The sequence below is a fragment of the Streptomyces sp. NPDC001822 genome (genome assembly GCF_042892135.1).
Classification (GTDB): Bacteria; Actinomycetota; Actinomycetes; order Streptomycetales; family Streptomycetaceae; genus Streptomyces.
On the sequence record NZ_JBIATW010000005.1, the window covers coordinates 57,672 to 288,357 of the forward strand.

The following is a 230,686-nucleotide window of genomic DNA, read 5'->3' on the forward strand; positions in this document are numbered from 1 at the left end:
CGCGAGGTGCCGTCGGGAAGCGCGTCCACGAGGTCGATCAGCTCGGCGGCGTCCTGGCCGAGGTCGGTGTCGAGGAGCTTCATGAGCCGCGTGAAGAGGCCGACCTGCCGTCGCATACCGGGCAGGCGCAGTGCCGAGAGCAACAGGTCGGCCCCGGGAAGCGACACGGCCCTCAGGGCCGGGTTCACCTCGCGCCCCACTCCGCCCGCGCTCACCAGGATCAGGCGGTCGGTCCGCTCGGGGTACTGGTAGGCGAACTGCATCGCCACACCGCCGCCCAGCGAATGGCCGACGAGGGTCGCGCGCTCGACGCCGAGGACGCCCAGCAGGTCTCTGATGCCGTTGGCGTAGGCGGCCACCGAGTAGTCCGCGCGGGGCTTGTCGGAGGCTCCGTGACCGAGGAGGTCCGGGGCGATCACGGTGTGCCGCCGGGCCAGCTCGGGGATCACCTCCGCCCACGTCGCGGAGGAGTCGCCGATGCCGTGGATGAGCAGGATGACGGGGCCCTCCCCCGCGATCCGGTACGCACGGCGGTAGCCGTGGATGACCCGGTGGGACAGCCCCACGCTGTGATCGGCCTGTCGTCCGCGCGCTGGTGCGCCGGCCACGGCACCGCCTCCGTCCGCTGTTCCGACGATTCCCGAGCGAGGGTAGGAAGCTCCCGCGCCGGGCGGATTACGGGGACGTTTCAGGCGGCACCCGGACGGGGCCCGGGGTGGCCATCCACCGTCCGGGCATTCGTAACACGCGCGCGGCGGTCACAGCCGCCGACGCGCCCTATGACCACCGCGGCACACCCGACACGTGCAACTTCCCTTCACCGGGCGCGCTTTCGCCGCTCAACCCTCCCCGCCCGGGCGTGGCCCGCACACGGCCTGCCGTGCCTTCACGCCGGCCGTCCCGTCCGGACGGCCCGGCCGGCGGGCTCGGTCACCTGCTCCGGTCCGCCGCCTCCGGTGCGACCACGGGCAGCACGTACCCCCGGTAGGCCGCTCCGCCGCTGCCGCGTGGCAGGGGAACGCCCCGCCGGCCGGCCGCCCACGGCGGCGGGGCCTCGCCGGGAGCCACGAGGACCGCCGTCGGTACGTGCCGCGCGGTCCTCCGGAGCGCGGCCGGGGTCGTGCTCGCGTCGTGGCCCGCCGTCTGCCGGGACGCGCACCCCGCGTAATAGGCGATCGGCACCGCGTCGGCCCCGCTGACCACGCACGGCGGCTTCACACCCGAGCGGTTCAGCGCTCCGGCCATCGCGGTGAACCGCGCGGTCGTGGCGTGGCTGACGCGGACCACGTGGCTCACGACGAGGATCTGCGCGGTGAGGTGGGCCGCCAGGACCAGTGTCAGGAGGGCGAGACCGGCCGGCCGGCGGGCGTGCCAGGCGCGCGCGAAGAGGTGGACCAGGCACTCGGCCAGCGGCACGGACAGCAGCGCGTAGGCGGGGAGGAGGAAGCGGGGAGCGGCGTATCCGACGAGGAAGAGGTAGGGGACCGCCACGGACAGTCCTGTCACCGCCGCGAGGAGCGCCACGGTGCCACGACCGGACCGCCGGGCCGCCACGACACCGCCGACGACGAGCACGGGAAGGACCGTCAGCCACAGTGCCGTGCCCGGGCTGTCCCATCCGATGTCGCACGGGCGGCACAGTGTGCGTCCGGCCAGTGCCCGCAGATGGTCGTCCACGGCCATGTTCCAGCCGAGGCCGCCCTGGATCTCACCGGCCCGGTGGAGCCGCGCACCGAGACCCCCGTACCGCGCGTACGCCTCGGCTGTCCACGGGGCGCACCCGGCGACCAGCCCGGCCACGAGCGCGGCGCACATGCCGGGACGGCGCCTCCCGGGGACCACGACGACGGCGAGGACCAGCGGCAGCGCCAGCCAGAAGCCGTCCGCGGGCCGCATGAGGGCGACGAGTGCCACCGCGGCTCCCGCGCCCACCGCCTCCCTGCGGCCCGTACCGTCGCGCGCCGGCCTGGCGGCCCAGCCGGCCGCTGCCAGGGCCCCGAGGGCACACCAGGGGTTGGGCATGGCCGCCGAGCCGTAGAACAGGGTCGGCCACAGCCCGGCGAAGAACGCCCCCGCACAGACGAGGACCGGCGTGGGCAGCACCTTGCGCCAGACGTACAGGGCACCGACCAGCGCACCCGCGGACAGCAGGGCGAGATAGATGCGCAGCACGGCGGTGGACGAGGTCAGTGCGGCGACCGGAGCGACGAGGTAGGAGATCCCCCGGGCGCGGGGTGCGCTGAAGAACGCGGGTGGAGCGTTGCCCCCGGCCTGGCTCACATAGACGGTCTCGTCCCAGCCGAGACCCGAACCCGGCACGACGACGGCGAGTTGCAGGACGAGGAAGGCCAGTCCCAGGGCCGTGAGCCAGGGCAGCGGACCGCCGGGCCGGTCGCGCGCCGCGGTGACGGCCGGCTCCGGTGCCGCCGCTCGCACCCGGGTCTCATGCATGGCTCTCCTCGCCGGGCCGAAGATCCGCGGAGGTGACGGTCGGTCAGCCGTCCGTCCGCGCGGGGCCGGGCTCGATCGCACCCGCCGTGTCCCGTCCCGGGACCGCCCGCCACTGGTCAACGAGGGGAACCGCGGCGGGACACGGACGGACGACCGTACGCCGCGGGCGCACCGGATCTCCTTCCGGAGCGAGCGGAGGGGCTGACGGAAAAGGCATCAGCGGCTGCGAACACCGCCACCAGGCGTTCGGCCCCCCTGCCGCGAGACCGTGCAGGTGGACCGCCCGGCGCAGGCACCGAGGGAGCCGGTGTGCAGGACGGCGCGCACCGTGTTCCACCGGACCCCTCGGCCGGGCCGCTCGATGCGGGGCCATCGGCACGTGAACCAACCGTGAACAGAGACATCACACTTATGCCATACGATGCGCACACCTGTTCACATCCCTTCCGTTTGAGGATGCCCCAGCCATGCTTTTCGGTGTCACGTCCCGCTCCGTACGCGGTATATCGACCGTTGTCGCCCTTCTCGCGGTGGGAGCGGTGGGCTGCTCCGACGCCATCGACAGCGCGAAGGCCGGCGCCAAGACCGCACTGCGGCAGCGTTCCGTCTTCTCCCTCACTCAGGGCGACTGTTACAACCCCAACAGCGAGGCAACGGGGAGCGAGGAGTTCGCCGTCGAGATCGTCCCGTGCAAGGAGCCGCACAAGGGGCAGGTCGTGGGCGAGTTCTCGATCGACGGCATCACGGAGTACCCGGGTGAGGAGGGTGCGTCGAAGATCGCCGACGAGCGCTGCCCGGTGGAGTCCCGGAAGTTCGTCTCCGACACCTGGGCGGTTCCGGCCGGCGTCGACCTCTTCTACTACTACCCGACGCCCCAGAGCTGGCGGACCGGCGACCGCGCGGTGAGCTGCGCCTACACCAAGGAGTTGGGCGACTTCACCGGCTCGCTGGAGAGCAAGTCCCTGGCCGCCGACCAGCTCGCCTACCTCAACGGCTCGAACGCGGTCTACGAGGCCCTGTGGGCGAACCAGCCCGAGGCCAAGATGATCGAGGACGACCTGGCCGCCTACAAGAAGCAGGCCAAGGCCGTCGCCACCGCGCTCGACGGCCATCTCAGGACGATGAAGGACATCCAGCAGCCGGAGACCGTCAAGCTCCGCACGAAGCTGGAGGAGACGGCCGACGCCTGGCACGACGCCGCCGAGGCCAAGGACACGGACGCCTTCTACATCGCGTACGACGTCGCCTTCACCGGCATCGACCCGGGCAAGACGGTCGGCGCCCGCAAGGAACTGAAGCTGGCCACCACGGTGCCGGCCGACGACGCGGACGTCTGGGCCGACTGAGGCCGGGTCGCACAGGGGCCGCGGACGGACGGGGGCGGGTGGTGCGTGCGCCCGGTCCGCCCGGCCCGGCGGGCACACGCACCGCCCGTTCCCCGGGCGGCCCCGCCCGTCAGGCCCGACCGGGCTTCCGCGCGAAGAACGTGGCATGGGACCTCGTGGCCCCCTCGGCGGGTTCCTCCACCAGCCGGGCGGTGACGACGAGCCCGGCTCCCCGCAGAAGCTCGGCGATGCGATCGGGCGATGACAGGTAGGACTCGTAGGACACCGGGTGACCGCCGTACGCCTGCGTCGGGCGCAGGTGTTCTCCCGCCCCCACGTGACCGGCCAGCATCAGGTGCCCGCCGGGGGCGAGCGTGCGGTGGAACTCACCGAAGACCGTCGGCAGTTGGTCCGGCGGTGTGTGGTGGGTGGAGTAGAAGGCGAGGATGCCGCCGAGCACCTCGCCGTCGATCGCCAGCGCGGTCATGGAACCGACGGCGAAATCGAGGTCCGGGTGAGTGCGCCGGGCCAGTCCGACCATCTCCGGGGAGAGATCGACACCGAAGGCGGGCACCCCGCGCCCGGCCAGGTAGGCCGTCACCCTGCCCGGTCCGCATCCCAGGTCGGCCACGGCCCCGAGACCGGTGGACAGTACCGTCTCGGCGAAGGCGTTCAGCATCCCGCGCGACAGGGGATCCAGTTCCTCCGGGGGCTTGACCTTGAGGAAGTAGTCGGCGGCGACGGTGTCGTAGGACTTCCGGACCGCGTCGAGGTAAGAGAGTTCGGGCACACGACGACTGTAGGGGGACCACCGCGACACCACCGCACGGGTGAGCGAATCCGGGACCGCACGGCCGCAGTCCGCGCGGTCCCAGGCCGACCCGCGTAGCCTTTCCCCTCCCGTCGCCACCCACCGCACACCGGAGGACCGGTCCTTGAGCCCAGAGCCGCAGCCGTACCGACTGACAGCCGGTGCCGCCGAGTCGCCGGTGCTGCTGCACGTCCCGCACTCCTCCCGGGCCGTCCCGGCGGACGTACGCGAGGGCATCTCGCTCGACGACCGGGCGCTGGAGGCGGAGCTCGACCACATCACGGACTCCCACACCGCCGAACTGACGGAACTGGCCTCCCGTGCCTGCGCGGTGGCCCCCTGGACCTTCGCGAACGGCCTGTCACGGCTCGTCGTCGACCCCGAGCGCTTCCCGGACGATCGGGAGGAGATGCTGGCCGTCGGCATGGGCGCGGTCTACACGCACACCACTCACCGCGAGCGCCTGCGTCCTCCGGAACACCGTCCGCAGCCGCTGCTGGACCGCTTCTTCCACCCGTATGCGGAGGCGATGACCGCAGCGGTGGACGCTCGGCTGGCCGCCACGGGCCGTGCGGTCGTCATCGACGTCCATTCGTATCCGACCGCCGCGCTCCCCTACGAGCTCCACGGCGGCGGGCCGCGCCCACCGGTCTGTCTGGGCACCGACGGCTTCCACACCCCGCCCGGGCTCCTGGCCCGGGCGGAAGCGGCGTTCGCCGGATTCGGCGGTACGTGCCTCAACAGCCCCTTCCCCGGTACGTACGTCCCGCTGAAGCACTACGGGACGGACCACCGGGTCGGCGCACTGATGATCGAGATCCGCCGCGACCTGTACATGTCCGAGCCCGGCGGACCCGCGGGCCCCGGTCTCGGCGCGCTGGCCGCGGCACTGGCGGAACTGGTGGACTCGCTGACTGTGCGGGGCGAGGTCAGCGGGGCCGGGCGTAGGGCCTGGTCATGATCTCCATGTTGTGGCCGTCCGGGTCCTCGAAGTAGGCCCCTCGGCCGCCGAAGAGGCGATTGATCCGCCCGGGTTCGGTGTGCCCCGGATCGGCGTAGTGGGTGACTCCGAGCGCGTGCAGGCGCGCGATCATTCCGTCGAACTCCGCGTCGGGCACGAGGAACGCGTAGTGCTGCGGCTGCACCGGTGCGTCCCGCAGCTCGTAGTAGTCGAGGGTCACGCCGTTTCCGAGGTCGACGGGCAGGAAGGGCCCGAACGGCGCGCCGACCTCCAGGCCCAGCACGGCGGCGATGAACTCGGCCGACAGGCTGCGGTTTCCGGCGTACACCGCCGTGTGGTTCAACTGGACGACCGTGGTGCCCTGATCGGTGGCGGGCGGGGTGTGGTGCTGTGCGGGGGTCATGTCGGATACGTCTCCGTGTCGTGGATTCCGCTGGGACGGGGGCGCCCCGCAGGGCGCTCCGGAATGCACGACAGGCCGGCGGGGCACGGGCCCGCCACGCGCTCACGCAGGGGCCGGGCGCTTCTCTCGTACGTGGCCCATGGCCGACCCGGCAGTCACGGACGTGATCCTAGCGTGTGCCGCTCCGCCCGCGCCCGCTCTCCGCGGTGCCCGCGGGGCGCGCGAGGGGCGCACTGGAGGCTCACCAGGGGCGCCTGCGGCGAGATCCCCTCCGGCGGGATCATCTGTGAATACCCTTGTGGGGCAGGTGAGTTACGGCGTTCCGACGGAGCGCCGTCCGGTCGGCGGGGGGAGCTGGATGGCCGACGGCAGAGCCGGCAGATCAGAGCGTGACGTCGCGGTGCGCAGACGCGTGGCCGAGACCCTGAGCAGGCAGCAGGGGCCACTGCGTCCGATACCCGCCCTGATGCTGCTGGGCACGCGCGGGAGCGGGAAGACCGCGCTCACCGGTCATCTGCGCGAGTGGGCGCGGCGTGTACCGCTGGCGAGCATCGATCTGGAACCCGTCGGCGAGCGCGGTGGCACACCCATCGACGTGCTGATCGAGATGGCGTTCCAGCTCAGTGCCCGCCACGACGGCATCCCCCGGCTGGGTTTCCCTGCGCTGGGGGCACTCCTCGCCGCCGTGGGCACGGCGGTCGACGCGGGCAGCCGGGAGCGGGCGGTCCGCGACATGGCCGAGGCGCTGAGGGCGGGACGGGCGCGGGAGCACTCGTACCAGGAACTGCAGGGGATCGTCGACGGTGTCGCCCAGCTCGCCGGGTTCGGGCTGCCCGGCTGGAGTTCCGTCGTCATGCCCCTCGTCCAGGGCGGGATGCGCATGCGGCTGGGCCTGCGGCTGCGCAGGAGGTTCGCCGAGACGTCCGCCGCGGGGCCGGGGCGGGGCGGGACGGCCGACTTCCTCGTCGGTGTGAACCGGCTGTACCACGGCTATCCCGCCCAGCGCGCGGAGGCCGAACGCGTGCTGCTGGACTCCTTCCTGGCCGACCTGCGCGGCGCGTACGCCTCCGGCCGGGCGGACCGGCTGCGGACCACGCACTGCCTCGCGCTGCTGGACAACGCGGACTCCCCGGTCGGCGAGGCGTTCCTGACGCTCCTGCTGGAGTCGCGCGAGCGCTCGGGCCGCCCCGACCCCCTCCTCGTCGTGACGACCGCGCGCCGGCGTCCCGAGACGCTGGTCCGCGCGGAGACCGGCAGCGGCCACCGCCCCGACTACCGCGAGAGCTGGCCGCGGCAGTCCCATTTCCGCCCGCTGTCGGCGGGACCGCTCGTGGTGGCCGGTCAGCTGCGCGACCTGAGCCGGCGCGAGGTGGAGGCGCATGCCGCCGCCACCCTGGACGGGCTGCCCGCGGGTTCGGTGCTGCCGCGGACGGACAACGCCGTGCAGTGGCTGGGATGGATCGTGTACGAGGTCACCCGGGGGCACCCCGCGGGGACGGCCGAGGTGCTCGACGGTCTGCGCCGCATGCCGGCCGACATGCCGTGGGACGCGCGCATGCACCAGTGCCTGGCCCCTCTCGACGGCAGTGTCGAGCCGGTGCCCGCGGTGTCCGCGGGCCCGCGGCTGCTCGAACTCCTCCTGCGCGACTGCTCGGCGCAGCTGGCCCGGCTGATGCCGCGGGCGGCCGCGGGGGTCACCCTCGGCAGGGCGGAGACCTGCGAGTCCCTGTGGGAGGGACAGGAGCCGGTGCTCCGGGAGTTCGTCGGCTACTGCGCGGACGACCTGCGCACCGTGCCCGAGCCCGACGACGGGCTCCCCGCCCTGCACCGGCTCACCCGCTTCCTGCTGCTGCGCCGCCTCGACGGCGCTCCGGAGACCGGCGGGCCCGGCTCGTGGACGGGCGCGCACCGGGCCCTGCGTGCGGCGGCGGTCACGCGGGGGGACCTGCGCGCCGTCGCGTATCACGACCTGGCGCTGGACGACCTGGGCTCGGCCGTGGGCTATCTGCGGGACCGCTTCGACGAGGTGGGCGCCGACGCGTGGTGCGCCGATCTGGCCTGGCTGCAGCGTGCCCCGTGCCGCTGGGACGGCGCCCTGCCGGAGCCGGCCCGCGACCGGTACGAGCGGCTGGTCGGCGTCGCCGGGGGCGATGCCCCCCGGCGCGCCATCACCCGGCTGCTGGCGGCCGGCTGGATCACCCCGCATCCACGGCCGGAGGGGGCCGCGCAGCCGTACGGCGATCCGCTCGGCGATCCGTACGCGGAGCTGTATCCGGACATCGTCGAGGAGTTCCTGACGCTCCGCCGGCCGATAGGCGACGAGCACGACCGCCATGTGCTGCTGCGCATGGCGCAACGCTACGAAAGGAAGCCGTGGTGGTGAGCTCCGACGACGGCACGTTCGTCCCCCCGCGTCCGCCCCGGCGCAAGGCACCGTGGATCGTCGCGGGTGCGGTGGTCCTCACGGCGGCGGTGTGGGGCGGTGCGGAGGCCTACCGGGCCTGGCAGCACGAGAAGGCGGAATGCGCTCCGGGCATCCTCAGGAAGGGGGACCGGGAGGAGTGCATCGGCGTGAGCGACGGCTCCTTCGCCTTCGACCCCTCGCTGAAGGAGGTCATGGGCAGGATCGAGGCGGAGAACGAGCGTGTCGGGAAGTCCGGCAAGCAGTTCGTCTCCGTGGCGTACATCGAGCCGCTGACGACGGTGAAGGGCGAGGAGGAGGCGAAGTACGGGCTGCGGGGGGAGCTGATGGGCGCCTATCTCGCCCAGCGCGAGCTGAACGACCCGGACCTCGGTGCGGGACGGGGTGACCTCCCGCAGGTGCGCCTGCTCGTCGGCAACCTGGGCCTGCGTTCGGAGCAGTGGCGGACCCTCACCGCCGATCTCGTGGCGATGTCGAAGGACGACAACCACCTCGTCGCCGTCGCGGGCTTCGGCCAGAGCCGGGGCGGCACCAAGAACGCCGTCGACGCACTGCGCGAGGCGGGCATCCCCATGATGGGTGCGACGGTCACCGCCGACAGCCTGTCGGACGCGGCCCGCCCGGGGTTCTTCCGGACCTCCGCACCCAACCGTGACCAGGCGGCCGCAGCGGTCAACTACCTGAGGGCGCGGCAGAAGAAGGATCCCGGATTCGAGGTCGCCGTCATACGGGACCGCAACGAGGACGACATCTACAACACGTCGATGGCCACCGCCTTCGCGACGGCGGCGGCCGAGCGGGGCCTGGAGACCGAGGGGACCCCGCTGGAGTTCCTGTCAGGGGTGGACGGCGTCTCCAACGCCTTCTCCTCCGTCGCGGACAAGGTGTGCGACCTCCGTCCCGACGCGGTGTTCTTCGCCGGCCGGGGCGTCAACATCCGTAACTTCATCTACTCCATGTCCGCCCCCGACCGCCGGTGTCCGGTCACGCTGATCACGGGTGACGACGCGGTCGGCGCCTACTACGGCTCGCTGGAGAGCGAGGCGCGGCGGGAGAAGTTCCGCACGGAGTGGACCGACAGCAGAGTGACCGTCCTCTACTCCTCGCTCGCCCACCCGGCCCTCGCGGGCCGCCTCTACGCCGGGGCGAACAACCCGCTGCCGGACTTCCTGGGGCTGTACAGGACGGAGTTCGGCGGAGCGCCCGACGAGACGATGCAGGTGCTCCAGGACGGCCAGGTGATCATGGGGCACGACGCGGTATGGACCCTGGGCGTCGCGATCCGGAACGCCGCGGGACCGGACGGCGGGGGTCAGGTCAACACGGGTGCGACGCTGCAGATGCTGCTCCAGCTCAGCGGGCGCGCCTCGGTGTCCGGACTCAGCGGCCCGATCTCCTTCGCCCCGGACGGAAATCCCGACGGCAAACCGATGGCGCTGGTGCGCATGGAGCCGTCGGGCGTGTACACGTTCCGCGAGGTGCTGAGGCCGTAGGGCCGGGTCGACCGCGCGCGGTCGGGCTACGACGCGCGCGAGCCCGCGCACACCCGTCGCGGGTGAGCGCGGGCTCGCCCCGCGGCAGGTGGTGCGGTCAGGCGGTCAGAAGAACACGCCGCAGCGCAGCAGCACGTTGGCGTACGGCCGCGCCTCGCCCGTGCGTACCACCAGGCGGGCGGAGGCGCTGAGTTCCTTCAGGCGCTCGTGGGAGACGTGGGTGAGCCCGGGGAGCCGGGCGGCCAGCAGGCCGGCCGCCTCCGGGTTCGCCGCGGCCGTCTCCTCGGCCGCGACGGCCCCCTCCACCACCAGTTCCGCCAGCAGTCCGTCCAGGACCTCGGCGAAGGCCGGGACGCCCGCCCGGAAGGCGAGGTCGACGACCCGGGGACCGTCCGGGATGGGCATGCCCACGTCGCATATCAGGACGCCGTCGCCGTGGCCGAGTTCGGCCAGGGCTCCCGCGAGGTGGCGGTTGAGGATGCCTGTCTTCTTCACAGTGCCGCGACTTCTTCCGAGGTGGGGAAGGACGCCTGTGCGCCCTCCCTGGTGACAGCCGCGGCGCCCACCCGTACGGCGAACCCTGCGGCCCTGGTGAGTTCCTCGCCCAGGCCCAGGCGCCAGGCCAGGGCCGCGGTGAAGGCGTCGCCCGCGCCGGTGGTGTCCACCGCGTGGACCTTGGGGCTCGGGACGCGTACCGCCTCACCGGTGCGGGTGTCGGAGACCAGGGCGCCTCCCGCGCCCAGGGTGATGACGACGGAGCGCGGGCCGAGGGCGGTCAGCCCCCGTGCCCAGGACTCCGGGGTGTCGCCGGCGCCCTCCCCGAGGATGAACCGTGCCTCGTGCTCGTTGACCACCAGCGGGTCGCAGGCGGCCAGCACCTCGTCGGGCAGCGGCGCGGGCGGGGACGGGTTGAGGACCAGGCGCGTGTCCGGGCCCAGTGCCCGCGCCGTCTCGGCGACGGTGTCCAGCGGGATCTCCAGTTGTACGGAGACGACGCGGGCCGCCGCGAACAGCGGGCCCGACGCCCTGATGTCCTCGGGGGTCAGCCGGGCGTTGGCGCCCGGGGAGACGACGATGCTGTTGTCGCCCGAGGGGTCGACGGTGATCAGGGCGACCCCGGTGGCCGCCCCGCCGACGAGGACCCCGCCCGTGTCGACGCCCGCCTCCTGCTGCGACGCGCGCAGCAGCCGTCCGTGGGCGTCGTCGCCGACCCGGGCCAGGAGCGCCGTGCGGGCTCCCAGTCGGGCGGCGGCGACGGCCTGGTTGGCACCCTTGCCGCCGGGGTGGACGACGAGGTCGGAGCCGAGCACCGTCTCCCCGGGGCCGGGCCGGCGGTCGACGCCGACGACGAGGTCGGCGTTGGCCGAGCCGACGACCAGGAGGTCGTACCGGGAGGGTGCGGGGTCCTCGTTGACGTACATCTGGTTCGTGCCTTCCTTGATCAGGAGAAGTCGGCGACGTTCTGCCGGGTGACGACCTTGACCGGAACCATCACCGTGCCGGCGACCTTCTTGCCGTCGGCAGCGCGGACGGCGTTCTGCACGGCGATCTTGCCCAGTTCCTTGGGCTGCTGGGCGACGGACGCGTACAGCGTGCCCGTGCTCACCGCCTTGAGGCCGTCCGGCGTCCCGTCGAAGCCGATGACCGCGACGGACTTCCCGGCCTTGCTGCCGAGTGCCTTGGCCGCACCGAGCGCCATCTCGTCGTTCTCGGCGAAGACACCGGTGATCCCGGGGTGGGCCTGGAGCACGTTGGTCATGACGTCCAGACCCTTGGTCCGGTCGAAGTCGGCCGGCTGCTTGGCCACGATCTTGATGCCGGGGTAGGCCTTGATGCCTTCGGCGAAGCCCGCGCCGCGCTCACGGCTGGCGGAGGTGCCGGCCGTGCCCTGCAGGACGGCGATGCTCCCCTTGCCGCCGAGCTTCTCGGCGAGCGTCTTCGCAGCGAGCTTGCCGCCCGCCACGTTGTCGGACGCGACGAGGGTCGCGGTCTTGGCCTTGTTGACGCCGCGGTCGGCGGCGACCACCGGAATGCCGTCCTTGTTGGCGCTGCGGACGCTGGGGCCCACCGCGTCGGAGTCCACCGGGTTGACGATGATGGAGTCCAGGCCGGAGCTGGTGAAGTTCTCCAGCTGGTTGGCCTGCTGCGAGGCGTCGTTCTGGGCGTCGGTGACGGTCAGGTCGACGCCGGCCTTCTTGGCCTCCTGCTGGGCGCCCTGCTTCATCTGGACGAAGAAGGGGTTGTTCAGGGTGGAGAGCGAGACGCCGATCTTCTTGGTGCTTCCGGAGGAACCGGAGTGGAAGAACGACACCGCCGCGACGACGGCGGCCACGACGACCACCGCGATGCCGAGCTCCATCGTCTTCTTGCGTTTCGACCCCGGTGATCCGGCCGCGGCGGACGAGCCGCCGGCGGACGGAGCGCCCGAGCCGGCCTTGCGGCGCAGGGTGTCCAGCAGCACCGCGAGGGCGATGACGACACCGATGACGACCTGCTGCCAGAAGGCGGACACGGAGAGCAGGTTGAGGCCGTTGCGCAGGACGGCGAGGATCAGCGCACCGATCAGGGTGCCGGACGCCTTGCCGACGCCGCCCGCGAGGCTGGCGCCGCCGATGACGACCGCGGCGATCGCGTCGAGTTCGTAACCCTGCGCCGCCTGGGGCTGCGCGGAGGTCAGGCGGGAGGCGAGGACGATGCCCGCCACGGCGGCGAAGAGGCCGGCCAGGGCGTAGATCGCCAGCTTCTGCTTCTTGACGCGCAGTCCGGAGAGGCGTGCGGCCTCCTCGTTGCCGCCGATGGCGTACATGGAGCGGCCGATGTAGGTGCGGCCCAGGATGAGCGCCGTGACCAGGCCGGCCGCGATCATCACGAGGACCGGGACGGGCAGCCACCCGCCGAGGGTGTCGCCCAGGTGCGAGATGGAGCTGGGGAAGGCGATGGGGCTGCCCTGGGAGATGACCAGGGACAGACCGCGGGCGACCGAGAGCATGGCCAGCGTCGCGATGAACGACGGCAGTTTGCCGTAGGCGACGAGGGCGCCGCTGATGAGCCCGCAGACCAGACCGGTCGCGATGGCGAATATGACCGCGAGCCAGACGGGGACGCCTGCCGATGTGGCCGACCAGGCGAGCACGGTCGCGGACAGTGCGGCGACCGATCCGACGGAGAGGTCGATGCCGGCGGAGACGATGACGAAGGTGACACCGAACGCGAGGATCGCGGTCACGGCGGCCTGCACACCGACGTTCAGCAGGTTCTGGGTGGTAAGGAAGTCGCCCGACAGCAGCGACAGCGCCACCACGAGGACGATCAGGGCGCTGAGGGCGCCGTTCTCGAGCAGGAGGCGGCGGAGGGTGTTCCCGGCGCCGCCGGCGCCCTTGGTGCTCGGATGCGTGTCAGTGGCCACGGGGGCTCTCCTCTGCCTTCTCGGTGGGTGCGGTTGTGGGTGCGGCGCTGACGGCGAGTGCCATCACGGCGTCCTGGGTGGCTTCTTGTGCGGGGAGCTCCCCGGCGATGCGGCCCTGGGCCATGACGATGACCCGGTCGCTCATGCCGAGGACCTCGGGGAGGTCGCTGGAGATCATCAGGACGGCGTGTCCCGAGGCCGTGAGCTCGTTGACGAGCTGGTAGATCTCGACCTTGGCCCCGACGTCGATGCCCCGGGTGGGCTCGTCGAGGATCAGGACCCGGGTGTCGGCGAGGAGCCACTTCCCGATGACGACCTTCTGCTGGTTGCCTCCGGAGAGGGTCCGGACGTGCTGGCCGAGGCCGGCCATCCGTACCCCGAGCTGCTCGGCGATGCGGGCGGCGGCGGCGCGCTGCCCCTTGACGTCGACGATTCCGGAACGGGTCGCCGAGCGCAGGGTGACCAGGCCGAGGTTCTCCTGTACGGAGGCGTCGAGCACGAGCCCCTGGCCCTTGCGGTCCTCGGGGACGAGCCCTATGCCGGCTCCCATGGCCGCGGTCACGTCGTGCTTGCCGAGCCGCTGCCCGGCGACGTCGACCGTGCCGGAGTCGTAGGTGTCGGCGCCGAACACGGCGCGGGCGACCTCGGTGCGGCCCGCTCCGACCAGTCCGGCGAGGCCGACAACCTCACCGGCCCGGACGTCGAAGGTGATGTCGTGGAACACGCCGTCGCGGGTGAGCCCCCGGACGGAGAGCAGGGCCTCGCCCGTCTCGGGCCGCTCGCGCGGGTACTGCTGGTCGATGCTGCGGCCGACCATCAGCTGGACGAGTTCCTCCTCGGGTGTGGAAGCGGGCACCTGGTCGACGCTGCGGCCGTCGCGGAGGACGGTGACGCGGTCGCCGAGGGCGGCGATCTCTTCCAGGTGGTGGGTGATGAAGACGATCCCGACACCGTCCGTACGCAGTTGCCGCACGATCGCGAACAGCTTGTCGACCTCCTCGGAGGTCAGCACGGCCGTCGGCTCGTCCATGATCAGGACGCGGGCGTCCAGGCTGAGCGCCTTGGCGATCTCGACCATCTGCAGCCGGGCGATGCCCAGTTCGCGGACCTTGACCCGCGGGGAGACGTGCAGGCCCACGCGGCGCAGGAGCACCTCCGCGTCGGCCTCCATGCGCGCGCGGTCGATCATGCCGAGGCGGCGCGGCTGGCGGCCCAGGAAGATGTTCTCGGCGACCGTGAGATCGGGGACCAGGTTGAACTCCTGGTAGATCGTCGCGATGCCGAGCTTCTCGGCGTCCTGTGCGCCGTGGATGCGAACTTCCTGGCCACCGGCGAAGATCCGGCCGCTGTCCGGGCGGTAGGCGCCGGAGAGCATCTTGATGAGGGTGCTCTTGCCGGCACCGTTCTCACCGAGAAGGACGTGCACTTCGCCGCTGCGGAGGTCGAAATCGACACGGTCCAGGGCGACTACACCGGGGAAGGTCTTGCGTACGCCTTCGATGCGCAGCAACTCGACCGATTCACTCACTCGTTGCTCCCGGGACTCGGGGTGCGCTCGCCGCAGGAGCTGCGTACGACGAGGCGGGCGGGCAGGGTGACGGACTGCGGGGGGCGGCCCTCGACGATGTCGACGAGCGCGCGGACGGCGGCGCGGCCGAGGTCGCCCGTGGGCTGGGCGATCGCGGTGATCGGCGGACCGGTGTGGACGAACCACGGGATGTCGTCGAACGCCGCGATCCCGATGTCCTCCGGGACGCGCAGACCGCGGGCGCGGATGGCGTCCAGGGCGCCGAGCGCCATCAGGTTGTCGGCGGCGAAGACGATCTCGGGCGGTTCGGGGAGGGACAGGAAGTGCTCGGTGACGCGCCGGCCGCTGTCGGCCTGGAAGTCGCCCTGCCCGATGTAGGCGTCGGGCAGCGCGAGTCCGTGGGCCCGCATGGCCTCCCCGAAGGCCTCGACACGTTCGTTGCCCGTGGTGGTGGCCGCCGGGCCGGCGATGATGGCGAGCCTGCGGTGGCCGAGCGCGTGCAGGTGCGCCACCAGGTCCTGGATGGCGAGGTGCCCGTCGGCGCGGACGACCGGCACGTCGACCCCCGGCATCCAGCGGTCCACGAAGACCATCGGGGTACCGGTGCGTGCGACGTCCAGCAGCAGGGGGGACTCGCCGTCCGCCGGCGAGACCAGGAGTCCGTCGATCCTGCGGTCCAGGAGCGTGCGGACGTGGTGGTCCTGCTGGGCGGGCCGCTCGTCGGCGTTGCCGATGATGACGCTGTACCCGAGCGCGCGGGCCTCCTCCTCCACGGAGCGGGCCAGGGCGGTGAAGTACGGGTTCAGTACGTCACTGATGACGAGGCCGAGGGTGCGCGTCTGGTCGGTGCGCAGCGATCGGGCCACGGCGTTGGGCCGGTAGCCGAGCGCGTCGACGGCGGCGAGGACGCGTCTGCGTGCGTCCGGGCTGACGGAAGGATGGCTGTTGAGGACGCGGGAGACCGTGGCGACAGACACTCCCGCCTGGGCCGCGACATCCTTGATGCTCGCCATTTCCGGACCACCTCCTTGTGGTTTCCGAGAGCATCGAGACCAACGGAACCAGCCGTGGAATCGATTACAAAGTTGATTGGAATCGATTACATGGCTGAAAACAAGTACCTGGAGGTCGAATGTGACCCAAACAACACCCGGCGGGAGGGGCGCTCCACCCCGCGGCCGCCCCCGCTCGCGGGGGAACGCGAAAGGACCCCAGATCAACTGGGGTCCTCACTGGTGTCCGAGGGGGGACTTGAACCCCCACGCCCGATAAAGGGCACTAGCACCTCAAGCTAGCGCGTCTGCCATTCCGCCACCCGGACAAGGTGTCTGCCGCTCCGGGGTTTCCCCCCGGCGACAAGGAAAACAATACCAGGGGTTCGGGGTGCCTCTCACCTGCGTTTTAGGTGGTCAGTGCGGTGACGGCGCACCCGCACGCACACGACGCCACCCCGCGCACTCTCCGTGGCGTGCCACGCGCTCACCGTCACCCCGGGCTACCTTCGCGGGCATGAACGGCAAGAGCAGCCCGAGGGGCGAGAGCGGCCGGGGCAAGCACGTCCACCGTCCGCCGCGCGCGCTGACCTCGCTGCGCGAGCGACTGCGCGACAGCTTCTGGTTCGCGCCCGCGGCAGGACTCGTGGTGGCCTTCTGCCTGTGGTGGGGCCTGGCCGAGCTGGACAACGCGATCGTCGCGCACCTGAAGAAGGAACGGGCCTACGAGGAGCTCGGGGACCTCCTCTCCTTCGCCCTGGACGCGCGGACCGTCGTCACCACCGTCAGCGCGGCGATGATGACCTTCATCGGCGTGGTCTTCAGCATCTCGCTGGTGGCCGTGCAGATGGCGAGCGGGCAGATGACCCCCCGCCTGGTGCGGATCTTCGTGCGGAGCAGGATCAGCAAGCTCACGCTGACGGTGTTCCTGGCCACCTTCGCGTTCTCGCTGCTCGTCCTGACCTCGTACGAGGGCGGGACCGACCCCGACCCCCGGCGCGTGACGTCGGTGCCCCTCCTCCAGAGCCTGCTGACCCTGGGTCTGGTGGGCCTGAGCCTGCTGCTGTTCGTGGCCTACGTCTCCGCGACCCTGCGGCTGATGCAGGTCGGACCGGTCCTCGACCACATCGCACGCGAGTCCCTCCACGCGCTGGCGCGGCATTCCGGCGGGCCCGGGACCCCGCTTTCACTGGGGCCGGCCACCGGGCACGTGACGCACCGCGGCCGGGCCGGCGTGCTGCGCGAGGTGCACGTCGCACGGCTCGTGCGGACCGCGGAGCGCCATGAGACCGTGCTGCGGCTCCTGCCGCGCACCGGGGACTTCGTGGTGCCCGGGACGCCGGTCCTGTCCGTGCACGGCGGGTCCGCTCCGGCGTCGCGGGCTTTCGGGCGCTGCCTGTTCGTCGGCGTCGACCGGGCCCTGTACCAGGACCCGGCCTTCGGCCTCCGGCAGTTGTCCGACATCGCACTGCGTGCGCTGTCGCCGGCGGTCAACGATCCGACGACCGCCGTGCAGTGCGTGGACCGGATCGTGCAGTTCCTCTCGGCGGCCGTGGACCTGCCCCTGGGCCCGCTGCTCCACCGGGACCGGCGGGGCGCGGTGCGGCTGGTCCAGGACGTACCCGGGTGGACCGATCTCGTGGATCTGGCGTTCGAGGAGATCCGCTGGTGCGCCGTCGGGAGTCCGCAGGTCACACGGCGGCTGCTGGCTGCCTTCGACGATCTGCTGCTGCTGGCGCCGGAGGGGCGGCGGACAGCGCTTCTCAGGCACCGTGCGCTCCTGGTGCAGGCCGTGGAGCGCACGGTGCCCGAGGCCGCCGACCGGGCGTTCGCGCTGAGCCCGGACCGGCAGGGCATCCGCTGAGACGGCCGGTCTACGGCATGAGGTGGTAGTCGGGGAAGTTGCCCGGCAGCCGCTCGTCCCCCGGGCCGTCGGTCACGGCGCGCACGAGGAGTTCACCGCCGACGAAGGCGCCTCGCCAGGAGGCGCCGAAGCCGCCGAAGAGCTCCTCCCGGTCCCCGCGTGAACGGGGCGTGCCGTGGCCGGTCTTGAACGCCCGGATCTGCGGAGCCAGCCGCTCGTACGTCGCCGGGTCGTCGGTGGACAGCGTGGCGACCAGAGCCCCGTTCGACGCGTTCATCGCCGCCAGGAGTTCGGCCTCCGTGTCGACCAGAACGATGGTGTCGACCGGCCCGAAGGGCTCGGCGTGGTGGAGCGGGGAGGAGCGCGGGGGGTTGAGCAGGGTGACCGGGTGGAGGTAGGCGCTGGTGTCCTGGCCCGGGAGGAAGAGGGCGTCGGCGGACGATCCCTGATGCAGGGGCACGGCACCCCGGTCGATCGCCTCGGTCACCTGGTCATGGAGTTCCTTGGCCTTGGTCGCGTTGATCAGGGGGCCGAAGTCCAGGCTGGGGAGCGGGTCGGAGGGGTGCCGCACCGCGAGCGGATGTCCGGTGCGCAGGGACCGTACGGCGGGCAGGTAGGCGGCCAGGAACTCGGCGAAGCGGTTCCGCTGGACGACGAACCTCGGGTAGGCGGTGCAGCGCTGCTTGCCGTAGTCGAAGAGCTTCGGGATGACGGCGGTCAGGGCGGCCCAGTCGGTGAAGTTCCAGATGCCCCAGGTGTTGAGGCCCTCCTGTTCGAGGATGTGGCGCTTGCCGAGGTCCGTGACGGCGGTGGCGATGCGGGCACCGGTGTCCCGGCCGCCGACGAAGGAGACGCAGCCGATCTCGGGCGACCGGACCAGCGGCTCGGAGAGTTCGCTGCCGCTTCCGCTGAGGAGGGTGAGCGGGACCCCTTCACGCGCGGCGAGGGCGCAGGCCAGCGTCAGGCACGCGACACCGCCGTCCGTGGGGGTCTTGGCGATCACCGCGTTTCCTGCGAGCGCCTGCACGAGCATGGCGTGGACCAGCACGGACATGGGGTAGTTCCAGCTGGCGATGTTGGAGACGGGGCCGGCGAGCGGCGTCCGGCCGGCCAGCAGACGGTCGCTGTGGTCCACGTACCAGCGGACGCCGTCGATGGCACGGTCCACGTCGGCCTGCGCGAGACGCCAGGGTTTGCCGATCTCCCAGACCAGGAGCAGGGCGAGGAGTTCGCGGTGTTCGGTCAGGGCGTCGAGCGTGGCCGAGACGCGGGCGCGCCGTTCGGCGAGGGGGATGTGGCGCCAGGCGCGGTGGGAGTCGAGCGCCGCGCGCACCGCCTGCCGGGCGGCCGGGGCGTCGAGTCGGGGCGGTCCGGCGATCGGGGTGCCGTCGACGGGGCTGGTCGCGGGGAGGGTGCGCCCGTCCACGTGCCAGGCGGCGCCCCAGAGATTGCTGACGCGGTCGTCCTGGAAGGCTTCGGGTGCCGTGGCCAGGCAGCGGCGCCATGCGTCCTGCCATGCCGTTCCGGGCTTGAGGGTGAGGGGTGCGGTGGTCGATGAGGGTGTCATGGGTCTCCGCTCTGGAATGCGGGGGCGGGAGGCGCGGGGGCGGGTGCCGGGGGCGGGAGGCCCGGGGCTCAGCCGCCCGGACGGAGGGTGGCGCGCAGGCGGTCCTCCGCCAGCCGGGCCGTTTCCGTGGGGGTGGCTCCCACCGCGACGCCCACGGCCTCCAGCGCCTTCTTCTTGGCCGCCGCCGTGCCCGACGAGCCCGAGACGATCGCTCCCGCGTGCCCCATCGTCTTGCCTTCCGGGGCCGTGAAGCCCGCGATGTAGCCGACCACCGGTTTGGTGACGTGCTCGGCGATGTACGCCGCCGCCCGTTCCTCCGCGTCGCCGCCGATCTCGCCGATGAGGACGATCAGTTCCGTGTCGGGGTCCTGTTCGAAGGCCGCCAGGCAGTCGATGTGCGTCGTGCCGATCACCGGGTCCCCGCCGATCCCCACCGCCGTGGAGAACCCGGTGTCGCGGAGTTCGTGCATCAACTGGTAGGTGAGCGTGCCGGACTTGGAAACGAGTCCGATGCGGCCGGGCTTCGTCGCGATGTCGGCCGGGATGATGCCCGCGTTGGACTGTCCCGGGCTGATCACCCCGGGACAGTTGGGGCCCAGGATGCGGGTGCCGCGCTCCTTGGCGTAGGCGTGGAAGGCCACTGCGTCGTGGACGGGGATGCCCTCGGTGATGACGACGGCCAGGCCGATGCCCGCGTCGGCCGCCTCGACGACGGCGGCCCTGGCGAAGGGCGGGGGGACGAAGACGACGGTGACGTCGGCGCCGGTGGCCTCCATGCCGTCGCGCACGGAGCCGAAGACCGGGACCGTACGGTCGTCGAGGTCCACGGTCCGGCCCGCCTTGCGCGGGTTGACCCCGCCGACGATCTGCGTGCCCGCGGCGAGCATCCGGCGGGTGTGCTTCATGCCCTCGGCGCCCGTCATGCCCTGGACGAGGACCTTGCTCTCCTTGCTGAGGAAGATAGCCATGATCAGTGCCCTCCCAGGGCCAGTCGGGCCGCCCGGTCCGCGGCGCCGTCCATGGTGGTGACCTGCTGGACCATCGGGTGCGCGCGTTCGTCGAGGATCGCGCGGCCCCGCGCGGCGCTGTTGCCGTCGAGCCGGACCACCAGGGGTTTGGTGAGGTGCACGGAGTCCAGCGCCTGGACGATGCCGTCGGCGACGGCGTCGCAGGCGGTGATGCCGCCGAAGACGTTGACGAAGACGGACTTCACGGACGGGTCGGAGAGGATGACCGTGAGCCCGTCGGCCATGACGCGGGCAGAGGCGCCGCCCCCGATGTCGAGGAAGTTGGCCGGGCGGGCACCGCAGCCGGCGACGACGTCGAGGGTGGACATGACGAGCCCCGCGCCGTTGCCGATGATGCCGACCTCGCCGTCGAGCTTCACGTAGTTGAGACCCTTGGCTGCGGCCGCCGCCTCCAGCGGGTCGCCGTGCGGGTCCGTCGGGTCGTCGCCCCAACGGGACTGCCGGAAGGCCGCGTTGTCGTCGAGCGTGACCTTGCCGTCGAGGGCGAGTATCCGGCCGTCCGTCGTGCGCACCAGCGGGTTGACCTCGACGAGCAGGGCGTCCTCCTGGGTGAGGACCTGCCACAGCGCCTGGATCACGGGGGCGGTCTCCGGCGGCAGTGCGGCCGCCTCGGCGATGCGCGCGGCCTCTGCCTCCGTGACGCCCTTTGCCGGGTCGACGTGGATGCGGGCCACGGCCTCGGGGCGGGTGGCGGCGACCTCCTCGATGTCCATGCCGCCCTCCGCGGAGGCGATGGCGAGGAAGGTCCCGGCGGCCCGGTCGAGGACGAAGCTCACGTAGAACTCCGCCTCGATGTCGACGGGCTGGGCGAGCATCACCTTCCGGACGAGGTGGCCCTTGATGTCCATGCCGAGTATCTGCCGGGCGGTGACGACGGCGGCCCCCGGGTCCGCCGCGACCTTCACCCCGCCGGCCTTGCCGCGGCCACCGGTCTTCACCTGCGCCTTGACGACGACGCGGCCCCCGAGCCGTTCGGCCGCGCCGTGGGCCTCGGACGCCTGGTCCACGACCTCGGCCTCCGGCACGGCGATGCCGTGGTCCGCGAAGAGTTGCCTTGCCTGGTGCTCGTACAGATCCATAGCCACTCCCGATCGTGCCGATTGTGAAAGTGCCGCACGCCCCCTGGACACCACCCACCGGATGCGGGATAACAATCTTCATACAGTATTCGTCGACTGTATGCAATGTACCGCGAGAGCGGCGGAGCGGCTCCCGCACTCCCCTACGAAGGGACAGGACAACGCCATGCCCGAGGACAGCCAGGACAGCCAGAACCTCATCTCCGGTGGGCACTTGGTCGCCAAGGCACTCAAGGCGGAGGGGGTGGAGCGCATCTACACCCTCTGCGGCGGCCACATCATCGACATCTACGACGGCTGCGTCGACGAGGGCATCGAGGTCGTCGACGTACGCCACGAGCAGGTCGCCGCCCACGCCGCCGACGGCTACGCCCGCATCACCGGCAAGCCGGGCTGTGCCGTGGTCACCGCGGGCCCCGGAACCACCGACGCCGTCACCGGCGTGGCCAACGCGTACCGCGCCGAGTCACCCATGCTCCTGATCGGTGGTCAGGGAGCGCACACACAGCACAAGATGGGCTCGCTGCAGGACCTCCCGCACGTCGACATGATGACGCCCATCACGAAGTTCGCGGCCACCGTGCCGGACACCGCGCGCGCGGCGGACATGGTCTCGATGGCCTTCCGTGAGTGCTACCACGGCGCTCCGGGACCGTCGTTCCTGGAGATCCCGCGCGATGTGCTGGACGCGAAGGTACCGGTGAGCAAGGCGCGCGTCCCCGAGGAGGGCCGCTACCGCGCCTCCACCAGGGCGGCGGGCGACCCCGCCGACGTCGAGAAGCTCGCCGATCTGCTCGTCCACGCCGAGAAGCCGGCGATCCTGCTCGGCAGCCAGGTCTGGACGACGCGGGCGACGGACTCGGCCACCGAGCTCGTGCGCACCCTGAACATCCCCGCGTACATGAACGGCGCCGGCCGCGGCACCCTCCCGCCGGGCGACCCGCACCACTTCCAGCTCTCGCGGCGCTACGCGTTCTCCAACGCCGACCTCATCGTGATCGTGGGGACGCCCTTCGACTTCCGGATGGGCTACGGCAAGCGGCTCTCGCCCTCCGCCACGGTCGTCCAGATCGACCTGGACTACCGCACCGTGGGCAAGAACCGTGACATCGACCTCGGCATCGTCGGTGACGCCTCGCTGGTGCTGAAAGCGGTCACGGAGGCCGCGAGCGGCCGGCTCAACGGCGGGTCGGCCTCGCGCAAGGCATGGCTGGACGAGCTGCGGGCCGCCGAGCAGACCGCGATCGAGAAGCGGCTGCCGCAGCTTAAGTCGGACGCCTCGCCCATCCACCCGTACCGGCTGGTGAGCGAGATCAACGACTTCCTCACCGAGGACTCCATCTACATCGGGGACGGCGGCGACATCGTCACCTTCTCCGGCCAGGTCGTCCAGCCCCGTACCCCCGGCCACTGGATGGACCCGGGTCCGCTCGGCACGCTCGGCGTCGGCGTGCCGTTCGTGCTGGCCGCCAAGCAGGCCAGGCCGGACAAGGAGGTCGTGGCCCTCTTCGGTGACGGCGCGTTCTCCCTGACCGGCTGGGACTTCGAGACGCTGGTCCGCTACAACCTCCCCTTCGTCGGCATCGTCGGCAACAACTCCTCGATGAACCAGATCCGTTACGGCCAGAAGGCCAAGTACGGAGACGAGCGCGAGCGGATCGGCAACACCCTCGGCGACGTCCATTACGACAAATTCGCCCAGATGCTCGGCGGTTACGGCGAAGAGGTCCGCGACCCGGCGGACATCGCCCCCGCCCTCCAGCGGGCCCGCGAGTCGGGGCTGCCCTCGCTGATCAACGTCTGGGTCGACCCGGACGCGTACGCCCCCGGAACGATGAACCAGACCATGTACAAGTAGAGGAGCCGTCGGCATGACCAAAGCCCTTGAGGGCGTACGCGTCCTCGACATGACCCACGTACAGTCCGGGCCCTCGGCGACCCAGTTGCTCGGCTGGCTCGGTGCGGACGTCGTCAAGCTGGAGGCGCCGAGCGGGGACATCACCCGCAAGCAGTTGCGCGACCTGCCCGACGTCGACTCCCTCTACTTCACGATGCTCAACTGCAACAAGCGGAGCATCACCCTGAACACCAAGAGCGAGCGCGGCAAGGAGATCCTGACGGAGCTGATCCGCCGCAGCGACGTCATGGTCGAGAACTTCGGACCGGGCGCCGTGGACCGCATGGGGTTCACCTGGGAACGCATCCAGGAGATCAACCCCCGGATCGTCTACGCCTCCATCAAGGGCTTCGGCGAAGGCCCGTACACCAACTTCAAGGCGTACGAGGTCGTCGCGCAGGCCATGGGCGGATCGATGTCCACCACCGGCTTCGAGGACGGCCCGCCGCTCGCGACCGGCGCGCAGATCGGCGACTCGGGCACCGGTATCCACGCGGTGGCCGGCATCCTCGCGGCGCTGTTCCAGCGCGAGAGCACGGGGCGCGGACAGCGGGTGAACGTGGCGATGCAGCACGCGGTGCTCAACCTCTGCCGGGTCAAGCTGCGCGACCAGCAGCGCCTGGCGCACGGGCCGCTCGCCGAGTACCCGAACGCCCAGGACACGGCGGAGGCCGACGAGGTGCCGCGCAGCGGCAACGCCAGCGGCGGCGGCCAGCCGGGCTGGGCGGTGAAGTGCGCGCCGGGCGGCCCGAACGACTACGTGTACGTCATCGTCCAGCCCGTCGGCTGGAAGCCCCTGTCCGCTCTGATCGGACGCCCGGAGCTCGCGGAGGACCCCGAGTGGGCGACGCCGGAGTCACGGCTGCCGAAGCTCGGCAAGATGTTCCAGCTCATCGAGGAGTGGTCGGCCGGCCTGCCCAAGTGGGAGGTCCTGGAGCAGCTGAACGCGCACAACATCCCCTGCGGTCCGATCCTCTCGACGAAGGAGATCGTCGAGGACGAGTCCCTCGCCGCCAACGAGATGGTCGTCCAGGTCGAACACCCCGAGCGCGGGACCTTCACCACCGTCGGCAGCCCGCTGAAGCTGTCCGACTCCCCCGTCGACATCGTGACCTCCCCGCTCCTGGGCGAGCACAACGCGGAGGTGTACGTCGGTGAACTCGGCCTGGGCGACGAGGAACTGCGGCTGCTGAAGACGAACGGAGTCATCTGAGCATGGCCGGAACAGTCGAGACACAGGAGCAGGAACGCGTCAGGGCGCTGCTCGACCGCGTCCGGAGCGAGGGGCGCGGCGCGCTCACCGCCCCGGAGGGGAAGATCGTCGCCGACGCGTACGGGATCACGGTGCCGGGCGAGGGCCTGGCCACGGACGTCGACGAGGCGGTGGCCCTGGCCGACCGGCTCGGCGGCCCCGTCGTCCTCAAGATCGTCTCCCCCGACATCCTGCACAAGACGGATGCGGGCGGCGTCGTGGTGGGGGTGTCGGGCGCGCAGGAGGTGCGCGAGGCCTTCTGCCGGATCGTGAAGAACGCGCGGGCCTACTCGGCCGACGCCCGGATCGACGGCGTGCAGGTGCAGCAGCTGGTGCCGCCCGGCCAGGAGGTCATCGTCGGGGCGGTCACCGATCCGACGTTCGGCAAGGTGGTGGCGTTCGGACTCGGCGGGGTCCTGGTGGAGGTGCTGAAGGACATCACCTTCCGGCTGGCACCGGTGACGGCGGACGAGGCGCAGTCGATGCTCGACTCGATCGGTGCCGCGGAGATCCTGAAGGGGGTGCGCGGGGCGCCGGCCGTGGACCGGTGGGCGCTGGCCGAGCAGATCCGGCGGGTGTCCCAGCTGGTCACGGACTTCCCCGAGATCGCCGAGGTCGACCTCAACCCGGTCATCGCCTCGCCGGACGGTGCGGTCGCCGCCGACATCCGGATCCTGCTGACGACGAAGGAGGTGAAACCGCGCCGGCGCTACAGCCGGGAGGAGATCCTCGTCTCGATGCGCAAGCTGATGCAGCCGCGTTCCGTCGCGGTCATCGGCGCCTCGAACGAGCAGGGCAAGATAGGCAATTCGGTGATGCGGAACCTCATCGACGGGGGTTTCGCGGGCGAGATCCATCCGGTGAACCCCAAGGCCGATGACATTCTGGGCCGCAAGGCGTACAAGAGTGTCACCGACGTTCCCGGTGAGGTGGATGTGGCGGTCTTCGCGATCCCCGCCAAGTTCGTTGCATCGGCGCTCAAGGAGGTGGGCCGCAAGGGGATCCCCAACGCCGTGCTGATTCCGTCCGGCTTCGCCGAGACGGGCGAACAGGCGCTGCAGGACGAGATCGTGGCGGTCGGTGAGCAGTACGGCGTGCGGCTGCTCGGGCCGAACATCTACGGCTACTACTCGACCTGGCAGGACCTCTGCGCCACCTTCTGCACCCCGTACGACGTCAAGGGGTCGGTGGCACTGACCTCGCAGTCCGGTGGCATCGGCATGGCCATCCTGGGCTTCGCGCGGTCGACGAAGACGGGGGTGTCCGCGATCGTCGGGCTCGGCAACAAGTCGGACATCGACGAGGACGACCTGCTGACCTGGTTCGGCGAGGACCCCAACACCGAGTGCATCGCGATGCACCTGGAGGACCTCAAGGACGGCCGTGCCTTCGTGGAGGCGGCCCGGGCGACCGTGCCGAAGAAGCCCGTCGTGGTCCTCAAGGCGGGGCGTACGAGCGCGGGTGCCAAGGCGGCGGGGTCCCACACCGGGGCGCTGGCCGGGGACGACGCCGTGTACGACGACATCCTGCGGCAGGCGGGGGTGATCCGGGCGCCGGGCCTGAACGACATGCTGGAGTACGCGCGGGCGCTGCCCGTGCTGCCGGCGCCCAAGGGCGACAACGTCGTGATCATCACGGGGGCGGGCGGGTCGGGGGTGCTCCTCTCGGACGCGATCGTCGACAACGGGCTCTCGCTGATGGAGATCCCGCCGGACCTCGACACGGCGTTCAAGGCGTTCATCCCGCCGTTCGGCGCGGCCGGCAATCCGATCGACATCACGGGCGGTGAGCCGCCGTCGACGTACGAGGCGACGATCCGGCTGGGGATGGAGGATCCGCGGATCCACGCGCTGGTCCTCGGCTACTGGCACACGATCGTCACTCCGCCGATGGTCTTCGCCGAGCTGACGGCCCGGGTGGTGGAGGAGTTCCGGGCGCGTGGGATCGAGAAGCCCGTGGTCGCGTCGCTGGCGGGTGACACCGAGGTGGAGGACGCCTGCGCGTACCTCTTCGAGCGGGGTGTCGTCGCCTATCCGTACACCACGGAGCGGCCCGTCGCCGTGCTCGGCGCGAAGTACAGGTGGGCCAGGGCCGCCGGTCTGCTGGGCGGTGGCCGATGACCTGATGACGACGGCTCGAACCACGGGGTCCGCGGCGAACCGCGCGGCTGCGGACCCCGGCGCGAAGTGAGAACGGGCAGGGGGCGCTGGCCAGACTTCTTCCACGCAAGGGGTTCGATCGACATGACGACTGCAAACCTCTCCACACCCGTCCCCTTCAGGGAGGTGACGGACGCCAACGGCCGGACGTACCGGCTCGGCGAGAGCGACATCGACATCCTGGGCCGCAAGCGCAAGTGGATGGTCATCCTGCCGTGGGTCGGCATGATGGGCATCAGCTCGGCCGAGTACGCCTTCGCGTCGGCGGAGGACACACTGCACCACGCGCACAACTGGAACAGCGGTCACATCTACTGGATGATGACGGTCTGGGTGTTCTTCCAGGCTGCGGTGGCGATGCCCGCGGGCAGACTGCGGGAGACCGGCAGGCTGCCGGCCCGCTGGGCGATGATGCTCGGTGCGGGAGGCACCCTCCTCGGATACCTCTCCCTGGCGTACGCGCCGCACGTGATCTTCGCGTACATCGGCTTCAGCGTCTTCTCCGGTATGGGCGCCGGCATGGTGTACGCCACCTGCGTGAACATGGTCGGCAAGTGGTACCCGGAGCGCAGGGGCGGCAAGACGGGCTTCGTCAACGGCGGTTTCGCCTACGGCTCGGTGCCGTTCGTCTTCATCTTCACCGGGTTCATGGACATCACCAACTTCCGCTGGGTCCTGGTGTCGGTCGGCGTCTTCCTCGCGGTGATGGTGGCGTGCGCCGGCTTCTTCTTCCGGGACCCGCCGAAGAACTGGTGGCCCGCCGAGATCGACCCGCTGAACCCGCCCGAGGACCCGCGGGCGCGCCGTTCGCTGGAGAAGAACCCGCCGGCCATCAAGCAGTACTCCCCCGGCGAGGCGTGGAAGACCGGCCGGGTGGCACTGATGTGGGTCTGCCTCGCCTGTACCTCCGGGGTGAACATCTTCGGAATCGCCTTCCAGGTCGACATCGGCCAGGACGCGGGCTTCGCGGCCGGGATCGTGGCCACCGCCATGTCGCTCAAGGCGATCGTCAACGGCACCGGGCGCGGCGTCATCGGCTGGCTCTCCGACCTCTACGGCCGCAAGAAGTGCCTGCTCTACGTCTGCGTCATCCTGGGGCTCGCCCAGTTCGGCATCATCTGGTCGGCGGACATGCAGAGCCTTCCGCTGTTCCTGCTCTTCTCCGCGATCTCCGGGTTCGGCGGCGGCGCCATCTTCCCGATGTTCGCAGCGATGACGGCGGACTACTTCGGTGAGAACAACAACGCCACGAACTACGGCATGGTCTACAGCTCCAAGCTCGTCTCCGGACTCGGGGCGGGGATGGGCTTCATGGTCGTCGACGCCTGGGGGCTCAACGGCGCCTTCATCCTGGCGGGCAGCATCTCGTTCTTCGCGGGGTTCCTCGCCCTGTTCCTCGCGGCACCCGGCCGCGACCGCAAGGGCAACCTCCTCAAGGCCCCGGCTCCGGCCCCGGTGAGCCGGGAGACGGACTGATCGCCACGGCGACGGCACATACGTGTGGGGCCCGGTTCCTGGAACCGGGCCCCACACGTGTGTGCTGTCGGGTGTCAGTCGCCGCAGCGGCTCTCGCGCAGCGAGTGCAGGTGCTCGCTGGACTTGCGGGCGAAGGCGAAGGACTCGACCGGGTTGTCGTGCTCGGTCTGCCAGTGGTGGTAGGTGCGGCCCCGGTGCGTCCGCGCGGTGACCCGGCTCAGGAAGTTCTTGTAGTCGATGTCGCCGTCGCCGACGTCGGTCATGTCGTATCCGTCGCGGGCGGCGTCGTTGCGGGTGCCGTCCTTGACGTGGAAGAGCGGGTAGCGGTCGGGCTGCTTGAGCACGTAGTCGATGGGGTTGAAGGGCGCCGGTGTGCCGTCCGCCCGCTTGCCGAAGCGGAACTGGGCGCAGAAGGCCCAGTAGATGTCCATCTCCAGGTAGACGAGGTCGGGGTCGGTCTCGGCGAGCAGCACGTCGTAGAGCCGTACGTTCGGCTTGTCGGTGGCGAAGGAGAACTCCTCCGCGTGGTTGTGCTGGTAGAACTTCATGCCTCGCTTGCGGGCGGCGGCACCGTAGGTGTTGAAGTCCTCGGCGGCGCGCTTCCAGCCGTCGACGGTGGAGCCGTAGCGGAAGGGCCCGGAGGCGGTGCCGATGTGCTTCAGGCCGAGGGCCTCGGCGTCGTCGAGGACCTTGGTGAGGTTCTGGGCGAAGGTGTAGGCGCCGGGGTTGTTGTCGTCGGAGTAGCCGACGTGGCTCCCGATGGGGTTCAGCCCGTGGTCCTTGGCCAGCTTCTTGAGCTGGGCGAGGGTGATGGCCCCCGCCGAGCCCTGGGTGTACCCGGCGAACTCGATCTCGTCGTAACCGTACTTCTCGAGTTCGGCGAAGACCGGCGCGAAGCCGAGAGTGGAGACCTTGTCCCGCAGGCTGTACAGCTGGATGCCGAGGCGGCCGGGGGGCAGGACGGGGCGGCCCTTGCCGTGCCCGTGTCCGTGGCCGTGGCCCTTGCCCTGCGCGCTCTGCGGGGTCGCCGCCTGCGCGGCGCCGCCGATGAGTGTGGCGGCGGCGGTCCCTGCGGCGACGCCCAGGATGTTGCGGCGGCTGAGTCTGCTCGCGAGTTCCGGGTCCTTCGGGGTGCGGCTCATGATCACGTATCTCCCTGTGGATGTGCGGGCGGGCGGATGGTCAGTGCAGTCCGGCGAGCTGGAGGAGCAGGGACTTCACTTCGGTGGCCTGGACTCGGCCGGTGAACGCGTGGGGGGCGGAGCAGAGGATGAGCGGACCTTCGTCGTCGCTCGTGGGGAGGCGGCCGTGGCTGCCGCGGATGGGTGAGGGGTCGAGCGGGACGACCGCCATGCGGTAGCGCATGCCGAGCTTCTTGCGCGCCACCGCCGAGACCGCCTTGACCCGGACGTAGGGGTCCTGGGGGTCCATGAAGAGCTCCACGGGGTCGTAGCCCGGTTTGCGGTGGATCTCGACGAGCTGCGCGAAGTCGGGAGCGCGGGCGTCGTCGAGCCAGTAGTAGTACGTGAACCAGGCGTCCTTCTCCGCGACGGCGACCAGCTCACCGGAGCGTGGGTGGTCGAGGTGGTTGGCCTTCTTTCCCTCGTCGTCCAGGAGTTCGGCGATCCCGGGCAGGTCCGCGAGCGCCTCCCTCGTGGCGTCGAGGTCCTCCGGCCTGCGCACGTAGACGTGGGCGAGCTGGTGGTCGGCGACGGCGAAGGCGCGTGACGTCATCGGGTCGAGGTACTCCATGCCGTCCTGGGTGTGCACCTCCAGCAGGCCGGCCCGGCGCAGGGCGCGGTTGATGTCCACGGGGCGGTCGACCCGGGTGATGCCGTACTCGGAGAGCGCGACGACGGTGCGGCCCTGGGCCCTCGCGTCGTCGAGCAGGGGCGCCACGGCACGGTCGAGGTCGGCCGCCGCACGGTGGGAGCGCGGGTCGTCGGGGCCGAAGCGCTGGAGGTCGTAGTCGAGGTGTGGGAGGTAGCAGAGCGCCAGGTCGGGCTTGCGGGTGGCGAGGATGTGCCGGGTGGCGTCGATGATCCACTGCGAGGACACGAGGTCCGCACCGGGACCCCAGAAGTGGAAGAGGGGGAAGGTGCCGAGCTTCTCGGTCAGTTCGTCGTGCAGCGCCGGGGGCCTGGTGTAGCAGTCGGGTTCCTTGCGGCCGTCGGCGTAGTAGACGGGCCGGGGGGTGACGGTCCAGTCGGTGTCGGCGCCCATTGCGTACCACCAGCAGATGTTGGCGACGGTGTACCCGGGGTACGCGCGCCGGGCGGCGTCCCAGAGCTTGTCGCCCTCGACGAGCCCGTTGTGCTGCCGCCACAGGAGGACGTCGCCGAGCTCCCGGAAGTACCAGCCGTTGGCCACGATGCCGTGCTCGGAGGGCATCGTGCCGGTGAGGAAGGTGGACTGGGCGGCGCAGGTGACGGCCGGCAGCACGGTGGACAGCGGCGCCTTCGACCCGGCCATGGCCCGCAGGTTCGGCATGTGCGCGAGCAGTTGGGGGGTGAGTCCGACGACGTCGAGGACGAGCAGCGGAGTGGGGCGGGTATCCGGCGCGGTCATGGGAGCTCCTTCAGCCCGAGGTCGACGAGGAGGTCGCGGGCGAGGGTCAGTTCGGCGGCGATGCCGTCGGCCAGCTGGGTGCGGGTGCGCGGCCGCTGTTCGGCGGGGAGCGCCTGCCAGGTGTACGTCTCGACTTCGAGGTGCCTGGTGAGGGGCACCGCGCCGCCGACGAGCCGGGTCAGCACGGACTGGAGCACGGGCAGGGTGGAGGTGAGCGGAGGCGCGGGCGGTGCGTGCAGGGGTACGTGGAAGTGCGAGCGCCAGGGCGTGCTGTCGGGGAGCGCCCCGCCGGAGACCGCCTCCTCCAGATCGTCGGTGCCCCGGAGCCCGGCGGCGGTCGATGCGCGGGTCTGGTGCAGGAAGCGGGGTTCCGCGAACGCGCCCAGAGCGGCTCGGACCTCGGGCAGGTGCGGGTGCTCCGCGTGCAGCGCGGCGGAGAGCTGCGCCTTGACCACGCGGATGCCGGCCGCCCCGAGGGCGTCGAGCGCGGTGTCCGGGTCCTCGAAGGAGGTCGCGAGGTGACAGGTGTCGACGCAGATGCCGATGCGTTCGTGCCGGACGGCCGTCAGGGGCGCGATGGCGTCGGCGGTGGTCTCGACCGTGCAGCCGGGTTCGGGTTCGAGGCCGATCCCGATGGACTTGCCGGTCAGCTCGGCGAGCGCGTCGAGCCGCTGCGCGAGCACCGTGAGCGCCTTCCGCGCGGTGCCCGCGGCCGTCGGGTCGTCGTCGAAGGGGGTGCGCCACGCGATCGGGAGGGTCGAGATGGTGCCGTCGGTGACGTCGTCGGGGAGCAGGGCGGCAAGCAGCCGCGCCAGGTCCGTGGTGTGGGCGAGGCGCTCGGGGTCGGTCCAGTCCGGGCTGTAGACCCGGTACTTGACCTCCTGGGCGCCGAAGCCCTCGTAGGGGAAGCCGTTGAGGGTGACCACTTCCAGGCCGCGCCGGTCGAGCTCTCCGCGCAGCGAGCGGAGTGCCGCGGGGTCGTTGATCAGGGCGCGCGCGGCGTCCCGGGCGAGCCAGAGGCCGATGCCGAGCCGGTCGCGCCCGAGCCGTCTGCGTACGGGTTCGCAGTGGTCGCGCAGCTGGGCGCGCACCCCTTCGAGGGTTTCGGCCGGATGCACGTTCGTGCAGTAGGAGAGGTGGACGACGGAGCCGTCCGGGTGGCGGAAGCGCATGGCTCACTCCCCGCCGCGGAGGATGGAGTTTCCCTCGTGGAGCTGTCCCGGAGCCGTGGTGTCGAGCTGGAGCCGGCCGCTCTGGCCGTAGAAGGCGACGGGATTGCGCCAGAGCACCTTGTCGACCTCGTCCTCGTCGAAGCCGGCCTTCAGCATGGCGTCGGCGACCTTGCGTGTCTTCAGCGGGTCGCTCTTCCCCCAGTCCGCCGCCGAGTTGACGAGGATCCTGTCGCTGCCGTGGTTGCGCAGGACCGAGACCATCCGGTCCTCGTCCATCTTGGTGTCGGGATAGATGGAGAACCCGGCCCAGCAGCCGCTGTCCAGGGCGTCCTCGACCGTCGTCTCGTTGAGGTGGTCGAGCAGGACGAACTCGGGGGCGAGGTCGGACTCCCGGACGACGTCGATGGTCCGGTGCAGCCCGGCGAGCTTGTCGCGGTGCGGGGTGTGGACGAGCGCGGGCAGACCGTGCTCGGAGGCGAGCTGGAGCTGCGTGGCGAGGGCGGTGTCCTCGGCGGGCGTCATCGAGTCGTAGCCGATCTCCCCGACCGCGACGACGGAGTCCTTGACGAGATACCGGGGCAGCGCGTCCAGGACGGGGGTGCAGCGCGGGTCGTTCGCCTCCTTGGGGTTCAGGGCGAGCGTGCAGTGGTGGGCGATGCCGTACTGCGAGGCGCGGAACGGTTCCCAGCCCAGGAGGGCGTCGAAGTAGTCGAAGAAGCTGGCGGGCGAGGTGCGGGGCTGGCCGAGCCAGAAGGAGGGCTCCACCAGGGCCCGCACCCCGGCGTCGTACATCGCCTGGTAGTCGTCCGTGGTGCGGGAGGTCATGTGGATGTGGGGGTCGAAGATGCGCATCAGGACTCCTCCGTGGGGGCGGGGCCGGGGGCCGTGAGTTCGAGGACGGTCAGCAGGCCGGGGGGTACGGCGCGTCCCGCTGCGATGCGCTCGGCGGCGAAGTCGCCGAGCATCCTGGCGAGTTCGGCGTCGCCCCGGGCGCGGGCGGCGAGCCGGTCGACGGCCTCGACGGGGACCTCGGTGAACAGGCACTTGAGTACGGCGTGCCGCCAGCCGTGGGCGTCGAGGTGGGCCGCGCCGTAGGGGCCCACCGCCGCGGCGACCAGCCGGGTGTCGTTGGTGCGCAGCGCGTCCTCGACGAGCGGCAGTGCCCGGGCCCCGAGATCGAGCCGGTGCAGGGTGAGCAGGACGGCCCGCCGCTCGGCCGCGGTGCCCTGTTCGTAGAGCCGGGTGACCGCGGCCAGCCCGGCCCGCGCCTCGACGAGGAGCAGCGCGCGCACGGAGTCGGCGTGTTCCGCTCCGCAGTGCCGGCCCGCGGAGGCGAACCGCAGTTCCCAGGGCGGTGTGCCGCTGTCGGCGCCGGGGTGGGCGGCCGCGTGCGCCGCCTCGTCGAGCGCCTCGTCGAGCCAGGCCCTCGCCGCACCCGGGAGCAGACCGTCGAGTTCCTTGTGGCCGATCAGCACGGTGCGCCTCCGTTCGTCGTCCCGGCGGTCCCGGCAGCCGCGCGGAGGAAGTCGATGGACTGGCGGGCGAGTTCGGGCCCGGCGTGGGAGTGCCGGGGCAGTTCGACGACGGTGAGGCCGCTGTAACCGGTGGCGGCCAGGGCTTCGAGCACCGGCGGGAAGTCGATCTCGCCCTCGCCGAAGGGCAGGTGTTCGTGCGTCCCGCGCCGCATGTCCTCGATCTGTACGTGGCACAGCCAGGGGGCGGCCTCCTTCACGCACTCGACGGGCGGTGCGGGTTCCAGGCACTGGCAGTGGCCGATGTCGAGGGTGAGCCCGAGCGGCCCGGGGTCTCCGAGGAGGGTGCGCAGCCGGTGGAAGTCCTGGAGCGTGGCGAGGAGGTGGCCGGGTTCCGGCTCGATGGCGACGGGGACGCCCGCGGCCCCGGCGGCGTCCAGCACGGGGGTCAGGGCCTCCGTGAGCCGTTCCCAGGCGGTGTCGGTGCCGGTGTCCGGCGGGGTGATGCCGCTGAAGCAGTGCACGGCGTGCGCGCCCAGCTCGGCGGCCACGTCGACGGCGCGGACCAGCAGCGCCGTCCGCGCGGCACGCGCCTCGGGGTCCGGGTCGAGGAGGGAGGGGCCGTGTTTGCGCCGGGGGTCCAGGACGTACCGTGCCCCGGTCTCGATGGTCACGCCCAGGCCCAGGTCCGCGAGCCTGCCGGCCACCCGGCGGGTCCTGGCGGCGAGGTCCGGGGCCATCGGGTCGAGGTGCATGTGGTCGAGGGTCAGTCCGACGCCGTCGTAGCCGAGGTCGGCGAGGAGACCGAGGGCGTCGTCGAGCCGGAGGTCGGTCAGTCCGTTGGTGCCGTAGCCGAAGCGGAGCGTCATGTGGGGCTCACCTTCCGGGCGAGCGCGCGGGCCAGGGGGACGAGTCCCATGGCCGCCAGCCCGTTGACGGGTGCCCCCGCCCTGACGGCCAGTGCGGCCTGCAACGGGATCATCGCCCGGATGCCGCCGCCGACGGCGCGCTGGGTGAGGGGCGGGGAGGGATTCAGTGCCGCGTGGAGGAGCGGGATCGCGGAGGTACGCAGGTAGGCGCTGGTGAAGGCGGGGAGCAGGAGCCGTTCGGCACTGCCCGTCTTCACGGGGCTTCCCGGTACGTCGCCGCCTCCGCCCCGTGCCGGGCGGCCGCGCAGGACGGCCGCTCCGAGCGCGGCCACCCCGGCGAGCGCGGCCGACGGCGCGGCGGAGGATCCGCCCTGGGCCTCGTGGCGGGAGACCGCGGTGACGGCGTAGGTGTGTGCGCCGAGCACGAGCGCGGAGGGGAACGCGGAGCGCAGAGCGCGCGCGGGGCCGGTGCTCCCTGTGCCCGGGCGGGGGTGCGCGGCGGCCGGGCTGCCGCCGGAGCCGGCCGCGTGCGAAGCCGCTCCCCCGTGTCCCGGTGCCGTGGGGGCGGCGGGAGGCGTCCCCTGCGGGGTCGCGGGCCCCGCCGTCGCCGTGGCGCCGAGCAGCAGGTCCAGGGCGCGGGCCGAGGCCATCGCCGCCGGGCCCAGCCTCGTGTGCTTCAGGTGCAGGTCGTAGGCCCAGACCGTGGCGGCCAGGCCCGAGGCCACCGCGAGGGCCGGGCGGCCGGCACGGGACGCCAGGGCCAGGCCCGCGGCGGTGAGGGCGCCGGCCGCCGCCAGGGCCGCGCCCGGGGCGACTCGGCCCGAGGGGATCGGGCGGTGCGGGCGGTCCAGGGCGTCCTCCTCGCGGTCCGCCCAGTCGTTGAGGGCCATGCCCGCCTCGTACAGGCACAGCGAGGCGCCGACGGCGAGCGCCGTGCCGCGTCCGGGGCGGCGGCCGGTGGCGGCGGCCCCGGCGAGGGCGTCGCCGGGCACGCTGAACAGCGCGGACACGCGCAGCAGTTCCGCCCAGGCGCGCAGCCGCCCGCCGGTCCGGGGCCTGTCCGGTGCGGGCGCAGTCCCGCCCGTACCGGACAGGCCGTCCGAGGGCCGCGGCGCCGGGACCGCGGCCAGGGGCCGGGCTCCGGGCACCCGGGGTGTCCCGGCCGTCTCGGCGGCCGGCCGGAGCGGCCTCACCGGCCGGCCCGCAGACGGCCCGCGAAGGCCAGCAGAGTGGCGTACTGCTCGGACAGCGCGGCCGGTCCGCCGTCGGGGTCCTTGAAGTAGAAGCCCAGTTCGGGGAGCGGGCCGGTCAGGCCGGCCTCGTGGGAGCGGGCGAGCAGCCGGGCCAGGTCCAGGATCAGGGGCGCGGCGAGCGCCGAGTCGCAGCCCTGCCAGATCGTCTGCAGGATCATCCGCGAGCCGAGGAAGCCGTCGAAGGCGATGTGGTCCCACGCGGTCTTCCAGTCGCCCATCGCCGGGACGTCGTCGATGTGGACCTCGCCCTCGGGGGCGGCTCCGAGCGTGTCGGCCAGCACCCGCTCCTTGCCCGCGTTCTTGGCGGCCGCCGCGGCGGGGTCGGCCAGCGCGGCTCCGTCGCCGCCGCCCAGCAGGTTCGTGCCCGACCAGGCCCGCACCGGCAGCGCGCGCTGGACGAACATCGGGGCGAGTACGGAGCGGAGCAGGGTCTGTCCCGTCTTGCCGTCGCGTCCGGCGTGGGGAAGCCGGGCGGCTTCGACGGCGTCCCGGAGGAGGGGGCTGCGCAGTCCCGTGGAGGGGGTGAAGTTGGCGTACGCGCAGCCTGCGCGGAGCGCGGCGGCAGCGTAGAGGGAGCTGGCCGGGAGCCGGTCGTCGTCCTCGGCGGGTGCGGGCTCCGTCGACGCGACGTTGACGACGACGGTGCGGGCCAGCTCGTGGCGGCGTGCGAAGTCCTCGATGTCCGCGGCGAAGGCGCTGACGAGCTCCTCGTCGGTCCGCGCGTCACCGGCGAGCGGCCCGCCGGGGCGTATCTCCGCGTCGGCGCGGGCGAGTTCGGCCCCGACCGCCGAGGGGAGCCCGTGCGGGAGCACCCCGCCGGCCGCGAGGGCCTCGGCGCGCTTGGGCAGCGGGCAGTCGAGGGTGTCGTGGCCGCCGAAGACGAGTGAGTTCAGGGGTGGCAGCCCGATGTCCGCGAAGGGGGGTGTCTCGGTGACCATGCCGGTCGGCGGGTGGAGACCGGCCGCGATGGCCGCGCATCCGGCGGTCGCGGTGGTGGCGACCGATCCACGGGCTCCGATGAACCAGACTCCGGTACGGACGGCATGTGCGGTCACGGGCTGCCTCCCTTGGGGGATGTAGAGGGGTGGTGGACGGTGGGCGGGGAGGAAGTGGACTTCCCCGCCCACCGTCGGTGCAGGAGGTGGCCGCCCTACGTCGAGGGCAGTTCCTTCAGCTGGATGTCGCGGAAGGACACCTGGTCGTCGGCCCCGTGGTTCTGGAGTCCGATGAAGCCGTCCTTCAGACTGCGGGCGGGCACGGTGTTGGTGAAGTCGTTGATCTTCACACCGTTGAGGAACACCTGGAGGCGCTCGCCCTGGACCTTGATCTCGTAGCTGTTCCACTGGCCGGGCGGCCGCAGGACGCGGTCACGGGCCTTGAGGTCGGCGGACTTGAAGGTGTAGACGGCCCCGGTCGTGCGGTCCGCCGCGTCCGTGGCGTCGATCTGGACCTCGTAGCCGTTGTTCACCGCGGACCACGGGTCGTCCGACTCGGGGAAGCCGACGAACACACCGGAGTTGTCGTCGCCCGCCATCTTCCAGTCGAGCTTCAGCGAGTAGGACTTCAGCTCCTTGGCCTGGTAGGTCAGCAGGCCCATGCCGCCCTCGGAGCGCAGCTCGCCGTCGGCGACGGTGAACTTGCCGGGACCGGCCTGCTTCCAGCCGTCGAGCGTCTTGCCGTTGAAGATCGACCGGTAGCCGGTGTCCGGCTTGCAGTTGGCCTTGACCTGCCCCGAGGCGTAGCGCAGGCCGCCCAGCAGGTGCTGGCGGAAGGCCGGCTCGGCGTAGGACTCCTTGGTGTGACCGAGCCCGGTGTAGAAGGAGCGGCCGCCCTCGTAGGCCTGGCACCAGGCGATCGGGTGGTCGCCCTTCATGGTGCCGCCGGTGTAGCTGGTCTCGTCCAGCGTGGCGAGGACCTGGGCCTTGTCCCGGGGGTTCGTGCGGTAGTTGTACCACTCGTCGGTGCGGTCCCAGGCCTCGTCCAGGTGCGCGGTCGCCGGGTGGTCGTGGTTCTCCACCCGCACGGTCGCCGGCTGGATCTGCGGGTGCGAGGAGAAGTACGCCCCGACCAGCCCGCCGTAGAACTTCCAGTCGTACTCGGTGTCGGCGGCCGCGTGGACCCCCATGTACCCGCCGCCGGTGGCCACGAAGTTCTCGAACGCCTTCTGCTGGTCGGCGTTGAGGACGTCACCGGTCGTCGACAGGAAGACGACGGCGTCGTAACGCGCCAGGTTGCTGGTGGTGAACTGGCCGGCCTCCTCGGTGGAGTCGACCGTGATGTTGGTGTCCTTGCCGAGCTCCTTGAGCGCGGCGACGCCGGCGGGGATCGAGTCGTGGCGGAAGCCGCCGGTCTTGGAGAAGACGAGGACGCGCTTGGCGGTCTTGTCCACGGGGCTGTTCGACAGTTCGAAGTCGTCCACGTCGTAGAGCGCCCCGCTCCCGCCCTTGAAGACGAGGAAGAGTTCCGTGGCCTTCTTCGGTGCGCCGCGCAGTGGCACGTCGATGTCCTGGAACGAGTCCCAGCTGCCCGTCACCGGGACCGGCGCGGAGCCGAGGATCTTGCCCGTGGGTGATCCGGCCCGCACCTCGAGGAAGCCTCCGGCACCCGCCGAGGACGTACGGGCGGTGAGCTTGGTCGAGCCGTCGAGGATGTACGGGGTGAAGGAGATCCAGTCGTCGTTGTGGATGTCGCCGACGGTCCGCCCGCCGTGGGCGCTGGTCTTGCTGGGCGTGGTGATGCCGGAGGAGCGGTCGAAGTGCTCGGCCTGGCGGTGGCGGGGCTGGAGCTTCGCCTGATCGCGGCCGGTCAGTGCGGCCTGGCCGCCGCCCCCGCCGTCCGTGTAGGACGCGGAGATGCCGCCGTAGATGTTGGCGTTGGGGTCGTGGCCGCCCTCCATGGCCGTCGTGATGGTGCCTTCGCAGCCGTGCTCGGTGGTGATGTCGTGGCCGTGGCTGTCGTGTCCGAGGGTGAACTTGACCTCGACCTTGTCGCAGTCGACCGTCCCGTCCTCCGGGTCGGTGACGGTCACCTTGAAGGGCACATCGTCGCCGAAGGTGAACGGCCGGCCGTCGAGCGGGGTGTCCAGCACGACGGTGGGCGCGGTGTTGCCGACGGTCACGTGGACACTCGCCGAACCGGTGCGGCCCGTCGGGTCCTTGGCCGTGACGGTGGCGGTGTAGGTGCCGTTCTTCTTGTACGTGTAGGCGGGGTTGGCCGCGGTGGACTTCCCGCCGTCGCCGAAGTCCCACGCGTAGGTGAGTGCGTCGCCGTCACCGTCGGTCGTGCCCGCGGACGAGAACTTCACCTTGAGCGGCGCGACACCGGACGTCTTGTCCGAGCTCGCCTCCGCGATTGGTGAGCGGCCCCCGGTGGCGTTCTCGATGCGGTAGAGCGCCGAGTGCTCGTCGCCACCGAACCAGGAGAGACCGTAGTCCAGGACGTACAGGGCCCCGTCGGGGCCGAAGGCCATGTCCATCACCTGCGTACCGGTCCACGGGACGTCGTTGATGGACGTCACGGCTCCGTCGCCGTCCTGCTCGATGCGCTTGATCCACTGCCGGCCGAACTCGCCGGCGAAGAAGTCGCCGTCGTACTCCTCGGGGAACTTAACCGGCGAGTCGAGGCCGGCGTCGTAGCGGTAGACGGGACCGCCCATCGGGGACTCGGAGCCGGTGCCGAACTCGGGGACGGACGCGCCGTCGTACGGGATCCAGGCGGCCTGGGCCGGCGGGAGGTCCACGAGGCCGGTGTTGTGGCGCGAGTCGTTCTTCGGGGCGGCGCAGTCGAAGCGCGCGCCGGAGGTTCCGGTGGCGAAGTCGTAGTCGTTGAAGGCCTGGTTGTCACCGGTGCAGAAGGGCCAGCCGAAGTTGCCGGGCTTCGTCACTCGGGCGAACTCGACCTGGCCCGCGGGGCCGCGGTTCGGGTCGGCCGCGCCGGCGTCGGGGCCGTAGTCGCCGACGTAGAGGATGCCGGTCGCCTTGTCGACACTGAAGCGGAAGGGGTTGCGGAAGCCCATCGCGTAGATCTCGGGGCGCGTCCTGTCCGTACCCGGGGCGAAGAGGTTGCCGTCCGGCACGGTGTACGAGCCGTCGCCGGCCACCTTGATACGGAGGATCTTGCCGCGGAGGTCGTTGGTGTTGCCCGCGGTGCGGCGCGCGTCGAACGCCGGGTTGCGGTCCGCCCGGTCGTCCAGCGGCGAGAAGCCGTCGGAGGCGAAGGGGTTGGAGTCATCGCCCGTCGAGAGGTAGAGGTTGCCCTGCGCGTCGAAGTCGATGTCCCCGCCGACGTGGCAGCAGATGCCACGGGTGGCCGGGATGTCGAGGACCTTCTTCTCGCTGGCGTTGTCGAGGGTCCCGTCCTCCTTGAGGACGAAGCGGGAGAGGCGGTTCACCCCGTCGAACTTCGCGAAGTCCGCGGCGGTGCCGTTCTCCGGGGCGTCGCCGGCGGGGGTGTCCAGCGGCGGCGCGTAGTAGAGGTAGATCGCCCGGTTCTCCGCGAAGTCGGGGTCGATCCCGACGCCCTGGAGGCCTTCCTCGTCGTGCGAGTACACGGGGAGCGTGCCGGAGATGCGCGTGTTGCCCGCGCTGTCGGTAATCCGCAGCTCGCCGTTGCGCGAGGTGTGCAGCACGCTGCGGTCGGGGAGGACCGCCAGCGAGATGGGTTCGCCCGTCTCGGCCGCCCCCTTGGCGAGGGTGACCTGCTGGAAGTCCTCGGCGGCGTCCTGCGCGGCTGAGGCACTGGGGGCGTCGGCGGTGGCGGGCGAGGAGCCCAGGCTGAGCGTGGCGGCGGCGAGCAGGCCGCCGGTGAGGAGTGCGAGTGTTTTTCGGGCGCGGAGCCTTCTGCTGCTTCTGTGCACGTGCGTCCTCCGGAGTGTGCCGGTTGTTCGGGCGGGTGCGTTTCTGCCGTTCCGCGCGGGGACTGCCGCGCTCGTCATCGGAGCCGTGCGGCTCCGGTGACGCGAGTCATGTGGTGTACACGCATGGGACCGTAGCCGCGTTCGTCCCGCACGGAAAGCCCTTGCGCAGCTACTGCGTTGAACTTTTTCCCACGGAAGGACAAAGGTGCGTCCGGGCATGCCGAACCGCCCCCCGGCCTCCTGCTGCGGCCGCCGGGAGGGGCTGCTCCTCCGGGGACCTGTCCGGCCGGAGGGGACGGACGCGGTGGCCCGGACGGTGCGGACGCGCACGGCCCCCGAGGGTGTCCGGAGGTACGGGCACGGCGGGCGGGGCCCTCCCCGAGCGCTGGGGGAGGGCCCCGCCCCGGGTCAGTCGCCCCCGCCGAACGCGGCGTCGAAGGACGCGCTGGGCGGGTCGAAGTCGAAGCGCTTCAGCGACGCCAGCGCCTCCGGCGCACCGGTCAGCCGGTCCATGCCGGCGTCCTCCCACTCAACGGAGACCGGGCCCTCGTAGCCGATGGACCGCAGCATCCGGAAGACGTCCTCCCAGGGCACGTCACCGTGTCCGGCGGAGACGAAGTCCCAGCCGCGCCGCGGGTCGCCCCAGGGCAGGTGCGAGCCGAGGCGCCCGTTGCGGCCGTCGAGCCGCTTGCGCGCCTCCTTGCAGTCCACGTGGTAGATCCGGTCCCGGAAGTCGTAGAGGAAGCCGACGGGGTCGAGGTCCTGCCAGACGAAGTGGCTCGGGTCGAAGTTCAGCCCGAACGCCGGCCGGTGGCCCACCGCCTCCAGGGCCCGGTGGGTGGTCCAGTAGTCGTAGGCGATCTCGCTGGGGTGCACCTCGTGGGCGAAGCGCACCCCCTCGGCGTCGAAGACGTCCAGGATCGGGTTCCAGCGCTCCGCGAAGTCCTCGTAACCCCGCTCGATCATGTGCGGGGGTACCGGCGGGAACATCGCGACCAGGTGCCAGATGGAGGAGCCCGTGAAGCCGATGACGGTGTCCACGCCGAACGCGGCGGCCGCCCTGGCGGTGTCCGCGATCTCCTTCGCGGCCCGGCGTCGTACGCCTTCGGGCTCCCCGTCCCCCCAGATGCGGGCGGGCAGGATGCCCTGGTGGCGTTCGTCGATCGGGTTGTCGCAGACGGCCTGGCCGACCAGGTGGTTCGAGATCGCCCAGCACTTGAGGCCGTACTTGTCGAGCAGCTGCCGCCGCCCGTCGAGGTAGCCGGGGTCCGCGAGGGCCTTGTCGACCTCGAAGTGGTCGCCCCAGCAGGCGAGTTCGAGGCCGTCGTAGCCGAAGTCACGGGCGTGCCGGCAGACCTCCTCCAGGGGCAGGTCGGCCCACTGGCCGGTGAAGAGTGTGAAGGGACGGGGCATGCGCGCGACCTCCTAGAAGGGCACAGGGGTGTATACGGAGTTCTTGGCGGCGCTCTCCTCGACCGCGGCGAGCACCCGTTGCACCTGGAGTCCGTCGGCGAACGACGGCACGGGCGGACGTCCTTCGGCGATGGTGCACACCACGTCCCTGGCCTGGTGGACGAAGGTGTGCTCGTAGCCGAGGCCGTGGCCCGGCGGCCACCACGCCTCCAGGTAGGGGTGCTGCGGCTCCGTGACGAGGATCCGCCGGAAGCCCGCCGTGGTGGCCGGCTCGGTGTGGTCGTGGAAGGAGAGCTCGTTGAGGCGTTCCAGGTCGAAGGCGATCGACCCCAGCTCGCCGTTGATCTCCAGGCGGAGGGCGTTCTTGCGCCCGGCCGCCATCCTGGTCGCCTCGAAGGAGGCCAGGGCACCGGACGCGAGGCGACCGGTGAACAGGGCCGCGTCGTCGACGGTGACCGTCCCCCGCACCGCGCTGTCCGCGGAGCCCGAGAGCCCCGTGCCCGGACCGGCGAGCACAGGCCTCTCCCGGACGAAGGTCTCGCTCATCGCCGACACCCCGACCAGCGGCTCACCGGCCAGGTACTGGGCGAGGTCGACGATGTGCGCCCCGAGGTCGCCCAGCGCGCCGGACCCGGCGTGCTCGCGCTTGAGGCGCCAGGTCAGCGGCGACTCGGGGTCGACGAGCCAGTCCTGGAGATAGGTGGCCCGCACGTGCCGCAGGGTGCCCAGCCTTCCCTCCTCGATCAGCCTGCGGGCGTAGGTGAGGGCGGGCACCTTGCGGTAGTTGAAGCCCACGATCGCCACCTGGCCGCGAGCGGCGGCACGCTCGGCGGCCTCCACCATGGCCTCCGCCTCGGCGACCGTGTTGGCGAGCGGCTTCTCGCACAGCACGTGCTTGCCTGCCTCCAGTGCGGCGATGGCGATCTCCGCATGGCTGTCGCCGGGCGTGCAGATGTCGACCAGCTGCACGTCGTCCCGGGCGATGAGCGCACGCCAGTCGGTCTCCGCCGCCGCCCAGCCGTGCCGGGCGGCGGCGGCCTCGACGGCCGTACGGTCGCGTCCGCAGATCGCGGCGAGAGCCGGTCTCACCGGCAGGTCGAAGACGTGCCCCGCGGTGCGCCACCCCTGTGAGTGGGCGGCCCCCATGAACGCGTATCCGACCATGCCGACCCCGAGCGTCGCCGTCGGTGGCGGTGCTCCGGTCTCCTGCTCCGTCTCTTCCCTACGGGCCATGCGGACTTCCTCCTCGTCGGTGGTTCGGTGGCGGCGGTGGTGCGGGATCAGCTGAAGCCCGTCGGCAGGTACTGGTCGATGTTCTCCTTGGTGACCACGGCGGAGTAGAGGGTGAGCGAGGTCGGGATCTCCATCTCGGAGAGGCCCGCGACACCCTTGTTCTGGCCGAGTGCCCGGGCCAGGTCGATCGCGGAGGCGGCCATGGTCGGCGGGTAGAGCACGGTCGCCTTCAGGACGCTGTTGTCGGCCTTGATGGCGTCCATCGCGGACTTCGCGCCGGCTCCGCCGACCATGATGAACTCGTCGCGGCCGGCCTGCTGGATGGCCCGCAGCGCGCCCACGCCCTGGTCGTCGTCGTGGTTCCAGAGGGCGTCGAACTGCTTCTGCGCCTGCAGCAGCTGCGCCATCTTCGCCTGGCCCGACTCCACGGTGAAGTCGGCCGCCTGACGGGCCACCAGCTTCACGTTGGGGTAGTTCTTGAGGGCGTCGGCGAAGCCCTGGCTGCGCTGCTTGGTGAGCTCCAGGGCGTCGATGCCGGCGAGCTCGACGACCTTGGCGCCCTGCTTGTCCTTGAGCTGTTCGCCGATGTAGTGGCCGGCGTTGAGGCCCATGCCGTAGTTGTCTCCGCCGACCCAGCAGCGGTAGGCCTGCGGCGAGGCGAAGATGCGGTCGAGGTTGACGACGGGGATGCCCGCCTTCATGGCCTCCAGGCCGACCTGGGTGAGGGCCTTGCCGTCGGCGGGGAGGACGACGAGGACGTCGACCTTCTTGTTGATGAGGGTCTTGACCTGGCCGATCTGGGTGGCCGTGTCGTTGGAGCCCTCGGTGATCTCCAGGGTCACCTCGGAGTACTTCTCGGCCCGCGACTTGGCGTTGACGTTGATGGCGTTGAGCCACCCGTGGTCGGCCTGAGGGCCGGCGAAGCCGATGGTGACGGGTGTCCCCGGCTTGTCGTCGGCGGCGGGCTGGTTGCTCTGGGCGACCGCCTTCTCCTTGGGCTCGTTGCTGGTGCAGGCGGTGAGGAAGGCTCCCGCGGAGACGGCCGCGGTGCCGAAGAGCAGTCCTCTGCGGCTGGTTTCTGGCATGGCTGTCGAACCCTTCATCCGGTGCGGTGTGTACGGAACAGCGGGGTGTGCGGAACAGCGGGGTGTGCGGAACAGCGGGGTGTGCGGAACAGCGGTGGGTCATCAGTGCTGCGTCACGGCCGGGACGCTCAGGTCTCGCCGCCGCGCAGGGTGCGGCTCTGGACGAGGACGGCGGCGACGATGATGGCGCCCTTGGCGATCTGCTGGACGTCGCTCTGCAGGTTGTTGAGCGCGAAGATGTTGGTGATCGTGGTGAACACCAGGACTCCGAGCACCGATCCGACGATGGTGCCCCGGCCGCCGCTCAGGAGGGTGCCGCCGATGATCGCGGCGGCGATGGCGTCGAGCTCGTAGAGGTTGCCGTTGGTGTTCTGGCCCGATCCGGACAGGATCACCAGCATGAAGGCGGCGATGCCGCAGCACAGGCCGGACATCAGGTAGAGGTAGAGGCGCTGGCGGCGCACGTCGATGCCGGCGAGCCGTGCCGCTTCCGCGTTGCCGCCGACGGCGACCGTGCGGCGTCCGAACGTCGTCCGGTTCAGGATCAGCCAGCCCGCCACGATCACCGCGGCGAAGATGAGGACCAGGGGCGGGATACCCAGGACGTAGGTTTTGGGAAGCCCCAGGTCCAGCACCGACTGGACGGTGACGATCTGCGTCTTGCCATCGGTGAGCAGCAGGGCCAGGCCGCGCGCCGAGGCGAGCATGGCGAGCGTCGCGATGAACGGGACCAGGCGACCGTAGGCGATCAGCACTCCGTTGACCAGGCCGGCCCCGAGTCCGACGACCACGGCCGTGAACAGGATGCCCACGAAGCCGTACTCCTGGGTGGCGAGTGTCGTCGCCCAGACGGAGGCGAGGGCGACCATCGCACCGACGGACAGGTCGATGCCCCCACTGATGATCACGAAGGTGACGCCGACGGTCACGACCCCGATGACGGAGGACTGCGTCAGGATCAGCTGGAGGTTCCCGGAGTCCAGGAACGCGTCCGGTTCGGTGAAACCGCCGACGGCTATCAGTACGGCGAGGACGCCGAGCAGCGACAGGTTCCGTACATCGGCGCGCAGGCCGAGTGCGCGCAGGCCGCCGCTCTGCTTCGAGGGCGGCGCGGCCGCGGGGCCGGCGACGGCTCCCTTGTCCGGCCCGTGGTGCTGCGCCGACGGTGCGGGCTGTGTCATGACGTCGGGCTCCCTTCCATGACGAGGTCGAGTACACGGTGCTCGTCGAGCTCCCTGGCATCGGCCGTGTGCACGACACGACCCTCCCGGAGCACCAGCACCCGGTCGGCGAGGCCCAGCACTTCGGGCACTTCGCTGGAGACGAGCAGAACGGCGAGGCCTTCGTCGGCCAGCCGGCGGATCACGGCGTAGAGCTCGGCGCGGGCACCGACGTCGACGCCGCGGGTGGGTTCGTCGAGCAGCAGGACCTTGCATCCCCGGAGCAGCCAGCGGGCGAGTACCGCCTTCTGCTGGTTGCCGCCCGACAGGGTGCGCACCGCGGCGTCCGGGTTGTCCGGCCGCAGGGAGAGCTCCCGGGTCGCCGCCCTGGCGGCCTTGCGTTCCGCGCCCCGGTCGATCCAGCCGGCGCGGGCGAAGCGGGAGAGCGAGGAGACGGAGACGTTGCGGGTGACCGATTCGGTCAGCAGCAGGGCCTGGGCCTTGCGTTCCTCGGGTGCCAGGCCGATTCCCGCCGCCACCGCGGCCCGTACGCTGCCGGACCGCAACGGCGTACCGGCGACCAGGACGCGTCCCGAGGTCGGCTTGCGGGCGCCGTAGACGGTCTCCAGGATCTCGGAGCGCCCGGAGCCCACGAGCCCGGCCAGGCCGACGATCTCGCCGGGCCTCAGTTCCAGGTCCACCGGTTCGAACTCGCCCTCGCGGCTGAGGCCTTCGACCCTCAGGACGGGTTCGTCGGAGGTGTGCGCGGTGCCGGGCGCGGGCCGCTCGGGGAAGACGTACTCGATATTGCGGCCGGTCATCATGGCGACGATGTCGCGCGTGGGGGTGGACTTGGCGGGGAGACCGACGGCGACGGCTCTGCCGTCCTTGAGCACGGTCACGCGGTCGCCGATGCGGCGGATCTCCTCCAGCCGGTGGGAGATGTAGACGACGGCCACGCCTTGGGCGGTGAGGCTGTCAACGATGCGGAAGAGGTTGTTGACCTCGTCAGGGTCGAGCGCCGCGGAGGGCTCGTCCATCACGATGAGGCGTACGTCGTGGGAGAGGGCCCGGGCCATGGAGACGATCTGCTGGTGCGCCGCCGAGAGATCCCCGACAGCGCGGGCCGGGTCGATCTCCGGGTGCCCGAGCCGCTTCAGGAGCGCGGCCGCCATGGTGCGGCCCTCACGGGTGCGGACGACGAAGCCGGCGCTGGTGGGCTCGTGGCCGAGGAAGACGTTCTCGGCGACCGACAGCCCCTCGACCAGGTCGAGTTCCTGGTAGATGGTGGCGATGCCCAGGCGCATCGCGGTGATCGGCGAGGAGAGCTGGACCGGTTCACCGCTCCAGGTGATGGCGCCGTCGTCGGGCTGGTGGGCCCCGGCCAGCACCTTGATCAGGGTGGACTTTCCGGCACCGTTCTGGCCGAGGAGGCAGTGGACTTCGCCGGCCTGGACCTCGAGGTCGACGCCGTCGAGGGCGCGGACTCCGGGGAACGACTTGGTGATGCCGGACATGGTGAGCAGGGGTGGTTCTGGTGCCATGACGATTCCCCTCGGCGAATGGGGTCTCCCCTGCTCGGACGAGCCGAGCGCCCGGGGAGGGCCGGTGAGCGGGCAGGGGCGCAGTGCCGGCGGTGCCGTACTGCTGACGGGAGTAGCTGTGTGGTGCGTGCCGTGCTGCCGTGCGAGGTGCGGGTGGTGCTTGCCGCGCGTGGTGCGGACGGTGCGGGTGATACCGGTCGTGCTTGCCGTGCGTGGTGCGGACGGTGCGGGTGATACCAGTCGTGCTTGCCGTGCGTGGTACTGCGTGCCGGGCGGCCGGGTCGTACGGACGGTCGGGGCCGCTCACCGCGGTGGATGCCGGTCGACTGCCGTCCGGCGCACCGGTTCCGGCATCAGGCCGGTGAGAACAGGTGGTCGCTGATGAGCCTGGCCGCGCCGGTCACCCCGGCGACGGGCCCCAGTTCACCGAGGACGATGGGGAGGTTGCCGGTGGCCAGCGGCAGGGACTGCCGGTAGACCTGGGTGCGGACGCTGGCCAGGAGGTTGTGGCCGAGGCCGGTCACCCCGCCGCCGATCACGACGAGGCCCGGGTTGAAGAAGCTGACGAGTCCCGCGATGACCTGGCCGACCCGGTTGCCGCCCTCGCGGATCAGGTCGAGGGCGGTGGGGTCACCCGCCGCCGCGGCGGCCGCCACGTCGACGGCCGTGAGCCTGCCGGCCGAGTCCAGTCGGGCCGCCAGTTCGGCGGACAGACCGGCTCGGGCGGCGTCCTCGGCGTCGCGGGCCAGGGCCGCGCCGCTGAAGTGGGCTTCCAGACAGCCGCGGTTGCCGCAGGCGCAGGCGCGCCCGTCGGGTTCCACCTGGATGTGCCCGATGTCCCCGGCACTGCCCGTCGTACCGCGGTAGACCTCGCCGCCCACGACGATGCCGCAGCCGATACCCGTGCCGATCTTGATGCACAGGAAGTCGCCGACGGAGCGGGCCACGCCCGCGTGCTGCTCGCCCATCGCCATCAGGTTCACATCGTTGTCGACCATGACGGGGCAGCCGAGCTCCTGACTGAGCGCCTCGCGGACCGGGAAACCGTCCCAGCCCGGCATGATCGGGGGTGCGACCGGCACACCCTCGGGGAAGCGGACCGGTCCCGGTACTCCGATGCCCGCGCCGTCGAACCCTTCGGCGAGCCCGGAGGCCCGCAGCTTGGCCGCCATGGACAGCACCTGCTCGAAGATGGCGACGGGTCCCTCGCGTACGTCCATCGGGTGGTTGAGGTGTCCGAGGACCTCCAGCTCAGCGTTGGTGACGGCGACGTCCACGGACGTCGCGCCGATGTCGACCCCGAGGAAGCGCAGTTCGGGGGCGAGCCTGATGTTGTGGGAACGGCGTCCGCCGCGCGAGGCGGCGAGTCCGTCGGCGACGACGAGCCCGGTCTCCAGGAGCCGGTCCACCTCGACGGCGAGCTTGGACCGCGAGAGGTCGACCTGGTCACCCAGCTGTGCGCGGGAGTTGGGCCCCCCGTCCCGCAACAGCCGGAGCAGCCGTGCCTGGTGCGTGTTCGCGGGTCGTGCCGTCATACGTCTCACGCGTCCCTCCCCGCCACATCGGCCAGTCCGTCGGGCTTTCGAGGGGAACGTAGCAGCGGTTTACCCGAGTGGGAAGAAGTTGCGCACGAATCCGCTCCAACTTTCTCCACACTCAGGACAAAGATGCGGCCGAGAAGGGGCGGCGCACGTGAACGGGCCTTTCGGCGGCCCGGGACGCGGGCGGCCGGAAACGCGACGAAGGCCGGGGCTCCGGCCCCGGCCTTCGTCGATGTGAGGTACCCCTGGCGGTCAGGCCTGCTCGCGGCGGTGGTAGGTCTGACGGGTGTGTTCGGTGTGGGCCCGCATGACCTCGGTGGCCCGCTGTTCGTCCCGGTCGGCGATCGCGGCGATGAGAGCGCGGTGCTCGATCCAGGACTGGGTACCACGCTGGCGGGCCACCGGCGTGTAGTACCAGCGGACCCGCCGGTCCACCTGCGCCGCGAGTTCGGACAGGACGACGTTGCCCGCCAGTTCCATGACCTTCGCGTGGAACGCGGCGTTCGTGGCGACGGCGAGGTCCACGTCGTCGGCGGCGACGGCGCGCTCACCCTGGGAGCAGAGCTCCTCCAGGGCCTCGATGCCGGGCCGGCCGGAGTGGGCGGCGGCGAGCCTGGCGGCCTCGGCCTCCAGCAGCGTGCGCACCGAGAGGAGCTGGTCGGCCTCCTCCTCGGTGGGCTCGTGGACGAACGCCCCCTGCGCGGGGCGCAGATCGACCCAGCCCTCGGTGTTGAGCCGCTGCAGCGCCTCGCGCACGGGCTGCCGCGATACGCCCAGGTGCCCGGCCAGTTCACTCTCCACGAGGTGCTGGCCGGGCCTGAGGGCCCGCGTGGTGATCAGCTCGAGGAGCGCCTCGTAGACGCGCTCGCGCAGTGGTCCGGGCCGTTCCAGCCTCGGCACCGTTCCTTGCGGCAGTCCTGCGGACAACATCGCGGTCCCCCTCCGGGCGCCCGGGCAGCCATTGCTTATCGTCTACAGTCTACCGAGCACAATGCCTCCGTGGGGTGATCACGGGCAGCGGATCGCCCGCGGGGGGATCACGGGCAGCGGATCACCCGCGGGGGGATCACGGGCAGCGGATCACCTGACCCGCGTACGAGAGGTTGCCGCCGAACCCGAACAGCAGGACCGGCGCCCCGCTCTCCACCTCTCCCCGCTCCACCAGCTTGGACAGCGCCATCGGGATCGAGGCCGCGGAGGTGTTGCCCGAATCCACGACGTCCTTGGCGATCACGGCGTTGACGGCGCCGATCTTCCTGGCGACGGGTTCGATGATCCTCAGGTTCGCCTGGTGCAGCACCACGGCGGCGAGTTCCTCGGGAGTGACACCGGCGCGCTCGCAGACCTTGCGGGCGATCGGGGGCAGTTGCGTGGTCGCCCACCGGTAGACGGACTGGCCTTCCTGGGCGAACCGCGGGGGCGTGCCCTCGATCCGCACGGCGTTGCCCATACCGGGCACCGAACCCCACAGGACGGGCCCGATTCCGGGCCGGTCGCCGGCGCCCGGGTCCGCGGTCACGACGGCGGCACCCGCGCCGTCGCCCATCAGCACGCAGGTGGAGCGGTCGGTCCAGTCGACGATGTCACCCATCTTGTCCGCGCCGATGACGAGCACGCGTTCGGCGGCACCGGCCCGGATCGCGTGGTCGGCGGTGGCGAGCGCGTGGGTGAAACCGGAGCAGACCACGTTGATGTCCATCACCGCGGGCGATCCCAGGCCCAGCCGCGCCGCGACCCGGGCGGACATGCTCGGCGAGCGGTCGATCGCGGTGGAGGTGGCGACGAGGACCATGTCGATGTCCGCCGGCTGCAGTCCCGCGGCCGCCAGCGCCTTGGCGGCCGCGTGTGCGGCCAGCTCGTCCACGGGTTCGTCCGGGCCGCCCACGTGACGGGTCCTGATGCCGACACGGCTGGTGATCCACTCGTCGCTGGTGTCGACCATCGCCGCGAGGTCCTGGTTGGTGAGGACCTTGGCGGGCTGGTAGTGGCCGAGCGCCAAGACACGTGAGCCGGTCATGTACGGGTTCCCCTCGCTACGTCTGGCAGGAACTGTCCAGTCTTGGTTGCTACCGATCGGTACAGGGGCACGTGATCCCACAGGATTAAGGGCCCGGGGTTGGAGCGTCTCGAACAGCCCACCGGGAACCCGCGCCGACACACCGTCGGCATGCCGGAAACGCGGACGGAGAAGGCACTCGCTGTCACGAGTATTGACCGCCTCCGACGGCATACTGTAGACAATATTCTGTCGACTTGACACCCTCGCTCGGTCCTCTCACCGAACGGAGAGCCCCGTGAAAGTCGCAGTTGTCGGTGCCGGAGCCATCGGTGCCTATGTCGGGGCCGCGCTCCACCGCGCAGGCGCCGAGGTCCACCTCATCGCCCGGGGCCCGCACCTGGCGGCGATGCGCCGCGACGGCGTGCGCGTGCTCAGCCCCCGCGGTGACTTCACCGCACGTCCCGCCGCGACCGACGACCCGACGGACGTCGGTCCGGTCGACTACGTGTTCCTGGGCCTGAAGGCCAACTCGTACGCCGCGTCGGGCCCCCTGGTCCACCCGCTGATGCACGAGAACACAGCGGTGATCGCCGCTCAGAACGGCATCCCCTGGTGGTACTTCCACGGCCTGACGGGCCCTTACACCGGGCGCCGGCTCGACAGCGTCGACCCGGCCGGCTCGGTCAGTGCCACCCTCCCGCCCGAACGCGCCATCGGATGCGTGGTCTACGCCGCCACCGAGATCGAGGCACCCGGCGTCGTGCGCCACCTCGAAGGCACCCGGTTCTCCATCGGCGAGCCGGACCTGACGGTGTCGAGCCGCTGTCTGGACTTCAGCGAGGCCATGGTCGCGGGCGGGCTGAAGTGCCCCGTGGAGTCCGATCTGCGCAAGGACATCTGGATCAAACTGCTCGGCAACATCTCCTTCAACCCCATCAGCGCGCTGGCCCGCGCCACCATGGGCCAGATCTGCCGCCATCCGGACACCCGCGCTCTCGTGGAGTCGATGATGCGCGAGACCCTCGACGTCGCCGCGGCCGTCGGCTGCCGGCCCGAGATCTCCGTGGAGCGGCGCATCGCGGGTGCCGAGCGCGTCGGCGACCACAAGACCTCCACCCTCCAGGACCTGGAGAAGGGCAAACCCCTCGAACTCGACGTGCTGCTCGCGGCCGTCGTCGAGCTGGCCGATCTGGCCGGCACGCCCGTACCGACGCTGCGCGCCGTGCACGCGCTCGCGGATCTCCTCGCCACCACCTCCTCGGCCCCAGCAGGGAGCGCACCATGACCAGCGAACGCACAGGCGGCAGGAAACCCGGCGGGAAGCGCGCGGGCCGGCAGCCGAAGACGTACGAACGCCTCACCCACCCCCTCGTCCGCTCCGACGACGGGGTGCTGCGCCGCGCGAGCTGGGACGAGGCTCTGACCAGGGCGGCCGAGGGCTTCCGGCGCACCCGGGAGGGTCACGGGCCCGACGCCTTCGCGATGCTGTCCTGCGCGCGCGCCACCAACGAGATGAACTACGTGGCGCAGAAGTTCACCCGGGTCGTGATGGGCACGAACAACGTGGACTCGTGCAACCGGACGTGTCACGCGCCGAGCGTCGCCGGTCTCTCCGCCGCCTTCGGATCCGGCGGCGGCACCTCGTCCTACGAGGAGGTGGAGCACACCGACCTGATCGTGATGTGGGGCTCCAACGCCCGCTTCGCACACCCGATCTTCTTCCAGCACGTGCTCAAGGGCATCCGCAACGGCGCCCGGATGCACGCCGTCGACCCGCGCCGCACCTCGACCGCCGAATGGGCGGAGAGCTGGCTCGGACTCGACGTCGGCACCGACATACCGCTCGCGCACGCAATCGGCCGCGAGATCATCCACGCCGGGCTGGTGAACCGTGCCTTCGTGGACCGCGCGACGAGCGGATTCGAGGAGTACGCGGCCCTCGTCGAGCCCTGGACCCTGAGCGCCGCCGAGAAGGTCACCGGGGTCCCGGCCGAGGCGATCCGGGACCTGGCCCACGCCTACGCCACCGCCGAACGCGCCCAGCTCTGCTGGACCCTGGGCATCACGGAGCACCACAACGGCACCGACAACGTCCGCGCGCTGATCAATCTCAGCCTGCTCACCGGGCACGTCGGACGCTACGGCTCCGGGGTCCAGCCCCTGCGCGGACAGAACAACGTGCAGGGCGGCGGCGACATGGGGGCCATCCCCAACCGGCTGCCCGGCTTCCAGGACATCCTCGACCCACCCGTACGGCGGAAGTTCGAGCTGTCCTGGGACACCGTCATCCAGCCCAGGTACGGCAAGACGCTGACCGAGATGTTCGAGGCGATGGAGACCGGCGAGCTGCGGGCGGTGTACTGCATCGGGGAGAACCCCGCCCAGTCGGAGGCCGACAGCGACCAGGCGGTGCGCCGGCTGCGGGCTCTGGACCACCTGGTGGTGCAGGACATCTTCCTGACGAAGACCGCCGAACTGGCCGACGTCGTCCTGCCGGCCACGGCCGCCTGGGCCGAGACCGACGGGACCACCACGAACAGCGAGCGCCGGGTGCAGCGGGTCCGCGCCGCGCTCACCCCGCCGGGCGAGGCCCGCGAGGACATCGACATCATCTGCGCGATGGCCGGACGCCTGGGCCACGACTGGAAGTTCGAGGACGCCGAGACCGTCTGGAACGAGCTGCGCTCCCTGTCCCCCGACCACTTCGGGATGACGTACGAGCGGCTGGCCGAGCACCAGGGACTCCAGTGGCCCTGCCCGGACACGGAGAAGCTGCCCTCGGGCTTCCTGCACGCGAGGCTCTGGGAGACCGATCCGGAGCGGCGCGGCCCGGCCGCCCCGTTCGGCCTGGTGCAGCACGACCCGCCGGTCGACCTCACCGACGAGGCCTACCCGCTGCGGCTGACCACGGGACGGCGCCTCGACTCGTACAACACGGGTGTGCAGAGCGGGAGTTATGCCTCTCCGCTGCGCCGTGGCGAGTACATCGAGCTCTGCCCGGAGGACGCGGAGACCTACGGCGTCGAGCGTGGCGAGGAGGTACGGGTCTCGTCCCGGCGGGGCAGCGTCACCGCCCCCGTCTGGATCGACCCCGCGCTGCGCCCCGGCCTGGCGTTCATGACGATGCACTTCCCCGACGAGGTGGACACGAACCAGCTGACCATCGAGGCGAACTGCCCGATCGCGGGCACCGCCGAGTTCAAGGCCTCCGCAGTCCGGATAGAGAAGCTGGTGCCCGCATGGACCTGAGGTACACCGACGCCGCCCCCTCCGATGCCGAACGCGAGGCGGTGGACGCCCTGTTGGGGGCGCCGCCGTCCGGCTGGGAGGGCGGCGCCGAGCGCACGGACGAGGACCTGCGCTGGGCCAGGGGCGGCGCCTGGGCGGCCAAGGACCGCCGCGACCAGCTGCTCCCCGCGCTGCACACGGTGAACGACCGGGTGGGCTGGATCAGCGAGGGCGCGCTGAACTACATCTGCCGGCGGCTGACCGTCCCGCCGGCCGAGGCGTACGGCGTGGCGACGTTCTACGCCATGTTCTCCGTACGCCCCCGCCCGGCGAAGGTGCTCCACGTCTGCACGGACCTGGCCTGCGCGGCCCGCGGTTCGGCGGCCGTGTGCGCGGACCTCACCGACCGGCTGGGCCCGCCGGGCACCCCGGCCGAGGGTGCGGTCTGGCAGGAGAGCCCCTGTCTGGGGCTGTGCGAACGGGCGCCGGCGGCGCTGCTGCTCCAGGCCGGCGCCGAGCCGTCCGGCGCGGGAGCCGACGGCACGGAAGGCCCGGCCTCCGGTGAGACCCTTCGCCACAGCGCCGTCGTCGCCCCCGCCACCGCGCCCGCCCTGGCCGCCGCGGCACGCTCCCCCCGGGAGGCACCCGCGGAGCCGGCCGCCGCGGCGGCGGTTCCGCAGGCCGGGGATCCCGCCCTCGTCCTCCTGCGGCGTATCGGCACCGTGGACCCCGAGTCCCTGGACGACTACCGCGCCACCGGGGGCTACTCCGCCCTGCGCCGTGCCTTCGCGCTCGGTCCCGCCGGAGTGATCCGAGAGGTCCTCGACGCCGGGCTCGTCGGCCGGGGCGGCGCCGCGTTCCCGACCGGACGCAAGTGGCAGGCCACCGCCCAGCAGGCGGACGGCCCGCACTACCTGGTCTGCAACGCGGACGAGAGCGAGCCCGGCACCTTCAAGGACCGGGTGCTGATGGAGGGCGACCCGTTCGCCCTGATCGAGGCCATGACGATCGCCGGATACGCCATCGGCGCCCAGCGGGGCTTCGTGTATCTGCGCGGCGAGTACCCCCGCGCGCACGAGCGGCTCGACAACGCGATCACCCGGGCGCGCGCCAGGGGGCTGCTCGGCCCCGACGTCCTCGGGCAGGGCTACGCATTCGACATCGAGATCAGGCGGGGCGCGGGGGCCTACATCTGCGGCGAGGAGACCGCGATCTTCAACTCGATCGAGGGGCAGCGCGGTGAGCCGCGCTCCAAACCGCCCTTCCCCGTGGAGAAGGGGCTCTTCGGCAAACCGACCGCGGTCAACAACGTCGAGACGCTCGTGAACGTGCTGCCGATCCTGGAGCACGGGGCCGCCGCCTACGCGGCGACGGGGACGGAGACGTCCACCGGCACCAAGCTGTTCTGCGTCTCGGGCCAGGTGGCCCGTCCCGGCGTCTACGAGCTGCCCTTCGGCGCGGACCTCAAGGACCTGCTCGACCTCGCGGGGCCGCCCGAGCGCCTGCGGGCCGTGCTGCTCGGCGGCGCGGCGGGCGGCTTCGTACGCCCCGACGAACTGGACGTCCCGCTCACCTTCGAGGGGACGCGCGCCGCGGGGACGACCCTCGGCTCGGGTGTCGTCCTGGTCCTGGACGACACGGTGGAACTCCCCCGCGTGCTCCTGCGCATCGCGGAGTTCTTCCGCGACGAGTCGTGCGGCCAGTGCGTGCCCTGCCGGGTGGGCACGGTGCGGCAGGAGGAGGCCCTGCACCGGATCGTCGACCGGACGGGCGCGGCCGCCGCCGAGGACATCGCGCTCATGCGGGAGGTGGGGCAGGCCATGCGGGACGCCTCGATCTGCGGTCTGGGCCAGACCGCGTGGAACGCCGTGGAATCCGCCATCGACCGTCTGGGGGTCTACAAGTGACCGCTGTCCCGCTCCAGCCGCCGCGCCGGCTCGTCTCGTTCACGCTGGACGGCGAGGAGACCAGGGTCCCGGAGGGCTCGACGATCCTGGACGCCTGCCGGTCGGCCGGCACCGACGTCCCGACCCTGTGCCAGGGGGACACGCTCACGCCGAAGAACGCGTGCCGGGTGTGCGTGGTCGAGGTGGAGGGTGCCCGCACGCTCGCCCCCGCCTGCTCCCGGCGGGCCGAGCCGGGCATGACGGTCCGCACGGACACCGAGCGGGCGAAGCACAGCCGCAAGGTGGTCCTGGAGCTGCTGGCCTCCTCGACAGACCTCTCGACGACCCCTCGGGCCGCCGAGTGGATCAAGGAGTACGAGGCGAAGCCCGACCGTTTCGGCGAGGACGCCGCACGGGTGGACGAGCAGCCGAAGATCGACAACGATCTGTACGTCCGCGACTACGACAAGTGCATCCTCTGCTACAAGTGCGTCGACGCCTGTGGTGAGCAGTGGCAGAACACCTTCGCCATCGCCGTCTCCGGCCGTGGTTTCGACGCCCGCATCTCCACCGAGCACGACGCCGCGCTCCCCGACTCCGCCTGCGTCTTCTGCGGGAACTGCATCGAGGTGTGCCCCACGGGCGCTCTCTCCTTCAGCACGGAGTTCGGCATGCGGGCGGCGGGAACGTGGGACGAGCCCGCGCAGACACAGACCACGACGGTCTGCGCGTACTGCGGTGTGGGCTGCAACGTGACCCTTCATGTGCAGGACAACGAGATCGTCAAGGTCACCTCGCCGCACGACAACCCGGTGACGCATGGCAACCTCTGTATCAAGGGCCGGTTCGGCTTCCAACACGTACAGAATCGGGATTGACGGCTATGGGACGGGTCACCGAGCGGCGCCGCATCATCCGCATCCGGGACGGGGCGGTCACGACCCGTCCCGACACCCTCGTCGCCGAGGAGCCCCTGGAGATCCGGCTGAACGGCAAGCCTCTCGCCATCACGATGCGCACCCCGGGCGACGACTTCGCCCTCGCGGCGGGCTTCCTGGTGAGCGAGGGCGTGATCGGTGAGGGCTCCGAGGTGCAGTCGATCGTGTACTGCGCCGGGGCGACGGCCGACGGTGTGAACACGTACAACGTGGTGGACGTGAAGCTCGCTCCGGGCGTCGCGGTCCCCGACATCACGCTGGAGCGCAACGTGTACACCACGTCGTCCTGCGGCCTGTGCGGCAAGGCCAGCCTCGACGCGGTCCGCACCACGACCCGCCATCCCGTCTCCGACACTCCCCCGGTCCGGGTGACACCCGAACTGCTCTCCGCTCTCCCCGACCGGCTGCGCGAGGCGCAGCGGGTGTTCGACCGGACCGGGGGCCTGCACGCGGCGGCGCTGTTCTCGACGGAGGGCGAACTGCTGGACATCCGCGAGGACGTCGGCCGGCACAACGCGGTCGACAAGCTGGTGGGGCGCGCCCTCACGGACGACCGGCTGCCGCTCTCGCAGGCGATCCTGCTGGTGTCGGGGCGCGCCTCCTTCGAACTGGCGCAGAAGGCGGTGATGGCCGGGATCCCGATGCTCGTGGCGGTCTCGGCGCCGTCGTCGCTGGCCGTGGATCTCGCGGCCGAGAGCGGACTGACCCTGGTCGGTTTCCTGCGGGGCCGGTCCATGAACGTGTACGCGGGGGACCATCGCATCGCCCTCGAGGCGTCGGTGGCCCAGGGCTGACGACCCGCCCGCCTCACGGGGCAGGGGTCCGGCCGGCGGGGAGCGCCCCCTGCGCCGGCCGGTCCCTCTCCTGCCGGCCTCAGCCCACCGGGACGGGTTGCCGCGCCACCGTGTCGTCACCCGGGAGCGGATCGCGTGAGCGGCGCTTCGCGATGACCGCGCAGACCATGAGCTGCATCTGGTGGAAGAGCATCAGCGGCAGCACGGCGAGGCTCGCGTGCGCGCCGAACAGGACGCTGGCCATCGGCAGGCCCGCGGCGAGGCTCTTCTTCGATCCGGCGAACTGGATGGCGATGGCGTCCTCGCGCCCGAAGCCGAGCCGTTTCGCCCCCCGCCCGCTGATCGTGAGCATCAGGGCCAGCAGGACGGCCTCCGCCGCGAGGAGCCCGCCGAGCCGCAGCGGGGTGACCTGGTGCCAGATTCCGGCGACCATGCCCTCGCTGAACGCGGTGTAGACGACGAGCAGGATCGAGCCGCGGTCGACGAGGCCGAGGACCTTGCGGTGCCGGGCGAGGAAGCCCCCGATCCAGCGGCGCAGCACCTGCCCGGCGACGAAGGGCACCAGGAGCTGGAGGACGATCTTCACCAGCGCGTCCAGGGAGAAACCTCCCCCGCCGCCGCTGAGCAGCGCCGCTGCCAGCAATGGCGTCAGCACGATCCCGGCCAGGCTGGAGAACGAGCCCGCGCAGATGGCGGCCGGCACGTTGCCGCGGGCCATCGAGGTGAAGGCGATCGACGACTGGATGGTCGAGGGCACCAGGCACAGGAAGAGGAAGCCGTCCTGGAGCTGCGGGGTCAGGACGTACGGCACGAGACCCTCGCCGGCGAGCCCGAGCAGCGGGAACACCACGAAGGTGCAGGCCAGGACGGTGAGGTGGAGCCGCCAGTGCTTCAGCCCGTCGAGCGCCTCCGCGGTCGAGAGGCGTGCCCCGTAGAGGAAGAAGAGCAGGGCGACCGCCCCGGTCGACGCCCCGCCCGCCACGTCCGCACCCGTCCCCGAGGCGGGCAGCAGGGCCGCGAGAGCCACCGTGCCGATCAGCGCCAGTATGTACGGGTCGACCGGCAGCCAGCTCGGCGGCGAGGGGATGCGGCGGCTGGTGCGGCGGCTCATGTGCTCCGTGCTCTCTCGGTGGAATCGTGGCCTCCCCATCCTGCTCCTCATCCGGGAAATCGGGAATCCGGCATACCGAACTGACTGTCATCACGGATCGCGATAGCCTCGCCACCATGTACGACCCCGTCCAGCTCCGCACGTTCCTCGCCGTCGCGCAGACCCTGAGCTTCACCCGGGCGGCCCGCAGACTCGGCGTGCGGCAGTCCACGGTGAGCCAGCACGTGCGCCGTCTGGAGTCGGAGACCGGGCGCCGGCTCTTCGACCGGGACACGCACCGCGTCGATCTGACGGAGGACGGCGAGGCCATGCTGGGTTTCGCGCGGACGATCCTGCAGGCCAACGAGCGGGCGGCGGCGTTCTTCACCGGGACCCGGCTGCGCGGGCGGCTGCGCTTCGGCGCGTCCGAGGACTTCGTGCTCACGCGGCTGCCGGAGATCCTGGAGTCCTTCCGCCGGGAGCACCCCGACGTGGAGCTGGAACTGACGGTGGAGCTGTCCGGGACGCTGCACCGGCAGCTCGCGGCGGGCCGGCTCGACCTGGTCCTCGCCAAGCGCCGCGCCGGCGACACGCACGGCGAGCTCGTCTGGCACGACACCCTCGCCTGGATCGGCGCCCCGCACCTGCGCGTCGACCCCGACCGCCCGGTGCCGCTGATCGCCTTCCCGCCGCCGGGCATCACCCGGGCCCGCGCCCTCGAAGTGCTGGAGGAGCACGGCAGGTCCTGGCGGTTCGCGTGCACGAGTGCGAGTCTGAGCGCGCTCGTCGCGGCCGCGCGCGCGGGCCTGGGGGTCATGGCGCACACCCGGGGGCTCATTCCCCCCGGGCTCGTGCCCGTGCCCGCGAGGGCGGGGCTGCCGGAGCTCGGAGATGTGGATTTCGTGCTGCTGCACGGGCGGCGCGGCGGCGCCGCGCAGGGAGCGGCCGACGCCCTCGCGGCCGCGATCCTGGCCAGTGGCGACCGGCTGCACCGGGGTCCGGACCTCCCCCGGCACTCCGGACCGGCGTAAGTGCCGCGTACGGATTCGGTGGAGATTCCCGCCCGAGTCACTTACCGCTCGCGCGGATGTCCGCCCGAGCCCGGCCCATCTGGCCCGATTTACGCGGTCGGTCTGGCCGGATGCCACGATTTCAGGGGACTTCGGACCCTCCCGTGGTCCCGCTCCGTGAGGTAGCGTCGCGGCGCCGTGCGGAGCGCCACAAGGAGCAGGTCATTGCGCGAGTTCACCGTCCCCCCCATGGCCGCCGCCCCTCTAGTCGGCGGTCTTGCCGATACCGTCTTCGACTTCGCGGAGGAGGCCCCCCAGCGGACGGCCCTCGGCCGCAAGGACGCGGAGGGGCACTGGCACGACGTGTCCGCCGCCGCGTTCCGCGACGAGGTGCTCGCCCTCGCGAAGGGGCTGATCGCCCAGGGCATCCGGTTCGGAGACCGGGTCGCGATCATGTCGCGTACGCGCTACGAGTGGACCCTGTTCGACTTCGCGATCTGGACCGTGGGTGCCCAGTCGGTGCCGGTCTACCCGACGTCGTCGGCCGAGCAGGTGCTCTGGATGCTCCACGACGCGGAGGTCGTGGCCATCATGGTCGAACACGAGGACCACGCCATGACCATCGGCTCGGTCATCGACCGGCTGCCGAACCTCCTGCGGCTCTGGCAGCTGGACGCCGACGCGGTGACGGAGCTCCGCGAGGCCGGGACCCTGGTGGACGACGAGGTGGTGCACCGGCACCGCCGTGCGGTGACCCCCGAGTCGGTGGCCACCGTGATCTACACCTCGGGCACGACGGGACGCCCCAAGGGCTGCGTGATCACCCACGCCAACTTCATGTTCGAGGCCGACACCATGGTCTCGCGCTGGCACCCGGTGTTCCTCTCGAAGCCCGGGGAGGAGGCGGCCACGCTGCTCTTCCTGCCGCTGGCCCACGTCTTCGGCCGCATGGTGGAGATCGCCGCGCTGCGGGGGCGGGTGAAGCTGGGACACCAGCCGGAGCTGTCGGCGAAGGCGCTCATGCCGGACCTGGTGACCTTCCGGCCCACCTTCATCCTCGCCGTGCCGTACATCTTCGAGAAGGTCTTCAACGGTGCCCGGCGCAAGGCGGAGTCCGAGGGCCGGGCCGGCGCCTTCGACAAGGCCGTGGACATCGCGGTGAAGTACGCGGAGACGCTGGAGGAGCGCGCCTTCGGGACCGGCCCCGGGCCGTCCGCGGGACTCCGGATGCAGCACCAGTTCTTCGACAAGGTCGTCTACCGCAAGGTCCGCGAGGCGATGGGCGGCCGGGTGCGGCACGCGATGTCCGGCGGATCCGGGATGGACAGACGGCTCGGGCTGTTCTTCGCGGGAGCGGGCGTGAGCGTCTTCGAGGGCTACGGACTCACCGAGACGACCGCCGCGGCCACCGCCAATCCCCCCGAACGCACCCGCTACGGCACCGTGGGCCAGCCGATCCCCGGTTCCACCGTGCACATCGCCCGGGACGGCGAGGTGTGGGTGCACGGGGCGAACGTGTTCTCCGGTTACCTCGGCGACCCCAAGTCCACCGACGCGGTGCTGAACGACGGCTGGCTGGCCACCGGCGACCTGGGGTCGCTCGACGAGGACGGCTATCTGACCATCACCGGGCGCAAGAAGGAGATCCTCGTGACCTCCGGTGGCAAGAGCGTCGCCCCGGCCGGCCTGGAGGAGCGGGTCCGCGCCCACCCGCTGGTCGCCCAGTGCATCGTCGTCGGGAACGACCGGCCCTACATCGCGGCTCTGGTGACCGTGGACACGGAGGCTGTGGAGCACTGGCTCGCCATGCAGGGCCGTACGCCGATGCGAGCGGCCGAACTGGTGCGTGACCCCGATCTGGAGATGGAGGTGCGCCGGGCGGTGGTCGCCGCGAACACCGCCGTGTCCCAGGCCGAGTCGATCCGCACGTTCCGCATACTGGCGCACCAGTTCACCGAGGAGCACGGGCTGCTGACACCGTCGCTGAAGCTGAAGCGGAAGGCCATCGAGACGGCGTACTCGGCGGAGGTCGACGCCCTGTACCGCTGAGTCCCGCGGCCCCGGGGGCTGACGTCATGTCAGGTCCGGCCGGCCGGTTTCAGCCGACTTGCGCGGACGGGAATGCACGGGGCTCCCCGATCGTTGTCCCGGGGAGTACCAACCCCACAACGTTAGGATCGACTGCTCGTGAGCCAGGTCCCCACCATCACCCTCAACAACGGCCTCGAGATGCCGCAGCTCGGCTTCGGTGTCTGGCAGGTGCCGGACGACGAGGCCACGGCGGCCGTGACCACGGCCCTGGAGGCCGGGTACCGGAGCATCGACACCGCCGCGATCTACGGGAACGAGACGGGCACCGGAAAGGCCCTCGCCGGCGCCGGAGTGCCCCGCGAGGAGCTCTTCGTCACCACGAAGCTGTGGAACAGCGAGCAGGGTCACGACTCGACCCTGCGCGCGTTCGACGCGTCGCTGGACAAGCTCGGTCTGGACTACGTCGACCTCTACCTCATCCACTGGCCCCTGCCGGCCAAGGACGCCTACGTCGACACGTACAAGGCCTTCGAGCGGATCCTCGCCGACGGCCGCGCGAAGTCCATCGGGGTGTCGAACTTCCACCCGGAGCACCTGGAGCGTCTGATGGGAGAGACGTCCGTCGTCCCCGCGCTCAACCAGATCGAGCTGCACCCGCAGCTCCAGCAGGCCGATGTGCGCGCCTTCCACGCCCGGCACGGCATCGTCACCGAGGCCTGGTCACCGCTGGGCTCGGGCAGGGGCCTCCTGGAGGTCCCGACGGTGGCCGCCGTCGCGCACAAGCACGGCAGGACCCCCGCCCAGGCAGTGCTCCGCTGGCACCTGCAGACCGGCCACGTGGTGATCCCGAAGTCCGTGACGCCGTCGCGGATCGCGGAGAACATCGACGTCTTCGACTTCGAGCTGGACGCCGACGACCTCGCCGCCTTCGCCGCTCTCGACGAGGGCAAGCGCCTCGGCCCCGACCCGGCCGACTTCAGCGCCGGCGCCTGATCCGCGCCTGTCCCGTCCGACGGCGCCCCCACCTCCGTACGCGCGGTGGGGGCGCCGTCGCGTTCCCGCGGTCCTATTCCGCACCGTGCGCGGGGGCGGCGGCCTCGATCCGGGCGGCGAGTCCGAGGTCCTTCTTCGTCACGGCACCACCCGCGTCGTGCGTGTGCACGGAGAGGGCCACGGTGTCGTAGCCCAGCGTCAGGTCCGCGTGGTGATTGAGCTCGTCCTGGATCCGGGCGATGTGGACGGTCAGCGCGGCGGCGGCGAAGTGGGAGGGCAGCCGGTAGGTACGGGTGATCCGGTCACCCTCCAGCCGCCAGCCGGGCAGTTCGCCCAGTCCGGCCTCGACGTCGCGCGCGGACAGCGGTTCGGTGGGCACAGGGGGCTCCTCGGGGTGCGGCACGGACGGCGGTGCCCGTGACGTTACGGTCCCGGACGTCCGCTGTCGCGCCCGACACGGACGGCGCCCCCGCCCGGTGGCCGACGGGCACGGTGGAGCGGCCCGCGGAGGGGGCCGTCAGGTGGTGGCGTCCGGCCGCGTCCACGGAGCGTCGCCGCGGCCGAGCAGCACCGTGACGGCGACGACCCCCAGCAGGATCAGCACGGCGGCCAGCAGGGGCAGTTCGCGTGGGCCGCCGAGCACGGCGGTGCCTCCCGCCACGGCGCCGGCCAGCATGGCCGCGGGCGAGAGTCCCCGTCGGCCCACTCTGCTTCCCGGCCCCTTGGCGAACCGACTGTCGGCGACGGTGCCGGTGAGGGTCCGGGTCAGCACCGTGGTCGTGAAGTCGGGGACGGCCATGGCCCGGACGGCGGCGTTCTGCACACCGAGGCCGAGACCGAGCAGCGCGATGAGCGCGAAGCGGGCGCCCCCGGTGTAGGGGCCGCCCGAGGCGAGGGAGACGACGAGGGCGGCGGCCAGACAGACCGTCTCGACGAGGAGTGCGTTCCGCAGCCGTCGGCCCCGGTCCGCGCGGGCCCGGTGCACCGCGATCCCGCCGGACCAGGCCCCGGCCACGAACGACACGAGGGCCACCGCCGAGGCGAGCACGGAGAAACCGGGGGCACCCGCGAGGGCGAAACCCAGGAAGACGACGTTGCCGGTCATGTTGGCGACGAAGACGTGTCCCAGGAGCAGGTAGCTGAACGCGTCGACGAGCCCGGTGAGCACGGTCAGGGCCAGCAGGAGCGGCGGCAGGGGACCGTCCGGGCCGTCCATGTCGGGGACGAGTGCGGCCCAGGCGTCACGCAGCACGACGGGCATGAGCGGCGGACTCCGATCGCTGGGCGTGATCGGGATTGTGCCGCAGCCGTGCGCCGGTGCGGCCCGTACGCGCCGGGCAGGAGCGCATTCGCCCTGCCCGGCGTGCCGGATCGCCTCCGTCCGGCACCGGGCGCCCCGGCGGGCCCCGGCCGCACGCGGTGCTACACCCGCGCCCCGCTGTCGGCGGGGTCACGGCGTCCCCGCCGGGCCGGCTTCGCGCCCGGCCGCTTCGCAACGGGCGGCGGGGCCTTGCTGCTCCGTTCCAGCAGAATCGCCCCGGGGACGGCGGTCAGCACCGAGGAGTACGTACCCACACAGATGCCGATGAGCAGCGCGAGCGCGAAGTCCTCGAGCGAGTCGCCGCCGAGCACCGCGAGGGCGACCAGGATGAACAGGGCACCCGCCCCGGTGTTGACCGTGCGGGGCACGGTCTGCAGGACGGCGCGGCCTGCCACTTCGGATACCGGCGAACGGCGGTTGCCCGCCCACAGCTCCCGTACCCGGTCGAAGACCACTACCGAGTCGTTGACGGAGTAGCCGATGACCGTGAGCAGAGCGGCCAGGAAGATCCCGTCCACCGGACGTCCGAGCCAGGCGAACGCGCCGACCAGCACGACGGCGTCGTGCACCAGCGCCCCGACGGACGCGACGGCGAACGTCCAGCGGAACCGCACCGCCAGATAGGCGAGTTGCACGAGCACGGCGACGCCCAGCGCGATCAGCGCGTTGCGGCGCAGTTCGTCGCCGAGGCTGGGGCCGATCCGCTCGTCGCGCACCTTGGTGGTCTCGCCGCCCTCTTCGGCCAGGGCCGATCGCAGGGCGTGCTCCCCGTCGTCGTCGAGGTCCCCCGTCCGCACGGAGAGGTCCCCGCCGCCCGCGGTGGTGACCTCGGCGTCCTCGAAACCCGCCGCGGCGATCGTGTCGCGGGCGGTCTCGACGTCGACGGGCCGGCTGGTGGAGTACTCCACCAGCCGGCCCCCGGTGAACTCCACCCCGAGGTCCAACCCGCGCACGAGGATGCCGGTCACGGCGATCAGGACGAGCACCACGGAGGCCGTCAGCCAGCGGCCCGGCGACCGGAAGAGGCGGGGGCCGCGCGCCGCGGTCCGGGTACGGATCCGGCCGGGCAGGCCGATGCCGTTCACCTCGCGGTAGTCGCCGACGAACCGGGAACCGGCCGCGAACTCGGTGAGGGCCCGTGCGATGACGAGGGCGGAGAACATCGAGACCAGCACGCCGATGGCCAGTGTCACCCCGAATCCCCTGACGGGTCCCGAGCCGAGGAGGAACAGGAGCGCGGCGGCGATCAGGGTGGTGACGTTGGAGTCGGCGACGGCGCTCCAGGCGTTGCGGAAGCCGGCGGTCAGTGCCGAGCGCAGCGAGCGGCCGGGCCTGGCGGCGTACTCCTCGCGGGCCCGCTCGAAGACGAGGACGTTGGCATCCACCGCCATCCCGACGGCCAGGACGAACCCGGCGAGCCCCGGCAGGGTGAGGGTGACTCCGAGAGCGACGAGCACGGCGTAGGAGATGAGTCCGTACGCCGCGAGGGCGAGGGCCGCCAGGGCGCCGAAGAGCCGGTACACGAAGGTGATGAAGAGCGCCGTGGCAGCCGCGCCGATCAGGGCGGCCGCGGCACTGGCCTCGATGGCGGCGGCGCCGAGCGTCGGGCCGACCGTCCGCTGTTCGACGATCTCGACGGGTACGGGCAGAGCGCCGCCCTTGATGAGCAGGGCGAGATCGCGCGCCTCGTCGGCACTGAACGAACCGGTGATGCGCGTGGACGCGGAGGGCAGCCCCGCGTCGCAGGCGACCGACGGATCGACCTGGGGCGAGGAGATGACCTTCCCGTCGAGGACGATCGCCACGCGGCGCCTCTCGTCCCCGGCCGGGTGGCAAGCGGCGTCCCCGGTGAGCCGGGTCCACCGCTCACCCGCGCCCTTGTGGAAGTCGAGGGCGACAGTCCAGCCCGTGCCCTGCTGGGCGTCGAAGTCGGCGGTGGCGTCGGCGACTCCCGCCCCGGACAGGCGGACCGGACCGAGCGCCAGGGGGCTCCCCTGTTCGTCCGGCAGCGTCGGCCCGCTCTCCCGCTGCCCGGCCTTGGGCTCGTCGTCCCGTCCCGTACCACCGGGGGCGCCTGGATCGCCGGGGCCCCGCACCGCGTGGAATCCGAGCTGGGCCGTCCTGCCGATGACGTCGGCGGCCTGGCGCGGGTCCTGGACGTCGGGCAGTTCGACGATGATCCGGTTCTCTCCCGACCGGGTCAGGACGGGTTCGGCGACGCCGAGCGAGTCGATGCGCTGACGGAGGACCTCCATGGTGCGATCGGTGCTCTCCCGGTCCGCCTCGGCGGTGTCCGAGTCCCTGGCCTGCAGCACCATGCGGGTGCCGCCCTGGAGGTCCAGGCCGAGTGCGGGAGACATGGTCAGGGTGATGAACACGGAGGCGAGCAGTACGGCGGCAGCCAGAACCGCCCGCACCGTGGTGGCGCGAGTCATGGGAATCCTCCCGAGCGGGCGTCGGCCGCCCCGGACTCAGAGAGGTCGAACGGGGCGGGACGCCAGGTCTGTGGAACAGGGCTCGTGGACGGCCGGCTGACCGGCCGTCACCTCGGGGGGACCACGCACCCCGGGCAGTGCGGCCCCGTTCCGGCCGTGCGGGGAGAGGCCGTCTCCGGCCGGCCCCGGCCCGGCGCCGACGGGCACGGCGAGTGCCGCCGGCGGCGTCGGCGGTGCGCCGTGGCCGGGCGGGGGGAAGTGGAGCGGGGCGGACGGGCGTTCGACGCCTGCCCGTGGCGCGTGCGGGGGCACGGCCTCGGTGAGCCGTCCGGGGACGGCCGGGTCGGTCCCCGGGGGGCCGGAGACCCGCGCGGTGGGATGACCGCGCCGGTGCCCGGCGCCGGGATCAAGGGCGTACGCCGTCCCGGGACCGGGGGCGTACGACACCGCCGGTCCCGCTGCGACGGCGTACGCGAGGAGGGCACCGTCCCCGGCGGTGGTGGTGGAGTTCCCACGCCGGGGTCGCGCGGCGGGGACCGGGGCGGAGGCCGCAGGAACAGGCGTAGCCGCCGTGGCCCGGGCCTCGGTGCCCGGTGCGGGCGAAGGCGTTCGGGACGTGGCGGGCCCGCCGCCCAGCAGAGTGAGGACCGCCAGGAGCAGCGCGGTGACGGCGTGGCCCACCCGGACCCCTGGCGGCCGTGGGTGCGGGGGCCACGGAGGCGCGTTGCTCGGGTGCGCCCCCGTCCGGTGGTTCACCTCAGCCGTTCCGGGACGAACGGCGCGGGTCCTGGCCGTGTGCGTACGGTCACTCCGAGCCGAGGCCCGATCAGGCCGGTGACATCGCTACGCAGCGCGCCGCCACCGATCAGCACCGGACCGCGTCGCAGGGCTGCGCGTACCGCGCCGTGCCGGTCCTCTCTCCATATGGCCGCGATCATGTCGAGGGCGCCGACGGCGAGTCCGGCGGGGAGCGCGTCCGGTTCCAGATCGGTGAGCCCGGTGTAGGCCTGACGGGCGTCCGCGATCAGACCGTCGGCGAGGAGCGCGACCTCGGTCAGCTCCGCGCCCATGTCGACGACGAGCACAGGACCGCCGTCGACCGCCGGCACGCGGGCCGCACCGGGACGGTGAAGGCGAAGGCGAAGGCGAAGGCGACCGGAGGGTGCCCGCCATCCTCCGGGGACGGGCCGTTCGCGCCGCCGTCCGTCACGTGAAGAACGCATGCCCCCACACCCTCCGGACCGCCGGCGCGGCCGTCACCCGCCCGTCGGGTCCACAACCCGCTGATTGCGAGGTCCGATCGAACCCTCACTATGCAATACAGGAATCGGAAACACCATTCTCACGGAGATTCCAAGGCCCATTTCGCCGTTGACCTTCTATCCCTCCGCGACGAGATAGGCCTCCACCAGGGTCGCGAACGCCTCGGGTGCGGCGATCTCGACGCCGAGGTCCTCGGCCTTGACCCGCTTCGAACCGGCCTTCTCGCCCGCGACCAGCAGACTCGTGCGCTTCGAGACGCTGGACGAGGACTTGCCGCCGGCCCGCTCGATCAGCTCGTTCATCTGATTGCGCGACAGCTTCTCCAGGACGCCGGTCATGGCACCGGTCACCACGACCGTCATGCCGTCGAGCGGCAGGCCGGTGGACGCGGGCCCCTCGGCGCCGTCGCCTTCCTGGGCTCCCGGCTCCGGCGGGGGTGTCGCGCCGGGCTCGGTCATGTTGACCCCGGCTGCCATGAGTCTGGCGATGAGCGGCGCGAGCTCGGCAAGCTCCGTGACGACGGCGGCCGCCTTCTCCTTGCCTATGCCGTCCACCCGCTGGAGCACCTCGGCGTCCGCGGCGACGATGCGGTCCATGGAGGCGAAGTAGCGGGCGATGCGGCGGGACATGGAGCGTCCCGTGCCGCGCACACCGAGGGCGCAGAAGACACGGGACAGCGGCCGCGCCCTGGCCGCGTCGATCGCCGCCAGCAGGTTGTCGGTGGAGGTCTCCCCCATCCGCTCCAGCGACAGGAGCTGCTCCCGCTCCAGGGTGAACAGGTCGGCGAAGTCCTGGACGAGGCCGGCGTCGACGAGCTGGACGACCCGGGTGGCGCCGAGTCCTTCGATGTCGAGCTGGTCGCGCCCGGCAGCGTACGAGACGGAGGCGACCACCCGGCAGTCGCGGCCCCGGATGCACCGCCAGCGCTGCTCGCTCATGTCGATCTCCGAGCCGCACTGCGGGCAGACCTCGGGGAAGTCGATCGGCTTCTCGTCACCCGTCCGCAGGTGTGCGACGGGCGCCTCGATGCGGGGGATGATGTCGCCGGCCTTGTAGACCATCACGTGATCGCCCAGGCGCAGATCGCGCCGGGTGATGTCGGCCGGGTTGTGCAGCGTGGCGTACCCGACGGTGGATCCGTCGATCTCGACGGGCTCCAGGACGGCACGCGGCGCGATGATGCCGGTCCTGCCCACGTTCCATTCGACGCCGAGCAGCCGGGTGACCTTCTCGACGGCCGGCAGCTTGTAGGCGATGGCCCAGCGCGGCGCCCTCGTCCCGGAGCCGGCGTCGCGCCGGTCCGCCGCGAGATCCGCCTTGATCACGATGCCGTCGATCCCGAAGGGCAGCGAGGGACGCAGGGAGGCGATGTCGTCCACCCCCGCCTGCACCTCCTCGGCCGTGGTGACGGTGCGCGGGGCGACCGCGGTGTCGGCGGCCGTGTGCACACCGAGCCCGGCGACGTACGACAGGACCTCGCTGTGCGGGAGTCCGGCGAGGGTGGCGGTCAGCTCACCGGAGTCCGGAAGGGCGAGCGCACCGTAGGCGAAGAAGGTCATCTCCACGCGGTAGGGGCGGTCCTTGGCCCGCAGGGTCCCCGCCGCCCCGTTGCGCGGATTGGCGAACGGGGCCGCTCCGTGCTCCGTGCGCACGGCGTTCGCCTGCTCGAACTGCTCGTCGGTCATGAGGATCTCGCCACGCACCTCCAGGGTGACCGGCGCGTCGAGCCGCGCGGGAAGGCCGAGCACGGCGCCCACCGCGTGCGAGACGTCCTCGCCCGCCGCCCCGTCGCCCCGGGTGATCAGCCGCTCCAGGCGGCCCTGCCGGTAGCGCGCGGCGACGGCGAGGCCGTCGAGCTTGGGCTCGACGCTCCAGGCGGCGACGGGCCGCTTGATCCGCCGCTCCACGGACGCGGTCCAGGCGACGAACTGCTCGGCGGAGAAGACGTTGTCCAGCGAAAGCATGGGAACGGTGTGCGGCACGTCCCCCGAGGCGGCCCCACCCGCCACCTTGCCGGTCGGCGACGCGTCCAGCACCTCCTGCGGGTGCTCCTCCTCGTAGGCGGCGATCCCACGCACCAGGCGGTCGTACGCGTCGTCGTCGAGCCTGCTCTCACCTGCGGCGTAGTACGCGGCGGCGGCACGCTTCGCCTCTTCCACGGCGGCCGCGTAGGCGGCGGTGTCGGCGGGCGCGCCGGCTGAGTTCGTCGTCATGAACACCATCCTGCCGTGCACCACTGACAACGCCGCCGGACCCGCGGTCGCACGACGGCGGGAAAGAGCGCTCTCCCACTCTTCGAACGTTCAACTCCGTGCAAGCAGCAGGTAATTGAGGGGGTGGTCCAGCGTATTGACATGCCTACGTCACGCTTTTACGTTCCATGAGAGAGCGCTCTCTACCCTGACCGGACGACCGGTCAGAGGAACCCCACTTCCTCAGAACAGGAGTGCCGTGCTCTTCTTCCGCAGACGTATGACCGAACACCGCGGGCGCAGGTCCCCGGCCCCGTGGCGGTACGGGCTCGCCGCCGCCGCGCTCGCCCTCTCCCTCGTCCACGCGAACGTGGGCAACGCCGCCGCCGGACGGAACGGCCCCGGGGCCGCCGCGGACGTGGTCCGGGTCGCCGAGTTCCTGGCGGAGTGTCCCTACACGCACCGGGCACCCGACGACCCGATCGTGCTGCCCAACCTGCCGGGCGCCTCGCACATGCACAGCTTCTTCGGCAACGACTCCACCAACGCCCACTCCGACCTGGCGTCCCTGGAGAGGGCGGGCACCAGCTGCGCGCCCAGGACCGACCTCTCCTCCTACTGGGTCCCCACCCTGTACGACGGCGACAGGGAGGTGGAGCCGACCGGCACCACCTTCTACTACCTCGGCGAGGGTGTCCGGGACGACATCATCCGGACCATCAAGCCGTTCCCGCGCGGGCTGCGGATCGTCGCGGGCAACGCGAAGGCCACGGGTCCGAACGACAACACCATCTCGCGGTGGTCGTGTCTGCACCACGGTGAGGTCGATCCGTCCCACGACTTCGTCAACTGCCCGGCCGGTTCGATGATGGAGAGCTATCTGGACTTCCCGCAGTGCTGGAACGGCAGGGATCTGGACTCCGCCGACCACAAGAGCCACATGGCGTACCCGGTGGGCGGCGCCTGCCCGTCGACGCATCCCGTTCCGGTGCCCAAACTCCGCCAGGTCCTGCGCTATCCGGTCAACGGCGACCCCGCCCGCTTCAGACTGGCCTCGGGCCGCGGCTACACGATGCACGGCGACTTCTTCAACGTGTGGCCCGAGGCGGAGATGGCCCAGCGGGTGCGCGACTGCATCAATGCGATCATCAAGTGCGGTGCCGACGGCACTCCCTGACGTCCCCTCTCCCTGTCCAGCGGCGCCCGCCCGAGCCCTCGCGGCGCGGGCGGGCGCCCCGTCCGAGGATCACTGCCCATGGCGGCTCGCCGTACCGCGACAACGCTTCTCCTGCTCGTCCTGCTGACCTCGTGCGCCGGTACGGCAGGGCCGGAACCGGGTCGCGGTTCCGGGCCGCCGCCCACGACCGCGTCACCGACGCCCACGGGCGAACCCACGGGCGACCCCACGGACGCCGCGTGGGTCCAGCTGATGATCCCCATGGACGAGCAGGCCCTCGTGCTGCTGGATCTCGCCGCGCGGGAGGCCGCCGGCCCGCGGCTGCGGTCCTGGGCGGCACGCCTTCGCACGGAACACGCGGTGGAACTGGCGGAACTGCGCCGGCTGCGCGACCTGATGGGGCTTCCGGACACCGATCCGCACCGGGGGCACGACATGCCGGGCATGGTGACGGTCCAGGACCTGGACGACGCCCGTGCGGCACGGGGCGGCGCCTTCGGCACCCTGCTGGTGGCACAGATCCACGACCATCTGCGGCAGTCCGCCGAGGTGTCGCGCGCGGAGGTGTCCGCGGGCACCCGTGCGGAAGCCCGGGAGCGGGCGGGGGACCTCGTGACCGCTCGCGGCGGGCAGTTGGCCGCCCTGGCCGCCCTTTGTGCGGGCAGGCCCACTGACGTGCCGGAACCCTTCGCCTGCCCATCGGATCACCCGGTATAAAGACTGCATGACAGCCGACGTTTCACCGCCCGTACGCCCCGCCACCTTGGAGGACGTGGCCGCGGTGGCGGGCGTCTCCCGGGCCACGGTGTCCCGGGTGATCAACGGTGCGACCACGGTGGACCCCGCTCTGCGACGCGTGGTGGAGGAGGCGGTCGCCACGACGGGCTACGTGCCCAACCGCGCCGCGCGGTCGCTGGTCACGCGGCGGACCGACTCGATCGCCCTGGTCGTGTCGGAGCGTGAACGGCGCCCCGTCGCCGAGCCGTTCGTCGGCCGGATGTTCTCCGACCCGCACTTCGGGCGGGTCGTGGGCGGCGTGCTCGACGTGCTGCGCCCGGCGGGCATCCAGATGGTGCTGATGCTGGCGGACGACGAGGCCTCGCGCAACCAACTGCTGTCGTATCTGCGTCAGGGCCACGTGGACGGTGTGGTGCTGATCTCCTCGCACGCCGACGATCCGCTCCCCGCCCTGCTCCACGACACCCGGCTGCCCGCCGTGCTCGCCGGCCGGCCGCTCCGCCCCTCGCCGCTCACCTACGTCGAGGCCGATCAGCGCGCCGGGGCGCAGATGGCCGCCGACCTGCTCGTGTCGCTGGGACGGCGGCACATCGCCAGCATCGCCGGCCCCCAGGACAGGCCCGCGGGCCAGGCGCGGCTGGACGGGTTCCTGGACGCGCTGGCGGGGCACGGGATCGGGGACGTGGAGGTCGCCGAAGGGGACTTCACGCACACGGGCGGTGCGTCGGCCATGCGGAAGCTGCTGCGCGACCGCCCGGGTCTGGACGGGGTGTTCATCGCGTCGGACCTGATGGCCCTGGGTGCGCTTCCCGTGCTGCTGCGGGCGGGCAGGGACGTGCCCGGGGACGTGGCGGTGGTCGGCTTCGACGACAGCAGCGCGGCGCTCGCCTGCGATCCCCCGCTCACCACGGTCCGTCAGCCGGTGGAGGAGATGGCGTCCGAGATGGCCCGGCTGCTCCTGAAGCAGATCGGCAAGTCCGGTCGTCCCGAGCCGTCGGTGGTCTTCCATCCGACTCTGGTGCGGCGCGAGTCCGCGTGACGCCCGCCCTGGGGTGCCCGGTCAGCCGTGTGCGCCGCGGACGGCGTCGTCGGAGTCCGTGAGCGGCTGGTCCCGCCCGGACCGCGCCGGCACGTCGTCGTGGAGCGGCTCCCCGTGCGGCGGCCGCTCGCTCGGTGACGCCTGCGCGGGTGTGACCGCGCGCGCGGAGTCCCCGTCGTGCGGCCCGTCCGGCAGCCGCCGGTCGAGGAGACGGACGGGCCCGTCCGGGACGGCACCGTCCGCGTGTACGGCCCCGTCAGCGTGCACGGCACCGTCGACGCCGCCCGGTTGCAGCGGCACCTGGGGCCCGGAGAGCTCCCGCAGCCAGCGTGCCAGCACCAGATGGACCGCCTCCGCCCCCACGAGACCGGCCGGGACCCGCTCCCGGGGGGCGGCGGCTGCCACCGCGTCCAGGGGATCCGCCAGTGTGCGCGGCCACAGCAGGAACGGCCGGGACTGTTCGCCTCCCAGTCCTCCGTGCGAGCCGATCTGCTCCTCGAAGGCGTGCACCCGCCCGCTCTCCGGGTCGTACATCGAGTTGACCATGACGTCGGCGACGTGCGGGAACGTGTCGGTGCGCCGGACCGCGTCCGCCGCGCCCTCGCCAAATACGGCGATCGGCCCCTGCCCGTCGGTCAGCTCAGCGACCGGGACCTCCTCCCCGCCCGCGCCGAGCACCACGGACCCGTGCTTCTCGCTCCGCACGAGCAGGAAGCCGACGCCCGGGTGTGCGGCGAGCGTGCCGAGCAGTGCGGGGCAGCGGCGGTCGATCTGTTCGCGCGAGGCGCGGCCCTCGATGTCCGGGAAGGAGAGCAGACCGAGGTTTCCGGAGGCCAGCACGACCGGGTCGGACGACTTGGCCGGCTGCTCGGCCTCGCGCCCGCCGACCGGTCTGTGCAGCGCCGTGCGCACGGCGTCCCGGGCCTCCGAGGCGCTGCGGGTGCGCTGCGCCCGGCGCGGCACGGGCAGCCCGCAGCCGGCCCGTACGAGGTCCCTGAGCGTCAGGCCGTACCGTCCCGCGAACGTCTCACCCGGGCTCTGGCCGTGGTCGGAGAGCAGCACGATCCGGTAGTCGCGCGGGGTGTGGTCCGCGATCTTGGTGATGAGGCCCAGCGAACGGTCGAGCCGGGCGAGGACCTTCTCCGCGTCCCGGCTGTGCGGTCCGGAGTGGTGGGCGACCTCGTCGTAGGCGACCAGGTCCGCGTAGACCGCGGTGCGTCCGGCGAACATGTCGCCGATCACCGCCGAGACCACCACGTCGCGCTCGACGACCGTCGCGAACGCCCTGATGAAGGGGTAGAGGCCGCCGCGCTTGACCCGGGGGGACTCCTTGCGCGCCCGGGCCAGGGTGGACTGGCCGATCTCCCGGCACACCTCGGCCACGAAGGACAGGAAGGTGCGGACCGCGTTGGCGGGGTCCGAGAAGTAGGCGAAGTAACCCGCCCTGGACCGGCGCCCCTTGCCACGTCTGGCGGCCATCGAGAGGACCAGGGCGAGCTGGTCGGCGCCGCCGCCGAAGAGGTTGCCCCGGCTCGCGCCGTCGACCGTGAGGAGGCCGCCGTAGCGGGTGCGGGCTATCGCTCTGCGCTGGAGTTCGAGGGCGCTCGCCGGTCTGCTGGAGACCATCACGGTGCCGGTCTCCTTCTCGAACCAGCGGAAGGCGGGCACGTCGTGGTTGGTGCCGTGCAGGATGCCGAGCTGACTCGCGCCCGTCTGGCTGGACCAGTCGGTCGTCCAGGGGGTCAGCCGGTGGCCCGCCTCGTCGGCCAGCAGCCCGGCCACGGTGGGCATGACGCCGTCGGCCGCCGCCCGTTCGAGCACGCGGTGGCCCACCCCGTCGAGCTGGACGAACACGATCCCCGGCGGCCCGCCGCGGCCGCGGTCCGCGGATCCGGGGATGCCGTCGCGCCTGCGGCGCCGGTCGGCGAGGCGGGAGAGCCTGCGCCGGTAGGCGTCGTCGTCGCGGACCGCGAGCGCCGTGGACGCCGCGGAGGCGACCGCGGACATGACCGCCGCGACGACGACGGCGGTCTCCGGAGCGGCGTCGCCGCGTCCGTCCGGTATGAGCCGCAGGGCTATCAGCAGCAGCGATCCGTTGAGGAAGAAGACCAGCGCGCCCAGCACGAGGGCGGGCACGACGAGCAGGGCTCTGACGAGTACGGGCCACACCAGGGCGGAGAGGAGCCCGAAGGCGCCCGCACCCCAGGCCGCGGTGAACGCGGTCCGCGTGATGCTGTCCCCGTCCGCGGACTGGAGCCGGAAATCGGGCAGGACGCCCGCGAGCGCCAGCATGGTGAGGGTGGACACGGCCCACACCGAGGTCACGCGCAGGAGGGCTCCCCCCGCCGTCCGCCAACGCCCGTCGCTCACACCGCTCCACCTCACGTCGGGGCCCGGTGTTCGTCACGGACCCGCGTCAAGCCTGTCATAGCCTCCCCGGGGCTCCCCGGGCCCCTGTGCGGGGGCCCGGGGCCGGACACCCTGCGGGCTCCCGGGCGGTCAGCTTCCGTCGTAGCCGGCGGTGGGCATGGAGAGCCTGCGGTGGACGCCGGCCTTGGTGCGCGCCGTGTACACCGGCTCGTCCAGGCCCGCGCGTTCGAGCCGGACACCTCGCCTGCGGCACTCCGCCTCGAAGTCGGGCACGGAGACGAGCGCCCGCGCGAGCACCCGGTCGTTGGGGGCCACGAACAGCTCGACCTGCGCTCCGGCGCCGCCCCACAGGGCGTGGTGGTCGGGGCGCAGCCCGTACACGCGCAGCTGGCGGGTGACGACGTATCCCTGGTCCGCGGCCCAGCGCGCGCACATGGCGTGCTGGCTGCGGGTGTCGACGAGGAAGGGGTCGCCGTCGAGCTCCTCGAGCGGCGTGAGACTGGCGATGGCCGCCACCCGTACGTCCCCGACGACGTCCCCCATGAACGGATCCCCCCGTGCTCGGATGCTGGCGACGACCCTACCCCGCCGGTAGCCCTGTGTAACCGCGCCTGCCCGTGCCGGAACCGGCGTGAAGGAGCACTCCGGCGTGGGGAGGGCGTGGAGCGCATACGCTCGTACGGGTACGGCCATGTCGGCGGCGCGGACGAGGAGGCGGAGCGGTGGAGGTCACGTGGTGGGGTCATGCCACCTGCACGATCGAGGACTCCGGGGTCCGGGTGCTGACCGATCCGCTGTTCGTACGCCGCTTCGCACATCTGCGGCGCCGCCGCGGGGAGGTCCCGCCCCCGCGGGCCGCCGTGGCGGACGCGGTCCTGATCTCGCACCTGCACTCCGACCACCTTCATCTGCCCTCCCTGGCCAGGCTCGCCCCGGGCAGCCTGCTGATCGTCCCGCGCGGCGCGGTCGGGGCCGTCCCGGGCCTTCGGGTGCTGCGCCGGGTCCGCGGGCTGCGGATCACCGAGGTCGGCCCCGGTGACGTGGTGCGGGTCGGCGAGGTCCGGGTCAGGGCGGTGCCGGCCCTGCACGACGGACGCCGGCTGCCCGTAGGCCCGCACCGGGTGCCCGCCCTGGGGTACGTCGTCGAGGGCGAGGCCCGCACGTACTTCGCCGGGGACACCGGGCTCTTCGACGACATGGCCGGTGCGGTGGGGCCGGTGGACGTGGCGCTCCTGCCGGTCGGCGGCTGGGGGCCGAAGCTGGGCCACCACCATCTGAACGCGGCGCGCGCGGCGCAGGTACTGACGATGCTGGAACCCGGCTCGGCGGTCCCGGTGCACTACGGGACGTACTGGCCGATCGGGATGGACGGCGTCCGGCCGCACGAGTTCCACTCCCCGGGCGACGAGTTCGTGCGGCAGGCGGCCAGGCTGGCGCCGGAGGTGGCGGTGCACCGGCTGGGGCACGGCGAGCATGTGAGGCCGGAGGCCCGCAGGTGATGGAGGACGTGCTGGGGCAGCTGCCGACGGAGTCGACGCAGCAGGCCGTCGCCTACCCGTCGTTGTTCGTCCTCGTGGCCCTCGGTTCGCTGCTTCCCGTGGTGCCGACCGGGGCCCTGGTGAGTTCTGCCGCCGTGGTGGCGTTCCACCGGATGTCACCGTTCGCCCTGCTGGTCATCTTCGCGGTGGCGGCGGGTGCCGCGTTCCTGGGGGACGTCTGTCTGTACTGGCTGGGGCAGCGGGGGGTCCGGTCGAAGAACGGCTCGAAGTGGCTGGAGGCGATAACCCGGCGTGCCGCTCCGGAGCGGCTCGAACAGGCCCGGCAGAAGCTGGAGGAGCACGGGACGGCCGTACTGGTGCTGTCCCGGCTGATACCGGCCGGCCGCATCCCGGTGATGCTGGCCTGTCTGCTCGGGAGGATGCCGTTGAGGCAGTTCGCCCGGGGTGACGTGCCGGCCTGCCTGGCGTGGGCCGCGACGTATCAGCTGATCGGGATCCTGGGCGGTTCGCTCTTCCGGGAGCCGTGGCAGGGCGTGCTGGCCGCGGTCGTGCTGACGGTGCTGATCAGCGGGACACCGGCGCTCTGGCGGCGGCTGCGGACCCGCATGGCGGGCTGAGGCCCCGGGCGCGGGCCGGGCGGGGTCAGGCGCCCAGGACACGGGAGCCGCCGACCGGCAGGTCCCAGAGGTCGGCGCGCGGGTACCCGGCCCGCTGCCAGGCGGTGCGCAGCCGGGTCAGCGGTTCGAGCACGGGTTCGGCCGACAGGAGGAACGTCGCCCAGTGCATGGGGGCCATGGCGCGCGCTCCGAGGTCCCCGTACGCCTGCACGGCCTCCTCGGGGTCGGTGTGGACGTCCGACAGCCACCAGCGGGGCTCGTACGCCCCGATGGGGAGCATCGCGAGGTCCAGGCCCGGATAGCGGCGGCCGATCTCCTTGAACCAGTGGCCGTAGCCGGTGTCCCCCGCGAAGTAGAGCCGCCGTCCGCCCGGGTCGCCGAGCACCCAGCCGCCCCAGAGGGACCGGCAGGTGTCGAGCAGGGTCCGCTTGGACCAGTGGTGCGACGGCACGAAGTCGAACGTGACACCGCCCAGTTCCACCGATTCCCACCAGTCGAGCTCGGTGACGCTGGTGAAGCGACGGCGCCGGCACCAGCGGCCGAGTCCGGCGGGCACGAGGAGGGGGGTGTTCCTCGGGAGCCGCCGGAGCGTGGGGGCGTCGAGGTGGTCGTAGTGGTTGTGGCTGATCAGGACCGCGTCGACCGGGGGCAGTTCCTCCCACCGGACGCCGACCGGGGTGATCCTGGCCGGGGTGCCGAGGATGCGCCGCGACCACACCGGGTCGGTGAGCACCGTGAGCCCGCCGATGCGGACGATCCAGCTGGCGTGCCCGGCCCACGTCACGGCGACGGTGTCAGGGCCGGCCGCGGGCAGCGGCCGGGGGGCGTACGGCAGACGGTGGACACCCCGGAGCCCTTCGGCGTTGGGCCGCATGGCGCGCTCCCTGGCCAGGCGGGTCATGCCCCTGACACCCGGAAGCGGCGCCGTGAGCCGGTCGGCGAAGGTGCGGGGCCACGACCGGAGCTCGCCGAGGCGGCGCGGCGCGGCGGCGGGGCGGCCCGTGGGCACGGCGCCGGCGATCGGACGCTCGGTCTGTTCCGTCATCGAGAGGCTCCTGTCATCGGAGTTCATCGAGGGCTGCTTCGAAAATGCTCAGCGCTTGGGCGACATGGGGCAATTTCAGGGGCTCCACCGCAGTGAGGGACTCCGTCTGCTGCTCCGGGGTTGCGCCGAGCAGGGGGCCGGTGCTCAGCCGCACCCGCAGGGCGCCCAGTTCGTCGCCGAAGCGGTGTCCTCCCGGGGCGGGGGCGCCGAGGCGCCCGGTCAGGTACTCCTCCAGCTCCATGGAGTCCGTGACGCCCCTGGATGCCAGGCGGCCGCGCAGCGGTCCGAGGTCGGCGTAGAGGTGGCGGCCCGCCTGCGGCGGTCTGGCCAGGGCACCTGCGGTGAGGACCGCGCGGTGCGCGGCGGAGGCCACCTGCGCCTGGAGGGCCGCCGCCCGCCGGATCCGGTCCCGGACGGCCTCGGGCTCACCGAGTGCGTGGGCGGCCGCCCTGGCGACGGGCTCCGCGACGAGGGCGCCGAGCGCGGTGAGGACGTCGAGGACCCGCGCACGGCGAACGGCCGCGCGGGCGGTGCCGGGGAACCGTGCGACGGCCACCGGCCAGGCCGACGGGGTCAGGGCTCCCGCCAGGTCGCTGACGACGGTCACGTCGTCGGGGCACATCTCGGCCGGGCTGAGCAGGACCGTGTCGCGGGGACGGTGCAGGGTGTCGCGCCAGGTCTCGTCGCTGACGACGTGGAGCCCTTCGGCGGCCGCCGCCTCGCAGACCTCGCGGACCAGTTCCGGCGGGGCGAGGGTGGCGGTCGGATCGTCCGCCACGGAGATCAGGAGGAGCCTGGGCCGCCCGCCTTCGGCCCGTACCCTCCGCACGGTCTCCAGCAGCGCGTAGGGGTCGGGGATGCCGCCGCACTCCGCCGGGGTCGGCACGTGGTAGGCGGGGCGGCCCAGCAGCCGCGCCTGCGGCGTCCACGCGGCCGGGCACGGCCGGGGCATGAGGACGTCGCCGCCGTGGGCGGCGATCAGCGCGAGCAGGAGGGGCTGGGGGCCCGGCGCGGCCACCACGGCCTCGGCGTCGCCGTGCAGGCCGCGGCGGCTCCAGTAGCCGCGCGCGGCCTCGCGCAGGATCGTTCCGCCTCCGGGGGGCTCGGGCAGGGTGCGGGCGGCCGAGGCGGCGAGGACCCCGGCGAGTTCGGGCAGGACAGGAAGGCCGGGGTCGGGCGCGGGCGGCCCGTATCTGACCGGGCCCCGGTCTCCCCCGAGGGGGTGGGGCCGCTTCCGCTCGCTCCGAGCCATCCCGGGGCCTCCTCCGCCTGCGTCGCCCTCTGGGCCCTTTATACGGAGGTTCCGCGGGGCGCGCCCCCGCACCGGGTCCGGGCGGCAACGGGGAGGCGGGCCCGGACGCGCCGGGCGCGCCGGGCGCCCCACCGGCCCCGCCTGCCCCGCTCACCCGGCGAACGGCGTCCCGGGCAGCCCCTGCCCCGCGTCCGGGAGCACAAGCAGGGAGCCCGACAGCGGGTGGGGCGCGTCCAGGCCCGTGCGGGCCGTGGAGATGTACAGGTCCCTGAGGCCGGGCCCGCCGAACGCGCAGGCCGTGGGCCGCCGGACCGGCAGTTCCACGACCCGGTCCAGCCGGCCGTCCGGCAGGTAGCGGCGGACGGCGGAACCGTCCCAGAAGGCGACCCACACGCAGCCTTCGGCATCCACGGTCAGCCCGTCGGGCCACCCCTGTCCGGGGTCGACGACGGTGAACGGGCGCCGGCCGGTGACGCGCTCACCGTCCACGTCGAAGACGTCGACGCGCCGCGTCGGAGTGTCGATGTAGTACATGAGCCGGCCGTCCGGACTCCATCCGGTGCCGTTGCTGACCGTCACGGCGTCCAGCACGCCCGTCACGGACCCGTCGGGCGCTATGCGTACCAGGTCGCCGCCGCCCTCCGCCTCGTCGTAGCGCATGCTGCCCGCCCAGAGCGCGCCGTCCGGAGCCACCGCGGCGTCGTTGCCCCGGCGTCCGGGGACCGGGGCGTGGACCAGCCACGAGAAGGCGCCCCGGTCGTCGTACAGGCCGATGCCGTCGCGCAGGACGGTCACGAGGCCGCCGCCGGCCCGGGGCTTCGCCGCACCGACGTGCTGTCCGGTGGCCATGACCGTGCGCCGGCCGGTCGCGGGATGGTAGGTGTGGACCCGGGCCGAGAGTATGTCGACCCAGATCAGCCGCTCGGCCGCGGCATCCCAGGTGGGCCCCTCGCCGAGTTCGGCGCGTTCGCGCACGGCGACCTCCGGACGGGCCTTCACGCCTGCCCCCCGTGGTGGCCGAGGCGGGCCGACAGCGCGTCGGCGCCGCCCGCCGCGAGCCCCGCGAGCTCCGCCTCGCGCTCCTCGCTCCAGCGGATCATGGGTACGGAGATCGACAGGGCGGCGACGACGCGCCCGGACCGGTCCCGCACGGGCGCGGCCACGCAGCTGACGTCGGGGTTCGACTCGCGGTGCTCGACCGCGACGCCCCGTCGGCGCACCACCGCGAGCGCCGCCCGCAGCTCGGCGGGGTCGGTGACGCTGTTGTCGGTCATGGCGACGAGCTCGCGACCGTCGAGGCGTGCGTCGAGCTCGTCCTCCGGCAGGGCGGCGAGCAGCAGCTTGCCGACGGAGGTGCAGTGGGCCGGCAGCTTGCGGCCCGCGGCCGAGACCATGCGGACGGCGTGGGTGGAGTCCACCTTCGCGATGTAGATGACCTCGGTGTCCTCCAGGATCGCCACGTGGACCGTCTCGCCGCAGGTCTCGGCGACCTCGCGGGCCACCTGCTGCCCCTCGGCCGCGAGGTCAAGCTGCTCGGCGTACCGGCTGCCGAGCTGGTAGGTGCGCACGCCGAGCCGGTAGCGACCGGGCTGTGCGGGGACCGCCACCAGGTAGGAACGCGCAGCCAGCGTGGTGAGCAGCTCGTGGACCGTGGTCCGCGGCAGCTGGAGCTTGCGGGTGACCTCGGGTGCCGAGAGAGTTCCCTCACCCTGGAGGAAGAGTTCGAGCACATCCAGAGCCCTGGTTACCGCAGGGACGAGTCGCCCCATGATCTCCCGCCTATCTTGTTCGACACTCCGGTCAACGACCGGAATCACGAACGCAGGCTAACCGCACGGAACTTGCCGGGGCAACGCTTTCCGTGAGACGGAGCAGGCACAGAACGGCACATCGAGCATGATTCGCCCGATTCCGATCGAGGGCCGTGCGCGTGCCTCCTGGTTCACGGGCCGGTCGCAGGGTATTCGCTGTCCCATGTCGACATCGAGCAGCTTCTCCCCGCCCGGCGGCTGGCGGACCTGGTTCCACCAGCGCGACCTCGCCGCGTTCCAGCGCGTGGCCGACAGGCACTGGCCGGGCGCCGACCCCCTGCTGCCGCGCCTGAGCCGCGGCGCCAACCACGGACTGCTGTGGTTCGGGGCCGCTGCCGGCATGGCCGCACTGGGAGGCAGTGCCCGGTCCCGCAGGGCGGCGCTGCGCGGGGTCGCCTCGCTGGCCGTGGCCTCCGCCGCCATCAACACCGTGGGCAAGGGGGCGGTCCGCAGGGAGCGCCCGATAGTGGATCTGGTTCCGGTCATGCGGCAGCTGAAGCGGCAGCCGTACACCACGTCCTTCCCGTCCGGGCACGCGGCGTCCGCTGCGGCCTTCGCGACGGGGGTGGCGCTCGAGTCGAAGGGCTGGGGCGCCGTCGTCGCGCCGGTGGCGGTGGCCGTGGCCGCCTCCCGCGTCTACACGGGGGTCCACTATCCGAGCGATGTGGTCGCCGGTGCCGCGCTGGGCGTGGGGGCCGCGTTCGCGCTGAGGGGAGTCGTACCCACGCGCGGACAGCTGCCCGCACCCGGCAGACCGCCGGCCGAGGCACCGGCCCTGGCCGCCGGGCAGGACCTGGTGGTCGTCGTGAACCGGGAGTCCGGCTCGGCGACCGCCGCGGCGGCCGCGATCCGCGACGCCCTGCCGCTCGCGGCGACGGTGGAGTGCGCGCCCGCCGACCTGTCGGAGTGCCTGACGAAGGCCGCGAAGCAGGGCAGGGCCCTGGGGGTGTGCGGGGGTGACGGCACGGTCAACATGGCGGCGGCCGCAGCCGCGACCCACGGCGTACCCCTGGCCGTGTTCCCGGGCGGGACGCTGAACCACTTCGCCTACGACCTCGGCATCGAGACGGTGCAGGACACCGTCACCGCGCTGGTCGCCGGTGACGCGGTCCGGGTCGACCTCGGACGCTTCCGGCCGGGCCCGCAGGGGCCCGGCGGGGCACCCGGGTACTTCCTGAACGCCTTCAGCCTGGGCGTCTATCCCGAGCTCGTCCGGACCCGGGAGCACTGGTCGCCCCGGATCGGCGGCTGGCCCGCGGGCGTCCTGGCGGCCTTCGAGGCGCTGCGCGGCTCGCGGCCGCTGACCGCCGAGTTCCAGGGGAAGCGGCGGCCGCTGTGGCTGCTCTTCGTCGGCAACGGACTGTTCCAGCGGGTGGGCCCCAACCCCGGCCGCCGGCACAACCTGGCGGACGGCCTGCTCGACGTACGCGTCGTGCACGGCGGCCGGACCCCCGGGCTCCGGCTGCTCGCGGCGGCGTTCGCCGGACCCCTGTCCCGCTCGCCCGTGCACGCGGCCGTACGCCGCCGCAGGGTGCGGCTCTCGGGCCTCGCACCGGGCACGCCGTACGCCTTCGACGGCGAAGTCGCCCATTCCGGAACGGAGTTGATGATCGACAAGCTGCCCGAGGCGCTCACCGTGTACTGCCCCATGCCGGTCTGACACCGTCTCGCATGTCGATATGCCCATCTCAGGATTCGACATTGCGGCGTACGGTCGTCCTCGTCGCCCATGAACGATGTCCGAGAGAGGACCTACGGCCATGCCCGAGGAAAGCGCCGTCTACACCCACGGCCACCACGAGTCCGTGCTGCGCTCGCACCGGTGGCGGACCGCCGCGAACTCGGCGGCGTACCTGATCGGTGGACTCCGCCCGGGCATGGCCGTCCTGGACGTGGGCTGCGGGCCCGGCACCATCACCGCGGATCTCGCCGTACTGGTGGCGCCGGGCCGGGTCACCGCCGTGGACGCGAGCCGGGAGGTCCTCGAGGGCGCGGCGCGGGTCGCTGTCGAACGAGGCCTGGAGAACGTCGGGTTCGCCGTCGCCGACGTCCACGCCCTCGATTTCCCCGACGACTCCTTCGACGTGGTCCACGCGCACCAGGTGCTCCAGCACGTGGGCGACCCTGTGAAGGCGCTGCGCGAGATGCGGCGGGTCTGCCGCCCGGGCGGCGTCGTGGCGGCCCGCGACAGCGACTACGCGGCCATGACCTGGTATCCCGAGGTTCCCGGTATGCCGGAGTGGCTGGACCTCTACCGCCGGGTGGCACGGGCCTCGGGCGGTGAGCCCGACGCGGGGCGACGGCTGCTCTCCTGGGCCCGCCGGGCCGGCTTCACCGACATCACCCCGACGGCCGCCGCCTGGTGCTTCGCCACTCCGGAGAACCGCGCCTGGTGGAGCGGCCTGTGGGCCGACCGTACGACGGCGTCCCGTTACGGGGAGCTGGCGGTGGACGGCGGCCACGCGACCCCGGAGCAGCTGACCGCCGTCGCGCGGGCCTGGCGCGCCTGGGGCGAGGAGCCGGACGGGTGGTTCATGGTGCCGCACGGCGAGATCCTCTGCCGCGTGTGACTCCTGGCGTCCCCACGCGCGGGGGCGGCGAGCCGCACGGGAACTGCGGGGCGGGCACGCGGGAACCGTGACGACCCGCCGAACCGATCACATGCCGCGAGCCTGGCAACTACCCTCGTGGGCATGGAGATCCTGGGAACCACGCTGCGTATCTGCGTCGACGACCTGGAGGCCTCGGTGGCCTTCTACGAGGGCCTGACCAGCACCCCGGCCCTGCGCTTCGAGCGCGGCGGGGTCTCGGTGGCCGCGATCGGCTGCTTCCTGCTCATGAGCGGCCCGGAGTCCGAACTGGAGGTGCTGCGCAAGGTCTCGGCGACGATCGCGGTCAAGGACGTCGACGAGGCCCACGCGGCACTGAACCGGGTGGGCGCGAGGGTCATCGCCGGACCGGTGCCGACTCCGGCCGGACGCAATCTGATCGCTCTGCACCCGGACGGCTCGGTCTTCGAGTACGTCGACCGGAACGTGCCCGCCTGACGGAGACCGCCACCGCCCCGGACCCCGCCAGGGCGCCACATGCCGCTCGGCCGCCACCGGGGACCTGCGCCGTTCAGCCGGTGAGCGGGCCGCGGCGTCGGCGTTGAAGACCCCGTCCAGGGAGGGCGGAGACCCAGTTCCGACGGGACATCGAGGACCACGAGAGAGCGCGAGAGAGCGCATGGGCTCATCCTCGTCGGCGCGGCGCACCGGTGCCTCGTGTTCCTCGGCCCCGGGTCCGTCTGCTCGCTGTCCTGGGGTGCGGGCGGGCTCAGGAGATGTGAGCCCGGGGACTGCGGCGTACGATCGCCGGAGACCTCGCCCGCTGTCCCCCGTCCGTCCGTCCACGTCCGTCCGCTCCCGTCCGCTCCCGTCCGTCCCGATGTCCGAATTCGGAGGCGACCATGGCCATGCGGCATCATGTGATCCATCACCCGCCGGCGGCCCTGTGGGCGGTCCTGGAGGAACCCGGTCTGTACGAATCGTGGGTGGTGGGCACGCGGGACTCCCACCCGCTGGAAGGGCGGTGGCCGGAAGTCGGCTCGTCCATCGAGTACACCCTGCGACTCGGCCCGAAGGACTTCCGCGGCCGGACGACCGTGCGTCGGCTGGAGCGCCCTGGGGCGCTCGAACTGGAGGCGCACAGCGGGCCGCTGGGCACGGCGCGGATCGCCTTCGACATCCGCCCCTGGGGCGACGAGACGCTCGTGGTGGTGAACGAGCACCCGCTGCAGGGCCTCGGCGGCATCCTGCACAACGTCGTCGTCGACGCCGCGCTCCAGCTCCGGCACCGGGCGATGCTGGCCCGGCTGGGCGACGTGGTCGACGCCCGGGCGAAGGGCCTCGACCAGCCCGGGTGACCGTGCTGCCGGGAACCGGCTCCCGGCCGCGGCGTCAGCCCCGTGTCCTGGCCGCGCACTCCGTCACGGCGGTCCGCAGGCTGCCCGAGCTCGCCAGCAGGTCACGCTGGATCCGCGCCCCCGTCCCCCGCGCCTCCACGGCCTTCAGTGCCCTCTCGGCCGGCCCGAGGTCGCCGCTGTCCTCCAGCGCGTCGCTCACATGGGCGAGCAGGGCGCGCGCCACGTCGGCCGCCGGCGCGGGGCGCATGGTGCGGGGGTCGAGCAGGTGTCCGTCCATACCGGAGCGGCCGGCCTGCCAGGTGGCCATGCGGAGCATGCTCACGGGCACCGGGTCGGGTTCCCCGCCCGCCCGCCAGTCGCGTGCGGCCGTCTCGACGAGCCCGCGCGCGAGCGTGGCCAGCAGTACGGTGTCGGCGGGGTCCAGACAGACGTCCGCGACCCTGATCTCCACGGTGGGGTAGCGGTGCGAGAGCCGGGCGTCGAAGTAGATCATCCCCTCGTCGCGCAGCACTCCGGTGCCCACCAGCGCGCGCACCCGGTCGTGGTAGGCGTCGGCGGAGCCGAACACCTCCACCGGACCGGCGGACGGCCAGCGCCCCCACACCATGCTCCGGTAGCTGTCGTAGGAGGTGTCCTTGCCCTGCCAGAAGGGGGAATTCGCGCTCAGGGCCAGCAGGACCGGGAGCCAGGTGCGTATCCGGTCGAGTACGGCGACGCCCTCCTCGTCGGAGTCCACCGACACGTGCACGTGACAGCCGCCCGTCAGTTGTTCCTGAGCCGTCAGGCCGAAGCGCTCCGCCAGCCAGCGGTAGCGCTCGTCCTCGCCGATGGAGGGGCTCACCGGGAGCGGCGAGGTGGCCAGGGCCGCCACCCCGGCTCCGGCGTGCGCGGCACTGCGGGCGGCCTCGGCCCGCGCGCGGCGTATCTCCTCGGCGATGTCCGCCATCGTGGCGCACGGACGGGTGGCGAACTCCAGTTGCTGGTCGTGGAGCTCGGACTCGAAGGCCGACTCCCCCTCCGCCCGCCGTTCGGCCAGGGCCAGCACGGCCGTCGACAGCGCCTGCGGCTCACCGCTCTCCGCGTCCACGAGCAGCAGCTCTTCCTCGACGCCGACAGTCCGCACCTTCACACCCCTTTTGCCGCCCGTTCCCCGTTCACACCGGCGGGTACCCCGGGGGGTCCCTTTCAAGTGTGCGCTTCCGGGAGCGCTGCCGGGGCGCCCCGGCGGGGGTCACCGGCCCGTGGGCGCGGGAGCGTCTACCGGCGGGCCCTCCTGCGGAAGAAGTAGGCCCCGCAGAGCAGTCCCGCGACGAAGACGCCGAGCAGCGCCGCCCAGAGCGGCATCGTGACCTCGGGGATGATCACACGGATGGTGACCTCGTCCGTGTTCACGCAGATGAAGACGAGGGCCAGCACCGCGAGCAGGGTGACGGCGATGCGCGCGGGCGTGAAGGCCCCGGTGCCGCTGGATACGTCCTTGGGGCTCATGCGCGGCCCTTTCGCTGGTTCCTGGGGTTCCGGGGCCGGGAGCGGCGGTCCCCGGACCCCAGGATGCATCCGCCCCCGGCCCGGCGAGCGGTGGAGCGGGCCGTACGGGTGAGGGTCAGCCGACGACGGGAAGCTCCAGGACCCCGGTGTCCTGGGGGGCGCTGACCACGGTGACGGGCTTGACGCCCCGGTTGCCGAAGTAGGCGTCGTCGCTCGCGGCGATCACGAACCGCAGCCGGTGCCCGGCCGCGTAGCGGTGCACGACGCCGGGCAGTTCCACGGTGAAGGGGCGGGTGACGTCCGGGACGCGTACGGGCGCGACCAGCCGGTTCACGAGCTTCTGGGTCCCGTCCGGTGCGACGTCGTAGATCTTCGTGAACAGCACGAGCCTGTCGGCCGCGTCACCGCTGCCCTGGGCCCGCTCCGCCTTCGGCGACACGACCTTCAGCGTGGCCCTCGGGGCGCCGACCACGTCGAGCGGGGCCGTCAGCGGCGCGCCGGTCCAGTCGAGGTAGGTGCCCTTGATGTCGTACGGTGCCCGGTCGGGAAGGCCGATGATGCCGGCCAGGGAGCTCTCCGAGTGGCTGCTCGGCAGGAGCCAGTTGGTGTACGTGCGGCTCCCCCGGACGACCTTCGCGCGGCTGTCGGCCAGGGTGCCGTCGCCGGAGAGGTACAGCGTGCGGGAGGTGCCGGGCACCTCCGCCGCGGTGCCGTAGCCCTCGGCCCAGTCCCGGTAGTAGGCGAACTCGGGTCCGGTGGCGGTGGAGTGGTCGTGCCGGAGGTAGCGGTCGAACCAGGCGAGGATCCGCTGTCCGGTGTAGCTGGTCTCCAGATTGCCGGTGGCGAGGTCGAGTTCGCCGGGCACCGATCCGCCGCTGTGGCCCCAGGACTGCCAGATCATCTTCGTCGTGGTGCCCTGCGCCTTCAGGGTCCGGTAGGTGGCGGTGGCCTCGTTGAGGTTGAACAGGCTGTCTGCCTGGCCCTGCACGAGCAGCGTCGGCGCCGTGACGCCGGACAGGTAGGAGACGGGTGAGACGCTCCGCGCGTACGCCAGCATGTCCCGGGTGGCGGTGGCCGGGTAGCGGCCGGAGTTCAGGAGGCGGATGGTCTCGCACGCCCGCGCGGCGAAGTGCAGGCAGGCGGGGCTGCCGAACCGGGACGGGTCGAGGCTGGGCACCAGCAGGGGCTGCCCCTCGCCCATGAGGTAGAAGCCGTTGGTCCACTGCCACTTGAACACACCGGGCGTGTCGGACGAGACGCCGCCGGTCGCACCGGCCGCGTTGGGTGCGAGTGAGTACGCCAGGTCGTTCCAGGTGATCAGCGGGACGAGCGCGTCCACCCGGTCGTCGGCGGAGGCCGTGGCCAGTTGGACCGCTCCGCCGTACGAGCCGCCGATCATGCCGACCACGGGGTCGCCCGGCGCGTCGGTGGTGACGTAGTCGGCCCTGGTCCCGTCGTCGGCGGGGCGGGTCCCGGCAAGGAAGTCGACGAGTCCGGAGGCGGCCTTGCCGTCGATCGCGGGGTCGTCCAGCGTGATGAGGCAGCCTGACTTGCCGAAGCCCAGGCCGGAGTAGACGAGACCGACGTAGCCGCGCTCGGCGAAGGCCCTGCCGATGGCGTCGGTCGACCCGTCGGACTTGCTGCCCCCGAAGCCGTTGGTGGCGAGGACCGCCGGAGCCGGGTGCCGCGCGTCGACACCGGCGGGCCGGTAGAGGTCGGCGTCCACGGTGCAGGTGCGGCCGCCCGCCCGCACGGTGAACTCCAGTGGGGTGACGGTGTACCGGTCCTCCGCCGAAGCCGCGGGGGCGCCGGTCAGTGCGAGGGGGGCGAGCAGTGCCGCCCCGGCGAGCAAGGCGAGTGGACGGCGGAATCTGGACACGGCACGCGACACATGGACCTCCACACCGAGGACACCTTACCGACCGGTAAGTACCGGGCCCGGCCCATGCTGTGACACGGCTCATAGCGATGTCAACGCACGGGAACGGGGTTTCACAGGATGATTTCGCCTCCGCGCCGCGGAACCGTCGAGGGGCCCGCCCCCGCCGGCGCGGGACGGGCCATGACCGGCGCGGCGTCAGACCAGTGCGGGCACCTGCACCGTGAGCGTGCACCGTCCGCCGTCCGCAGGCGCGTCGAGCACGGCGGGCAGGCCGAGCGGGACGGTCAGCGCCGTGGGGCCGTGGCCGAAGCCCAGCTCCTCGACGACCGGGACACCGAGCCCGCCGAGCCGGTCGGCGAGCACCGCCCGCACCTGCTCGTACGGCCCACAGTCCTGCCACGACCCGCAGGCCACGCCCGATATCCCGTCCAGCGCACCGATGCGCAGCAGCCGCGTCAGGATGCCGTCGAGGCGGTACGCCTCCTCGGTGATGTCCTCGATCATGAGCAGGCCGCCGCGGGCGGACGTCCGGGCTGCCGGGGTGCCCGCGTCGGCGGCGAGCAGGCTCACGCAGCCGCCGTAGGTGACGCCCCGGGCGCGTCCGGGGACCAGCGCGGCCGCCCCGTCCAGCCCCAGGGTGAGCACCGAATCCGGCTCGAACAGGGTGGACCGCAGGCCCTCCTGCGTGGCCTCGTCCTTGAGGAACACCTCGGTGGCGACCATCGGGCCGTGCAGGGTCGAGAACCCGGCCCGGAGTGCGAACGCCTCGTGCAGGACGGTGATGTCGCTGTAGCCGACGAAGGCCTTGGGCCCGGCCGCCCGGATCGCGGGCCAGTCCAGGAGATCGACCATGCGGTGGGCGCCGTACCCTCCCCGCGCGCACAGCACGGCGTCGATCGACGGGTCGCACCACGCGTCCTGGAGGTCCCGGGCGCGGTTCTCGTCCGTGCCCGCGAGATGGCCCAGCTCCGGGTGCGTGTCGAGCGCGTGGGGGGCCACCACCGGATCGAGGTCCCAGCCCCGTAGCAGGTCGAGACCGCGCTCCAGACGGTCGGCCGGCACGGGCCCGCTGGGGGCGACGACGGCGACCCGGGCTCCGGGCCTCAGCCGCGGCGGGCGGGCGAGCGGTTCCAGCGTCACGGCTTCAGCTCCAGTCGCGGCACGTCGGGGAGGTCGATGCCGAACGTCTGCGCGTAGAGGGAGAGTTCCGCCTCCAGTGCGCGCCTGACGGTGTCGGCGCGCCGGAAACCGTGGCTCTCCCCCTCGAAGGCGAGGTAGGCGTGCGGCACCCCGCGCCCCTCGATCGCCGCGAGGAAGCGGTCGCACTGGGCGGGCGGGCAGATCGGGTCGTCGAGCCCCTGGAGCAGCACGAACGGGGCGGTGAGACCGTCGACGCGGTGGACGGGTGAACGCTCGCGGTAGCGCTCTGGCACCTCGGCGTACGGGCCCACGAGCGATTCCAGGTACTGGGACTCGAAGTCGTGCGTCTCGCCGGTCGCCCACCCCTCCAGGTCGAGGATCGGATAGCTGATGGCCCCGCAGGCGTAGACGTCCGTCTGTGTGAGGGAGGCGGCGGCCGTCCATCCTCCGGCGCTGCCGCCCCGGATGGCGAGCCGGTCGCGGTCGGCGGAGCCCTCCTCGGCCAGGCCCAGCGCGACGGCGGCGCAGTCCTCGACGTCCACCACGCCCCACTGCTCGCGGAGCCGTTCGCGGTAGGCGCGGCCGTAGCCGGTCGATCCCCCGTAGTTGACCTCGGCGACGCCGAAGCCCCGGGAGGTGAAGTAGGCGATCTCCAGGTCGAGCACCAGCGGTGAGCGGCCGGTGGGCCCGCCGTGCGCCCAGATGACGTACGGCGGCGGCTCGCCCTCGGGGCCGGTGCGCTCGGGGTGGCGCGGCGGGTACACATGGGCGTGGATCTCCCGCCCGCCGGGCCCCGTGAAGGTGCGGATCACGGGCTCGGGGCAGTAGGCGGGATCCACCGCGTCCTGATGGGGCGAACCGATGGTCCGGGTGTGGCCGGTGGCGGTGTCCAGCTCCACCACCTCGTACGACGTGTGGGGGCTCGCCGCGATCCCGATGACCCGGGTGTCCTGCACGGCGAGCGTCTCGGCCCAGGCGGTCCAGGGGCCCACGGCGTCGACGAGTTCACGGGTCTCGGGGTCGAGGACGCCGAGGGAGGTGGTGCCCCGGCCGTGGATGACGGCGATCAGGCCGTTGTCCAGCAGCCGGAACCAGCGCAGGCCGATCCTCCACAACGGCCCGCCGAACTCCTCGTGGCGTACGCCGCAGAGCCGGGTGCTGGGCACGCCGGAACCGGCCACGTCGTCCGGCCTGATCCGCTGGAGCTCCCACCAGCCCCCGAGGTCCGAGACGAAGACCAGCGAGCCGTCCCGGTCCCACTCCACCTGGACGACCGACTCGTCCGTGTCCCCGACGAGGGGACGCACCCCGGTGAAGGCGCCCTCCGGTGTGACCTCGGCGACCATCACGACGGTGCCGTCCCACGGCATCTCCGGATGGTCCCAGGCGATCCAGGCGACCCGCAGGCCGTCGTGCGACAGCCGCGGGCCGGTGACGAACCGGTGCCGGTCGTCGCTGAGTTCGCGTACGGCGGCACGGTCGTCCGCCGCCGACCCGTCGAGCGGCACCGCGGCGATCACCCGGCGCACGTCGGTGGGCGCGTCCCCGGTGAACTCCTCCAGCACGCACCACACCTCACCGCGGTCGAGGTGCACCTCCGGATCCACCCAGCGCAGCCCCTCACCGGTGCCGGACACCGGGGTGAGCGGGCGCGGCCCGCCCTGCCCGTCCGGCTCGTAGGCGTACAGCCGCTGGTCGGCGTGGTGGACGAAGACGACCAGGGGGCCGCCCTCGTCCCGTGCCGTACCGGCCCACGGGGTGCCGCCGTACTCGATGACGCGGCTGCGCGGGTTCCACGGTGCGGGGAGCACGGACTCGGTGCCGCCGTCGGCCCGGCGGCGCACGAGCGCGCGGCGGCCGCCCTCGGCCGGGCGCGGCTCCGTCCACCAGATCTCGTCGCCGACGGTGCCGACGAACTCGGGCTTGCCGTCGTGCGAGGCGGCGAGCGCCGCGTCGATCGGTGACGGCCACGTGCCGTACGCCGCTGTGGACACCATGTGGATTCCCCCCGTAGTCGGTCAGGCGTTGCGCAGGAAGTGGTCCAGGACCCGGACGCCGAAGTGCAGGGCTTCGACGGGCACGCGCTCGTCGACTCCGTGGAACAGCGCCTGGTAGTCGAAGCCGACGGGCAGCTTGAGCGGTGAGAAGCCGTAGCCGGTGATGCCGAGCCGGGAGAACTGCTTGGCGTCCGTGCCGCCCGACATGCAGAACGGGACGACACGGGCGTCCGGGTCGAACATCTCCAGCGCGGCCCGCATCCCGGCGAACGTCGGTGAGTCGACGGGCGCCTGGAGGGCGACCTCCTTGTGGTCGAACTCCCACGTCACACCGGGCCCGGTCAGCCGGTCGAGGGTCTCGCGGAACTCCTCCTCGCCCCCGGGCACCGTGCGCCCGTCGATGTGGGCGGTGGCCTGCCCGGGGATCACGTTGACCTTGTAACCGGCGTCCAGCATCGTCGGGTTGCTGCTGTTGCGGATGGTCGGCTCGATGAGCGCGGCGGCCGGTCCCAGCTTGCCGAGGAGTTCGTCCACGTCGAAGCCGGGGGCGTCGGGGTCGACGCGGATGTGGTGCAGCGCGGCGATCTCGACGAGTGCCGCGCGTACGGTCGGGGTCAGGCGTACGGGCCACTCGTGGTGGCCGATGCGTGCGACGGCGGCCGCGAGGGCGGTGACGGCGTTGGCCTTGTTGACCTTGGAACCGTGGCCTGCCTTGCCCTCGGCGGTGAGCTTCAGCCAGGCCGTCCCGCGCTCGCCGGCCCCGACCGGGTAGAGCGACAGGCCGTGTCCGGCGTGGAAGGTGAAGGCGCCGGACTCGCTGATGCCCTCGGTGCAGCCTTCGAAGAGAGCCGCGTGCCGGTCCGCGAGGAATCCGGCCCCGTCGTCCGCGCTGGCCTCCTCGTCGGCCGTGTAGGCGATGACGATGTCGCGGCGCGGGCGGACACCGGCGCGGGCCCAGGCACGCACGACGGAGAGGACCATCGCGTCCATGTTCTTCATGTCGACGGCGCCGCGTCCCCACACGACGCCGTCGCGCACCTCACCGGAGAACGGGTGAACCGTCCAGTCCCCGGGCTCGGCGGGCACGACGTCGAGGTGTCCGTGCACGAGCAGCGCGTCGGCGGACGGGTCGGTGCCCTGGATGCGGGCGACCACGTTCGTCCGGCCCGGTGTGCGCTCCAGGAGGGTGGGCTCCAGCCCCGCGTCGGCCAGCCGTTCGGCGACGTACTCTGCGGCCGGGCGTTCCCGGCAGGTGCCGTCCCCGCGGTTGGTGGTGTCGATCCGGATCAGCTCGGAGGTGAACGTCACCGACTCGTCGAGCGCCCGCTGGTCGACCGGTCCGTCCGGGTTGACCGTCTCAGCCATACTGTTCCTCCACGGCGGCCGACACGATCGTCGTCACCGCCTTGAACGTGCGAATTCCTTCGTACATCGTCCCGCTGGTATAGGCGACGCGCCGCTCGCCGCTCGGCGCCACGCCGGGGACCACGGTGGCGGCCCCCGCCAGGTGCTCGGCGTCGAACTCCAGCTCCACCGTGAAGGAGCCGCCCGTCACGGGTGCGTGGCGCACCGCGAGCGAGGTCGCGTCGGCCGCCGCCGCCCGGATGTCCGCGGCGGTCCGGGCGGGTGTGCGGCACACCGCCGCGTAGCGCGAGACGTAGTCCTTCACCGCGACCTTGCGGGCCTCCGGGGCGTAGATGCCGGCGTCCACGCAGGTCAGGTCGTCGCCGGTGACGAGGATGACCGGGACACCGTATTCGGCGGCCACATGGGCGTTGAGCAGGCCCTCGCTCGCGCGGACGCCGTTCAGCCAGACCCCCGTGACGGAGTTGGCCAGGTAGGTGTGGGCGAGCACGCCCTCCGTGCCCGCGCCGGTGTGGTAGCCGACGAAGGCGAGCGCGTCGACGTCGCCGTGCTGGATGCCCTCGACCATCGACAGGGTCTTGTGTCTGCCGGTGATCATCTGGACGCGCTCGTCGAGCTGCTCCAGGAGCAGGTTGCGCATGGACCAGTGGGCTTCGTTGACGAGCACCTCGTCGGCGCCGCCGTCGAAGAAGCCGAGCGCCGCCGCGTTCACGTCGGAGGTGAACATCGAGCGGCAGCGCTCCCACTGCGGTGTCCCGGGCAGCACGTCGGCCGGCCAGGTCACTCCGGTGGCGCCCTCCATGTCGGCGCTGACGAGGATCTTCACGGTGCGCGGTCCTGTCGCTGGTCGGTCGGTCCCCTGCCCGTCTCCGGAAAGAGGATCTTCGTGCCGCATCACGGTACGCGCCAGGACAGCGCCGGGCCAGAGCCTCCGTGATCTGTCACTGGTCCAGTCCGGTGACGGCCGTCCGCCGTCCGGGGAAACCGGCGGCGGACGGCCCGCGCGTCAGGGGCGCTCGGTCTCCTTGAGGAGCTCCTCGATACGGGCGAGCTCGTCGTCGGCGAACTCCAGGTTGCCCAGGGCCGCCACGCTGTTCTCCAGCTGGGCGACGCTGCTGGCACCGACGAGGGCGGAGGTGACCCGGCCGCCGCGGAGCACCCAGGCCAGCGCCATCTGGGCCAGGGACTGGCCGCGCTCGCGCGCCACCTCGTTCAGCTCGCCGAGCCGGGCGACCAGGTCCGGGGTGACGGCCTCGGCCGAGAGGAACGGGCTGGCGCCGGCCGCGCGCGATCCCTCCGGGATTCCGCGCAGGTAGCGGTCGGACAGGATGCCCTGCTCCAGCGGCGAGTAGGCGATGGAGCCGGTCCCGAGCTCGTCCAGGGCGTCCAGCAGCCCGTCCTCGACCCAGCGGTCGAGCATGGAGTAGCGGGGCTGGTGGATGAGGAGGGGGGTGCCCAGCTCACCGAGGATGCGGGCCGCCTCACGGGTCTGCTCGGCGGAGTAGTTGGAGACACCGGCGTACAGGGCCTTGCCCTGGCGCACCGCGGTGTCGAGGGCGCCCATCGTCTCCTCGAGCGGGGTGTCGGGGTCGAAGCGGTGGGAGTAGAAGATGTCGACGTAGTCGAGACCGAGGCGGGTCAGGCTCTGGTCGAGCGACGACAGCAGGGTCTTGCGGGAGCCCCACTCCCCGTACGGGCCCTGCCACATGTCGTAGCCCGCCTTGGTCGAGATGACGATCTCGTCCCGGAGTCCCGCGAAGTCCGTCTTCAGGGAGCGGCCCATCGCGATCTCGGCGGAGCCGGGCGGCGGGCCGTAGTTGTTCGCCAGGTCGAAGTGGGTGATGCCCAGGTCGAAGGCCCTGCGCAGGATCGCGCCCTGGCTCTCGGGCGTGCGGTCGCCTCCGAAGTTGTGCCAGAGGCCGAGCGAGAGCGCCGGCAGCAGCAGGCCGCTGCGTCCGGTGCGCCGGTACGGCATGGAGGAATAGCGGTCGGCGGACGGAAGGTACATGCGGGAACTCCACGGGACATGACATCGGCGCGCCGGGTCTGGTGCGCGTGCCCCAGCCTTGCGCAGAATGATCCAGCGGTCCAACAGGAGATTCCGCTGGGATTCATCGATTACATTGCTCAATCATGGAACTGCGTCAGCTGGAGCACTTCGTCGCCGTCGCCGAGGAGCAGCACTTCACCCGCGCCGCCGAGCGACTGGCCGTATCCCAGTCCGGGCTGTCCGCGTCCGTGCGCGCACTGGAGCAGGAGCTGAGGGCGCCGCTGTTCAGCCGCACGACGCGCTCGGTCCGGCTGACCGAGGCCGGTCAGGCACTGCTCGTCGAGGCGGAGCGCACCCTGGCGGGCGCCAGGGCCGCCCGGGACGCCGTCGACGCCGTACGGGGGCTGCTGCGCGGGACGCTCACGCTCGGGGTGGAGCAGTGCGTCGCCGGGGTGAGCCCGGCGCGGCTGCTGGGGGCGTTCCGCCGGGAGCACCCGCACATGGAGATCCGGCTCCGGCAGGAGGGCACGTCCAGCCTGCTGGAGGGGGTCGCGGGCGGCAGGCTGGACCTGGCGTTCGCCGCGACGGTCAGTCCCCCGGAGTGGCGGGGCGATCTCGTGCCGCTGGCGCAGGAGCCGATGGTCGTCCTGTGCGCACCCGGGCATCCGCTGGCCGCTACGGGGAAGCGGCCGGTCGCCTGGAGCGCCCTGGACGGGGAGTCGTTCATCGACTTCCACCCGGACTGGGGGCCGAGGCGGGCCGCCGACGAGGCCTTCGCCGCCGCGGGGGTGCGCCGCACGGTGGCGCTGGAGGTCAGCGACGTGCACAGCCTGCTGGAACTGGTGCACCAGGGCCTGGGGATCGCGGTCGTGCCGCACCACTTCTCGCGCAAGCCGGAGGCCCGGGGCCTGGTCACGGTGGAGGTCGACGGCGCGCGGCCCGCGGTGTACCGCAGCGTGGTGGTGCTCCCCCCGGCCGGGACCATGAGCCCCGGGGCGCGGGCACTGATGGCGCTGGTCCGCGAGGCCCCGGTGCGCTGACGGGCACCGGGCCCGCCCCCTCCGTCCCCGCCCGCCGGACACGTAACCCGGGCGGCGGCGGAGGGTGCGCGGGACCCGGACGGCCCGCCCGTGCTCAGCCCTCGTGCCCCAGTTGCAGATCGCGCTCCGTGCGTCCGCCGCCCGGGAGTTGCAGGACGGTGGCCACCGGCGGGTATCCGGCGGCGATGACGGTGTACTCGCCGGTGGACAGGTCCACGAACCTGAACGCCCCGTCCGCGCCGGTGGTGAGTGTGCCGGCCACGTTGCCCGCCGCGTCCAGCAGCGTGACCCGCGCGTCTTCGACGGCCCTGCCGCCGGGGGCCCGGACGACGCCGCGCAGCACGGCGCCGCCCGCGAGTTCGATGTCCTGGCGGGTCTCCCTGGCCGCCTGGACGCTCACCGGGAGCGCCGCGGGCCGGAACGCCGGGGCGCTGGCGGCCAGGGTGTACTCACCGGCCACCAGTTCGCTGATGACGTAGGCGCCCTCCCGCCCGGTGCGGGTGGTCGCGACGACTTCGCCGCGCACGTCGGTCAGGGTGACCGCCGCGTCGCGGACCGGGGCGCCGTCGGGGGTGAGGACGGCGCCGGCGAGCCGTCCGGCCCCTCCCAGCACCACGTCGAGGTCAACCGGCCGCTCGCCCACCGTGACGCTGACGGCCTGCGGCTGGTGCCCGCCCGCCGCGGCGATGAGCACGTACGAACCGGCGCCCGGCGCACCCAGCGCGTACCGTCCGTCGTCGTCGCTCGCGCCCCGGCCGACCTGCTGCCCCTGCACGTCGATGAGGGTGAGCGCGGCGTGCCCCACCTTCGTGCCGTCGGAGTGCTGGACGCTCCCGCGCACCGGGATCCCCGGCAGCGCGCCGGCGGGGGGCGGGCCGGGGTCGGTGCGGGCCGCCGGGATCGCGGAGTGCGTCGTCGAGGGGTCCGCGGCTTGCGGGGTGTGGTGGGACACCAGCGGTTTCTCCTTGAGGAAGAAGGCGAGGAACAGGCCGAGCAGGAGCACCGGCACGAGGTACAGGAAGATGCGGGGCATCGCGTCGGCGTAGGCCCGGATGTACGCGTCGCGCAGCACGGGTTCCATGGCGTGGACCAGTTGCGGGGTGATGGACTCCGCGTCCGGGAGGCCGGCTCCGTCGGGCAGCCGCACGGCCAGCGCGTCGGCGAGGCGCCCCGCGAAGAGGGTCCCGAAGATCGCCGCCCCCACGCTGCCGCCGATCTGGCGGAAGTAGTTGTTGGCGCTGGTGGCACTGCCGAGGTCCGCGGGGCGTACGGAGTTCTGCACGGCGAGCACGAGCACCGGCATCACCAGGCCGATGCCGATGCCGAGCACGGCCTGCCAGACGCCGTACTCGACCGCGGACGTTCCGGTCTCCAGCCGGGACAGCAGCCACATGCCCACGGCCGAGACGGCGCTGCCGAGCAGCGGGAAGATGCGGTAGCGGCCGGTCCTGGAGATCAGCTGGCCGCTGACGACGGAGGCGCCCACGATGCCGCCCATCATGGGGAGCATGAGCAGACCCGACTCGGTGGCGCTCGCACCCTCGACCATCTGCAGGTACGTCGGCAGGTAGCTGGCGGCGCCGAAGAGGGCGACCCCGACGACCGCGCCCACCAGCGCCGTGACGTTGAAGACCGAGTCGCGGAACAGCCTCAGCGGGATGACGGGTTCGGCCGCGCGGTGCTCGACGGCGACGAAGAGCACCGCCGATGCGACGGCCCCGGCCGCGAGCCCGATCACGGTGCGCGAGCCCCAGGCGTACTCGGTGCCGCCCCAGCTGGTGAGCAGCACCAGACAGGTCGATCCGGCGGCGAGCAGCAGCGCGCCGAGGATGTCGAGCCGGGGGCGTACGGACGGCTTGGGGAGCTTCAGGACGAGGGCGATGACGGCAAGGGTGATCAGGCCGAACGGCACGTTGATGTAGAAGCACCAGCGCCAGGAGGTGTGGTCGGTGAAGAAGCCCCCGAGGAGAGGTCCGGCGACGGAGGCGAGGCCGAAGACCGCCCCGATGAGTCCCATGTAGCGCCCTCGTTCACGGGGCGGGACGATGTCGGCGATGATCGCCTGGACGCCGATCATCAGGCCGCCGCCACCGATTCCCTGGACGGCCCGGAAGGCGATGAGTTCCTCCATCGTGCGGGACCAGCCGGCGAGGGCGGAGCCGATGACGAACACGATGATCGCGAACTGGAAGACGCCCTTGCGACCGAAGAGGTCCCCGAGCTTCCCGTAGATCGGCAGGCCGATCGTCGACGCGAGCAGATAGGCGGTCACCGCCCAGGACATCTTGTCCAGGCCGTGCAGTTCGCCGACGATCTTGGGAAGGGCCGTGGCGACGATCATCTGGTCGAGTGCCGCGAGCAGCAGGGTGAGCGTCAGCCCGAGGAAGACCATGCGGATCCGGCGGGGGCTGATGTCACCGGCCGCCGGGGTGGCCCCGGTGGACGGCGGCGGAGGGGACGGGGGTTCCGTCGCCGCGGCGAGCGGAACGGTATCCGCCGCGGTGCCGGGCGGCCCCCAATCGGCGCCTCCCGGCTCGTCCTTCACCAGAGTGATCCCACCCACCACGTGACGCTCCCCTCGTCGCAGCTGCGCCGCCCATTACTCGCATCAGGCGGCAAGGCGGGGCAAACGCGACCGGGCGCACTCACGGCGCACGCAGAGGGCGTATGCGCCGGTGGGAGGCACTACAGCGCACAACCGGCCTCCCCGGAAAACCACTCGTTCCGGTGAGGCCGGTCGACGCCAACAGCAGGAGGAGCAGGCCTACTTCTCGACCTCGGCGGCGAGGTTCTGCAGTACCTCGTCGTAGATCCGGCCGAGGCCCTTGGGCGCGAACGTCTTCTCGAAGAATCCGCCGATGCCGCCGGCACCGTTCCACACGGTCGACACGACGGCCTTGGAACGGCCCTCACCGGCCGGGGTCACCGTCCAGGTGGTCACCATCGAGGAGTTGCGGTCCTTCTCGACCAGCTGCCCGTCGGTGGGCTCGGTGACCTCGAGCAGGCAGTCGCGGACACGCTTGCTCGTCGCCTGGAGCTTCCAGTGGACGAGGGTGCCCTCGCCGTCCCCGCCCTCGCGCACCTCGTACTCACTGAAGTGCCCGGTCAGAACCTTGCCCCGGACCTCCTTGTAGTCGGCGAGGGCGTCGAACACCGTCTCTGCGTCCGCCGCGATGATCCGCTCTGTGGTGGCCTCGACCTGCGCCATGCCTGTTCCTCCAGCACTCGGGTGTTCGGGGTGCTGATGAGCCAACCACCTCGGGTACGGCCCCTCAAAATCGGGCCCCGGACGGGGCCGGGTGTGCATGGGCGGGGAACCGCGCGAAGTCCGCGCCCAGCGGGCCCTGTTCGCCTACGGCGCCCCCGGCACGCGAAGGGCCCGGGCACGGAGCGAGCGGCCGCGCGGGCGGCCGGTGCTCAGGGGCGTCGCGCCGCGAGGACGCAGAACTCGTTGCCCTCCGGGTCGGCCAGCACGACCCAGCTCTCGCCCCCCTGGCCCACGTCGGAGCGCCGGGCCCCCAGGGCGAGCAGGCGGGCCACCTCCTCGCCCTGCTCCCTGTCGGCCGGGCTGACGTCGAGGTGGAGCCGGTTCTTGACGGTCTTGCCCTCGGGCACGCGCGCGAAGGTGAGCACCGGCGGCACCGGGCCGGGGCGTTCCTCGCCCACGGGTGGCACCGGGGGCCCGATGGTGACGAGCCCGTCCCCCGTGTCCCGCACGCCGTAGCCCAGGACCGCACACCAGAACCGGGCGAGTGTTGCGGGGTCGGCGCAGTCGATGCAGAGCTCGGTGAACTTGCTGGTCATGCCAGGACCTCCTGGTCGGTGACGGACGCACCGGAGCCCGCGCCCGCGGCGCCCGGCGAGGGCCGCGAACAGGCCCGTCGTACGACTGCCCGCGTTCGTCCGCGCACGATCAAGGGAACACATGTTCTATTCTCGGCGCAGTACTACCGAGGAGGCGTCCATGCGCTGGGACAATCTGACAGAAAACACCACAAGGCAGGGCAATGCCGCGCTCTTCGATGCCGACGCGGTGACCACCCGCACCGTCGACACACCCGAATTCCAGGGCATCACCTTCCACGAGATCCGGGCCCGCTCGATCGTGAACCGGGTGCCCGGCGCCTCCCGCATGCCGTTCGAATGGACGGTGAACCCCTACCGGGGCTGCTCCCACGCGTGCGTCTACTGCTTCGCACGCAAGACGCACAACTATCTCGACCTGGACACCGGCCTCGGCTTCGACTCGCAGATCGTCGTCAAGGTCAACGCCGCCGAACTGCTGGAGCGCCACCTCTCCTCGCACCGGTGGCGCGGCCAGCACATCGCCATGGGCACCAACGTCGACTGCTACCAGCGGGCGGAGGGCCGCTACCGGCTGATGCCCGGCATCATCGCGGCGCTGCGCGACCACGCGAACCCCTTCTCGATCCTCACCAAAGGCACGCTGATCCTGCGCGACCTCGACCTGCTGCGGCAGGCCGCCCAGGTCACCGAGGTCGGCGTCTCCGTCTCCGTCGGCTTCACCGACCGGGAGCTGTGGCGCACGGTCGAGCCGGGCACCCCCGCCCCCGAGCGGCGCCTGGACGTCGTCCGCGCCCTGGCCGACAACGGGATCGGCTGCGGAGTGCTGATGGCGCCGGTCATCCCGTTCCTCGGCGACCGCCCCGACCAGTTGCGCGCCACCGTCCGGGCCGTGGCCGACGCCGGAGCGACCTCGGTGACCCCGCTCGTGCTGCATCTGCGGCCGGGCGCCCGTGAGTGGTTCATGCAGTGGCTGGCCCGCCACCATCCCCACCTGGTGCCGCGCTACGAGCGGATGTACGCCGACGGGGCGTACGCCCCCACCTGGTACCAGCGGAGCATCACCCGCCGGGTGCACGAACTGGCCGCCGAGTTCGGCATCGGGCCCGCCGACCGGGGAGGCGCCCGCCGCATCCCCCGGCCCGGCGCCCCTGACGCGGCGGGCACCCGAACCGACGGGCCCACCCAGCTGACCCTGCTCTGACCTCACCCGTCTCCCTGCCCGAACGGGTCAACTCGCGGCGTCACGTGTCCTTCAGCGGCCGGATCCGGGAAGCATGCGGCGGGGGCTGTGCCACCCACAGCCGCATCGCAGTGTGCCGGGAGGACGTATGACGAGACGTGCAGGAATTCTGGTCGCGGTGGGTGCCGCGGTCGCCGGTCTGGTGACCGCCGCTCCGTCCACCGCGTCGGCGCCGTCCACCGGGGAGGGCGGCGCGGCCCCGGGCGCGGCCGCGCCGCTCACGTGGAAGGGCTGCGGGACCAAGTCCTATCCGGCCCTGCAGTGCGCGACCGTCCACTCGCTGCTCGACCATGACAACCCGTCGGGCAGGCGGATCACGCTCGCCCTCTCGCGCATCCCGCACACCGCGAAGACCTATCAGGGCCCGCTCCTGGTCAACCCGGGCGGCCCCGGGGGCAGCGGCCTCTCCATGGCGGGCTTCGTCGCGGCCTCCCTGCCCAAGGCCGTCGCCGCGCAGTACGACGTGATCGGGTTCGACCCGCGCGGGGTCGGCAAGAGCACCCCCGCCCTGGACTGCCTGCCGAAGTACTTCGCCCCGGTGCGCCCCGACAGCGTCCCGGACTCCGCCGAGGCCGAGCAGACCGCGCGGAACAGGGCCGCCTCCTTCGCCACCGCGTGCGGCGAGAAGCACGGCGACCTGCTGCCGTTCATGGACACGGTCAGCGCCGCGAAGGACCTCGACGTCATCCGCGCGGCCCTTGGCGCCGAGCGGATCAACTACTTCGGCTACTCCTACGGCACCTACCTCGGCGCGGTCTACGCCAAGCTCTTCCCCGAGCGCGTGCGCCGCCTGGTGCTGGACTCGGTCGTCGACCCGGACGGCGTCTGGTACGAGGACAACCTGGGCCAGGACCACGCGTTCGACGCCCGCCACAAGGCCTTCGCCGCGTGGGTCGCGAGGAACGACGCCACCTACGGCCTCGGCAGCGACCCGGCCCAGGTGGAGAGCGCGTGGTACTGGATGCGCGCCGAGGTCAAGGACCACCCGGCGGCGGGGAAGGTGGGACCGGGCGAGCTGGAGGACACCTTCATGCCCGGCGGTTACTACGACGGGTACTGGCCCCGCCTGGCCGAGGCGTTCGCGGCGTACGTGAACGACGGTGACCAGGACGCGCTCGCCACCGCGTACGAGGACTTCGGCGCGGTCGACCGGAGCGGCGACAACGGCTACTCCGTCTACACGGCCGTGCAGTGCCGCGACGCGGGCTGGCCCCGGACCTGGAGCGCGTGGCGCGACGACACCTGGGACGCCCACCGCAAGTCGCCGTTCATGTCGTGGAACAACACCTGGTACAACGCCCCGTGCGCCACCTGGCCGGTGGAACCGCTGGAGCCCGTGCGGGTCACCAACGACAGGATCCCGCCCGCCCTCCTCTTCCAGGCGACGGACGACGCGGCCACCCCGTACGAGGGCGGTGTCACCATGAGCCGCCGGCTCAAGGGCTCCGGCCTCGTCGTGGAGCAGGGCGGCGGCAACCACGGCATCACCCTCAGCGGAAACGACTGCCTGGACAAGCACCTGACGGACTATCTGACCGACGGCACCCTGCCGAAGGGCGGCGGCAGCGGCGCGGACGCGGTCTGCGACGCCCTGCCCGAGCCGAAGGCGGTCGCGTCCACGAAGGCCGCGGCGAACACGAAGGGGCGCACCCTGCACGGCCTCCTCGGCTTCCGCGGCTGAGAAATCTCGGTGCCCCGGACCGGGGGCGTGCGCCAGGATGGGCCGCGTGATCACAGGCCCCACTCCCGCGCACGCCCCCGGTGTGCGCGTGCGCGACATGACTCCCGCCGACTGCGACGCCGTGGCGGAGATACGGGTGCGCGGCTGGCGGCACGCCTACGCCGGTCTTGTGCCGCAGGCCCACCTCGACGCGATGGACGTCGCACGGGACGCCGAGCGCCGCCGCGCCGGTCTCGCGTCGGCGGGCGGGCCGTTGAACCTGGTGGCCGTGGCTCCGGACGCCACGGTGACCGGCTGGGCGTGCCACGGACCCTGCCGCGACAGGCAGCAGGTGAGTCCCGGGGCGGCCGAGCTGTACGCGCTCTACGTGGACCCGGACCGCATCGGCACGGGCACCGGACGCGCGCTCCTGGAGCGGGCGACGGCCCGGGCCGTGGCGGACGGGTTCCGCGAGATGACGCTCTGGGTGCTGAAGGAGAACGTGCGGGCGCGGCGCTTCTACGAGCGGGCGGGGTTCCGGCCGGACGGTGCGGAGGAGGCCGTCGAGACGGGCGGCGCCCTGGTGCCCGAGGTCAGGTACGTACGCCCGCTCAGCCCGCCGGGAGCCGGCTGAGAGCCGCTGCCGCCGCCGCGCCCAGTCGCGGGTGGGGCAGCGCCGCCTCCAGGACCGGGCGGGCCCTCCCGTCCTCCAGGTCCCCCAGCCCCTCGACGCAGGCGAGCGCGACGCGCCAGTGCGGCTCGTCGGGGGTGAGCAGCCGGCGCAGGGTGCTGACCAGGGCCGGTACCGACTCGGGCGCGCGCAGGGCGGTCAGCAGCCGGACCGGGTGCAGGGCGTAGGCCGTCCGCATGCTGTTGGTGGCGAGCGCGGCCGCCGCCCTGGGGGTCCGGGGGTCGCCGAGAAGCCGGAGCGCGTGCGCGGCGGACACGCAGCGCTCGGGGTCACGGTGGTTGAGGAGGAGGACCAGGGCCTCGAAGGCCCGGCGGTCACCCCGGCAGCCGAGGCGGAACGCCGCGATCTCACGGGCCCACAGCGGTCGTTCGCGCTCGACGAGGACCTGGGCCAGTTGTTCGCAGTCCTCGGTGGCGAGCAGCAGGCGCAGGGCCTCCGACTCGCCCGCCTCGCCCGCGATCCGGTCGGTCAGCGAGCGGAACTCCTCATCCATGACGCTGAGTTTACCTATGCGCACACACCGTGTCCGGCGAACTGTGTGCCAGTGCACAGCCGGTCAGGGCTGGCGCGCTCGTTACCCGCCGGTTAAGCTCAGGTGAGCGGGACACACACCCGCCGGCTCCGGTGGCCTGGTGACGCAGCCACCCGGAGTGCTTGTCGGTTCGGCAGTTCGTGAGACGTGGCTCCGGGACAGAGCCCGTCACCTTTCCCCCCGATGCGCGCGAGCGCCCGGGACCGTGCACCACGACACGCGATTTCCCGCACCCCGAGCGCCGGTCGATCCGGACCACGCGCGCCGCCGTGCTCCTCACAGTCGTCACTCACCCTGGAGTCCCGTGATGGACATCCCCCTCAGCACCATTGCCGTCGTCGGCCTCGGCACCATGGGAACCGGCATCGCCGAGGTCCTCGCCCGGGCGGGCCGCGAGGTCATCGGCATCGACATCAACGAAGCCGCCGCACGTCAGGCGGTCGCCTCCCTGGAGGCCTCCACGGCGCGCGCCGTGAGCCGCGAGCGGATCACCGAGCAGGAGCGGCGGGACATCCTGGCCCGCTTCCGGACGTTCTCCGATCTGCAGGCCGCCGCGGACGCGGAGCTGGTGATCGAGGTCGTGCCGGAGACATACGAGATCAAGCAGCAGGTCTTCCGCGAGCTGGACGCGGTGGTCTCCCCCACCGCGATCCTGGCGACGGGCACGAACGCCCTGTCGGTGACCCGGCTGGCCGCCGAGTCGCAGCGCCCCGAACGCGTCCTCGGCCTGCACTTCTTCAACCCCGCGCCGGCGATGAAGCTGGTCGAGGTGGTCTCCTCCGTGCTGACCGCGCCGCCCGCCGTGGAGAGCGTCACCCGGCTCGCGCGGGAACTGGGCAAGGAGCCGGTCGCGGTCGGCGACCGTCCGGGATTCGTCGCGGACGGCCTGCTCTTCGGCTATCTGAACCAGGCCGCCGCGATGTACGAGGCGAACTACGCCTCCCGCGAGGACATCGACGCGGCCATGAGGCTGGGCTGCGGACTGCCCATGGGCCCGCTGGCGCTGCTCGACCTCATCGGCATCGACACGGCCCGCACGGTCCTGGAGGCCATGTACGCGGCGTCGCACGACCGGCTGCACGCCCCGGCGCCTGTGCTGGGCCAGCTGACCGGGGCGGGACTGACCGGGCGCAAGGCGGGACGTGGCTTCTACACGTACGCCGCACCCGGGAGCCAGACCGTGGTGGCGGACGCCCTGACGCCGGCGGAGGACACCGGTGCGGTCGCCGGGCGCACGGTCGAGTCGGTGGGTGTGGCCGGTTCGGGCACGATGGCCTCGGGCATCGCGGAGGTCTTCGCGAAGGCCGGTTACCCCGTGGTCCTCGCCGCGCGGAGCCAGGAGAAGGCGGACACGGCCAAGGGGCGGATCGCCAGGTCCCTGGAGCGTTCGGTGGCCAAGGGCCGGATGACGGAGGAGGCCAGGGACGAGACCCTCGCCCGGGTGACCGCGTCGGGCTCGCTGGACTCCTTCGCCGGCGTCGACCTCGCGGTCGAGGCGGTCGCCGAGGACCTGGACATCAAGCGTCAGCTCTTCCAGACCCTGGACAAGGTCTGCAAGCCTGGCGCCGTGCTGGCGACGACCACGTCGTCCCTGCCGGTCGTGGCGGTCGCCAGGGTGACCGGGCGGCCCGAGGACGTCGTCGGGATGCACTTCTTCAACCCCGCGCCCGCGATGAAGCTGGTCGAGGTGGTCCGCACGGTGCTGACCGCCGACGACGTGCACGCCACCGTCCGCGAGGTCTGCGCGAAGGTGCGCAAGCACCCGGTGGACTGCGGCGACCGGGCGGGCTTCATCGTGAACGCGCTGCTGTTCCCCTACCTCAACAACGCGATCAAGATGGTCGAGGAGCACTACGCGACGCTCGACGACATCGACGCGGCCATGAAGCTGGGCGGCGGCTACCCCATGGGCCCGTTCGAACTGCTCGACGTGGTCGGTCTGGACGTCTCACTCGCGATCGAGAGGGTCCTGCACAGCGAATTCCGCGACCCGGGTCTCGCTCCGGCGCCGCTGCTGGAGCACCTGGTGGCCGCGGGCTGCCTCGGCCGCAAGACGGGGCGCGGCTTCCGCGAATATGCCCGGCGCTGAGCCGGTGGCCAGGTGGGGCGGGTTGCTCGGACCTTCGGGCGACCCGCCCCCGCGGGCGCACTCCCCCGCGGCGATGGGTTACGTTCACACCATGTCCCAACCCGCCAAGTCCCCCCGTTCCTCCGCCGCGACGGACGCCCCGGAGAGCACCGCCGGCACCCGGGCCGCCGCCCAGCGGCTGAAGATGCGCCGCGAACTGGCCGCCGCGGCCATGGAGCTCTTCTCCACGAAGGGGTACGAGGCGACGACGGTCGACGAGATCGCGGGGGCCGCCGGGGTGGCCCGGCGGACGTTCTTCCGCCATTTCCGCTCCAAGGAAGAGGCCATCTTCCCGGACCACGACGACACCCTCGTCAGGGCCGAGGCCGTCCTGAACGCCGCACCGGCGCACGAGCACCCGCTCGACACCGTGTGCCGCGGCATCAAGGAGGTCATGAAGATGTACGCGGCGAAGCCCGCGGTCTCCGTGGCGCGCTACAAGCTGACCCGCGAGGTGCCCACGCTCCGGGAAGCCGAGATCGCCTCGGTGGCCCGTTACGAACGGCTGTTCACGCGCTATCTCCTGGGCCATTTCGATGAGCGCGACCACCACGCGGGCAACGACGACCCCCTGCTCGCCGAAGTGGCCGCCTCCGCCGTGGTGACCGCGCACAACCATGTGCTGCGGCGCTGGCTGCGGGCCGGCGGCCAGGGCGACGTGGAAGCCCAGCTCGACCACGCCTTCGCGATCGTGCGCGAGACCTTCGGCACCGGGATCGGAGCGGGGCGCACCGTGGGCGGTGATCCCGGGAAGGCCGCGGCCCCCGCGGCCTCCGTGTCCGCGGAGGGCCAGGTGCTGGTGGCCCTCGCCCGCGTCGACGCGCCGCTCGACGAGGTCATGCACACGATCCGGAAGGCGCTCGAGGAGCACTGAGCGGCGCCGTCACCCCGCGGCGGGCTCCGTCGGCACCGTGGCGTGCCAGGGCGGCGGCGCGCTGCCCTCGCTCCACGCGGACAGTCCGTCGAGATCGACGCAGAGGATCCCGCACTGCTCGGCGTACTCCAGAGCGGGCTCGGTGAACTCGCCGGTGGTGACGACCACGGCAGCCTCCGCGCCGTGCACCGCGTAGCAGGTGCCCCCGAAGCGCTGGAGGTCCTGCGAGCCCACCTTGTTCCCGGCCGTGTACCGCTTGCACTGGACGACCAGGCGGCGCCCGTCGGGCAGGGTGGCGACGACGTCCGCGCCGAGGTCGCCGGCGCCTCCGACGACCTCGGCGTCCGCGCAGCCGTCGCGTCGGCAGAGCCCGGCCACGGCTTCCTCGAACTCGTACGGGTCCATGGCCGCGTAGTCGACCGCCACGGGGCGCCGCAGCACTTCGGTGACCGCGACGGGCTCGGCTGCGGCCAGCTCCTCCAGACTGGCGTCCACGACCTCGTACGCGGACTCCAGCGCCGCCGCCGCCGCGTCGGCGGCCACTCTCCGGCTGCGGCGTCTGCCCAGGAGCGCCACGACCCCGGCCACCAGCAGGGCCGTGGAGACGACGGCAACGGCCGGGTGCCGTTCGGCGCTGCTCAGGACCGCCCGCACCGTCAGTCCCGCGCCGCAGACGAGGACGCCGAGGAGAGTGAACCCGAAGGCCGTCCGCCGGAGGTCGAACGCGTGGCCGCGCCCCTCGCGGACGTGTCTCCGCACTCGTGTCGCCATCGTGTACCCACCCCTGTCCGCCGTGCCCGATCAAGATCACTTCCGACTGCCCCGAACCCGCGCGCTGACGCCTCCGGATGGAAACCCGGTGGTCGGGCCGGTGCGGACGTGCTCGGATGCGCCCATGGAATCCGATGAGATGCTGGCCGTGTTCGACCGCGAGATGCGCGAACACGCCCGACCCGACGGTCCCGGCACACGGGTCGGGCGAGTGGGTGACGTCGTACGGCAGACCGGCGGCGCCGACGACTGGAACGGCGTGCTGTGGACGGCCCCCGGCCTGTCCCGGGACCGCGCCGAGGTGGAGATCGCGGCCCAGGTGGAGCACTACACCGCCCTGGGAATCCCTGAGTTCGAGTGGAAGCTGTACGCACACGACAGCCCGCCGGACCTCGGCGCACTCCTGTCGGCCGCCGGATTCGCGGCGGAGCCGCCGGAGACCCTGCTGGTCGCCCCGGTGGCGGACCTGGTCGCGCCCGTGGAGCTCCCCGAGGGCCTGACGCTGCGGCGGGTGACGGACGCGGCCGGGGTGGAGCTGATGGTCCGGGCCCATGAGCTGGCGTTCGGCACGGACGGTTCGCGGCTGCGGCACCGGACCCTGGCCGGGCTCGCGGACGCCCCGGACACGTTCGTCGCCGTGGTGGTGACGGCCGGTGACGAGCCGGTGAGTTCGGCGCGGATGGAGATGCACCCGGGAACCGGCTTCGCCGGCCTCTGGGGAGGCGGCACGGCGGCCCCCTGGCGGGGCCGGGGCGTCTACCGCGCACTGGTCGCCCACCGGGCCCGGATCGCCGCGGAGCGCGGCTACCGCTTCCTGCAGGTCGACGCGACCGACCAGTCCGCCCCGATCCTCCGGAGGCTCGGCTTCACCGCCCTCGGCACGACGACGCCGTACGTGTACCGCACCACGCCGTAGAGCCGCCAGCCATGGGATCAACCGGGCATACCGGCCATGATGTTGCTCATGCGTGCCTACGAGATGACAACTGAGAGAAATTGTTGGCACTGGGTGCCTTGCCACCTGTCACGGAGTGCCATACGTTGAAGGAGTCCGGGCGGCCGGCGTGCAGAGATCTCTCGTACGCCGGCTGTCCCCGCAGACCACGTGTCCGCGCGCCCGGGCGCCTGCGTCACAGGCAAACCCTTCTGCTCCACCGAGCAGGCCCAGCACCACCCGCCGAACCGACGGCACACCTCCACACCGCACCGCTCCCCTGTCCATAGGGGTCCCTCCGGCGTTCCCTCGACGCCGGAGACCCGATCTGCCGGAGGCATCACCGTGAAGGAAATCCTGGACGCGATCCAATCGCAGGACAGCACGGCCGCGGACTTCGCGGCCCTGTCCATCCCCGAGTCGTACCGCGCGGTGACCGTGCACAAGGACGAGGCGGAGATGTTCGCCGGGGTCGCCAGCCGCGACAAGGACCCGCGCAAGTCCCTCCACGTCGAGGACGTGCCGGTGCCCGAGCTCGGCCCGGGCGAGGCCCTGGTCGCCGTCATGGCCAGCTCGGTGAACTACAACTCCGTCTGGACCTCCATCTTCGAGCCGGTCTCGACCTTCGGCTTCCTGGAGCGCTACGGCAAGCTCAGCGACCTCAGCAAGCGCCACGACCTGCCGTACCACGTCATCGGGTCCGACCTGGCGGGTGTCGTCCTGCGCACCGGCCCGGGCGTCAACGCCTGGAACCCGGGCGACGAGGTCGTCGCGCACTGCCTCTCGGTCGAGCTGGAGTCCTCCGACGGCCACAACGACACGATGCTCGACCCCGAGCAGCGCATCTGGGGCTTCGAGACCAACTTCGGCGGCCTGGCCGAGATCGCGCTCGTGAAGTCCAACCAGCTGATGCCGAAGCCGAAGCACCTCAGCTGGGAGGAGGCCGCGTCCCCGGGCCTGGTCAACTCCACCGCGTACCGCCAGCTCGTCTCGCGCAACGGCGCCGGCATGAAGCAGGGCGACAACGTGCTGATCTGGGGCGCGAGCGGCGGACTCGGCTCCTACGCCACGCAGTTCGCGCTGGCCGGCGGGGCCAACCCGATCTGCGTCGTCTCCAGCGACCAGAAGGCGGAGATCTGCCGGAAGATGGGCGCGACCGCGATCATCGACCGCAACGCCGAGGGCTTCAGGTTCTGGAAGGACGAGCACAGCCAGGACCCGCGCGAGTGGAAGCGCTTCGGCAAGCGCATCCGCGAACTCACCGGCGGCGAGGACGTGGACATCGTCTTCGAGCACCCGGGCCGCGAGACCTTCGGCGCGAGCGTCTACGTCACGCGCAAGGGCGGCACCATCGTCACCTGCGCGTCGACCTCGGGCTACAACCACGAGTACGACAACCGCTACCTGTGGATGTCGCTGAAGCGCATCATCGGCTCGCACTTCGCCAACTACCGCGAGGCGTGGGAGGCCAACCGCCTGATCGCCAAGGGGAAGATCCACCCGACGCTCTCCAAGGTCTACTCCCTGGAGGACACCGGCCAGGCCGCCTACGACGTGCACCGCAACCTCCACCAGGGCAAGGTCGGCGTCCTCGCGCTCGCCCCCCGGGAGGGCCTCGGCGTGCGTGACACGGAGCTCCGCGAGCAGCACGTCGACGCCATCAACCTGTTCCGTGACGCGTCAGCGGAGCGGGCCATTCCATCCAGCCGCAACGTCTGAGGTCCACCATGACCGAACGTCAGAAGGACCGTCCGTGGCTCATGCGGACCTACGCCGGTCACTCGACCGCCGAAGCGTCCAACGAGCTCTACCGGCGCAACCTCGCCAAGGGCCAGACGGGTCTCTCGGTCGCCTTCGATCTGCCCACGCAGACCGGCTACGACCCGGACCACGTCCTCGCCCGCGGCGAGGTGGGCCGGGTCGGCGTGCCCGTCTCGCACCTCGGTGACATGAGGCGGCTGTTCCAGGACATCCCCCTGGAGCAGATGAACACCTCGATGACGATCAACGCCACCGCCATGTGGCTGCTGGCGCTCTACCAGGTGGTCGCCGAGGAGCAGGGCGCCGATCCGGACAGGCTCCAGGGCACGACGCAGAACGACATCGTGAAGGAGTACCTGTCCCGGGGGACGCACGTCTTCCCCCCGGGCCCGTCGCTGCGACTGACGACGGACATGATCACGTACACGGTCAACCGCATCCCGAAGTGGAACCCCATCAACATCTGCAGCTACCACCTGCAGGAGGCGGGAGCCACCCCGGTCCAGGAGATCGCGTACGCCATGTCGACCGCCATCGCGGTCCTCGACGCGGTACGCGACTCCGGCCAGGTGCCCGAGGAGAGGTTCGGCGACGTCGTCGCCCGCATCTCCTTCTTCGTGAACGCGGGCGTCCGCTTCATCGAGGAGATGTGCAAGATGCGCGCCTTCGGCCGCATCTGGGACCAGGTCACGCGGGAGCGGTACGGCATCGCGGACCCGAAGCAGCGCCGCTTCCGCTACGGCGTGCAGGTCAACTCCCTGGGGCTGACCGAGGCCCAGCCCGAGAACAACGTCCAGCGCATCGTGCTGGAGATGCTGGCCGTCACCCTCTCCAAGGACGCCCGCGCCCGCGCCGTGCAGCTGCCCGCCTGGAACGAGGCCCTCGGGCTGCCGCGCCCGTGGGACCAGCAGTGGTCGCTGCGCATCCAGCAGGTGCTCGCTCACGAGAGCGACCTGCTGGAGTACGAGGACATCTTCGCCGGTTCGCACGTCGTCGAGGCCAAGGTGGACGAGCTCGTCACCGAGTCGCTGGCCGAGATCGACCGGATCCAGCAGATGGGCGGCGCGATGGCCGCCGTCGAGTCCGGGTACCTCAAGTCGGAGCTGGTCTCCTCGCACGCCGCCCGGCGTGCCCGGATCGAGGCCGGCGACGAGAAGATCGTCGGCGTCAACGTCTACGAGACCACCGAGCCCAACCCGCTGACCGCCGATCTCGACGCGGCCATCATGACCGTGGACCCCGAGAACGAGGCCAGGGTCGTGGCCGCGCTGGACGAATGGCGCGACAACCGCGACGAGGCGCGCGCCACCGAGTCGCTGACCGCCCTGAAGAAGACCGCGGCGGGCACCGGGAACATGATGGAGGCGACCGTCGAGTGCGCCCGGGCGGGCGTGACCACGGGCGAGTGGGCCTGGGCCCTGCGCGACGTCTTCGGCGAGTTCCGGGCGCCCACGGGCGTCTCGTCCGCGCCGGTGGCGGTCACCGCCGAACCCGGCACCCCGCTCGCCCTGGTGCGCGAGAAGGTGTCCCGCACCGCCGGCGACCTCGGAGTGGGGCGGCTGCGCCTGCTGGTCGGCAAGCCGGGCCTCGACGGGCACTCCAACGGCGCCGAGCAGATCGCCGTGCGCGCCAGGGACGCGGGCTTCGAGGTGGTCTACCAGGGCATCAGGCTGACGCCCGAACAGATCACGGACGCCGCGCTGGCCGAGGACGTGCACTGCGTGGGCCTGTCCATCCTCTCCGGCTCGCACGCCGAGCTCGTACCGGACGTGCTGAACCGGCTGCGCGAGGCGGGCGCCACGGACATCCCGGTGATCGCCGGCGGCATCATCCCGCAGGCCGACGCACGGGCCCTCATCGAGGCCGGCGTCGCCGCCGTCTTCACCCCGAAGGACTTCGGCATCACCGAGATCATCGGCCGTATCGTCGACGAGATCCGGAAAGCGAACAAGCTCGACCCACTGGAGGTCCCCGCATGACCACGCCCAGCCCGTCGCCCGCCACCACCCCGGCCCCCGTGAACCGTCTGCGCCCGCGCCGCTCCTGTCTGGCCGTGCCGGGGTCGAACCCGCGGTTCCTGGAGAAGGCCCAGGGCCTCCCGGCCGACCAGGTGTTCCTGGACCTGGAGGACGCGTGCGCCCCGCTCGCCAAGGAGGGCGCGCGGCACCACATCGTCGACGCGCTCAACGACGGCGACTGGACCGGCAAGACCAGGGTCGTCCGGGTGAACGACTGGACGACCCACTGGACCTACCGCGACGTCATCACGGTCGTCGAGGGCGCGGGCCAGAACCTCGACTGCATCATGCTGCCGAAGGTCCAGGACGCGCAGCAGGTCGTCGCGCTGGACCTGCTGCTCACCCAGATCGAGAAGACGATGGGATTCGAGGCCGGCCGGATCGGCATCGAGGCGCAGATCGAGAACGCCAAGGGCCTGGTGAACATCGACGACATCGCCGCCGCCTCACCGCGTCTGGAGACCCTGATCTTCGGCCCCGCCGACTTCATGGCCTCGATCAACATGAAGACGCTGGTCGTCGGCCAGCAGCCGCCCGGCTACCCGGCGGACGCGTACCACTACATCCTGATGCGCATCCTGATGGCGGCCCGTACGCACGATCTCCAGGCGATCGACGGCCCGTTCCTTCAGATCCGCGACGTGGACGCCTACCGCGAGGTCGCCGGCCGCGCCGCGGCGCTGGGCTTCGACGGCAAGTGGGTGCTGCACCCGGGTCAGGTGGACGCGGCGAACGAGGTGTTCTCGCCCTCGCAGGAGGACTACGACCACGCCGAGCTCATCCTGGACGCCTATGACTGGTGCACGTCCGAGGAGGGCGGCAAGAAGGGTTCCGCGATGCTCGGCGACGAGATGATCGACGAGGCCAGCCGCAAGATGGCGCTGGTCATCGCGGGCAAGGGCCGCGCGGCCGGTATGCAGCGCACCTCCAAGTTCGAAGCCCCGGAGGCCTGAAATGCAGTTCGGCCGCACTTTTGAGGAGTTCGAAGTCGGTGCCCTCTACAAGCACTGGCCCGGGAAAACGGTCACCGAATACGACGACCACCTCTTCTGCCTGCTGACCATGAATCACCATCCGCTGCACATGGACAGCAATTACGCCGAGAAGACGACCGATTTCGGCAAGAACGTCGTCGTGGGCAACTACATCTACTCGCTGCTGCTCGGCATGTCGGTACCGGACGTCTCCGGCAAGGCGATCGCCAATCTGGAGGTGGAATCGCTGAAGCACGTCGCGCCCACCTTCCACGGCGACACGGTCTACGGCGAGACGACCGTGCTCGGCAAGACCCCGTCGAGGTCCCGGAGCGACCGCGGCGTCGTCCACGTCGAGACGAGGGGCTACAAGCAGGACGGCACGCTGGTCTGCGTGTTCCGCCGCAAGGTGATGGTCCCCACCGAGACGTACATCAAGGAGCGCGGCGGCGAACAGCCCGGCCGCCCGGAGCCGGTCCAGCCGCCGCAGAAGAACGTGGAGAAGCAGCCATGAGCCGACTCGCGCAGACCGCCGGACTGACGGACGTCCAGCAGGAAATCCTCTCCACGGTCCGTGGTTTCGTCGACAAGGAGATCATCCCCGTCGCGACACAGCTGGAGCACCGCGACGAGTACCCGACGGACATCGTCGAAGGGCTCAAGGAACTCGGCCTGTTCGGGCTGATGATCCCCGAGGAGTACGGCGGCCTGGGCGAGTCGCTCCTCACCTACGCGCTGTGCGTCGAGGAGATCGCCCGCGGCTGGATGAGCGTGTCGGGCATCATCAACACGCACTTCATCGTGGCGTACATGCTCAAGCAGCACGGCACGCAGGAGCAGAAGGACACCTTCCTCCCGCGCATGGCGCTGGGCGAGGTGCGCGGCGCGTTCTCGATGTCCGAGCCGGCGCTGGGGTCCGACGTGTCGGCGATCTCCTCGAAGGGCGTCCGCGACGGCGACGAGTACGTCCTGGACGGCCAGAAGATGTGGCTCACGAACGGCGGGACGTCCACGCTCGTGGCCGTCCTCTGCAGGAGTGACGAAGGTTACTCCCCCGAAGAGGCGGCCGCCGCGCCGCACAGGTCCATGACGACCTTCCTGGTCGAGAAGGAGTCGGGCTTCGGCGAGGTCCGCCCCGGACTCACCATCCCCGGGAAGATCGACAAGATGGGCTACAAGGGCGTCGACACGACCGAGCTCATCATGGACGGACTGCGCATTCCGGCCAATCGCGTGCTGGGCGGCACCACCGGCCGAGGTTTTTACCAAATGATGGACGGTGTCGAGGTAGGACGGGTGAATGTCGCCGCACGTGGCTGCGGTGTCGCACAACGTGCATTCGAACTGGGTGTTTCGTACGCCCAGCAGCGCCAGACCTTCGGAAAACCGATCGCCCAGCACCAGGCGATCCAGTTCAAACTGGCCGAAATGGCCACCAAGGTCGAAGCGGCCCATGCGATGATGGTCAACGCAGCACGCAAAAAGGACTCCGGGGAGCGGAACGACCTGGAGGCAGGGATGGCGAAGTACCTCGCCTCCGAGTACTGCAAGGAAGTCGTCGAGGACGCCTTCCGTATCCACGGCGGCTACGGCTTCTCCAAGGAGTACGAGATCGAGCGCCTCTACCGTGAGGCACCGATGCTGCTGATCGGTGAAGGTACCGCCGAGATCCAGAAAATGATCATCGGTCGCCGGCTGCTCGAGGAGTACCGACTCCAGGGCTGATTGTCCCCTTCGAGATGATTTGGTGGCGAAGAACATCACACCCGGTCAACCTCGTCCGGAGCCTTTCAGCTGTCCGACTCGGCTGCTGGCTTGCCCAGTTGCCGCTCGCACCCGATAGCATCGCCGGAAAGCCGCCGTCCCCCCGTTGCCAGCGCGGCATCATCCGCTACGAAGGTCATCCATGCCCGACAGTCAGAACTCTGCATCCCGCGGCGGGGTCCGCCTTGCCCGCGGAGCATCGCCGTGGCTCCTCCCGACCGTCGCAACCGCGGCGCTCAGCCTCGCCCGGGCCCGCCGGTCCGGGCGCTGGGCGGCCGTGGCCGTGCCCACCACCGCGCTCGCGGCGGGCATGCTGTGGTTCTTCCGCGACCCCGAGCGCGAGATCACCCAGGGCCGCGTCATCTCGCCGGCCGACGGCGTGGTGCAGAGCATCATGCCGTGGAAGGACGGGCGCACCCGCGTCGCGATCTTCATGAGCCCGCTGAATGTTCACGTCAACCGGGCCCCCCTGGCCGGCACCGTGACCTCCGTCGAACACATTCCGGGCGGGTTCGTTCCGGCGTTCAACAAGGAGAGCGAGAACAACGAACGCGTTGTCTGGCACTTCGACACCGAGCTCGGCGACATCGAGATGGTGCAGATCGCGGGAGCGGTCGCCCGTCGCATCGTCCCCTACATCCCGCAGGGTACGAAGGTGGAGCAGGGCGAACGCATCGGTCTGATCCGCTTCGGCTCGCGCGTCGACATCTACCTTCCGGAAGGTGTCGAGGTCGCGGTCGAGGTCGGCCAGGCCACGACCGCGGGGGTGACTCGAATTGACCGTAGTTGATCCTGAGACGCAGGCCGGCTGGGTGCCGGAGGCCGAGGAGGACGACGCCGAGGACATGCCGCTCTCGTTGCGGCTGTCGATAGCGGACACCCTCACCCTCGGTAACGCCACGTGCGGCTTCATGGCGGTGTACTTCACCACCACGGGGATCCTCATCCCGCACCTCACCGGCAGTGACGAGTCGGGTATGGCCCGGCACTCCGCGGCCAGCGCCGTGATCCTCATGCTGCTGGCGGCGGTGTTCGACCTGTTCGACGGGCTCGTGGCCCGCAAGCTGCGGTCCTCGCCGATGGGCGCGGAGCTGGACAACCTCTCCGACCTGATCAGCTTCGGCCTCGCACCGGCGTACTTCGTGCTGGTGTACGGCATGGTCGCCGACGACGCGCATCAGCGCGTGTCGGCGCTCGCGGCGATCGTGGTGCTGCTGGCCGTGGTGCTGAGGCTCGCCAGATTCTCCTGTGTGACCTTGAAGGACGGCATGTTCCAGGGCATGCCGAGCCCCTTCGGAGCGCTGACGGTCGTCTCGATCGTGCTCCTGGAGCTGCCCTTCGTGCCGACGCTGCTCGCCATCGTCGGAGTGGCGTGGCTGATGGTCAGCCGGGTCGAGTACCCCAAGCCCCGGGGTGTCCTCGCGGTGGCCATGCTCAGCTGGATCGTCTCCGCGATGGGGCTGCTCGCCGCCTGGGCGTTCGACGCACCGGGTGGCCAGCTGCTCCTGCAGACCGGCTGTGCGCTCCAGGTCGTCCTGGGAGCGGTGATCCCGCTCTTCGCCACGGCGCGGCGGGTGAACACCTTCCGTGACAACAGGCGCGAGGCACGGGCGGCGCAGCTCCCGTAACCACCTGTGACCCTGTGAAAGGGCCCGGATGCTCCCCGGCATCCGGGCCCTTTCGCGTACCCGGGGCCCGCACGTGCCCGCCGGCTCACTGTCCGCACACGCCGTGCGGGGCAGCGGGTGCGGGGCAGCTGGTCCCGGGGGACGCTGGAGAACGTGCAGGACCACGCGGCACCTGTCGCCGCCACCGATCCGGGTACGGAGCTGCTGGACGGCGCCGTGGCCCGTCTCGTGCGGGACTCCGGCGCCTCCGTGGCCATGCTGTACGTGCTGCCGGGGAAGGGCACGACGCTGCACCTGACGGTGCTGGCCGGGGCACCGGCGCAGCTCGCCGCCCTGTGGACCAGGGTCCCGCTGTCCGCCCCCATGCCGGTGGCCGACGCCGTGCGCCTGCGCTGTCTGATCTGGCTGGGCAGCCAGGAGGAACTCGCCCGACGCTATCCGCGTACGGCTCTCGTCCTGCCCTACCGCTTCGCGCTCTGCGCCGCCCCCGTCCGTACCGGCGCCGCCGACCGGGGCGGAGTGGTCCTGCTGTGGCCCGGCTCCCACTCACCGGAGCTGTCGTCCCAGGAGCGCCGGGCCGTCGTGGCGGGCTCCCACTCCATCGGCATGATTCTGCAGCAGGCCGAGAGCAAAGGCACCCCGGTCCTTCCCGGCGCCCAGCCGCGGGTGCTTCCCCGGCCGGAACCGGAGCCGCCCGGACCGGCCGAGGGCATGGCGGCCGCGGAGTTCGTCCAGCGACTGCCCGGAGGGAGCTGCGCGCTGGCCATGGACGGTTCGATCACCTACGTCAACGACGCCGCCTCGGCGCTGCTGGGGGCCCGGGCCGAGGACATGGTGGGGACGCTGCCCTGGGTGTCACTCCCCTGGCTGGACACTCCGGCCGTCGAAGACCACTATCGAGCTGCCGTCATCGGCCGCCAGCAGACGTCATTCACCGTGCTGCGGCCCCCGGACCGGTGGCTGACCTTTCACCTCTTCCCGGACAACACCGGCATCAGCGTCCGGATCATCCCCACCGCGAAGCCCGGTCCCACGGACGATCCGGCACCTCCGCTGCCCCCGATCTCGGCCGTCCCCAGCCGGGCCGGCGCGCTGTACCACTTGATGCACCTGGCGGCTACCCTCACCGAGGCGGTCACCACCAAGGACGTGATCGAGCTGGCCGGCGACCAGCTGATGCCCGCGTTTCGGATCCAGACCCTCGTGGTGATGACGTCGGCGGAGGGGCGGCTCCGCGTCGAGGGCGGCCGGGGCAGCCGGCCGGGGCTCATGGATCGTTTCGACGGCGCACCGCTCACCTCGGGGACGCCGGCGGCACACGTGCTGATGACCGGAAGCCCCGACTTCTACGCGAGCTTCGACGAGCTGCGGCGCGCCTATCCCTCCGCGGACCTGCGCGACGCCGTCGCCGCGTGCGCCTTCCTGCCGCTGATCGCCTCCGGGCGGCCCATCGGCTCGCTGGTCCTGGCCTACGAGCGGCCCCATCCGTTCGGCGACGAGGAGCGTGCCCTGCTGACCTCGATCGCCGGACTGCTCGCCCAGGCGCTCGACCGGGCCCGCCTCTACGACGCCAAGGACCGGCTGTCGCACAGCCTTCAGGCCCATCTGCTGCCCCAGACCCTCCCGGACGTCCCCGGTCTGGACGTCGCGGCCCGCTATCTCCCCTCGACCCGCGGCATGGGGGTCGGCGGGGACTTCTACGACCTGATCCGGCTCGACGAGGACAACGTGGCCGCGGCCATCGGTGACGTCCAGGGGCACAACGAGAACGCGGCCGCGCTGATGGGGCAGGTCCGCACCGCCGTGCACGCCTCGGCGGGCGCGCCGCCCGACGAGGTGCTGGCGCGCACCAACCGGCTGCTCACGGACCTGGATCCCGGGCTGTTCACCAGCTGTCTGTACGTCCATCTCGATCTGGCCGGGCGGCGCGCGGTCCTGGCCACCGCCGGTCACCCGCCGCCGCTGCTGCGCCAGCCGGACGGCCAGACCCAGGCACTGCGTCTGCCGCCCGGGGTCCTCCTCGGCATCGACCCCGCGGCCCGCTACCCGACGGCGGAGGTGCCCCTGCCCCTGGGCGCGGCCCTCGCCCTGTTCACCGACGGTCTCGTGGAGGCCCCGGGCGTGGACCTCGACGACGCCACCGCGGACCTGGCCGAGCACTTCGCCCTCGCCCTGGACCAGGACATGGACTCCGTCGCCGACACGCTCGTGCGCTACGCCCGGGGGGCCACGCCGGGCACCGACGACATCGCCCTGCTGCTCATCAACGCCTTGCGGCCGGAGAGCTGACGGCGGCTCCCGCCGGACACCCGGACCGGCCGTCCGCGCACATGGCGGCCCTCCACTTCCCGAAGACGTAGGGCCGTGCTGTCCGCTCAGTATTCACGCACACGAGTCACTTATTTGAGCGATGAAGACGAAATCTTGCGCAGCCCCGTGGACTTCTTTACTCCGGTACTCCTAGCCTGTGGGGCGTCCGAAGAGCCCCTCGAGCCGCAAGGACGTCCCACACGTGACCCCACCACTCCCAGGACCGCGTCTGTTCAGACGTTCCCTGTCCGCCTCCCTCGCCGTCGCACTCGCCGCCGCGGGCACCGCCGCCGCGGTCGTGCTGGCCGGCGCTCCCCCCGCCCAGGCCGCGGCCGTGCCCGCCCCGTCGCCCGTCGGGATATCCGGTCGCGGCGCCACCGTCCCGTTCAAGGAACAGGAAGCCGAGTACGCCGCCACCAACGGCTCCCTGATCGGCCCGAACCGCCTGTACGGCACGCTGCCGTCCGAGGCGTCGGGCCGCCAGGCCGTCACGCTCGACGCCGCGGGCGAGTACGTCGAGTTCACGCTCACCGCACCCGCCAACGCGATGACCTTCCGCTACTCGCTGCCGGACAACGCGGCGGGGACGGGCCGGGACGCCTCCCTCGACCTGCGGGTCAACGGCTCCTCGCTGAAGAGCGTGCCGGTGACGTCGAAGTACGGCTGGTACTACGGGGGCTACCCCTTCAACAACAACCCCGGCGACACCAATCCGCACCACTTCTACGACGAGACCCGCACCATGTTCGGGTCGACCCTGGCCGCCGGCACGAAGGTCAGGCTCCAGGTCACCTCCACCGCCGCCTCGCCGACGTTCACCATCGACCTGGCGGACTTCGAGCAGGTCGCGGCACCGATCGGCAAGCCTTCGGGGGCGCTGGACGTGGTGAGCGACTTCGGGGCCGACCCGTCGGGCGCCGCGGACTCCACCGCGAAGATCCAGGCGGCGGTCGACGCGGGCCGCACCCAGGGCAAGGAGGTGTACATCCCGCAGGGCACCTTCAAGGTGCAGGACCACATCGTCGTCGACAAGGTCACCCTGCGCGGGGCGGGCCCCTGGTACAGCGTGCTGACCGGCCGTCACCCCACGGACCGCAGCAAGGCGGTCGGCGTCTACGGCAAGTACTCGGCGCAGGGCGGCAGCAGCAACGTCAGCCTCAAGGACTTCGCCATCATCGGCGACATCCGTGAGCGCGAGGACAACGACCAGGTCAACGCCATCGGCGGGGCCATGTCCAACTCGGTCGTCGACAACGTCTGGATGCAGCACACCAAGTGCGGCGCCTGGATGGACGGCCCGATGGACAACTTCACCATCAAGAACAGCCGGATCCTGGACCAGACCGCCGACGGCGTGAACTTCCACTACGGCGTCACGAACTCCACGGTGACCAACACCTTCGTCCGCAACACCGGTGACGACGGTCTGGCCATGTGGGCGGAGAACGTCCCGAACGTGAAGAACAAGTTCACGTTCAACACCGTGATCCTGCCGATCCTGGCGAACAACATCGTCACGTACGGCGGCAAGGACATCACGATCTCCGACAACGTCATGTCGGACACCATCACCAACGGTGGCGGCCTGCACATCGCGAACCGGTACCCGGGAGTCAACTCGGGCCAGGGCACGGCGGTCTCGGGCACGCACACCGCGGCCCGCAACACCCTGATCCGCACCGGGAACAACGACTACAACTGGCGCTTCGGCGTCGGCGCGATCTGGTTCAGCGGACTCAACGAGCCGATCAACAACGCGACCATCAACATCACCGACAGCGAGGTCCTGGACAGCTCCTACGCCGCGATCCACCTGATCGAGGGCGCCAGCAACGGACTTCACTTCGACAACATCAAGATCGACGGCGCCGGCACGTACGCGCTCCAGATCCAGGCCCCGGGCACGGCGTCCTTCAACAAGGTCGTCGCCACCCACATCGCCCAGTCCAACCCGATCCACAACTGCGTCGGCAGCGGCTTCCAGATCACCCAGGGCACCGGCAACTCGGGCTGGTACTCCAACCCGCCCGCCTGCACGGGTGTCTGGCCCGACCCGGTGTGGACCAACGGCGGGGTCCCCGGCGGCGGCAACCCCACCGACCCGACCGATCCCACGGACCCGACGGATCCGCCCGAGGAGACCGGCAACCTCGCCCAGGGCCGCCCGGTCACCGAGACGAGCCACGCCGACGTGTACGGCGCGGGCAACGCGGTCGACGGCAACGCCAACAGCTACTGGGAGAGCGCCAACAACGCCTTCCCGCAGTCCGTCACCGTGGACCTCGGCGCCGCCAAGGCGGTCAAGCGGCTCGTCCTGAAGCTGCCGCCGGCCGCGGCCTGGGCGACCCGTACCCAGACCGTCGGCGTCACCGGGAGCACCGACAACTCCACGTACAGCTCGCTGAAGGGGTCGGCGGGTTACACCTTCAACCCGTCGAGCGGCAACACCGCGACGGTGACCCTCACGGGTACACCGGTCCGGTACCTGCGGCTGACGTTCACCGCCAACACGGGCTGGCCGGCCGGTCAGCTGTCCGAACTGGAGGCCTACACCTCCTGACCGCACACACGGACGGGCCCGGCCGGGGAGGCCGGGCCCGTCGCCGTGCGGGGAGGTCAGGACGCGGGCGCGAAGGACCCGGCCGCCGCGGACACCTCGGCCGGGCGGACCACCTTGAGGCCACCAGGGGTCTTGGCGTCGGGCTTCATGACGACGGTCTCCCGGGTGGACGGCGCCGACGGGTCGGTGAAGTCGTGCGAGATGCCGAAGTCGGCGCCGAAGCCCTTGATGGTCAGCAGGGCCTTGTCGACGCCCTCCCGGGTCAGGTCCTTCGACTCGCAGGCCTTCTTCAGCGCCTCGCCGAAGACGGAGGCGGCGTTGTACCCGGCGATGACGCCGTTGTCGAGGCCGTCCTTCGGGTACGCGGCGCCGTATGCCGCGGCCAGCTTCGCCGGGCCGGCACCGGCGTCACCGATGGGCAGGGTCGAGGCGCCGATGTAGTAGTCCTTCTGCAGCGCGGCACCCGCCTGGGTCGCCAGGAGCTGGGGGGCGTACGCCGAGTTGTTGCCGACGACCGGGACGTCGAACCCGGTGGCCGCTGCGACGCCGACCAGCGAGGCGGCCTGGCGCGGTCCCGCACTGATCACGACCGCCTTCACACCGGCCTGCTTGAGCGCCGAGACCTGGGCGGTCATGTCGTTGTCGGTCGGCTTGATCTTCTGCTCGACGACCGTGAGGCCCGCCTCCTTCGCCGCGTACTTGGCGCCGGCCAGGGCGTTCTCGCCGTAGTCGCCCTCGAAGTACACGTGGCCGATCTTGTCGCCCTTGGCGATGCGCTTCTCGGAGAGCAGGAAGTCGATCAGGTTGATCGTCTCGACGTCGTACGTCGCGCCGATGACACGGACGTACTTGGATCCGACCAGACTCGCCGACCAGGCCTGCGGCAGCACGACGGCCTTGTCCTGGCCGTCGATCCGCGACTCGACGGCGGCGACGAACGGTGAGCCGATGAACTGGGTGAAGCCCAGCACGTCCGGTTCCAGCTCGGTGTAGGCGCCGATCGCCTTCTGCGGGTCGTATCCGTGGTCGCGCACGGTCAGTTCGATCTGCCGCTCGCAGATGCCGCCGGCCTTGTTGGTCTCCTTCACCCAGAGCTGCTGGGCCTGGGTGACACTCTTGCCGAGCGAGGCGTACACCCCGGTCATGTCGGTGAGGGCGCCGAGGGTGATCTTGGAGTCGGTGACCCCCTCCCCGGTCTTCACACCGCTCTTGTCCGCGGCTCCGTCGTCCGACGGCTTGGCCTTCTCGCTGCAACCCGCGAGGGTGAGGGTGAGAGCCGCGACGACGGCTCCGACAACACGTGGTTTCATTTCTTCTTCTCCCCTGGTTTCTTCAGACGCGCAATGCCGCCGGGCAGGAACAGGACCACCGCGACGACCGCGGCGCCGTACAGGTAGCGGGACGCCTCACCCGGTGCGATACCGCCCGTACCCGGGGCGGACACCAGGGGCAGGGAGTCGCTGTAGTGGGTGAGCACTTGAGGGAGCAGCGACACGAACGCGGCGCCGATGACGGCCCCCGCGACGCTGCCCAGCCCGCCGATGACGATCATGGCGAGGTATTCGAGGGACAGGATCATGCCGAAGTACTCCGGCACGGTCCGCTGGAAGACCAGCGCGAGCAGGACGCCCGCGAGGCCCGCGTACATGGAGGACAGGACGAAGACACCGGCCCGGTAGCGCGCCACGGGGACACCCATCACACCGGCGGCGATCCGGTGGTCCCTGATGGCGTTGAGCGCCCGGCCGGGCCGCCCGCGGAGCACCCCGCGGGCGAAGAGCCCGCCGGCGAGCAGTGCGGCCAGACCGAGGTACCAGAGCTTCTCCGACGACTGGAAGGGCACCGCCGCGACGACCACCTCGGCGTCGTCGAAGGTGAAGCCGAACAGCGAGAGCGGCGGCACGGGGCGGCCGTTGAAGCCCCCTGTGAGGGAGTCCGCGTTGAACAGCACGTGCTGGCCTATGAAGATCAGCGCGAGCGTGGCGATGCCGAGGTAGGCGCCGCTCAGCCGCCCAGCGATGGGACTGAAGAGTCCCCCCGCGGCCCCCGCCAGGAGTACGGCGAGGATGGCCGCGAGCCAGGTGGGAAGCCCGAGGCCGGTGAGGACGTGCCCGTTCTCCGTACTGCTCTCCCCCGCGAGGACGCAGTAGCCGTAGGCGCCCACCGCGAGGAAGAAGGCGTGCCCCATGGAGAGCTGTCCGGTGGAGCCGGTGAGCAGGTTGAGGCCGATCGCCCCGATCGCGGCCGCCATGGCGAACAGCCCGGCCTGGAGCCAGAACCGGTCCAGGTAGAACGGGACCAGGAGCAGCACGACCGAGCCGGCGAGCCACAGGTAGGGGGCGGGCCGGCGCAGCAGCTCCCCGGGGCGGGTGGCGGTGGGGGACGCGATGCCCGCGGGGGCGGGCGCGGTGGCGTCCTTGGTGGCTTCAGACACGGGACAGCTCCTTCGTACCGAAGAGTCCCGCCGGCCGGACGAGCAGGACGACCACCATCACCAGGTACGGGGCGAGATCGCCGATGCCGCGGCCGAGGAAGGAGAGGTCGCTCTGGTAGCCGGTGGCGAGTGATTCGGTGACTCCGACGACCAGCCCTCCGACGAGGGCCCCGGTCGTCGAGTCCAGGCCCCCGAGGATCGCCGCGGGGAATGCCTTGAGCGCGGCGAGCGAGGTGGCCCGTTCGAGTCCGGGGGTCGGGAACACCGTGAGGAACAGCGCGGCGACGGCGGCGAGTGCGCCCGCCACCGCCCACGCGGAGAGGGAGACCCGGCCGAGCCGGATGCCCATCAGCGCGGCCGTCTGCGGGTTCTCGGCCGCGGCCCGCATGGAGACGCCCCAGGTGGTGAACCGGAAGGCCAGCAGGAACACCGTGATGAGCAGGCCCGCGACGAGGAAGGCCGCGATGCGGGTCTCGGCCAGGGTGACACCGCCGATGGTGACGACGTCGTCGCCCCAGGGGTCCCCCAGCGCCATGACGTCCGTCCCCATGCGCCGGGTGAGTTCCGTGGTGAGGAGGATGTCGACGCCGATGGTGACGATCGCCAGGACGCTCTGGTCGCTCCCCCGGTAGCGGCGCATCACGAGGAACTCGACGGCCGACCCGACGACGGCCGCGCCCGCGATCCCGACGCCGAGCGCCGGCCAGAACCCGATGTCGTCGTGGAGTACGGCGGTGACGTAGCCGCCCGCCAGCAGCAGGGAGGCGTGGGCGAAGTTGACGACCTCGGTCGCCTTGAAGATGACGACGAAGCCCAGGGCGATCAGCGCGTACACCGAGCCGATGGACAGGCCGCCGAGGAGGAGTTCGATGAAGGTGGTCATTCCTGTGCCCCCAGGTAGGCCTGCACGACGGCCGGGTCGTTCTGCACCTCGGCGGGCGTGCCCCCCGCGATCCTGCGTCCGAAGTCGAGTACGGTCACCGCGTCCGCGAGCCGCATGACCACCCCCATGTCGTGTTCGACCATGACGATCGAGATGCCGAGGCTGTCGCGCACACCCGCGACCACGGCCGAGGTGCGGCGCCGCTCGTCGGCGGTCATCCCGGCGATCGGCTCGTCCAGGAGCAGGACCTCGGGCTCCATGCACAGGGCCCGGCCCAGCTCGACGAGCTTCTGCTTGCCGTACGGGAGGGCCCCGGCGGGGCGGTCGAGTTCCTTCTCCAGGCCGATGAACCCGGCGATCTCCCGCACCCGTTCGAGGTGCCGGTGCGCCTCGCGGGTCGCGGAGGGCAGCCGCAGCCCGGTCGCCAGGAAGCCGGCCCGCGTGAGCCGGTGCCGGCCGAGCATGAGGCTGTCGGCGACGGTGGCGTGCGGGGGCAGCGCGATGTTCTGGAAGGTGCGGGCGACGCCGAGTCCGGCGATTTCGTGGGGTGCGAGGCCGGTGAGTTCGGTCGCTCCCAGGTGCACACTGCCCGAGGTGGCGCGGTAGACGCCCGACAGCACGTTGAAGGTGGTGGACTTGCCCGCGCCGTTGGGGCCGATGACGGCGTGCACACTGCCCGGTTCGACGGTGAAGGACACCGCGTCGAGGGCGGTGAGCCCGGCGAAGCGCACGGTCACGTCCCGCACGGTGAGCGGGGGCGGAGCGGTCGTCACGCGGACCACCTGCTCAGGGTGCGGGTGGTGTCCACCGCCTGTGCCGCGTCCTCGGCCGCCGTCTCGTCGACGACGCCGAGGTAGCGGCGTCGCACCTCGTCGGAGGCGGCGAGTTCGCCGGCCGGGCCGCTCAGTGCGACCTCGCCGACGTCCAGGACGTAGGCGGTGGAGGCGAGGCGCAGCGCGATGGCCGCGTTCTGCTCGACGAGCATGACGGACGTGCCGGCCGCGTTGATCTCCTGGACCGTCTCCGCGATCCGCGCCGCCATCAGCGGGGCGAGGCCCAGTGACGGTTCGTCGAGCAGCAGCAGGCGCGGCCCCGCCATCAGGGCACGGCCCATCGCCAGCATCTGCTGCTCACCGCCGGACAGCAGCCCGGCCCGCTGGTGGGCGCGCTCGGCGAGCACGGGGAACAGTTCGTGTACACGCTTCAGGGCCGCGGCCGTCGTCCGGCGCCCGCCGCTCGCCCCGAGCCCGCCCGCCCGCAGGTTGTCGGCCACGGTCATCCGGGCGAACACCTGCCGGCCCTCCGGTACCTGGACCACTCCCGCCGCCACCACCTGGGCGGGGCGGAGCCCTTCCAGGGGGCGGCCGTCGAGGCGGATGGTGCCCGTGCCCGTGCCGCGGTGGAAGCCGAGGGTCCGCGACACGGCCCGCAGCAGCGTGGTCTTGCCGGCGCCGTTGCCGCCGAGCACGGCGGTGATCGCGCCGGCCGGCACGTCGACGGAGACGTCGCGCAGGGCCCGTACCGGGCCGTAGCCCACGGACAGTCCGCGGATCTCGAGCGTTGCCATGCGTCCTCCTCCTTCCGACTGGTCGTCGTGGTGCCACAGACCAGCAGCGGGCGCGCCGCGCGTCCACGGTCCGGGGCGCTTCCGCTGCGGCTGACCAGTGTGGGAACGGCCCCGTTGTGCACGTGCACAGAGGGAGGCGGAGGGCTGCCGCCCGCCGCACGGCCGGTGGCATCCTCACCAGCCATGAGCGGCTCGGCCGCGGGACGGAGCGAGGACATGGGGCGGCGCGGTGACGAGCGGGGCCGGGCGCTGCTCGACGCCCTGCTGGAGGACCGGGCCGAACCCGGCCTCACGGCGCGGGCGGCGGCCGCTCTCGGCCTGCCGGAGCTGGGGCGTTACGCCGTGGCGGTGTGGCCGGCGGACGCCGGCGCGGCGCCGGGACCCCGGCCGGACGTGCGCGGCCCGCGGGTCCTGCGGCGGAGGCGGGAGGAACGCGAGATCGCCGTCGTCGCCCTGGGCGACGGGGACACGGCGGGGCTCGCCGCACTGGTGGGGCGGTGGTGCCGGGGGCCCGGGGGGATCGGGCCGGTGGCGGACGGGCTCGCCGGGCTCGGCACCGCGCGCCGGCTGGCCGAGGTGGCCCTGGCGACGTGTCCGCCGGGCACGACCGGGATCGTGCGGCTGGAGGAGCGACTGCCGGCGGCGCTGGTGGTGAGCCAGCCGGAGCTGTCGGACCGGCTGCTCGCCGGTGTCTTCGGCCCGCTGCTGGCGCTGGATCCGGCGGACCGGGCCCTGCTGGTGGGGACCTTGGAGGCGTGGCTGGAGTGCGGGGGTTCCGCGGGCCGGGCGGCCGGGCGGCTGTACTGCCACCGCAACACCGTGCTCAACCGCCTGCGCAGGCTGGAGCGCCTGACCTCGCGGTCGCTGTCGCGTCCGCGCGAACTGACCGAGGTGACGCTGGCGCTCGACGCCTTCACCCTGACGGTGCCGCGACCGTGAGGGGAGCCCGGGAAGGGGCTCCCCTCACGGCGTCGCGTCAGGACAGGAAGTCGCGGGCGATCGCCTCGGCCGCGCGTTCCAGCAGCGGCCCGGCCTGCGCCATGCAGACGGCCGGGTCGGGCTCCAGGTCCGTCAGTGCGTACGCCCGCCGGATACCGGCCCCGTCGAGCGCTTCCCGCGGCAGGGCGAGGCGTCCGCACACGGCGACGACCTCGACGCCGGCCTCACGTGCCGCCGCCGCGACGCCCGCCGGCGCCTTGCCGTGCAGGGTCTGCTCGTCCAGGGAGCCCTCCCCGGTGACGACGAGCGTGGCCTTCGCCAGTGCGGGGGCGAAGCCGAGGACGTCGAGCATGACCTCGATGCCGGGGCGGAAGCGGGCGCCCAGCGCGACGAGCGCGCCGTAGCCGATGCCTCCGGCGGCGCCCGCTCCGGGCAGTCCGGCGTGCTCGGGTCCCAGGACGGACGCGTAGTGGGCCAGCGCCGCGTCGAGGACCGCGATGTCGTCCTCGGTGGCGCCCTTCTGCCGCCCGTAGACCTCGGGGGCGCCCTTCGGTCCGGTCAGCGGGTTGTCCACGTCGCTGGCCAGGATCAGGTCGACGCCGGCGAGCCGGGGATCGAGCCCCGACAGGTCGGCCTCGGCGAGTTCCGCGAGGCCGCCGCCGCCCGGGCCGACGGGCTCGCCCTCCTTGTCCAGGAAGCGCGCCCCGAGCGCGGCGAGCATGCCCGCGCCGCCGTCGGTCGTGGCGCTTCCGCCGACGCCGAACACGATCGTCCCGGCGCCCGCGTCGAGCGCGGCGGCCAGGAGTTCGCCCGAGCCGTACGTCGTCGCCGTGAGCGGGGCGAACTCGCCCGCGGGAAGGTGCTGGAGGCCCGAGGCCTCGGCCATCTCCACCACGGCCGTGGTGCCGCGCACCGCGTACGCCGCGGTGACCGGGGTCCCCAGCGGCCCCGTGACCCGCGCCTCGCGGCGCTCGAAACCGGCGGCCACGGCCGCCGCGACCGTACCGTCGCCGCCGTCCGCGACGGGCAGGGTCTCCACCCGCACGCCGGGAACGACGCGCCGCAGTCCGGCCGTCACCCGCTCGGCGACCTGCACCGCCGTGAGCGAGCCCTTGAACTTGTCCGCCGCCACGAGCACGTGGGCGGTCTCCATCGCTGCTCCGTCCGTCACCATGTATCCCTTTGCATTCGAACAGGCAGTCGCGCCGCTCCGACCTTACCGGTCACGGGCTGAGGGCCTGCCACCGCGAGGCGGCGGCGCAGGTGCCGGACCGGGCGGCCAAGACCGTGCGCGGAGCCGTGCGGTCAGCCCTGCGTATCCTGCGGCCGCTGCACGGTCTCGCGCAGCGCGTCGTCGCGGGCGGCGATCCGGGCCTCGGTCCGGTGGCCGCGCGCGATGTAGTCGCGCACGACGAGTTCGACCGCGTCCTGCGCGCTGCCGACACCGGCGAGCACCATCGCTTCCACGACGAGTTCCGCGTCGAGACTTACGGTCACCTTGGCCATGAGCGGCAATCTAGCAGCGGCGGGGCACCCGGATAATGTGATCGCGGGTACCCGGGGCGATGCGTACGCTCGGCCCCATGACTCTCGTCGCGATCCTCAGCGGCGCCGGCATCTCCACGGACTCCGGCATCCCCGACTACCGCGGGCCGCAGGGCCTCTGGCGGAAGGACCCGGAGGCGGAGAAGCTCGTCACCTACGCCCCCTACATGTCCGACCCGGAGATCCGCCGCCGTTCCTGGCGGATGCGCCGGGAGAGCGCGGCGCTGGGCGCCGAGCCGAACGCGGCACACCGCGCCGTGGCCGCGCTGGAGGCCTCGGGCACCCCGGTCCGGGTGATCACCCAGAACGTCGACGGCCTGCACCAACGGGCCGGACTCTCCGCCCGCAAGGTCGTCGAACTCCACGGCACCGCGCACCAGGTGGTGTGCACGCGGTGCCACGCCAGGTCGCCCATGGCGGTCGCCCTGGGCCGGGTCGAGGCGGGCGAGGCCGATCCGCCGTGCACGGTCTGCGGCGGGATCCTGAAGTCGGCGACGGTGATGTTCGGCGAACGGCTCGACCCCCAGGTGCTGGCCGACGCGATGGCGATCACCAGGGCGAGCCAGGTGTTCATCGCCGTGGGTACGACGCTCCAGGTGCAGCCCGCGGCCTCGCTGGCGGGGATCGCGGTGGAACACGGGGCGCGGCTCGTCGTGGTGAACGCGGAGCCGACGCCGTACGACGAACTGGCCGAGGAGACCGTGCGCGAACCCATCGGGACGGCGCTGCCCGCCCTGCTCGAACGGCTGTCGGCGGAGAACGGCGCGCGCTGAGGCGGGGGACGGCGGCCCGGGCGGGGCGGCTCGTGCGGGGGCTCGGGCGGACGGCGGTGATGATCACCGCAGGACGGTGCCGGCCCGCTGCTCCGCAGCTCGGGTGGGGTATCGTTGACGGCTGCGAAGGGGAGTAGCCCCGAAAACCGGTCGTCGACACACTGGAGCCTTCGGGTTCCCGGTGGCCGGGCTCGTAGATGCTTACGGGTGGGCGAGACCTTCGGTCAGGTATGACACGCCCGCGCCCTGCGGGCGCTGCGGTCATGCCGGGCCGAGTGGTCCTCCGAGAGCCCGTACGGCACTTCGCGGAAGATCCGGGGCCCGGCTCTCACAGAAAGCCACCCGGAATGCATCTCGACCTCCTGGCGATCGTCACCGCCTTCGGGCTGATCTTCCTCGCGGAGCTCCCCGACAAGACGATGTTCGCGTCGCTGGCCATGGGCACGCGCATGCGCCCGCTCTACGTCTGGTTCGGCACCTCGTCCGCCTTCATCGTGCACGTGGCCATCGCGGTGGGCGCGGGCGGGCTGATCGGCCTGCTCCCCGACTGGGTCGTCAGGCTGGTCTCGGCCGTCCTCTTCGCCTTCGGCGCCTTCATGCTGCTGCGCGGCAGCGGTGACGACGAGGAGAACGAGGAGATCAAGACGGTCACCGGTTTCTGGCCCGTCTACTCGACGGCGTTCATGGCGGTGTTCATCAGTGAGTGGGGCGACCTGACCCAGATCACGACGGCGAACCTGGCCGCGAGCAACGGCGCCTGGTCCACGGCCATCGGATCGGCCGCCGCCCTCATGTCGGTGTCCGCGCTGGCGCTGCTGGCCGGACGCTTCATCGCCAAGCGGGTCCCGCTGAAGACGGTCCAGCGCATCGGCGGTGTGTGCATGCTCGGACTGGCGATCTGGTCGGTCGTCGAGATCTTCACCGGCTGAGCGGGGCTGACCGGGCTGAGCGGGCCGAGGGCGCTGGACGGAGGACCGTGCTGGGCGGGAGGAGCGCGCCACGCGGCACGGCCGGGTCGGGCAGCCTCTCCGGGGCGGCGGGCGCCACCGCCGGGGCCCGCCGCCCGGCTCAGAACAGCACCGGCGCCTCGGCCTCCGTTCCCCGCTCGAAGGCCAGCAGCCGCCGCTTGCGGTCCAGCCCGCCGCCGTACCCGGTGAGACTCCCCGAGGCTCCGATGACCCGGTGGCAGGGGATGATGATCCCGACGGGGTTCTTCCCGTTGGCCAGGCCCACCGCGCGGGAGGCGCCGGGTTTGCCCAGGACTTCGGCCAGTTCGCCGTACGAGCGGGTCTCGCCGTACGGAATCCGTGCGAGCTCGCCCCACACACTGCGCTGGAACGGCGTTCCCTCCAGGCGCAGCGGCAGGTCGAACTCCGTCAGTTCGCCCGCGAAGTAGGCGTCGAGCTGGCTGGTCGCCTCCCCGAAGGGCCGGGGGTCCGGCAGGCCGAACGTCTCCTCGGGCGGGCGGTGCCGCTGCCCGGTCATGTAGAGGCCGCAGAGCGTCCCGTCGGTGGCGACCAGGGTGAGCGCCCCGTAGGGGCTGTCGACGACGGTGTGCCGCCGGGTCGTCGTGGATGCGGTGGTCATGGGTTCGTCCTCACTGCGGTCACGGGTTCGTCTTCACGCCTCTCGGGCCGGCAGGTGGTTGATCGGGTGGTCGTCGACGGTCCACAGGTACTGCACGGCGTACGCACGCCAGGGGCGCCACCGTGCGGCGCGGGCGGTGAGGGCGGCCGGGGTCGAGGGGAGGCCGAGGCGGGCGGCCGACCTGCGGATCCCCAGGTCGGTGGGGAGGAAGGCGTCCGGGTCCCCGAGGGCACGCATGGCGATCACCTCGACCGTCCAGGGGCCGAATCCGGGGAGCGCGGTCAGTTCCGCCCTCGCTTCGTCCCAGTCGGTGCCCTCCCCCAGGTGCAGCGTCCCGTCGGCCAGCGCCCGCACGAGGGTGGTGAGCGTGGCGCGGCGGCTGCGCGGCAGGGCGAGCGCCTCGGGATCGAGCCCGGCGAGCGCGTCGGGGGCCGGGAAGAGGTGGGTCAGCCCGCCTTCGGGGTCGTCGACGGGCACCCCGTGGGCGCGGACCAGCCGGGCCGCGTGGGTCCGGGCGGCGGCCGTGGAGACCTGCTGGCCCAGCACCGCGCGAACGGCGAACTCCGCCGCGTCGACCGTGCGCGGCACCCGGCGGCCGGGAGCGGCGTCCACCAGCGGGGCGAGCAGCGGATCGGAACGCAGCTGGTCGTCCACGGCCACGGGGTCGGCGTCGAGGTCGAGGAGGCGGCGGCAGCGGCTGATGGCCTGGGCGAGATCGCGGGGGTCGGTGAGCGAGAGTCTGCACTCGATGTGTCCGGAGCGCGGGGTGAGCGCCACGATGCCGTGCCCGTGCGGGAGGGTGAGGGTGCGGCGGTAGGCACCGTCGCGCCACTCCTCGACCCCCGGCACGGCGGTCGCGGCCAGGTGTCCGAACAGGTTGCTCGGGTTGAGCGGCGCGCGGTACGGCAGGCGGAGGGCGATGACGCCCGGCGTCCCGGACACTCTCGCCCCGCGTCCGGACCGGGCGCGCAGTTCGCCCGGGGCCAGGGCGAAGACCTCGCGCACGGTGTCGTTGAACGTACGGATGGACGAGAACCCGGCGGCGAAGGCGACCTCGGCCATCGGGAGCGCGGTCGTCTCGATGAGCACCCTGGCGGTCTGGGCACGCTGTGACCTGGCCAGCGCCAGCGGGCCCGCCCCGAGCTCGGCGAGGAGCTGGCGCTCGACCTGACGGGTGGAGTAGCCGAGCCGTGCGGCGAGCCCGGTGACGCCCTCCCGGTCGACGACCCCGTCCTGGATGAGCCGCATGGCACGGGCCACGGAGTCGGCACGGGCGTTCCACTCCGGAGAACCGGGGCTGGTGTCGGGACGGCAGCGCTTGCAGGCCCGGAACCCGGCCTGCTGGCAGGCGGCGGCGCTCGGGTAGAAGGTCATGTTCCGGACCTTGGGCGGCACGACCGGGCAGCTGGGACGGCAGTAGATTCGGGTGGTCAGGACCGCGGTGAAGAACCAGCCGTCGAATCGGGAGTCCTTCGACCGCACGGCTCTCACGCAGCGCTCGGTGTCAGTGTGCATGTATCCAGGATCAGGCACCGCGGACGCTGCGGCTGGCGGAAATCCGACATGAGCCTCACGCCCGCACCGGTGGAGGGCCCACCGGGGCCCGTCCGGCCCTCCACCGCGGCACCGGACTGCCGCCTCCGCCCAATCCCGGACGGGTACGGGGACGGGGACGCGTACACCGGAGAGCGCCTACGATCACGGCGGCCCCGGGCACGCCGCGTCGCTCGCTCCGGGCCACCACGCACCCCTCTCCATGAACAGGAGCACTGCCCCGTGAAGCTCATCACCGCAGTTGTGAAACCGCACCGCCTCGACGAGGTGAAGACCGCTCCGCAGGACCTGGGCGTGCAGGGGATGACGGTCACGGAGGCCAGCGGTTACGGGCGTCAGCACGGTCACACCGAGGTGTACCGCGGGGCCGAGTACCGCGTGGACCTGGTGCCGAAGGTCCGTATAGAGGTGCTCGTCGAGGACTCCGACGCGGAGCCGGTGCTCGACGCGGTGGTCCGCGCAGCGCGGACGGGCAAGATCGGTGACGGCAAGGTGTGGGCGCTGCCCGTGGAGACGGCCGTGCGGGTGCGCACGGGTGAGCGCGGCCCCGACGCCCTGTGACGGCCGCCGGCCGCGCGGGCGAACTCCGGACGCGGGCAAGCGGGTCGGGTGTACCGCCCCCGCGCCGGAGCCGACCGAGGGGTGCGGGGCGGGGGGTCAGTGCGTCCCGTCGGGCCGGAGCGCGTAGAGGCCCGGCAGGTTGACGACGATCGCCTCCTGGGTGCTGCGGGCGATGACCACCACGGCCTCTTCCGCCGGGTCCGGGTTCTCCTCGCGGTGCGGCACGAACGGCGGGACGAAGATGTAGTCGCCGGGTGAGGTGCGCAGCCGGATCTCCTCCGGCTCGCCCCCCGAGTCGTCGACGAAGACGAACTCCGGGTGCCCGCTGACCACATGGATGGCCGTCTCGGACTCGCCGTGGTGGTGGTCCGAGGAAGAGGTCGAGGGCGCGACGTGGGTCTGCCCCATCCACAGCTTCTCCGAGCCGACGGTCCTCCCGCTGACGGCGCTGAATCTGCGCATGCCGCCGGTCTGTGCCGTGTCGTCGTCGAGGGCGTCCGCGCGGATGTGGTGCAGACGGCTGCGCAGGGGCACCGCGGGGCTGCCCGTGGCGTCGTGGAGATGAGGGTGGAACCCTTCACCGGGGGTGGTCGACGGCTCGCTCATGGCAGGGACGGTAGGGGCGCGGCGAAAAGGATGTCAAGAGGTGTCCTTTGCGCTTCACCTGCGGCAATGTTCCCGCAACGAATCCGCCTGCTGGACCGCGAGCCTCGCCCGGCGACCCGCTCCGGGGCATGATGTGGGCATGCATATCTCCGCGAAGGCGGACTACGCCACGCGCGCCCTCCTGGAGCTCGCGAGTGATCCCGGCCGTCCGCTCTCCTGTGAAGCCATCGCCTCCTCCCAGGAGATTCCGTTCAGGTTCCTCAAGTCCGTGGTGGGCGAGCTGCGCAGGGCCGGCCTGGTGCGCAGTCAGCGCGGCTGCGAGGGCGGTTACTGGCTCGGCAGGCCGGCCGACGAGATCCCGCTGCTGGACGTCGTGCGCGCCGTGGACGGTGAACTGATCACCCTCCGGGGCGAGTCGCTGGCGGGCCTCGACTACCCCGGCCCCGCTGCGGGCCTGCCCGGGGTCTGGCGCAGGGTCGAGTCGGAGGCTGCGGCGGTCCTCGGCGGACTGACGGTGGCCTCCCTGCTGCCCGCCGAGCCGCGTGCACGGCAGCCCGTGCCCGGTGCCGCGTGACCGGCATCCCGGACCGGCCGCCGCTGGAGGTGGTCGAGTTCACCGACCCGATGTGCCCCTGGGCGTGGGGCTCGGAGCCGGTGTTCCGCAGGCTGCGCGCCGGGCTAGGGGGCCGGGTCGTCTGGCGGCGGGCGTACGCGATCCTCTTCGACGACGCGGACGACCCGGCGCCAGACCCGGCCGCCGAGACCGCCTGGTACGCACGGTACGTCGAGGAGATCAGCTCCCACACCCGTGCTCCGCGGGCTGCCCGGCTGGACCGCGTCGCGGCGAGTTCATGGCCCTCGTCACTGGTGGCGGCAGCCGCGGAACTCCAGGGGGAGGATGTGGCGCGCCGGGTGCTGCGGCGCCTGCGCGAGAGCGTGTTCGTCCTGGGCGACCCCGCCGACACGCCCGCACGCGCGGCGGCGGCCGTGCGGGGCGTCCCGGGACTCGACACGGACCGGCTGAGGGCGGACGCGGCCTCACCCGGGGTGCTGGCACGTGTGCGCGCCGACCGCGCGGAGGCACGCCGGCCGGTCCCCGAGGTCCTGTCCGTCCCGAGCGGGTCGCCGCATCCCGGAGCCGCCCGGGAGACCTCGGACGGCGATCTCCGCTACGCGCTGCCCACGCTTCTGGTGCGAGCCGCGTCCGGGTACCGCGCCGTCCCCGGCTGGCGGCCGTACGAGGCGTACGCGCGGGCGTTCGGGGAGCTGGCCCCCGGACTGCTGGACACAGCGGTCCGGTTGTCCCCCGGCGAGGCGCTGGAACACCACGGGAGCCTGACCGAGCCGGAGCGGCGGCAGTTGGCGGACGGTGCCTGGCCCCCTCCCGGGGCGACGCCGGTGGGGAGCGCGAACGGCCCGCTCTGGCTGCATCCTGACGAGGCATCAGTCCATCCCGCGTCGGCCGCACGGCCTCCCGCAGGGCGCTGAGCTGCGGTTGAGTCGCGTCCCGCTGAATGAGACACCAAAGGGTGTCCATTGACAGGCGCGGACGGCGGCCGCCAGGATGAGCCCATGCTCACGACGCACCCCGGTGTGGTGTGCCGCTACGTGGACCTGCGGCGCACCTCCAGCGCACTCTGTCGCTGACCCCGCACCCCTCCCGTCCCGCAGGCGCCGCCTGACCTCGGTCGGCAGCACCGGCCTCCCTTCGGCCCGCTGATCCGCGCCTGCCCTCCGCGCCGGTTTCCCGCTCCCCGTCGCGCCCTGTCGTCGTACCCCCGTGCCGGCTCCCGAACTCTCGGCGTCCCGGACGGACCTCACCCATGCCCGGCCGTGCGCCCGCCCCTCGGCGGCGCATGTCCGCACGAGTGACGACGGTTCCGTGCGAGTGCCGCGCCTGCCTCCGCGGCTCTCCCGCCTCTTCCCGCCCCGCTCCGGGCCGGGACCCATCAGAGAGAACGAGATGCCCGCACGACTCACGATCCGCCGCCGACCGGACGACCGGTCGGCCCGACGGCCGGGCCGCCTCAGGGCAGCCGCCCTCGGAACCGCCTTCGTCGCCCTGCTCGTCCCGGCTCTCGGCGCCTGCGGCGGCGCCGCGTCCGCCTCCGGTGACGCGCGGCTGAAATGGGCCTCTTCCTACTTCCCCGCGCACTGGGACCCGGTGGTGTCGGGCAGCGGTGCACAGTTCCGTGAACTCGCTCTCGTCTACGCATCGTTGACGCGCACGGACGAGGAGGGGAAGGCCGTACCGGACCTGGCCGAGAGCTGGGACTACAACGCCGCGGGCGACCGCATCACCTTCCACGTGCGTCCCGGCCTGAAGTTCAGCGACGGCGAACCCGTCGACGCGGCGGCGGTCAAGACGGCCATCGAACGGGCGCAGAAGCAGAAGAACTCGGCGCTCTTCGGAGACCTCACCTCGATCGGGTCGGTGCGGGCCGACGGTCTCGACGCCACACTGAATCTCACTCAGGTCGACTACCAGATACCGCAGTTGCTCGGAGAGCGCGTCCTGCAGATCGCCAGTCCCAAGGCTTCCGCGAACCCCGCGAAGCTGGACCGGAACCCGGTCGGCGCGGGTCCCTTCGTCGTCGACCAGCTGGTCCCCGGCACCAAGGCCGTCCTGCGCAAGAACCCGGACTACTGGGACGCGGCGAACATCCACATCGACCATGTGGAGCTGGTCTCGGCCCCCGACGCCTCGACCGTCGTCCCCGGCCTGCGGACCGGGGTCTACAACTTCGCCGACCTGGACCCCAGTCAGGCCGACGCCGCCACCGAGGCGGGGCTGGACGTCTTCTCCCAGCCGGGCTTCAACGCGTCGAACATCAGCCTCAACGTCAACAAGGCCCCGTTCGACGACGACCGGGTCGTCGACGCGCTCCGCTACGCCGTCGACCGCGAGGAGTTCGTCAAGAAGCTGACCTTCGGTCACGGCGAGACGACCGACCAGCCCTTCCCGAAGGGGTACATCGCGTACGACGGCCAGTCCGAGGGGGCCTACCCCCACGACCCCGCCAGGTCGAGGAAGCTGCTCGCCGAGGCGGGCCACTCCCCCGGTGACATCAAGCTGGACCTGGTCATCCCCGCGGAGGACCCGCAGGCCGAGATCGTCCAGTCCCAGCTGGCAGCGGTGGGCATCAAGGTCACGATCAGGATCGACAAGAACTGGGCCACCCCGTTCTTCGCGAAGGACCTGGCCTTCTCCCTGTACTCGACCACGGGCCGGGACTCCGCCGTACAGACCCTCACCGCCCACTTCGGCCCGAACGGCCCGCTGAACCTCAGCACCCCGTACGAGCCGGACGGCTTCGAGGAGGCCGTGGCGAAGGTCCGCCGGACACCGCTGGAGGCGCCCGGTTACGCCCGGACCCTCCAGGAGGCGACGCGGGCCGGCCTGCGGAGCAGGGCTCTCATCTTCACGTTCTCCTCGCCGAACCTGTTCGCCAAGAGCCCGTCGGTCTCCGGCCTGCCGAAGAACCCCGCCCACATCGACTGGACCGGCGTCAAGATCGCCGACGCCTCCTGACGATCCGTCCACCGCAGAGAGGAGGCAGCTCCATGACGACGACCACACCACGGATCACCTCCGAACGTCGTCGCCGGGCCGCCGGCAGCAGGACGCGGCACGCGGCGGGGCGTGTGGCCGCCGCCCTCGGCCGGTCCGTCGCGATCTTCGTACCGGTGTTCCTGGTCGCGACCTTCGTGACGTTCGCCCTCCGGTCGCTGAGCGGCCTCAGCCCGGCGCGGATCCAGCTGGGCGAGGACGCCACCCCGGAGGCGATCCGGCGCATCGAGGCCGAGTGGGGGCTGGACAAGCCCTTCCTCACTCAGTACGGGGACTGGTTCGCGGACGTGCTGCACGGGCAGCTCGGCACCAGCTGGGTCAACGGCGCGGACATCTCGACGCTGATCGGGCTCGGCCTCGGGGTGAGCCTCTCCGTCGCCGCCCTCGCCCTGGTCATCGGTGCCGTCGCCGGTTTCGTCCTCGGCACCGTGGCGGCCCTGCGCCGCACCACGGCCGTGGACCGGGCGATCACCGGATTCGTCACCGTGATCTCGGTGATGCCGGCGTTCGTCGTCGGCATCGTGCTCGTATCCGTCCTCGCGGTCGGGCTCGGTCTCTTCCCCTCGGCCGGCTACGTCCCGGCCGACCAGGGTGCCGGCCCGTGGCTCGCCCACATCACGCTCCCCGCGCTGGCCCTGAGCTTCGACGTCGTCGCCGACGTCGCACGCCAGCTGCGGTCCAGCCTCATCGCCGCGTACGGGGAGAACTACGTGACGGGCGCGGTGGTCCGGGGACTCAGCCCTCGGCGGATCTTCTTCGGGCACGTCCTGCGCAACGGCCTCGGGCCCGCGCTCGCCACCGTCGGGCAGAAGTTCCCGGCGCTCGTCGGTGCCTCCGTGGTCACGGAGTGGATCTTCGGACTGCAGGGTTTCGGCAGGTTCGCCAACGACTCGGCCCAGGCCGGTGACGTGCCCGCGGTGCAGGGGGTGCTCGTGGTGTCGATCGTGCTGGTCGTGTCCTTCAACCTCGTCATCAACCTGGTGCTGGCACGCGTCATGCCGGCGTCCCAGAGGGGGGTCTGACCATGCTGCGCCGCCTCCTCTCGCTCACCTCCGGCCGGATCGCCCTGGCCGTCCTCCTCCTGGTCGCCGTGCTGGCCGTCTGCGGCCCCTGGCTCGCTCCGCAGGATCCGCTGGCCACCAGCGACGACACGCTCGCGTCGGCCTCGGCCGCCCACTGGCTGGGGACGGACTACCTGGGCCGCGACGTGTTCAGCCGCCTCCTCGACGGTTCGCGGATCAGCGTCCTCGGATCGCTCGAAGTCGCGCTGACGGCCCTGGTCGCCGGTGCGGTCCCGGGCATCCTGTCGGTGTACTCCGGCCGGGTCTTCGAGTGGCTGACGCTCCGTCTGGCCGACACCCTGGTCGCCCTGCCCTTCATGCTCTTCGCCATCGCGGTGATCGCCCTCCTGGGCAACGGCATCACCCAGGCCATGCTGGTCACGGGAGCACTGGTCTCGCCCCTCTTCTACCGGGTGGCGCGCGCCGCCACCCTGGCCGTGGCCCGCTCGCCCTACGTCGAGGCCGCGATCGTCTCCGGCGCCTCCGTCGGCTGGATCGTGCGCCGCCACGTGTGGGCCAAGGTGCTTCCGCCGGTCGCGGTCGCGCTCGCCCAGACGATCGGCGTCGGCTTCGTGATCGTCTCCAGCCTCACGTTCCTCGGCATCGGCGTACAGCCGCCGGCCCCCACCTGGGGCGGGCTGTTGGCCTCCGACCTGGGCTATCTCAGCCACCAGCCGTGGGCTCCGGTGGCACCCGCCCTGCTGATCATGGTCACCGTCTGGGCCTGCAACGTGCTCGCCGACGCCATCCGCGACGTCTCCGGCGAGGCGGGCCGGGCTCTGGTCCGCAGCCGCAGGGCCCGCAGGGGCACATCCGCATCCGTATCCGTGGGAGGTTCCCGATGAGGACACTGCCGAAGAGCCCGGCGCACACCGCCGAGGAGTCCGGGAGCGGCACCGCGACCGTCCCGGCAGGCCCTCCGGTGATCGCGGTGCGCGACGTCCGCATCAGCGACGGCGTGACCGGCCGGGAGATCGTCCACGGAGTCGGTTTCGAGCTGACCCCGGGCCGGGCGATCGGGATCGTCGGTGAGTCGGGCAGCGGCAAGACCCTCACCTGCCGGGCCGTGCTCGGCATCCTGCCCCCGCACTTCGAGGTGTCGGCGGGCTCGGTCGAGATCGACGGTACCGACATCGCCACGCTGACGCCGCGGCAGTGGACGGCCCTGCGGGGGACCACGGTCGGCGCGGTCTTCCAGGACCCCGCGTCCTACCTCAACCCCTCGATCCGGGTCGGCTCGCAGATCGCCGAGGTCATCCGGGTCAAGCAGGGGGTCAAGCGGCGCGAGGCGCGGCAGCGCGCCCTGGACCTGCTCGGGGCCGTGCGGCTGAGGGACCCGGAGCTGGTCTACGGGCAGTACACCCACGAGCTCTCGGGCGGCATGCTCCAGCGCGTGCTGATCGCGGCGGCGATCGCCGTCGAGCCCAGGGCGCTCATCGCCGACGAGGCCACCACGGCCCTGGACGTCACGGTGCAGGCCGAGATCCTCGACCTGCTGGCCGAACTGCGGGAGCGCACCGGCCTCGCTCTCGTCGTCGTCTCCCACGATCTCGCCGTCGTCGCCCAGCTGTGCGACGAGGTCCTCGTCCTGCGTCAGGGCGAGGTGGTGGAGCAGGGACCGACGAGGTCGGTGCTGCACGACCCCCAGCACCCGTACACCCGGCTCCTCATGGCCGAGCACGAGCAGTACGGCCTGGACAGGTTCCTCACCGTGAAGGAGGCGTCATGACGACCGCGTCGCCGCGGGCGGAAGCGGCCCGGCGGGAACGGGCTGCGGCCGCGCCCGTCCTGGAGATCGACGGCCTCGACGTCCGCTACGGCCGGGGCCGCCGGAGCCGGCACGCGCTGCGCGGGGTGTCGCTGACCGTCACACCGGGCGAGACCGTCGGGCTCATCGGCGAGACCGGTTCGGGGAAGTCCACCCTGGCCCGCGCCGTGCTCGGTCTGGTGGACGCATCCGCCGGTTCGATCCGGGTCGGCGGCGAGGACGTGACCGGGTACGGCGCCCGCCGGTGGCGGGCGCTGCGGCGCCGGGGCGTCGTGCAGTACGTCTTCCAGGACCCCCTGCGCAGCCTCGATCCCGACCTGACGGTCGAGGACTCCCTGACCGAGCCGCTGCTCGTCCAGGGCGTGCCGGGCAAGGAGGCCGGGCGCCGGGCGCGGGCGTACCTCGACCGGGTCCGGCTGTCCGGGGAACTGCTCCAGCGGCTGCCCGGGGAGCTCTCGGGCGGGCAGCGCCAACGGGTGGCGGTGGCCCGTGCGCTGGTCACCGGGCCGGCCCTGGTCCTCCTGGACGAGCCGGTCAGCGCACTGGACTCCGCCAACCGCGTACAGGTCCTGGAGATCCTCAAGGAGCTGCGCGACACCGGGACCGCCCTCGTCCTCATCTCCCACGACCTCGGGTCCGTCGCCGGTACCGCCGACCGCATCGCCGTGCTCTACAGGGGTGAGCTCGTCGAGGTGGGCACGGCCGGTGACGTCGTCAACCACCCGCGGCACGTGTACACCCGGCTTCTGGTCGGTTCCGCACCCACACTCCACGCGCGCACCGCCGGCCGGGCCGAGCGCGATGCTCTTCGCGCGCGGCTGAGCGGCTGAGCGACTGAACGGCAGAGCGACTGAACGGCCGAACCGTTGAACGGCTGGGCGGCTGAGCCCCTGGCCAAGGCCGCAGCCCGCCCCGGCACCAACTCCCCGCCCTCCCGAGAGGAACACCCATGTCCCGCAGAATCCACCTCGCCCTGCACCCGTACGGCGTCGGCGGCCCCGGCCAGCACGGCCTGTGGAAGGACCCGGCCGTCGCGAAGAACGCCAGCATCGACATCGGCTACTACATCCAGCAGGCCCAGGCGGCCGAACACGCCCTGTTCGACGCGCTGTTCGTGGTCGACAGCCAGTTCATCAACTCCACCTACCCGTCGCACTACCTGAACCGGCTGGAGCCGCTGACCCTGCTGTCGGCGGTCGCCACCCACACACGGCACATCGGTCTGGTCGGCACGGCGAGCTCGACGTACAACTCGCCGTTCAACCTGGCCCGCCGCTTCGCCTCGCTCGACCACATCAGCGGCGGACGCGCCGGCTGGAACGTGGTCACCAGCTTCGACACCGGGACGTCGAGGAACTACGGACTCGACGAACACCTCGACTACGCCACCCGCTACGGCCGGGCCCTGGAATTCGTGCAGGTGGCACGGGGGTTGTGGGACTCCTACGAGGACGACGCCTTCCCGGCGGACGTGGAGCGCGACGTCTTCCTCGACCCGTCGAAGCTGCACTCCCTGGACCACGAGGGTGAGCACTTCAAGGTCGCCGGCCCTCTGAACATCTCGCGCTCGCCGCAGGGTCAGCCGGTCGTCTTCCAGGCGGGAGTCTCCCCCGAGGGCCGCGACCTCGCCGCACGCGTCGCCGAGGGCATCTACGCTCCCGGCGGCACCCTGGAGCAGGCGCGCGAGTACTACACCGACGTCAAGCGGCGCACCGCGGCCTACGGGCGCGACCCCGGCCACATCAAGATCTTCATCCACGGGGGTCCGGTCGTCGGCGCGACCGACGAGGAAGCCAGGCGCAGGGAGCGGGAGATCTTCGAGGAGGACAACGACTTCCGGAGCAATCTCGCGCTGCTGGGCCGCTCCTTCGGTGCCTACGACTTCAGCGTGCACGACCTGGACGCACCCTTCCCGGACGTCGCCCACCTCGCCGAGAAGGGGGGCCGGACGGGCGCGGCGAAGATCATCGAACGGGCGAGGGCCGAAGGCCTGACTTTGCGTCAAGTAGCGGAGTCCGCCAACGCCTTCCGCCGGTCCCCGTTCGTCGGGGCCCCCGAGACCGTCGCCGACACCATCGAGCGGTGGTCCGAGGCCGGCACGCTGGACGGCATCAACCTCGCCTTCCGGAACAACGACGACCTCGGCCGCTTCGTGGAAGGGGTGGTCCCGCTCCTCCAGAAGCGCGGCCTGTTCCGCACCGAGTACGAGGCCGACACCCTGCGCGGCAACCTCGGCCTGCCCGTCCCCGAGAACCGCCACTCCGCGGAGCACGAGCGTGCGGGGACCTGAAGCGGCCGCACCCCGCCAGGCACGCACGCCCGCAGACCCGTACACGCAGGAGCTGACATGACCGACCACACCGACCACTTCGGCCCTCAGGGCCTCCGCACGCGCGGCACCGTCCTCGTCGTACCCGGCCGGGGTGAGACCCGCGCGACCTATGCCCGGCTCGGCAGGCGGCTGGCCGCCGACGCCTACCGCGTCCGTGTCGTCGACGCGCCCGCCCTCGGCACCGCGGACCCGGACGCCTCGCTGACACTGCTCGGTGAGCGTCTCTCCGTCGCCGCCGAGGGCACGGCCACCGGCGAGGACGGGGTGGCCAGGCCCCTCGTCGTCGTGGCCTCCGACAGCGCGGCGGCCGCCGTCGCGGCGCTCGTCGCCCGGGACGACGTGCCCGCCGCCGGGCGGCCCGACGCCCTCGTGCTCGCGGGTGTCCCGGGGCGAGGCGCCGCGTCCACCGCCACCTGGGAGGACGAGCTCGACGTGCGCACCTCCTGCCCGGCTCACCGGGGGACCCTGACCGAGGACGGCGGGATCCGGCGTGGAGCACTCGGCGAGCCGGTCGGCGAGGCGCTGCTGGCGGCTGCGTACGGCAGTGGCACGGACGTCCCCGCGCTGTTCCTGGTCGGGGACGCCGATCCGCTCGCCGACCGCGAGGCACTCGTCCGCACGGCGGCCTCCCTGCCGCGTGCCCGCCTCTCCGTGGTGAACGGGGCCCACCACGACGTACTGAACGACCTGCAGCACCGTTCGGTGGCCGCGGAGATCGTCACCTTCCTGGAGACCGTGCGCAACGAACTCGTGCCGGTCGTGACCGTCGATTCGAGCGCCTGGTGAGCGCCGCCCCGGAGTTCGTGAGGCTCTGCGGCACCCCTAGACGCAGCCACTGACCCCGCCCCTGAACCGAAGAGAAAGGGCCCGCCCCATGGCGACCATCCTGTCCGTCTCCGGAAGTCCCTCCGCCACCTCACGCACCGCACGGCTCCTGCGTCACCTGGACGACCGGCTCCGGGACCAGGGCCACGACGTGACCCCGCTGGACGTGCGCACCCTGCCCGCCGAAGCGCTGCTCGGTGCCGATTTCGGGCATCCGGCCGTCGTGGGCGCCACGGCGCTGTTCGCGGAGGCCGACGGGGTGGTGATAGGCACCCCCGTCTACAAGGCCGCCTATTCGGGGCTGCTGAAGTCCCTGTTGGACCTGCTCCCCCAGTTCGCGCTGGCCGGCAAGACCGTGCTGCCGCTGGCCACCGGCGGGAGCACGGCCCATGTGCTCGCCATCGACTACGCGCTGCGCCCCGTGCTGAGCTCGATGGGGGCCGCGCACATCGTCCCCGGCTGGTTCACCCTCGACACCGACATCACGACCGGAGCGGACGGCACCCTGGGTGTCGCACCGGCTGCCGCCGAGGCCCTCGCCCAGGTCACGGACACCTTCTCGGCGGTGCTCGGCGGCCGGACGGCGGTGCTGGCGCCCACCGGCTGAGGGCGCGACCCGCCGGCAGCCGGTGCCGCACCCGTCGGCAGCTGCCGGCACGGTCCGTCTGCTGAGGCGCGGTCCGTCTGCTGAGGGGCGCGCGGCCGCGCGCCCCTCACGTCGCTCGCAGGCGCCGCCAGACCGCCTTCGCCGCGTGGTGCCCCGACATGCCGTGCACACCGGGGCCGGGCGGCGTGGCCGACGAGCAGAGGAAGACCGCGGGGTGGGCGGTGGCGTACGGCACCCTGGCGAGACCCGGCCGGATCACCGTCTGCAGCCCCGCGAACGCGCCGGTGGCGATGTCTCCGCCGACGTAGTTGGCGTTGCGTACGGCGAGTTGCGGTGGTCCGGCCACGGCACGGGCCAGCACGAGGTCGCGGAACCCGGGCGCGAAACGCTCCAGCTGACGTTCGATCACATCGGTGGCGTCCCCCTCCCAGCCCGCGGGGACGTGCCCGTACACCCAGAAGACGTGGCGGCCCTCGGGGGCGCGGCCCGGGTCGACGAGGCTCGGCTGCGCGGTGATCAGGAAGGGGACGCTCGGGTCGCGGCCCGCCCCCGCCGCGCGCAGGGAGGCGTCGATCTCGGCGGCCGTGGGACCGACGTGGACCGTGCCGGCGCGCCGGGCCTCCTCGGCGGTCCAGGGCACCGGACCCGAGAGCGCGTAGTCGATCTTGAAGCAGGAGGGGCCGTAGCGGTAGTGGTCGTAGGCGCCGCCGAGACCCGCGATCCGGGCGAGCGCGGTCGGTGAGGTGTCGAAGACGTAGGCACGGGCGGGCGGGAGTTCGTCGAGCCGCTTGACCTCCGTGCCGGTGCGGATCGCACCGCCCAGCTCGCGCAGGTAGGAGGCCAGTGCGTCGGAGACGGACTGCGAACCGCCCCGGGGCACCGGCCAGCCGTTCTCGTGCGCGGCGAGCGCGAACATCAGGGCCACCCCGCCCGTCGCGAGGCCGCTCGCGGGCGCGATGGCGTGGGCGGCGAGTCCGGCGACGAGACCGCGCGCCTTCTCCCCCCGGAAGCGGCGCGAGAGCAGCGCGGCCGGCTGCACCGCGTCCAGCCCGAACCGCGCCCAGCGGTACGGGTCTCGGGGCAGCCCGTCCCAGGGGGTGCGCAGCATGTCGGCGGCGAGGGTGTCCCAGTGGCCCGTGTAGGGGGCGACGAGCCTCCGGTACGCGCCGGCGTCGGCAGGACCGAGCGACATCGCGCTCTCGCCGACCGACCCGGTGAGCACCGCGGCGGAGCCGTCCGGGAAGGGGTGGGCCAGCGCGAGGGGTGCGTGGAGCCACTCGAGGCCGTGGCGGGCCAGCGGCATCGCCCGGAAGGCGGGTGAGCCGATGCCGAGGGGGTGAACGGCGGAGCACGGGTCGTGGCGGAAGCCCGGGAGGGTCAGCTCCTCGGTGCGGGCACCGCCCCCGACGGTGTCCCGCGCCTCGAAGACCTCCACGGAGAAGCCCCGGCGGGCCAGCTCGACCGCGGCCGTGAGGCCGTTGGGGCCCGCCCCGACGACGACGGCATCCAGCATCGATGGCACCTTCGGACTCCTTTGTCAGCCGATGGCCAGGGCACCCAGGATATTCGGGCCCGCCCACAACGGTCCTCCGGGTAGCGTCCGCCCCGATGAACAACGCATGCGCGCCCACGCCCGCCATCACGTCGACGGCCGCCCGGCTCGCCCGCCTGCCGGGGGTCAGGGCCGTCGTCCTGGGCGGCAGCCGCGCGCGCGGCACCCACCGGCCCGACTCCGACTGGGATCTGGGCGTGTACTACCGGGGCGCCCTCGACCTGGCCGCTCTCACCGCGCTGGCGTCCGAGGTGCAGGGGGCTCCGGTGGAGGTGGCGGGCCCCGGGGGCTGGGGCCCGTGGGTGAACGGCGGTGCCTGGCTGACGGTGGACGGTGTGGCCGTCGACTGGATCCTGCGTGATCTGGACCGCGTCGAGTCGGTGTGGTCGGAGTGCCGGGAAGGCCGCTTCGAGGTGGGGATCCAGCCCGGCCACCCGCTGGGTTTCTGGTCCCCCTGCTACGTCGGCGAGGTCGCGCTCGGCCGCGTGCTCCAGGACCCGCACGGCGAACTGACGTCTCTTCAGGAGGCGGCGGGTGTCTATCCGGAGCCGTTGCGCCGTGCGCTCACCGAGGCCGTGTGGGAGGCGGACTTCCTGGTGGCCTCGGCCCGCAAGTCGGCCCCGTCCGGCGACACGCTCCACGTCGCCCTGTGCCTGTCCAGGGCCTTCGGCGTCCTGGCCCAGGCCCTGCACGCCCGCCACCGCACATGGTGCCTCAACGAGAAGGGCGCGCTCGCCTCCGCGGCCGGCCTTCCGGACACCCCCGGCGGCTTCACCGACGCGGTCTCCTCGTCGCTGCGCGGCCTCGACGCGACCGCGGTGGAGACGGCGGCCCGCGTCGTCCGGGACGTGCGCGCCGTCCTGGACGGCGGCTCACCTTCCCCCGCCGGTACGGAACGCACGGACGCCTCCGTCTCGGCAGGCGGGCCCCGATCCGGGGAGGCCACCGCGGCAGGAGACGGTCCGTCAGCCCCCGGCGGACCCTGATCCCTCCCGGCCGGTCGTTCAGCCGCCGGCGGACCCTGATCCCTCCCGGCCGGTCCGCAGCGCGTGCAGGATCCGCTCGGCCGTCGTCGCGTCCCTGGCCGCCGTGAACGGAAGGTCGTTGCCACCGGTGAGGCGGTACGGGGCACCGGACAGGGTGGACTGCGCACCGCCCGACTCGGTGACCAGCAGCAGTCCCGCCGCATGGTCCCAGGCGAACTCCCAGTTGAAGGCTACGGCGTCCTGGGCGCCCATGGCGACCGCGAGGTACTCCAGGCCCGCCGATCCGCACGCGCGGGCGTCGATGCCGTCGGTGCGCAGGCCGAGCAGGGCCCGCTTCTGGGCGTCGGACGTGTAGTCGGGGTGGGACATGGCGACCTTGAGCACCGCGCCGGCTGCGGGCGAACCGCTGTGCAGCCGGGTGCCGTTGAGCGTGGCACCGCGGCCCTTCAGGGCGGTGGCCATCTCACCGAGGACCGGGGCGTACGTCCACGAGGCGTACACCTCTCCGCGCAGGGCGAGGGCAACCAGAGTGCAGAAGCCGGGCTCGCCGCGGACGAACTGGCGGGTGCCGTCGACCGGGTCGACGATCCACACGGGTGCGTCACCACCGAGCGCGTCGTACACGGCGGGGTCGGCGTGGACCGCCTCCTCGCCGACGACGACCGAACCGGGAAGCAGCCGGGTCAGGGACGCGGTGAGGTGCTCCTCGGCCAGCCGGTCGGCGGCGGTGACCAGGTCGTGCGGGCCGCTCTTCTCGACGATCTCGTGCGCGGCGAGCTGCTGGTAGCGCGGCAGGATCTCGGCGGCGACCGCTGCCCGCACCGCCGCTTCCACCTCGGTCAGCTGTCCGGCGGTCCCGGCGGTCCCGTACAGGAAGTCATCGATCATGCCTCCAGCTAAGCACGGTCCGCCGGGGGCCCTCCCGTCAGGAGGTCAGCGGCCCACCGCGTAGCCCTGCATCCCGCGCGGATTGGCGGCGGCGGACAGGACGCCGGTCGCCGGGTCCCGGGCCACGGCGCACATGCGGCCCTCGGACCAGGGTTCGCCGACCGTCACGTCGTGGCCGAGGCGGCGCAGCTCCCCGACGACCCCGGGGTCCATTCCCTCCTCGACGGTGAGGCTGCCCGGCCGCATCCCGCGCGGGAAGAAGGAGCCGGGGAAGCTGTCGTTGTGCCAGTTCGGGGCGTCGACGGCCCCCTGGAGGTCGAGGCCCCCGCGCACCGGGCCACGGAGTGCGACCGCGAGGAAGAAGTGCAACTGCCACTGGTCCTGCTGGTCTCCGCCCGGCGTCCCGAACGCCATGACGGGGACGCCGTCGCGGAGGGCGAGGGACGGGGTGAGGGTGGTGCGCGGACGGCGTCCGGGGGTCAGTGTGTTGGGCAGGCCCTCGTCGAGCCAGGCCATCTGCAGACGGGTCCCGAGGGGGAAGCCGAGTTCGGGCACGACCGGGTTGGACTGGAGCCAGCCGCCGCTGGGGGTCGCGGCGACCATGTTGCCCCAGCGGTCGACGATGTCGAGGTGGCAGGTGTCGCCGCGGGTCGCACCGTCCCTGGCGACCGTCGGCTCGCCCGCCCCCGCGGCCGGAGGTCCCATGGCGTCGGCGTCCGCCTCCCCGGACGCGACGGCGCGGGCGTGCGCGCTGAGGACCGGGGTGCGGCCGTCGGGGCTGCCGGGGCGCAGTTCCCGGGACGCGGTACCGGTGATCAACGCACGGCGCTCGTCGTTGTACGCCTTGGAGAGCAGGGTGTCCAGCGGCACGCCGGCCGCGTCGCCGTACCAGGCCTCGCGGTCGGCCATGGCGAGCTTGCAGCCCTCGACGAGCAGGTGGACGTATGCGGCGGAGCCGTAGGCCGGCAGTTCGGCGGGGAGGAGGGCGAGCTGCTGGAGGAAGGCGGGGCCCTGGCTCCAGCCGGCGGCCTTGGCCAGCGTCCAGCCGTTCCATTCGTAGGTGACGGGGGCCTCGTAGGACGCGGACCAGCCGGCCAGGTCCTCGGCCGTGAGCGTGCCCGTGTGCCGGCTACCGCTGGTGTCCAGGGTGGGGACACCGGCCTGGCGGACGAGCGCCTCGGCGACGAAGCCCGTGCGCCACACGGCGCGGGCGGCCTCGATCTGGGCGACACGGTCGTCGCCGCCCGTCTTCTCGGCCTCGGCTATGAGGCGGCGCCAGGTCGCGGCGAGCGCGGGGTTGCGGAAGAGCTCGCCCGGAGTGGGCGCCTTCCCGCCGGGGAGGTAGACGTCGGCGGAGCTCCGCCACTCGGTCTCGAAGAGCTCGCGGACCGTCTCCACCGTCAGACCGACGCGCTCGACGGGCGGGTGGCCGTCCTCGGCGTACCCGATGGCGTACCGCATGACCTCCGCGAGGGTCTTCGTCCCGTGGTCGCTCAGCAGGAGCATCCAGGCGTCGAAGGCTCCCGGTACGGCGGCGGCGAGCGGCCCGGTGCCGGGGACCAGGCCGAGGCCGAGGGCGCGGTAGTGCGCGGCCGAGGCGCCGGCGGGGGCCGGACCCTGGCCGCAGAGCACCCGCACCTCGCCGTCCCTCGGGGCGAGGATCATCGGGACCTCTCCCGCCGGGCCGTTGAGATGCGGCTCGACGACGTGCAGGACGAATCCGGCGGCCACGGCCGCGTCGTAGGCGTTGCCGCCGTCCTCCAGGACGGCCATCGCGGACTGCGAGGCGAGCCAGTGGGTGGAGGACACCATGCCGAAGGTGCCCTGAAGGGTGGGGCGGGTGGTGAACACAGGTACTGCTCCTCGCTGCGGGCGTTCGGCTTCGGCTCTCGGCTTCGGCTCTCGGCTTCGGCTCTCGGCTTCGGCTTTCGGGTGTACGGGCGTAAGGGGGCCGGTGGGTCGCCGCGGATCGTACGGAGCCGGCCGGACACCGGCCGTCGGGGCCTCACCGCCGCGCCACCGGTCCTCCCGCCGGGAAGATACTCGCCGGGAAGATAACGGGGCCCCGGTGCGCTGAGGTGAAGGTGAATGCACTCAGCGGAGGCCCGGCGATGCACGGCGAATACAAGGTCCCCGGCGGCAAGCTCGTCGTGGTCGATCTGGAGAACCGGGCGGGCGCACTGCGCGACGTCCCGCCCGCTCGAACCTGCGCCTCCAGGACCGGCACGTCGCCGACATCGAAGCCCGCATCGCCGACCCGGGGCCAGCGACGTGATTCAGTCCCGCTGAACGCGGCTTCGGGGAACAATGAGGATGTCTTGTTCCCCGAAGCCGGTGAAGGAATACAAGTTGACCATGCAGTTCCCTGCCCCTGGGCGCGTAATCGACACCGAGATAAGGCTCAAGGCTCAACGGGTTCTCAAGGCCATGTCCACCGATGCTCGAAGGGTGTGGGAGGAGGCCATGGAAGAGGTCGAGGAAGATGCCCTGAGCGAAGGTGCCGTGCTGTCCACGCAGGCATTCAAGGGGAAGTTCGACCCTGACGATGAAGTCTGGCTCGGCCCGCGGGAGCTGAACCTGGACAGATACATGTGTGAAGAGGGCCTGGGCGTGCTGACGATGATCGAGTACGCCATCGCCGGAACCGTCACCCGGTGCGAGGTGGTCACGTGTCGTCAGTTCGGTTATGTAGTCCACCGCATGGTGGTCGGGGAAATCGTGGTGGGCGGCACGCTATCCAACCCCACACCTCCGGCGCTCCCCTAAGGAAGGGTGGAACAGTCCGGTGCCAGCGGCTGTTCCGACCTCCCGAGGCCAAGACCTCACGGCCCGTCCACCGGCCCGGTGGACGGGCCGTCCCATGAGACACACAGGCGAGCAACAGCAACCATCCCAATGCGCCGTCACGGACATGTAGGTCTATGGATCGTCGCAGTTCAGAGCTGGCATCCAAGCTCCTGCGGTCGGCAATGTCGAGTTCAAGAAGGGCTCCGACAGCGGGGTGCTGTCGCAGGCCGTTTCCTACCTGTCCTGGCTGGAGTCCGCGCAGCACGAGTTCGAGGCGCTCGTGCGGAAGGTGCTGGGCGTGCAGGCTGCCGAGTCGGTGGACTGGCGGCGTCCGCGGATGGTCTGCGTCGCGGCCGACTTCGACGGTGTCGAGCATGTCGGTCTTGCGTCCGCCTCGGACGGCAGGACGCTTGGGCCGGCACACCTCGACGACGCTTTCGCCGGCGGCGTCCAGGAAGGCGGCAAGTCCGGCTCCGTATGAGCCCGTACCTCCAGAGCCCAGCAGCGCCAGCCGGGAACATGCTGGCGAGCGAAGTCCAGCAGCTGCTGATAGCCCCGGGCGTTGGCGGGTGAATCGGTGCTGGCAAGGACGGCGCCGATAGGGCTGACGGCCGCTGCGGCAAGAGTGTCTCGGTGAGTGTCGACGCCGATGACGCCGTCGACCTGTTCAGCGAGCATGGTCACGCGGTTGTTCTCCTTCAAGGGCTGGACGACCGTGGTCGACGCCGCCCTGGGTGGAGTCACCGCGTGGCAGAACTGTGATGAGTCACGTCGAAATGGCGAACAAGCTGCTGATCAAGCCAACGGGGTGGGACAGGCCGACGTTGACGTCCGGAAGACATCTCGGGGGATGACAAGCTCTGCCGAGCCGCCAATTACCGTTTCGGGTCATGCCGGAACGCCAACGCCAGCCTGGCAGCAACCCAACCCAGAGAACTCAGCAGTGATCCTCGAGGGTCCGCAGATGCGGTCCGACTCGTGGTGCGCGGCCTGTGTCCGGGCGGTGCTTCTTGCCTGGTAACAACCCCAGTGGCCCGGACGCTTAATCGCCTCCGGGCCACTGGGGGTACCCGTTCTTCCCGTGAACTAGGAGTTCTCGGCGACCCCACCGCCCGTCACCGACAGCTCGTATGTTCCGGTCGAATCTGGCGTGGGGCCGGATCTGCGCAGAAGTGCATGCGCCCTTTGAGACACGAACATGGCGCTGACGACAGGACGGTGTTCCTTGGAGTAGGCAGCGTCGACCTGCTGCTTGGCCGTACTCAACCAGGCCACCGCGCGCTCATCGTCCCAGTTCGGTATCCCGGTCTTGGCGCAGTCCTTCAGGAATGCCCCGGCCCGCGGCCGGTCGGCGCCCACCAGGCAGGAGAAACCGATGATGTCGCCCTGTTTTGTAGGGACGCCAGCGATGGAGAGTTGCTTCCCGCCACTGCCCGACACGGAGCCGGTGAAGTGCCAGACGTCTCTCTCCCCAGGGGCATCGATCAGACGCTGTTCGCCGAGAGACACACCCCACCGTCCAGCCAGGCCGGTCAGGAAGTCGTCCACTCGGTATCCAGATGCGATGACTTTTGGTTCCGCCAGCGCTGGCGCCTGTTCGGCCGGCAGGGCCTCGCTCGGCCATTGGGAGGCCGAGGGGGGTTTCGTCGCCGTGAGCCCTGGAAGCGTCCTTTTCGGCGTCGCTGGTGCGTCACCGGGATAGACACCGGGATCCGGCGTTGCCTTCTGCTGCGTGCAGCCGACCACGGTGACAGCAACCGCGAGAGCGACTGCCGTCACCACCTGGCGGTGCAGCAAGGGTGTGCGTCTCATCAGTACCCGAACTTGCAGTTACCTGCGTCGGGATTCACCGCAGGGACCAGGGCAACGGCGTCGAAGGCGACATTGGCGTCGCCCGTGCCGGCGTCGTGTTCGTTGTCCATCTCTATGTGCCCGCCCTTCCAGAACCTCATCGAGCCGAGCTTGAACCATTTGTCCTTGCCCTGACTCTGGTTCGCCTGACCGACCCTGCAGGTGTCAGGCCCGAGCCCTTCGGCGTTGGGGCCGGGGTGAACGGTGTAGCGCACGATCGCCTCTGCACCGTGGTTGGGCAGGTGTATCCAGACGTTGTACCGCGCGCCCGGCTTGTCGGCAGTCGGTAGGTTCGTCGGGTTGAGTGTCCACCGCCCGGTGACCTTGTGGAAGAAGTCGCCTTCTGGGTAGGAGTGGGTGAAGAAGACGTGGCCGTTGTACCCGGCGCCCAGCTGATGGACGTCGATCTGAGCGATGGCTGGGGTAGCTCGCCATGTCGCGAGGCCGTCGCGGTGCGTGAGGAGGCTGTCCCCGTACTGAAGGGTGAACTTTCCGTCGGAGGCCGCCTCGTAGTCCTCGCAACCGTAGACGTCCTCACGGCCGTTGAGGTCGTCGATAATCATGGTGCCTGGGGTGCCGTCGGGCGTCGTCTTGCAGGGCCCGGACGGGTATTTGGCGATGAGTGCGGGTTCACTCGAGCCAAGGGTGTACTTCAGCGTCTCCACGGACGAGGTGCTGGTGTCCTGAGCGCTGCTGAGCCACGAGGCGCTGCCGGCCCAGCGACAGGTGTCGTCCCACGCAGGGCAGGGGTCAGCTGCTTGCGGCGTGCAGTTGTTCACCGTGGGTGAGCAGAAGGTGAAGTAATTGCCCGGCAGGTTCATCTGCTCGAAGTTGATCAGGCCCGGGAAGTCCGGCTTCTCGTAGGACTCCTCCCAATCCCACGTCTTGTGCGGGGTCTCCGCCCAGCCGAGGACCTTTTCCTGGTACGGCCAGTTTGCAGGGGAGGCTGCGTCGTCGTAGCTGTCGCGGAGGAACGGCGTGCGGTCCGCCGGGTACTCCGGGTTGGCCGGGTTGTTGAAGTAGCCGAGGCCGCGGGGCTCGCCGGAATCGGTGTAGACGCCACTGTTGTAACCCCACAGTGCCATGTACCAGTTCTCGATATACCGGGGGTCGCCGCTGTTGGCCTCCATGCCCAGCGCTTTGAGCTGGTTCCACTTCTCGGCGAGGATCTGCATGCCGGCCGCAATGTTCGTCGCGTAGTCGGTGGCAATGGCACCAGCACGCGTGGCGTCGAGCGGCGGGGTGTCGTCATCAGCCATGCCGGTGGTGACTTGGGCGATGCCGTAACCACAGTCCGACTTGGCGCTGTCCGGGTAGTGGTGAATGCTGGCTCCGTTGCCGAACCAGTCTGCCTGGAGGACGTTGCCGGCCGCGCCGTTCATCGAGTGCCAGGACGCCTGCTTGAAGTTGGACTCCTGGGCGAGGATACCGAGGACCACCTGGGCCGGGATATCACCGCCACCGGTCAGTACCGGCTTAGGGAAGAGACCCTGCGGGGTGTACGCGGGTAGGCCCGTGTCGTGCCAGTTCGCCGACCGCTGCAGGGTGAGCCGGCCATGAACGGCTTGGTCGACCGCCCACTCCACCTGATTGGCGCTCGGTTGGAGCGCCTGCCGCTTCGGGTTGTTCCGCTTGACCAGGCAAGGGATCTCGTATCCCTCCACCTTTCCGTCGCGGACGAACACCTCGGCGCCCTGACTGGAGAGGCAGAACGACTCCTTGGAACCCTCGCCACAGGTGAGGGGTTCTACGTCGTCCCGCGGCTCGGCGGCCGTACCAACTGCCGCCGACGACGCGGCGGCCTTCGTGGTATCGGACGCGGTGAACGCGGCGGGATCCATTGCGGGAGCGCTTGCCGCACCCTGCTTCACCTGCGCGGTGTTCGCATCGAAGGCAATCGTCGACTTGGCACCCGTGCGGGCGGCCGTCGCTTGGATCCGGATCAGTCCAGCAGCCTGACCATCGCTAGTGGCCTCTGCTTCCGGTGTGCCTTCGGGTGCGGTGACGCCGTTCAGTTCGTCCGAGACCATCGAAGTGGTGATCAGGTGACCCTCACGTGACACACCAGTGGGACGCCCGGTGAAGGGCTGGGCCTTCAGGCCGGGTGCGCGCGAGGTGTCGACGCCGGCCACGTCGCCGACTACAAGAGATCCGCCCTTGCGGGGGAACAGCTTGAGCTTGCCGACGGCTCCCGAACCGAGCTCGGTGAGCTTGCCGGCGTGCCAGCGCTTGATGACGCTCTTGCGGTCGTTTACGACGCCGAGGTCAAGGGCACCGTCGGCGGAGGAGGTCAATTCGAAGACCGGGCCGGGCAGCGCCGTTTGCTTCTGCGCTTGTGTGAGCCTGCCCTTGCCGGTCAGCTTGACCAAGTTGCCGTCGAGTACTCCGTAGTCGCCGCGCGAGGTGGGCAGCAGGTGTGCAAGCTGTCCGGCGACTTTCCGGTTGGCGGTGGCTTTGCCCGTAACGGCGTCCGCCTCGATGACCGTGGTCGTCCCGGCGTCAGCGTCAGTGGCCGTACTGCTGGCGAACAGCACCCGGTCGCCGTCGCCACAGCCCGGCGAGTGGTAGGAGAGCTGGACGCCCTGAGCGATCTCGGTGACCTTGCCGTCACTGAGCCGTACGACGGCGGCGAACGCCCCGCGATAGGTAGCGCCCGGTTTGTTAACCCACAGCGACGGCATATAGACGGCCGCCGCGTACCGGCCGGAACCGGTAGTGCACACGTACCCTGTCCACGGTCCTGCGTCGATGTCCTTGCGCTGCAGGGAGGCGACCTCGTGGAAGGTATACCCCTCCCGCTCCGCGGCGGTCACGACGTGGAAGCCGTCGGAGTCCCCGGTCCCGCTGACAACGATGTCCCCAGACTTTTCGAATCCATCACCAAGAGCCCTCTCGGGCGTGGAGAAGAGGACGTTCGTCGTAGTGTCTGCCGCCTCGGCGGGATTCTCCTGGGCGACGAGCGGGATCAGGACAATCGAGGAGGCAAGCACGGCGGTCGCGAGCCCTTGACCGGTGAGTCGGTGGCGGAGCGTTCGTGTGCGCTTCAACATGTGCCGTCTCATATCCAGTCCGTACAGTCGCCGTTGACACGGGGCGTGACTATAACCTTGCCGCCCGCCTCATAGAGCAGGGGTTCCGGTTCCCAGTTATCGCTTCGGCTGTTCCAGCAGGCTTTGCTGGTCATCTTCCAGTCGCCCATGGGTGATACGCCAGTGGGGTTGGACGTGGTGATGCTGGGGGTGGGGCGCGGCGCTGCAAAGCCTCCCAGCGTCGGGGTCTGCCACAGCGCCGCGTAGACCGACTGCTGGTAGAGCGGGTTGACGCTCACCTTCGCCCAGGTGGCCTGACATGCGGGCGACCACACCAGCTTGAGTTCGATGTCATTGCCCTGGTTGATCTGTTCGATGACTTGGGCGTCGGTGTCGCAGCCCATGGCAACCGGGTCCTTGCCCGCACAGCCCGACCGGGTGCAGCCTGCGGCCTCCGCATCTGTGGCCGTAACCGCTGCCGCCGTTTGGGACAGGCAAAGGAGCACCAGCGCTGCTCCCGCGCGGCCCCATCTTCGTGAGCGCAAAACTCTCTCCTTCATTTAGCTGAGGGGCACGGATTTGGCCTGGCGTATCCCGCGACGCGTGAGGCCGGTGTGCTTGGCATCGGGCAGGCTGAATGGCCCCGCCACCGGGTTCGTATCCGCGTGATTCCTGCTGCATCTGCGTGCAGCAGTCCGTCGTGCCGATCGATCAGTACATAACTGAATCGGTAGTGCCTTCGCACCGATCTGGGCCAGCTGCCGACGCAGCGGGTGCAGTCATCGGCACAGCACACAGGACGGCACATTTACCCGCAAGACAGACAGAAGCCTTCACCTTTCCCCCTTGGGGTGACGGTCAGGTAGCTGTAGCGTGCAGAGAGTATCGCATCGAATGCATGCGCGGACAGGCTCGCTGATCTTGCTGGCCAATGGAGTTCGGTGTTCCGCGCCCAAAGGAGCACTTCGGCCCCGTTCGCGCTTGCGTCGATGCAGAGAGGGCAGCAACGGCGGCGTACGATCCCGCCCCCAGGCCCGATTAGACAGCGGCCCGCTGGCCAAGCCCGACCGCAAAGGGCCCCGTCGACGAGCAGTCCGAACGACGTGCCGGATCACCCGGCCCACCAGACCACCGCTGCCTCGCCCGACACCGCGACGTCGCTGCGAGACCGCGGTCTGCGGCAGGCCGTCGACCTCCCCAGCACTCCGGAGGTATCCGGCCACCTCGTCACGCTCGGCATCCCACTGCCCCCCATTACCGTTTTGGATGCCCGCAACAGGGCGCCCGTCTCCCGGAGTTGGCATGACTCTCTCCCCCCGAGGGCCACGACCACCGGCTTCTTTGCAGATCGGGAGGCTCTTCGCAATGTGGATGTAGCTACCGTGCGACGACCGGGTGAGGACGACCGGAGGACGCACGTGATCGACATCAGCGGCATCGGCGCCATCCCCGGCTTGGACGTCGGCATGGGCGAACACCACGCCACCGCCGTCACGCCGGCCGGGAAGAAGTCGCTCGACCAGCGGTTACCCAACAGTGAGCGTTTTCAGAGTGGCCACCGGTCGGGTGACGGTGCGGGTGTTGCTGGACTGAGGCTCGGGAAGCCCAGTCCCATGGCGGGCGGGCACTGTCGCCCCAGAGGCCTTGGCAGCGGGGGCGGAGCTCTTATCGTATCGCATGCAAGCGGGGCAAACTCTGCAATACCGATGAATTATATGCGGATTCACTGGATCGATCGACAAGTGAACTATACCGACGAATTTCAGTCAACGCGCGATTCATGACCGTAGGTAAAGTTTGCCATTGATGCCCAATTAAATATCCAATGCCCCGCTACCTGGGGCGCGTGGATAAAAGCCCCTCGCAAAACCCGCGCCCAGTGCGATACTCTCCGCGCATAAGGGTTACGTGGTCATCACACCTAGGGGGAAACGTGAAGATTTCTGTAGGGATCGCCAGCATTTGTGCTGTCATTCTTGCCGCGACCGTGGTGGCGCCGGCGGCATCCGCAGCCGACGGGAATGCCCCGACGGGAGGCGCGTCGATCGCGACCGTGAATATCCAGGGGGTCACTGTCGACAAGCAGGCCAGCGACACGACCAAGAGCATTATTGCGGCCGACGCGAAGGTCGCTGTAGCCGCCGCGAATGTGTGTGGGGCCGGATATACGACATCCGTGAGCGCGGCCCGGTACGGGACGTACGGCACCACGTACACGTGGACGAATGGAAAGACCACGGGGAGCAGTTACTACGACAGGCCGATCTGCGCCGTGTTCTTCAACGACACCGGGGCAGCCCACTCGATGCGCCTCAAGCTGTCGACCAACTACACGAGCATTCCGGACGTCGAGGACTCGGGGACGTTCAGCACCTACGCCGGTCCGCTTTACCAGAACCGCGGGTACTGCGGGCAGACGTACTCGTACATGAAGGTCGGCACGAACGTCGTCGTCGACAACTACATGACCGTCGGCGCATGCAACTGATGCGATTTCGCCGGCCCGTGCTGCGCTCCATCACCTGGAGCGCGGCACTTCTGGGCACCGTGCTGGTCACGGGATGCTCAAGCTCCTCTCCGTCCGATACCCCGCCGCAGGCCCCCGCCGCGACTCCCTCGGTCTCCCCTCCTGCCGCGTCGAGCGGTGCATCAAGCGCTCCGGAGACGGATGCGGGCGCGGACTCGTCTACGGACGCAGAGGCCAGTGCGGAACCGTCGCCGGTCGTCAGCCATACGGGGAAGACCAAGGTCGTCACGCTCGGGGATGTGGAGGTCCGGGCCACTCGCAGCCCGATCGGCTTCGCTGTGGCCTGTAATTACCTCAACAGCAGAACCCAGACCCTAAATATCAAGGTCACCGTCAGTATTGGCGACGGAAAGGAATGGGTGCGGAGCCCCAAGTTCGACTTTCCGCACTTGGCAGGTGGCCAGACGGGCAGAGGTTCCACCACCGTCATGGGGGATTTCCCCGCAGGCGAATACCCGGACGATCCGAAGATCTACATCGACTCGGTCATCGAGTACTGAGATCTCACTCTGTTTCCCGCGCTCCACATTCCATACCTCATACCCCGCACGCCGTGCGGGGTATGTCGCCGTGCTCTATCGAACTCGGCTCGCCCGATATAGGGAATACTAAATGCGCATAAGAACGAAAAGGCTGGCCTCTGTGCTGGCGTTTTCGATGGTGATATCGATATTTTCGGCCTCTGCTCAGGCTGAGGGTCCGCAGGTCACCGAGGACGCTGTGCAAGCTGGCGCGACTCTTCCGGATGTCGCCCATAGACCCCGTGAGGTCGCCGCGAAGGACCGTGCCTCGGTGCTGGGTGCGGGATCTTCCTCGTCCAAGGATGTGGCGATCTCCACGTCCGGTGACGGCATGGGCTTCCATGTACTGGCCGGAAAGGAGCGGGATGGGTACAAGTTCAGCACGGTAGCCACTCTGCGTGAGGACGGCTTCGACGCGGATACCTGGATCGGTAATACGTGTGTGACGAGGTCGGGGAAGTACGCGGCTGTCGCGTATGCGCCTCGGACGTTCACGAACAACCCGGAGCTGATGGTGCGCGGTGCGTTCACCGCGGTCGTCGAGCTGGGCAGTGGCAAGGTCACCAAGCTGCCGTTCACGGCGTCGCTGGCGTATTTCTCGCCCGGCTGCGGTTCCGGGGACGACGTGGTGTTCACCCAGCTGAGCCATGACGGGGACAAGGCGCAGCGGACTCGTCTGGTCGTGGTAGACGCGGTGACGGGCAAGGTGTCCGAGCCGGTGGCGCTGCCCGGGCAGGTGACGTCGGCCGTTCCGACGCGGCACGGGATCGTGGCCGGTCATGGGAACAAGCTGGTCCGCATCAATGGCCGGAAGGAGACTGTTCTCGCCGCGACGAAGCATGTGCCTTTCCAGATTGCCGCCGACAGCGGTGACGGTGTGACGTTCATCGACCGGGACGCCGACACCAAGGACGCCAAGACGCGGTCCTGGGCGAAGCGTCTGGACGCCGCGCAGGTCAAGGGGAGTGGGAAGTCCACCTCGAGGACCGTGGCCGAAGGGCGGCTGGCCGACTGGGACTTGTCGGTCACCCCGGGCGGCACGGTCTTCGTCACGGGCCGGGCTACGAGCAAGGGCGCCCTGCCCGGTTCGGTGAAGAACCCGGGGCATCTGGCCAAGGGCGCCCGTATGTCGAGTCTCGGCCACGCGGGTGTGTCCACGTCCTGGGCCGATGGTAGGACGAGCCTGATAGCCCCTGAAGAGGCTGGGCAAGTACGCGATGCGCGTATCTCCCTGGATGTGGTCGCCACCGGCAGGCACGCCGAGTTGGACTCCACGCCGCGACTGTCCGCCGAGCAGGCCGAAACGGGCAGCAGGCCCTCCCCGGCGCTGATCGCTCCCGCGGGCAAGAAGGCCGCCCCGAAGCCGTCGAGCACGGACGCCCGGGACACAGGTGCGGCCAGCGACACTGCAGCCGCCCGGGGCGCCGACGAGGGCCTGTCCACGCAGACCGTGCGTACGCAGGTGCTCGCCGCGTCGCCGACTGGGCCCAGTGAGGGAACCGATGAGCGGTACTGCGCGGTGGCCCGGAACGATGTGAAGAAGCAGGCGTTCCAGCCGACACCGCGTCAGGTCGAGTGGGCCGTGGACCAGGCTGTCGTCGGCGAGTTGCATGTCAACCGGCCTGTGAACTGGAAGAACACGGGGATGGACTCCTACACCCCCCAAGGGTTGTTCCCGCCGATCACTCTCGCCGGCGACCCCAACGGCGCCCTCGACAACGAGGACCCGGACGTCACCGACCGCTGGCACATACCCTCGCAGGTGATGCTCGGCGTCACCGCGCAGGAATCCAACATGTGGCAGGCGACCCGCTTCGCCGTTCCCGGTGTGACGGCCAACAGCCTCATCGGCAACTACTACGGCACCCAGTACACCGCCGACGGTGACCAGGCCGACCCCTGGCGCATCAACTTCTCCGAGGCCGACTGCGGCTACGGCATCACCCAGGCCACCGACGGCATGCGGCTCGCGGGCAAGACCAAGGACGGCGAGACGGCGCTGCCGCCCTCCACACAGGAGGCCGTCGCTCTGGACTACGCCGCGAACATCGCCTACGGGGTGACGATCCTGTCCCGCAAGTGGAACGATCTCCACGGCCAGGAGATGAAGGTCAACAACGGTCACCCGCAATGGATCGAGAACTGGTTCTTCGCCCTGTGGGCGTACAACTCGGGCTTCTACCCGGCCGCCGACTCCTCCGGCCACAAGGGCCTCGGTTGGACCAACAACCCGGCCAACCCGCTGTGGAAGGCCAACCGGGTCCCCTTCCTCCAGCACGCCGTCGATCCGCACCTGGACGACTACTCCCACGCGGCGCACCCGCAGGACTGGCCCTACGAAGAGAAGGTCCTGGGCTGGGCCGCACGTCCGATCTCCGCCATGTTCGGACCCGGAGACTTCCGGGCCGGCTACCTGGCCGCCTGGTGGAACAGCGACGCACAGCGCTCCAGGGTGAAGCCGCCGCTGGATACTTTCTGCGACGCCTCGAACTCCTGCGACCCGTCGAAGATCACGGACAACGACTCCAACGAACCCGGCATGGGCGCCTGCGCACTGGACTCCGGTGACAGCGACACCAATCCACACTGGCTGCACTGCTGGTGGAGCAAGTCCGCCGAGTGGAAGAACTGCGACACCCAGGCTGAATGCGGCCACCAGGTCCACCGGTTCAACACCAGCTATCCGGAACAGCCGGACGCGGCCTCGTACCCGCCGCAGTGCAGCACCGGCCTGCCGTCGAACGCCCTAGTGGTGGACGATGTCAGCAACGGTACGACTCCAGCGGGGTCGGCCTCACGCGGCTGCGGGGCGGCCAAGTCGGACGGCACGTTCAGCCTCACGTATCAGCCGTCCGACATCATCGACGCCGACACCGGGCAGACCATCACCACATACCCCGGAAAGATCGACACCCACCAGATCGGCGCCGGCTACGGCAACCACTTCTGGTTCACCCACACCCGCAGCGCCGAGTCCTACCCGTCGCCGGGTGACCGAATGAAGGTGACCGGTACCTGGAAGCTGGGCAAGGAAATCACCGACTACAGCGGGCAGGCCAAGGTCTATGCCTTCATCCCCGACCACGGGGCGCAGACCTCCAAGGCCGAGTACCGCATCAAGCACTCCGCCGGTGAGACGGTGAAGGCGATCGACCAGAGCTCCAACCAGTCCAACAAATGGGTCGATCTCGGCGCGTACTTCTTCAACGGCATGACCCCCGAGGTCAGCCTGCACAACTTCAACGGCGGTGACGGCTCCGCAGACATCGCCTTCGACGCCATCGCGTTCGTACCCGGCGACTACTCCGGCATTCCCTCGGACCTGACCTTCGGCGACCCGGACATCACCGCTCCGGACCCGGCACCGGTGGAGCCGCCCCAGAGCATTTCGGGCGACTACTTCAGTGTGCTCCCCACCGTCTCCGGTCTCTCCGGCGCCGCGCGCTCCGCGACCGGCCAGGAGGGGATGCGGCTGTCGTCCGCGCCAGCGAAGGACCTCAAGTTCGCCAAGGTGTCCGTCGGTTCGGTGTCCACCACGTCGAGTCTGAGCTGCTCCATTAGTACAAGGTCCTTGGACTACAACCGGACCGAGGCGTGTCTCGGGGACGACCTGCAGTTCACGGGAACCACGAGCGGCACGCCGAAGGCGAGCTTCGACCTCCGGCACGAGTTCCAGCTCGACCCGGACAGTGACACCTTCACCCAGACCGTGTCGGTAAAGCTGACGTCGATCTCCATACCCTCGCTGACCCTGGACATCGACTTCGGCTGCCGCGGCTACTGTGAAAAGCAGACTCCGGTGTGGAGCGGTTCAAAGACCTTCGTCGCGGGCGACCTCCACACGGCCACGGTCACTCAGAAGATCAAATGGAACAACACCACCGCTTCCGACGGCCGCATCAGCCCGTACCTGACCGTCAAGGGAACCGCGGGCAGTGATACCAGCAACACAATGACGGCTGAGAAGTCGGAGCTGGACGTGCGGTGCGACCGAGACGTGAAGGCCACGCCAGGCTGCGTCTTCAGCTCGTACAAGCCGACGTACGTCATGAACGAGAAGAAGTTCCCGGCGGCGGCCGCGCACGCCTGGCTGATTCAGAACAAGCTGCCCGGACACTACGGGCTGCGGGGCAACAACCCGCTGACCTTCCTGACCGAGGACGTCCTCGTGCCCGATCCTCCCACGAGCACGAAGAGCCTCGTCAGCCACAACCGCGACGTGATCTGCCCGCAGGCATGGGAGCGCAGCAAGCTGGCGACAATGTCGCCCGAACTCGGTACCGGTGACGTGCCCAGCTGCGACGAGTTCCCCTTCGCGGCTAGCTGGCAGAGCGCCGCGATAAAGAAGGACTGGGGTGGGAAGAACCTGAAGGAGGTGTCCTCGGGCGAGGAATGCCTGAACACGATCGCCATCCGCGGCACGGACGGCCGGTGGAGCCTCAAGCCCGACCCGCGGTCCCACGTGCCGACGTGGACCGAGCCGTGTGGACGTTCCAGCATGTCGAACAACCAGAACACCCAGTCCATGAGCTACATGCCGGGCTGGCGCAAGCAGAACCGCGTCCTCGAAGGGGACGACTACTGGCTCGAGGCCAAGCGTCCTTCGTGACCGCTTGACCGGAACGGACAGCAGGGGCCCGGCCGCCATGGCCGGGCCCCTGCGGCGTGCAGACACCAGGCTAGGGTTCCCTCCATGAACGATGGAATCGCTTGGCTGGACGACGAACTGGGCCGGAATGGCTACGCCCTCACCATGGTGAAGGGCATCACCCCCGAGGCCCTCGCCGTGTATCTGGGCGCGCGGCCGGGCACGCTCATCGATCCGGACACCACACCGGGAGCCCTGGAGTTCTTTCACGGACCGGGATCGTCGAAGCTGCCGGACTGGGCGATCGTGGGCCAGGCGGCCGGCGGCTGGGCGTTCGCCCTGGAGACGCCAGAGGCCGGGCACCGGGACGACCGCCTGGCCCCCGGAAGAGACCTCAGGGCGCGCCACACGGTCGTGGACATCCTCGACACCACCATGGACCCGCCGAACGTAACGGTGACCGTGTGCGGCGAGACAGAGTGGACGCTACGGGAGAACGGCACCGGCCACGTTGAGCACCCGGTGAGCCGGCGTCTGGTCGCGGAGGCCGGGTTCCTCAGCTACTCCCACGGCATCTTCCACGACGACGCTTCCGAGGACACCGGGATACCGCACGTCTACCGGATCCTGGGCGACCACTATGGCCTTTCCCTGCCCCGGACCGCCGTGACGGAGAACCGCCTGCCTCACGTGTTCACGGAGCCCAGGACGCTCCTCCACGCAGAGGCGCATTGCCCGGCCTGCGGCGAAACCCGGATGCTGCCCTACGGCAGCGGTACGAAGGAGCCCCGGCTAGTCTGCGTCTACTACAAGGTCCGCGACGTCCCAGGCTACCCGCCGCAGGGGTGCCCGGGCGAGGTTGCGAACGCGGTGCGCGGGGAACCCAACCCGAAGTACGAGAACCTGCGCCTTCCCGGCACCTTGTGAGGAGTGCGGCGCCCGCACTGAGGTGGGCGCCGCCGGGTTGCTGGGGGCGCGGCCTACAAGCATGAGCGTGGTGGCGCCGACGCCGTGCGCTAAAGGGCGACACCACGCTGGTCAACCTGTTGCGCCACGCCGTGCAGGCAGCGTCCGAACGACGACGACTGGTTCACCTCGCGAGCCCTGGGTGGCATTCGACGCGAATGAACACCGCACCGCGCACCGATACCTCACCATCGCGGCCCGAATCGCGGCGGAGGCCGGGGACGGGCCACTCAGCGGCCACGTCCTGCGCGCTCTCGCCCACCAAGCAGTGGACCTCAGGCACCCCCGCAGGGCGCTCGCACTGGCCGACGCCTACATGTCCCGCGACCGTTATGGTGAGGATCTTCGACGGACAGATCCAGCTCTCACGGCGGACACGCAAGAACGCCTTCCGAACAGCGGCCTTCGGCGTCGACCCGGATGGCGGCAGTCCGCGCGGGCCTCTGCCAGACGCCTTCCGTGCTACGACTGAGGCCGTCGAGCTTGGTGAGCGCATCGAGGACTATACGACCGCAGTTACGGCGCAGAGGCTTGCAGCACAGCGCCGTTGCTACTGCGCTCTGACCCACAAAACCGCCGCCCGGGTGCTGGCGACGCTAAGCTGGCTCGAGACTGCGGTCGACGTCGAACTGATCCGGTTCCAGCGGCACGCATAGCTGATGTCCCCCTCCGCGCGCAGTCCGCCGGCAGCCCAGCGGCACACCGGAACGGCTGTGCTGGGTCGCCGGGGCGACCGAGGCGCCGCATCACATGCCAGCAGCTGCAACCGCGTGGTGGAGCGACAGCCTGATGTCCCATCGACCTGTACCAACTCAGAGGCCTCAGCCGCCCCTCCGCTCAGGGATTTGTCAGGGACTTTCAGTGCTGTCCGAGGGGCTTTTCGCAGCCTAACGTGGCAAGTCCCTGAAAGATCGAAAAGGTCCTCCGACGCAGGTCAGAGGCCCTTTCCGAGGCAAAGCCCCAGGTGGGGGCAGACGAGTCGGGCTGTACGCCGGGTTCTCCTCTACCCGCAGGCGTGTACCCAGCATGACGGTCATGCTTCCGATGCCGCCCCAGCAGCTGCATAACCGTCTGTCGCGAGCGAGCATTAGGGTGCAATACGAAGTATGTGCGCGTCTCTCCGGATGTCGGAGCAAAGACTGAGCACCGCGTGCTGGAAGGGAACGAAGTCGTGCATGGTGAGTACAAGGTGCCCGGCGGCAAGCTAGTCGTCGTAGATCTGGATGTCGAAGAGGGTCTCCTCCGCAACGTGAGGGTCGCCGGAGACTTCTTCCTGGAGCCCGACGAGGCGATCCTCTCGATCAACAGGGCCTTGGAGAGCGCACCTTCCTCGACGGACGCCGAAGGCCTGGCGGCCCGGATCACGGCGGCGCTGCCGGAGTCGACCGTGATGCTCGGGCTGACCGCAGAGGGCGTTGGCATCGCTGTCCGGCGAGCACTGGCTCATGCGACCGAGTGGAGCGACTACGACTGGCAGTTGGTGCACATGGAGCCGCAGGCCCCGGCCCTGCACATGGCACTGGACGAGGTCCTCACCGCGGAGGTGGCCGCCGGGCGACGAGCCCCCACTCTGCGGGTCTGGGAATGGGCCTCACCTGCTGTGGTCATCGGCAGCTTCCAGTCGCTACGCAACGAGGTGGACCCCGATGGTGCGGCAAAGCACGGTATGAGCGTGGTTCGCCGCGTTTCTGGTGGTGGTGCCATGTTTGTAGAGCCCAGGAGTACGATCACGTACTCGCTGTCCGTGCCGGAGTCGCTGGTCTCGGGCCTCTCCTTCGCCGACAGCTACGCCTATCTGGACGACTGGGTCCTGGGTGCACTCGGCGACATGGGCATCAAGGCCTGGTACCAGCCCCTCAACGACATCGCCACCGACGCCGGCAAGGTCGCCGGCGCCGCCCAGAAGCGGATGGTCGGTCCTGACGGTGGTCCTGGAGCCGTCCTGCACCACGTGACCATGTCGTACGACATCGACGCCGACAAGATGCTCGAGGTCCTGCGCATCGGCAAGGAGAAGATGTCCGACAAGGGCACCAAGAGCGCCAAGAAGCGCGTCGACCCTCTCCGCCGCCAGACGGGCCTCGCCCGGGAGCAGGTGATCGAGAACATGATCTCCTCCTTCCGTAACCGCTACGGGTTGACCACCGGCAATGTCACAGCGGCAGAGATGGCTCGGGCGGAGGAGCTGGTGGGGACGAAGTTCGCCACTGAGGAGTGGACCGCGCGGGTGCCGTAAGCACCCCGCCGGGTGTTGGTGGTAACCGGCGGGAGCAGGCGCTTGCCCATGATCACGCAGGCTTGTAGTGTCTTCGCCGCCCGACCTTCGTCGAGGCCGGCAACACCATCACGTACTCCCTCTCGGTCCCGGCCTCCCTGGTCTCGGGACTGTCGTTCGCCGACTCGTACGCCTATCTGGACGAGTGGGTGCTCGAGGCGCTCGGGGACATGGGCATCAAGGCCTGGTACCAGCCGCTGAACGACATCGCGACAGAGGTCGGGAAGATCGCCGGGGCCGCGCAGAAGCGCATGGTCGGACCGGACGGCGGCCCCGGCGCGATCCTGCATCACGTCACCATGTCCTACGACATCGACACCGGGAAGATGCTGGAGGTCCTGCGCATCGGCAAGGAGAAGATGTCCGACAAGGGCACAGCGTCCGCGAAGAAGCGGGTCGACCCGCTGCGCCGGCAGACCGGTCTGCCCCGGGAGACGGTGATCGACCGCATGGTGGACTCCTTCCGCGACCGCTACGGACTCGCCTCCGGCCGGGTGACCGAGGCGGAGCTGGCGCGCGCCGAGGAACTGGCCGCCACGAAGTTCAGCAGCCCGGAGTGGACGGCGCGCGTGCCGTAGATCCGTGACGGCCGGGGCTCAGGACCCGTCCGGAGCGTCGGGGCCGTCCAGGGCGTCGGCGTGGGCGAGCCCGCTCTCCGCGGCGATCTCGTCCAGCGTCTGCGGCGCCCGCACGGTGACCAGCCGCACCTCGCCGCCCCGTCCGGCCGTGAAGCCGTACACGGCCGGACGGGGAAGGCTGTTGTACGCCCAGGGGGTCGAGAAGTAGTAGGCGCCGGTGTCGTGCAGGACGACATGGTCGCCCTCCACCAGCTCGGGCAGTTCGCGGCCGTGGGCGACGACGTCACCGGCGAAGCAGCACGGCCCGGCGATGTCCTGGGGCAGGGGCGGTCCGGTCCGCGGATCGCCGTGGGCGTCGAAGGCGCCCACCCGCAGGGGCCAGGCCTCGGGCATGAGCACGGTGCGCGTGGCGGTCTGCGCTCCCGCGTGGGTGACGGCGATGCGCCGGCCGCCCGCTTCCTTCGTGTACTCCACGCGCGCGGCGATGAACCCGTTCTTGGCGAGCAGCGACCGGCCGAACTCCGTGACGAGTGCGTAGCGGCCGTCGAAGAGGCCGGGCGCGGCCTCGCCGAGGGCACGGGCGTGGTCGGCGAAGGTCGGCCTCGTCGCGTCGTCGTCGAAGTTGACGGGAAGCCCGCCACCGATGTCGAGGCTGGTGATCTGCCGTGCGCCGAGCGTGGCGTTGATCTCCTCGGCCAGCCGGTACGTCTCCGCGACGCCCTCGGCGATGAGTTCGAGCGGGCACCCCTGGGAACCGACGTGCGCGTGCAGCCGGGTCAGCCAGGGGCGCTCGGCGAACGCCGCCACGACCCGGTCGCGGGCACCCGGGTCGCGCAGCGCCACACCGAACTTCGATGTCGCGGTCGCGGTGCTCATCGCCCCGATGGATCCGCCGCCGACCTGGGGGTTGACCCGCAGACCGATGACGGAGGCGCTGTGGGCGGGACGCAGCGCGTCGACGCGGCGCAGCTCGTCGAGGTTGTCGGCGTTGAGCGCCACGCCCAGGGTGAGCGCCTCGCTGATCTCCTGCCGGGTCTTGGCGGGCGAGTCGAGCACGATCCGGGACGGAGGGACACCGGCTTCGAGCGCGAGGCGCAGTTCTCCCGGGCCGGCCGCTTCGCATCCCATGCCGAGCCGGGCGAGCAGCCGGAGCACGGGGATCAGGGAGGCCGCTTTGACGGCGAAGGTGTGGAGCACGTCGGGGGCGTGGGCGTACGCCTCCTGGAGGCTCGCGACCGAGGCGCGGATGCCGTCCGTGTCGAGGAACCCGGCGACGGGCTGCCCCTCCCCCACCAGCCCGGTGGCGAGGGCCCGGCGCAGCACCGCGGGAACGCGGTGCGCGGGCGGGAGGACGGCGGGTCCGGTCGGGAACGTGTGCGCAGAGGTCACGGCAGGGCTTTCCGGTGAGGCCGTGCCACACGCCGGGGAGCGCGCGGCGGAACGGATCAAGACTGTCCGCCGTGCCTCCGCCCGTCTTCGTCGGCGCGCACAAAGCGGCGCCGGGGGTTTGGCGGGACGGACACAGAGGGTGGCGGAACGCTTCACGGCATCCCGCTGAGGCGCACGGCGAGCGTGAGGACGAGCCGCGTGTCGGGGTCGTCGAGGTCGACGCCGAAGCGTTCGCGGACGCGCCGCAGCCGGTATCTGAGCGTGTTCGGGTGGAGCGTCAGGCGCCGGGCGGCCGAGGCGATGTCCCCCGGCGTCTCCAGGTAGGCACCGAGGGAGCGCACCAGTTCGCCACCCGCCGCGAGATCCTCGCGGATCAGCTCGTGCACGGGCCCGCTGCCCGACTCCCACACGGGTCGCACCGCGTCGAGCATGCGCAGCGCCTCGACCGTCGCTCCGGCCTGGTCGGGCCCGGCGCTGCGCACGGGGCGTGCGTCGCGGCGCCGGCCCTCGCGGTCCTGGAGCGCGCGCACGACCAGCAGGGCCTCCTCGTACGACCGCGTCGCGTCGAGACCCGACCCGACCGCCGGTCCGGCGCCGATCCACACGGGCGCCGCGCCGGGCGTCCGGGCGGCGAGTGCGTCGAGTTCCCGGGCCAGGGCGAGGGCGTCGCCCGGCCGCCCGTCGTCGTGCCCGGGAAGCAGCACGGCGATCGCGTCCTCCTCGCGCAGGACACGGGCGGCGGGCCGGAGGGCGGTGGCCTGGACCGCCAGCGCCTCCAGGGTGCGGTCCCCGGGTCCGGGCTCGTCCGGGGGCGTGCGTACGCCGACGACGACGGCGCAGGGAACGTCGGGCGTCAGGCCGAGCGACCACAGGTGGGCCCGCCGGTCACCGGTTCCGTGGAGCAGGCCGCGCAGGGCGTGCGCCTCTCTGCGCGCGGTGCCGCTCTCGCGCATCCGGTGGCGCAGGAGATGGGGCACCGCGAGGGCGGCGGCACGCCGGAGCACGTGGGCCGCGTCGGGCGAGAGCCGTTGCCCGTCGGCGGCGGCCCACAGCGAGCCCAGCAGTTCGCCGCCGCTGCGGACGGCGACGACGAGGCGTTCGGGGGTGTCGCCGTCGGCGGCCCGGTGGATGACGTCCTCCGATGTCCGGAGCGTGTGCACCAGCCCGCTGCGGCGCAGTTCAGCGACCCTCCAGTCCGGTACGCGGCCACCCAGGATCGTGGACCGGCGCAGCCCGTCGGCCTCGGGCCCCGTGGCGGAGTGCGCGAGCACCCGGAACTGCGGGTCCTCCACGGTGATCGAGCCGCGGCACTGCCGTGCGGTGGCCGAGGCGAGCGCCGTCAGGCCCCCGGTGGTGGCGTCCGCCATGAGGTCGTCGCGCCCGGCCGCGGCGAAGGCGGTCGCCGACCGGATCAGGGCGAGGGCGTCGCCCCAGTCCGCCCACGGAGCGCGGACGAGCAGGGCGACGGCGCACTCCTCGGCCGCGGCCAGGGCCTCCGCCGGCACGGACGCGCCCTCCCGCTCCCGGAGCACGACCGCCGACGCACCGCGCCACGCCGCTTCCCGCACGGCCGTGACGGCGGCCGGCGGATCCTGCGGCGCTCCCGCCGCCAGCACGATCCGCCCGGCGTGCGCCCGGGCCGGCCCCTCGTCGCCGATGATCACGCCGAGGACCGTCACGTCCTGTCCCGCGGGAGCGAGCAGCAGGCGCAGGACGCCCTCCTCGTCGTGTTCGAGGATCTGCCTGAGGGTGACGTGGTCCGGTCCGCTCCCGTTGGTGCCTGACGTCATGCGCCGAGGATACGAGCGGGAGGGAGCGCTGCGACGCGCGCCTGCGAGCGGCGGGGCCGTGACCGGCGGGGCGTCTGGGCGGTGGGGCCGTGGCCGAAGGGGACGCGCGCGCCTCCCGGCGGGAACGGTCCGGTGCGGCACGATCCGGTGCACTTTGCGGAACCTTTACCCGACGCGGGTCGTTGGGCCGGGTACACGCGAGGCTTCGCGACCGGCAGTTCAGACGATGACCGAGGTGACGTCAGATGGCAGTGTGGGATCGGCTCAAGGACCAGGCCAGGACTCTGCAGCAGGGTCAGCAGGGACGCGCCCAGGCAGGCGGACGCGGAGGGTCCCGGTCCGGCGGCGGCGCGCGCGCCCAGCTGGTCGGCACCCTGAAGAATCAGCTCACCTCGCTCAAGACCGAGCTCAAGAGCGGTGCCTACCGGGACGCGAGCATGGCGATGTGCGCCCTCGTCGCGGCGGCGGACGGACACGTGGACCCGGCGGAGCGCCAGCACGTGGAGTCGTTGATCCTCGGCAACGACGTCCTGCAGAACTTCCCGCCGGAGCAGCTGCGCCAGCGGTTCAACAAGCATGTGGACCAGCTGAGCCGGGACTTCCACCAGGGCAAGGCGGAGGCGATGCAGGAGATCGCCAAGGCGGCCAAGAAGCCGACCGAGGCCCGGGCCGTCGTCCAGACGGGCATCATCGTCGCCGGGGCGGACGGCGACTTCTCACAGGCCGAGCACATGGTGCTCCAGGAGGCGTGCGCGGCGCTGGGGCTCTCGCCGGCCGAGTTCCAGCTCTGAGCCCCGGCCCCCGCGCCCGCGTCCAGGGCGCGGCGCGGCCCCTCGTCACTCCTCGTACGGTGGGTCCTGACGCCACCGAGCCTGGAGCAGCCATGCACACCCCCCACTCGTCCGGCGGCCCGGACATGCGGCAGGACGGGCTGTTCGGCCTCGACGACCTCCGCGCCGGACCGGAAGCGCCCGTGCCGTCGGGGCCTCTCTTCCGTGACTCGGACGAGGCCCACAGGATGCTCGCGGTCAGGGAGATCCACGCGGAGGCGGCCGCGGCCGCCTCCGTGCGGGGCCGGGAGATCATCGCGCGGTATCCGGACGCCGAGGTCGTTCCGGTGGACTCGCACTGGCGCATCCCGGAACTGCACGGCAACAAGGGGAACGCGGACCGCTGGGTGCGCATCAAGAGCACGGTCCTCGTCCTCGGTGAGAAGAAGTCGCTGACCGTGCGGGTCAACGGCCGGTCGGCGGACTGGATCGCCCCGGGCGCGGCGAACGGGTGCGCCATGGCCTGTGCTTACTGTTACGTCCCCCGCCGCAAGGGCTACGCCAACCCGGTCACCGTCTTCACGAACATCGACGCGCTGATCGGCCGGCTGCGGCGCCACGTGATCGCGCAGGGTCCCAAGAAGGAGCCGAACCAGTGCGACCCCGTCGCGTGGGTCTATGACATCGGCGAGAACAACGACTGCTCGGTCGACGCGCTGATCAGCGACAACACCGCCGACCTGGTACACGCCTTCACGCGCTGGCCCACGGCGAAGGCGTCCTTCGCGACCAAGTTCGTGAATCCCGACCTCCTGGGGCTCGACCCGCGTGGGCGCACGCGCCTGCGCTTCTCGTTGATGCCGCACGACGACTCACGTCTGCTGGACATCCGGACCAGTCCGGTCGCCCAGCGCATCGAGGCCGCGGCGGACTTCGTCGAGGCGGGCTACGAAGTGCACTTCAACCTCTCCCCCGTCGTCATCAGGCCCGGGTGGGAGCAGGCGTGGGCGGAACTGCTCCAGCAGATGGACAACGTCCTGCCCCAATCGGTCAAGGAGCAGGCCGCGGCGGAGGTCATCATGCTGACCCACAACCGGGACCTCCACGAGGTCAACATGGCCTGGCACCCGCGTGCCGAGGACGCGATCTGGCGCCCGGAGATCCAGCAGGCCAAGCGCTCGGAGAACGGCAGTCTGAACGTCCGGTACCGCGGCACCGTCAAGGCGGAGGCGGTCGAGACGGTCCGGCGGCTGGTGCACACCCACACCCCCTGGATGCCGGTCCGCTACGCGTTCTGATCCGCCCGGTGCGGGTGCGCTGCGACCGGCACGGTCCGAGCGAGGGCTCGGGTGCGGTCCCGGCGGTGGCTCCGTCCGCGGGGCCGTAGCCGCGGTGGCTGGGCCCGCGCGGCTGTATCCGCCCCGGCTTCCTTCCGGGGCAGGTACAGCCGTCGTCCGTTCACCGGTGTCCGCGCGGTCGAGGTCGGCCGGCCCTCGGGCGGGGCCGACGGCGTCGGTATGCCGAACCACCAGGTGCCGAACCACCAGCCGCCGAGACATGGCTCGGACGTGGTCGTGAGCCCTGGTTCAGCGGGTCCTGAAGAGGCGGTTGAGGTTTCGGGCCACGTGCACGCCCGGACCGCCGAATCCGATGATGTCGATGCGTCCGTCGCCGGTGACGTCTGCGAGGAAGCGGTGGTGGCGGTCGACTCGCCAGCCACCCGCGTCGTCGTTGTACCCGAACCCGCGGCACACCAGTCGGGCCTGTTCGAACCGGCCGTCTCCCTTGTTGTGCGATACCCAGACGCCTTCGTTCCCGAAGCCGATGATGTCGGGGTTGCCGTCGCCGGTGACGTCGGCGAGGAGCCGCAGGTGCTTTTCGCACGTCCAGTCCTGGGCTTGCCCGAAGTCGTTCAGGATGAGACGGGTGGGTTCGAACGTGCCGTCGCCGCGCCCTCGGGACACGACGACGCCCTGCCGGCCGAATCCGACGATGTCCGGTGTTTCGCCACCGGTGACGCTGACCAGGAACCGGGGGTGTTGCCCGGACGAGGTCCATCCCTGGCCGACCCCGAAGTCGTCGAGGACGTACAGGGGTTCGGCGAACGTTCCGTCCTGGTCCTGGAGTGATACCCAGACGCCGTCGTCGTGGCAGCCGACGATGTCGAGTCTGCCGTCGCCCGTGGTGTCCGCGAGGAAGCGGGGGTGCTTGTCGACGAGCCAGCCGCCCGCCTCCTCGGTGTGACCGAACGCCCGGAGAGCGGGTTCGTCCGGGAGCGGCGCGAACTTCCCTTCGCCGTCCTGGAGTGATACCCGGACGCCGTCGTCGTGGCAGCCGACGATGTCGAGTCTGCCGTCGCCCGTGGTGTCCGCGAGGAAGCGGGGGTGCTTGTCGGCCAGCCAGCCGCCGGCCTGCCTGCCGTGTCCGAACGCCTTGAGGATGAGCTCGCCGGCCGCGGTGAAAGTACCGCCTGCCGCCGGGGAGGAGACCCGGACGCCGTCGACGGCGAGCACCACGACCTTGGGATTGCCGTCGCCCGCCGCGTCCACGAGGGTCCACAGATCCGCGGGGCTCGGGGAGGGCGCGGGTTGGTGCAGGACGCGCTCCTCGTCGTCGAACGTCCCGTCTCCCCTGCTCGCGGAGGTCAGAGCGCCCTTTCCGTGTCTGATCCCGACGATGTCCTGCCGTCCGGTGCCGGTGGGGTCGGCGAGGAATCGCGCACCCGGTCCCGCCCACCAGCCCGGTTCCCCGCCGGGAGACCGGTTGAGCCCCTGGCTCCCCCATCCGCCGGCGTCCGTGTCGCTCCCGAAGCGTTCCAGGACCAGCAGTACGTTGCTGAAGGAGGGCGTGGCGTCGGGTGCCGGCCGAAGGGCAGTCGGCCTGTGGGCCAGCCGCCAGGACCGGCGGCTGTTCCAGTGACTGAGCGCCGCCCAGTCCAGCGCGAGGTCGCTGGCGCGCTCCGGCTCGGCCGGGACGAGCCGCCACCGCTGGCTTTCCGCGCCGTCGTCGTAGTCGGCGAGGACGATCCGGGTGTCGTCCTTCCCGGGGTCGTCGAGGTCGAGGACGGAGCCGTCGGCCGCACCCTCGATGAAGTAGAGACCCGCTTCCCCCTCGACGGGGACAAGGCGCCACTGCTGGCTCTTCTTGTTGGCGACGGCGTCCCATTGACGGAGGCCGCGGTCCTTGGCTCCGGGGTCGTCGAGCACCTTGCCGCTGACCGCGTTGCGGATCACATGCGACGGGTCGTCCTGTGCGGCCTGCACGGGGACGAACTGCCACTGTTCCGGGCCCGGTCCGCCCTCGGGACGGTCACGGACGACGAGCGCCCCGTCCGCGCCCGGCGCGGCCCTGGCGCCGAGGGCCTGCCCCGTGGCGGCGTTGACGATCTCCAGCTTCAGTTCTTGCGTGGGTACGGGCATCGTGGTGCCTCTTCCGGGCAGTCGGTGCGGTGGCTCGGAACGGGTGGGGCGACGGGGCTGCGGATCACGTGAAGACGTGGTGGTAGGGGACGTCCCACTCATTGGGCAGCCGGGGGTAGAACGTGTTGATGACCGTCCCGGTGAAGTCCCCGCCCCAGTTGTAGGTGAGGCGAGCCTCGCTGTCGCCCGCCACCGTGCTGTCCTTGAAGCCGACGATCGTGTCCGGGTGGGTGATCGGCACGAAGGTGATGCCTCCCCACGGCGTCACCGTGACGACCCACAGCTGGGTGTCCTCCACCGCGCCGTTCTTCCCGCGCCACTTGTCGCCCACTTTGCCGGGCAGGCCGACCTGGAGGATGTCGGCCGTGCTCTTGGGGGCGTCCTGGTGGGCGGTGATGCGCCTGCGCTGCGGCTTCGGCGTCCCGTCGTCGCCGCGGCCCGTGTCGGCCCCGGCTGTGCCGGCGGCGGGCTGGGGCGCCACCTGGCCCGCGGCGCTCTCGATGAAGTACAGCGGGCGCTGACCGAAGAAGCCGCCGGGGGTGATGTGCCAGAGGTGGCCTTGTGCGTCCTTGGTGGCCGGATCGAGCGCGGTGGCCAGCTTGACGCCCTTGTCGTGGCTCTCCGCCTTCAGCTCGGCGGGCCGCAGGTAGCCCCCGTTGAAGGCGTGGACGAGCATGACCGGCCGGTTCTCGACCAGTGCGGCCACGATCGCGTTGTCGTAGCTGTTCACCGCCACCGGGCCGCCGACCACCAAATTCGCCATTGCCGTGCGTTCTTGGGTGTACATCGCGGAAACCTCACCTGTTCTTGATGTGGAGAACAACACCTCGGACGCTCAGTGAAGTGGTTTATCACGCGGCATTACCGCACGCTCGGTCACCGGCAAGCAAAAACGACTTCGCAACCGAATGCGCGACCGAAGCAAATACCCCCAAAGCGGCAAGATTCGAGGTCATAGCACTACTGCGGGACACCGGGAGGTCACCGATCGGGTGATCACCGGCGCCATAAAAGCTTGATCACCCGTTTGAGTACGATGCCCGAAAGCGTCTTCTCGGGAAATTCCCCACCTGCTAGCTTCATTTGCCGGAGCGTGTGCGGATTCCTGTTTCCATTTCACCGAGTTCGGGTTTCGGCCAGATCAGTCGAGGACAGAAATTGCCTTCCAACGCGTACAACCTGGAACGGGCCAAGCGCCGGCCGCTGACGAAGAAGAACCTGCGGGAACTCAACATCGAGCAGACCTGGCAGACCATCCTGGAGCACCCGAACCTGGTCTACGTCGACGACTACGGGGTGCGGCACAAGCCCGTGGGGTTCTCCGTGAACAAGTCGAGCTTCGGTGCCTTCACCGGCTCCGCGTACCAGCTGGGGTGGCTCGCCTACATGAACCTCGGGGAACCGCTGATCGAGGAGCGGCGCAACATCACCCAGCCCCCGCCCGACACCTTCTCCTCGCGCACCTACGTCAACCGAAGCCAGTCCGAGATGACCTTCACCGACGCGGTCGACTTCAACGTGTCGAACGGTGCCACGTGGTCGCTTTCGGGAGATTCCAAGCTCACCTTCGGCGGCAGCGTCAGCGCGCAGCTGCAGTTGCAACTGCAGAACAAGCTCGGTCTGAACCTGCAGGGGCAGCTGGGGACCCAGCTCAAGAACGACATGTCGAACAAGAGCTCCAACACGATGACCAACAAGAACAGTAAAGACAGCGTGGGGATGGACAACGCCAACACGGTCGACACGACCGTGGCCAACGGCGTGACGAACTCCGCGTCCGCCTCGATGACCGGCTCGGTGGATTTCACGACTACGGGCAGTGCGTCCGGTACCGCTGCGCTCAACGCGGCGCTGGCCCAGGGCATCGCCGCCTCCGTAGGCGGTTCGCTGACCACGAGCTGGGCCTCGAAGTCGCAGATCTCCGGCAAGGTGCCGCCGGGGTCCCGCGTGGAGACCGTCGTGACGCAGCGACGCGCGCTGAAGCAGTACACCTACGAGATCCCGGTGACCTTCTCCGGGCTGCTCGCGGTGAAGTACGCCGTGCCGGTGGGCGTTCTGTCGCCGCCGCAGGAAGGGGACTATCCCGGCCTCGACCAGTTGGTCGCCCGCGACATCGGAGACCTCGACCTGGCGGGCGGGGGCTTCCGCATGAAGGGGCTGGCCGAGGTGGTCTCCGCCCTGGAGGTCCACCACACGATGTTCGACGGCGAGAGCCTGACCGACAGCGAACGAGAGCTGTACAAGCAGCCGTGACCCGGCGGGCGGCGCCGCCACAACGACCAGAGGTGACGACCATGGTGTTCAAGAACGTCTTCGACTCCGCGGGAACGGGCGCGGGGCTCTTCTCGGTGACCACCGATCGCGACAAGCCACAGCCCGGAGCGGGCGTCGACTTCGAGGACGCCGACGACGACACGTACGACGACACGACCACGAGCCTGTTCACCAGCGGAATCCACGGTGCCTCCCACCGGGCGAAGATCGTGCGGGAGCAGTCACCCGAAGCGCGGACCGTCCTCGGCTTCCTCGCCTCCTTCGTCCAGACCACCCAGGCGTCCGCCGGTACCCAGGCCGCGTACGCCCAGGACCCCGGATCGGTGTCCACGGCCGCGGCAGCCGGCATGGAGAAATCCAGCGAGACGGTGACGCGGCACGGCGACCTGCAGAAGGACGAGGGACTGCAGGCGCCGAAGAGGGATGATTTCAAGGCTCCCGACGCTCCCGCCGCCCCCAAGGCCGAGCAGCCCCCCAAGCCCCCCAAGGCAACCGCCGACAAGCCGTCCGATCCCAAGTAGACCCGCGGGCCGAGTGGTCAGGGGCTTCCTCGCCCCTGACCACTCGGGCGTTCACCCGGGGAGCAGTTCCCACTGCCGGTCGCGATGGTCGCCCTGCGCCCCGTACTGCCTGATCACCGCAGGGGCGTTGGTGTCGACGCGCAGAAGCAGACCGCTGTTGCGGTTCGCGATCTCGTACACCCGCGGAGTGTCGGTCACCGACCCCACCGGGATCAGCTTCCACTGCTGGTGGTCCGCACCGCTTCCTTCGTAGGCGCGCTGGGCGACCACCGCCCCGTCCACCGTCCCTCCACCGACGACTTCCAGGACCTTGCCGCTGCGCGTGTTCTCGATCCTGTACAGGACCTCGCCGTCGTTCTGGCCCGTCGCGAGCAGCCGCCAACGCTGGTGCGCCCTGGGAGAGGCGAGGGACTGGTGGATCTCGGCGCCGTCCTTGGTGGACTCGCGCAGAACTCCCATCCGCAGCCTGCTGCGGACGTTGGCCCAGGACACCACCGTGCCCGACTCGGGCAGCCCGGCCATCTTCTCCGAGGCGACCTTGCGGATCCGGTTGTTGAAGTGGTCCGCGATGTAGAGGGTGTCGACGCAGTCCACCGCGAGGCCGAACGGCTTGTTCAGCTGGGCCTGGGCCGCCGGACCGTCGTCACCGCCGTATCCCGCGGTGCCGGTGCCCGCGACCGTGCTGATCGTCCCGTCGGCGGTGACTTTGCGGACCCGGTGGTTTTCGTAGTCGGAGATGTAGAGGGTGCCGGCACTGTCCACCACCACGCCCAACGGGAAGTTCAGCCTGGCCGATGTCGCCGGGCCGTCGTCACCGCTAGAGCCTGCGACGCCGCTCCCCGCGACCGTGCTGATCGTCCCGTCGGACGCGACCTTCCGTACCCGGTGGTTGCCGGCATCGGCGATGTAGAGCTCGTCCGACCCGTCCACCGCCAGCGCGTACGGGGTCTTCAGCTGAGCCGCCACCGCCGGTTCGCCGTCTCCCTTGAATCCCGCGACCCCGCTCCCCGCGATCGTGCTGATCTTCCCGTCCGCTGCGACTTTCCGGATCCGGGAGTTCCTGTGGTCGCAGATGTAGAGGGCGCCGGTGCTGTCCACCGCCACTCCCAACGGGTAGTTCAGCTGGGCCTTGACGGCCGGACCCCCGTCGCCGCTGAACCCCGCGGCGCCCGTGCCGGCGACCGTGCTGATCTTCCCGTCGGCCGTGATCTTCCGGACCCGGTTGTTGGCGGAGTCCGTGACGTAGACGCTGCCGGCACTGTCCACGGCGATGTCGCGCGGGCAGTTCAACAGAGCCAGGGCGGCGGGGCCGTCGTCGCCCCGGTAGCCGGCTGCGGCCCCCGCGACCGTGCTGATCTTCCCGTCCGTCGTGATCTTCCGGACCCGGTGGTTGCTGTAGTCGGAGAGGTAGAGGGTGCCGGTGCCGTCCACCGCGATTCCGTACGGCCGGTTCAACTGAGCGGCGACAGCCGATTCGTTGTCCCCCGCGAACCCCGCGGCCCCGGTCCCGGCGACCGTGCTGATCCGGGGTTCGAACGTGTCGCCGCTTGCGGATTCCGCCTGGGGAGTACTCATGGCCGTCCCTTTCGTCGTTCACCGACCGTCCGATACGGACGGTTGTCGCATGACTCCAGCAAGTCACACGGCCGAAGGGGTGGCAAGATCACTACCGGGTGGTCCTGGCGGGGCGTGTTGACGCGACGTCGCACGCGACAGCGGCAGCCCCGCGCACGGGGGGCGACGCATGGGCGTGGCGGCCCTGCGCCCGGGCGTACCTGTCGGAGACTGATCCGGTGCCTGACATGCTGCGGCTCTGGTTGAGACACGAATCCCGGCCGACGGAACGGCGTGCCGCTCTGACACCTGAGGACGCCCGCAAGCTGATCGAAAGAGGGGTGCACGTGACGGTCGAGGAGTCACCGCAGCGCGTCTTCCCCATCGATGGGTACGCCGGCGCCGGCTGCGTCATCGCGCCGCAGGGAAGCTGGGCACGGCGTTGCCCCTCGACGGCCTACGTCCTGGGACTCAAGGAACTTCCCGACGAGCCCGCGGCGCTGGTCCATCGGCATGTCTTCTTCGGCCACGCCTACAAGGGGCAGCCCGGGGCGCCGCGACTGCTGCGGCGCTTCGAGGCCGGCGGCGGCACTCTGTTCGACCTTGAGGAACTCCTCGACGCCGAGGGCCGTCGCATGGCCGCCTTCGGCTACTGGGCGGGATACGCGGGCGCCGCGCTGGCCGTGCTCCGGTACCGGGGTGTCATCACAGCGCCGCTCGTCTCGTGCTCCCGGGCAGAACTGCACGGAAGGCTGGCCCGCGGGCGACACACGGGCGACGTCACCGCCGTGGTCATCGGTGCGGACGGACGCTCGGGACACGGGGCATGTGACGCACTCACGGCGGCCGGTATCGAGCCGACGCGTTGGGGATGTGAGGACACACGCGACCTGGACCGTAACGCACTGCTCAGGCACGACATCCTCGTGAACACGATCGGCAGTCGGCGACCCGTGGCGCCGTTCCTGACGATGGCAGACCTCGACAGCGAGCGGCGGCTGTCCGTGATCGCGGACGTGACGTGCGACGTGGGCTCGGAACTCAACGCCCTCCCCGTCTACGACCACGCCACCGACTGGATCAACCCCGTGGAGCGGCTGCGCGGAAGCCCCCACCCCGTGGATGTCATCGCCATCGACAACCTGCCCTCCCTCGTTCCGGCCGAGGCCAGCCGGTCCTTCTCCGCGGACCTCTGGCCCCTCCTGCTGTCACTCGGGGACGGCTCAGAAGTCTGGGACCGCTGTCTGGGTGCGTTCCGTCGTGCGGTGGCCCTGCTCGGTGAGCGGGACTGAACAGCCCCGTGACCGTCCGGAATTGACACCGGGCAGTCCGACGAGCCGGAGGGCGCGGAAGGCGGCCCCCTGCTCATGGGCGTCACCGATCTGGCCCTCCCGGGGCCCCTGGGACACACCCGGGAACGCGAACGGCCGCCCCGGCGGGTGGGTACTCGCCGGGGCGGCCGTCATGCGTGGTGCCGCGTCCGCGGACGCGGCGGCCGGGCTCAGCCCAGCGTCGCGATGGCCTTGTTGAAGGTGGCCGACGGACGCATCACGGCCTCCGCCTTCGCGGGGTCGGGCTGGTAGTAGCCGCCGATGTCGACCGAGGTGCCCTGCACGGCGATCAGCTCGTCGACGATGGTCTGCTCCTGCTCGGCCAGCGTCTTGGCGAGCGGTCCGAACGCCTCGGCGAGCGCGGCATCGTCGGTCTGCCGGGCCAGCTCCTGGGCCCAGTAGAGCGCCAGGTAGAAGTGGCTGCCGCGGTTGTCGATGCCGCCGAGCCTGCGGCTCGGGGACTTGTCCTCGTTGAGGAAGGTGCCCGTGGCCCGGTCCAGGGTCTCGGCGAGCACCTTGGCGCGCGCGTTGCCCGTGGTCGTGGCCAGGTGCTCGAAGCTCACCGCGAGCGCGAGGAACTCGCCCAGGCTGTCCCAGCGCAGGTAGTCCTCCTTGACCAGCTGCTGGACGTGCTTGGGCGCGGAACCGCCGGCGCCCGTCTCGAACAGTCCGCCGCCGTTCATGAGCGGGACGACCGAGAGCATCTTCGCGCTGGTGCCGAGCTCGAGGATCGGGAAGAGGTCGGTGAGGTAGTCGCGCAGCACGTTGCCCGTGACCGAGATGGTGTCCTCGCCGCGGCGGATGCGCTCCAGCGAGAAGGCGGTGGCCTCCTCCGGCGTACGGATGGAGATGTCCAGGCCGTCGGTGTCGTGGTCGGCCAGGTAGGTGTTCACCTTGGCGATGAGGTTGGCGTCGTGCGCGCGGCCCTCGTCGAGCCAGAACACGGCCGGGTTGCCCGTGGCGCGTGCGCGGGTGACGGCGAGCTTGACCCAGTCCTGGATGGGGAGGTCCTTGGTCTGGCACATCCGGAAGATGTCGCCGGCGCCGACGGCCTGCTCCAGCACGACCTCACCCTTGCCGTCGACGACCCGCACGGTGCCGGTGGCGGGGACCTCGAAGGTCTTGTCGTGGCTGCCGTACTCCTCGGCCTTCTGGGCCATGAGCCCGACGTTGGGCACCGAGCCCATGGTCGACGGGTCGAAGGCGCCGTTGGCGCGGCAGTCGTCGATGACGACCTGGTAGACACCGGCGTAGCTGCTGTCCGGGAGGACCGCGATGGTGTCGGCCTCGTTGCCGTCCGGACCCCACATGTGGCCGGAGGTGCGGATCATGGCCGGCATCGAGGCGTCGACGATGACGTCGCTCGGGACGTGCAGGTTGGTGATGCCCTTGTCGGAGTCGACCATCGCCAGGGCCGGGCCCTCGGCGAGCTCGGCCTCGAAGGAGGCCTTGATCTCGGCGCCGGAGTCCACGGAGTCGAGCCCCTTGAGGATGCCGCCGAGGCCGTCGTTCGGGGTGAGGCCGGCCGCCGCGAGCACGTCGCCGTACTTGGCGAAGGTGTTCGGGAAGAAGGCGCGGACCACGTGGCCGAAGATGATCGGGTCGGAGACCTTCATCATCGTGGCCTTGAGGTGGACCGAGAACAGGACGCCCTCGGCCTTGGCGCGCGCGACCTGGGCGGTGAAGAACTCACGCAGCGCCGCGACGCGCATGACGGCGGCGTCCACGACCTCGCCCGCCAGGACGGGTACCGACTCGCGCAGCACGGTGGTGGTGCCGTCGTCGCCCGCGAGCTCGATGCGCAGGGAGCCGGCCTCACCGATCACGACGGACTTCTCCGTCGAGCGGAAGTCGTCGACGCCCATCGTGGCGACGTTCGTCTTCGAGTCGGCGCTCCAGGCACCCATGCGGTGGGGGTGGGCCTTGGCGTAGTTCTTCACCGACGCGGGGGCGCGGCGGTCGGAGTTGCCCTCGCGCAGGACGGGGTTCACCGCACTGCCCTTGACCTTGTCGTAGCGGGCGCGGACGTCCTTGTCCTCGTCGGTCCGCGGGTCGTCCGGGTAGTCCGGAAGCGCGTAGCCCTGCGCCTGCAGCTCCGCGATCGCGGCCTTCAGCTGGGGGATCGAGGCCGAGATGTTGGGCAGCTTGATGATGTTCGCGCCGGGAGTCCTGGCCAGCTCGCCGAGCTCGGCGAGTGCGTCATCGATACGCTGGCCCGCCTCGAGGCGCTCCGGGAAGCCGGCGATGATCCGGCCCGCCAGCGAGATGTCGCGGCGCTCGACCGTGACACCCGCGGTCGAGGCGTAGGCCTCGATGACGGGCAGGAACGAGTACGTCGCCAGGGCAGGGGCCTCGTCGGTGTGCGTATAGATGATGGTCGAGTCAGTCACCGGGTGCTCCGCTCCACGTCTGCAAACATTGCTTGACATCAAGATATCTCCTGACCGCCCCCCTCTCCACAGTGGCCCGCGTCCTTCGGCGCGAAGGCGTGGTCGGGCCCCGGCACCGGGCGGGGCGGATCGGCTCAGCGCACGCCGTCCGGCCCGAAGGGCGGTGCACCCGGGGCCGGCGGGCGGTGCTCGTACCAGCGCCGGTCGGCCTCCAGCTGCGCGGCGAGCGAGATGAGCCGGGCCTCGCCGCGGGAGGGACCGAGGAGCTGGGCCCCGATGGGCAGACCGTCGAGGGTGAAGCCCGCGGGGACGTTGATCCCGGGCCAGCCGAGGACGTTCCAGGGCCAGGCGTAGGGGCAGGCGGACGTCATCGCGAGGTCGGTGCGCCAGGCGCTCAGGCGGTCGAACGCGCCGACCCGCGGCGGCGGGGCGGCCGTCGTGGGGGTGAGCAGCACGTCGTAGCCGTGGCCGCCGCGCGCCGTGTCGAAGAAGGCGCCGAGCCTCGCGTGCTGGCGGACCTCCCGGGCGCGTGCGGCACGCACGACCCGGCCGCCGAGCCGGGTTCCGGTGCGCAGGGCGCTTCGGGTGCGGGGGTCGAGCAGGCCCGGTTCGGGGTGCCGCGCGGCCAGCTCGGCGATGCCGGCGGTGGCGCGGGGGACGAAGGAGAGGCCGATGAGCCCGTAACGGGGGCGGGCCTCCTCGACGTGGTGGCCCAGCCGGGCGAGGACCTCGGCGAGTGCGGTGACGGCGCGCAGGACCTCGGGGTGGGGGGCGTTGCGGGTGAGGGTGAGGGGCGGCCTGAGGGCGACACCGATGCGCAGTCTGCCGGGGTCCCGCCGGGCCGCGGCGGACGCGTCGATCCTCGGCGGGCGGTGCGGGTCCGCGGGGTGCGACCCGGCCGCGGCGTCCAGGAGGAGGGCCGCGTCGGCGACCGTACGGGCCAGGGGTCCGTTGACGGTCAGTCCCTGGAAGGCATCGCTCTGGGGATGGACGGAGACCCGGCCGCGCTGGGGCTTGATCCCGACGAGGTGGGTCCAGGCCGCGGGGATGCGGATGGAGCCCGCGCCGTCCGAGCCCAGCGCGGCGGGGACCAGCCCGGCCGCGACGGCGGCGGCGGACCCCCCGGAGGAGCCTCCGGGGGTGTGCGCGGTGTTCCAGGGGTTGCGGGTGCAGCCGAAGGCGGGCCCCTCCGTGAAGGCCCACTGGCCCAGCTCGCAGGAGTTGGTCTTGCCGACGACGACGGCCCCTGCGGCGCGCAGCCTGCGGACCGCCTCGCTGTCGGCGGTGGCCGGCGGCAGCGCGCCGTCGCAGCCGAAGTAGGTCGGCATGCCCGCGACGTCGGTGTCGTCCTTGACGGCGACCGGCACTCCCAGCAGCGGGAGCCGTTCCCCGGCGTCGAGCCTCCGGTCGGCGTCGGCGGCCTCGGCGAGCGCCGCGTCCGTACGCAGTTGTCGGAAGGCGTTCAGGGTGTGGCGGCTCGCCTCGATGCGGGCGAGGGCGGCGGCGACCAGGGCCGAGGAGGTCGTCCGGCCCTCGGCCAGTGCCCGCACGCTGTCGGTGAGGCCGGGCTCCGCGGTGCACGGCTCTTCCGGCCTGAACGGCCCGGTCCGCTCCGTGGGGTCTGCTGAGGACATCGCTGCCGCCTCCTCGCGTGCGCCCGTGCACCGGTCCCGGGGCCGCCCCGGGACCGCCCGAGCGGGTCTACTGGAGAGTAACGAGGCGTGGAGGCCTGCTCAAGCACGCCGCACCAGGCACGCGGCCCGTCTCCCCGTAGCCCTGCGGAAGACGGGCGCACGGCCTCCGGCGCGTCCTACGGACGGACGTGGATCTCGCCGATGCCCGTGCCGAGCCCGGCGCAGTGGGCGGTCGACTGACCGGACTGGCCGGGACTCAGTGTGACGCGCTCCCCGTCGACGTCCGGGGACCAGCCGCAGACCAGGTGGACCCAGAAGGTCTGTGTGGACGAGCCGTTGTTCCTGCAGAGCGCGTAGCCGGTGTAGTCGTCGATCGCGTGCTTGCCGGTGTCGCAGGACAGTCCCGGCGGTGTGGCGGCGGGCGCGACGGCAACGGCCGATGTCGCCGGCACGGCGAGTGCGAGGGTCAGGCCCGCGACGGCGGTGCGCGCGAGAGCACGGAGGGCATTCCCCTTGAAGTGCTTGTTCATCTCTCCCCTGTCTCCGGTGAGTTCCGGTGCTCCCGGTGAGTTCCGGTGATCTTCAGGGGCACCCCTCCCCGACGTTCCGTAGCCGAAAACAGCGCCTGACCTCACCCTCCGTACACGCGCACGCCTGTCCGAAGCGGACCTCCTGCCCACGGCCGCTCCGCCCCCGGAGGAGACGGCCGGCGTCAGTGCTCCGCCGGGCCGGACACCGGTTCCTTCCTGACGCCCGGGCTCAGCAGCACGTACAGCACCAGCGAGGAGGCCAGGCCGACGGCCCACCCGTAGTCGGCGAGCGGCTTCAGGAAGGGGATCAGCCCGTCGGCGGGGAACGGTCCCTTGCCGGGCGCCGAGTGGGAGCCGCCGACGGCGAGTACGCCGCCGGCCACGAAGGCGGCCACGGCGCGCCAGTTCCACCCGCCGGTGTACCAGTAGCGGCCTCCGGGCCGGTAGAGGTCGGGCAGGTCGAGGACCGTGCGCCGGATGATCCAGTAGTCGGCGATGAGGATGCCGGCGACCGTGCCGAGCAGACCGCCGACCAGTCCCAGCCAGGTGAAGATGTACAGCTCGGGTGTCTCGGTGAGCTTCCACGGCATGATCAGGACACCGACGACCCCCGTGATCAGGGCGCCCGTACGGAAGTTGATGACCTTCGGCGCGAGGTTCGCCAGGTCGTACGCCGGTGAGACGACGTTCGCCGCGAGGTTCACGGAGATCGTCGCGACCAGCACGGTGATCAGGCCGAAGAGCAGCCCGAAGACGTTGTCCGTCCTGGCCACCAGTTGCACCGGGTCCCAGATCGCCTCCCCGTACACGGCCTGCGAGCCGGAGGTGACGAGGACGGAGAGCAGGGCGAAGAGCGTCATCGTCGTGGGCAGGCCCAGCGACTGCCCCCGGATCTGGGCCCGTTGACCGGAACCGAAGCGCGTGAAGTCGGGGATGTTCAGGGAGAGCGTGGACCAGAAGGCGATCATGCCCATCAGCGAGGGGAAGAAGACCGGCCAGAAGTCCGCGCCCCACCCGAGGGCCGACGGCTGGTCCAGAAGCGGACCGAAGCCGCCCGCCTTGACCGCGACCCAGACGAGGAGGACCAGCGCACCGACGATGACGAACGGCGCCGCCCAGTTCTCGAAACGGCGCAGGGTGTCCATGCCCCGGTAGATGATGGCGAGTTCGAGCACCCAGAACAGGACGAAGCAGAGCCAGAGCGTCCACGGCTGGCCACCGATCTCACCGGCCCGCGCCCAGCCGCCGAACATCTTGCCCAGCAGCGTGAAGATTCCGACGCCGCCGATCCACGTCTGGATGCCGAACCACGCGCACGCGACACCCGCCCGGATCAGGGCCGGCAGATTGGCGCCACGCAGGCCGAACGACGCCCGGGCCAGGACGGGGAACGGAATGCCGTACTTGGGGCCTGCATGGCCGGTGAGCAGCATCGGGGCCAGCACGATCAGGTTGGCCAGCGCGATCGTGAGGACCGCCTGCTTCCAGTCCATCCCGAGCGCGACGAGTCCGGAGGCCAGCAGCCAGGACGGGATGTTGTGCGCCATCCCGATCCACAGGGCCGCGAAGTTGTACGTCGTCCAGCGGCGCCGCTCCAGAGGCACCGGCAGCAGATCGTCGTTGACGAAGCGGGGGTCGTCGGGGATTGATCCGGGGGCGAGTTCGATCCGGCCCGACGGGTCGGTTATCCGCCCGCCGGACGGTGACGGCGGGACGGGTGGAACAGGTGGGACGGTAGCGGTCATGGTGGCGTGACCCTTCGCTCGGGAGAGGTGCCGTGCGGGGCGCGGGCGCGTGGTGCCTGGACTGCCGCTGCGGGTGGGTGAAGGGCGTCAGGCGGACAACGCGGGGATGATCGTGGAGCCGTAGGCGTCGATGGTCGCCTCCCGTGCGTCGTGCATGTTGTACACGGCGAACTGGTCGACGCCCAGGTCGCGCAGGACCTGGAGCTTCTCGATGTGTGCCTCGGGAGGCCCGAGCAGACAGAAGCGGTCCACGATCTCGTCGGGGACGAAGGCCGTGTCCGGGTTGCCGGCGCGGCCGTGATGGCTGTAGTCGTATCCGGAGCGTCCGGCGATGTAGGCCGTGAGCGCCTCGGGCACGAGGCCGGAGTGCTCCCCGTAGCGGGAGACGAGGTCGGCGACGTGGTTGCCGACCATCCCGCCGAACCAGCGGCACTGCTCGCGGGCGTGGTCCAGGTCCTCGCCCACGTAGGCGGGCGCGGCCACGCAGACGGTGACGGAATCCGGGTCGCGTCCGGCGTCGGCGGCCGCCTGCCGCACCGTCTTGATCATCCACTCCGTGAGGTAGGGGTCGGCCAGTTGGAGGATGAAGCCGTCGGCCTTCTGCCCGGCCAGCGCGAGGGCCTTGGGTCCGTAGGCGGCCATCCAGACCGGCAGGCTGCCGTCCTTCACCCAGGGGATCTGCACCGGCTGCCCGTCGACGGTGGCTTCGCGCCCCTCCGCCAGGTCGCGGATGACGTCGATGGCCTCGCCGAGCCTGGCAAGGGTGTTGGGCCTGCGCCCGGCCACGCGCATCGCGGAGTCCCCGCGGCCGATGCCGCAGACGGTGCGGTTGCCGTACATGTCGTTGAGGGTGGCGAAGGTCGAGGCGGTGACCTCCCAGGTACGGGTGCCCGGATTGGTCACCATCGGCCCCACGACGAGCCGTTCGGTGTGCTCCAGGATGCGGCTGTAGATGACGAAGGGTTCCTGCCACAGCACGGCCGAGTCGAAGGTCCAGCCGTAGCGGAATCCGTTCCGTTCGGCGCGGCGCATGAGTCCGACGACGGCCGAGGCGGGCGGGTCGGTCTGGAGGACGAGTCCAAAATCCATGACAGATGCTCCTACTCGAAGTACTGACACATGGCGCGCGGGTGAGACCGCCGTGCCCGGGCCGAGGACGCGCTTCCCGCCGACGGACGCCGGCCCGGCGGCGGCACGCCGGAGGAAGGACTGCGGGGCGACGCCTCGGTGGTCCGCTCCGGGTGAGCTTTCCACACGGGGCAGCGGCCGGCCCGGTACCGCGGCCCCGCCCGAAGGCGAGTCGCGGGGGGACAATCCTGGACCCGTGGGCGGGCTTTGGGAAGGGGCACTCTACGCGCGATGCGCCCGGTGTCCCGGGCATGGGCGCGAGGCGGGGTGACACGGCGCCCGAAGGGAGCACCGGGAGGGGACGGTGCAGGAGGGAGCGGCGCTCCGGGGGAGGTTCCGGCGTGTCGTACACGACCGCGCCCCGCCCCCGGTCCGTGGTGGACGACGGGGGCGGGGCGGGGCGGCGTACGGCGAGCGGCGGGGCTCAGACCCGCTTCGAGCGGCGGCCGCCGAGCACCAGGGCCGTGCCCGTGACGAGTGCGAGGAGCGCCGCGCCGGTGAGCGCGGTGGCCTGCGTGGACATGCCGGTCCTGGCGAGGGCCGGGCCGCTGTCGTGGGCGGCCCGCAGGATCAGGTCGGTGACGGCGCCGGGGTCGGTCTCCAGTACCGCGTGCGGGGCGTCCACCTCGACGGTGGTGGAGCCGGCCCTCCGGGCCATGTGGCGCAGGTTCTCGGTACCGATGGTGCGGTCGTCCGTGGCGACGAGGTACCACGACGGGATCGTCTTCCAGGCGGGCGTCCCGGACGGTTCCGCGCCGGCCACGGGCGTGACGGGGCGCTGGGACGCGGCCAGGACGGCGGCCCTGCCCGCGTCCACCCGGTTGCTCAGGAACACGTCGCTGAACTTGTCGGGCTTGATGTAGAGGTCCACGTCCGTGGGGCTCTTGCCGATCGGCACGGCGTCGAGGGCGGTGGGGACGGGCGCGGCAGGATCATCCGTGAGGCGGCTTCCCGGATGCTCTGCGGCCAGCGCGAGCGTGTTCTCCCCCTTGTCCGGCGCGAATGCGGCGATGTAGACGAGGGACTCCACGTCGGGGTTGCCGGTGGCCGCGTTGGTGATGACGGCGCCCCCGTAGGAGTGGCCGACGAGGACGATCGGCCCCTTGATCGCCTTGAGCCGGGCCGCCAGATAGGCGGAGTCGCCGGACAGGCTGCGCAGCGGGTTGGCGGTGGCGACCACCGGATAGCCCTTGGCCTGGAGGCTCTCGGTCACCTCGTCCCAACCGGAGGCGTCGGCCCAGGCACCGTGAACCAGCACGACCGTCGGCTTCGCACTCTCGTGGGACCGCGTGTCACCGGCACCCTCGGACGCCAGGGAGGGGCCGGCGGTTATGAGCGCCGCTGCCGGCAGGAGCAGTGCGAGAGGAAGGATCCGTCGGTTCCGGGGGTGCCGTAGCTGCGTCATGACCACTCTTTCGAGAAGGAGGGAGGCTGAACGCTGACGACACTGCCGCCGGTGAAACGGCCCGGCACTGTCAGGCGGTCCGGGCGGGTGAACGCCGCCCCCACGTCCCTCTCCCCCGCGCCGGGAGCTCGCTCGGACCCGTGCAGGAGGCCCTCTCGACGGCCACCTGGCGCGAAATGAGACTTATGCCACTTAGCGGTATCGTTTGTGGCGTTTGGTCGCGGTCTCGGCGCCTCCCGGCGGCGGCAGCTCCGCCCCCGCAAGCCGACGCGCTGCCGCACGTCTCCCTCCTCGCACCAGCGGTTCAAGCGGAAGGATCGACCATGGGCACGGTCACCACCATCGACGGCACGACCATCTACTACAAGGACTGGGGCCCGCGCGACGCCGAGCCGATCATGTTCCACCACGGCTGGCCGCTCAGCGGGGACGACTGGGACAACCAGATGCTGTTCTTCCTCTCCAAGGGCTATCGCGTGATCGCCCACGACAGGAGGGGACACGGGCGCTCGTCCCAGAGCGCCACCGGGCACGACATGGACACGTACGCCGCCGACGTGACAGCCGTGGTCGAGGCGCTCGACCTGCGCGGAGTCGTGCACATCGGCCATTCCACCGGCGGCGGCGAGGTGGCCAGGTACGTCGCCCGTGCCGAGGCAGGGCGGGTCGCCAAGGCCGTGCTCGTCAGCTCGGTCCCCCCGGTGATGGTGAAGTCCGAGTCGAATCCGGGCGGGCTGCCGATCGAGGTCTTCGACGGCTTCCGCGCCACCCTCGCCGAGAATCGCGCCCAGTTCTACATCGAGCTGCCCACGGGTCCGTTCTACGGATTCAACCGGCCCGGAGCCAAGGTGTCGCAGGGCCTCATCGACAACTGGTGGCGGCAGGGCATGCGCGGGGCCGCCAACGCCCACTACGAGTGCATCAAGGCCTTCTCGGAAACCGACTTCACCGAGGACCTCAAGAAGATCGAGGTTCCGGTCCTGGTGGCCCATGGCACCGACGACCAGATCGTGCCGTACGCGGACGCCGGCCCGCTCTCCGCGAAGCTGCTGCCCAACGGCCGGCTGAAGAGCTACGAGGGCCTCCCCCACGGAATGCTCTCGACGCACCCGGAGGTCCTCAACCCCGACCTCCTGGCGTTCGTGCAGGAGTAGATGACGGCATCCCGGCACACTGCCCTCCGAACCGGATCCAGCCCGACGGCGGATCCGGTTCGGCGCGTCCGGAGCGGTGCGTCCCCCTCGGTGCGTCCGGAACGATGCGTCCGGAACGATGCGTCCCGAGCGGTGAGTCCGGAACCCACCCGCACCCCATGCGGCACCGCGTGGCGCCACATGACGCACAAGGTGGCACCACATGGCACCAGGTGGCACCACCGCGCAGCAGCGGCCCCGCAATCGGGCACGCGGAAGCATCCCCACACAGGGTGACACCAGCCCATATTCGCAGGTCAGAGCACCAGGCGGGTAAACGGCGCCGGAAGAGGCGCCAGGGAGGTTGCACATGGCGCCATAGTGATGCCATGATGGCGCCATGGACCTGACCCCGTATGTCGACACCCTCCGCCGTGAACTCGCGGTGGCCGCCGAGGCCGGCGGCGACGAAGCCCGCGCACTGGCGGAGCGGCTCACCGCCCCCCTGGAGTCGGCGACCCGGCTGGCGATGCTGAACGTGCTCTCCGCCGCGACGGACGAGATCACCCGTGAACTCGCCCCGGGCTCGGTCGACGTACGGCTGCGCGGGCTGGACCCCGACTTCGTGGTGACACGGCCGCCCACCGACGGCGGCACCGGCACTCAGCCGGCCGCGGCCGCCGAGCCGCTTCAGGCCCCGTCGCCGGTGGACGGCGACGAGGGCGGCACGGCCCGCGTCAATCTGCGCCTGCCGACCCACCTCAAGGCCCGCGCCGAGGAAGCCGCGAACCGAGAGGGCCTTTCGGTCAACGCGTGGCTGGTGCGTGCGGTGTCGGCCGCCGTCGACGGCGGAGCCCGGCCGCGCACGGCGGAGAAGACCCGGAGCGTCGGACAGAGCTTCACGGGCTGGGTGCGCTAGTCGCACACCCGCCCCCGCAGCGTCATCACTCGCACCCCTCCCACCAGCAGGAATGCTTCGAAACCACAGAGGACGGTACAGCCATGCCTTCTTACGACACTCCCGCGCCCATCTCGGCCACGGCGCACGTGTACGCCGGTTCCATCGGATTCACCGCGGGCGACCGCCTCGACACCGTCGTCGAGGTACTGCCCCGCGACCCGAAGCGGGACCAGGACGTCCGGGCGGCCGAGCAGACCGAGGTGACCTGCACGAGCGGGACCCTGAACGTCAGGACCCCCAAGGGCAATCTGTTCGGCCGCACGGGCACGGTCGACGTCTCGGTGGAACTGCCGGCGGGGTCGAGCGTCGACGTGACGGGCTCCTGGACCCAGGTCGTCGGCGACGGCCGGCTCGGCGAGGTCCGCGTGAAGACATCGTCCGGCGACGTACGCCTCGACACCACCGGCCGGCTGAAACTGACCGCGTCGCACGGCTCCATCACCGTGGACAGGGTGGACGGCGCGGCCGAGATCACCACCAGTTCCGGCAGTCTGCGCGTCGGCCTCGTCGACGGACCCGCCGTCCTGAAGAACTCGCACGGCAGCACGACCGTCGACGTCGCGATCGGTGAGCTGCGGGTGAGCGGCGCCAACGGCGACATCGAGGTCCGGCGCGCCGGGGACTCGGTCACCGCGACCACGGCGCACGGCACGCTGCGCGTGGGCGAGGTGGCGCGCGGCACGGTTCAGCTGGAGACCTCCTACGGCGCCATCGAGGTCGGGATCCGGGAGGGCACGGCAGCGTGGATCGACGCGAGCTCCGGCGCCGGACAGGTGCGCAACACCCTCACCACGTCCGAGACGCCCGAGACGACCGAGGACACCGTCAAGGTCCACGCCCGCACCCGGTTCGGGAACATCGACATCCGCCGCGCCAAGGCCTGACCCCCACGAGGGGTCGCCGCCGACTCACTCACCCCGCCTGCCAGTTCACTTTTCGCCCCGGAGGGCCACATGCCCAGTTCTGTCATGCCCACATCCAAAATCGCGGACGGCCATCTCGCCCCGCCCGCCGTCTCAGCCGTCGGACTGCGCAAGTCCTATGGCGACAGGACGGTGCTCGACGGCATCGATCTGCGCATCCCGACCGGTTCCGTGTTCGCGCTCCTCGGTCCGAACGGGGCCGGCAAGACCACCGCCGTCAAGATCCTCTCCACGCTCATCGGCGCCGACGGCGGACAGGCCCAGGTCGCGGGCCACGACATCGCCACGTCACCGGACGGTGTCCGTGCGGCGATCGGGGTGACCGGTCAGTTCTCCGCCGTCGACGGACTCATCACCGGCGAGGAGAACATGCTCCTCATGGCAGACCTGCACCACCTGCCCAAGGCCGAGGGACGCCGCACCACCGCCGAACTCCTCGAACGCTTCGACCTCACCGATGCCGCGAAGAAACCCGCCTCCACCTACTCCGGCGGCATGAAACGACGCCTCGACATCGCCATGACCCTCGTCGGCAGCCCCCGCGTCATCTTCCTCGACGAACCCACCACCGGCCTCGACCCCCGCAGCCGCCACACCATGTGGCAGATCATCCGACAACTCGTCACCGACGGCGTCACCGTCCTCCTCACCACCCAGTACCTCCAGGAAGCCGACGAACTCGCCGACCGCATCGCCGTACTCCACAACGGCACCATCGCCGCCCAAGGCACCCCCGCCGAACTCAAACGCCTCATCCCCGGCGGCCACGTCCGACTCCGCTTCACCGACCCCACCGCCTACCGCACAGCCGTCACCACCCTCACCCCCACCACCCACGACGACGAAGCCCTCACCCTCACCCTCCCCTCCGACGGCAGCCAGCACGACCTGCGCACCATCCTCGACCGCCTCGACACCCACCACATCCACGCCGACGAACTCACCGTCCACACCCCCGACCTCGACGACGTCTTCTTCGCCCTCACCAGCCCCACCCTCCCCACACAGACCGACCTCGACCACCCCAACCAGCCCAAGGAGACAGCCCGATGAGCAGCCTCACCCTCGCCGCCCGCGACTCGGCCACCATGCTGCGCCGCAACCTGCTGCACGTGCGCCGCTACCCGTCGCTCACCCTGAACCTGCTGCTCACCCCCGTCATGCTGCTCCTGCTCTTCGTCTACATCTTCGGAGACACCATGAGCGCCGGCATCGGGGGCGGCGACTCGGACCGGTCCGAGTACCTCTCGTACATCGTCCCCGGCATCCTGCTGCTGACGATCGGCGGCACCACGATCGGCAGCGCGGTGTCGGTATCCATGGACATGACCGAGGGGGTCATCGCCCGCTTCCGCACGATGGCGATCCACCGCGGATCCGTGCTGATCGGGCATGTCGTCGGCAGCGTCCTGCAGTGCATGCTCAGCATCGTCACCGTCGGGGCCGTTGCGGTGGCCATCGGCTTCCGGTCCACCGACGCCACCGCGGTGGAATGGCTGCTGGCCCTGGGCCTGCTCACGCTCGTCTCCCTGGCGCTGACCTGGATCGCGGTCGGGATGGGCCTGTCCAGTCCGAACGTCGAGGCCGCAAGCAACAACGCCATGCCGCTGATGGTCCTGCCGCTGCTCTCCAGCGCCTTCGTGCCGCTGGACTCCATGCCCGGCTGGTTCCAGCCGATCGCGGAGTACCAGCCCTTCACCCCCGCAATCGAGACCCTGCGCGGACTCCTCCTCGGCACCGAGATCGGCGACAACGGGTGGATCGCCGTCGCCTGGTGCCTGGGACTGGCCGCACTCGGCTACTTCTGGTCCACCTCGCTGTACAACCGCGACCCGAAGTAGCCCGGCCCGAAGCAGCCCGGGAAGAAGTGGCACGTCGTCCCGCTCCGGGGGCGGCGGACCCCGACACCGCGTCGGCGTCCGCCGCCCCACCGGCGCGTCACAGGTACTGGCAGGTCCCCCGCGGCAGATACGTCCCGTGGCCCGCGTGTCCCACGTAGGCGCGGTCCTCGATCACCGGCACCCCGCGCGACAGGACCGTCTCCACCCGGCCCGTCACGCGCTTCCCCTCGTAGGCGGAGTAGTCGACGTTCATGTGGTGCGTCTCGGCGGAGATGGTCTGCTCCGCGGCGGGGTCGTAGACGACGATGTCGGCGTCGGCGCCCGGTGCGATGGTGCCCTTCTTCGGGTAGAGCCCGAACATCCTGGCCGGGGAGGCGCAGGCGATCTCGATCCACCGCCTGCGTGAGATGTGTCCGTCCACGACGGCCTGGTGGAGGAGGTCCAGCCGGTTCTCGACGCCCGGCATGCCGTTGGGGATCTTCGAGAAGTCGCCCCGCCCCATCTCCTTCTGGCCCGAGAAACAGAAGGGGCAGTGGTCGGTGGAGACGACCTGGAGCTCGTTGTTGCGGAGCCCGCGCCAGAGCGCCTCCTGGTGTTCCCGGGGGCGGAGCGGGGTCGAACAGACGTACTTCGCCCCTTCGAAGCCGGGTTCGGCAAGGTTGTCCGTGGAGAGGAAGAGGTACTGCGGGCAGGTCTCCCCGAAGACCGGGAGACCCTTGTGGCGCGCGTCCGCGATCTCCGCGACGGCCTCGTCGGCGGAGACGTGCACGACGTAGAGCGGCGATCCCGCGACCCGGGCGAGCTGGACGGCGCGGTGCGTGGCCTCGGCCTCCAGCGCCACCTTGCGGACGTCGCCGTGGTAGCGCGGGTCGGTGCGCCCCTCGGCCAGCGCCTGTTCGACCAGGACGTCGATGGCGATGCCGTTCTCCGCGTGCATCATGACCAGACCGCCGTTGCCGGAGGCGCGCTGCATGGCCCGGAGGATCTGACCGTCGTCGCTGTAGAACACGCCGGGGTAGGCCATGAACAACTTGAACGAGGTGACGCCTTCCGCCACCAGGCGGTCCATCTCCTTGAGGGAGGAGGCGTTCACGTCCGACATGATCATGTGGAAGGCGTAGTCGACGGCGCAGTTGCCGTCGGCCTTCCCGTGCCAGGTGTCCAGCCCCTCCTGCAGCGAACGGCCCACGGTCTGGATGGCGAAGTCGACGATCGTCGTGGTCCCGCCCCAGGCCGCCGCCCGGGTGCCGGTCTCGAAGGTGTCGGCGGCGTACGTCCCGCCGAAGGGCATCTCCATGTGCGTGTGCGCGTCGACGCCACCCGGGATGACGTACTTCCCCGTGGCGTCGATCCTGCGGTCGGCGCTCCAGCTCGCGGCGGCCTCGGTGCCGTGGGCGGCGAGGGCGGCGATGCGTCCGCCCTCGACGAGTACGTCGGCGTGGATCTCGTCGGACGCGGTGACGACGAGTCCGCCGTGGATGACGGTGCGGTTCATGTGCCCCTCCTCGCGGTGGCGGAACGGGCCTGTACCCGTGGGCCGGCTGCTCGATGACGTACGTGCGTGGACGTGGAGTTCCCCGCGGCGGGGACTCCCGCCGCGGGGCGCTGCGATCAGACCGCCGCGCGGAGGGCCTCGGCCAGGATCGCCGCACCCTCCTCCGCCTCTGCGACGGTGAGCGACAGCGGAGGGGCGATGCGCAGGACGCTGGTGTTGTGACCGCCGCCCTTGCCGATGAGCAGCCCGCCGGCGCGGGCCGCTTCCAGGACGGCGGCGGCCGCTTCGGGGTCCGCCTCGTCCGTTCCGGGCTTCACCAGCTCGATGCCGATCATGAGCCCTCGGCCGCGTACCTCCTTCACGGCGTCCGAGGCCGCGCCGACGGCGCGGAGCCGCTCGATGAGCAGCCCGCCGACCCGCCGGGCGTTGCCCTGGAGGTCGTGCTCCAGGAGGTACGAGAGGTTGGCGAGCCCCGCGGCCATGGTGACCGGGGACCCCCCGAACGTCGAGATGGAGTTGGCGTCCAGGCAGTTCATGACGTCGGCCCGGGCGACGACTCCCCCGATCGACATGCCGTTGCCGATGCCCTTGGCGAAGGTGATGATGTCCGGCGGACCGTTCTCGGCGTGTGCCTGCCAGCCCCAGAAGTGGTCTCCGGTGCGGCCCCAGCCGGTCTGCACCTCGTCGGAGATCCACAGGATGCCGTGCCGGTCGAGGACTTCACGGAACGCGGCGTAGAGACCGTCCGGGGGTGCGGTGAAACCGCCGACGCCCTGGACTGGTTCGGCGATCAGCGCCGCCGGATCCCGGGTGTGCCCGAGCAGGTCCTCCAGGTCGGACACGCAGGCCTTGATGAAGCGCTCGTCGCTGAGTTCGGCGTACGGTCCGCGGGTGCGGACCCCGCCGTGGACGTACAGCGTCTGGAGCGGGGACAGAGTGGTCGGCGACCAGCCCCTGTTGCCCGTGATGGACACCGCCGAGAAGGACCTGCCGTGGTAGCTGTTGCGCATCGCCAGGATCTGGTTCGACCCGCGGTATGCGGTGGCGAGCAGCAGGGCGGCGTCGTTGGCCTCGGTGCCCGAGGTGGTGAAGAAGACCCGCGCGTCGGGGATTCCGGAGAGCGTGGCGATGCGCTCGGCGAGCTCGACCATCGGGCGGTTGAGGTAGAGGGTCGAGGAGTGGATCAGGCGGCCGGCCTGCTCGGTGACGGCCTTGGTCACCTCGGGCAGGGCGTGCGCCGTCATCGTGGTGAGGATGCCGCCGAAGAAGTCGAGGTAGCGGTTGCCGTCCGCGTCCCAGACGTGCCGGCCCTCGCCGTGGGTGAGTTCGAGGGGCCGGCGGTAGTAGAGCGCCAGCCATGCGGGGCTGACGGCGAGGTGGCGCTCGTGCAGCCCGGTCACGGCTCCACCAGCCCCTCGTAGGCGTCGGGCCTTCGGTCCCGGTAGAAGGCCCACTGGTTGCGGACCTCCTCGATCAGTCCGAAGTCAAGGTCGCGCACGAGGAGTTCCTCCTCCTTGTCGCTCGCGACGTCCCCCACGAACTGTCCGCGCGGGTCGACGAAGTAGCTGGTGCCGTAGAAGTCGTTGTCGCCGTACTCCTCCTGGCCGACGCGGTTGATCGCGGCGACGAAGTACTCGTTGGCGACGGCCGACGCGGGCTGTTCCAGCTGCCACAGATGGCCGGAGAGCCCCCGTGAGGTCGCCGACGGGTTGTAGACCAACTGCGCCCCGTTGAGTCCGAGTTGGCGCCATCCTTCGGGGAAGTGCCGGTCGTAGCAGATGTAGACGCCCACCTTGCCGACGGCTGTGTCGAAGACCGGCCAGCCGGCGTTGCCGGGCTTGAAGTAGTACTTCTCCCAGAACCCTTTGACCTGCGGGATGTGGTGCTTGCGGTACCTGCCGAGGTACGAGCCGTCGGCGTCGATCACGGCCGCGGTGTTGTAGTAGAAACCGGACTGCTCGATCTCGAAGACCGGCACCACGATCACCATGCCGGTCTCGCGGGCCAGGTCCTGCATGCGCCGGACCGTCGGACCGTCCGGCACGGGTTCGGCCCAGCGGTAGTGCTCGGGTTCCTGCACCTGGCAGAAGTAGGGGGCGTTGAACACCTCCTGGAACCCGATGATCCGCGCGCCCTGCCGGGCTGCCTCGCGAGCGTGTTCCTCATGCTTGGCGATCATGGATTCGGTGTCGCCGGTCCAGGTCGCCTGGACGAGTGCGGCGCGTACGACGTGGGACATGAGCTGCTCCTTCGACGCGGCGTCAGAGAGCCTCTACGCGTTCTCTACGCCCGTAGACACGGTGCATAGGAGGAGAACGTAAGCCCCGTCACACAGCGGGGCAAGACCATCGCCGTGAACCGGCGGAGTCGATCATGTTTCACACCCGAGCGGTCCAGCTCGGTCCTCGGACCCCCGGCCCAGTGCGCCCAGGGCCCCGTAAGCGGCCTGGACGAAGGGCGCGAGGGGGGTCGGGGCCGAGTTCGTCAGGGCGACGAGCCCCGTACCGGAGACCGGGTGGAACCCCGCGAACGCCGTGAATCCGCGCGTGCCCCCGGAGTGGTGGAGCAGTGCGCCGTCGGGACGCGGCCGGAGGTTCCAGATGAGGCAGATGCGCGAACCGGTCCTCGGCACGCCGAGCCGGGGCCGCTGGACCTCGGTGAGCGCGGTGCGCAGGAAGGGGTCGGACACGGAGCCGGGGTCGAGCAGGAGCCCCAGGAGACGCAGGAGATCTCGGGCGCTGGAGCGCACGGCCCCGGCGGCCGTGAGCCCCGGCATCAGCATCACCGGACGGGCGCGACCGCGCCAATAGCCAGTCACCTGTGGCCTGTTGGGGTCGCAGTCGGTGCGGGTGAGGCCGAGCGGTCCGGTGACGCGGTCGGCCAGGAGGCCGGCGTAGTCGCCCCCGCCGCCACCCGCCGCCCTGGCGAGTACGTGGCCGAGCAGGGCTCCGCCGAAGTTGGAGTACAGCACGCGGGTGCCCGGCCGGTGGCGCGGCCGGGTACGGCGCAGGGAGGCCAGCAGGTCACCCTCGGAGAATCCGGCGTACGGGTTGCTGAGCCAGCCGCTGCGGACCGCCCGGGGCAACAGCCCCGGGGGCAGCCGGGGCAGGCCGGAGGTGTGGGTGGCCAGGTGCAGAAGGGTGAGGGGCGGCCCGGGCAGCCGGAAGGGGAGATAGCGGTCGGCCCGGTCGCCGTAACGGACCTCACCCCGGGCGGCCAGTTCGGCGAGGAGCAGGGCGGTGAAGGTCTTGGTCAGCGAGCCCGTCTCGAATCTGCTGTTCTCGTCCACCGGGCCGCGGCAGAGCACCGCGCACTCGGCCCCCCGTACCGCGGCGACCGCGGCCGCCGGTCCTTCGGCGGCGGTCAGCAGGGGCCGGAGACGCTCGCTGAGCGGGGACCGCGTCACGCTGTCACCGCTGACCGGCCGCCCGGGCGAGTGCGACGGAGCCGGCGACGGCGGCGACCACGACCGTGTGCTGATGGTCGGTGAACCGCTGCTGCGGGTCGTCGTCGACGGGATCGCTGTCGCGGGGCACGAGGCCGTCCTCGTGCTGGAGCGCCGCGACGGCCTCCCAGTCCTCCGGCCGGCAGTACGGGTCCTCGATCGAGGCGCCGACGACGAGCAGTTCCGTCACGAGGTCCCACTGGCCCACTTCACGCCACACGTCGATCCACACGGGGAGCCAGGTGCGTACGTAGTCGGCGAGTTCGGGCGGCAGCCCGGCCGGGTTCCCGCCCCAGTCGGTGAGGTGGAAGACCGTGTGCGTCACGGCGTAGGCCGTGATCCAGTTCATGGCCCACGGCTCCGGCCTGGCCCCGAGCCAGGTGGCGGCGGCGAGCGCCTTCGGGTCGTCGGGATGGTCGAGGCCGACGACCCGGGCGGCGTTGGCGACGGCGAGCCTGCGGTTCGGCAGCACCTCGACACTGTGCACCGACCGCATGCGGGACCGGTGGGCGAGGAGCCGGTCGAGCTCGGCGTGACGGTAGCCGCAGCGCACGAAGGGGGCGTACATCTCCAGCGGGTCCGTCATCAGCGCGTGGCGGAGCTGGCGCTCGTAGATCATGTCGCCCTGGCGGAACTGCTCCCACGTGAAGTCCATCAGGCTCTGGGCGGCCGCCAGGCGCCCGGGCCCGGCGACGCCGTCGCGCAGGATGAGAGAGGCCGCGAGCGTCGTCTCCCCGAGGGGTTTGTAGACGCTGTCGGGGTCGGCCATCGTCTCGGTGGTGCCGGGTGGGAGGCCACCGAGGTCCCGGTTGGCGTGCAGCCACGAGAGGGCCCTGTCCGCCATGCTGCGCGCCGCCCGGGTGACGGGCTCGGGGATCGTCGTCATGTGCGTGCCGCCTCAGGGGGTGTGCCGGGCCGGGATTCGAGGAAGTGACGGGCGATCGCGAGGTCCAGCGCGGCGCGCGGGCCCGCGCCGCCGACCAGCTGCACGTGCTCCGCGGCGACGTCCGGGTCGAGCGGGAGAGCCACGCCCTCGTGCCGGAGCCACGCCAGCCAGCGGACGAGGCGCACGGCGGTGGGGAAGTCGCGCCTCAGGATGGAGCGGCTGATGCCCCGGCTCAGCGGCAGTGCACCACGACGGGCGGCCTCGTGCACCGGGCCGTCGAGACCGGTCGTGGCGAGCGGCGCGAGCTGGGCCATGCGGACGGACCAGGCGCTCCAGTCCTCCGTACCGGCGAGCTGCGCGGTGTCCCGCGGCTCGGGGGCGAGTGCGCGCAGGGTCTCGTCACCCGCGAGCCGGGCGAGCAGGACCGCGGTGGCGTTGTCCCGCCGGGCGACGACCGGCTCCTCGGTGGTGCCGGACGCGGGGAAGGCGTCGAACGCCTTGGCGACCACGGCGGCGTCCTGCGTCTCGAAGGGCTGCCCGGTCAGGAGGTGGGGGCTGAAGAGGTCGGCCCCGAGGACCCTGACGGCGGCCAGCGCCGCGAGGGTGTCGGGGGCGTCGTCGACGAACCGCGCGGGCTGCACAGCGTCCCCGGTGCCGTTGAGGGCACCGAGGACGCTGCCTGCCAGGGCGTCAGCCGCCTCGGCGAAAGCGGAGTGGGAACTCACTTGCCCCGGGACTCCTTCGGCTCCTTGGGAGACAGGAGGAGAAGCGCGAGCAGGAAGCCCGCCGCTTCGGGGGTGTAGAGCGGGGCGTCGCTGACGACTGCCTCGGGCTCCGCCATCAGGGCGCTGAGCGTCGTGGTCTGGGCCGGGGTAGCGGTGAGAGTCATCTCCTGCGTAAGCATGGTGCCTCCACTTCACTGGGGGGACATGTACCACTTGTGTGGTTATGCCTCGACCGACCCTAGGGGGTGGAGGAAGATTTTTCTCCGCAAGGCCGTGTGCACTGGCGACGTGCATGGGCCACAGGCCACGGGGACGGCAGAACCCGCACCCTCCGAAGGCGGGGAGATCATCTGCCGGGCCCACAGGAGCGGGGTGCGGCGTCGAGGCCGCGGATGATCTCCTCCCCCGCGCAACGGGCGGCGCCCCGGATGGACGTGCCGGAACGGCGGCGACCGCGGCGGGGCGCGCGTGGCCGCGCCCACACCCCGAAGGCGCCGGAGGCATCCTCCGCTTCGTCGCGGGTTCCGGCCGGGCTGCCCCGTCCGCAGCCCTCAGGGCGCCGGAATGCCCGCGACCCGCAGCGCGTGGACGATGTCCCACTCCCGCGCGGCCGACACCTCACGTGCGGCGGCGAGGAGTTGGGGGACGAGATGGGGTGGGCCGCCCTCCGCGACACGGGCCGCGTCCTGCGGGGTGCGGGCGCGGACGAACGCGCCCAGCAGCGCCCGTGCCTCCGGCTCCAGGCCCGCCCGGTCGAGCGCGACCACGGCGTCGGCGATCTCCCCGGCGGGCCGTGCCACTCCCTGCCGCAGCAGGTGCCCGCAGTCCTCCGTCCGGCCGGCGGCCGCCAGCGCGCCTGCGGCTGCGGCGAGTTCGGCGGGCGGCAGGGAGGAGACCTCCCACAGCAGGGTGGCCCGGTCGGCCGCCAGCCCGGCCCCGTCCAAGGCGTCGGCGAGCACCGGCAGGTGCGCGGCGGGCCGGCCGGCCGCCTCGCAGAGCACGACGTGCGCCTCACCGCTGCGGCCGTCCGCGCGGAGCCGCACGAGCAGCGCGACGGCGTCCTCGGCGGCACGTCTCGCCGCGAGGTCGGGAGCGCCGGCGCGCGGGGCAGCGTGCCGGACGCCGTCCCCGGCCGGAGCACCGCCGAAGCGGGCCCCGAGCGGGCGGGCCATGTCCGGTGCGGGAGCGGGCATTTCGGTCGTGCCCGCCGGTACCGGGTTCGCCTGCGGTCCGTCCTCGACGTCCAGCCCCGCGAAGCGTGCCCCGCGCGGTCTCCTCCGCCTGGTTCCGCTCCTCTGCCCCGGACCGGGGTCCGTCCCTGCGGTCAGGGGGCCCGACGGCGAGCGGGGGTCGGCGGTCGCGGACTCGGCACCGGCTTCCGGTCCATCTCCGCCCTGCGCGCCGAACTGCCTCTCGGGTAAGCGCTGTTCGGGCGAGCGCTGTTCCACCGCCGCGAGCCTGTTCCGCAGTTCCGTGCAGCGGGCCGAGGCGCGGGCGTGGTCGTCCCTCGCCCAGGCCATCGCGTCCGGGTCCCCGTCCGGCGCCCCGGCTCCGGCCTCCCTCAAGCGCCAGGCGGCACCGGCCTGTTCACGGTGCATCACGCCCAGCCGTCCGGCGAGTTCCTCCCGGCCGCCGGGCCGCCCGTCGTGCGCGGCGACGGACGCGGCCCACAGGGCGGCGGCCCGTGCGGACTCCTCGGCGGCGAACGCCGTACCCCGAGTGGCGGCCAGATCCTGGAGCAACGATTCGACCACGTCCCAGGGCGGCACCTCGGAGCCCTCGAAGCAGGCGCGCATGCCGTCGGGATCGCGCGTGCGGAAGACCGCGTACCACCCCCGGCCGGGATCGATCAGTGCGGCCAGGTCTCGTAGGTAGTGTGCGAACGCCCTTACTGCCACAGCATGCTGATGCACTGTCACCGTCGCCCTCACCGGCCGGCCGACTGGAGGACTCCAGTCCGCAGGCATTCGACCGCAGGCGTGTTACGACGGGACTACGCGCACTTTTCCGGTGTGCTGCGTCCGGGGCGCCGAACGGCTCCGGACGGCCGGCCGCGCCCCCGTCAGAAGGTGACGGCGATGCCCGTGTGGGGCCGCTTGCCGAGGCGGGCGACCATGGCCGGCCAGTCCACCAGCCAGAACTTCCAGGTGTACTTGCGGGCAAGCAACGTACGCACCGCGCGGGTCCCGTCATGGTCGAGCAGCCGCGCCGCTCCCTCCGCGCTCGGCGCGCCCTCCGCGATCCGCCCGCGGACGTCGCAGACCGTGACGAGCACCCGGCTGTCGTTGCGCAGCCGCTTGACCTTCCAGCTGTCGGTCCGGGTCCAGACGTACAGGACGCCTTCGTCCGCCGCGGCCCACACGGGAGTGGCGACGGGCGTGCCGTCCTTCCGGTACGTGGTCAGGCTGACGTACTCACTGCGCGCGAAGTCCTGGAGGGTCACGGGCGCGACCCTACCCGCCCTACGCCGTGAGCGGCAGGTTCTCCGTGTCCGGTACGGGCACGGGGACCGCCAGGACGCGCGGCAGCAGCTCGTCCATCGAGAGCCCCAGGGCTCCCGCGAGTGCGGCCACCGTGAAGAACGCGGGTGTGGGCGCCCGGCCCGTCTCGATCTTGCGGAGCGTCTCGGCCGAGATGCCCGCGTCGGCGGCGACGGCGACCATGCTGCGTCCGCCGCGCGCCTCGCGCAGCAGCTCACCGAGGCGCTCGCCGCGCAGGCGCTCCTCGGGTGTCAGTGGGTTTCGTACCATGCCGTCATTCTAATACCGACCGAATCGGTATAGTAATTGGCCGGGAGGGGCCGCTTCCATCGAGGTGACCGGCCCGCGTCGGCGCGCGGTGCCGCACCACCGGGAAGGGCGCGGCCGTCCGTCAGCCGCCCGCGACGAACTCCGCGGCGAGGGCCTCACCCTCCGCGACAGCGGCGTCGTGGTCCTCGATCGGTGACACCGCGGAGTCGCGGAACAGGATGTAAGTGACGCCTGAGGCGGTTCCGCCGCTCTTCGGGTCGGGATCGATCCCGAGCTTCTTCGCCGCGGCGTACGACGCCTCCCCGATGATCCCGGTGGGCCCCGTGTCGCCGACGACGGCGTACAGGACCTTGTCGCCGTACACGACGGCGGCCACGGAACCGCCCTTGATCCCGTAGTCGGCGTACTTCCACAACGGACCGGGCCCGGGCACGACGATGTAGGGCAGCACGCTCGAATCCAGGGGTTTGCCCGCAGACGTCTGGAACGCCGTCCCGGGCTGGAAGGCGGGGTCCGTCTTCCCGTTGCAGACGGCGGTGGTGCGGCCGTCGCAGTCGATGTCCATGTCCGCCGTCCAGAACACGGCGCGCTTCGTCCCGCACACCGGGATCTTCGCCGGGCTCCCCTGGTCCGTCCGGTACATCCCGTGGGAGATCCGGTCGCAGGTCCTCACCCGGTCCAGGAGTTCGGCGGCCCCGACCGCGCCCTCGCTCGGAGCACCGGAAGCCCGCGGGGGAACGGCGGAAGCCGGCAGTGCGGCGGCGGCGAGGACGGCCGCGCCCGAGGCGGCGACGAGGGCGAGCATGCGCGTACGCACCGTGGGAGACGCCTTTCACTGGACGCGGAGGGCCCGGGCGGGCCCCCCTGGCCGACGCGGCGCCCCACGGGCCGGGCCGCCGCGGGACCCCGGGCCGGTACGGCGCGCAGTCGCGTCGTGCCTGCCCCGGGGCCCGGGAGCGGCGAGCCGTCAGGAACGGCCGCTCGGATGCACCACCATGGCCGAGCCACCGCCGCGCCGCACCTTTTCCGCGGCCGCCAGCCAGCGCCCGTCCGGCAGCCGCTGGACACCGGTGGCGGCCCCGATCTCCGGGTTCGCCTTGAAGACGTGGCCCAGCGCCTCCAACTCCGCCCGCACCGGACTGTTCCAGAGGCCGGGCTCGATCTCGGTGGTCGCCGAGTTGCGCTGGCTGGCGCGGGGCGCGGCGATCGCCTCGACCAGCGGCAGCCCCCGGTCCAGATGTCCGGTCAGCGACTGCAGGACCGTCGTGATGATCGTGGCACCGCCGGGCGAGCCGAGGGCCAGCACGGGCTTTCCGTGCTCCAGCACGATGGTCGGCGAGATCGACGAACGCGGGCGCTTGGCCGGACCCGGCAGGTTCGGGTCGTGGACCGCCGGGTTCGCCGGGGCGAAGGAGAAGTCGGTCAGCTCGTTGTTGAGCAGGAAGCCGCGCCCGGGCACGGTGATTCCGCTGCCCCCCGTCGACTCGATCGTCAGGGTGTAGGCGACGACGTTGCCCCACCTGTCGGCCGTGGTGAGGTGCGTCGTGTTCTCACCCTCGTACGTCGTCGGGGCCGCCCCCTTCCCGCGCGCGCACCGGGCGGGATCACGGGGATCGCCCGGTGCGAGGGGGCTGGTCAGGACGGCGTCGTCCTTGATGAGGCAGGCCCGCGAGTCGGCGAAGCGCTGCCCCAGCAGTTCACGGGTGGGCACGTCCTCGAACGCGGGATCGCCGACCCAGCGTCCCCGGTCGGCGAAGGCGATGCGGCTCGCCTCGATGAGCCGGTGGAGGTAGCGCGCCTCACCGGCCTTCGAGAGGTCGGTGGACTCCAGGATGTTGAGCGCCTCGCCGACGCTCGTCCCACCGGAGGACGACGGCGCCATGCCGTACACGTCGAGTCCCCGGTAGCCCACCTCGGTGGGGGCGCGGTACAGCGCCTGGTACGCCCTGAGGTCACCGGTCGTCAGGTCTCCCGGCCGCACCACCCGTGTCGCCGCCGGGTCCACGGGGGGCTTGCGCACCGTCGACACGATGTCGCGCGCCAGAGCACCCCGGTACAGCTCGTCGACACCCTTGCGCCCGAGGGTCCGGTACGTGCGGGCGAGGTCGGGGTTCTTGAAGACGGAGCCGGCCACCGGCGGCTGTCCTCCGGGGAGGAAGAGCTCGGCGCTCGCCGGGAAGTCGGCGAAGCGCGCCTGATTGGCGGCTGTCTGCGAGCGGAACGTCTCGTCCACCGTGAATCCGTCGCGGGCCAGCCGTTCGGCGGGTTCCAGCAGCTTTCCGAGCGGCTTGCTCCCCCAGGCGTCGAGGGCCTTCTGCCAGGTGGCGGGGGTGCCCGGGGTACCGACTCCGAGGCCGCTGGTGACGGCGTCGTTGAAGGGGATCGGCACCCCGTTCTCCTGGAAGAGCGAGGCGTCGGCGCTCCGAGGGGCCGTCTCACGCCCGTCGATCGTCCGGACGGTGCGGGTCGCGGCGTCGTAGTGGACGAAGTAGCCCCCGCCGCCGATTCCCGCCGAATACGGCTCGGTCACCCCCAGCGCCGCAGCGGTGGCGACGGCCGCGTCGACCGCGTTGCCCCCCTTGCGGAGGACCTCGATGCCCGCGGCGGACGCGTCCGCGTCGACGCTCGACACGGCTCCCCCGTAGCCCACCGCCACCGGTGACTTGGGGGGCGGGACGGGGGGTGCCGATGCCGCGGGAGCGGCGGCACCGAACGAGCCCAGGACGGCGATCACGCTCAGGAACGACACATTCCGGCCGACGGAATGACGCATCCGTACCTCCAGTGAAGGATCGTCCGCGCAGGGTAACGCCGCACCACCCGGCCCGTCAGGACCGCCTCGGCCGTGCGTGCGAACAGGCCGCTCCTCCACTCGCCGGCGATCGGGGTCGTGCTCGGCGTCGCGACCGGCCCGTAGCCTCCGGATTCGGCTCAGCCCGTCGGCCGGGTCGCCGCACAGCTCCTTCGTCGGCCATGCACACCGGTCACGCTTCACCGGTGACGCTTCATCGGTGACGCTTCATCGGTCACGCCGCAAGAACTCCGCCCCACCGCACAGGCCTTCAGAATCTGTGCGGTGAAGCGGAGTCCAGGTCGTTCGATGCGTCGGCAGCGGTCGTGCTCGGCGTCACCCGCCTCCGCGCCCCACCCGCTCCCAGGTCAGGACACCCGTCCGCAGCGCTCCCCAGATGCGTGTGGGGGTGGCCAGCGCCAGTTGCAGCACCTCGCCGTCGAGTCGCGCCACGCGCAGTTGCGCCCCTCCCATCCAGTTGGGGAACAGGCTCAACGCGACGTCGTGGATGACGGTCTGACCGTCCTGGACGCGGAAGGGGCCGGCGTAGGCGAGGTAGTTGCGGGCCGCTTCGGTCAGCTCCTCCGGGCGGCCCGACTCCAGCCGGTCCGTGTCGAACCGCGGCCTGTCCGGCCGTGTGATCTGGGCCGACATGTAGCCGTCCGCCGAGTAGATGATGAGACCGAGGGGCCGGTCCCCGAAGGGACGGACGACCTCACCGCCGTCGACGCCGCGGGCCTCGTACGACACGAGGCGCCAGGCGCCGACCAGGGCGGCGCGCAGTTCGTCAGGTGTCATGGTGTCCTCCGCCGCCGCTCACAGCAGTTGGTCCATGGTGATGGGGAGGGAGCGGATGCGCCGCCCCGTGGCGTGGAAGACCGCGTTGGCGATCGCGGGAGCGATGCCGACGATGCCGATCTCTCCGATGCCCTTGGTCCCGATGGGGTTGGCGCGGTCGTACGAGCCGACGAAGGCGACCTGCATGTCGGGGACGTCGGCGTTGACGGGGACGATGTAGTCGCCGAGCGTGGCGTTGGCGATGCGTCCGGTGACGTCGTCGCTGATCGCTTCCTCGAAGAGGGCCATCCCGATGCCACCGACCGTTCCGCCGATGATCTGGCTCGCGGCGGTCTTCTCGTTGAGGATGCGGCCGCCGTCGATGACGGAGACCGCGCGGGCCACCCGCAGCCGTCCGAGGTCACGGTCGACGTGGACCTCGACGAACTTCGCTCCGAAGGCACCCGCCGGCGCCATGCCCAGGTCCTGCGGCTGCACCGGCGTGCTCTCGCCGTCCGCGGTCAGCTCCTCGACGGCATGCCGCCTGAGGATCTCCGCGTACGACTCGCCCTTCGAGCGGTCGTCACGGCGGCGGATGTAGCCGCCGTCGACGTCGACGTCGTCCACCGAGCACCCCCGCAGGGGGGACTCCGCGTCGTTCGCCGTCAGTGCCAGGAAGTCCCCGATGAGCTGCCGGCACGCCTCGTACACCGCGCTGCCGATGGAGCCCGTCAGGCCCGACCCTCCCGTCTGGGGGGCGAAGGGCATGGAGCCGTCGCCCAGCCCGAACGTGACCTGCCCGACGTCCAGGCCCAGCAGTTCCGCCGACAGCTGGGTGAAGACGGTGTAGGCGCCGTTGCCGATCTCCGTTCCGGCGCTGCGCACGAAGGCGGTCCCGTCCCGGCGGATCGTGGCGCGCGCCTCGCAGCGCGCGCGGAACCACGGGTAGCTGGCGGCGGCCAGGCCGTAGCCCACGAGCAGGTTGCCCTGGCGCATGGAGCCCGGTTCGGGGGTGCGCCGTGACCATCCGAAGAGTTCGGCGCCGTGTTCGAGGCACTCCTTGTGCGCGCGGCTGGACCACGGCAGCCCCAACTGCGGGTGCACGGCGGCGTCGTTGCGCAGGCGCAGCTCCAGTGGGTCCATACCGAGCTCGACCGCGAGCTCGTCCATCGCGCACTCCAGCGCGTAGTTGCCCGTGGTCGCCCCCGGGCCGCGCATGGAGTTGGGCACCGGGATGTTGAGGCGGGCCTGGACGTCCCTCGTCGTGACGTTGGGGCAGGCGTACGAGGTGCCCGAAGCGGTCGCGGTCGGCTCGAAGTTGTCGTCGTCCATCGCGGTCGACGTGAGCGCGTCGTGTTCGATGGCCACGAGCTCACCGGAACGGGTGGCGCCGATCCGCAGGCGCTGCTTCCCCTTGGGACGGTGACCGCAGGCCGTGAACATCTGCGGTCGCGTGAGCACCAGCTTCACCGGTCGCCCCGTCTGGCGCGCGGCCAGGGCGGCGAGGACGACGTGCGCCCAGACCCGGAGACCCGCGCCGAACCCTCCGCCGACGTAGGGCGCGATGACGTGGACGGACTCCTCGGGAATGCCGAAGACGGCAGCCAGTGACGTGCGCTCGAGAGTCGGCCATTGCGTCGAGTTGTTGACGAACAGCGTGTCGCCCTCCCACCGGGCGACGGTGGTGAGCGGCCCCATCGGATTGTTCGTGTTGTCGACGGTGGTGTAGGTGCGGTCGATCACCACGTCGGCGTCGGACAGTGCGGCGGCGGAGTCGCCCCGCTGCACGTCCCGTTTCCAGGGATTCGTCCGCCGCTCCGCGCGCGGGTCCTCCAGGTCCATGACGGCTTCGCCCGGCGCGTACTCGACCCGGACGAGGCCGGCGGCCTCCGTCGCCTGCTCGAACGTCTCCGCCACGACGACCGCCACGTGCTGGCCGTAGTGGAGGAGCACGTCGTCCTGGAGGGGCGCCGGCGGTGACACGCCCAGCGGCGTGACGGGCGCCCGTTCGAGCAGCCCGGCGTTGTGGTGCGTGATCACCCGGACGACTCCGGGGGCCCGCTCGGCGGCGGTCGTGTCGAGGCCGGTGACGCGGCCCGCCGCGATCGTGCCGCGCACGAGCACGGCGTGCGCCATGTCCGGATACGTGTAGTCGTTGGGGTAGTCGGCCTTGCCGGCCACTTTCAGCGGCCCCTCGACACGGTTGATCCCCGGACCGAGGAGGGGGCGAGAGGTCGTCGTCATGAGCTGACTCCCGTGACTGTCTCCAGCGCACGGACCAGCGTGCGCTGCGCGAGTTCCACCTTGAAGGCGTTCTGGGGGCGGGGCTGGGCCCCGGACAGCGCGGCGCGTGCGGCCGCGCGGAACACGTCGGTGCTCGCCGTGCCGCCGGTCAGGATCTCCTCCGCTTCGAGGGCGCGCCACGGATGCGTGGCGACTCCTCCCAGGCCCACCCGGGCCGAGGTCATGACCTGGCCGTCGTCCAGCACCACCGCCACGGCCGCGGACGCCAGCGCGAACTCGTAGCTCGCCCGGTCGCGCACCTTGAGGTAGTCCGAGCGCGCCCCCTCCGGCAGGAGCGGCACCTCGATCGCGGTGATGAGTTCGCCGGGCTTCAGCACGTTCTCCACGTCCGGGGTGTCCCCCGGCGGCCGGTAGAAGCCCGTGAGCGGGATCGTGCGGTCCCCGTCCAGGCCGCTGGCGTGGACCACCGCGTCAAGGGCGATCAGCGCCACGGCCACGTCGGAGGGACTGGTGGCGATGCAGTTGTCGCTGGTCCCGAGGACCGCGTGCGTGCGGTGCGCACCGGTCAGGGCCGCGCATCCCGTACCGGGCTTCCGTTTGTTGCACGCCGCCACCGACGGGTCGCGGAAGTACCGGCAGCGGGTGCGCTGCAGGAGGTTGCCGCCGATGGTCGCCATGTTGCGCAGCTGGACCGAGGCGCTGCGCAGCAGTGCCTCCCGTACCAGCGGCAGGCGCTCGGTGACGACGGGGTCGGCCGCGAGTTCCTCCATCGTGACCAGCGCGCCCACGAAGAGGTTCCCGCCCCTGAGCTCGACACCGCCGAGGGGAAGACGCGTGATGTCGATCAGCCGGCCGGGCCTCAGCACCCCGTCCTTCATGAGGTCGAGCTGCGTCGTGCCGCCTGCGAGGAAGCTGGCGTCGCGGTCGGTCCCGGCTTCGGCGAGGGCCGTGGCCACCTCGCGTACCTGGACGTAGTCGAACGGCCTCATTTGTGATCACCGGCCACTTCCTGGATCGCGGCGACGATGTTCTGGTACGCGCCGCACCGGCAGATGTTCCCGCTCATGTACTCGCGGATCTCGTCGGGCGAGCCGGCCCGGCCTTCGGACAGCAGCCCGAGGGCCGACATGATCTGGCCCGGCGTGCAGTACCCGCACTGGTATCCGTCGTGCTTGAGGAACGCGGCCTGCAGGGGGTGCGGGTCCTCGCCGTCCGCGAGTCCTTCGACGGTGGTCACCTCGCGCCCGTCGCACTGCGCTGCCAGGGTCAGACAGGACAGCACGCGCTTGTCGTCCACGTGCACGGTGCACGCGCCGCATGTTCCCTGGTCACAGCCCTTTTTCGTGCCGGTGAGACCCAGCTTGTCGCGCAGTGCGTCAAGCAGGGTGACCCGGGAGTCCGTGCGCAGGGTGTGCGCCTCCCCATTGACCCTCAGTGCGAACTCTGCCTGCGGGACGGACTGCGAATCGGTGGGTTCCGCTCGCGATGTCATTGCACCTCGTCTCCGGTACCACTGTGAAATGAGACCTGCGTTCCTGCGACGCTTCGATTCCGGCGCCCGGTCATCACCGGCCCCGGTGATGACCGGGCGCCGGAACATGAGTGAGGGAATTCTGCCGTCAGGCACCTCCGCACGATGCACATGCCGGGATCAGCGGCGTACATTCACCCGACTGCGGCGACATCGTCTATGCAGCCCCGCGCCCGTTCACCGCACACGGAATTGTTCGTACGGCAACGGTACGAGCCCCCGGACGTCATCGCATCCGCTTGTCCCTCCGGACCGCACGGCCGGTGTGGCGCTCCCGCCCGTGGACACCGGGGGCGGGTGCGGAACTCACACACTCCGGTGGATGGGTGTGGCCGCACCGCTGAGGTGGGCGCCGGATCCTCCGTAGCGGTGGGCGACGATCTCCGCGGCGATCGACAGCGCGGTCTCCTCCGGCGTACGGGCGCCGAGGTCGAGGCCGATCGGGGAATGCAGACGCGCCACCTCCGCCTCGGTCAGGCCCGCCTCGCGCAGGCGGTCGAGACGGTCGAGGTGGGTACGGCGCGAGCCCATGGCGCCGATGTACGCCACGGGCAGGCGGAGGGCCAGTTCCAGCAGGGGGACGTCGAACTTCGCGTCGTGGGTGAGTACGCAGATCGCGGTGCGGCCGTCCACCCGGTCCGCGGCCGCCTCCTGGTCGAGATAGCGGTGCGGCCAGTCCACGACGATCTCGTCGGCGCCGGGGAACCGCAGCCGGGTGACGAACACCGGCCGGGCGTCGCAGACGGTGACCCGGTACCCGAGGAACCTCCCCACGCCGACGAGGGCCGCGGCGAAGTCGATCGCGCCGAAGACCAGCAGCCGGGGCGGCGGCACACTGGATTCCACCAGGAGGGTCAGCGGCGTCCCGCAGCGGCTGCCGTCGGCCCCGACGACGAGGGTGCCGGTGCGGCCGGCCGCGAGCATCGCGGCGGCGCCCCGCGCGGCGGTGCGGTCGCGCTCGGCGTCGCCCAGGCCACCCTCGTGGGAGCCGTCGGGGCGCACCAGAAGGGCCCGGCCGAGGAGTTCGGCGGGTCCGCCGACGATCCGGGCCACGGCTGCCGCCTCGCCGTCGACGGCAGCGGTCACGGCACGCACGAGTTCGGGACGCTCGCCGGGGTCGATCCGCTGGATCAGGATGCCGATCCGGCCGCCACAGGTCAGCCCGACCGAGAAGGCGTCCTCGTCCGAGTAGCCGAACTCCTCGTGGACGGTGGTGGGGCCCTCGCCGGAGAGCGCCTGCACGCACAGGTCGTAGACGGCGCCCTCGACGCAGCCTCCGGACACGCTCCCGATCACGTTGCCGCCGCCGTCGACGGCGAGCGCCGCCCCCGGCTGCCGCGGAGCGCTGCCGCCGGTGGAGACCACGGTGGCCACGGCGAACGGAAGGCCCCGCTCACACCAGCGGGACAGCTCTTCGGCGATGTCCAGCACAGGGGCTCAGCTCCTCCGGAAGACGCGTGACGCACAGGCGGGCGGGCCGGCGGGCCGGCGACGCGCGGGGGCCGCAGACCTCAGACCTCAGGCGACCGCCCGCCCTTTCCGCACGCACGCCGAAATCGTCCGCACGGCGCGTCATCGAATCACATTACGACACTACGCTCACGCCGCTCCGCCGGTAATTCACCGTGCTCGTGCGAGACCGCGAGCGAGTCGACCATAAACGCCGACCGCGGAATTTTCCGGCCGGGACGCGAGGCCGCCCGTTGGCCACGACGACGAATCGATCTGGCAAGGGCGAGTGCCTCGTGCGAGGATTATCTGACGCGGAGAACACGCGGGTGAGGGATTCCCGCACGGAAAGGCAAGCGCATGGATTCGATGCTCGAATCCCCGGAATTCCGGTCGCGGGCATCGGTCCGGCACGCAGCGCCGCCTTCCGGGCCGCGGGCGGGGACCGCCCTCGGTTGCCGCCCACCGCGCCCGAAGCCGGCCGCCCTCGTCGGGCCGTCCGGCAGAGGTCCGGGACGGCCCGCGAAGCCACATCGCGCGGCGCTCCCGCCACGGGTCCGCCGTTCGTCATCCGGACCATGAGGAGAAGCCCGTGTCCGAGACCTACGACCCCCGGCACACCGCCGTACTGCTGGTCGACCCCTACAACGACTTCATATCCGAGGGCGGCCTCAACTGGGACCGGCTCTCGCCGGTAGCCCTGGACGTGGGCCTGGTCGACCACCTGCGCAATGTGGTCGCGGCCGCCCGCGGGGCCGGCGTGCGTGTGGTGTTCGTCCCCCACCGCCGCTGGCAGCCGGGGGACTACGACACCTGGTCCTACCCGAACCCGACGCACCGGGCCATCCAGAAGAAGCACAGCTTCGCCCTCGGTACCTGGGGCGGGGAGTTCCACCCGGACTTCCAGCCGCAGGAGGGCGAGCTCGTCGCTCATGAGCACTGGTCGCAGAGCGGGTTCGCCAACACGGACCTGAACCTGCTGCTCCAGCAGCACGACATCAGTCACGTGGTGCTGATCGGCGTGCTGGCGAACACCTGCATCGAGTCGACGGGCCGCTTCGCCATGGAGCTCGGCTACCACGTCACGCTCGTCCGTGACGCCACCGCCGCGTTCTCCCCCGAGATGATGCACGCCGCGCACGAGCTGAACGGCCCCACGTTCGCCCACTCCATCGTCACCACGGAGGAGATCGTCTCCGTGCTCAAGGAGTTGACCGGCTCGGCCTGACCGGAAACCGCGGATCGCTGGTGCCGTGGCAGGCAAGGCCTGCCGGGGAGCTCTGCCTCCTGTCGAGGCGCCGGTTGTCGGCGGCCCCGCGTCGCACGGTCGTGCGACGCGGGCCCGGATCACTGGTGGAATCTGGTCGGCAACGCCCCCTCATCCTCTGTGCGGACGGGCATCGGGACGGCGGTTCGCCGTCGGCGCGGACTCGTGCCCCCGCGCCCACGGCTCCCGGCCGGCCCCGTGTCGCCCTGGCGACCGGCGGTGCCGGTCCTCATCACTCCGGCCGTACCCGGCCGGCACACAGCTGACCTTCTCCCCGACCGGGCACGGGTCGTCTCCCGGACCTCGGTGCGAGGGGTGATCACCGGCTGCTGCCGGGCGGGTCCGGCCGACGGCCGGTACCGCGGCGGACGAACGTCTGCCCGACGGGGCGGACGTTGCCCGACGCGGCACTAGCGGACGCCCGGCAGCATCGGTCCCGGTTCGGCGGGAGCCACGCCCGCGCCCTCGGCCTTCGGATCGCGGCGTTCGCGTTTCGCCACCCACGTGGCGAACCAGGAGAGCAGCATGCACATCCCGATGTAGATGGGTGAGATCACCATGACCACGGGGATGAACGGCAGCCCGTAGTCGAGGTTCGAGGCGATCAGCTTGCCGGCGTGGAGGAACTCCTCGTAGGTGATCAGATAGCCGAGCGAGGTGTCCTTGAGCGCGACGACCAGCTGGCTGATGATCGTCGGCAGCATCGCGCGGACCGCCTGCGGCGCCAGCACGTGCGAGGTGACCTGCGTCTTGCGCATGCCCAGGGCGTACGCCGCCTCCCGCTGCCCGCGCTCCACCGAGTTGATGCCCGTGCGGAAGACCTCGGCGAGCACCGAGCCGTTGTAGAGGGTCAGCCCCGCCACGAGCGCCGGGAGGGGCTGGACCTTGAGGGCCACGAAGATGAAGAAGATCATCACCAGCACCGGCATGGCCCGGAAGAACTCGACCAGCAGGGTCGCGAGCCAGCGCACCGGCCGGTGGTCGGACAGCCGCCCGACCGCGAGCACGGCCCCCAGGACCAGGGAGAGGACCGCCGCGTAGGCGAAGGCCTTGAGCGTGTTGCCGAGACCGCGCAGCAGCAGTTCCTGGATGCCCACGTAGATGAAGGGCGTCCACTTCTGGCTGGTGAACTGGTTCGTGTCGAAGAGCAGGTAGAGGATCCAGCCGAGCAGGCCGATGATCACGGCGGTCGCGGCGATGCCGTAGGCCCGGTGTCGCTTGCGCGTCGCGGGCCCCGGGATGTCGTAGAGCGCTGACGCCGAGGCGGTGGAACGGGTCATCGGGCGACTCCCCAGCGCTTCTCCATCAGGTTGAAGAGCGCGCTGATCGCGAGGGTGATGATGAGGTAGCCGACGGCGATCCAGACGAAGGACCAGATGATGCTGTAGCCGAGTTCGTTGAGGGTCTTGTACGTGCCCAGCAGTTCGGTGACGCTGAACGCCCCGGCGATCGCGGAGTTCTTGGCGAGAGCGATGAGCGTCGATCCCACCGGCGGGATCACCGAGCGGAACGCCTGGGGCAGCACCACGCTGCCCAGCGTCTGCCCGAAGGACATGCCGAGACTGCGCGCCGCCTCGCCCTGGCCGGTGGGCACGGTGTTGATGCCGGAGCGCAGGGCCTCGCAGATGAACGCGGAGGTGTAGCAGCCGAGGGCCAGGACCGCGAACACCTGGAAGGGCAGCACGAGTCCGAAGCGCGGCAGGCCGAGGAGTACGGCGAAGAACAGCAGGGTCAGCGGGGTGTTCCGCAGCACCGCCACCCAGACGGTGCCGACCACCCGGAGCGAGCCGACGGGAGCGACCCGGAAGGAGGCCATGACGAAGCCGAGCACGAGCGCCAGGACCGAGGCGTAGACGGTGAGTTCCAGGGTGCCCAGGAATCCCTCGGCGTAGAGCGAGAAGTTGTCTGTCAGTACGTCCATGGTGGTGGCGGGGCCCCTCAGTTCGCCGGGTAGCGGTCGATGGGCGGCGGTGTCGGCGCGGGTACCCCGGAGAGGCCCAGGGTGGCTTCGAACGCCTTCTTCCAGTTGCCGTTCTTCTCGTTCTCCTCCAGCGCGTCGTCGAGCGCGAGGCGCAGCGCCGTGTCGCCGCGCGGGACGCCGATGCCGTACGGCTCCTCGGAGAAGGGCTTGCCCACCACCTTCATCTCGTCCGGGGCCTTGGCCGCGAAGCCGAGGAGGATGGCGTCGTCGGTGGTGACGGCGTCGACCTGGAAGGTCAGCAGGTTGTCGACGCAGATCGAGTACGTGTCGTAGGCGACCAGGTCGGCCCTGGGGTAGTCGGCGGCGATGCGCTGGTAGGGGGTCGACCCGGCGGCCGAGCACACGGTCTTGCCCGCCAGGTCCTGCGGGCCGTGGATGTCGTTCTCGTCGGTGCGGACCAGCAGGCCCTGACCCGCCATGTAGTAGGGCCCGGCGAAGCCGACGAGCTTCTTGCGCATGTCGTTGATCGTGTAGGTGCCCACGTAGTAGTCGATCTGACCGTTCTGGAGCGCGGTCTCGCGGTTCGCCGAGGCGATGGTGCGGAAGCGGATCGTGGCGGGCCGGAAGCCGAGGGAGGCCGCCATCATGCGGGCGATCTCGATGTCGAAGCCGGAGTAGACGCCGGTGGCCGGGTCCTTCTCACCGAGGTACGGCTGGTCCTCCTTGACCCCGACGGCGAGGTAGCCGCGTCTCTTGGCCTTCGTCCACGTCCTGGACTCCGGAAGCCGGAATCCGGTGTCGACGGTGTACCGGGGCAGGGCACCCGCCTTCGGGCCCTTGACCGGGGGGCTGCCCTCCCTGCCGCACCCCGCGGCGAACGCGGCGAGCAGGAGGCAGACCAGCAGGGCCGCGATGTTCCTCGTACGCAACACGGTGCCCCTGTCAGTGCTTGAGGATCTTGGACAGGAAGTCCTTGGCGCGGTCGCTCTCCGGGGCGGTGAAGAAGTCCTCCGGGGTGCGGTCCTCGACGACGCGTCCGTCGGACATGAAGACCACACGGTTGGCCGCGGAGCGGGCGAACCCCATCTCGTGCGTGACGACGACCATGGTCATGCCCTCGCGCGCGAGCTGTCGCATGACCTCCAGGACCTCGTTGATCATCTCCGGGTCGAGTGCGGAGGTCGGCTCGTCGAAGAGGAGCGCCTTGGGGTCCATGGCGAGGGCCCGTGCGATGGCGACGCGCTGCTGCTGTCCGCCGGAGAGCTGGGCGGGGAGCTTGTCCGCCTGCGAGGCCAGCCCTACCCGCTCCAGGAGTTCCCGGGAGCGCTGGTCGGCCTCGTCCTTCCTGCGCTTGCGGACCTTGAGCTGCGCGAGGGTCACGTTCGCCAGCACGGTCTTGTGGGCGAACAGGTTGAACGACTGGAAGACCATGCCGACTTCGGCCCGGAGCTGCGCGAGGCCCTTCCCCTCCGCGGGAAGCGGCTTTCCGTCGATGGTGATGTGGCCGGACTCGATCGTCTCGAGTCTGTTGATGGTCCGGCAGAGGGTCGACTTGCCCGATCCGGAGGGGCCGATGATCACCACCACCTCCCCGCGGCCGACGGTGAGATTGATGTCCCGCAGTACGTGCAACTCCCCGAAGTACTTGTTGACGTCCCGCAGTTCGATCAACGGATCGACGGCCATACGCTGCCCTACCCACTTGTCGACGGTGTCGAGGTCAGCGCAAACTATCCGGGGCGGACGAACCCTTCGGGCCGACACGCACCGGCCGCGGATAAGGCTGTTTATCGCGCTTTGACCTCCGGGCCGCTCTCCGCCGACTCCGCGTACATCTCCGAGAGCTCGGGGCTGCCCGAGACCGCCCAGTCGAGACCCGCGGCGACGACGTCGATCTCCCGTCCCGATGCCAGCCGCACCACGGGCCGCCCGGCGGCCAGGATGTCCCACGCGGCGCCGGGCACGGTGCGCACCAGCACGGTGCCGAGGTAGAGGCCCGCGTCGTTGCCGACCCAGGGCAGCTCCTCCGGGTCGTCGCGCCAGATCGGCGGCAGCTGGTCGAGCGCGGACAACGAGGCGGGGCTGTCGTCCAGTTCGAGTCCGCACTGTCCCGCGCGGGCGCGCAGCAGCTCGCATTCCGCGAGCAGTTCCGCCACGCCGTCCGGGTCGGTCCTGACGGCGTCCTTGAGGGACGCCGCCCGCGTACCACCGTGCCGTTTGCGCCAGTTGTCCAGGAAGGGAATGTTCATGGCCGGGTCCTTCGGGGAGCGTCGACGTCGTTTCTCGGACCGTGCGGAGAGTCGGTGGGCCTGCATCCCGCCCGCCTGCCGGCCGGCGCCGGTTCCGGCGTGTCTGTCTTCTCCATGACCATCTCTCAGTCGACTCCCACTCGCTCCCCCGTCGCTCACGGGAACAACTCCCTCTGAAGCGCCGCCTTCAGGATCACCATGACACAAATCCCGCTCCTGGTCCCCGCACCCCGGGGGTGTGGGCGACGGCCCTGGACGCGTGTGGCGCACGGGGATCGGATCGGAGGCTTTTCGGCCGTGCGCGACGTGTACACGGGTTCGACATCCGGCCGGCAGTTCCTGCTTGAAGCGTATGCCGGAGCGCCTCGGGGCGAGACCCGGTGCGCCGTGCGCCACGACCGTTCCGGCGGGCCGGGTGCTCTACGCTCGCCACCGCCACCGGTCGGTCACAGCTCCGTCACCAACGGAACATCTGCCTCCCCCGCCGCGCGCCCGGCCGCTACGGTCTTGCCCCGGCGATCCGTCCTTGGGGGGCACATGTCGTATCCGGAGCCGCGGTCCGAGCGTCCGCACGGCGGAGGTCCGGGGCCTCACCCGCCTCGGCAGCCCCGACGGCGCAGGGGAGGCGGTGCCGGGAGGATCGTGGGCTTCGGCTGCCTCGGCATCGTCGGGCTCGTCCTCGTTTTCGCCATCGGCAGTGCGGCCCTGCTCGGCGGTGAGGAGGACGGTGCGCCACGCGGCGCCGAACCCGTCGCGACCGCGTCCGCCACCGGCGCGGGCAGGGATGGCGACGGCACGGAGACGGCCGGGCGGGAGACGCGTGGACCGGCCGTCGGGTCCGTGGGGATCGTGGCGACCCCGACGGCCTGCCGGAGCGGCACGGCCTGCACCGCCGTGCGGATCACGGTCACGAACAACGGAGGGACCGACATCGGCGTCGACCCGCTTGCCTTCTCGCTCACGGACGCCGACGGCGGCAGGCACCCGGCCGAAGCGGCAGGGGACGAGAACCTGATCGCGACGGTCGTCCTGGCCCCCGGCGAGGACGTGACGGGCACCGTGGCGGCGCAGGGCACGTTCACGCCTGCCCACGTGACCTTCGTCGACGGCATCACCGGTGTGAGCGTCCGCGCCGAGGTCGGCTGACGAGCGACGCGACCGCGGCAGGGGTACCGCCGAAGCGAGCCGTCGGCCGCGCGCCGCCCGCCGCTCGCAGGCAGAGCCGGCTCCGGCCCCGCCCCGGAGGCGGTCCGGCCGGCTCTCTAGGGTACGGGGATGACCTCCCAGAACTATCTCTCCGAACTCTTCTCGCTGGAGGGCCGGGTCGCCCTGGTGACCGGCGGCAGCTCCGGCATCGGTCGCGGGATCGCCGGTGCGCTCGCGCACGCGGGCGCGCGTGTGGTGGTCGTGGCACGCAGGGAGGCGGAGCTGGAGCGGACCGTGGACGAACTCACCGCCGAGGGCTGCCGGGTGGCGTGGGTGAGTGCCGACCTCGGGACGAGTGAAGGGGTACGGACCGCGGCGGAGGCCTCGACGGCCGCCTTCGGCGAGCCCGACATCCTCGTGAACTGCGCGGGCATCAACCTCCGGCCCCCGATGAGCGAGCTGGACGAGGACGTCTGGGACACCACGATGACGGTGAACCTCAAGGCGCCCTACCTGCTGGGACAGCGCTTCGGGCCCGGCATGGCCGAGCGGGGATTCGGCCGCATCATCCACATCACCTCGCAGCAGGCACACCGCGCTTTCGTGCAGAGCGGCGCCTACGGCGTCTCCAAGGGTGCGCTGGAATCACTGGCACGTTCGCAGGCCGAGGCCTGGTCGCCGCACGGCGTCACCTGCAACACGCTGGTACCCGGTTTCGTCATGACCCCGCTCAACGAGCGGTTGTCGTCCGACCCGGAGCGGGTCGCGGCGCTGGCGGCCCGCACGATGGTGGGGCGCAACGGGCTCGCCGGGGACTTCGCGGGCGCCGCCGTGTTCCTGGCGAGCGCCGCCTCGGCCTATGTGACGGGCCAGTCGCTCTTCGTCGACGGTGGCTTTTCCGTGCACTGACCGAGGCCCGACGCCGGGCCGGTTCCGCGGAACCGGCCCGGCGGCCGTCAGACGTCGAGGTCGACGACCACCGGGGCGTGGTCGGACGCTCCCTTGCCCTTGCGCTCCTCGCGGTCGACGTAGCTGTCCTTGACCGCCGCCGCGAAGGGGGCGTTGCCGTAGACCAGGTCGATGCGCATGCCCCTGTTCTTCGGGAAGGCGAGCTGGCGGTAGTCCCAGTAGGAGTACGGGCGGTCGTACTTGAGGGGGCGCGGCACCACGTCCGAGAGTCCCTGCTCGCGGAGTGCGGCGAGCGCGTCCCGCTCGGCGGGGGTGACATGGGTCGCCCCCTCGAAGACGGCCGGGTCCCAGACGTCCTCGTCGGTGGGCGCGATGTTGTAGTCGCCGAGGACGGCGAAGGGCAGCGCTCCCGCCGCGTCCCCGGCGACGGCCTCCCGCAGGGCTTCGAGCCAGCGCAGCTTGTAGGCGTAGTGCTCGTGGGCGACCTCGCGGCCGTTGGGCACGTAGACGGACCAGACGCGGACGGGCCCACAGGTCGCCGAGACCGCCCTCGGCTCCTGCAGGCCCTCGTAGGCGGGGCCGCCGGGCAGACCGGTCACGACGTCGGCGAGACCCACGCGGGAGAGCAGCGCCACGCCGTTCCACCGGCCCGTGGCGTTGACCGCGGACTCGTAACCCGCCTCGCGCAGGGCTTCGGCGGGGAACTGTTCGAGCGTGCACTTGGTCTCCTGGATGCACAGCACGTCGGTGCCGCTGCTCTCCAGCCAGGCCAGCAGCCGGGGAAGCCGGGCGGTGATCGAGTTGACGTTCCAGGTGGCGATGCGCATGCGGTAAACCTAGCCGCTCCCACTGACAGCCGGGTCAGAGACGGGTCGCGTCGCCCGGTGTCAGCCGCCCGTGGTCCGTGCCGCCCAGCGCTCCGATCTGCGTGTCGTAGATCGGACGGGCGAGATCGGTGAGCAGCGCGTCGTGGATGTCGATGGCGCGGCGCGGCTTGACCTCGCGCACGTAGTCGATGACCTCCGAGATCTTGTTCCAGGGGGCCATCACCGGCAGCATCAGCGTGTCCACGGGCCGGTCCGGCACGGTGAGCGCGTCGCCGGGGTGGAAGACCGAACCGTCCACGAGGAAGCCGATGTTGGTGATCCGGGGAATGTCCGGGTGGATCACCGCGTGCAGTTCGCCGTGCACCTGTACGCCGAACCCGGCGGCGTCGAAGGTGTCGCCGTGGCCCACGGTGTGCACGCGTCCCGGGAACGCGGCGGACATCCGCTCGGCCACACTGCGCAGGGTCCACAGCCGCAGCGCCGGATCGGCTTCGAGAGCAGCGCGCAGGCGCGCCTCGTCGAAGTGGTCCGGGTGTTCGTGCGTCACCAGGATCGCGTCGGCACCGACGACGGCGTCGTCCTCGGTGAACCCGCCCGGGTCGATCACGAGCGACTGCCCGTCCCGCTCCAGGCGGACGCACGAGTGGGTCTTCTTGGTGAGCGTGAGAGGCGAAGCGTTCATGCCCCCATCCTGCTACGCGGGCGGGGTGGTTTCCTCCTGGATGACGGACCGCGCGATCTCGAACGCGGCGCCGGCGGCCGGAATGCCGCAGTAGACGGCGGTCTGGAGCAGGACTTCCTTGATCTCGACGGGGGTGAGCCCGTTGCGCAGGGCCGCCCTGACGTGCTGGGCGAGGCCGCCGAGATGGCCCGAGGCGACGACGGCCGTGAGCGTGACACAGCTGCGGGCCTTGCGGTCGAGGCCGTCCCTGGCCCAGATCTCCCCCCACGCGTAGCGGGTGAGGAGCTCCTCGAAGTCGTCGGTGAAACCGTCGGACGCCGCTGTCACGGCATCGACGTGGGCGTCTCCCAGGACCTCGCGCCGCACCTTCATCCCGCGCTCGCGCGCATCGCCGCGGCCCGCGGTGGAGGCGTCGGGCAGTTCGCCGGCCGAGGCGATCTCCGCGACGGGCACCACGGGGGCGGACGGGACCGCGAAACCGGGGGACGGTGGTACGGGGATCGACGCCAGGGTGTCCTGCCAGGCCGTCGAGAAGTGCATGAACAGCAGGTCGGTGACCGCGGCCGGCTGCTCGACCGGAGCGAGGTGCGAGGCTCCGGGCACGAGGGCGAGACGGGCGTCCGGGATACCGGCGACCAGGTTCCGCGCCTCGGCGGGGCCGGTGACCTTGTCGTCCGCTCCCACGAGCACGAGCGTCGGAACACCGATGCGCGAGAGTTCCGTACGGATGTCGAAGGCGGCCAGGGCCTCGCAGGAGGCGATGTAGCAGCCGGGGTCGGTGGTGCGGACCATCTGGACGGCCCACTCGACGATGGCGGGCTGGGCAGCCGCGAAGCCGGGGGTGAACCAGCGCTCCGGGGAGGTGCGGGCGATCGGCTCCAGGCCGTTGCTGCGGACGATCACCCCGCGCTGCCGGAACTCGTCCGCGGTGCCGAAGCGCGGTGAGGCGGCGACGAGCGCGAGCGCGGCGATCCGGTGGGGGTGGCGCAGGGCGAGGTCGGCTCCGACGGCACCGCCGATGGAGCAGCCCGCGTAACCGAAGCGCTGGACACCGACGCTGTCCAGCGTCGCGAGCAGCCGGTCGGCGAGGTCGCTGACGGCGGCGGCGGGATGCGCGGGGGCTCCGCCGTGGCCGGGCAGGTCGTAGCGGAAGATCCTCCAGTGCTGCGACAGCTCGGGTATCTGGCGGTCCCACATGTGCCAGGTGGTGCCGAGGGAGGGCCCGATCACGAGGACCGGGGCGTCCTCAGGTCCGTCGAAGCGGTACTGGAGGAGCCTGTCGGAGTGCGGGGCCTGCCGTACCTGTCCGGGGTGCGGGGCCTGCGGGGCGGCGGAGCCGGGGCGGGCGCCCTGCGGGAGCTGCCCGGGGTGCGGGGCCTGCCCGGGATACGGAGCCTGGCCGGGCTGCGGGACGTCGGGGGTGTGCGGGGCGAAACCGGGCTGCGGCGCCGGCTGTCCGTGCGGGGCGAAGCCCGGCTGGGGGGCCTGCGGGGCGAGACCGGGCTCAGGGCGCTGCGGCGCCTGCGGGGGGAAACCGGGCTCCGGACGCTGCGGTACGAAGCCCGCCTGCGGTCCCTGCGAGGCGCCGGCGGGCTGCCGCCCCTGCGGCGGGAAGCCCGGCCGGGACCCGTCGCCGGCCTCGGGCCCGCCGTGGTGCGGTCCGGGAACCGCCTGCGGGATCTGGGCGGTCACCTGGGACGACGCCGGGTCGGCCGGGCTGTGGCCGGGCCGGTCGGCCGGGGGCCGCGACAGCGGGTCGGCCGCCCGTGGCGGGGGGCCGGGGACGGCGTGGGGGGCCTGCGCGTACGGCTGTCCCGGTACGGGTCCGGGCACCTGCGGGAGCTGCCGGATCACCTCGCCCTGCAGGGGCTCGGGGTGGGCCGTCTGCGGGGGCCGGGCGGGCTGCGGGGTCGTCTCGCTCACTTCACTCACTCGCTCCAGGGTAATGAGCGGCCCGCCCGCTCCCCCTCAGGGGGTCGCCGCGGACACCACGTAGACGACCGGAGCCGCCGGATCCGTCATGTTGACGGTGATGTGCTGGGTGGGGCGCGGATCCTTGTTCTTGTGGACCGTGCCCGCCCAGTCGACGCCCGGTCCGAAGAACCACCCGGTGACCTTGAGGTCCCGCGCGCCGATCGTGACCTTGCCGGTCTCCAGCGCCGCCCGGCCGGTCCCGACGCCACTCAGGAAGCGGTCGAGGCCTGCGGAGGTCGTACGGAACTTCACGTACATCCTGCTGGCTTTCCAGTTGTTGGTCTCGTAGTACTGCACCCCGACCGCGTTGCCCGGGACGGGCAGTTCGAAGATGCGGCGCTGCATTCCGGACGGCCAGTCCTCGCGCAGCCCCTGGGCCGCGGCCTCCGCCTCCTTGTCCTTGCCCGACCGGCGGCTCTGGCCCGCGGAGATCACCAGGTAGCCCGCCGGGATACCGATCAGCAGCACGATGATGGTCAGCGTGATCAGGCGGCGGCGCGTCACCCTGCGCCGGTCCTGCGGCGGCGTCCCGTCACCGCCCCCGGGGGAACCCGACGGCCCGGACGACCCCGCGGCGCCCGACGAAGGGGGCTGGCGCGGCACGATGTGGTGCTCGGCTGCGGTCATGGTCGGTGATCCCTCGATGCTGCGGTACGGAGTACGGGTGGCCGGATGCGCCGCGTCGTGCGGTGGCGGATCAGTCGGCGGAGCTGCGGGTGCCGCGCGTGTTCCTGATGGTGCTCGCGGCCTGGTCGTAGAACTGGGCGTAGCGCTCGTAGCGCTCGACCCTGCGGCGGTTCGTGCGGCGGAAGCGCCGGGCGACCAGGCGGGCGAGGTCGGCGGCACCGACCATACCGGCCTCGGGGCCGAGCTGTGCCTTCGCGATCCGTGCCTCGGGGCGGTAGCCGCGGCCCGTGAGGTGGCGCTTGAAGGCTTCCCTGGCCGGGCCGATCAGCAGGTCGTCCGCCGCGCTGACCCCGCCCCCGATGACGAAGCACGAGGGGTCCAGCGCGGCGGCGAGGTTGGCGATGCCCACGCCGAGCCACTGGCCGATGTCCTGGAGCAGCTCCACGCACATCGCGTCGCCCTCGCGGGCGAGTTCGGTGATGAGCGGCCCGGTGATCTCGGGGATGTTGCCCTTGACCCGCTCGATGATGCCGTGCGCCACCGGGGAGTCCGCCGCGGCCAGTTCCCTGGCCTCGCGCACCAGGGCGTTGCCCGAGCTGTACTGCTCCCAGCAGCCGCGGTTCCCGCACGGGCAGCGGTGCCCGCCGGGCACCACCTGCATGTGGCCGAACTCACCGGAGACGCCGTACTTGCCGCGCTTGACGTGGCCGTCCTCGAGGATGGCCCCGCCGATGCCGGTGCCCAGCGTGATCATGACGAGGTGGTCCTCGCCGCGCCCGGCGCCGAACCGCCATTCCGCCCAGGCCGCAGTGTTGGCGTCGTTGTCGACCATGACGGGGACGACGAGCCGCGAGGCGATGGCGTCCCGGAGGGGCTCGTCGCGCCAGGCGAGGTGCGGTGCGAAGAGCACCCTGGAGCGGTCCGCGTCGACCCAGCCCGCCGCGCCGATGCCGACGGCGTGCACGTCGTGGCGGTCGGAGAGGTCCAGGACCAGCTCGACGATGGTGTCCTCGACGACCTTGGGGCTCTTGGACTTGTCCGGGGTCTCCGTGCGGAGGGTCTCCAGGATGTTGCCGTCGGCGTCGACGACGCCCGCCATCACCTTCGTCCCGCCGATGTCGATGCCGACGGTGGGGACGCGGGGCGCCGTGAGGTGCGAGCGCCGCTCCCTGGTGCCGACGGTCCGCAGGACGGTGGCGCGGGCGGAGCCGCGGTGTGTGAAGTCGCGGTACGTGCTCATCGTCCCTGCGCAGGTCGGGGGGCCGGTCGGGTGCTCGGTCCGGCGGCGGACGGCGTCCGCCGTGCACGATTCTGCCACTCCCGCGCCCCTGGAGCCGGTCTCCGGATCAGGGGCGCGGGGTGCGGAACGTGACTTAAGGGGCGTCTTCCCCGGCCCGGCGGGGCCCGTGGAGGTCCGGGGCGGGAGCCCGTTCGAGCTCGTGGCTGAGCTCCTCGAGCTCGCTCCCACCTGCCATCTGGCGGGTCAGCTCGTCCAGGGTGACGTCGTCCCGGGTGTGGCTGCCGGACATCGCGCCCCGCTTGAGGAGGACGAAGCGGTCGCCCACGAGGTAGGCGTGGTGCGGGTTGTGCGTGATGAGAACCACTCCGAGCCCGGCGTCCCTGGCGGCCGCGACGTACTTGAGGACGACGCCGGACTGCTTGACGCCGAGCGCCGCGGTCGGCTCGTCGAGGACGAGGACCTTGGCGCCGAAGTACACGGCACGGGCGATGGCGACGCACTGCCGCTCACCCCCGGAGAGGGTGCCGATGGGCTGGTCGACGTCCCGCAGGTCGATGCCCATGCGCAGCAGTTCCGCACGCGTCGTCTCGCGCATCCGCCGGACGTCGAGGCGCTTGAAGGGGCCGGTGCCCCTGGTCGGCTCCGAGCCCAGGAAGAAGTTGCGCCACACCGGCATCAGCGGCACGACGGCGAGGTCCTGGTAGACGGTGGCGATGCCCCGGTCCAGCGCGTCGCGCGGATTGGCGAGGGTCGTCTCCTCCCCCTCGATGAGGAACGTTCCCGCGTCGTGCTTGTGGAGACCCGCGATGATCTTGATGAGGGTCGACTTGCCGGCTCCGTTGTCACCGAGGACGCAGGAGATCTCCCCCGCCCGGACCTCCAGCGAGACGTTCTCCAGGGCCTTGATGTTGCCGTAGTACTTGCTGACGTCGTCGAGCTCGACCAGCGCCGGACCGGCCGTGTCCCGGGGTGCGGGAGCCTGGGTGGCCGTCATTTCGTCGCCTCCGCGCGCTTGCGTACCCATGCGTTGAGCAGGGTGGCCAGGAGCAGCATCGCCCCCAGGAAGAACTTGAACCAGTCGGGGTTCCACTCCGCGTACACGATGCCCTTGCTGGTCATGCCGAAGATGAGGGCGCCGATGGCCGATCCGATCGCGGAGCCGTAGCCGCCGGTGATCAGGCAGCCTCCGATGACGGCCGCGATGATGTAGATCAGCTCGTTGCCGACGCCTTCGCCGGACTGTACGACGTCGTACGAGAACAGCAGGTGCTGCCCGGAGATCCAGGCGGCGAAGGCGACACCGAGATAGAGCCCGATGCGCGTGCGGACCACCGGGACGCCGACCGCGCGGGCCGCGTCGGCCTGGCCGCCGACGGCGAAGATCCAGTTGCCGAAGCGGGTCCGGATCAGGATCCAGGTGGCGACCGCGACGAGCGCCACCCACCACAGGATGGTGACCTTCAGCTCGACGCCGCCGACGGTGAGGTAGGACGCGAAGATCTTGCGGGCCGACTCGAAGCCCTCCATGTCTCCGATGGCCTTGGTGGACACCGTGTCGCTGATCAGCTTGGTGAAGCCCAGGTTCAGGCCGGTCAGCATCAGGAACGTGCCGAGCGTGATGATGAAGCTCGGCAGTTTGGTCCGGGTCAGCATGAAGCCGTTGAACGCGCCGAAGCCGAGGGTGACCACCAGCGACACGAAGACGCCGACCCAGACGTTGACGGTCAGCTGGTAGCTGAACATCGAGGAGATCAGCGCCGAGCTGGTCACCATCACACCGGCGGAGAGGTCGAACTCGCCGCCGATCATCAGGAGCGCGACCGGCACGGCCATGATCCCGATGGTCGAGGCCGCGTAGAGGACGGTGCCGAGGCTGGAGGGCCGCAGGAAGCTGTCGGCCACGATCGCGAAGAACAGGAAGACGGCCACGGCCCCGACGACCGAGCCGAGCTCCGGCCGCCCGAGCAGCTTGCGCAGGGTCGAGGTGTGCAGCAGGCGTTCGTCGGTGCGGGACGCCGCCGGTTGACCGGTCGCGGTCATCGGGTTCCCCGCTTCGCGTACTCCGCCAGGGCGTCGGCGTCGTCCGCGGTGATGATCTGCGGCCCGGTCAGGACGGGGCGGCCGCCGCCGAGGACGTTCCGGTTGTAGCGGTAGAGCCAGAGCAGGTCGACGGCCTCGTAGCCCTGGAGATAGGGCTGCTGGTCGACGGCGAAGCCCAGCGAGTCGTCCTGCAGCCCGGCGGCGACGCTCGCGTTGAGGTCGAAGGTGTCGATCTCGGCCTTGCTGCCCGCGGTCTTCTTCGCCTTGACGGCCGCGGCGGCGAACGGTGCGCCGAGGGTGACGACGGCGTCGATGCTCTTGTCCGCGCCGAGCTTGGCCTCGATCGAGGCCTGGACGTCGGGCAGGTTCGTGCCGTCGACGTAGAGGTTCTCCATCGTTCCGTCGAAGGTCTTCTTGGCCCCGGCGCACCGCTGCTCGTGGCCGACGTTGCCCTGCTCGTGCAGGACGCACAGCGCCTTCTTCCGGCCGCGCTTGCCGAGCTCGTCCCCTACGGCCTCGCCCGCGATGGACTCGTCCTGGCCGATGTGGGTGAGCGCGCCGAAGGCCTTGGACTCGGCCGATCCGGAGTTCACCGTGATCACGGGGATGCCCGCCTTGACCGCCTTGGCCACGACCGCCTTCAACGAGTCGGGCTTGGCCAGCGAGACGACCAGGCCGTCGACCTTCTTGTCGATCGCGGTCTGGACGAGCTCGGCCTGCTGCTGCCCCTCGGCGCTGTGCGAGTACAGGAAGTTGATGTTGTCCTTGCGGGCCGCCATCTCGGCACCGCTCTGGACGATGTCCCAGAAGGTGTCGCCATCACCCGAATGGGTGACCATGGCGAACGTCCAGCGGGGCGTGTTCACCGCGGACCGGCCCTCGGCGGCCTGCCTGGCGGCGCGCTCCTCCGCCCGCTTGCCGCCGGTGCTGCTGCATCCCGCGAGGGAGGCCGCCAGCACCGATGCCAGCACGGCGCCCATCACGCGTACCCCTGTCCGAACCCTTGCCACGACGCCGTGCCCTTCTAGTGCTGCTCGCTGTGCTGCCTGGTGAGACCGGGAGAGCGGACTCGCCGCCCGGCCGGGCCAAGTATCCCCGAGCCCGGACCGGCGTGGCCCGGCAGGGGCGCGGGCCGCGCCCTCCGGACGTTCTAGCGACCTAGCATGACCCCGTCAATGCTCTTGTCCGAACATTCTGACGCGGAACCGCCCGGAGCCGGTCAGGGGCGGGCGAGCAGCTGGAACTCGAAGGCGTACCGCGAGGCCCGGTAGACGTGCGAGCCGAACTCGACCGCCCGGCCGCCGTCGTCGAAGGTCGTGCGCTCCATCGTCAACAGCGGGCCTCCCACCGGCTCCGAGAGCGGTTCGCCCTCCTCGGCGGTGGCGGCCCGGGCGCCGATGGTCTGGCGCGCGCTGTGCAGGGTGATCCCCGCGCCGCGCATCATCCGGTAGAGGCCCGTCGCCTCCAGCCGCTCCGTGCCGAGGTCGAGCAGCCCCGGCGGGAGGTGGTTGCGCAGCAGGGCCACCGGTTCGTCGTGCGCGTAGCGCACCCGCTCGACGAGATGCACGTCACTGCCCTCCCCGACGCCGAGCGCGGCGGCGACCTCGGGCCCGGCCGGCTCGACCGTGTTGCGCAGGACCCGGGTGGCGGGCCGCCGGCCGGCGGTCTCCAGGTCGTCGAACAGGCTGCTCAGTTCGAGCGGGCGTTTGATGCGGCTGTGCACGATCTGCGTTCCGACACCGCGCCGGCGCACCATCAGGCCCTTGTCGACGAGTGACTGGATGGCCTGGCGGACGGTGGGCCGGGAGAGGCCGAGCCGGGCGGCGAGGTCCAGCTCGTTGCCGAGGAGGCTGCCGGGTGCGAGCCGCCCCTGCTCGATGGCCGCCTCCAGCTGCTGGGCCAGCTGGTGGTAGAGCGGCACGGGGCTGGTGCGGTCCACGCCGAGCCCCAGGGCGGCGGAGTCGGGGGCGGGTCTGGGCACGGCAGGGAGCGTACCGCGTACCTGCGCGCCGCACCCTCCAATTTGTCAGGACATATAGTTGACAGTGCGTCGGCAGGGCGGCACGTTGGGTGCATGCGCATCGGACTCATCGGCACGGGCAGGATCGGTTCCTTCCACGCGGGCGTCCTGGCACGCCACCCGGGCGTCGGTTCCCTCGTGGTGGCCGACCCCGATGGCGTCCGGGCCGCGGAGGTCGCCGAGCGCACCGGCGCCACCGCGCTCGCCTCCGCGGAGGCGGTCCTCGGCGCGGGGGTGGACGCCGTGGTGATCACATCGGCGACCTCGGCCCACGCGGAACTCATCGGGCGGGCGGCGCGGGCGGGCCTGCCCGCCTTCTGCGAGAAGCCGGTCGCACTGGACCTGCGGGGGACCCTGGAGGCCCTGCGCGAGGTCGAGCGCGCGGGGAGCGTGCTCCAGCTGGGGTTCATGCGCAGGTTCGACGCGGGGTACGCCGCGGCGCGGGCGGCGGTGCGGAGCGGGGCCCTGGGCCGGCTGCACACCGTGCGGGCGTCGACCTCCGACCCCGCTCCCCCGCCCGCCGCCTATCTGCCGCTCTCCGGCGGGCTGTTCAGGGACTGTCTGGTGCACGACTTCGACATCCTGCGCTGGGTGACGGGCCGTGAGGTGACGGAGGTGTACGCCACCGGGTCGGACGCGGGCCCCGCGATGTTCCGCGCGGCGGGCGACGTGGACACGGCGGCGGCGCTGCTGACCCTGGACGACGGCACACTCGCCACCGCGACCGCCACCCGCTGCAACGGCGCCGGCTACGACGTGCGCATGGAGCTGGCCGGCGAACTGGACCAGATCGCGGTCGGCCTCGACGACCGCACCCCGCTCACGTCCGCCGAGCCGTCGGGTCCGCCCGCCCCGGCGAAGCCCTGGCCGGGCTTCCTGGAGCGGTTCGCCCCGGCGTACGAGGCCGAGCTCGACGCGTTCCTCGCCGTCGTACGCGGCGAACTGGCGAACCCGTGCGACGGCGGGGAGGCACTGCACGCGTTGCGCGTCGCCGAGGCGTGCGAGCTGTCACGCCGGGAACACCGCCCCGTTCGGATGGCGGAGATCCCCGGCATCTGAGGCGTGACGCGAGATGCGGCGGGAAGGGTAAATACGGCGCGGGCGCCGGCGCCGCGACCTACGATCACCGGATGCTGACGTTCACCGATGTGATTCTCGACTGCCCCGACCCCTGGAAACTGGCGGAGTTCTACGCCGGGTTGCTGGGCTGGGAGATCAACACCGACATCAGTCAGGAGGACTGGGTCAACCTCCGCAGCGACGGGGTCGAGCTGTCGTTCCAGCGGGTGGAGAACTACCAGCGGCCCGACTGGCCGGGGCAGGAGCATCCGCAGCAGTTCCACCTGGACTTCGAGGTGGACGAGTTCGAGCCCGAGCAGCGTCGGGTGATCGCACTGGGCGCCACTTTCCGGAAGAGCTTCGTCGGAGAGGCGGGCTACGGCTGGCAGGTCTACACCGACCCGGCGGGGCACCCGTTCTGCCTGTGCCGCAACGCTCCGCGGACCTGACCCGCACGACGGAGGGAAGGAACCCCGCTGCGGACGGCATATCCGCGGACCGGGTCACCGGACGGTGCCGGGCCCCCCGTCCTCGTCCTCGTGGAGGAGTTCCGCGTCGTGCACCAGCAGGGCGATCTGGACACGGTTGTTGAGGTTCAGCCTGGCCAGGATGCGGGAGACGTGCGTCTTGACGGTGGCGACGCTGAGATGCAGCGCGGCGGCGATCTCCGCGTTGGAGCTGCCGCGTCCGACGGCGGCCGCGACGTCCTGCTCACGCTCCCCCAGTTCGGCGAACCTGTGCCGCGCACGGTCTCTGCGGGCCCTGCCGTCGTCCGCAGGGTCCCCCGCCGCGCGGGCCATGAGCCGGCGGGTGACGGCGGGCGACAGCACGGGCTCCCCGGCCGCGACCCGCCGGACCGCTTCGACGATCTGCGCGGGCGGGGTGTCCTTCAGCACGAAGCCCGCGGCGCCGGCGCGGATGGCGCGCAGGACCTGCTCGTCGGCGTGGAAGGTGGTGAGGACGACGACTTCGGGGGCGCCGGGCCTGCTTCGCAGTGCCTCGGTCGCGGCGAGGCCGTCCATGCCGGGCATCCGGATGTCCATGAGCACGACGTCGGGGTGCACCCGGTCGACCAGAGCCCCGACCTCCGTGCCGTCCGCGCCCTCTCCCACCAGGAGGATGCCGTCGGCCCCGCCGAGCATCAGGGCGAGCCCGGCTCGCACGAGCGGGTCGTCGTCGACGACGACGAGCCGGACCGGTGGTGTCTCCGGGGGCGTGGGAGTGCTCATGCCGGCCACGGTAGCCGGGCGCGCACCGTGAAACCG

195 protein-coding genes, 1 tRNA gene and 2 pseudogenes (2 of these 198 only partly in view) are annotated in these 230,686 nt (G+C 71.5%); 83 read left to right on the top strand and 115 right to left on the bottom strand.

Annotation, left to right across the window (positions count from 1 at the left end; all coding sequences use genetic code 11):
- Positions 1-608, bottom strand: the 5' portion of a protein-coding gene (locus ACFYY2_RS13600) for an alpha/beta fold hydrolase (RefSeq protein WP_388741469.1). It extends 412 nt beyond the left edge of the window; the window shows 608 of its 1,020 coding nt (coding positions 1-608); its start codon is at positions 606-608; its stop codon lies off the left edge, out of view.
- A 322-nt stretch (positions 609-930) separates the two neighbouring features.
- Positions 931-2,451, bottom strand: coding sequence for a hypothetical protein (locus tag ACFYY2_RS13605; protein WP_388741471.1), 1,521 nt, complete (start codon positions 2,449-2,451; stop codon positions 931-933).
- A 467-nt stretch (positions 2,452-2,918) separates the two neighbouring features.
- Between ACFYY2_RS13605 and ACFYY2_RS13610 the strand changes: the two genes are divergently transcribed.
- Positions 2,919-3,797 (top strand): septum formation family protein, encoded by an 879-nt coding sequence (locus tag ACFYY2_RS13610; RefSeq protein ID WP_388741473.1) that lies wholly within the window; start codon positions 2,919-2,921, stop codon positions 3,795-3,797.
- 109 nt (positions 3,798-3,906) lie between these two features.
- On the opposite strand, the gene ACFYY2_RS13615 is transcribed toward ACFYY2_RS13610, so the two are convergent.
- Positions 3,907-4,566, bottom strand: a complete 660-nt coding sequence (locus ACFYY2_RS13615) for a class I SAM-dependent methyltransferase (protein WP_388741476.1) — start codon at positions 4,564-4,566, stop codon at positions 3,907-3,909.
- Between the two features lie 145 nt (positions 4,567-4,711).
- On the opposite strand from ACFYY2_RS13615, the gene ACFYY2_RS13620 reads away from it, so the two are divergent.
- Positions 4,712-5,548: an N-formylglutamate amidohydrolase gene (locus ACFYY2_RS13620; protein ID WP_388741479.1), complete on the top strand. Its 837-nt coding sequence runs from the start codon at positions 4,712-4,714 to the stop codon at positions 5,546-5,548.
- Here the strand turns inward: ACFYY2_RS13620 and ACFYY2_RS13625 are convergent.
- Positions 5,517-5,951, bottom strand: a complete 435-nt coding sequence (locus ACFYY2_RS13625; RefSeq protein ID WP_388741482.1) for a VOC family protein — start codon at positions 5,949-5,951, stop codon at positions 5,517-5,519. The genes ACFYY2_RS13620 and ACFYY2_RS13625 overlap by 32 nt on opposite strands.
- Before the next feature lie 358 nt (positions 5,952-6,309).
- On the opposite strand from ACFYY2_RS13625, the gene ACFYY2_RS13630 reads away from it, so the two are divergent.
- Positions 6,310-8,334 carry an ATP-binding protein gene (locus tag ACFYY2_RS13630; RefSeq protein ID WP_388741485.1) on the top strand — a complete coding sequence of 675 codons (2,025 nt, stop codon included), beginning with the start codon at positions 6,310-6,312 and terminating at the stop codon, positions 8,332-8,334.
- A complete protein-coding gene (locus ACFYY2_RS13635; protein ID WP_388741487.1) occupies positions 8,331-9,866 on the top strand; it encodes an ABC transporter substrate-binding protein in 1,536 nt (511 codons plus the stop codon). The genes ACFYY2_RS13630 and ACFYY2_RS13635 overlap by 4 nt, the downstream gene beginning before the upstream one ends.
- A 105-nt stretch (positions 9,867-9,971) precedes the next feature.
- Here the strand turns inward: ACFYY2_RS13635 and rbsD are convergent, their stop codons facing one another.
- From rbsD to ACFYY2_RS13665, 6 genes are all read right to left on the bottom strand, one after another.
- The gene (gene rbsD, locus ACFYY2_RS13640; RefSeq protein WP_388741490.1) at positions 9,972-10,361 is read right to left on the bottom strand and encodes a D-ribose pyranase; all 390 of its coding nucleotides are present in this window, start codon (positions 10,359-10,361) and stop codon (positions 9,972-9,974) included.
- Positions 10,358-11,287, bottom strand: coding sequence for a ribokinase (locus tag ACFYY2_RS13645; protein ID WP_388741492.1), 930 nt, complete (start codon positions 11,285-11,287; stop codon positions 10,358-10,360). The genes rbsD and ACFYY2_RS13645 overlap by 4 nt, the downstream gene beginning before the upstream one ends.
- 20 nt (positions 11,288-11,307) lie before the next feature.
- Positions 11,308-13,272 (bottom strand): substrate-binding domain-containing protein, encoded by a 1,965-nt coding sequence (locus tag ACFYY2_RS13650; protein ID WP_388741494.1) that lies wholly within the window; start codon positions 13,270-13,272, stop codon positions 11,308-11,310.
- Positions 13,262-14,800 (bottom strand): sugar ABC transporter ATP-binding protein, encoded by a 1,539-nt coding sequence (locus ACFYY2_RS13655; protein ID WP_388741497.1) that lies wholly within the window; start codon positions 14,798-14,800, stop codon positions 13,262-13,264. Before ACFYY2_RS13655 ends, ACFYY2_RS13650 begins: the two co-directional genes overlap by 11 nt.
- Positions 14,797-15,813, bottom strand: a complete 1,017-nt coding sequence (locus tag ACFYY2_RS13660; RefSeq protein ID WP_388741500.1) for a LacI family DNA-binding transcriptional regulator — start codon at positions 15,811-15,813, stop codon at positions 14,797-14,799. Before ACFYY2_RS13660 ends, ACFYY2_RS13655 begins: the two co-directional genes overlap by 4 nt.
- Positions 15,814-16,033: 220 nt before the next feature.
- Positions 16,034-16,121 (bottom strand) — tRNA-Leu (locus ACFYY2_RS13665).
- A 188-nt stretch (positions 16,122-16,309) separates the two neighbouring features.
- On the opposite strand from ACFYY2_RS13665, the gene ACFYY2_RS13670 reads away from it, so the two are divergent.
- Positions 16,310-17,656 (top strand): DUF2254 domain-containing protein, encoded by a 1,347-nt coding sequence (locus ACFYY2_RS13670; protein ID WP_388741503.1) that lies wholly within the window; start codon positions 16,310-16,312, stop codon positions 17,654-17,656.
- Positions 17,657-17,666: 10 nt separating this feature from the next.
- On the opposite strand, the gene ACFYY2_RS13675 is transcribed toward ACFYY2_RS13670, so the two are convergent.
- The 3 genes from ACFYY2_RS13675 to sucC all read right to left on the bottom strand — a co-directional run bounded on the left by ACFYY2_RS13675 (position 17,667) and on the right by sucC (position 21,330).
- The gene (locus ACFYY2_RS13675) at positions 17,667-19,223 is read right to left on the bottom strand and encodes an aldehyde dehydrogenase family protein (protein WP_388741505.1); all 1,557 of its coding nucleotides are present in this window, start codon (positions 19,221-19,223) and stop codon (positions 17,667-17,669) included.
- 68 nt (positions 19,224-19,291) lie between these two features.
- Positions 19,292-20,191 (bottom strand): succinate--CoA ligase subunit alpha, encoded by a 900-nt coding sequence (gene sucD, locus ACFYY2_RS13680; RefSeq protein WP_388741507.1) that lies wholly within the window; start codon positions 20,189-20,191, stop codon positions 19,292-19,294.
- A 2-nt stretch (positions 20,192-20,193) separates the two neighbouring features.
- On the bottom strand, positions 20,194-21,330 hold the full coding sequence (sucC, locus tag ACFYY2_RS13685; protein ID WP_388741510.1) for an ADP-forming succinate--CoA ligase subunit beta: 1,137 nt from the start codon (positions 21,328-21,330) through the stop codon (positions 20,194-20,196).
- A 166-nt stretch (positions 21,331-21,496) separates the two neighbouring features.
- On the opposite strand from sucC, the gene ACFYY2_RS13690 reads away from it, so the two are divergent.
- The 4 genes from ACFYY2_RS13690 to ACFYY2_RS13705 all read left to right on the top strand — a co-directional run bounded on the left by ACFYY2_RS13690 (position 21,497) and on the right by ACFYY2_RS13705 (position 28,114).
- Positions 21,497-23,188, top strand: coding sequence for a thiamine pyrophosphate-binding protein (locus ACFYY2_RS13690; protein WP_388741513.1), 1,692 nt, complete (start codon positions 21,497-21,499; stop codon positions 23,186-23,188).
- A 13-nt stretch (positions 23,189-23,201) separates the two neighbouring features.
- Positions 23,202-24,440, top strand: coding sequence for a formyl-CoA transferase (gene frc / locus ACFYY2_RS13695; protein WP_327112597.1), 1,239 nt, complete (start codon positions 23,202-23,204; stop codon positions 24,438-24,440).
- Between the two features lie 2 nt (positions 24,441-24,442).
- The gene (locus tag ACFYY2_RS13700) at positions 24,443-26,599 is read left to right on the top strand and encodes an acetate--CoA ligase family protein (RefSeq protein WP_388741516.1); all 2,157 of its coding nucleotides are present in this window, start codon (positions 24,443-24,445) and stop codon (positions 26,597-26,599) included.
- Positions 26,600-26,722: 123 nt separating this feature from the next.
- Positions 26,723-28,114: an OFA family MFS transporter gene (locus tag ACFYY2_RS13705; protein ID WP_388741519.1), complete on the top strand. Its 1,392-nt coding sequence runs from the start codon at positions 26,723-26,725 to the stop codon at positions 28,112-28,114.
- A gap of 74 nt (positions 28,115-28,188) precedes the next feature.
- Here ACFYY2_RS13705 and ACFYY2_RS13710 read toward each other — a convergent pair whose 3' ends face one another.
- From ACFYY2_RS13710 to ACFYY2_RS13790, 17 genes are all read right to left on the bottom strand, one after another.
- The gene (locus ACFYY2_RS13710) at positions 28,189-29,256 is read right to left on the bottom strand and encodes a sugar phosphate isomerase/epimerase family protein (RefSeq protein ID WP_388741522.1); all 1,068 of its coding nucleotides are present in this window, start codon (positions 29,254-29,256) and stop codon (positions 28,189-28,191) included.
- Positions 29,257-29,296: 40 nt separating this feature from the next.
- Positions 29,297-30,682 carry an alkaline phosphatase family protein gene (locus tag ACFYY2_RS13715; RefSeq protein WP_388741525.1) on the bottom strand — a complete coding sequence of 462 codons (1,386 nt, stop codon included), beginning with the start codon at positions 30,680-30,682 and terminating at the stop codon, positions 29,297-29,299.
- On the bottom strand, positions 30,679-31,854 hold the full coding sequence (gene eboE / locus ACFYY2_RS13720; RefSeq protein ID WP_388741528.1) for a metabolite traffic protein EboE: 1,176 nt from the start codon (positions 31,852-31,854) through the stop codon (positions 30,679-30,681). The genes ACFYY2_RS13715 and eboE overlap by 4 nt, the downstream gene beginning before the upstream one ends.
- A 3-nt stretch (positions 31,855-31,857) precedes the next feature.
- Positions 31,858-32,706: a TatD family hydrolase gene (locus ACFYY2_RS13725; RefSeq protein WP_388741531.1), complete on the bottom strand. Its 849-nt coding sequence runs from the start codon at positions 32,704-32,706 to the stop codon at positions 31,858-31,860.
- Positions 32,706-33,329, bottom strand: coding sequence for an EboA domain-containing protein (locus tag ACFYY2_RS13730; protein WP_388741533.1), 624 nt, complete (start codon positions 33,327-33,329; stop codon positions 32,706-32,708). Before ACFYY2_RS13730 ends, ACFYY2_RS13725 begins: the two co-directional genes overlap by 1 nt.
- Entirely contained in the window at positions 33,323-34,195 is an 873-nt protein-coding gene (locus ACFYY2_RS13735; protein WP_388741535.1) for a sugar phosphate isomerase/epimerase family protein, read from the bottom strand. The genes ACFYY2_RS13730 and ACFYY2_RS13735 overlap by 7 nt, the downstream gene beginning before the upstream one ends.
- Positions 34,192-35,343, bottom strand: coding sequence for an SCO3242 family prenyltransferase (locus tag ACFYY2_RS13740; protein ID WP_388741538.1), 1,152 nt, complete (start codon positions 35,341-35,343; stop codon positions 34,192-34,194). Before ACFYY2_RS13740 ends, ACFYY2_RS13735 begins: the two co-directional genes overlap by 4 nt.
- A 41-nt stretch (positions 35,344-35,384) precedes the next feature.
- Positions 35,385-36,503 (bottom strand): inositol-3-phosphate synthase, encoded by a 1,119-nt coding sequence (locus tag ACFYY2_RS13745; protein ID WP_388741541.1) that lies wholly within the window; start codon positions 36,501-36,503, stop codon positions 35,385-35,387.
- 95 nt (positions 36,504-36,598) lie between these two features.
- The gene (locus ACFYY2_RS13750) at positions 36,599-40,303 is read right to left on the bottom strand and encodes a ThuA domain-containing protein (RefSeq protein ID WP_388741544.1); all 3,705 of its coding nucleotides are present in this window, start codon (positions 40,301-40,303) and stop codon (positions 36,599-36,601) included.
- A gap of 408 nt (positions 40,304-40,711) precedes the next feature.
- On the bottom strand, positions 40,712-41,716 hold the full coding sequence (locus ACFYY2_RS13755; protein ID WP_388741547.1) for a sugar phosphate isomerase/epimerase family protein: 1,005 nt from the start codon (positions 41,714-41,716) through the stop codon (positions 40,712-40,714).
- 12 nt (positions 41,717-41,728) lie between these two features.
- Positions 41,729-42,949 carry a Gfo/Idh/MocA family protein gene (locus tag ACFYY2_RS13760; RefSeq protein WP_388741549.1) on the bottom strand — a complete coding sequence of 407 codons (1,221 nt, stop codon included), beginning with the start codon at positions 42,947-42,949 and terminating at the stop codon, positions 41,729-41,731.
- Between the two features lie 47 nt (positions 42,950-42,996).
- The gene (locus tag ACFYY2_RS13765) at positions 42,997-44,034 is read right to left on the bottom strand and encodes a substrate-binding domain-containing protein (protein WP_388741552.1); all 1,038 of its coding nucleotides are present in this window, start codon (positions 44,032-44,034) and stop codon (positions 42,997-42,999) included.
- Between the two features lie 128 nt (positions 44,035-44,162).
- Positions 44,163-45,215: an ABC transporter permease gene (locus ACFYY2_RS13770; protein WP_388741555.1), complete on the bottom strand. Its 1,053-nt coding sequence runs from the start codon at positions 45,213-45,215 to the stop codon at positions 44,163-44,165.
- A complete protein-coding gene (locus tag ACFYY2_RS13775; protein WP_388741558.1) occupies positions 45,212-46,738 on the bottom strand; it encodes a sugar ABC transporter ATP-binding protein in 1,527 nt (508 codons plus the stop codon). Before ACFYY2_RS13775 ends, ACFYY2_RS13770 begins: the two co-directional genes overlap by 4 nt.
- Before the next feature lie 353 nt (positions 46,739-47,091).
- On the bottom strand, positions 47,092-48,273 hold the full coding sequence (locus tag ACFYY2_RS13780) for an ROK family transcriptional regulator (RefSeq protein ID WP_327112629.1): 1,182 nt from the start codon (positions 48,271-48,273) through the stop codon (positions 47,092-47,094).
- A 258-nt stretch (positions 48,274-48,531) separates the two neighbouring features.
- Positions 48,532-49,209: a GntR family transcriptional regulator gene (locus ACFYY2_RS13785; RefSeq protein WP_329041827.1), complete on the bottom strand. Its 678-nt coding sequence runs from the start codon at positions 49,207-49,209 to the stop codon at positions 48,532-48,534.
- A 136-nt stretch (positions 49,210-49,345) separates the two neighbouring features.
- A complete protein-coding gene (locus tag ACFYY2_RS13790; RefSeq protein WP_388741562.1) occupies positions 49,346-50,296 on the bottom strand; it encodes a beta-ketoacyl-ACP synthase III in 951 nt (316 codons plus the stop codon).
- A gap of 277 nt (positions 50,297-50,573) precedes the next feature.
- On the opposite strand from ACFYY2_RS13790, the gene ACFYY2_RS13795 reads away from it, so the two are divergent.
- The 5 genes from ACFYY2_RS13795 to fdhD are packed head-to-tail and all read left to right on the top strand — an operon-like array spanning position 50,574 to position 57,124.
- A complete protein-coding gene (locus tag ACFYY2_RS13795) occupies positions 50,574-51,563 on the top strand; it encodes a 2-dehydropantoate 2-reductase (RefSeq protein ID WP_388741564.1) in 990 nt (329 codons plus the stop codon).
- Positions 51,560-53,527 carry a molybdopterin oxidoreductase family protein gene (locus ACFYY2_RS13800; protein WP_388741566.1) on the top strand — a complete coding sequence of 656 codons (1,968 nt, stop codon included), beginning with the start codon at positions 51,560-51,562 and terminating at the stop codon, positions 53,525-53,527. Before ACFYY2_RS13795 ends, ACFYY2_RS13800 begins: the two co-directional genes overlap by 4 nt.
- Positions 53,518-55,413, top strand: a complete 1,896-nt coding sequence (locus ACFYY2_RS13805) for an NAD(P)H-dependent oxidoreductase subunit E (protein ID WP_388741568.1) — start codon at positions 53,518-53,520, stop codon at positions 55,411-55,413. The genes ACFYY2_RS13800 and ACFYY2_RS13805 overlap by 10 nt, the downstream gene beginning before the upstream one ends.
- Positions 55,410-56,270, top strand: a complete 861-nt coding sequence (locus ACFYY2_RS13810) for a 2Fe-2S iron-sulfur cluster-binding protein (RefSeq protein ID WP_388741571.1) — start codon at positions 55,410-55,412, stop codon at positions 56,268-56,270. Before ACFYY2_RS13805 ends, ACFYY2_RS13810 begins: the two co-directional genes overlap by 4 nt.
- A 5-nt stretch (positions 56,271-56,275) precedes the next feature.
- Complete coding sequence (gene fdhD, locus ACFYY2_RS13815; protein ID WP_388741573.1) at positions 56,276-57,124, top strand: formate dehydrogenase accessory sulfurtransferase FdhD; 849 nt, start codon at positions 56,276-56,278, stop codon at positions 57,122-57,124.
- Between the two features lie 79 nt (positions 57,125-57,203).
- Here the strand turns inward: fdhD and ACFYY2_RS13820 are convergent, their stop codons facing one another.
- A complete protein-coding gene (locus tag ACFYY2_RS13820) occupies positions 57,204-58,235 on the bottom strand; it encodes a bile acid:sodium symporter family protein (RefSeq protein ID WP_388741576.1) in 1,032 nt (343 codons plus the stop codon).
- A 116-nt stretch (positions 58,236-58,351) separates the two neighbouring features.
- Between ACFYY2_RS13820 and ACFYY2_RS13825 the strand changes: the two genes are divergently transcribed.
- From ACFYY2_RS13825 to ACFYY2_RS13835, 3 genes are all read left to right on the top strand, one after another.
- Positions 58,352-59,245 (top strand): LysR substrate-binding domain-containing protein, encoded by an 894-nt coding sequence (locus tag ACFYY2_RS13825; RefSeq protein ID WP_388741578.1) that lies wholly within the window; start codon positions 58,352-58,354, stop codon positions 59,243-59,245.
- Between the two features lie 228 nt (positions 59,246-59,473).
- Entirely contained in the window at positions 59,474-61,273 is a 1,800-nt protein-coding gene (locus tag ACFYY2_RS13830; RefSeq protein WP_388742414.1) for an AMP-dependent synthetase/ligase, read from the top strand.
- Between the two features lie 138 nt (positions 61,274-61,411).
- Positions 61,412-62,248: an aldo/keto reductase gene (locus ACFYY2_RS13835; protein ID WP_388741581.1), complete on the top strand. Its 837-nt coding sequence runs from the start codon at positions 61,412-61,414 to the stop codon at positions 62,246-62,248.
- A 73-nt stretch (positions 62,249-62,321) separates the two neighbouring features.
- On the opposite strand, the gene ACFYY2_RS13840 is transcribed toward ACFYY2_RS13835, so the two are convergent.
- The 5 genes from ACFYY2_RS13840 to ligA form a co-directional block, all read right to left on the bottom strand.
- The gene (locus tag ACFYY2_RS13840) at positions 62,322-62,627 is read right to left on the bottom strand and encodes a 4a-hydroxytetrahydrobiopterin dehydratase (RefSeq protein WP_388741584.1); all 306 of its coding nucleotides are present in this window, start codon (positions 62,625-62,627) and stop codon (positions 62,322-62,324) included.
- A 138-nt stretch (positions 62,628-62,765) separates the two neighbouring features.
- Entirely contained in the window at positions 62,766-63,509 is a 744-nt protein-coding gene (locus ACFYY2_RS13845) for a YoaK family protein (RefSeq protein WP_388741587.1), read from the bottom strand.
- 161 nt (positions 63,510-63,670) lie between these two features.
- The gene (secD, locus tag ACFYY2_RS13850; RefSeq protein ID WP_388741590.1) at positions 63,671-66,004 is read right to left on the bottom strand and encodes a protein translocase subunit SecD; all 2,334 of its coding nucleotides are present in this window, start codon (positions 66,002-66,004) and stop codon (positions 63,671-63,673) included.
- 752 nt (positions 66,005-66,756) lie between these two features.
- The gene (locus ACFYY2_RS13855) at positions 66,757-67,113 is read right to left on the bottom strand and encodes a hypothetical protein (protein WP_388741593.1); all 357 of its coding nucleotides are present in this window, start codon (positions 67,111-67,113) and stop codon (positions 66,757-66,759) included.
- 270 nt (positions 67,114-67,383) lie between these two features.
- The gene (gene ligA, locus ACFYY2_RS13860) at positions 67,384-69,480 is read right to left on the bottom strand and encodes an NAD-dependent DNA ligase LigA (protein WP_388741596.1); all 2,097 of its coding nucleotides are present in this window, start codon (positions 69,478-69,480) and stop codon (positions 67,384-67,386) included.
- Between the two features lie 238 nt (positions 69,481-69,718).
- Between ligA and ACFYY2_RS13865 the strand changes: the two genes are divergently transcribed.
- The 3 genes from ACFYY2_RS13865 to ACFYY2_RS13875 all read left to right on the top strand — a co-directional run bounded on the left by ACFYY2_RS13865 (position 69,719) and on the right by ACFYY2_RS13875 (position 72,413).
- A complete protein-coding gene (locus ACFYY2_RS13865) occupies positions 69,719-70,636 on the top strand; it encodes a DUF1996 domain-containing protein (protein ID WP_388741599.1) in 918 nt (305 codons plus the stop codon).
- A gap of 78 nt (positions 70,637-70,714) precedes the next feature.
- A complete protein-coding gene (locus tag ACFYY2_RS13870; protein ID WP_388741601.1) occupies positions 70,715-71,353 on the top strand; it encodes a DUF305 domain-containing protein in 639 nt (212 codons plus the stop codon).
- A gap of 7 nt (positions 71,354-71,360) precedes the next feature.
- A complete protein-coding gene (locus tag ACFYY2_RS13875) occupies positions 71,361-72,413 on the top strand; it encodes a LacI family DNA-binding transcriptional regulator (RefSeq protein WP_388741603.1) in 1,053 nt (350 codons plus the stop codon).
- Between the two features lie 21 nt (positions 72,414-72,434).
- On the opposite strand, the gene ACFYY2_RS13880 is transcribed toward ACFYY2_RS13875, so the two are convergent.
- Positions 72,435-74,783, bottom strand: coding sequence for an alkaline phosphatase family protein (locus ACFYY2_RS13880; protein ID WP_388741606.1), 2,349 nt, complete (start codon positions 74,781-74,783; stop codon positions 72,435-72,437).
- A gap of 129 nt (positions 74,784-74,912) precedes the next feature.
- Positions 74,913-75,326 carry a hypothetical protein gene (locus ACFYY2_RS13885; RefSeq protein ID WP_388741608.1) on the bottom strand — a complete coding sequence of 138 codons (414 nt, stop codon included), beginning with the start codon at positions 75,324-75,326 and terminating at the stop codon, positions 74,913-74,915.
- A 179-nt stretch (positions 75,327-75,505) separates the two neighbouring features.
- Here ACFYY2_RS13885 and ACFYY2_RS13890 point away from each other — a divergent pair, with 179 nt between their 5' ends.
- Together ACFYY2_RS13890 and ACFYY2_RS13895 are read left to right on the top strand one after the other, a co-directional pair.
- Positions 75,506-76,282 (top strand): MBL fold metallo-hydrolase, encoded by a 777-nt coding sequence (locus ACFYY2_RS13890; protein WP_388741610.1) that lies wholly within the window; start codon positions 75,506-75,508, stop codon positions 76,280-76,282.
- Positions 76,282-76,899, top strand: a complete 618-nt coding sequence (locus ACFYY2_RS13895; RefSeq protein ID WP_388741612.1) for a DedA family protein — start codon at positions 76,282-76,284, stop codon at positions 76,897-76,899. Before ACFYY2_RS13890 ends, ACFYY2_RS13895 begins: the two co-directional genes overlap by 1 nt.
- Positions 76,900-76,924: 25 nt before the next feature.
- On the opposite strand, the gene ACFYY2_RS13900 is transcribed toward ACFYY2_RS13895, so the two are convergent.
- From ACFYY2_RS13900 to ACFYY2_RS13915, 4 genes are all read right to left on the bottom strand, one after another.
- Positions 76,925-77,944 carry an MBL fold metallo-hydrolase gene (locus ACFYY2_RS13900; protein ID WP_388741614.1) on the bottom strand — a complete coding sequence of 340 codons (1,020 nt, stop codon included), beginning with the start codon at positions 77,942-77,944 and terminating at the stop codon, positions 76,925-76,927.
- A 13-nt stretch (positions 77,945-77,957) separates the two neighbouring features.
- A complete protein-coding gene (locus ACFYY2_RS13905) occupies positions 77,958-79,196 on the bottom strand; it encodes an aminotransferase class I/II-fold pyridoxal phosphate-dependent enzyme (protein WP_388741617.1) in 1,239 nt (412 codons plus the stop codon).
- A gap of 150 nt (positions 79,197-79,346) precedes the next feature.
- Positions 79,347-80,195, bottom strand: a complete 849-nt coding sequence (locus tag ACFYY2_RS13910) for an SMP-30/gluconolactonase/LRE family protein (protein ID WP_388741619.1) — start codon at positions 80,193-80,195, stop codon at positions 79,347-79,349.
- Positions 80,192-80,965: an IclR family transcriptional regulator gene (locus tag ACFYY2_RS13915; RefSeq protein WP_388741622.1), complete on the bottom strand. Its 774-nt coding sequence runs from the start codon at positions 80,963-80,965 to the stop codon at positions 80,192-80,194. Before ACFYY2_RS13915 ends, ACFYY2_RS13910 begins: the two co-directional genes overlap by 4 nt.
- Positions 80,966-81,170: 205 nt before the next feature.
- Between ACFYY2_RS13915 and ACFYY2_RS13920 the strand changes: the two genes are divergently transcribed.
- The 4 genes from ACFYY2_RS13920 to ACFYY2_RS13935 all read left to right on the top strand — a co-directional run bounded on the left by ACFYY2_RS13920 (position 81,171) and on the right by ACFYY2_RS13935 (position 84,914).
- Positions 81,171-82,667 carry a bifunctional phosphatase PAP2/diacylglycerol kinase family protein gene (locus tag ACFYY2_RS13920; RefSeq protein ID WP_388741625.1) on the top strand — a complete coding sequence of 499 codons (1,497 nt, stop codon included), beginning with the start codon at positions 81,171-81,173 and terminating at the stop codon, positions 82,665-82,667.
- A gap of 100 nt (positions 82,668-82,767) precedes the next feature.
- Positions 82,768-83,577 carry a methyltransferase domain-containing protein gene (locus ACFYY2_RS13925; RefSeq protein ID WP_388741627.1) on the top strand — a complete coding sequence of 270 codons (810 nt, stop codon included), beginning with the start codon at positions 82,768-82,770 and terminating at the stop codon, positions 83,575-83,577.
- Positions 83,578-83,700: 123 nt separating this feature from the next.
- Positions 83,701-84,054, top strand: coding sequence for a VOC family protein (locus ACFYY2_RS13930; RefSeq protein ID WP_329041795.1), 354 nt, complete (start codon positions 83,701-83,703; stop codon positions 84,052-84,054).
- Positions 84,055-84,458: 404 nt separating this feature from the next.
- Positions 84,459-84,914, top strand: a complete 456-nt coding sequence (locus ACFYY2_RS13935) for an SRPBCC family protein (protein WP_388741629.1) — start codon at positions 84,459-84,461, stop codon at positions 84,912-84,914.
- A 34-nt stretch (positions 84,915-84,948) separates the two neighbouring features.
- Here ACFYY2_RS13935 and ACFYY2_RS13940 read toward each other — a convergent pair whose 3' ends face one another.
- The 8 genes from ACFYY2_RS13940 to ACFYY2_RS13975 all read right to left on the bottom strand — a co-directional run bounded on the left by ACFYY2_RS13940 (position 84,949) and on the right by ACFYY2_RS13975 (position 94,794).
- Positions 84,949-86,037: a glutamate--cysteine ligase gene (locus ACFYY2_RS13940; RefSeq protein WP_388741632.1), complete on the bottom strand. Its 1,089-nt coding sequence runs from the start codon at positions 86,035-86,037 to the stop codon at positions 84,949-84,951.
- A 134-nt stretch (positions 86,038-86,171) separates the two neighbouring features.
- Entirely contained in the window at positions 86,172-86,402 is a 231-nt protein-coding gene (locus ACFYY2_RS13945) for a LapA family protein (protein ID WP_329041790.1), read from the bottom strand.
- A 115-nt stretch (positions 86,403-86,517) separates the two neighbouring features.
- Complete coding sequence (locus tag ACFYY2_RS13950) at positions 86,518-88,305, bottom strand: CocE/NonD family hydrolase (RefSeq protein WP_388741634.1); 1,788 nt, start codon at positions 88,303-88,305, stop codon at positions 86,518-86,520.
- A gap of 174 nt (positions 88,306-88,479) precedes the next feature.
- Positions 88,480-89,424: an LD-carboxypeptidase gene (locus ACFYY2_RS13955; RefSeq protein WP_388741636.1), complete on the bottom strand. Its 945-nt coding sequence runs from the start codon at positions 89,422-89,424 to the stop codon at positions 88,480-88,482.
- A complete protein-coding gene (locus ACFYY2_RS13960) occupies positions 89,421-91,421 on the bottom strand; it encodes a prolyl oligopeptidase family serine peptidase (protein WP_388741639.1) in 2,001 nt (666 codons plus the stop codon). Before ACFYY2_RS13960 ends, ACFYY2_RS13955 begins: the two co-directional genes overlap by 4 nt.
- Before the next feature lie 21 nt (positions 91,422-91,442).
- Positions 91,443-92,786, bottom strand: a complete 1,344-nt coding sequence (locus tag ACFYY2_RS13965) for a M20/M25/M40 family metallo-hydrolase (RefSeq protein ID WP_388741641.1) — start codon at positions 92,784-92,786, stop codon at positions 91,443-91,445.
- Positions 92,779-93,612, bottom strand: coding sequence for a M55 family metallopeptidase (locus tag ACFYY2_RS13970; protein ID WP_388741644.1), 834 nt, complete (start codon positions 93,610-93,612; stop codon positions 92,779-92,781). The genes ACFYY2_RS13965 and ACFYY2_RS13970 overlap by 8 nt, the downstream gene beginning before the upstream one ends.
- A 180-nt stretch (positions 93,613-93,792) precedes the next feature.
- Complete coding sequence (locus ACFYY2_RS13975) at positions 93,793-94,794, bottom strand: aldo/keto reductase (protein ID WP_388741647.1); 1,002 nt, start codon at positions 94,792-94,794, stop codon at positions 93,793-93,795.
- A gap of 125 nt (positions 94,795-94,919) precedes the next feature.
- Here ACFYY2_RS13975 and ACFYY2_RS13980 point away from each other — a divergent pair, with 125 nt between their 5' ends.
- Positions 94,920-95,816: a LysR family transcriptional regulator gene (locus ACFYY2_RS13980; RefSeq protein ID WP_388741650.1), complete on the top strand. Its 897-nt coding sequence runs from the start codon at positions 94,920-94,922 to the stop codon at positions 95,814-95,816.
- A 94-nt stretch (positions 95,817-95,910) separates the two neighbouring features.
- On the opposite strand, the gene ACFYY2_RS13985 is transcribed toward ACFYY2_RS13980, so the two are convergent.
- From ACFYY2_RS13985 to ACFYY2_RS13995, 3 genes are all read right to left on the bottom strand, one after another.
- Positions 95,911-98,382, bottom strand: coding sequence for an MFS transporter (locus tag ACFYY2_RS13985; RefSeq protein WP_388741653.1), 2,472 nt, complete (start codon positions 98,380-98,382; stop codon positions 95,911-95,913).
- 198 nt (positions 98,383-98,580) lie between these two features.
- Positions 98,581-99,024 carry an SRPBCC family protein gene (locus ACFYY2_RS13990; RefSeq protein WP_329041777.1) on the bottom strand — a complete coding sequence of 148 codons (444 nt, stop codon included), beginning with the start codon at positions 99,022-99,024 and terminating at the stop codon, positions 98,581-98,583.
- 209 nt (positions 99,025-99,233) lie between these two features.
- The gene (locus tag ACFYY2_RS13995; protein WP_388741655.1) at positions 99,234-99,620 is read right to left on the bottom strand and encodes a VOC family protein; all 387 of its coding nucleotides are present in this window, start codon (positions 99,618-99,620) and stop codon (positions 99,234-99,236) included.
- A gap of 160 nt (positions 99,621-99,780) precedes the next feature.
- Here ACFYY2_RS13995 and ACFYY2_RS14000 point away from each other — a divergent pair, with 160 nt between their 5' ends.
- From ACFYY2_RS14000 to ACFYY2_RS14010, 3 genes are all read left to right on the top strand, one after another.
- Entirely contained in the window at positions 99,781-100,824 is a 1,044-nt protein-coding gene (locus ACFYY2_RS14000) for an Rv2578c family radical SAM protein (RefSeq protein ID WP_388741657.1), read from the top strand.
- Between the two features lie 127 nt (positions 100,825-100,951).
- Positions 100,952-102,544 (top strand): alpha/beta hydrolase, encoded by a 1,593-nt coding sequence (locus ACFYY2_RS14005; protein ID WP_388741659.1) that lies wholly within the window; start codon positions 100,952-100,954, stop codon positions 102,542-102,544.
- Between the two features lie 37 nt (positions 102,545-102,581).
- Positions 102,582-103,157: a GNAT family N-acetyltransferase gene (locus ACFYY2_RS14010; protein WP_388741662.1), complete on the top strand. Its 576-nt coding sequence runs from the start codon at positions 102,582-102,584 to the stop codon at positions 103,155-103,157.
- Here the strand turns inward: ACFYY2_RS14010 and ACFYY2_RS14015 are convergent.
- Positions 103,135-103,707: an adenylosuccinate lyase gene (locus ACFYY2_RS14015; RefSeq protein WP_388741665.1), complete on the bottom strand. Its 573-nt coding sequence runs from the start codon at positions 103,705-103,707 to the stop codon at positions 103,135-103,137. The genes ACFYY2_RS14010 and ACFYY2_RS14015 overlap by 23 nt on opposite strands.
- Positions 103,708-104,053: 346 nt before the next feature.
- Between ACFYY2_RS14015 and ACFYY2_RS14020 the strand changes: the two genes are divergently transcribed.
- Together ACFYY2_RS14020 and ACFYY2_RS14025 are read left to right on the top strand one after the other, a co-directional pair.
- Entirely contained in the window at positions 104,054-105,835 is a 1,782-nt protein-coding gene (locus tag ACFYY2_RS14020) for a 3-hydroxyacyl-CoA dehydrogenase family protein (protein ID WP_388741668.1), read from the top strand.
- 91 nt (positions 105,836-105,926) lie between these two features.
- Positions 105,927-106,748: a TetR family transcriptional regulator gene (locus ACFYY2_RS14025; RefSeq protein ID WP_388741671.1), complete on the top strand. Its 822-nt coding sequence runs from the start codon at positions 105,927-105,929 to the stop codon at positions 106,746-106,748.
- Positions 106,749-106,757: 9 nt separating this feature from the next.
- Here the strand turns inward: ACFYY2_RS14025 and ACFYY2_RS14030 are convergent, their stop codons facing one another.
- Positions 106,758-107,519 carry a restriction endonuclease gene (locus ACFYY2_RS14030; RefSeq protein ID WP_388741674.1) on the bottom strand — a complete coding sequence of 254 codons (762 nt, stop codon included), beginning with the start codon at positions 107,517-107,519 and terminating at the stop codon, positions 106,758-106,760.
- Between the two features lie 124 nt (positions 107,520-107,643).
- Here ACFYY2_RS14030 and ACFYY2_RS14035 point away from each other — a divergent pair, with 124 nt between their 5' ends.
- From ACFYY2_RS14035 to ACFYY2_RS14080, 10 genes are all read left to right on the top strand, one after another.
- Positions 107,644-108,435, top strand: coding sequence for a GNAT family N-acetyltransferase (locus ACFYY2_RS14035; RefSeq protein WP_388741677.1), 792 nt, complete (start codon positions 107,644-107,646; stop codon positions 108,433-108,435).
- 363 nt (positions 108,436-108,798) lie between these two features.
- Entirely contained in the window at positions 108,799-110,172 is a 1,374-nt protein-coding gene (gene ccrA / locus ACFYY2_RS14040) for a crotonyl-CoA carboxylase/reductase (protein WP_388741680.1), read from the top strand.
- Between the two features lie 8 nt (positions 110,173-110,180).
- A complete protein-coding gene (locus tag ACFYY2_RS14045) occupies positions 110,181-112,193 on the top strand; it encodes a protein meaA (RefSeq protein WP_388741684.1) in 2,013 nt (670 codons plus the stop codon).
- Complete coding sequence (locus ACFYY2_RS14050) at positions 112,190-113,185, top strand: HpcH/HpaI aldolase/citrate lyase family protein (protein WP_388741687.1); 996 nt, start codon at positions 112,190-112,192, stop codon at positions 113,183-113,185. The genes ACFYY2_RS14045 and ACFYY2_RS14050 overlap by 4 nt, the downstream gene beginning before the upstream one ends.
- Position 113,186: 1 nt before the next feature.
- On the top strand, positions 113,187-113,720 hold the full coding sequence (locus tag ACFYY2_RS14055; RefSeq protein ID WP_388741690.1) for a MaoC family dehydratase: 534 nt from the start codon (positions 113,187-113,189) through the stop codon (positions 113,718-113,720).
- On the top strand, positions 113,717-114,931 hold the full coding sequence (locus tag ACFYY2_RS14060) for an acyl-CoA dehydrogenase family protein (protein ID WP_388741692.1): 1,215 nt from the start codon (positions 113,717-113,719) through the stop codon (positions 114,929-114,931). Before ACFYY2_RS14055 ends, ACFYY2_RS14060 begins: the two co-directional genes overlap by 4 nt.
- A 181-nt stretch (positions 114,932-115,112) precedes the next feature.
- On the top strand, positions 115,113-115,760 hold the full coding sequence (locus tag ACFYY2_RS14065; protein WP_329041759.1) for a phosphatidylserine decarboxylase: 648 nt from the start codon (positions 115,113-115,115) through the stop codon (positions 115,758-115,760).
- Positions 115,747-116,598, top strand: coding sequence for a CDP-diacylglycerol--serine O-phosphatidyltransferase (gene pssA / locus ACFYY2_RS14070; RefSeq protein ID WP_388741695.1), 852 nt, complete (start codon positions 115,747-115,749; stop codon positions 116,596-116,598). The genes ACFYY2_RS14065 and pssA overlap by 14 nt, the downstream gene beginning before the upstream one ends.
- A gap of 153 nt (positions 116,599-116,751) precedes the next feature.
- A complete protein-coding gene (locus ACFYY2_RS14075) occupies positions 116,752-118,887 on the top strand; it encodes a SpoIIE family protein phosphatase (protein ID WP_388741698.1) in 2,136 nt (711 codons plus the stop codon).
- 223 nt (positions 118,888-119,110) lie between these two features.
- The gene (locus ACFYY2_RS14080; RefSeq protein ID WP_388741701.1) at positions 119,111-121,468 is read left to right on the top strand and encodes a discoidin domain-containing protein; all 2,358 of its coding nucleotides are present in this window, start codon (positions 119,111-119,113) and stop codon (positions 121,466-121,468) included.
- A gap of 56 nt (positions 121,469-121,524) precedes the next feature.
- Here ACFYY2_RS14080 and ACFYY2_RS14085 read toward each other — a convergent pair whose 3' ends face one another.
- From ACFYY2_RS14085 to ACFYY2_RS14105, 5 genes are read right to left on the bottom strand one after another with little or no spacing between them, the layout of a single operon-like run.
- Positions 121,525-122,778 carry an ABC transporter substrate-binding protein gene (locus ACFYY2_RS14085; RefSeq protein ID WP_388741704.1) on the bottom strand — a complete coding sequence of 418 codons (1,254 nt, stop codon included), beginning with the start codon at positions 122,776-122,778 and terminating at the stop codon, positions 121,525-121,527.
- On the bottom strand, positions 122,775-123,902 hold the full coding sequence (locus tag ACFYY2_RS14090) for a branched-chain amino acid ABC transporter permease (RefSeq protein ID WP_388741706.1): 1,128 nt from the start codon (positions 123,900-123,902) through the stop codon (positions 122,775-122,777). The genes ACFYY2_RS14085 and ACFYY2_RS14090 overlap by 4 nt, the downstream gene beginning before the upstream one ends.
- Complete coding sequence (locus ACFYY2_RS14095; RefSeq protein WP_329041750.1) at positions 123,895-124,785, bottom strand: branched-chain amino acid ABC transporter permease; 891 nt, start codon at positions 124,783-124,785, stop codon at positions 123,895-123,897. The genes ACFYY2_RS14090 and ACFYY2_RS14095 overlap by 8 nt, the downstream gene beginning before the upstream one ends.
- A complete protein-coding gene (locus ACFYY2_RS14100; protein WP_388741709.1) occupies positions 124,782-125,567 on the bottom strand; it encodes an ABC transporter ATP-binding protein in 786 nt (261 codons plus the stop codon). The genes ACFYY2_RS14095 and ACFYY2_RS14100 overlap by 4 nt, the downstream gene beginning before the upstream one ends.
- Positions 125,555-126,352 (bottom strand): ABC transporter ATP-binding protein, encoded by a 798-nt coding sequence (locus ACFYY2_RS14105; protein ID WP_388741712.1) that lies wholly within the window; start codon positions 126,350-126,352, stop codon positions 125,555-125,557. The genes ACFYY2_RS14100 and ACFYY2_RS14105 overlap by 13 nt, the downstream gene beginning before the upstream one ends.
- Positions 126,353-126,535: 183 nt before the next feature.
- Here ACFYY2_RS14105 and ACFYY2_RS14110 point away from each other — a divergent pair, with 183 nt between their 5' ends.
- Positions 126,536-127,291 carry a helix-turn-helix domain-containing protein gene (locus tag ACFYY2_RS14110; protein WP_388741714.1) on the top strand — a complete coding sequence of 252 codons (756 nt, stop codon included), beginning with the start codon at positions 126,536-126,538 and terminating at the stop codon, positions 127,289-127,291.
- Positions 127,292-127,328: 37 nt separating this feature from the next.
- Here the strand turns inward: ACFYY2_RS14110 and ACFYY2_RS14115 are convergent, their stop codons facing one another.
- A complete protein-coding gene (locus ACFYY2_RS14115; RefSeq protein WP_388741717.1) occupies positions 127,329-128,444 on the bottom strand; it encodes a glycerate kinase in 1,116 nt (371 codons plus the stop codon).
- A 152-nt stretch (positions 128,445-128,596) separates the two neighbouring features.
- Positions 128,597-128,797: a type II toxin-antitoxin system VapB family antitoxin gene (locus ACFYY2_RS14120; protein ID WP_388741721.1), complete on the bottom strand. Its 201-nt coding sequence runs from the start codon at positions 128,795-128,797 to the stop codon at positions 128,597-128,599.
- Positions 128,798-128,874: 77 nt separating this feature from the next.
- Here ACFYY2_RS14120 and ACFYY2_RS14125 point away from each other — a divergent pair, with 77 nt between their 5' ends.
- On the top strand, positions 128,875-129,609 hold the full coding sequence (locus ACFYY2_RS14125) for an NAD-dependent deacetylase (RefSeq protein ID WP_388741724.1): 735 nt from the start codon (positions 128,875-128,877) through the stop codon (positions 129,607-129,609).
- A 347-nt stretch (positions 129,610-129,956) separates the two neighbouring features.
- Positions 129,957-130,538 (top strand): TMEM165/GDT1 family protein, encoded by a 582-nt coding sequence (locus ACFYY2_RS14130; protein ID WP_388741726.1) that lies wholly within the window; start codon positions 129,957-129,959, stop codon positions 130,536-130,538.
- Between the two features lie 139 nt (positions 130,539-130,677).
- On the opposite strand, the gene ACFYY2_RS14135 is transcribed toward ACFYY2_RS14130, so the two are convergent.
- Both ACFYY2_RS14135 and ACFYY2_RS14140 read right to left on the bottom strand, forming a co-directional pair.
- Positions 130,678-131,196, bottom strand: coding sequence for a methylated-DNA--[protein]-cysteine S-methyltransferase (locus ACFYY2_RS14135; RefSeq protein ID WP_388741729.1), 519 nt, complete (start codon positions 131,194-131,196; stop codon positions 130,678-130,680).
- Positions 131,197-131,229: 33 nt separating this feature from the next.
- Positions 131,230-132,711: an AlkA N-terminal domain-containing protein gene (locus tag ACFYY2_RS14140; RefSeq protein ID WP_388741731.1), complete on the bottom strand. Its 1,482-nt coding sequence runs from the start codon at positions 132,709-132,711 to the stop codon at positions 131,230-131,232.
- A 261-nt stretch (positions 132,712-132,972) separates the two neighbouring features.
- Between ACFYY2_RS14140 and ACFYY2_RS14145 the strand changes: the two genes are divergently transcribed.
- Complete coding sequence (locus tag ACFYY2_RS14145) at positions 132,973-133,311, top strand: P-II family nitrogen regulator (RefSeq protein WP_388741734.1); 339 nt, start codon at positions 132,973-132,975, stop codon at positions 133,309-133,311.
- 96 nt (positions 133,312-133,407) lie between these two features.
- Here ACFYY2_RS14145 and ACFYY2_RS14150 read toward each other — a convergent pair whose 3' ends face one another.
- Entirely contained in the window at positions 133,408-133,917 is a 510-nt protein-coding gene (locus ACFYY2_RS14150) for a cupin domain-containing protein (protein WP_388741736.1), read from the bottom strand.
- Positions 133,918-134,056: 139 nt separating this feature from the next.
- Here ACFYY2_RS14150 and ACFYY2_RS14155 point away from each other — a divergent pair, with 139 nt between their 5' ends.
- The 10 genes from ACFYY2_RS14155 (at position 134,057) to ssuE (ending at position 144,081) form a co-directional block, all read left to right on the top strand.
- Complete coding sequence (locus ACFYY2_RS14155; protein ID WP_388741739.1) at positions 134,057-134,491, top strand: RrF2 family transcriptional regulator; 435 nt, start codon at positions 134,057-134,059, stop codon at positions 134,489-134,491.
- Entirely contained in the window at positions 134,488-135,405 is a 918-nt protein-coding gene (locus ACFYY2_RS14160) for a DsbA family protein (RefSeq protein WP_388741741.1), read from the top strand. The genes ACFYY2_RS14155 and ACFYY2_RS14160 overlap by 4 nt, the downstream gene beginning before the upstream one ends.
- Before the next feature lie 475 nt (positions 135,406-135,880).
- Positions 135,881-137,449: an ABC transporter substrate-binding protein gene (locus ACFYY2_RS14165; RefSeq protein ID WP_388741744.1), complete on the top strand. Its 1,569-nt coding sequence runs from the start codon at positions 135,881-135,883 to the stop codon at positions 137,447-137,449.
- A gap of 32 nt (positions 137,450-137,481) precedes the next feature.
- Positions 137,482-138,510, top strand: a complete 1,029-nt coding sequence (locus tag ACFYY2_RS14170; protein WP_388741749.1) for an ABC transporter permease — start codon at positions 137,482-137,484, stop codon at positions 138,508-138,510.
- 2 nt (positions 138,511-138,512) lie between these two features.
- Positions 138,513-139,394, top strand: coding sequence for an ABC transporter permease (locus ACFYY2_RS14175; protein WP_388741751.1), 882 nt, complete (start codon positions 138,513-138,515; stop codon positions 139,392-139,394).
- Positions 139,391-140,278: an ABC transporter ATP-binding protein gene (locus ACFYY2_RS14180; RefSeq protein ID WP_388741753.1), complete on the top strand. Its 888-nt coding sequence runs from the start codon at positions 139,391-139,393 to the stop codon at positions 140,276-140,278. Before ACFYY2_RS14175 ends, ACFYY2_RS14180 begins: the two co-directional genes overlap by 4 nt.
- Positions 140,275-141,147, top strand: coding sequence for an ABC transporter ATP-binding protein (locus ACFYY2_RS14185; protein WP_388741759.1), 873 nt, complete (start codon positions 140,275-140,277; stop codon positions 141,145-141,147). The genes ACFYY2_RS14180 and ACFYY2_RS14185 overlap by 4 nt, the downstream gene beginning before the upstream one ends.
- Positions 141,148-141,266: 119 nt before the next feature.
- Positions 141,267-142,607, top strand: coding sequence for an NtaA/DmoA family FMN-dependent monooxygenase (locus ACFYY2_RS14190; protein WP_388741762.1), 1,341 nt, complete (start codon positions 141,267-141,269; stop codon positions 142,605-142,607).
- Between the two features lie 57 nt (positions 142,608-142,664).
- Positions 142,665-143,435, top strand: coding sequence for an alpha/beta hydrolase (locus ACFYY2_RS14195; RefSeq protein WP_388741765.1), 771 nt, complete (start codon positions 142,665-142,667; stop codon positions 143,433-143,435).
- 88 nt (positions 143,436-143,523) lie between these two features.
- On the top strand, positions 143,524-144,081 hold the full coding sequence (ssuE, locus tag ACFYY2_RS14200; protein WP_388741767.1) for an NADPH-dependent FMN reductase: 558 nt from the start codon (positions 143,524-143,526) through the stop codon (positions 144,079-144,081).
- A gap of 106 nt (positions 144,082-144,187) precedes the next feature.
- On the opposite strand, the gene ACFYY2_RS14205 is transcribed toward ssuE, so the two are convergent.
- Entirely contained in the window at positions 144,188-145,603 is a 1,416-nt protein-coding gene (locus ACFYY2_RS14205) for a phytoene desaturase family protein (RefSeq protein ID WP_388741772.1), read from the bottom strand.
- 86 nt (positions 145,604-145,689) lie between these two features.
- Between ACFYY2_RS14205 and ACFYY2_RS14210 the strand changes: the two genes are divergently transcribed.
- Positions 145,690-146,619 carry a nucleotidyltransferase domain-containing protein gene (locus tag ACFYY2_RS14210; RefSeq protein WP_388741775.1) on the top strand — a complete coding sequence of 310 codons (930 nt, stop codon included), beginning with the start codon at positions 145,690-145,692 and terminating at the stop codon, positions 146,617-146,619.
- Positions 146,620-146,637: 18 nt separating this feature from the next.
- Here the strand turns inward: ACFYY2_RS14210 and ACFYY2_RS14215 are convergent, their stop codons facing one another.
- Both ACFYY2_RS14215 and ACFYY2_RS14220 read right to left on the bottom strand, forming a co-directional pair.
- Positions 146,638-147,507 (bottom strand): inositol monophosphatase family protein, encoded by an 870-nt coding sequence (locus ACFYY2_RS14215; RefSeq protein WP_388741779.1) that lies wholly within the window; start codon positions 147,505-147,507, stop codon positions 146,638-146,640.
- Positions 147,508-147,552: 45 nt separating this feature from the next.
- Positions 147,553-149,358 (bottom strand): gamma-glutamyltransferase family protein, encoded by a 1,806-nt coding sequence (locus ACFYY2_RS14220; protein WP_388741781.1) that lies wholly within the window; start codon positions 149,356-149,358, stop codon positions 147,553-147,555.
- Positions 149,359-149,856: 498 nt separating this feature from the next.
- On the opposite strand from ACFYY2_RS14220, the gene ACFYY2_RS14225 reads away from it, so the two are divergent.
- Positions 149,857-150,273 (top strand): hypothetical protein, encoded by a 417-nt coding sequence (locus ACFYY2_RS14225; RefSeq protein WP_388742441.1) that lies wholly within the window; start codon positions 149,857-149,859, stop codon positions 150,271-150,273.
- 235 nt (positions 150,274-150,508) lie between these two features.
- Entirely contained in the window at positions 150,509-150,775 is a 267-nt protein-coding gene (locus tag ACFYY2_RS14230; protein WP_388741787.1) for a hypothetical protein, read from the top strand.
- A gap of 605 nt (positions 150,776-151,380) precedes the next feature.
- Here ACFYY2_RS14230 and ACFYY2_RS14235 read toward each other — a convergent pair.
- Genes ACFYY2_RS14235 through ACFYY2_RS14245 form a run of 3 tightly spaced genes read right to left on the bottom strand, consistent with a single transcriptional unit; the run spans position 151,381 to position 155,734 of the window.
- Positions 151,381-152,091, bottom strand: coding sequence for a hypothetical protein (locus tag ACFYY2_RS14235; RefSeq protein WP_388741789.1), 711 nt, complete (start codon positions 152,089-152,091; stop codon positions 151,381-151,383).
- Between the two features lie 14 nt (positions 152,092-152,105).
- Positions 152,106-155,195 (bottom strand): hypothetical protein, encoded by a 3,090-nt coding sequence (locus ACFYY2_RS14240; protein WP_388741792.1) that lies wholly within the window; start codon positions 155,193-155,195, stop codon positions 152,106-152,108.
- Positions 155,196-155,203: 8 nt separating this feature from the next.
- Entirely contained in the window at positions 155,204-155,734 is a 531-nt protein-coding gene (locus tag ACFYY2_RS14245) for a DUF2690 domain-containing protein (protein WP_388741794.1), read from the bottom strand.
- Between the two features lie 858 nt (positions 155,735-156,592).
- Here ACFYY2_RS14245 and ACFYY2_RS14250 point away from each other — a divergent pair.
- The 9 genes and pseudogenes from ACFYY2_RS14250 to ACFYY2_RS14290 form a co-directional block, all read left to right on the top strand.
- Positions 156,593-156,958 carry a hypothetical protein gene (locus tag ACFYY2_RS14250; RefSeq protein WP_388741796.1) on the top strand — a complete coding sequence of 122 codons (366 nt, stop codon included), beginning with the start codon at positions 156,593-156,595 and terminating at the stop codon, positions 156,956-156,958.
- Positions 156,959-157,227: 269 nt separating this feature from the next.
- Complete coding sequence (locus ACFYY2_RS14255; RefSeq protein WP_388741799.1) at positions 157,228-157,662, top strand: hypothetical protein; 435 nt, start codon at positions 157,228-157,230, stop codon at positions 157,660-157,662.
- The gene (locus ACFYY2_RS14260) at positions 157,653-158,201 is read left to right on the top strand and encodes a hypothetical protein (RefSeq protein ID WP_388741802.1); all 549 of its coding nucleotides are present in this window, start codon (positions 157,653-157,655) and stop codon (positions 158,199-158,201) included. Before ACFYY2_RS14255 ends, ACFYY2_RS14260 begins: the two co-directional genes overlap by 10 nt.
- A gap of 157 nt (positions 158,202-158,358) precedes the next feature.
- Positions 158,359-162,831: a hypothetical protein gene (locus ACFYY2_RS14265; RefSeq protein WP_388742417.1), complete on the top strand. Its 4,473-nt coding sequence runs from the start codon at positions 158,359-158,361 to the stop codon at positions 162,829-162,831.
- Positions 162,832-162,915: 84 nt separating this feature from the next.
- Positions 162,916-163,737, top strand: a complete 822-nt coding sequence (locus ACFYY2_RS14270) for a hypothetical protein (protein ID WP_388741804.1) — start codon at positions 162,916-162,918, stop codon at positions 163,735-163,737.
- 178 nt (positions 163,738-163,915) lie between these two features.
- Positions 163,916-164,120, top strand: a pseudogene (locus ACFYY2_RS14275) (Tat pathway signal protein); the annotation flags it as partial.
- Positions 164,109-164,432 (top strand): hypothetical protein, encoded by a 324-nt coding sequence (locus ACFYY2_RS14280; protein WP_388742444.1) that lies wholly within the window; start codon positions 164,109-164,111, stop codon positions 164,430-164,432. The pseudogene ACFYY2_RS14275 and the gene ACFYY2_RS14280, both read left to right, overlap by 12 nt.
- A gap of 515 nt (positions 164,433-164,947) precedes the next feature.
- Positions 164,948-166,012, top strand: coding sequence for a biotin/lipoate A/B protein ligase family protein (locus ACFYY2_RS14285; protein WP_388741807.1), 1,065 nt, complete (start codon positions 164,948-164,950; stop codon positions 166,010-166,012).
- Between the two features lie 86 nt (positions 166,013-166,098).
- A pseudogene (locus tag ACFYY2_RS14290) lies at positions 166,099-166,629 on the top strand (biotin/lipoate A/B protein ligase family protein); the annotation flags it as partial.
- 18 nt (positions 166,630-166,647) lie between these two features.
- On the opposite strand, the gene ACFYY2_RS14295 reads toward ACFYY2_RS14290, so the two are convergent.
- Positions 166,648-168,018, bottom strand: a complete 1,371-nt coding sequence (locus ACFYY2_RS14295) for a diaminopimelate decarboxylase (RefSeq protein ID WP_388741810.1) — start codon at positions 168,016-168,018, stop codon at positions 166,648-166,650.
- Positions 168,019-168,170: 152 nt separating this feature from the next.
- Entirely contained in the window at positions 168,171-169,808 is a 1,638-nt protein-coding gene (locus tag ACFYY2_RS14300) for a PucR family transcriptional regulator (RefSeq protein ID WP_388741812.1), read from the bottom strand.
- A 245-nt stretch (positions 169,809-170,053) separates the two neighbouring features.
- Here ACFYY2_RS14300 and ACFYY2_RS14305 point away from each other — a divergent pair, with 245 nt between their 5' ends.
- Both ACFYY2_RS14305 and ACFYY2_RS14310 read left to right on the top strand, forming a co-directional pair.
- Positions 170,054-170,599: a tellurite resistance TerB family protein gene (locus tag ACFYY2_RS14305; RefSeq protein ID WP_388741815.1), complete on the top strand. Its 546-nt coding sequence runs from the start codon at positions 170,054-170,056 to the stop codon at positions 170,597-170,599.
- A 92-nt stretch (positions 170,600-170,691) separates the two neighbouring features.
- Complete coding sequence (locus ACFYY2_RS14310; protein ID WP_388741818.1) at positions 170,692-171,876, top strand: spore photoproduct lyase family protein; 1,185 nt, start codon at positions 170,692-170,694, stop codon at positions 171,874-171,876.
- A 288-nt stretch (positions 171,877-172,164) separates the two neighbouring features.
- Here ACFYY2_RS14310 and ACFYY2_RS14315 read toward each other — a convergent pair whose 3' ends face one another.
- Positions 172,165-173,997 carry an FG-GAP-like repeat-containing protein gene (locus ACFYY2_RS14315; protein WP_388741821.1) on the bottom strand — a complete coding sequence of 611 codons (1,833 nt, stop codon included), beginning with the start codon at positions 173,995-173,997 and terminating at the stop codon, positions 172,165-172,167.
- Positions 173,998-174,061: 64 nt separating this feature from the next.
- Positions 174,062-174,784: a hypothetical protein gene (locus ACFYY2_RS14320; RefSeq protein ID WP_388741823.1), complete on the bottom strand. Its 723-nt coding sequence runs from the start codon at positions 174,782-174,784 to the stop codon at positions 174,062-174,064.
- Positions 174,785-175,155: 371 nt separating this feature from the next.
- Between ACFYY2_RS14320 and ACFYY2_RS14325 the strand changes: the two genes are divergently transcribed.
- Complete coding sequence (locus tag ACFYY2_RS14325; RefSeq protein ID WP_388741826.1) at positions 175,156-176,250, top strand: hypothetical protein; 1,095 nt, start codon at positions 175,156-175,158, stop codon at positions 176,248-176,250.
- 41 nt (positions 176,251-176,291) lie between these two features.
- Positions 176,292-176,792, top strand: a complete 501-nt coding sequence (locus ACFYY2_RS14330) for a hypothetical protein (RefSeq protein ID WP_388741830.1) — start codon at positions 176,292-176,294, stop codon at positions 176,790-176,792.
- 51 nt (positions 176,793-176,843) lie between these two features.
- Here ACFYY2_RS14330 and ACFYY2_RS14335 read toward each other — a convergent pair whose 3' ends face one another.
- Entirely contained in the window at positions 176,844-178,367 is a 1,524-nt protein-coding gene (locus ACFYY2_RS14335) for an RICIN domain-containing protein (RefSeq protein WP_388741832.1), read from the bottom strand.
- A gap of 227 nt (positions 178,368-178,594) precedes the next feature.
- Here ACFYY2_RS14335 and ACFYY2_RS14340 point away from each other — a divergent pair, with 227 nt between their 5' ends.
- Positions 178,595-179,638 (top strand): saccharopine dehydrogenase, encoded by a 1,044-nt coding sequence (locus ACFYY2_RS14340; RefSeq protein WP_388742420.1) that lies wholly within the window; start codon positions 178,595-178,597, stop codon positions 179,636-179,638.
- Positions 179,639-179,847: 209 nt separating this feature from the next.
- Here the strand turns inward: ACFYY2_RS14340 and ACFYY2_RS14345 are convergent, their stop codons facing one another.
- From ACFYY2_RS14345 to ACFYY2_RS14370, 6 genes are all read right to left on the bottom strand, one after another.
- Complete coding sequence (locus ACFYY2_RS14345; RefSeq protein ID WP_388741835.1) at positions 179,848-182,067, bottom strand: NADP-dependent isocitrate dehydrogenase; 2,220 nt, start codon at positions 182,065-182,067, stop codon at positions 179,848-179,850.
- 134 nt (positions 182,068-182,201) lie between these two features.
- Positions 182,202-183,701 carry an amidase gene (locus ACFYY2_RS14350; RefSeq protein ID WP_388741837.1) on the bottom strand — a complete coding sequence of 500 codons (1,500 nt, stop codon included), beginning with the start codon at positions 183,699-183,701 and terminating at the stop codon, positions 182,202-182,204.
- 176 nt (positions 183,702-183,877) lie between these two features.
- Positions 183,878-184,231: a hypothetical protein gene (locus ACFYY2_RS14355; RefSeq protein ID WP_388741840.1), complete on the bottom strand. Its 354-nt coding sequence runs from the start codon at positions 184,229-184,231 to the stop codon at positions 183,878-183,880.
- A 182-nt stretch (positions 184,232-184,413) separates the two neighbouring features.
- Positions 184,414-185,976 carry an NCS1 family nucleobase:cation symporter-1 gene (locus tag ACFYY2_RS14360; protein ID WP_388741842.1) on the bottom strand — a complete coding sequence of 521 codons (1,563 nt, stop codon included), beginning with the start codon at positions 185,974-185,976 and terminating at the stop codon, positions 184,414-184,416.
- A gap of 87 nt (positions 185,977-186,063) precedes the next feature.
- Positions 186,064-187,065 (bottom strand): TIGR03842 family LLM class F420-dependent oxidoreductase, encoded by a 1,002-nt coding sequence (locus tag ACFYY2_RS14365; RefSeq protein WP_388741844.1) that lies wholly within the window; start codon positions 187,063-187,065, stop codon positions 186,064-186,066.
- Positions 187,066-187,528: 463 nt separating this feature from the next.
- On the bottom strand, positions 187,529-188,509 hold the full coding sequence (locus ACFYY2_RS14370) for an alpha/beta fold hydrolase (RefSeq protein WP_388741847.1): 981 nt from the start codon (positions 188,507-188,509) through the stop codon (positions 187,529-187,531).
- 323 nt (positions 188,510-188,832) lie between these two features.
- On the opposite strand from ACFYY2_RS14370, the gene ACFYY2_RS14375 reads away from it, so the two are divergent.
- From ACFYY2_RS14375 to ACFYY2_RS14395, 5 genes are all read left to right on the top strand, one after another.
- Positions 188,833-189,663 (top strand): alpha/beta fold hydrolase, encoded by an 831-nt coding sequence (locus tag ACFYY2_RS14375; RefSeq protein ID WP_388741849.1) that lies wholly within the window; start codon positions 188,833-188,835, stop codon positions 189,661-189,663.
- A 379-nt stretch (positions 189,664-190,042) separates the two neighbouring features.
- Positions 190,043-190,561 (top strand): toxin-antitoxin system HicB family antitoxin, encoded by a 519-nt coding sequence (locus ACFYY2_RS14380; RefSeq protein WP_388741851.1) that lies wholly within the window; start codon positions 190,043-190,045, stop codon positions 190,559-190,561.
- 83 nt (positions 190,562-190,644) lie between these two features.
- Complete coding sequence (locus ACFYY2_RS14385; protein WP_388741854.1) at positions 190,645-191,487, top strand: DUF4097 domain-containing protein; 843 nt, start codon at positions 190,645-190,647, stop codon at positions 191,485-191,487.
- A 69-nt stretch (positions 191,488-191,556) separates the two neighbouring features.
- On the top strand, positions 191,557-192,579 hold the full coding sequence (locus ACFYY2_RS14390; protein WP_388741857.1) for an ATP-binding cassette domain-containing protein: 1,023 nt from the start codon (positions 191,557-191,559) through the stop codon (positions 192,577-192,579).
- Positions 192,576-193,367 carry an ABC transporter permease gene (locus ACFYY2_RS14395; protein ID WP_388741860.1) on the top strand — a complete coding sequence of 264 codons (792 nt, stop codon included), beginning with the start codon at positions 192,576-192,578 and terminating at the stop codon, positions 193,365-193,367. Before ACFYY2_RS14390 ends, ACFYY2_RS14395 begins: the two co-directional genes overlap by 4 nt.
- A 97-nt stretch (positions 193,368-193,464) precedes the next feature.
- On the opposite strand, the gene hydA is transcribed toward ACFYY2_RS14395, so the two are convergent.
- From hydA to ACFYY2_RS14480, 17 genes are all read right to left on the bottom strand, one after another.
- Positions 193,465-194,862 carry a dihydropyrimidinase gene (hydA, locus tag ACFYY2_RS14400; protein WP_388741862.1) on the bottom strand — a complete coding sequence of 466 codons (1,398 nt, stop codon included), beginning with the start codon at positions 194,860-194,862 and terminating at the stop codon, positions 193,465-193,467.
- A 116-nt stretch (positions 194,863-194,978) separates the two neighbouring features.
- Positions 194,979-196,262, bottom strand: coding sequence for an aspartate aminotransferase family protein (locus ACFYY2_RS14405; RefSeq protein WP_388741865.1), 1,284 nt, complete (start codon positions 196,260-196,262; stop codon positions 194,979-194,981).
- Complete coding sequence (locus ACFYY2_RS14410; RefSeq protein ID WP_388741868.1) at positions 196,259-197,101, bottom strand: nitrilase-related carbon-nitrogen hydrolase; 843 nt, start codon at positions 197,099-197,101, stop codon at positions 196,259-196,261. The genes ACFYY2_RS14405 and ACFYY2_RS14410 overlap by 4 nt, the downstream gene beginning before the upstream one ends.
- Positions 197,102-197,233: 132 nt before the next feature.
- Positions 197,234-198,268, bottom strand: a complete 1,035-nt coding sequence (locus tag ACFYY2_RS14415; RefSeq protein WP_388741870.1) for a serine hydrolase domain-containing protein — start codon at positions 198,266-198,268, stop codon at positions 197,234-197,236.
- Positions 198,269-198,272: 4 nt separating this feature from the next.
- Positions 198,273-199,193 carry a DUF6895 family protein gene (locus tag ACFYY2_RS14420; RefSeq protein ID WP_388741873.1) on the bottom strand — a complete coding sequence of 307 codons (921 nt, stop codon included), beginning with the start codon at positions 199,191-199,193 and terminating at the stop codon, positions 198,273-198,275.
- Positions 199,190-199,918, bottom strand: coding sequence for a hypothetical protein (locus tag ACFYY2_RS14425; RefSeq protein ID WP_388741875.1), 729 nt, complete (start codon positions 199,916-199,918; stop codon positions 199,190-199,192). Before ACFYY2_RS14425 ends, ACFYY2_RS14420 begins: the two co-directional genes overlap by 4 nt.
- Complete coding sequence (locus tag ACFYY2_RS14430; protein ID WP_388741877.1) at positions 199,915-200,097, bottom strand: hypothetical protein; 183 nt, start codon at positions 200,095-200,097, stop codon at positions 199,915-199,917. Before ACFYY2_RS14430 ends, ACFYY2_RS14425 begins: the two co-directional genes overlap by 4 nt.
- Positions 200,098-200,469: 372 nt before the next feature.
- Positions 200,470-201,837, bottom strand: coding sequence for a hypothetical protein (locus ACFYY2_RS14435; RefSeq protein WP_388741880.1), 1,368 nt, complete (start codon positions 201,835-201,837; stop codon positions 200,470-200,472).
- Positions 201,838-201,980: 143 nt separating this feature from the next.
- Complete coding sequence (locus ACFYY2_RS14440) at positions 201,981-202,361, bottom strand: PPOX class F420-dependent oxidoreductase (RefSeq protein WP_388741882.1); 381 nt, start codon at positions 202,359-202,361, stop codon at positions 201,981-201,983.
- Between the two features lie 19 nt (positions 202,362-202,380).
- A complete protein-coding gene (locus tag ACFYY2_RS14445; RefSeq protein WP_388741885.1) occupies positions 202,381-202,668 on the bottom strand; it encodes a helix-turn-helix domain-containing protein in 288 nt (95 codons plus the stop codon).
- Between the two features lie 121 nt (positions 202,669-202,789).
- Positions 202,790-203,485 (bottom strand): glycoside hydrolase family 75 protein, encoded by a 696-nt coding sequence (locus ACFYY2_RS14450; RefSeq protein WP_388741887.1) that lies wholly within the window; start codon positions 203,483-203,485, stop codon positions 202,790-202,792.
- 150 nt (positions 203,486-203,635) lie between these two features.
- On the bottom strand, positions 203,636-205,441 hold the full coding sequence (gene ggt / locus ACFYY2_RS14455) for a gamma-glutamyltransferase (RefSeq protein WP_388741889.1): 1,806 nt from the start codon (positions 205,439-205,441) through the stop codon (positions 203,636-203,638).
- Positions 205,442-205,795: 354 nt separating this feature from the next.
- A complete protein-coding gene (locus ACFYY2_RS14460; protein ID WP_388741891.1) occupies positions 205,796-206,257 on the bottom strand; it encodes a lipocalin-like domain-containing protein in 462 nt (153 codons plus the stop codon).
- An 18-nt stretch (positions 206,258-206,275) separates the two neighbouring features.
- Complete coding sequence (locus tag ACFYY2_RS14465) at positions 206,276-208,480, bottom strand: xanthine dehydrogenase family protein molybdopterin-binding subunit (RefSeq protein ID WP_388741893.1); 2,205 nt, start codon at positions 208,478-208,480, stop codon at positions 206,276-206,278.
- Positions 208,477-209,469, bottom strand: a complete 993-nt coding sequence (locus tag ACFYY2_RS14470; protein ID WP_388741895.1) for an FAD binding domain-containing protein — start codon at positions 209,467-209,469, stop codon at positions 208,477-208,479. Before ACFYY2_RS14470 ends, ACFYY2_RS14465 begins: the two co-directional genes overlap by 4 nt.
- A complete protein-coding gene (locus ACFYY2_RS14475) occupies positions 209,466-209,972 on the bottom strand; it encodes a (2Fe-2S)-binding protein (protein WP_388741898.1) in 507 nt (168 codons plus the stop codon). The genes ACFYY2_RS14470 and ACFYY2_RS14475 overlap by 4 nt, the downstream gene beginning before the upstream one ends.
- Before the next feature lie 345 nt (positions 209,973-210,317).
- The gene (locus ACFYY2_RS14480; protein ID WP_388741901.1) at positions 210,318-211,442 is read right to left on the bottom strand and encodes an XdhC family protein; all 1,125 of its coding nucleotides are present in this window, start codon (positions 211,440-211,442) and stop codon (positions 210,318-210,320) included.
- A gap of 610 nt (positions 211,443-212,052) precedes the next feature.
- Here ACFYY2_RS14480 and ACFYY2_RS14485 point away from each other — a divergent pair.
- Positions 212,053-212,688, top strand: a complete 636-nt coding sequence (locus ACFYY2_RS14485) for a cysteine hydrolase family protein (protein ID WP_388741904.1) — start codon at positions 212,053-212,055, stop codon at positions 212,686-212,688.
- A 449-nt stretch (positions 212,689-213,137) separates the two neighbouring features.
- Here the strand turns inward: ACFYY2_RS14485 and ACFYY2_RS14490 are convergent, their stop codons facing one another.
- From ACFYY2_RS14490 to ACFYY2_RS14510, 5 genes are all read right to left on the bottom strand, one after another.
- Positions 213,138-214,007, bottom strand: coding sequence for an amino acid ABC transporter permease (locus ACFYY2_RS14490; RefSeq protein ID WP_388741906.1), 870 nt, complete (start codon positions 214,005-214,007; stop codon positions 213,138-213,140).
- The gene (locus ACFYY2_RS14495) at positions 214,004-214,648 is read right to left on the bottom strand and encodes an amino acid ABC transporter permease (RefSeq protein WP_388741908.1); all 645 of its coding nucleotides are present in this window, start codon (positions 214,646-214,648) and stop codon (positions 214,004-214,006) included. The genes ACFYY2_RS14490 and ACFYY2_RS14495 overlap by 4 nt, the downstream gene beginning before the upstream one ends.
- 17 nt (positions 214,649-214,665) lie before the next feature.
- The gene (locus tag ACFYY2_RS14500; protein ID WP_388741911.1) at positions 214,666-215,580 is read right to left on the bottom strand and encodes a glutamate ABC transporter substrate-binding protein; all 915 of its coding nucleotides are present in this window, start codon (positions 215,578-215,580) and stop codon (positions 214,666-214,668) included.
- A gap of 10 nt (positions 215,581-215,590) precedes the next feature.
- A complete protein-coding gene (locus tag ACFYY2_RS14505) occupies positions 215,591-216,334 on the bottom strand; it encodes an amino acid ABC transporter ATP-binding protein (protein WP_388741913.1) in 744 nt (247 codons plus the stop codon).
- Between the two features lie 101 nt (positions 216,335-216,435).
- Positions 216,436-216,897: a DUF6278 family protein gene (locus ACFYY2_RS14510; protein ID WP_388741915.1), complete on the bottom strand. Its 462-nt coding sequence runs from the start codon at positions 216,895-216,897 to the stop codon at positions 216,436-216,438.
- A gap of 642 nt (positions 216,898-217,539) precedes the next feature.
- On the opposite strand from ACFYY2_RS14510, the gene ACFYY2_RS14515 reads away from it, so the two are divergent.
- Together ACFYY2_RS14515 and ACFYY2_RS14520 are read left to right on the top strand one after the other, a co-directional pair.
- Positions 217,540-218,043, top strand: a complete 504-nt coding sequence (locus tag ACFYY2_RS14515) for a DUF4352 domain-containing protein (RefSeq protein WP_388741917.1) — start codon at positions 217,540-217,542, stop codon at positions 218,041-218,043.
- A gap of 129 nt (positions 218,044-218,172) precedes the next feature.
- Entirely contained in the window at positions 218,173-218,952 is a 780-nt protein-coding gene (locus ACFYY2_RS14520) for an SDR family NAD(P)-dependent oxidoreductase (RefSeq protein WP_388741919.1), read from the top strand.
- Between the two features lie 47 nt (positions 218,953-218,999).
- Here the strand turns inward: ACFYY2_RS14520 and ACFYY2_RS14525 are convergent, their stop codons facing one another.
- The 9 genes from ACFYY2_RS14525 to ACFYY2_RS14565 all read right to left on the bottom strand — a co-directional run bounded on the left by ACFYY2_RS14525 (position 219,000) and on the right by ACFYY2_RS14565 (position 228,323).
- The gene (locus ACFYY2_RS14525; protein WP_388741920.1) at positions 219,000-219,779 is read right to left on the bottom strand and encodes an exodeoxyribonuclease III; all 780 of its coding nucleotides are present in this window, start codon (positions 219,777-219,779) and stop codon (positions 219,000-219,002) included.
- A gap of 34 nt (positions 219,780-219,813) precedes the next feature.
- Positions 219,814-220,461 (bottom strand): MBL fold metallo-hydrolase, encoded by a 648-nt coding sequence (locus tag ACFYY2_RS14530; RefSeq protein ID WP_388741922.1) that lies wholly within the window; start codon positions 220,459-220,461, stop codon positions 219,814-219,816.
- Between the two features lie 12 nt (positions 220,462-220,473).
- Positions 220,474-222,393 (bottom strand): alpha/beta fold hydrolase, encoded by a 1,920-nt coding sequence (locus ACFYY2_RS14535; protein WP_388741925.1) that lies wholly within the window; start codon positions 222,391-222,393, stop codon positions 220,474-220,476.
- A gap of 36 nt (positions 222,394-222,429) precedes the next feature.
- Positions 222,430-223,062, bottom strand: coding sequence for a hypothetical protein (locus ACFYY2_RS14540; protein ID WP_388741926.1), 633 nt, complete (start codon positions 223,060-223,062; stop codon positions 222,430-222,432).
- Between the two features lie 70 nt (positions 223,063-223,132).
- On the bottom strand, positions 223,133-224,302 hold the full coding sequence (locus ACFYY2_RS14545; RefSeq protein ID WP_388741929.1) for an ROK family glucokinase: 1,170 nt from the start codon (positions 224,300-224,302) through the stop codon (positions 223,133-223,135).
- Between the two features lie 133 nt (positions 224,303-224,435).
- Positions 224,436-225,296: an ATP-binding cassette domain-containing protein gene (locus ACFYY2_RS14550; RefSeq protein ID WP_388741931.1), complete on the bottom strand. Its 861-nt coding sequence runs from the start codon at positions 225,294-225,296 to the stop codon at positions 224,436-224,438.
- Complete coding sequence (locus tag ACFYY2_RS14555) at positions 225,293-226,342, bottom strand: ABC transporter permease (RefSeq protein ID WP_388741934.1); 1,050 nt, start codon at positions 226,340-226,342, stop codon at positions 225,293-225,295. Before ACFYY2_RS14555 ends, ACFYY2_RS14550 begins: the two co-directional genes overlap by 4 nt.
- Positions 226,339-227,322 carry a substrate-binding domain-containing protein gene (locus tag ACFYY2_RS14560; protein ID WP_388741937.1) on the bottom strand — a complete coding sequence of 328 codons (984 nt, stop codon included), beginning with the start codon at positions 227,320-227,322 and terminating at the stop codon, positions 226,339-226,341. Before ACFYY2_RS14560 ends, ACFYY2_RS14555 begins: the two co-directional genes overlap by 4 nt.
- 239 nt (positions 227,323-227,561) lie before the next feature.
- A complete protein-coding gene (locus ACFYY2_RS14565) occupies positions 227,562-228,323 on the bottom strand; it encodes a GntR family transcriptional regulator (protein ID WP_388741940.1) in 762 nt (253 codons plus the stop codon).
- Positions 228,324-228,416: 93 nt separating this feature from the next.
- Between ACFYY2_RS14565 and ACFYY2_RS14570 the strand changes: the two genes are divergently transcribed.
- Both ACFYY2_RS14570 and ACFYY2_RS14575 read left to right on the top strand, forming a co-directional pair.
- On the top strand, positions 228,417-229,421 hold the full coding sequence (locus ACFYY2_RS14570; protein ID WP_388741943.1) for a Gfo/Idh/MocA family oxidoreductase: 1,005 nt from the start codon (positions 228,417-228,419) through the stop codon (positions 229,419-229,421).
- A gap of 71 nt (positions 229,422-229,492) precedes the next feature.
- The gene (locus ACFYY2_RS14575; RefSeq protein ID WP_388741946.1) at positions 229,493-229,870 is read left to right on the top strand and encodes a VOC family protein; all 378 of its coding nucleotides are present in this window, start codon (positions 229,493-229,495) and stop codon (positions 229,868-229,870) included.
- A 54-nt stretch (positions 229,871-229,924) separates the two neighbouring features.
- On the opposite strand, the gene ACFYY2_RS14580 is transcribed toward ACFYY2_RS14575, so the two are convergent.
- On the bottom strand, positions 229,925-230,650 hold the full coding sequence (locus ACFYY2_RS14580; protein ID WP_388741948.1) for a response regulator: 726 nt from the start codon (positions 230,648-230,650) through the stop codon (positions 229,925-229,927).
- A protein-coding gene (locus ACFYY2_RS14585) for a sensor histidine kinase (RefSeq protein WP_388741951.1) crosses the window boundary here: on the bottom strand, positions 230,647-230,686 show its end. Its footprint extends 1,178 nt past the window's final position; 40 of the gene's 1,218 nt are visible here — the last part of the coding sequence; the start codon falls outside the window, past its right edge; it ends in the stop codon at positions 230,647-230,649. The genes ACFYY2_RS14580 and ACFYY2_RS14585 overlap by 4 nt, the downstream gene beginning before the upstream one ends.

Coding starts and splice junctions, on each gene's coding strand:
- ACFYY2_RS13925 (WP_388741627.1), top strand. CDS start 82,768: ATGCCCGAGGAAAGCGCCGTCTACACCCACGGCCACCACGAGTCCGTG.
- ACFYY2_RS14135 (WP_388741729.1), bottom strand. CDS start 131,196: ATGACCACCGCATCCACGACGACCCGGCGGCACACCGTCGTCGACAGC.
- ACFYY2_RS14000 (WP_388741657.1), top strand. CDS start 99,781: ATGCGCTGGGACAATCTGACAGAAAACACCACAAGGCAGGGCAATGCC.
- ACFYY2_RS14410 (WP_388741868.1), bottom strand. CDS start 197,101: ATGTCCCACGTCGTACGCGCCGCACTCGTCCAGGCGACCTGGACCGGC.
- ACFYY2_RS14030 (WP_388741674.1), bottom strand. CDS start 107,519: ATGGCGACACGAGTGCGGAGACACGTCCGCGAGGGGCGCGGCCACGCG.
- ACFYY2_RS13920 (WP_388741625.1), top strand. CDS start 81,171: ATGTCGACATCGAGCAGCTTCTCCCCGCCCGGCGGCTGGCGGACCTGG.
- ACFYY2_RS13995 (WP_388741655.1), bottom strand. CDS start 99,620: ATGACCAGCAAGTTCACCGAGCTCTGCATCGACTGCGCCGACCCCGCA.
- ACFYY2_RS13965 (WP_388741641.1), bottom strand. CDS start 92,786: ATGGCTGAGACGGTCAACCCGGACGGACCGGTCGACCAGCGGGCGCTC.
- ACFYY2_RS14260 (WP_388741802.1), top strand. CDS start 157,653: ATGCAACTGATGCGATTTCGCCGGCCCGTGCTGCGCTCCATCACCTGG.
- ACFYY2_RS14180 (WP_388741753.1), top strand. CDS start 139,391: ATGAGGACACTGCCGAAGAGCCCGGCGCACACCGCCGAGGAGTCCGGG.
- ACFYY2_RS13780 (WP_327112629.1), bottom strand. CDS start 48,273: ATGACGGCACGACCCGCGAACACGCACCAGGCACGGCTGCTCCGGCTG.
- ACFYY2_RS13945 (WP_329041790.1), bottom strand. CDS start 86,402: ATGAGCCCCAAGGACGTATCCAGCGGCACCGGGGCCTTCACGCCCGCG.
- ACFYY2_RS14025 (WP_388741671.1), top strand. CDS start 105,927: ATGTCCCAACCCGCCAAGTCCCCCCGTTCCTCCGCCGCGACGGACGCC.
- ACFYY2_RS14385 (WP_388741854.1), top strand. CDS start 190,645: ATGCCTTCTTACGACACTCCCGCGCCCATCTCGGCCACGGCGCACGTG.
- ACFYY2_RS13935 (WP_388741629.1), top strand. CDS start 84,459: ATGGCCATGCGGCATCATGTGATCCATCACCCGCCGGCGGCCCTGTGG.
- sucD (WP_388741507.1), bottom strand. CDS start 20,191: ATGGCTATCTTCCTCAGCAAGGAGAGCAAGGTCCTCGTCCAGGGCATG.
- ACFYY2_RS14050 (WP_388741687.1), top strand. CDS start 112,190: ATGACCACGCCCAGCCCGTCGCCCGCCACCACCCCGGCCCCCGTGAAC.
- ACFYY2_RS14305 (WP_388741815.1), top strand. CDS start 170,054: ATGGCAGTGTGGGATCGGCTCAAGGACCAGGCCAGGACTCTGCAGCAG.
- ACFYY2_RS14495 (WP_388741908.1), bottom strand. CDS start 214,648: ATGGACGTACTGACAGACAACTTCTCGCTCTACGCCGAGGGATTCCTG.
- ACFYY2_RS14350 (WP_388741837.1), bottom strand. CDS start 183,701: ATGTCCTCAGCAGACCCCACGGAGCGGACCGGGCCGTTCAGGCCGGAA.
- ACFYY2_RS14395 (WP_388741860.1), top strand. CDS start 192,576: ATGAGCAGCCTCACCCTCGCCGCCCGCGACTCGGCCACCATGCTGCGC.
- ACFYY2_RS13790 (WP_388741562.1), bottom strand. CDS start 50,296: ATGACCGGCTCACGTGTCTTGGCGCTCGGCCACTACCAGCCCGCCAAG.
- ACFYY2_RS14115 (WP_388741717.1), bottom strand. CDS start 128,444: ATGGAGACCGCCCACGTGCTCGTGGCGGCGGACAAGTTCAAGGGCTCG.
- sucC (WP_388741510.1), bottom strand. CDS start 21,330: ATGGATCTGTACGAGCACCAGGCAAGGCAACTCTTCGCGGACCACGGC.
- ACFYY2_RS14280 (WP_388742444.1), top strand. CDS start 164,109: ATGGTGAGGATCTTCGACGGACAGATCCAGCTCTCACGGCGGACACGC.
- ACFYY2_RS14175 (WP_388741751.1), top strand. CDS start 138,513: ATGCTGCGCCGCCTCCTCTCGCTCACCTCCGGCCGGATCGCCCTGGCC.
- ACFYY2_RS14510 (WP_388741915.1), bottom strand. CDS start 216,897: ATGAACATTCCCTTCCTGGACAACTGGCGCAAACGGCACGGTGGTACG.
- ACFYY2_RS14370 (WP_388741847.1), bottom strand. CDS start 188,509: ATGACGCAGCTACGGCACCCCCGGAACCGACGGATCCTTCCTCTCGCA.
- ACFYY2_RS14375 (WP_388741849.1), top strand. CDS start 188,833: ATGGGCACGGTCACCACCATCGACGGCACGACCATCTACTACAAGGAC.
- ACFYY2_RS14490 (WP_388741906.1), bottom strand. CDS start 214,007: ATGACCCGTTCCACCGCCTCGGCGTCAGCGCTCTACGACATCCCGGGG.
- ACFYY2_RS13735 (WP_388741535.1), bottom strand. CDS start 34,195: ATGACGCTCCGCTTCGGCTACGGCACCAACGGACTGACCGACCTCCGG.
- ACFYY2_RS14540 (WP_388741926.1), bottom strand. CDS start 223,062: ATGACCGCAGCCGAGCACCACATCGTGCCGCGCCAGCCCCCTTCGTCG.
- ACFYY2_RS13645 (WP_388741492.1), bottom strand. CDS start 11,287: ATGTACGTCAACGAGGACCCCGCACCCTCCCGGTACGACCTCCTGGTC.
- ACFYY2_RS13710 (WP_388741522.1), bottom strand. CDS start 29,256: ATGAGCCGCACCCCGAAGGACCCGGAACTCGCGAGCAGACTCAGCCGC.
- ACFYY2_RS13825 (WP_388741578.1), top strand. CDS start 58,352: ATGTACGACCCCGTCCAGCTCCGCACGTTCCTCGCCGTCGCGCAGACC.
- ACFYY2_RS14060 (WP_388741692.1), top strand. CDS start 113,717: ATGAGCCGACTCGCGCAGACCGCCGGACTGACGGACGTCCAGCAGGAA.
- ACFYY2_RS14035 (WP_388741677.1), top strand. CDS start 107,644: ATGGAATCCGATGAGATGCTGGCCGTGTTCGACCGCGAGATGCGCGAA.
- ACFYY2_RS14095 (WP_329041750.1), bottom strand. CDS start 124,785: ATGACCACCTTCATCGAACTCCTCCTCGGCGGCCTGTCCATCGGCTCG.
- ACFYY2_RS14265 (WP_388742417.1), top strand. CDS start 158,359: ATGGTGATATCGATATTTTCGGCCTCTGCTCAGGCTGAGGGTCCGCAG.
- ACFYY2_RS14020 (WP_388741668.1), top strand. CDS start 104,054: ATGGACATCCCCCTCAGCACCATTGCCGTCGTCGGCCTCGGCACCATG.
- ACFYY2_RS14150 (WP_388741736.1), bottom strand. CDS start 133,917: ATGAGCGAGCCGTCGACCACCCCCGGTGAAGGGTTCCACCCTCATCTC.
- ACFYY2_RS13610 (WP_388741473.1), top strand. CDS start 2,919: ATGCTTTTCGGTGTCACGTCCCGCTCCGTACGCGGTATATCGACCGTT.
- fdhD (WP_388741573.1), top strand. CDS start 56,276: ATGGGACGGGTCACCGAGCGGCGCCGCATCATCCGCATCCGGGACGGG.
- ACFYY2_RS13930 (WP_329041795.1), top strand. CDS start 83,701: ATGGAGATCCTGGGAACCACGCTGCGTATCTGCGTCGACGACCTGGAG.
- ACFYY2_RS13975 (WP_388741647.1), bottom strand. CDS start 94,794: ATGTACCTTCCGTCCGCCGACCGCTATTCCTCCATGCCGTACCGGCGC.
- ACFYY2_RS14505 (WP_388741913.1), bottom strand. CDS start 216,334: ATGGCCGTCGATCCGTTGATCGAACTGCGGGACGTCAACAAGTACTTC.
- ACFYY2_RS13700 (WP_388741516.1), top strand. CDS start 24,443: ATGGCCGGAACAGTCGAGACACAGGAGCAGGAACGCGTCAGGGCGCTG.
- ACFYY2_RS14055 (WP_388741690.1), top strand. CDS start 113,187: ATGCAGTTCGGCCGCACTTTTGAGGAGTTCGAAGTCGGTGCCCTCTAC.
- ACFYY2_RS14270 (WP_388741804.1), top strand. CDS start 162,916: ATGAACGATGGAATCGCTTGGCTGGACGACGAACTGGGCCGGAATGGC.
- ACFYY2_RS14170 (WP_388741749.1), top strand. CDS start 137,482: ATGACGACGACCACACCACGGATCACCTCCGAACGTCGTCGCCGGGCC.
- ACFYY2_RS14015 (WP_388741665.1), bottom strand. CDS start 103,707: ATGGATGAGGAGTTCCGCTCGCTGACCGACCGGATCGCGGGCGAGGCG.
- ACFYY2_RS14445 (WP_388741885.1), bottom strand. CDS start 202,668: ATGGTACGAAACCCACTGACACCCGAGGAGCGCCTGCGCGGCGAGCGC.
- ACFYY2_RS13630 (WP_388741485.1), top strand. CDS start 6,310: ATGGCCGACGGCAGAGCCGGCAGATCAGAGCGTGACGTCGCGGTGCGC.
- ACFYY2_RS14045 (WP_388741684.1), top strand. CDS start 110,181: ATGACCGAACGTCAGAAGGACCGTCCGTGGCTCATGCGGACCTACGCC.
- ACFYY2_RS13785 (WP_329041827.1), bottom strand. CDS start 49,209: ATGTTGTCCGCAGGACTGCCGCAAGGAACGGTGCCGAGGCTGGAACGG.
- ACFYY2_RS14310 (WP_388741818.1), top strand. CDS start 170,692: ATGCACACCCCCCACTCGTCCGGCGGCCCGGACATGCGGCAGGACGGG.
- ACFYY2_RS13770 (WP_388741555.1), bottom strand. CDS start 45,215: ATGACACAGCCCGCACCGTCGGCGCAGCACCACGGGCCGGACAAGGGA.
- ACFYY2_RS14330 (WP_388741830.1), top strand. CDS start 176,292: ATGGTGTTCAAGAACGTCTTCGACTCCGCGGGAACGGGCGCGGGGCTC.
- ACFYY2_RS14380 (WP_388741851.1), top strand. CDS start 190,043: ATGGACCTGACCCCGTATGTCGACACCCTCCGCCGTGAACTCGCGGTG.
- ACFYY2_RS14340 (WP_388742420.1), top strand. CDS start 178,595: ATGCTGCGGCTCTGGTTGAGACACGAATCCCGGCCGACGGAACGGCGT.
- ACFYY2_RS14420 (WP_388741873.1), bottom strand. CDS start 199,193: ATGACGACGATCCCCGAGCCCGTCACCCGGGCGGCGCGCAGCATGGCG.
- ACFYY2_RS13980 (WP_388741650.1), top strand. CDS start 94,920: ATGGAACTGCGTCAGCTGGAGCACTTCGTCGCCGTCGCCGAGGAGCAG.
- ACFYY2_RS14335 (WP_388741832.1), bottom strand. CDS start 178,367: ATGAGTACTCCCCAGGCGGAATCCGCAAGCGGCGACACGTTCGAACCC.
- ACFYY2_RS14570 (WP_388741943.1), top strand. CDS start 228,417: ATGCGCATCGGACTCATCGGCACGGGCAGGATCGGTTCCTTCCACGCG.
- ACFYY2_RS13765 (WP_388741552.1), bottom strand. CDS start 44,034: ATGCCAGAAACCAGCCGCAGAGGACTGCTCTTCGGCACCGCGGCCGTC.
- ACFYY2_RS14470 (WP_388741895.1), bottom strand. CDS start 209,469: ATGAGGCCGTTCGACTACGTCCAGGTACGCGAGGTGGCCACGGCCCTC.
- ACFYY2_RS13755 (WP_388741547.1), bottom strand. CDS start 41,716: ATGCCCCGTCCCTTCACACTCTTCACCGGCCAGTGGGCCGACCTGCCC.
- ACFYY2_RS13915 (WP_388741622.1), bottom strand. CDS start 80,965: ATGGGGCGACTCGTCCCTGCGGTAACCAGGGCTCTGGATGTGCTCGAA.
- ACFYY2_RS14580 (WP_388741948.1), bottom strand. CDS start 230,650: ATGAGCACTCCCACGCCCCCGGAGACACCACCGGTCCGGCTCGTCGTC.
- ACFYY2_RS13960 (WP_388741639.1), bottom strand. CDS start 91,421: ATGGTGTCCACAGCGGCGTACGGCACGTGGCCGTCACCGATCGACGCG.
- ACFYY2_RS14365 (WP_388741844.1), bottom strand. CDS start 187,065: ATGGATTTTGGACTCGTCCTCCAGACCGACCCGCCCGCCTCGGCCGTC.
- ACFYY2_RS14550 (WP_388741931.1), bottom strand. CDS start 225,296: ATGACGGCCACCCAGGCTCCCGCACCCCGGGACACGGCCGGTCCGGCG.
- ACFYY2_RS14360 (WP_388741842.1), bottom strand. CDS start 185,976: ATGACCGCTACCGTCCCACCTGTTCCACCCGTCCCGCCGTCACCGTCC.
- ACFYY2_RS13885 (WP_388741608.1), bottom strand. CDS start 75,326: ATGGGGGACGTCGTCGGGGACGTACGGGTGGCGGCCATCGCCAGTCTC.
- ACFYY2_RS14545 (WP_388741929.1), bottom strand. CDS start 224,302: ATGAGCACGTACCGCGACTTCACACACCGCGGCTCCGCCCGCGCCACC.
- ACFYY2_RS14525 (WP_388741920.1), bottom strand. CDS start 219,779: ATGCGCATCGCCACCTGGAACGTCAACTCGATCACCGCCCGGCTTCCC.
- ACFYY2_RS14430 (WP_388741877.1), bottom strand. CDS start 200,097: ATGCTTACGCAGGAGATGACTCTCACCGCTACCCCGGCCCAGACCACG.
- ACFYY2_RS13625 (WP_388741482.1), bottom strand. CDS start 5,951: ATGACCCCCGCACAGCACCACACCCCGCCCGCCACCGATCAGGGCACC.
- ACFYY2_RS13660 (WP_388741500.1), bottom strand. CDS start 15,813: ATGGCGAGCATCAAGGATGTCGCGGCCCAGGCGGGAGTGTCTGTCGCC.
- ACFYY2_RS14130 (WP_388741726.1), top strand. CDS start 129,957: ATGCATCTCGACCTCCTGGCGATCGTCACCGCCTTCGGGCTGATCTTC.
- ACFYY2_RS14165 (WP_388741744.1), top strand. CDS start 135,881: ATGCCCGCACGACTCACGATCCGCCGCCGACCGGACGACCGGTCGGCC.
- frc (WP_327112597.1), top strand. CDS start 23,202: ATGACCAAAGCCCTTGAGGGCGTACGCGTCCTCGACATGACCCACGTA.
- ACFYY2_RS14010 (WP_388741662.1), top strand. CDS start 102,582: ATGGGCCGCGTGATCACAGGCCCCACTCCCGCGCACGCCCCCGGTGTG.
- ACFYY2_RS13800 (WP_388741566.1), top strand. CDS start 51,560: ATGACCAGCGAACGCACAGGCGGCAGGAAACCCGGCGGGAAGCGCGCG.
- ACFYY2_RS13760 (WP_388741549.1), bottom strand. CDS start 42,949: ATGGCCCGTAGGGAAGAGACGGAGCAGGAGACCGGAGCACCGCCACCG.
- ACFYY2_RS14195 (WP_388741765.1), top strand. CDS start 142,665: ATGACCGACCACACCGACCACTTCGGCCCTCAGGGCCTCCGCACGCGC.
- ACFYY2_RS14190 (WP_388741762.1), top strand. CDS start 141,267: ATGTCCCGCAGAATCCACCTCGCCCTGCACCCGTACGGCGTCGGCGGC.
- ACFYY2_RS14475 (WP_388741898.1), bottom strand. CDS start 209,972: ATGACATCGCGAGCGGAACCCACCGATTCGCAGTCCGTCCCGCAGGCA.
- ACFYY2_RS13905 (WP_388741617.1), bottom strand. CDS start 79,196: ATGGCTCGGAGCGAGCGGAAGCGGCCCCACCCCCTCGGGGGAGACCGG.
- ACFYY2_RS14110 (WP_388741714.1), top strand. CDS start 126,536: ATGAGCGGCTCGGCCGCGGGACGGAGCGAGGACATGGGGCGGCGCGGT.
- ACFYY2_RS14210 (WP_388741775.1), top strand. CDS start 145,690: ATGAACAACGCATGCGCGCCCACGCCCGCCATCACGTCGACGGCCGCC.
- ACFYY2_RS13775 (WP_388741558.1), bottom strand. CDS start 46,738: ATGGCACCAGAACCACCCCTGCTCACCATGTCCGGCATCACCAAGTCG.
- ACFYY2_RS14320 (WP_388741823.1), bottom strand. CDS start 174,784: ATGTACACCCAAGAACGCACGGCAATGGCGAATTTGGTGGTCGGCGGC.
- ACFYY2_RS14575 (WP_388741946.1), top strand. CDS start 229,493: ATGCTGACGTTCACCGATGTGATTCTCGACTGCCCCGACCCCTGGAAA.
- ACFYY2_RS13900 (WP_388741614.1), bottom strand. CDS start 77,944: ATGACGGAACAGACCGAGCGTCCGATCGCCGGCGCCGTGCCCACGGGC.
- ACFYY2_RS13830 (WP_388742414.1), top strand. CDS start 59,474: ATGGCCGCCGCCCCTCTAGTCGGCGGTCTTGCCGATACCGTCTTCGAC.
- ACFYY2_RS13845 (WP_388741587.1), bottom strand. CDS start 63,509: ATGCCCGTCGTGCTGCGTGACGCCTGGGCCGCACTCGTCCCCGACATG.
- ACFYY2_RS13670 (WP_388741503.1), top strand. CDS start 16,310: ATGAACGGCAAGAGCAGCCCGAGGGGCGAGAGCGGCCGGGGCAAGCAC.
- ACFYY2_RS14120 (WP_388741721.1), bottom strand. CDS start 128,797: ATGGCCAAGGTGACCGTAAGTCTCGACGCGGAACTCGTCGTGGAAGCG.
- ACFYY2_RS13675 (WP_388741505.1), bottom strand. CDS start 19,223: ATGACACCCTCATCGACCACCGCACCCCTCACCCTCAAGCCCGGAACG.
- ggt (WP_388741889.1), bottom strand. CDS start 205,441: ATGCGTCATTCCGTCGGCCGGAATGTGTCGTTCCTGAGCGTGATCGCC.
- ACFYY2_RS14560 (WP_388741937.1), bottom strand. CDS start 227,322: ATGGGCGCCGTGCTGGCATCGGTGCTGGCGGCCTCCCTCGCGGGATGC.
- ACFYY2_RS13895 (WP_388741612.1), top strand. CDS start 76,282: ATGGAGGACGTGCTGGGGCAGCTGCCGACGGAGTCGACGCAGCAGGCC.
- ACFYY2_RS14465 (WP_388741893.1), bottom strand. CDS start 208,480: ATGACGACGACCTCTCGCCCCCTCCTCGGTCCGGGGATCAACCGTGTC.
- ACFYY2_RS13705 (WP_388741519.1), top strand. CDS start 26,723: ATGACGACTGCAAACCTCTCCACACCCGTCCCCTTCAGGGAGGTGACG.
- ACFYY2_RS14005 (WP_388741659.1), top strand. CDS start 100,952: ATGACGAGACGTGCAGGAATTCTGGTCGCGGTGGGTGCCGCGGTCGCC.
- ACFYY2_RS14215 (WP_388741779.1), bottom strand. CDS start 147,507: ATGATCGATGACTTCCTGTACGGGACCGCCGGGACCGCCGGACAGCTG.
- ACFYY2_RS14355 (WP_388741840.1), bottom strand. CDS start 184,231: ATGAACAAGCACTTCAAGGGGAATGCCCTCCGTGCTCTCGCGCGCACC.
- ACFYY2_RS13870 (WP_388741601.1), top strand. CDS start 70,715: ATGGCGGCTCGCCGTACCGCGACAACGCTTCTCCTGCTCGTCCTGCTG.
- ACFYY2_RS14240 (WP_388741792.1), bottom strand. CDS start 155,195: ATGTTGAAGCGCACACGAACGCTCCGCCACCGACTCACCGGTCAAGGG.
- hydA (WP_388741862.1), bottom strand. CDS start 194,862: ATGAACCGCACCGTCATCCACGGCGGACTCGTCGTCACCGCGTCCGAC.
- ACFYY2_RS13715 (WP_388741525.1), bottom strand. CDS start 30,682: ATGACCGCGCCGGATACCCGCCCCACTCCGCTGCTCGTCCTCGACGTC.
- ACFYY2_RS14530 (WP_388741922.1), bottom strand. CDS start 220,461: ATGAACGCTTCGCCTCTCACGCTCACCAAGAAGACCCACTCGTGCGTC.
- ACFYY2_RS13805 (WP_388741568.1), top strand. CDS start 53,518: ATGGACCTGAGGTACACCGACGCCGCCCCCTCCGATGCCGAACGCGAG.
- eboE (WP_388741528.1), bottom strand. CDS start 31,854: ATGCGCTTCCGCCACCCGGACGGCTCCGTCGTCCACCTCTCCTACTGC.
- ACFYY2_RS14460 (WP_388741891.1), bottom strand. CDS start 206,257: ATGACACCTGACGAACTGCGCGCCGCCCTGGTCGGCGCCTGGCGCCTC.
- ACFYY2_RS14315 (WP_388741821.1), bottom strand. CDS start 173,997: ATGCCCGTACCCACGCAAGAACTGAAGCTGGAGATCGTCAACGCCGCC.
- ACFYY2_RS14555 (WP_388741934.1), bottom strand. CDS start 226,342: ATGACCGCGACCGGTCAACCGGCGGCGTCCCGCACCGACGAACGCCTG.
- ACFYY2_RS13990 (WP_329041777.1), bottom strand. CDS start 99,024: ATGGCGCAGGTCGAGGCCACCACAGAGCGGATCATCGCGGCGGACGCA.
- ACFYY2_RS13875 (WP_388741603.1), top strand. CDS start 71,361: ATGACAGCCGACGTTTCACCGCCCGTACGCCCCGCCACCTTGGAGGAC.
- ACFYY2_RS13690 (WP_388741513.1), top strand. CDS start 21,497: ATGCCCGAGGACAGCCAGGACAGCCAGAACCTCATCTCCGGTGGGCAC.
- ACFYY2_RS14300 (WP_388741812.1), bottom strand. CDS start 169,808: ATGACGTCAGGCACCAACGGGAGCGGACCGGACCACGTCACCCTCAGG.
- ACFYY2_RS14520 (WP_388741919.1), top strand. CDS start 218,173: ATGACCTCCCAGAACTATCTCTCCGAACTCTTCTCGCTGGAGGGCCGG.
- ACFYY2_RS14105 (WP_388741712.1), bottom strand. CDS start 126,352: ATGGCAACGCTCGAGATCCGCGGACTGTCCGTGGGCTACGGCCCGGTA.
- ACFYY2_RS13605 (WP_388741471.1), bottom strand. CDS start 2,451: ATGCATGAGACCCGGGTGCGAGCGGCGGCACCGGAGCCGGCCGTCACC.
- ACFYY2_RS14245 (WP_388741794.1), bottom strand. CDS start 155,734: ATGAAGGAGAGAGTTTTGCGCTCACGAAGATGGGGCCGCGCGGGAGCA.
- ACFYY2_RS14085 (WP_388741704.1), bottom strand. CDS start 122,778: ATGAAACCACGTGTTGTCGGAGCCGTCGTCGCGGCTCTCACCCTCACC.
- ligA (WP_388741596.1), bottom strand. CDS start 69,480: ATGACGACGAACTCAGCCGGCGCGCCCGCCGACACCGCCGCCTACGCG.
- ACFYY2_RS14390 (WP_388741857.1), top strand. CDS start 191,557: ATGCCCAGTTCTGTCATGCCCACATCCAAAATCGCGGACGGCCATCTC.
- ssuE (WP_388741767.1), top strand. CDS start 143,524: ATGGCGACCATCCTGTCCGTCTCCGGAAGTCCCTCCGCCACCTCACGC.
- ACFYY2_RS14065 (WP_329041759.1), top strand. CDS start 115,113: ATGCCCGACAGTCAGAACTCTGCATCCCGCGGCGGGGTCCGCCTTGCC.
- ACFYY2_RS13725 (WP_388741531.1), bottom strand. CDS start 32,706: ATGCGCATCTTCGACCCCCACATCCACATGACCTCCCGCACCACGGAC.
- ACFYY2_RS14125 (WP_388741724.1), top strand. CDS start 128,875: ATGACTCTCGTCGCGATCCTCAGCGGCGCCGGCATCTCCACGGACTCC.
- ACFYY2_RS14185 (WP_388741759.1), top strand. CDS start 140,275: ATGACGACCGCGTCGCCGCGGGCGGAAGCGGCCCGGCGGGAACGGGCT.
- ACFYY2_RS13820 (WP_388741576.1), bottom strand. CDS start 58,235: ATGAGCCGCCGCACCAGCCGCCGCATCCCCTCGCCGCCGAGCTGGCTG.
- ACFYY2_RS14155 (WP_388741739.1), top strand. CDS start 134,057: ATGCATATCTCCGCGAAGGCGGACTACGCCACGCGCGCCCTCCTGGAG.
- ACFYY2_RS14140 (WP_388741731.1), bottom strand. CDS start 132,711: ATGCACACTGACACCGAGCGCTGCGTGAGAGCCGTGCGGTCGAAGGAC.
- secD (WP_388741590.1), bottom strand. CDS start 66,004: ATGACTCGCGCCACCACGGTGCGGGCGGTTCTGGCTGCCGCCGTACTG.